Here is a 226,133-nt window from a genome sequence, read left to right on the forward strand (position 1 = left end):
TGTTGGCCACCGCGCGCCCGGTTACCTGTGCCTTCACCAGCCAGACCGCATTTTCATCCTCCCACCTGACGTCGGTGATCACGCCGTCGATGTCACCGATTCCCTGCATGGTCACCGATCTGCGCTCGGCGCCCTGCCAACTCTCCCAGACCGTGTTGTCCTCCTTGTTGGCCGCAAGCAGGTACTGGCGCAGCGCTTCCACGCCGCGCCATGCGGCCGCCTGCGCGGCGGTGGCCGAATGGGTGGTCAGCTGCTTGGCCTGGGTACCGCGCAGCGAATAGACGGTGGCGGCCACGGTGACCGAGACCGCCAGGCCGACCACCAGCACGATCAGCAGGGTGGCGACGCCGCGCTGGCGGCGCGCCGGTGCGGACGGATGCTTGCGATTCCTTTTCATGGGCAGGTTCCTTGCAGCATCAGGCGGCCGGCGGGGATGCGGAGACCACGGTCAGGTTGGGCAGGCAGACGGAGAAAAGCCGTTCGGTATCGGCCGCGTTCGCCAGCGCCACCCGCTGCGCGGTGGGCGCGGGCGTGCCGGAAAAATCCTGCTGCATGTAGGGAAGGCAGGCGGCGTCTTCCTGCCTGAAGGAAAAGCCCGACAGCGTCGCCCCGCCCTGCTCGTCGGCGTCGAAGGCGATGAGGCTGCCATCGGCCGTGGTGGGCATCAGCGCCATGGGGATGCGTTCGTTGGCATTCCACGAGGCAGTACCCGCGTCGGCGCAGCCGTTCTTCGGCGGCAACCGATACAGCCCGTTGCCATCCACCCACAGGCCGGCGCAGCGGTTGGCGCCGTCGTTGTAGCGCCAGGCCACCTGCTTGCCGTTGTTGGAAATGGCCAGCCGCTGGTTGAGCGGCTCGGTGGGAGCCACGCCGAACCCGGCGGACTGCAGTTCGATCTGCGCCGCCAGCAGGCCGGCCGAAATCTGCCCGTCGCGGCGCGCGGCGACCGAGGCCTCGTTGGAAACGCCGACCATCGTCTTGTACAGGGTCAGCATCGCGGCGATCGTGATCAACGAAATCACCAGCCCGATCATCATGCTGATCAGGCTCTGGCCGCGCTGGCGCGTGCGTGTGGCCTTCATCACTATTGCCTCGACGACAGCTTCAGGGACGCGCCGCTGATGCCCAGGTCGCTGGCGGAAACCTCCAGGTCGACGCGCTGCGGCGCATCGACCGCATGCGTGATCCCGGAGACCGTCACGTTGGCCGCCGCGCTCTCGCACACCACGGTGACGGTCTTGTCGCCGTCGGGCAGCGCGACGGTGACGGTGCGGCCGTCGCACAGGCCTACGCCTTCGCCCTGCAGCTGGCTGCGCAGCTGTTCGACGACCAGGTTCTCGACCTTGGCGTCGCGCTGGCTGCTCAGCACGCGGCCTACCACGTGGGCGAGCCCGGCGCCGATGACGCTGGTGATCAGCACGCCCACCAGCGCTTCGAGCATGATGTCGCCGCGCTGGCGGCGACGGGTATCAGAGCAGATCGACATGGAGCACATCCTGGCTGCTGAAACCGACCGCGATGCGGGTCTTGTCGGCGGCCACGACACAGTCCGAACCCGTCGTGACGCGCTGCCCGCGGTTGTCGAAGGCCACGCAGGACAGGTCGCCCGAGGCGCTGCCCGAGGCGTCGGCCAGCTGGGTAGTGGTGCCGTCGGGCAGCTCGCCGGTCCACAGCGCGACGTTGCTGCCGGCTCCCACCACCTTCAGGGTGTTGCCGCTGCGCTGCAACTCTGCCGACACGCTTCCCTGCACCGCTTCGCCGGGGTTGCGCAGGGCCACCGCGCGCGCCTGCGAGATGCCTTCCCACATCAGGTTGCGTGCCTGCAGCTGCCGGTTGCTGTCCATCCACGACAAGGCGAACGGCGTGCCGGCCGCGGCCAGCACCGCCATCACCGCCAGGGTGACCATCAGTTCGATCAGGGTGAAACCGGCCGCGCGCTTCATCACCAGCCCACCAGGCAGCCTGAATTCGTGGTGGCGCCATCCTGCTTCAGGGTCAGGGTGCAGCCGCTGAGCTTGCCCGCGCCGGTGGCGGTGACGGTGTAGCCCGAACCGCTGGAATTGACCGAAAAGCCGAAATCGGCCGATTTGGCCGCCGGGCTCCAGGCGGGGAACGCCGCCTTGATGGCGGCCACGTCGGCCGGGGTCGCGGTGGGATAGGACAGGGTGCGTTGCCGGTGGTTCTCCAGCGCCGCGGACAGCGCGCGCAGGTCGGCCTGGGCGGTGCGGGTCTTGCCGACCAGCACGTAGTTGCCGTACGCAGGCAGCGCGATGGCTGCCAGGATGGCGAGGATCGCCACCACGACCATGAGTTCGATGAGCGTGAAGCCCTGATGATTCCGCCGGGCCACTGCATTCCCCCTTTGATGGGCCGCCAACAATGAATTGCCAATACCGGCAAATCGCGCGCGTGAATTTCATCACATATCCATCACGCACGCCACCTCACGAAAGAATCGTTGTCAAGATGTGACAACGATGTCAAACAACCATAAGGAATATGGGAAAGCCCCGCGCCGATTTCTGCGAAAATTCCGGCATGGACGCCCGCGACGCCCGCCTGGTCTTCTGCACCTGCCCCGATGCCGCCACCGCCCAGGCACTGGCCCGGCTGCTGGTCGAGCGCCGCCTGGCAGCCTGTGTGAACTTGTTGCCGCCGATGCAGTCTGTGTATCGCTGGCAGGGCCAGGTCGAGCAGGCGGAGGAGGTCCAACTGCTGGCCAAGACCACCGCCGACCGCCTGGAGGCGCTGTCGGCGGCGATCCTCCAGCACCACCCCTATGAATTGCCGGAGATACTGGCGCTTTCCCCGAACGCCGGCCTGCCGGCCTATCTGGACTGGATCCGGGCCCAGACCCGCGAGGACACCTGACTTGAAGATGCTGTTGCGCCGTTTCACCGCCCTGTGCCTGTCCTCCCTCTGCGCCCTTCCCGCCCTGGCCGTCAGCGAAAAGGACCTGCTGCCGGTCGACCAGGCGTTCGCCCTCCACGTCGAGGCGGCGGCGCGCGACCGGATCGAACTGCGCTGGGACATCGCGCCGGGCTATTACCTCTATCGCCACCGCACCAGCGTCAAGGCCGGCCCCGGGTTCAGCGCCGGCACGCTGCAGATGCCCGCGGGCGAGAAGAAGCACGACGAGTTCTTCGGCGACGTCGAGACCTACCACCGCCAGTTGAAGGCCACCCTGCCCGGCAGCGCGGACGCCGGTGCCGGGACGGTGACGCTGGAGGTCCGCTACCAGGGCTGCGCCGATGCCGGCGTGTGTTATCCGCCGCAGAAACGCACGGTCGAGGTGGCGCTGCCCGCCGCTGCCGGCGCAGCCACGCCGGCCGGCGATGCGCCGATGTTCAACCCGCTGGCGCGTACCGACGGCGGCGGCCTGAAGCTGCCCGGCATCGCCGCGACGCAGAGCCTGCCGCTGCCGTCGGAACAGGCGTTCGGCTTCGAGGCGATCGTCGACGACGGCAACCGCCTGCTGCTGCGCTTCTCGCCGGCGCCGGGCTACTACCTGTACCGCGACCGGACCTCGCTGGCGCTGGAAGGCGCGGCCGGCATCCGCACCGGCAAGCCGCAGTGGCCGGCCGGGAAGTCGCACCGCGACGAGCATTTCGGCAACGTGGTGGTGTATTTCGACCAGGTCGACGTGCCGCTGCCGCTGCACCGCGAACGCGCCGACGCCAGCACGGCGACGCTGGTGGCCACCTTCCAGGGCTGCCAGACCGACGGCATCTGCTATCCGCCGATGACCCGGCGGGTCAGGCTGTCGCTGCCGGCCGGCAAGGTCTCGCCCAGCGGCGAGGCCGCGGTCACCCCGCTGGTGATCACGCCGCTGCCCAGCGGCCGCCGGTCCGCCGACCCGCCGGTCGCCGATCCGCCGGCGGCGCAGCCACTGGTGGTCCGCCCCAACGGCAATGAGGAGGGTGCCCTCCCGGCCATGCCCGACGCCTCGGCCGGCAATGCCGGCCGCAGCCAGCCGCCGGCGAACGCCGGCCAGGCCGATTCGCTCGCCTGGATCCTGTTGCTGGCGCTCGCCGGCGGGCTGGTCCTCAACCTGATGCCCTGCGTGCTGCCGGTGCTGTCATTGAAGGTACTGGGGCTGGCGCAGAGCGGCGAGAGCCGCCAGCACGCCCGCCGCCACGCGCTGTGGTACACGCTGGGCGTGCTGGTCGCCTTCGCCGCCATCGGTGCGCTGGTGCTGGCGCTGCGCGCGGCCGGCCAGGCCGCCGGCTGGGGATTCCAGCTGCAGCATCCCTGGTTCATCGCCGCGCTGGCCTACCTGATGTTCGTGGTCGGCCTGAGCCTGTCGGGCGTGTTCACCCTGGGCGGCAACCTGGGCGGCATCGGCCAGTCGCTGGCCAGCCGCCGCGGCGCGGCCGGCGACTTTTTCACCGGCGTGCTCGCCTGCGTGGTCGCCAGCCCCTGCATCGCGCCGTTCATGGGCCCGGCGCTGGGCTATGCGTTCACCGCGCCAGCGACGATGGCGATGCTGGTGTTCCTGGCGCTGGGCCTGGGGCTGGCGCTGCCGTTCCTGCTGATCGGCTTCGTGCCGGCGCTGGCCGGGCGCCTGCCGCGGCCGGGCGCGTGGATGGAAACCTTCAAGCAGGTGCTGGCGTTCCCGATGTACCTGACCGCGATCTGGCTGCTGTGGGTGCTGGGCAAGCAGCGCGGCATCGACGCGATGGCGCTGCTGCTGGCCGGCGCCGCGCTGCTGGCGCTGGGGCTGTGGTGGTTCGAGCGCAGCCGCTGGCACAGCCGCCGCGCCGGCATGGCGCTGGGCGCGCTGCTGGCCCTGCTGGCGCTGGTCCCGGTGTGGGGCGTGACCCGCATGGAACCGCCGGCGCGCGCGGCCAGCGACGGCACGGTCGCCTACTCGCCGGAGATGCTGGACCGGCTGCGCGCGGACAACCGCGTGGTCTTCGTCAACATGACCGCCGACTGGTGCGTGACCTGCAAGGCCAACGAACGCAACGTGCTCGACCGCGACACGTTCCGCGACACCCTCAAGCGCGTGGACGCGGTGTACATGCACGGCGACTGGACCAACGTCGACCCGCAGATCAGCGCCTTCCTGGAGCAGCACAAGGCCGTGGGCGTGCCGCTCTACGTGGTGTACGGGCCCGGCGCCCCGCCGCGCGTGCTGCCGACCGTGCTGACCCAGTCCATCGTCGAGGACGCGCTGCTGCGCGCGGCGCGCTGAGATGCGTGCCGCTTCGTGGTGGGTGGCGGGCATCGCCGCGGCGGCCGGACTGGCCGCCGGCGCCTGGCTGAGCCGCCCGGCCGGCCCGGCGATCCCCGCGATGACCGAACCTTCGACGGCTCCGGTCGCTGCGGCGGCGGCCCCATTGCTCGCGCCGGGCGATCCGATGCCCGCCTTCACCCTGCCCGACCTGGACGGCATGCCGATGCAGTTCCCCGGGCGCTTCCTCGGCCGGCCGCTGCTGATCAACGTCTGGGCCAGCTGGTGCGCGCCCTGCATCGAGGAAATGCCGGAGCTGGCGCGCTTCGCCGCCCGCCATGCCGACGACGGCCCGCAGGTGGTGGGGCTGGCGCTGGATACGCACGAAGCCGTACTCGATTTCCTCGGCAACGTGCCGGTGTATTACCCCATCGTGCTGGAAACGCCCGGCCCGGCCGACGTAAGCGTCAGGCTGGGCAACAGCCAGGGCCTGCTGCCGTACAGCGTGCTGGTCGATGCGCAGGGCCGCGTGGTGAAGCAGAAGCTGGGGCCGTTCAAGGCCGGGGAGATCGAGGAATGGGCGGAACTGGACGACGCCCCGTAAGGATCTACTGCGAACATGCGCGGAAAAGCTCTGACGCCGCCGCAATCCTGTATGTATTCCGCATGCCGCGGGCGCTCCTGGCCTGCGGCGCCCCGCCGCCTAGCCAGGCAGGAAACCGGGAGTGAGAGGCCACCGAGCCCCACAGGCCCAACCGGGGCGCCACTTTCAAACAATCGATTAAAACGACGTCAATTTCGCCGAACTGGACAGCATTCCCCGGTTCGCTCACACTGCCGCCCTTTCCCGCCCACAGCTGGCACATGGCGAAACTGCTGGTCCTCCACGGCCCCAATCTGAACCTGCTCGGCACGCGCGAGCCGGAGGTCTATGGGCACACCACGCTGGCCGACATCGACGCGGCGCTGGCGCGGCAGGCCGAGGCGGCCGGGCACGCGCTGGAGAGCCTGCAGTCCAATGCCGAGCACGTGCTGGTGGACCGGGTGCAGGCCGCCCGCGACGACGGTACCGCCTTCATCCTGGTCAACCCGGCCGCCTTCACCCATACCTCGGTCGCGCTGCGCGACGCGCTGGCCGCTGTGGCTCTCCCGTTCATCGAGATCCACCTGTCCAATCCGCACGCCCGCGAACCCTTCCGCCAGCACAGCTATTTCAGCGACAAGGCGGCCGGTGTCATCTGCGGCTTCGGCGCGGACAGCTACCGTTACGCCATGGACGCCGCGCTGCAGCGGCTCTGACTCCCCATTCCCCGGCGGCGGGCGCGAACGCGCCGTCGCCGCCAACACCCAAGAGGCATCCTATGGACCTGCGCAAAATCAAGAAGCTGATCGACCTGCTGGAAGAGTCGAACCTGGCCGAGATCGAGATCAAGGAAGGCGAGGAATCCGTGCGCCTGTCGCGTACCCCGGTCGGCGGCTACGCGCCTGCGCAGATGGTCGCCGCCCCGGTCCACGTCGCCGCCCCGGCGCCGGTGGCCGCCCCGTCCATGCCGATGAGCTCGCCGACCGAAGCCTCCACCGGCGGCACCGCCAAGCCGGGCAACGCCCTGCCGGACGGCCACGTGCAGCGCGCGCCGATGGTCGGCACCTACTATGCGTCGCCGTCGCCGGACAAGCCGGCCTTCGTCAGCGTCGGCCAGCAGGTCAAGGCCGGCGAGACGCTGGCGATCATCGAGGCGATGAAGATGTTCAACCCGATCGAGGCCGAGGTATCCGGCACCGTGGTCGCCATCCTCGGCGAAAGCGGCAACCCGGTGGAGTTCGACCAGCCGCTGTTCGTGATCGCCTGAGGCGCCGGCCATGCTCGACAAGGTCGTAATCGCCAACCGGGGTGAAATCGCGCTGCGCATCCTGCGCGCGTGCCACACCCTCGGCATTCGCACGGTCGCGGTGCATTCCACCGTCGACCGCAACCTCAAGCACGTGGCCATGGCCGACGAGTCGGTGTGCATCGGCCCGGCGCCGTCGTCGGAGAGCTATCTCAACATCCCGGCGCTGATCGCCGCGGCCGAGGTCACCGACGCCCAGGCCATCCACCCCGGCTACGGCTTCCTCTCCGAGAACGCCGATTTCGCCGAGCGCGTGGAGCAGTCCGGCTTCATCTTCATCGGCCCGAAGGCCGACACCATCCGCCTGATGGGCGACAAGGTCGAAGCGATCCGCGCGATGAAGGCCGCCGGCGTGCCGTGCGTGCCCGGCTCGGGCGGCCCGCTGGGCGACGATGCGGCCACCAACGTCAAGATCGCCCGCGAGATCGGCTACCCGGTCATCGTCAAGGCGGCCGGCGGCGGCGGCGGCCGCGGCATGCGTGTGGTCCACACCGAGGGCGCGCTGGTCAACGCCATCGCCACCACCAAGCAGGAAGCCAAGGCCGCGTTCGGCAACGACATGGTCTACATGGAGAAGTTCCTGGAGAACCCGCGCCACGTGGAAATCCAGGTGCTGGCCGACGGCCAGGGCAACGCCATCCACCTGGGCGAGCGCGACTGCTCGATGCAGCGCCGCCACCAGAAGGTGGTGGAGGAAGCGCCGGCGCCGGGCATCACCCCGGAGTTGCGCGAGGAGATCGGCAAGGTCTGCGTGGAAGCCTGCATCCGCATCGGCTACCGCGGCGCCGGCACCTTCGAGTTCCTGTTCGAGAACGGCCGCTTCTACTTCATCGAGATGAACACCCGCATCCAGGTGGAGCACCCGGTGACCGAGATGGTCACCGGCATCGACCTGGTGGCCGAGCAGCTGAAGATCGCCGCCGGGCACAAGCTGTCGATCAAGCAGAGCGACATCAAGCTCAACGGCCACGCCATCGAGTGCCGCATCAACGCCGAGGACCCGGAAACGTTCTTCCCGTGCCCGGGCACGATCACCGGCTTCTATCCGCCGGGCGGTCCGGGCGTGCGCGTGGACACGCACATCTATGGCGGCTACCGCGTGCCGGCCAACTACGACTCGATGATCGGCAAGCTGATCGTGCACGGATCGGACCGCGACACCGCCATCGCCCGCATGCGGGTGGCGCTGAGCGAGATGGTGGTGGACGGGATCAAGACGAACATCCCGTTGCAGCAGCGCATCATGCGCGACAAGGGCTTCCAGGGCGGCGGGCAGAACATCCACTACCTGGAAAAGCGCCTGGCCGAACGCAAGAACCAGTCGATCGCGCTGACCTGAGCGATACAACCGGTGCGGTGATGGAAGAAGGCGGGGCAACCCGCCTTCTTCCGTTCCGGCACCCGTAGGAGCGGCTTCAGCCGCGATGGGGCTTCCCCACGAATTTTCGGGAAAGCTCCATCGCGGCTGAAGCCGCTCCTACGCGCTCACCCAGCGGGGCACCGCGCGCATTCGGCCGCCGCCTCGACTAGGATGCCCGCTTCCGTTCCGTTGTCGCCGTCATCCCCATGCCTTTCCTCGAACTCACCCTGCGCTGCACCGAAGCCACCCAACCCCGCTACGAAAACGCCCTGGAGGACGTCGGCGCGCTGGCGGTGACGATGCTCGACGCCGATGCCGACACCAGCAACGAACGCGCGATCCTGGAGCCGGGCGTGGGGCAGACCCCGCTGTGGAACGAACTGGTGCTGACCGCGCTGTTTCCGGCCGAGACCAACGCGCTGGCGCTGCTGGCCGCGCTGGAATCCTTCGACGCCGGCCTGGACTGGAGCAGCGCCGGCTTCCGCGCGGTCGAGGACGAGGACTGGGAACGCGCCTGGCTGGACCAGTTCCAGCCCATGCGGTTCGGCCAGCGCACCTGGATCGTGCCGTGGAACCATGAGCTGCCCGACGCGGCGCAGGCGGCCGACGCCGCCGTGGTGCGGCTGGATCCCGGGCTGGCGTTCGGCTCGGGCACCCACCCGACCACCGCGCTGTGCCTGCGCTGGCTCGACCAGCTGGCCGCCGACGGCGAACTGGCCGGCCGCAGCGTGCTCGATTTCGGCTGCGGCTCGGGCATCCTCGCGCTGGCCGCGCTGAAGCTCGGCGCCGCCGCCGCGGTGGGCGTGGACAACGACCCGCAGGCGCTGACCGCCACCGCCGACAATGGCGAGCGCAACGGCGTGCGCATCGCCGCGTACCTGCCCGGGGACGAACCGGCCGCCACCTATCCGGTCGTGGTCGCCAACATCCTTGCCTCGGCGCTGGACGCGCTGGCCGAACTGCTGGCCGCGCGCGTCGCGCCGGGCGGCCGCATCGCCCTGTCCGGCATCCTGCATGGCCAGGAAGGCGAACTGCTGGAACGCTACGCGCCTTGGTTCGAGCGGCTGGAAGCCGTGCAGGACGGCGACTGGATGCGCATCACCGGCGTTCGCCGTGCTTGAATGACGGCAGCGTCCCCGACCGCCCCGCCATGAGCGAAGAAACCACGCCGCCCCGTCCCTCGTTGGCCACGCTCCTGCGGAGCGGGGCGACGCCGCGGTCCACGGAGCCGGCAGCCGCGGAAGCCGACGCCGACGCCGACGCCGGTGCGGAGACTCCGGCAACTGAAGCACCTCCCGCGATCGCGGAGGCACGGGATGAATCACCGGACAACGTCGGCGACGGCGCGCCGGTGGAACAGGACGAGGACGTCGCGCGGCAGGGAGGCGGCATCGCGCCGAGCTTCCTGCGGCATCCGTCGACGGCGGCCGCTCCCGCACGCCGCACGCCGCGCTGGCAATGGCTGCTGCTGGCCGCGCTGGCGCTGCTGCTCGCCGTCCAGGTGGTGGTCGCCGACCGCGCCGCGCTCGCGGCGCGTGCCGGCTGGCGGCCGGTCGTGGCCGGGCTGTGCGCGGTCCTGCGCTGCAGCGTGCCGGCCTGGCACCAGCCCGAGGCGTACACCATGCTGCAGCGCGAAGTGCGGCCGCTGGCCGGTCGCCAGGGCGTGCTGCAGGTCCAGGCCAGCTTCCGCAACGACGCACGCTGGGCGCAGGCCTGGCCGGCGCTGGCGCTGGCGCTGTCCGATGCCGACGGCCGCGTGATCGGGCGCCGCCTGCTGCAACCGCGCGACTACCTGGGCGCCGCGCACGACCCGGCGCAGCGGCTGGAACCGGGCCAGAGCGCGCAGGTCGCGTTCCTGCTGCGCGAACCCTCGGCGGCCACGGTGGCCTATACCTTCGAGTTCCGCTGACCGTACCGACCGGCATGGCAGCCCCCTCGCCCACGCGCTAGACTCCCCTCCCCACGCCGGGCGCGCCGCGCCGGCTCCGCTGAATCCGGGAACTCCCTTGAACGCTGCCCCCCCCCGTCCTGACAGCAGTCGTGGCGCTCCGAAGCCGCCGCTGCGCGAACATGTCGCCCAGTCCGTACGGCGCTACCTGCGCGACCTGGACGGCTGCGAGGCCGACGATGTGTACGAGATCGTCCTGCGCGAGATGGAAATCCCGCTGTTCGTGGAAGTGCTCAACCACTGCGAAGGCAACCAGAGCCGCGCCGCCGCACTGCTCGGCATCCACCGCGCCACCCTGCGCAAGAAGCTCAAGGAATACGGGCTGGCCTGAGGCCAGTACCGCTGCCTTGCGTAGGAGCGGCTTCAGCCGCGAAGAGGCCTTCCCGGTAAAGCGCCATCGCGGCTGAAGCCGCTCCTACGCAAGGCAGGGGACGCCGCGGCGAAAGGCAGTCGCGCCGCGAGCGCCGGCGGGGGCCGCTACAATACCGGCCCGCTTCCGCTTCCCCTGCCCCCCAATGTCCGCTGATCTGCTGCCCGTGCGCCGGGCCCTGCTGTCCGTTTCCGACAAGACCGGCCTGGTCGATCTGGCCCGCGCGCTGGCCGCCCGCAACGTCGAACTGCTGTCCACCGGCGGCACCGCCAAGGCGATCCGCGAGGCCGGCCTGCCGGTCAGGGACGTGTCCGACGTCACCGGCTTCCCGGAAATGATGGACGGCCGGGTCAAGACCCTGCACCCGATGGTGCACGGCGGCCTGCTCGGCCGCGCCGGCACCGACGATGCGGTGATGGCCGAACACGGCATCGCGCCGATCGACCTGCTGGTGCTGAACCTGTATCCGTTCGAGTCGGTCACCGCCAGGGCCGACTGCACGCTCGCCGACGCAGTGGAGAACATCGACATCGGCGGCCCGGCCATGCTGCGCAGCGCCGCCAAGAACTTCGCCCGCGTCGCCGTGGCCACCAGCCCGGACCAGTACGACGCGCTGCTGGCCGAACTGGCCGCCAACGACGGCCAGCTCTCGGCCGCCAAGCGTTTCGAACTGTCGGTGGCCGCGTTCAACCGCGTCGCCCAGTACGACGCGGCGATCAGCAACTACCTGTCGGCCGTCACCGACACCAGCGCCGCGGTGCCGGTGCGCGACGAGTACCCGGCGCAGATGAATTCGTCCTTCATCAAGGTCATGGACCTGCGCTACGGCGAGAACCCGCACCAGAGCGGCGTGTTCTACCGCGACCTGTACCCGGTGCCGGGCACGCTGGCCACCTTCGTGCAGCTGCAGGGCAAGGAACTGAGCTACAACAACCTGGCCGACGCCGACGCCGCGTGGGAATGCGTGCGCCAGTTCGAGGTGCCGGCCTGCGTCATCGTCAAGCACGCCAACCCCTGCGGCGTGGCCGTGGCCGCCGATGTCGGCGCTGCCTACGAGCTGGCCTACAACACCGACCCGACCAGCGCCTTCGGCGGCATCCTCGCCTTCAACCGCACGCTGGACGCGGCCACCGCCAGGACCATCCTCGACCGCCAGTTCGTCGAGGTGCTGATCGCCCCGGACTACGAGCCGGCCGCGCTGGAATACGCCACCAGGAAGGCCAACGTGCGCGTGCTGCGCATCCCGGCCGGCGACGCGCGCAACAACTACGACACCAAGCGCATCGGTTCGGGCCTGCTGATCCAGAGCGCCGACAACCGCGGCATGACCGCCGACGAGCTGAAGACGGTCACGCAGCGCACGCCGACCGCAGCCGAGCTGCGCGACCTGCTGTTCGCCTGGCGCGTGGCCAAGTACGTCAAGTCCAACGCCATCGTCTATGCCAGGGACGAACGCACCATCGGCGTCGGCGCCGGCCAGATGAGCCGCGTGTATTCGGCGCGCATCGCCGGCATCAAGGCCGCCGATGCCGGCCTGGTGGTGCCGGGTTCGGTGATGGCATCGGATGCGTTCTTCCCGTTCCGCGACGGCCTGGATGCCGCCGCCGAAGCCGGCATCACCGCGGTGATCCAGCCGGGCGGTTCGATGCGCGATGCCGAGGTGATCGCCGCGGCCGACGAGCACGGCATCGCCATGGTGTTCACCGGCGTGCGCCACTTCCGCCACTGAGGCCGCAGCGGATGAAGCACATCCTCCTCGCCCTCCTGCTGCTGGTCCTTCCCGTTGTCGCCGGTGCGGAAACGCTGCGCAGCGAGGCCGACACCCTGGCGTTGTCGCGCAAGATGATGGACGTGGCCATGACCCAGCCGCCGGGTGCCGCGTTCGCCGTGCTCAAGCCCTACTGGCCGATGGACCCGGCCGAGATCGACGGGCAGACCAGCAATGCGGGCATACAGTGGCAGGTGATCGAAGCCCGTTTCGGCAAGCCGCTGGGCTACGAGCTGGTCAAGACCGAGCGCATCGGCCAGTCGTTCGTGCGCTACGTCTACCTGCAGAAGTTCGAGAAGCACGCGCTGCGCTGGCGCGTGAGCTTCTACCGCCCGCGCGATGCCTGGATGACGAACAATTTTGCGTTCGACGACCAGCTCGAATCGCTCTACGTCGAGCACTGAGCATGCGGCCACGGCATCGATCCCTGCAGGCAGGACTGCCCACCATCGCCGCGGCCGCGCCATCGCTGCGTCCGGCCCTGCGCGCGCTTGCCGCTGCCCTGCTGGCGGCGCTGCTGGCCGCCTGCGGCAAGGGCAATCTGGACGATGCGCAGCAGCAGGCCATCGCCACGCTCGGCAAGCAGTTGCCGGCGCCCTACCGCGACGGACTGGTGGTCGAATCGGTACACCGCCACGGCGGCGACCTGGTGCTGGTGATCCGCTCCCCGGACATCACCCGGGCCATGGCCAATGCCAGGCCCGAGGTATTCGACGCGCTGCGCGACGACGAGCAGCAGGCGATGCGCGAGCTGTGCGAAGACCCCGCGCTGGCGCCCGTCTACGCCACCGGTGGCGGCGTGCGCCGCCGCTTCGTCGACGCCGATGGTGCGATGTTCTTCGAGGCCACGCTGAAGGCCTCCGACTGTTCTTCCCCTTGAATGCCCCACAGGAACTGACCCCATGAAGATCCTCGTCATCGGCTCCGGCGGCCGCGAACATGCCCTGGCCTGGAAGCTGGCCCAGTCCCCGCGCGTGGACGAAGTGATCGTCGCGCCGGGCAATGCCGGCACCGCGACCGAAAGCCGGTGCCGCAACGTGGCGGTCAAGGTCACCGACATCGCCGGCCTGCTCAAGCTGGCGCAGGACGAGGCCGTGGGCCTGACCGTGGTCGGCCCGGAAGTGCCGCTGGTGGCCGGCGTGGTCGATGCGTTCCGCGCCGCCGGCCTGCGCATCTTCGGGCCGACCGCCGCCGCCGCGCAGCTGGAAGGCAGCAAGGCCTTCGCCAAGGACTTCCTCGCCCGCCACGGCATCCCCACCGCGTTCTACGCCGTGCATACCGAAGTCGATGCCGCGCTGGCGTACCTGCACGAGAAGGGCGCGCCCATCGTGATCAAGGCCGACGGCCTGGCCGCCGGCAAGGGCGTGATCGTGGCGATGACGCTGGACGAAGCCGAAGCGGCGGTACGCGACATGCTCGGCGGCAACGCCTTCGGCGATGCCGGCGCGCGCGTGGTGATCGAGGAGTTCCTGGAAGGCGAGGAAGCCAGCTTCATCTCGATGGTCGACGGCCGCGTCGCGCTGCCGATGGCCACCAGCCAGGACCACAAGCGCGTGGGCGACGGCGACACCGGCCCGAACACCGGCGGCATGGGGGCGTACTCGCCGGCGCCGGTGGTGACGCCGGACGTGCACGCACGGGTGATGCGCGAGGTGGTCGAGCCGACAGTGGCCGGCATGATCGCCGACGGCATGCCGTTCACCGGCTTCCTCTATGCGGGCCTGATGATCGACGCCAGCGGCGCGCCGAAGGTGATCGAATTCAACGTGCGCTTCGGCGACCCGGAAACCCAGCCGGTGATGCTGCGCCTGCAGTCGGACCTGGTCGACCTGGTGGAAGCCGCGATCGACGGCGCGCTGGCCGGCGTCGAGGCGCAGTGGGACCCGCGCCCGTCGCTGGGCGTGGTGATGGCCGCCAGGCCGTACCCGGAAACGCCGGTCACCGGCGACGTCATCGGCGGACTGGCCGAGGTGCCGGCCCGCGCCAAGGTGTTCCATGCCGGCACCGCGCTGGACCCCGCCGGCAACGTGGTCAGCGCCGGCGGCCGCGTGCTGTGCGTGGCCGCGCTGGGCGACAGCGTCTCCGATGCGCAGCGGCACGCCTATGCCGGCGTGGCGAAGATCCACTGGGCCCACGAGTTCCACCGCAGCGACATCGGCTGGCGCGCCATCGCCCGCGAGCAGCAGTAAGCGCAAGCCACCACACACCGCAGGAGCGGCTTCAGCCGCGAAGGGGCCTTGTCGGTAAAGCCCCTTTCGCGGCTGAAGCCGCTCCTACCGGGCACCCCTGCGCCGGCCTCAGCGGTGCACGCTGCCGATGCTGGACGCTGGATAACGCGCGCCGGCGGCGGCATCGGCCGGGAACACCGCGTCGATCCGCGCCAGGTCGCCGGCATCCAGCGCCACGTCCAGCGCGCCGAGATTTTCTTCCAGGTAGGCCAGCCGCTTGGTGCCGGGGATCGGCACCAGGTCCTCGCCCTGCGCCAGCACCCAGGCCAGCGCCAGCTGCCCGGCGCTGACGCCCTTGGCCGCGGCGAGCGCGCGCACCTGTTCCACCAGCGCCAGGTTGCGGGCGAAGTTGTCGCCCTGGAAGCGCGGCGAGTGGCGGCGGTAGTCGTCCGCGTCGAAATCCTCCGGCGTGCGGATCGCGCCGGTCAGGAAACCGCGGCCCAGCGGCGAATACGGCACGAAGCCGATGCCCAGTTCGCGCACCGTGGCCAGCACGCCGTTCTCCTCCGGCTCGCGTGACCACAGCGAGTACTCGGTCTGCAGCGCGGTGAGCGGATGCACCGCGTGCGCGCGGCGGATCGTCTCCGGCGCCGCCTCCGACAGGCCCAGGTAACGCACCTTGCCCTGCTCGACCAGCCGCGCCATCGCGCCGACCGTTTCCTCGATCGGCACGGCCGGGTCCACGCGGTGCTGGTAGTACAGGTCGATATGGTCCACGCCCAGCCGCGCCAGGCTGGCCTCGCAGGCGGCCTGCACGTATTCGGGCCGTCCATCGACGCCGCGCGCCTGCGGGTCGGACGGATCGAGGCGCACGCCGAACTTGGTGGCCAGGAACGCCTGCTCGCGGCGCCCGGCGATGGCGCGGCCGACCAGCCTCTCGTTGGTGTGCGGGCCGTACATGTCGGCCGTGTCGAGCAGGGTGACGCCGCGCTCCAGCGCGCGGTGGATCACCGCGATGGCCGCGGCATCGTCGCCGCGGCCGCCATAGAACGCGCTCATGCCCATGCAGCCGAGGCCGAGCGCTGAGACGGTGGGGCCGTTACGGCCGAGGATGCGGGTCTGCATGGCGGTGCTCCAGATCGGGGGAAGGCCACTGTAGAGGGCGGACTTGCGCCGATAAATCCGGATAATCTGCAACCTCAATGAAGCACGACTTCACAATCGAGCCGTCCTTGCTGCCGGCGCTGGCCGCCTTCGCCTGCGTCGCGCGCCATGCCAGCTTCAGCCGCGCGGCGATCGAACTGGGCATGTCGGCCTCGGCGGCCTCGCAGTCGGTACGCAGCCTGGAGCGGCGGCTGGGCGTGCGCCTGCTGCACCGGACCACGCGCCGGGTCGGCCTGACCGAACCGGGCGAGCGCCTGCTGCGCGAGGCCGCGCCGGCGCTGGCGCGCATCGGCGGCGCGCTGCAGGCGCTGGAGGAAAGCCGCGACGTCCCCGCCGGGCGCCTGCGCATCACCGCGCCGCGGATCGTGGTGGAACAGATGCTGCTGCCGCACCTGCCGGCCTTCTCCGCGCGCTTTGCGCATGTCGAGGTGGAACTGGCGGTGCAGGCGGCGCTGACCGACCTGGTGGCCGAGGGGTTCGATGCCGGCATCCGCCTGGGCGAATCGCTGGCCGACGGCATGGTCGCCGTGCCGCTGGGGCCGCCGCAACGCCTGGTGGTGGTCGGCGCGCCGGACTACCTGCGCCGGCAGGGCGCGCCGGAAACGCCCGAGGCGCTGGCCGCGCACGCCTGCATCCGCTATCGCCGCAGCGACGGCCGGCTGATGCCGTGGGAGTTCACCCGCGACGGCCACGATTTCAGCATCGAGGTCGGCGGCGGGCCGATCTTCAACGACAGCGGGCTCGGCCGGCGCATGGCCATCGCCGGCCAGGGGCTGGCGCAGGTGTTCGAGGCCGCCGCGGCCGACGACCTGGCCGCCGGCCGGCTGCTGCGCGTGCTCGACGCATGGCAGCCGCCGTTCCCGGGTTTCCACCTGTACTACCCGTCGCGCGCGCAGCTCGCGCCGAAGCTGCGGGTGTTCGTCGATTTCATGCGCGAGGCCAATGCCCCGCCCCGGTAGAGCGGAGTCTGCTGCGCTGGCGCTTTCTCCGGAATGCCTGTAGGAGCGCACTTCAGTGCGCGATGGGGCTTTCCCGGTAGAGCCCCATCGCGCACTGAAGTGCGCTCCTAAAGTGCGCGTTCCTTCGCGCCCGGGGCATTGCCCCACCGCCTTGCTGCTTTCATGCCCGCACGGCAAGCTGGCGCATCCCCACGCTTCGCGATCCACGGCACCGGCATGCGCCCCACCGAACGCCTGTTGAACCGGCTCTGGGCCCACGAGAAGGCCAGCTACGGACTGCGCGTGTCCATCGCGCTGTGCACGCTGATGGCGGTGTGCTGGTACCGCGGCGACCTGCAGCCGCTGCCCTCGCTGTTCCTGGGCACCATCGCCAGCGCCGTGGCCGAGACCGACGACAACGGCTGGGGCCGCAGCAAGTCGGTGCTGCTGTCGCTGCTGTGCTTCGTCGCCGCGGCCGCGGCGGTCATCCACCTGTTCGACTGGCCGCTGCCCTTCGTCGCGGCGCTGGCGCTGGCCGCCTTCGCCCTGACCCTGCTCGGTGCGCTGGGCGAGCGCTACGCCTCCATCGGCCAGGCCACGGTGACGCTGGCGATCTACACCATGATCGCCATGGACCAGCACCGCGGCGCCGGCACCGGTGCCGCCTGGCGTGACGTGGCGCAGATGCTGGCCGGCGCGGCCTGGTACGGCGCGCTGTCGATCCTGTGGACGGTGATGTTCGCCAACCGGCCGGTGCGCGAGCGGCTGGCGCGGCTGTTCGGCGAACTCGGGCGCTACCTGCAGCTCAAAGCCGACCTGTTCGAGCCGGTGCGCCATGGCGACCTGGAAGCGCGGCGGCTGGCCCTGGCCGAACAGAACGTGCGCGTGGTGCAGGCGCTCAACGCCGCCAAGACCGCGATCCTCAGCCGCTTCGGCCGTTCCGGGCGGCCCGGCGTGCAGTCCGGGCTGTACTTCCGCCTGTACTACATGGCGCAGGATTTCCACGAGCGCGCCAGTTCCTCGCACTATCCCTACGAGGCGCTGACCGAGGCCTTCTTCCACAGCGACGTGCTGTACCGCTGCCGCCGCCTGCTGTCGCTGCAGGGCGGCGCCTGCGTGGCGCTGGGCCAGGCCATCCGCCTGCGCCAGCCGTTCGACTACGGCGAGCGCAACCGCCAGGCCGGGCAGGACCTGGAGCACTCGCTGCAGTACCTGCGCGACCAGCGCAACCCGCGCTGGCAGCGGCTGCTCGGCTCGCTGCAGCTGCTGGCGACCAACCTGTCCAGCATCGCGCGGCAGCTGTCCGAGGCGTCGCTGGCCGACACGCCGCTGGAAGGCATCGACACCCGCCTGCGCGATTCCTCGCCGCACACCCTGCGCGAGATGGCCACGCGCCTGCGCCAGGCACTGACGCCCGGCTCGCTGCTGTTCCGCCACGGCGTGCGCATCGCGCTGGCGCTGATCGCCGGCTATGTCCTGCTCAAGCTGGTGCATCCGAGCAACGGCTACTGGATCCTGCTCACCATCGTGTTCGTATGCCGGCCGAACTTCGGCGCCACCCGGCTGCGGCTGGTGCAGCGCATCGGCGGCACGCTGGTCGGCCTGGGGGTGACCTGGGCGCTGATGCAGCTGTTCCCCGGCACCGCGTTGCAGCTGCTGCTGGCGCTGGCCGCCGCGCTGCTGTTCTTCGTCACCCGCACCGACCGCTACGTGATCGCCACCGCCGCGATCACGACCATGGCGCTGCTGTGCTTCAACCTGCTCGGCGACGGCTTCGTGCTGATCTGGCCGCGGCTGCTGGACACGCTGATCGGCTGCGCCATCGCCGCGGCCGCTTCGCTGCTGATCCTGCCCGACTGGCAGGGACGGCGCCTGCACCGGGTGATGGCGCAGGTGATCGCCACCAGCACCCGCTACCTGGACGAGGTGCTGGGCCAGTACCGCAGCGGCATGCGCGACGACCTGCCCTACCGCATCGCCCGCCGCGACATGCACAACGCCGACGTCGCGCTGTCGGTGGCGCTGTCCAACATGCTGCGCGAGCCGGGCTACGCGCGCGGCAACCTGGATGCGGGCTTCCGCTTCCTGGCCCTGTCCAACACCCTGCTCGGCTACCTGTCCGCGCTTGGCGCGCACCGCGCGCAGGCGGCGGTGAGCGACGATCCGCTGGTCGGCGGCGCGCAGCACTGCCTGCAGCAGGCGCTGGCCGGCCTGTCCACGGCGCTGGCGGAACGGCGGAGCGCGCCGGCGGCCGGGGAAGACGAGATCGCGCTGGCCGACGCGCTGGAACAGCTGCCCGAGGACATCGACGACAAGTCGCGGCTGGTGCGCACCCAGCTGGCGCTGATCCTGCGACTGCTGCCGCGCCTGCGCGTCGCCGCCGACGAGGCGGTGGGCGGGCCGGCGCAGGCCGCCGCGGCGCGTGCCGCCTAGCGTCGCGCCGACGCGCGCGGCAGCGCCAGCAGCGCCGCCACCGCCAGCGCGATGCCCACCACGCACACGCCGGTCCAGCCATGCCGGGTCCAGGCCAGCGTGCCCAGCGCCGAACCGGCCGCGCCGCCGATGAAGTAGCAGGTCATGTAGGCGGCGGTGATGCGGCTGCGCGCGCCTTCGTCCAGCCGGTAGATCGTGCTCTGGTTGTCGATGTGCACCGCCTGCACCGCCACGTCCAGCGCCAACACGCCCACCACCAGCGCGGCCAGCGAGACCGGCGCCAGCAGCAGCACCAGCCACGACAGCAGCAACAGCACCAGGCCGCCGACGGCCACCTGCCGGCCCCGGCCGCGGTCGCTCAACCGCCCGGCGCGGCTGGCCGCGAGCGCACCGGCGGCGCCGACCAGCCCGAACAGGCCGATCGTGGCGATGGAATAGCCGTAGGCCGGACCGGAAAGCAGGAACGCCAGCGGCGTCCAGAACACGCTGAAGCCGGCGAACAGCAGCGCGCCGAGCAGCGAGCGCCGGCGCAGCACCGGCTCGTCGCGCAGCAGCGCCAGCACCGAGGCGATCAGGCGCGGATACGACAGCGTGGTGCCGGGCCGGTAGGCCGGCAGCGCGCGCGCCAGCGCCACCGCCATGAGCAGCAGCGCCGCGCCGGCGACCCAGTACACGGTATGCCAGGAACCGATGCCGGCCAGAACGCCCGACGCGGTGCGCGCCAGCAGGATGCCCAGCAGCAGGCCGGCCATGATCGTGCCGACCACCCGGCCGCGCCGCGCCGGCGCCGCCAGCGTCGCCGCATGCGGGATGATCACCTGCGCGGCCACCGCGGCCAGTCCGCTCAGCGCCGTTCCGGCCAGCAGCTGCGCGAAATGGCCGGCGCTGGCGCTGATGACCAGCCCCGCCGCCGCCAGCACGAACAGCGCCACGATCAACCGGCGCCGCTCCAGGCGGTCGCCCAGCGGCACGATCAGCAGCAGGCCGGCGGCATAGGACAGCTGGGCCACGGTCACCACCCAGCCGACCTGGCTGGCGCCCAGGTCGAACGCATCGCCCAGCAGTTGCAGCAGCGGCTGGGCGTAGTAGTTGCTGGCCACGATCAGGCCGGCGGCGGCGGCCAGCAGGAACACCCGCGACTGGGCGAGGGCGCTGGAAGGAACGGAGTCGGAGGTCATCGCGGTGCCGTAGGGAAGGAACGGGCGCCAAGTCTGTGGGCGCGCCATGGATGACACAAATGTATTGTCATCATTCCTTCCATCTGCTTGAGTGATGGCATGTTCACCCTGCGCCAGCTGGAGTTCGTCGTCGCCGTGGCCGAGGAAGGCGGCTTCACCGCCGCCGCGGCGCGCTGCCACACCGTGCAGTCGGCCCTGAGCCACCAGGTGGCGCGGCTGGAGGAGGCCTTCGGCGCGCGCCTGTTCGAGCGCGGGCACCGGCAGGTGCGGCCCACCGCCGCCGGCGAGGTGTTCCTGCGCAATGCCCGGCTCACGCTGCAGGCCGCCGCCCGCCTGCAGGAGGAAATGGCGCTGGCGCTGGGCACGGTGCGCGGCCGCATCCGCATCGGCCAGATCACCGCGCTCAGCGTGGTCGACGTGCCCGCCCTGCTGGCCCGGTTCCGCGGCGCGCACCCGGCGGTGGACGTGCACCTGCGCGTGGGCATGAGCGAGGAGCTGCTGGCCGAACTGGCCGAAGGCCGGCTGGACGTGGCACTGGTCGGCGTCGGCCCGCAGGTGCCGCTGCCGGCGCAGCATCGCCTGCTCGACGAGGAAGGCCTGTCGCTGCTGCTGCCGCCCGGCCATGCGCTGGCGGCGATGCGGCGCGTGCCGCTGCAGGCGCTCGACGGCGTGCCGCTGGCGGCGCTGGTGCCCGGCGCCGGCGTGCGGCGGATGATGGACGACGCCCTGCTCGAACGCGGCGTCGCCCCGCAGCTCCAGTACGAGGTCAGCCATGGCGAACTGCTGCGGCAGCTGGTGGCCGCCGGGCTGGCGGTGGCGGCGCTCCCGGACAGCATGGCCGCGCGCATGCCGGGCGTCGACGTGCGCCCGCTGGCCGAGCCGTTCCGCTTCCGCACCTGCGTGGTGTGGCGCGCCGATCCCACCCCCGCCGCGCGCGCCCTGCTCGAGCTGCTGCCCGCCGCGGCGACGCACGGGGCGTCCGGCGAACCTGCTAAGGTGCGCCGCAAACCAAGGAACCCACGTGGCCGGCCATAACCAGTTCGCGCTGCTCGGACAGCGCCGCTTCCTGCCGTTCTTCGTCGTCCAGGCGCTGGGCGCCTTCAACGACAACGTGTACCGCCAGGCCATCATCGGCCTGCTGTTCTTCCTCGGCGTGAGCACGAAGGAGCGCAGCATCTACGCCATGCTCGCCCCGGCGATCTTCATCCTGCCCTACTTCCTGTTCTCGGCGCTGGCCGGCCAGTTCGCCGAAAAGCTCGAAAAACAGCGGCTGATCGTCGTCACCACCACCATGGAGATCGCGATCATGTCGCTGGCGGCGCTGGGCTTCCTGACCCAGAGCATGCCGGTGCTGCTGGTGGCGCTGTTCTGCACCGGGCTGCAGTCCACCCTGTTCGGGCCGGTGAAATACTCGGTGCTGCCGTCCATCCTCAAGCCGGAGGAACTGACCGGCGGCAACGGCCTGGTCGAGATGGGCACCTCCCTGTCCATCCTCGGCGGCATGATCGCCGGCGGCATGATCTTCACCCTGGCCGGCAGCCACGGCCCCGTCGTCGCGTCGGTGGCGGTGATCGCGCTGGCGCTGGCCGGCAACATCGCCGCGCGGCTGATCCCCAAGGTGGATGCCGGCGCGCCGGACCTGAGGATCAACTGGAACCCGCTGTCCGAGTCGCTGGCCGTGCTGCGCATGGCCAGGAAGCAGAAGGCGGTGCGCAACGCGGTGCTGGGCGTGTCCTGGTTCTGGTTCGTCGGCACCATCCTGACCTCGCAGCTGCCGACCTACGCCGAGATCAACCTGGGCGGCGGCTCGACCCTGTACCTCTTCGCGCTGGCGCTGTTCTCGGTGGGCACCGGCACCGGCTCGCTGCTGTGCGAGAAGCTGTCCGGACGCACCGTCGAGATCGGCCTGGTGCCGCTGGGCGCGTTCGGCATGAGCGCGTTCCTGTTCGACCTCTATTTCGCCCGCACCGGCGCGGTGGCCGCCAGCGGGCTGGACGTGGCCGGCTTCCTGCGCCAGCCCGGCAGCGTGCGCATCGTCGTCGACCTGCTCGGCATCGGCCTGTTCACCGGCCTGTTCGTGGTGCCGCTGTTCGCTCTGATCCAGAGCCGCACGCCGAAATCGGAGATGTCGCGCGTGTTCGCCGCGCTCAACATCCAGAACTCGGGCTTCATCGTGCTGGCGGCGATGGCCGGGCTGCTCACCCAGAGCGTGCTGGGCTGGAGCGTGCCGCAGCTGCTGCTGGCGCTGGCCATCGCCAACGTGCTGGTGGCCGCGTACATCTTCAGCATCGTGCCCGAGTTCCTGATGCGCTTCCTGAGCTGGGTGATGGTGCGCGCGCTGTACCGCCTGCGCCCGGCCGGCATCGAGCAGCACGTGCCCGACGAAGGCCCGGCGCTGATCGTCTGCAACCACGTCAGCTACATGGACGCGCTGATCCTGGCGGCGGTGGTACCGCGCCCGGTGCGCTTCGTCATGTACTACCGGATCTTCAACATCCCGGTGATGCGCTGGATCTTCCGCACCGCCAAGGCCATTCCCATCGCCAGCCCGAAGGAGGACGCCGAGCTGATGCAGCGCGCGTTCGACGCCATCGACGCCGCGCTGGCGGAAGGCGAGCTGGTATGCATCTTTCCCGAGGGCGCGTTGACCGGCGACGGCGCGATCGCCCCGTTCCGGTCCGGCGTGGAGAAGATCCTCGCCCGGCGGCCGGTGCCGGTGGTGCCGCTGGCGCTCAAGGGCATGTGGGCCAGCATGTGGAGCCGCCGCGACACCCGGCTGGGACGGATGCGGGTGCCGCGCCGCTTCCGCGCCCGCGTCGAGGTGGTCGCCGGGCCGGCGGTCGACGGCGCGGCGACCGACGCCGCCGCGCTGGAGGCCCGGGTAAGGGCGCTGCGCGGCGACGATGCCTGACCTGCTTTACCGCCTGCGGGACAAATCGCTACGCTAGCCACCCCAATGCGGCTGCAGGGAACGCGCGGCACCCGCCGATACCGAGGAAACATGGACATCCCACCGCCCCCTCCCGCCGTTCCGCCGCCGCAGCAGGTGCACCACTACTACCACCCGCAGAAGTCCGGCGGCGTGGCCGCCCTGCTGGAAGTGCTGCCGGGCCTGTTCCTGCAGACCTTCGGCATCGGCCACATGTACGCGGGCAACGTCGGCACCGGCCTGGTCATCATGTTCGGCTACTGGGCGCTGACCTTCGTCAATGTCCTGTTGTGCTTCGTCCTCATCGGCTTCGTCACCTGGCCGCTGTGCTGGGTCACGGCCATGATCGTCTCGTCGCTGACCGCGGCGAATGCCTGCAAGTCACGCTGATTTTTCAACTAAGGAGTTTCCAGTGAACACCAGCAGTCCCGTCGTTTCCAACAACCTCGTCTGGGCCATCCTGTCCACCGTGCTGTGCTGCCTGCCGCTGGGCATCGTGTCGATCATCCACGCCGCCAAGGTCAACGGCCTGCTGGCCGCCGGTGATGTCGCCGGCGCCCGCGAGGCCGCCGACAAGGCCAAGAAGTGGGCCATCTGGTCGGCGCTGGCCTGGGTGGTGATGGTCGTGCTGTACCTGATCTTCTTCTTCGTGCTCGGCATCGGCGGCGCGATGAGCGGCGGTTCGAGCTACTGAGGTCCGCGCAGGCCGGTCGCCCTGGCGGCCGGCCTGCTGCTTCGTTTCCATGAAGTTCCCGCAGCGACTGTTCCGTTATGCGCCCCTGGCTGCCATGGCCAGCGTGGGCCTGGGAGCGGTGGCGATACTGGGCCGCATCGACCCCAACCAGCCGGGCAATCCGCTTCCCCCCTGCCCCTTCTACGCGCTGACCGGCCTCTGGTGCCCCGGGTGCGGCAGTACCCGCTGCCTGCACGCCCTGGTCCATTTCGACCTGGCCCAGGCCATGGCGATGAATCCCCTGCTGGTGCTTTCGATGGCGCCCATGCTGGTGATGGCGCTGCATGGCGCCGGCCTGTTGCCGGCGCAGTTGCAGCCACTGGTCCGGCTGTTCGCGCGGCCGATGGCATGGATGGTCGCGATCGTGGCCTATTGGGTTGCCCGCAACCTGCCCTGGTATCCATTCAACTGGCTGGCGCCAGGCTGACGCCTCGGTGCGCGGCAACGCGCCAGGCATGGCGACGCCTGCCCGCATGGCGCACGTCGCCCGCACCCTGCCGCCGTACCTGTTCAATCGGCCGGCACCGGGATGAAAGCACTCCCTGGAGTACCGCTGCGACATGACATCCGGTGGGCGGAGTGGATCGCCCGGCCTGCCGTCACACTCCGCACGATCCACCACGGGATGACAGGGCGCGGTACCGGCGGCACCACGCATCCGGAACGCGCCGCTAACCCACCCAGCCGGCGATGATCAGCAGCGCCAGCAACGCCATCCACAGCAGCAGCATGCGCCAGACCATGCTCATCGCATCGCGCAGCTCGGGATGGCGCTCGGCATGCGGGACCAGGCCCGCCTCGCGCGCATCGGCCGCATCTTCGGCCAGTTCCATGCCCACGCCGGCGCGCGCGGCCTCGCCGAGGAACGCCAGGTCCAGCGCCCAGCGGTTGCCGCCGGCGCGGCGCCAGGCCGAGAACACCGTGTCGAAATTGCCGACCAGCGCCATCGACAGCGTCATCAGCTGCGCCACCGGCCATTCCAGCAGCGCCAGCGCCCAGGCGCCGCCCTCGCGGCTGGCAGCGGCCACCGCGTCCGCTTGCGGCCCCTGCACGGCCTGCGCCAGCAGGCGATACAGCACCACGCCCAGCGGTCCCAGCAGCAGGAACCAGAACAGCGGCGCGAACCAGCGCCGCAGGCCGTCGAGCAGGGTCGCATCGACCAGCATCGGCGCATCGGTGCGCAGGCTGCCGCCAGCGGCCTGCAACTGCGCGACCGCCGCATCGTGGCTGGCCGCGTCCTCGGCATCGATCACCGCCTCGACGTCGCGGTCCAGGTCGCGCGGACCCCAGCACAGCGCCAGCACCGCGATCCCGAACAGCAGTGCGGGCAGTCCATACAGGCGCCCGGCCAGCAGCCATTGCACGGCCGCGACCAGCAGCACCACCGGAGCGATCGCCAGCACCAGCCCGAAACGGCCGGTCGCCACCTCGCTCCCATGCGCCTGCAGCCAGCCCAGCCAGCGTCCGAACCAGCGCCAGTCGCGCAGGGCCGCCATCGGCGCGGGCGCCAGATGGCCAAGGACCAGCGCCGCGATCACCGCTACCAGGGTCGTGAACATGCGATTCCTCCGGGCCAGGATTGTAGGCCCCGCCATACCGGCGCAGGCGCGCACGCCCAGCCGGCGGCCCGCGCGCTCATGACCGCTGGCGCCGGTACCAGTCCTCGACCAGCGTGCGCGCGATCGAGATGCGCGCCGGCAGCAGGATGCCCTGGCCGTCGTCGTCCGCATCCCGCCGCAGCGCCGCGCCCACCTCGTCGGCATCGAACCAGCGCGCGTCCTCCAGTTCGCCGTCCACGCACGGCGCGTCGCCGTGCGCGGTGGCGCGGAAACCGACCATCAGCGCGCCCGGGAAGGGCCAGGGCTGGGTGCCCAGGTACTCGGCCTGGATCACCCGTACCCGGGTTTCCTCGAACACCTCGCGCACCACGGTCTGCTCGAAGGTCTCGCCCGGCTCGACGAAGCCGGCCAGCACCGACCAGCGCCGCGGCGCCCAGTTCGACTGGCGCCCCAGCAGCAGGCGGCCGTCGTGTTCGACCGCGACGATGACCGCCGGGTCCACGCGCGGGTAGTGCTCGGTGCCGCATTGCCCGCAGCGGCCGATGAAGCCGCCCCGCGCGAAGGCGACGGCGGCGCCGCAGACGCCGCAGAAACGGTTGCGCGAATGCCAGTACGACATGCCGCGCGCGTAACAGAACACGCCCGCCACCTCGGCCGGCCATTCGGCCGCGGCGCGGCGCAGGTCGAGCCGTCCCGGCGCCCGCGCGGTGACCATCGCCGCTTCCACCACGAACCAGGCGCGCTCCTGCTGCATGCCCAGGAAGATGGCCGCGCCCGGCCCTCCGCCAAGTTCGCGGCCGCTGGTCAGAAAGGGTTGGCCGGAAGCGTCGGCGAAGGCGGTGCCATCGGCGTCGAGCACCAGCACCCGGGCATCGGGCCACAGCCGCGCCAGCACCTCGGCGTCGTCGCGCAGCGCATCGGCGCGATCCAGCGCGGCGCCGGCGAAGGCATGTCCGGGCAGGGAAGAATCGGAAACAGGCATCGTCGGGAGCCTACCGGCAAACACCGGCGGCGAGAAGTTCCCGGGGGCGGCCGGGCCGCATCCACGGTGGTGGTGGATGGCGCGGAAGGATGCCGGCACGCCGGCGCCCGCTCAGACGGCGAAACTGCTGCCGCAGCCGCAGGTGGTGCGGGCGTTGGGGTTGCGGATCACGAACTGGGCGCCGGTCAGGCTCTCGGCGTAATCGACCTCGGCGCCCATGAGGTACTGCAGGCTCAGCGGATCGACCAGCAGGGTCACGCCGTCGGTCACCACCGCCAGGTCGTCCTCGGCGCGGTTCTCGTCGAACTCGAAGCCGTACTGGAAGCCCGAGCAGCCGCCGCCCTGGATGTAGACGCGCAGCGCCAGGGCATCGTTGCCCTCGTCGCGGATCAGCTCGCTCACCTTGGCCGCGGCGGCCGCGGTGAAGTTGAGCGGGCGATCGAGGGACTGGTAGTCGGGGGCGGCCGTTGCGCCGGGCAGGGAAACGAGCGTACTCATGCGCCCAGCATGGGGACGGCCGCGCGCCGATTCAAGCCTCCGCCGCTTCAGCCTTCTCCTGCATCGCCACCGCCTCGGGCGAGGGCAGCGCGGCCATCGCCGCCGCGTGCACCAGGCGGCCATTGAGCTGCGCGCCGGCGCCCATCTCCACCACCTGGTAGTGGACGTTGCCGTTGACCCGCGCGGTCGGCGTCAGCTCGATGCGCTCGCCGGCATGGACATCGCCGTCCATGCGCCCGCTGAGCACCACCACCGAGGCCCGCACCTCGCCTTCGATATGCCCCTGTTCGGCCAGGGTCAGCACCGCCTTGGCGCCCTCCTCGGCGATCACCCGGCCCTCGATGCGCCCCTCCACATAGAGGCCGCCGCTGAACACCACGTCGCCCCGGATCACCACCTGCGGCCCGATCAGCGCGTCCACCACCAGGTGGCTGTCGCGGCTGGATTTGTTCTTGAACATGCCTACTCCCCTCTGCCGTTGCCGGCGAGTTTCCAATCGAATGTCTGTGTCGCGCTCCCCCCGGGCCCGGCCAGCGAGACTCGCACACGCTGCGGGGTGAAATCCTTGGGCAGCATCACGCTGCCGTCCAGGCGCTGGAAATACCGGAACGAATACGCCTGCCCGGGCACCTCCCGGCGCTGGTGCAGTTCGTCCCAGGTCACCGTGGCCAGCTTGCCGTCCTTCACGCCTTCCACCGAGAAGCGCATCTGCCCCTGGCTGATCGCGCCGCGGTTCAGGTTCTGGGTCAGCACCACGCTGTAATGCCAGCTGCCGGCCGATTCGGCCGAGAACTCCACCGAGTGCGCACTGAGCCCCTTGCGCTGGCTGGTGGCGCCCACCAGCCGCTCGTAGAACGCCACGTCCGCGCGCAGGCCGGCGATCTCCTCGTCGCGTTCGGCCAGCGACGCCTGCACCTCGGTATTGGCGGCGCGGCTGATCCGGTCCGACGCTTCCAGCGTCGCCTGCCGCTGGCGCAGTTCCTCGATCTCCGCGCGTTGCGCGGCCACCTCGCGTTCGCCCTGACGCAGGCGCTCGCGCAGCCCGCCGGCGTCCGGCGAGGCGTAGCGGGCGGCCAGCCAGCCGACCAGCAGCAGCGACAGCAGCCAGGCGGCGGCGAGGAGGGCAAGCCACGTCCAGGCCGGCCGCTGCGACGCCCCCCGCAGGGTGATCTGGAAACGCGACGGGGATCGGTTGCTCATGGCGAGGCCGGTGCCGGGTCCTCCGCGGGCGGCACCTTCGCTCCGGTTGAAACGGTCCGGCAGTGTAAACGACTCCCGTCGCGGCCCGCCCGGATCTGGCAATCGCCCGGGGCATGGCCGATAGTTGCGATCCTGCTCACAGTTCCCGCGGGAGCCCGCGACCATGACCGAAGCCCACGTATTCGTCATCGGCATCCTGCTGGCCTGGCTGGCCGGCATCCGCGTGTACCTGACCGTGTTCGGCGTCGGCCTGGCCGGCGTGCTGGGCTGGGTCGACCTGCCGCCCGCGCTGCAGGCCACGCAGTCGTGGTGGGTGCTGGGCACCTCGGCCGCGCTGGCGGCCACCGAGTTCTTCGCCGACAAGATCCCGGGCGTGGATTCGATCTGGGACCTGTTGCAGACTCTGGCCCGGGTGCCCGCGGGCGCCTTCCTGGCGGCGGCGACGTTCTCCCAGAACGGCCAGCTCGGCACCGGCGCGCTCGCCGCCGGCGCCGGCGTGGCGCTGGCCAGCCATGGCCTGAAGGCCGGCACCCGCGCCCTGCTGAATACCTCCCCGGAGCCGGCCAGCAACTGGGCCGCCTCGGTGGCCGAGGACGGCGTGGTCATCGCCGGGCTCGCCCTGGCGCTGGCCCATCCCTGGCTGGCGCTGGTCTTCGTGCTGGGCGCGAGCCTGCTCGGCGCGCTGACGGTATGGCTGGTGTGGCGCGCGCTCTGGCGCGGGATGAAGCGCCTGTTCGCCGCCCCGCCGCGACCGGCCGACACCCCTGCCGCGGCCAGGGACCATTCGCTGCCGCCGGCGCCATGACCGCATAATCCACGGGTTACGGGGAGCACCGATGGCCAGCAACGACACACCCACCTCGTCCACCCGCCTGTCGCGCGCGGAGGTCCCGCCGGCGGACTACTGGCAGCGCTGGAGCGTGGAGAACGCGCCGCCGGCCGAAGCCGTGCGCGCGCACATCGCCCAGCCGGCCGCCGGCGCCACGGACGCGCCGGACGCGGGCCTGCCCGCCGCCGCCGAGGCGCCCTACCGGGTGCTGATCGTCGAGGACGACCGCTCGCAGGCGCTGTTCGCGCAGAGCGTGCTGCATGGCGCGGGCATGCAGGCCATCGTGCAGATGGACGCCGAGGGCGTGCAGCAGGCTATCGCCGAACACCGCCCCGACCTGATCCTGATGGACCTGCACATGCCCGGGCTGGACGGCATGCGCCTGACCGCGCTGATCCGCCAGAACCCGCAGCAGCAGTTGCTGCCGATCGTGTTCCTGACCGGCGACCCCGATCCCGAACGCCAGTTCGAGGTGCTCGACAGCGGCGCCGACGACTTCCTGACCAAGCCCATCCGCCCGCGCCACCTGGTCGCGGCGGTGGCCAACCGCATCCGCCGGTCGCGCCAGCAGTCGCAGGGCGCGGCGGCCGGCCCGGCGCTGAACAACCCGGAGACCGGCCTGCCGACGCGGCACAACCTGATGCTGCAGCTGGACGCGGCGCTGGCCGCGTCCGAGCGCGGCGGCCTGATGTTCATCGAGATCGCCAGCGCGCTGGGCCTGCGCGAGCGCTACGGCTACGCCGCCTTCGAACGCCTGATGATGCAGGCCGGCCGGCGCCTGGCCGAGGCCGGACGCCCGCATCTGCTGGCGCGGCTGAACGACAACAGCTTCCTGCTGCTGGCCCGCGGCCTGGACGAGGATGCGGTCGACGCCCTCGCCCGGTCCGTGCGCCAGGCGCTGTCCGCGCACCCGTTCCTGGTGCGCGAGGACGAATCGCTGCACCTGCGCTGCGCCATCGGCCATGCCCGCCTGTCGCAGGGGTTCGAGGACGCCGGCACCGCGCTGGAGGCAGTCGAGCGCACAGCGCTGCAGGCGCGCCTGCTCACCGATGGCGTGGCCGCCTTCCAGTGCGACAACGACGCCGCGGCGCAGGAACACCTCGCGTTGCTGGAAGGCCATATCGAACTGGCCTACCAGCCGATCGTCGCCGTCGCCGGCAGCGACACCGCGCAGTACCAGGTCCTGCTGCGCCTGCGCCGCAACGACGGCACCCTGCTCTCCGCCGGCCAGGTGATCCCGGCGGCAGAGGCGGCCGGGCGCATCGGCGACCTGGACCAGCAGGTGCTCGACCACGCGCTCGGCCTGCTGCACCGCTACCAGCACGCCGTGCCGCCGATGCGCCTGTTCGTATCGCAGTCGCTGCGCACCCTAGCCCGCGAGGCGTTCGCCGACTGGCTGCTCAAGGGAATCGCCGACCGGCAGATCGCCGGCAGCGCGCTGGTGATCGACGTGCGCCTGGCCGACGCGCTGGTGCATGCGGTGACGCTGCAGCAGTTCTGCGAAAAGCTGATGCCGGCCGGCGTGCAGTTCTGTCTCAGTCAGTTCGAACCCGGCGACGAAGCCAACGCCCTGCTGACCCAGCTGCCGCTGGGCTTCGTGCGCATGGCCGGGCGTTTCGCCGGCAGCCACGGCAGCCAGGCGCTGCGCGACGAGCTGCGCGGCGTGATCGATGCCGCGCACCGCGCCGGCCTGCAGATCATCGGCCAGCAGATCGAGGATCCGCAGGCCGCCGCCGCGATGTGGATGAGCGGCGTGGATTTCATCCAGGGCAACGTCGTGCAGTCGGTGGGCAGCGAACTGGATTTCGATTTCCAGAACGCGGTGCTCTGACATGCGTGCGGCGAACCGCTGGGCGATGGCCGCGGCGATGCTCGCGGTCGCCGCCGGCGCGGCGCCCTGGCTTCCGCCGCCGGCACCCGCGCAACCCGTCGCCACGGCCCTGGCGGGCCTGGCCTGCCTGTGCGGCCTGCTGGCGGCGCTGGCGGCGCGCGCCCTGGCCGATACGTCCGAGGCGTTCGCGCAACGCTCGCGCGACAACGAGCGCGAACTGCAGCGCCTGCGCCAGGAACAGCAGCGCCATGTCCAGCTGGAGCAGCAGATGCTGCAGGCCAAGCAGGACGCCGAGGCGGCGATGCTGGCCAAGGGCGAATTCCTGGCCACCATGAGCCACGAGATCCGCACCCCGCTCAACGGCATCATCCCGATGCTGGAAATGGTCGCGCAGGGCCCGCTGGCGGCGGAACAGCGCGAGATGCTCAACACCGCCAGCGAGAGCTCGCGCGCGCTGTTTCGCATCGTCGACGACATCCTCGACTACTCCAAGCTCGAAGCGCAGCGGCTGGAGCTGGAGATCACCACCTTCAACCTGCGCGAACTGCTCGATTCGCTGCTGCAGCTGATGCAGCGCTCGGCCCAGCACAAGGGACTAGACATCGCCCTGGTGCTGGACCCCGCCGTGCGCCTGGCGGTACGTGGCGATCCGGTGCGCCTGCGGCAGATCCTCAGCAACCTGGTGGTCAACGCGATCAAGTTCACCGAGCGCGGCGGCATCCAGGTGCACGTGCGGCGGCTGGGCGAGACCAACGCGCAGCACCTGCTGCGTTTCGAGGTCCGCGATACCGGCATCGGCATCGACGCCGTACAACAGGAACGCCTGTTCAGCGCCTTCACCCAGGCCGACGCCTCCACCACCCGCCTGTACGGCGGCACCGGGCTGGGGCTGGCCATCTGCAAGCGCATCATCGACCTGATGCACGGCAGGATCGGCCTGGACTCGGTACCCGGCCAGGGGTCGACGTTCTGGTTCGAGATCCCGCTGCTGAAGGTGATCGGCGACCTGCGCGCGCCGGCGCAAGGCACCCAGCCCCGCGTGCTGCTGGTCACCACCGACCCGCGTCTGCGGCAGCGCCTGGAGCTCGTGCTGCCGAACGGCGGGTTCGAGGTAAGAACCGTCGATACCGTGCAGGAAGCGCTCGACCGGCTGCGTGCCGGCGGCAGTCCGTCGCACTGGCATGCCGTGATCGGCGACCTGCAGTCGCTGCGCCTAGGCGCCCCGGCGCTGCAGCGTGCCGGCGGCGACCACCGGCTGGTCTGGCTGCATGGCGACGCGCCGCTGCCCGCCGAACTCCAGCAGGGCGCGACCGTGGTATCGCGGCAGGCATCGGAAGCGGAACTACGCGCGGCGCTGTCGGCCGCAACCCCGCCGGCGCCCACGACCGACCTCGCGCCGCACGCTGCGGGCGCGATCGCCGGCATGGCCGCGCCTTCCGGTGCGGCGGCGCAGGAGCACGGCGCGGGGCTGGTCGGCGCGCGGGTGCTGCTGGTCGAGGACAACCCGGTCAACCTGCTGGTCGCGCAGAAGCTGCTGGCCGTCATCGGCTGCGGGATCGACACCGCGATCAACGGCGAACTCGCGCTGGAGAAGCTGCACGCTGGGTCATACCAGGCGGTACTGATGGATTGCCAAATGCCGGTACTGGATGGCTATGCCGCCACCCGCCGCTGGCGCGAGCACGAAGCGGCCGCCGGCGCCGCGCGGTTGCCGATCATCGCCATGACCGCCAATGCCATGGCCGGCGACCGCCAGCGCTGCCTGGACGCGGGCATGGACGACTACCTGTCCAAGCCCATCTCGCGCGAAGGCCTGCAGGCCTGCCTGCTGCGCTGGTGCAAGCCGGTGGCCCACGCCGGCAGCGCGCCTGTGCCGCCGGCGCCTTCCGCGGTCGAGGAGGCCCCGGCATCGGCCACGCAGTCCACCGCCCTGCCCGTGCTCGACCGCGAGGTGCTGGACGAACTGCGCGAGATCGCCGGCCCCGAGACCGCCACCATCATCGACGTATTCCTCGACGACACCACCCCGCTCGTGCGCCAGCTGCAGGAAGCCGCGGTCGTGCCCGACCTGGACCAGCTGCGCGAACTGGCGCACAGCCTCAAATCGGCCAGCGCCAATGTCGGCGCCCTCGCCCTGTCGGCGGCGGCGCGCCGCGTCGAGCTTGCCGCGCGCGCCGGCAAGCTCGAGCGCCCGGCGGTGATGGTCGCCCTGATCATCGCCGAGTTCGCCCGCGCGCGGCTGGCGTTGATCGGCTACCAGTCGGACATGCGCGGCGAACAGGCGATGCGGGCCTGAGCGGCGGCCTCGTGCCTTCGGTGGCGCGGAGATTCTCCGCGGACGCAGGTGATGTGCGTCAGATCCACGCGGCGCATGGGAGCGGCCAGACGGCGGCTACGGCCTGGATAGTGGCGGGCCGCCATTGCGGCGGCCATTTCGAACCGCCTATCCGATGTGGCCATGAACCGCTCGCGGCGCCGCATGCAGGCGCCGGAGCGTGGCGGACTCAGTCGTCCAGCTTGGTCAGCAGGTAGTTCGGCTCGCCGATGCGTTCGATCAGGTCGAGCTGCGTTTCCAGCCAGTCGATGTGCTCTTCCTCGGAATCGAGGATCTTCACGAACAGCTCGCGGCTGACGTAGTCGCCAATGCTCTCCGCGTAGGCCACCGCCTCGCGCAGCACCGTCACCGCCGAGGTCTCCAGCGCCAGGTCGCAGCGCAGGATCTCGATCGGGCTCTCGCCGATGCGCAGCTTGCCCAGCGCCTGGAAGTTCGGCAGGCCCTCGAGGAACAGGATGCGGTCGGACAAGGCGTCCGCATGCTTCATCTCGTCGATGGATTCCTTGTACTCGTGCTCGGCCAGTTCCTTCAGGCCCCAGTTCTTCAGCATCTTGGCGTGCAGGAAGTACTGGTTGATCGCGGTCAGCTCGTTGTAGAGCACCTTGTTGAGGAATTCGATGACCTTGGCGTCGCCTTTCATGTGGATGCTCCTGCACGCGTTGAACGCGCGCACTTTACCGTCACGCGCAGCAGGATGAAGGAACGCGAATCGTACGCATTGATCCATGCATGCCTGCGCCGCGCTGCGTTCTCGGCAGAAGACGGATGATCGTTGCGACACCCTGCGATGCCTGCGGCATCGTCATCGCGGGAGAGAGGCAAACGAGCGTGGGACGACACATGAAGCCGCGACGGAAGATCGCGTGCGGGACGTGCGCCAACTTCAGGGCATTACGGAAGTGCGTGCGCCGGAACGCGAAGAAGCTCAGGCGACCTTCGCCAGTCCCAGCATGGGCAGCGGCAGGTCGCGCATGGCACGCGCCTTGGTCAGGAGTTCGCCCGCCATCTCCAGGCAGGAGCCGCAGCTGGAACCGCAGCCGGTACGCATCGTCAGCTCAGCCACCGAACTGACGCCGTTGTCGGCGGCTTCGCGGATCTGGTGATCGGTGACACCGTTGCAGATGCAGACGTACACGGGGCGTTTGGCAGGGCAGGCCGGAGCGGCCGGAAACCATTCCAACGGAAACGAGAACGATTGTCAATCAAAAGGATGAATCGTTCTCGATCAGTCCGCCGTCAGGCCGTCGGCCCCTCGCCCTGCACCTTCTTCGGCCAGTAGCCGCGCTTGCGTGGGCGCTTACGCGGACGGTCATGGCCCGCCGCGTGACCCGGCATCCAGGCTTCCTGCGCGCTCTTGGGCATGGCCGTGACACCCTGGCCGGCGATCCCGCGCGCCAGCGGCGCAAGGTGCCGCAGGGCCCGTGCATAGACGCCGCGCTTGAACATGACCACGTGTTCGACCGGGTACCAGAAATCCACCCATCGCCAATGGTCGAACTCGGGCGCCTCGGTATGGTCCAGGCACACATGCGCCTCGTCGCCGGTCAGCCGCAACAGGAACCACACCTGCTTCTGGCCGATGCAGATCTGCTTCTCGGTACGGCGGATGGCGCGGCTGGGCAGCCGATAGCGAAGCCAGCCCGGGGTCGCCCCCAGCACTTCGACGTGTTCAGGCAGCAGGCCGGTTTCTTCCTGCAACTCGCGATACATGGCCTCGACAGGCGTCTCGTCGGAATTCATGCCGCCCTGCGGAAACTGCCAGCCATCCCGGCGCACGCGTCGTGCCCAGAACACCTGCCCGTCTTCCCGCATCAGCACGATGCCGACGTTCGGTCGATAGCCGTCCGGATCGATCACGATGCGGACTCCTAAAGTTCTACTGGTCCGGACTCTGCCATGGCCGCCGCAATGCCACAAGCGCGGAAAAAAATAGTTGACAGAAACACCAGGGATACCCAGAATTGCGGGCTCCCTGAGGCTATGTAGCTCAGCCGGTTAGAGCACAGCACTCATAATGCTGGGGTCGGTGGTTCGAGTCCACCCATAGCCACCAAGGGATACGGAGCCCGGCTCCCGACAACCACAGCCCCGTCGCCAAGCGGTAAGGCATCTGACTCTGACTCAGACATTCGGAGGTTCGAATCCTTCCGGGGCTGCCAGACACCAAAGGACCAGATCGAAAGATCTGGTCCTTTTTTTGATGAAGCACACCGCTACCCGGGGAATATGGCCTCCATCGCCGAGGCGTGCGATAATCCACCCCTGCCTAGCCCCGTCGCCAAGCGGTAAGGCACCTGACTCTGACTCAGGCATTCGGAGGTTCGAATCCTTCCGGGGCTGCCAAACACGAAAGGCCTGATCAAAAGATCAGGCCTTTCTTTTTGTTCCCGCCTCCATGGCGCGGCCGGGCAAGCCATCGAAATGCCTCCGGCGACGAGCAGATCTTCCTGGCGACATCCGGCACACGAAACACCGACCCTGGAACGACAAAAGCCCGGCCGAAGCCGGGCTTTTGTTCTCCCAGCGGACTCCCGAAAGAGTCCACGCCAGGCGCGATGGATCAGCGCTTGGAGAACTGGGTGGCGCGGCGGGCCTTGTGCAGGCCGACCTTCTTGCGCTCGACTTCGCGGGCGTCGCGGGTCATGAAGCCGGCCTTGCGCAGCTCGGACTTCAGGCCTTCGTCGTACTCGACCAGGGCGCGGGCGATGCCCAGGCGGATCGCACCGGCCTGGCCGGTGGTGCCGCCGCCGGTGGCGGTGACGATGACGTCGAAGCTTTCGGTGTTCTTGGTCAGCTCGAGCGGCTGGCGCACGATCATGCGCGCGGTCTCACGGCCGAAGAACTCGTCCAGCGGACGGCCGTTGACGGTGATGTTGCCCGAACCCTTGCGCAGGAACACGCGGGCGGTGGAGGACTTGCGGCGGCCAGTGCCGTAGTTTTGCGTGATAGCCATGATTAGATATCCAGAACTTGCGGCTGCTGGGCGGCGTGCGGATGCTCGGCGCCGGCGTAGACCTTGAGCTTGCGGTACATGGCGCGGCCCAGCGGGCCCTTCGGCAGCATGCCCTTGACGGCGATCTCGATCACGCGCTCCGGATGGCGCTCCAGCGCCTGGGCCAGGGTCTCGGTCTTCAGGTTGCCGATGTAGCCGGTGAAGCGGTGGTACTGCTTGTCCTGCAGCTTCTTGCCGGTGACGACAATCTTTTCTGCATTGATGACAACCAGGTAGTCGCCGGTATCGACGTGCGGGGTGTAGACCGGCTTGTGCTTGCCACGCAGGCGGCGGGCCAGCTCGGTGGCCAGACGGCCCAGGGTCTTGCCCGAGGCGTCGACGAGATACCAGTCACGCTGGACGGTCTCGTTCTTTGCGGTGAAAGTGCTCATGAAAGAACTCAGGTTAGGTCGGGCTCATTGCGGCGATGCGCTGCCGGAACTCTGCCACGCGTTGTGAAGGTGAAACACAAGAGGCGGGATTGTACCGGCCGCGGCCGCCCCGCGCAACCTGCCGCCCGCCCGGCCTTGGCAGCCCCCGGGACAGCGGCGAGAATCCGGCTACCCCACCCCGCCTGGACGCCATGATCACCGACTGCGCCTTCACGCCCCTGGACCGCCTGCTGACCGAGGCACAGCGCGCCCTGGATACGGTCTTCGGCAATCCGCCCGCCAGCCGTCCGAATCCGGCCGGCGACACGCCGGACGTCGTGCTTGAAACCGACGAACGACGCCATGCCGCGGGCCTGATGCGCATCAACCATGTCGGCGAGGTCTGCGCACAGGGGCTGTATTTCGGCCAGGCGGCCGTCGCCCGCGACCCGTCCACCCGCGCGCACCTGCTGGAGGCGGCCCAGGAGGAGACCGACCACCTGAGCTGGTGCGCGGACCGCCTGCGCGAACTGGACAGCCGCCCTAGCCTGTTCAACCCGCTGTGGTACGCCGGCAGCTATGCCATCGGCACGCTCGCCGGCCTGCGCGGCGACGGCTGGAACCTGGGTTTCGTGGTCGAGACCGAACGCCAGGTCGAGGCCCACCTGGACGAGCACCTGGAGACCCTGCCGCCCGCCGACCAGCGCAGCCGGGAGATCCTCAAGGTCATGAAGATCGACGAGGCGCGCCATGCCGACCATGCCGAACACGCCGGCGCGCGCATCCTGCCGCCGCCGATCCCGGCAGTGATGGCCTTGGCCTCCAAGGCCATGAAAACCATCGCCTACCGGCTCTGACGCCTCTCCCTGCTCCTCCTCCAGCCTCTGGAGCAGAGCCCCATTTGTTAAGGGGGTGCGGCGACAGCCGCGGGGATAGGCAGACCTGGAGTCGGGGCCCAAGGCTTGTGCAGCAAACCCTGAGGGTCCTGACCACGACGCGGACAGGACTACGCCTACCGGCTCTGACACGCTCTCCCTACTCCTACCTCCAGCCCCCCTCTGGAGCAGAGCACCCTTTATCAAGGGCGCGCACCGAAGGCACGGGGGATGGGCAGACCTGAAGTCGGAGCCCAAGGTTTACGCAGCAAATCCTGAGGGGCTTGGCCACGACGCGGACAGGACTACGCCTACCCGCTCTGACACGCTCTCCCTACTCCTGCTCCAGCGCCCCCTCTGGAGCAGAGCGCCCTTTATCAAGGGCGCGCACCGAAGACGCGGGGACGGGCAGACCCGAAGGCGGGGCCCAAGGTTTGTGCAGCAAACCCTGAGGGTCCTGGTCGCGATGCGGACAGGACTACGCCTAGCGGCTCTGATGCCACCCCCTGCTCCTCCTCCAGATCCTGCTGGAGCAGAGCCCCCTTCTGTTAAGGGGGCGCGGCGACAGCCGCGGGGATAGGCAGCTCCGGAGTGGGGCCCAAGGTTTGCAACGCAAACCTTGGGGGTCTTGGCCGCGACGCGGCCAGGACTACGCCACCACCTTCAACCCGATCACGCCGGACACGATCAGGCCGATGCACAGCAGCCGCGGCCACGAGGCGCTGTCGCCGAACAGCACGATGCCCAGCGCCGCGGCGCCGACCGCGCCGATCCCGGTCCAGATCGCGTAGCCGGTGCCGATCGGGATCGACTTCAGCGACTGCGACAGGCACCAGAAGCTGACCACCATCGCCGCCAGCGTGCCCACGCCGGGCCACAGGCGGGTCCAGCCTTCGGTGTACTTCAGGCCGATCGCCCAGACGACTTCGAACAGACCGGCTACCAGCAGATAGATCCAGGCCATGGCATTGCTCCTTGGTTTCGGGACAAAAAAGAAGCGGCCCGGTGCTTTCGCACCGGGCCGCCGTCGGCTGTGGTCCATGGATCGCGCCATGGGGCGGGCCGTCCCGCCGTGTGTTTCAGGGGTGCGAGGCTAGCAACCGGCACCCGAACCGCATGTAACCGTCACTCGGCCAGGTTGCGGCCGTGGAACAGCTCCTCGATCTCGCGGCGCAGCAGCGCCTCGATCTTCATGCGCTCCTTGAACGACAGGTTCTTGGCCTTCTCTTCGAACAGGTACTGGTCCAGGTCGAAGTCCTTCAGGTGCATCTTCGTGTGGAAGATGTTTTCCTGGTAGACGTTGACGTCGAACATCTCGTAGCGCGACTTGATGTTCTTGGCCAGGAAGTTCTGGATCGAGTTGATCTTGTGGTCGATGAAGTGCTTCTTGCCCTTCACGTCGCGGGTGAAGCCACGGACGCGGTAGTCCATGATCACGATGTCCGACTCGAGGCTCTCGATCAGGTAGTTCAACGCCTTCAGCGGCGAGATCACGCCGCAGGTGGCGACGTCGATATCGGCGCGGAAGGTGGCGATGCCTTCCTGCGGATGGGTCTCGGGGTAGGTGTGGACGGTGATGTGGCTCTTGTCCATGTGCGCGACCACGGCGTCGGAGATCAGCTCCTTGCCGGCGGCCTTCTTGTCGATCACCGGTTCCTCGGAGATGAGGATGGTCACCGACGCGCCCTGCGGATCGTAGTCCTGGCGGGCGATGTTCAGGATGTTGGCGCCGATGATCTCGGCCACATCGGTGAGGATCTGCGTGAGTCGATCGGCGTTGTATTCCTCGTCGATGTACTCGATGTAACGCTGGCGCTCCTCTTCGGTACGCGCATAGCAGACGTCATAGATGTTGAAGCTCAGCGCCTTGGTGAGGTTGTTGAAACCCTGCAACCTCAGGCGAGGCAACGGCTTGACCACGGCGGTCGGTCCTGTGAATGGTGGGAAAGGGGGCAATTATGGGGCAAACTGCCCCCCGGCGAAACGTGCGTGTCAATCCGGGTTTGCCCCTGCGGGCCGGCCTCGCTAAGCTTGCCCGTCAAGCAGGTTCATCATCTGTACATGAATGTCATCATGACCCCAGGGAACACCCAATCCGTGTCCAACGTGCGTCTCGCTTCCAGCCCGCTGGCCCTGGACATCGCCACCATCGACCGCTTCCTGGCCCACAGCCACCGCCGTCGCTACCCCACGCGGACCGACGTGTTCCGCCCGGGCGACCCGGCCGGCACCATGTATTACGTGATCAGCGGCTCGGTCAGCATCATCGCCGAGGAGGAGGAGGACCGCGAGCTGGTGCTGGGGTACTTCGGCGCCGGCGAATTCGTCGGCGAGATGGGCCTGTTCATCGAATCGGACAAGCGCGAGGTCATCCTGCGCACCCGTACGCCCTGCGAACTGGCCGAGATCAGCTACGAGCGCCTGCACCAGCTGTTCCTGGGGCCGCTGTCGACCGACGCGCCGCGGCTGCTGTACGCGATCGGCTCGCAGATCTCGCGGCGCCTGCTGCACACCAGCCGCAAGGCCAGCCGCCTGGCGTTCCTGGACGTGACCGACCGCATCGTGCGCACCCTGCACGACCTGGCCCGCGAGCCGGAGTCGATGAGCCACCCGCAGGGCACCCAGCTGCGCGTGTCGCGGCAGGAGATCGCCCGTCTGGTCGGCTGCTCGCGCGAGATGGCCGGACGCGTGCTCAAGAAGCTGCAGGCCGATGGCATCCTGCACGCGCGCGGCAAGACGATCGTGCTGTACGGGACGCGCTGAAAGCGCGCATACGCGCTTTCAACCCCAAAGTCTGCAAAGCAGACTTCGGGCCCCGGCGTACTGAACACCCGAATCCCCACGCCTGCCGGCGCGCCCCCTTTACCAAAGGGGGCTATTTCGGCGGAAACACGGCTTCGCCAGCCTCAAAGCGGGACAGCTATGTCCTGCTCCCCATCTCCTTGACGCATTCGCCCCAAGCCAGCAGGCTCCAATGATGGAATTTGGAAGCGAGTTCTACTGGTTCATCCTGATCGGGATCGGCGCGCAGCTGGTCGATGGCGCGCTGGGCATGGCGTTCGGGCTGGTGTCCTCGTCCGTTCTGCTGAGCATGGGGCTGCCGCCGGCGGCGGTGAGCGCCAGCATCCACACGGCCGAAGTGTTCACCACCGGCGCCTCCGGCGTATCGCACCTGGTGGCCGGCAACGTCGACCGGCGGCTGTTCCTGCGCCTGGCCCTGCCCGGCGCGGCCGGCGGTGCCCTCGGCGCCTATGGCCTGACCCAGTTGCCCGGCGAGCTCATCCGTCCCTTCATCTACCTCTACCTGCTGGCGTTGGCGATCTTCATCCTCGCCCGTGCCGCCGGACGCTTCACCCCCGGGCGCGAAGTGCAGCGGGTGCCGGTGCTCGGCTTCTTCGCCGGCCTGCTGGACGCCAGCGGCGGCGGCGGCTGGGGACCGGTGGCGACCTCGACCCTGCTCGCGCGCGGCGGCCAGGCGCGCACCACCATCGGCACGGTGAACGCGGCGGAGTTCATCGTCACCCTGGCGATCTCGGCCACCTTCCTGCTGTCGATGGGGCTGCAGCACCTGTCCATCGTCGCCGGCCTGCTGGTCGGCGGCATGATGGCCGCGCCGGTGGCGGCGCTGCTGGTCAAGCGCCTCAAGGAGCGCTGGGTGCTGGTCGGGGTGGGCGTGCTGGTGCTGTCGATCAGCCTGTTCCAGATCGGCCATGCGCTCCACGGCTGGCTCGCCTAGGCCGGCAACCGCATCATTCCGCTGGCAATCACGAGGCGGCCCACCGCCAGTCGGCCATGTCCCGCGATCTTCAGGCCTTGTCGCCGCCTCGGTCCACGCATCCCCAGTTGAACACCGGCGTGCCGGCCGGAAGCACCCTGCGGAAATAGTCCACGCGCGAGTGCTTGGGGTTGACCACCACCGGCGCCTTCGCCGCCTTGAGCAGCGGCAGGTCGGCGGTGCTGTCCGAATAGGCGATGGCGATGTCGCCATAACCGCGCTCGCGCAGCATGCGCATCTTCTCTTCGTTGTGGCAGTGGCGGGTGGCACCCATCGCGCCCAGCCTCGGTCCGACCTCGCTGCCGATCACCGGCACGTCCTGGTGCGCGACGAAGGCCAGGATGGCCCGCGCCAGTTCCGGCGGCGCGCCGGTCGCCACCACCACCCGGTCGCCGGCGCGGCGATGCGCGGCGAACACCTCCAGCGCCTGCGGCAGCAGCCGCGTACGGATGTCCGCCTCGTGCGTGCGCACGTACTGGTCGATGATGCCGTTGAACTCGCGCGCCCGGTGCAGGCCGAAGGTCGCGATCCACACGTAGCCGGAAATGCCGAAGCGACGCATCGGCAACAACGCCACCAGCGGACCGGCCACCGGCGTGATCAGCAACGCCGCCAGCATGCGCAGCGGATTGCGCCGGATCAGCCAGGCGAACAGGTGGCTGCCGGAATCGCCGTCGTACAAGGTGTGGTCGAAATCGAAGACGACCAGCGGCGCGTCGTCGCGGGGAACAGGATAGGACTCGCTCATGCGCTGAAGAATAGCTGACGCAGGCCTTCGCCCGGCTCCTCCACGCGCATGAAGGCCTCGCCGACCAGGAAGGCGTTGACGCCAGCATCGCGCATGGTCTTCACGTCGGCCGGGCCGAGGATGCCGCTCTCGGTGACCAGCAGGCGGTCGCGCGGCACCGCCTCGCGCATCGCCAGCGTGGTGTCCAGCGACACCTCGAAGGTGCGCAGGTTGCGGTTGTTGATGCCCACCAGCGGCACCGGCACCTGGATGGCGCGTTCCAGTTCGTCGATGTCGTGCACTTCCACCAGCACGTCCATGCCCAGCGTCATCGCCAGGTCGGACAGTCCGGCCAGCTGGCGGTCGTCCAGCGCCGAGACGATCAGCAGGATGCAGTCCGCGCCCAGCACGCGCGCCTCGACCACCTGGTAGGGATCGATGACGAAATCCTTGCGCAGCACCGGCAGCGTGCAGGCCTCGCGCGCCTGCTGCAGGTAGGCGTCGGCGCCCTGGAAGAAATCCACGTCGGTCAGCACCGACAGGCAGCTGGCGCCGCCGAACTCGTAGCTCACCGCGATCTCGGCGGGCCGGAAGTCCGGGCGGATCACGCCCTTGGACGGACTGGCCTTCTTGACCTCGGCGATCACCGCCGGATCACCGTTGGCGATGGCCGCCTGCAGCGCGCTGGCGAACCCGCGCACCGGCGACGCGTCGGCCACGCGCGCCTTCAGCTCGGCCAGCGGCATGCGGGCGCTGCGCTCGGCCACCTCCTGCGTCTTGCGGGCGAGGATGGTGTTGAGGATGTCGCTCATGGTTCTGCTTTCCTGAAAGCGGTACGGCGGGGTGAAGGGCGGAGAAGGATCAGCCGGCCAGCGCGCGGCTGGCGGCGACGTACTGCTCCATGCGCGCGCGGGCGCTGCCGTCGGCGATGACCGCGCGCGCGCGCGCCAGGCCGTCGGCGATGCTGTCGGCCACGTCGGCCACGTACAGCGCGGCGCCAGCGTTGAGCGCGACGATGTCGTTGGCCGGGCCCGGCTGGTTGTCGAGCACACCGCGCAGCATGGCGATGGACTCTTCCGGATCGGCGACCTTGAGATTGCGGCTGGCCGACATGGCGATGCCGAAATCCTCCGGATGGATCTCGTACTCGCGCACCTTGCCGTCGCGCAGCTCGCCGACCAGCGTGCCCGCGCCCAGCGAGATCTCGTCCATGTTGTCGCGGCCCCACACCACCAGCGCGCGCTGCGCGCCAAGTTCGCGCAGCACGCGCGCCTGGATGCCGACCAGGTCCGGATGGAACACGCCCATCAGGATGTTGGTCGCGCCGACCGGATTGGTCAGCGGGCCGAGGATGTTGAAGATGGTGCGCACGCCCATCTCGCGGCGCACCGGCGCCACCACCTTCATCGCCGGGTGGTGCATCGGCGCGAACATGAAGCCGATGCCGGTCTGCTCGATGGCGCGCGCCACCTGCTCCGGGCCGAGCTCGATCACCGCGCCCAGCGCCTCCACCGCGTCGGCGCTGCCGGACTTGGACGACACGCTGCGGTTGCCGTGCTTGGCCACCTTGGCGCCGGCCGCGGCGACCACGAACATCGAGCAGGTGGAGATGTTGAAGGTATGCGAACCGTCGCCGCCGGTGCCGACGATGTCGACCAGGCGGGACTTGTCGGCCACCGCCACCGGCAGCGCGAACTCGCGCATCACCGTGGCCGCGCCGGCGATCTCGCCGACGGTTTCCTTCTTGACCCGCAGGCCGGTGAGGATGGCGGCGGTCATGGTCGGGGAGACCTCGCCGCGCATGATCTGCCGCATCAGGTCGACCATCTCGTCGAAGAAGATCTCGCGGTGTTCGATGGTGCGTTGCAGGGCTTCCTGCGCGGTGAAGGTCATGACAACTCCAGGATCAGGAAATGACGATGTAATCGCTCTGGCAGCCGATGCCGGCGTGTGCACCCGGAACCAGGTGCACGTGCAGGCCGCCGATCGGGCCGACGGGCAGGCAGCTGTCCACCTCGAGCAGGGCGTCGCGGTGCGGCTTGACCCATTCCGCCTGCGCCTGCCGTAGCGCCTTGCGCTTGGCCTCCACCGCGTCGGCGGCGGCCACCAGCAGGTAGCCGTGCGCTTCGCCGAACTCGCCGTCGACATAACCGCCCAGATTGACGAAGTAGAGTCTCGGCGTACCGGTGGCCGGCGCCTCGGCGGACAGGCGCACCTGCCACTGCTCGACGCCGTCGACCGTCATCCACGAATCGATATGCAGCCCGGCCGCCTCGCCGAACCATTGCGCGCGCAGCTGCGCATGGCTCCGCTCGATGGTGGGCGCGACGGCGAACACGACGTCATGCACTTCGGTATTGGCGCGCGCATGGCGGCCGCCGAGCATCACCACGAACAGGCGCAGGTCGGCATCGCTCACGGCATCGGCCTCGCGCTCAGGGCCAGGCGCACGCCGAAGCCGATGAACAGCACGCCGGCAACCTTGTCCAGCCACTGCATGCCGCGCGCCGCCCAGCGGCTGCTGCGCATGCGGTCGGCCAGCAGCACGTAGAGCGCGTTGACCGGCAGCGCGTTGACGGTGAACACGAGGCCAAGCAGCGCGAACGCCAGCGCCTTGTCCTGCACCGACGGGGCGATGAACTGCGGCAGGAAGGCGAGGAAGAACAGCACCACCTTCGGATTCAGAACATTGGTCAGGAAGCCGCCGGCGAATACCTGCCACCACGATGCGGTGCCGCCGGCGCCAGGCTCGATGCCCTCCCGCAGCGCCGCCGGTGCGGCGGTGCTGCGCAGCAGGCGCACGCCCACCCACAGCAGGTAGGCCGCGCCAATCCACTTGATCGCGACGAACAGCGACGCCGACGTCGCCAGCAGTACACCCAGCCCCAGCGACGCCAGCGCCACGTGCACCAGGCAGCCGGCGCTGATGCCCGCGACCGCCGCGAATCCGGCGCGGCGCCCGCCACGCAGCGAACGGCTGACGATGTAGAGCACGTCCGGACCGGGCGTGAGGTTCAGAACCCAGCCGGCCAGCACGAACAGCAGCAGTTGCGCAGGTTCGATCAGCACGTGCGGTCCAGGAAGTTCTTCATCAGCGCGTGGCCGTGCTGGGTGAGGATGGATTCGGGATGGAACTGCACGCCTTCCACCGGGTACTCGCGGTGGCGCAGGCCCATGATCTCCTCCATCGAACCGTCGGCATTCTCGGTCCAGGCGGTAATCTCCAGTTCGGCCGGCAGCGTGGTCTTGTCCACCACCAGCGAGTGGTAGCGGGTGGCCTCGTAGCGGTCCGGCAGGCCGGCGAACACGCCCTTGCCTTCATGGCGGATCGGCGAGGTCTTGCCGTGCATGATGTTGCCGGCGCGGATCACGCGGCCGCCATAGACCTGGCCGATGCCCTGGTGGCCCAGGCACACGCCGAGAACCGGGATGGACGGCCCGAGCCGGCGGATCACCTCCAGCGACACGCCGGCGTCGTCGGGCGTCTTCGGCCCCGGCGACACCACGATGTGCGAGGGCTGGAGCGCGGCGATCTGCTCGACGCTCAGCGCGTCGTTGCGCACCACCTTCACCTCGGCGCCCAGCATCTGCAGGTACTGCACGAGGTTGAAGGTGAAGCTGTCGTAGTTGTCGATCATCAACAGCATGGTTCAGTTTCCGTCGCTAATCAGGAAGATGGCGTAGACATTTTCGGTGTAGGTGATGGGCGCGGCGGTGAGCAGTTCTCCGGGCGCAGGCAAGGGGGACACCGCAACGCGGGAACCGCTCACCTGCACACGATCCAGCGAATCACCCCTCTCGTAAAAATCCCGGGCGCCGTTGGCGCTCGGCCAGCTGCCCGCCTGCACCCCGTAGGCGAAACTGGGGGCGACATCCGAAATCGTATAAAGGCCGATGATCTTCGCCCCGTAGGCATCCGCAAGGCCCTTGGCCGACGTGCGCGTCTGCGCTGCGGCCTCTGCCTTGAGTTCGGCGCGCAGGCGCGCCTCGCCCGAATAAACCGGAGTGGCTGTCCGCACCTGCACTTCACTACTAGCCTTCAACTCGGCAAGGAAAGCCTGCAATCGCTCTGGCGTCTCGAACGCACCCTCCATATCACGGCTGACGGCGGTGCCCTGGAACACCTCCTCATCATTCTTGTAGCGCGTGGATGGCGCGATGCTCAGGTTGTCCATGCGTACGGTCTCCGCGATGGCACCATGCGTTGCAAACAACGCCGCGATCCGCTCCGCATTGACCTGGACCTTGCGTCGCGCGATATCGGTCTGCATGTCCACCGATTCCAGCGCGACCTTCACCACGAAGCGATCCGGCATCACCTTGCGGCTCGCATCCCCCTTCACCAGCAGATGCGGTTGCGAGGGAACCGAGTTGGCCTGCGCCCATGCCTGCGGAACCACGGCAACCAGCAACGCCGACCACAGCAACATGCGGGAAAACTTCATGTGGCACTCCTTGTCATGGCGAGAGGAACGGCATTTACGTCGGAAACCGGCGGCGCTGAGGCAAGGGTCAAAGCCCCTTCGCCGCCTGCGCCACCGCGCGGAACAACGCGCGGCCCTTGTTCATGGTCTCGTGCCACTCGGCGTCCGGGTCGGAGTCGTAGACCACGCCGCCGCCGGCCTGCACGTACAGGTAACCGTCCTGGATGACCGCGGTGCGGATGGCGATGGCGGTGTCGGCGTCGCCGTGCCAGCCGATGTAGCCGACCGCGCCGGAATAGACGTTGCGCTTGACCGGCTCCAGCTCGCGGATGATCTCCAGCGCGCGGATCTTCGGCGCGCCGCTGACGGTGCCGGCCGGGAAGGTGGCGCGCAGCACGTCGCTGTAGCTCAGTCCGGCCTTCAGCGTGCCGGTGACCTCGCTGACGATGTGCATGACGTGGCTGTAGCGCTCGATCACGAACTGCTCGCCCACCCGGACCGTGCCCGGCTCGGCGACGCGGCCGACGTCGTTGCGGCCCAGGTCGATCAGCATCACGTGCTCGGCGCGCTCCTTGGGATCGCCCAGCAGCTCGACCTCCAGCGCCTTGTCCTGCTCCGGCGTGGCGCCGCGCGGGCGGGTGCCGGCGATGGGGCGCACGGTGACGACGCCATCGCGCAGGCGCGCCAGGATCTCCGGCGAGGAGCCCACCACCTGGGTGCCGCCGACATCGATGAAATACATGTAAGGCGACGGATTGAGCGCGCGCAGCGCGCGGTACACGTCGATCGGCCGCGCGCGGAACGGCACGCGCAGGCGCTGGCTCGGCACCACCTGGAAGATGTCGCCGGCGCGCACGTAGTCCTGCGCCTTGCGCACCACCTCGTGGTACTGCTCGCGGGTGAAGGAGGACTGGAAATCCTGCTCGTCGATGGCGTCGGACACCTGCGCCTGCGGATAGCCGGCGCCGGCCTGGCGCAGCCGGTGCGCCAGTTCGTCGAGGCGGCGGTTGGCGCGCGCCCAGGCCTGCGGCTGCGTCGGGTCGGCATGCACGATCAGGTACAGCCGGCCCTTGAGGTTGTCGAACACCGCCAGCTCTTCGGACAGCATCAGATAGATATCCGGCGTGCCGAGTTCGTCGGGCTTGTCGCCGGCGCCCAGGTGCGGCTCGATGTACTGGATGCATTCGAAGCCGAACCAGCCGACCAGGCCGCCGGTGAAGCCCGGCAGGCCCTCGAACTGCGGCACCGAGTGCTGCGCGCGCAGGACTTCGACTTCGGCCAGCGGGTCGGCGACCTCGCGCCGCTCGATCACCTCGCCCAGCTCGCTCACTTCCAGCGTATGGCCGCGGAAGCTGTAGATGCGCCGCGCGGGCAGGCCGATGATGGAATGGCGGCCGAAGCGTTCACCACCCTCGACCGATTCGAACAGGTAGGTATGCGGGCCGTCGGCGAGCTTGAGGTAGACCGAGAGCGGCGTGTCCAGGTCGGACAGCACTTCGCGGACGACGGGGATGCGGGTGTGGCCTTCAGCGGCCTGCTGCTGGAACTGCTCGAACGTGATCAAGACGGTCTTCCTTCCGGGAATCGGCGGTGGCGGTACGGACGACGGCAACGGGCCACCATCGCCACCAGCGGCGAGCGGAAGAAAGGGAACGCTTGGTCGTCAGAATGGGCACCGCGCAACTCTACCGCACTTCGGGCGGCCGTTGTGCATCGCCGCAGGGGGAGATTCGCTTGCACGGGCAACCATCCCCGCCCTCACGTAGGAGCGGCTTCAGCCGCGATGGGGCTTTCTGCATGTCCTTCGGCAACTGCCTGCGATTTCGCCGGAGGTGCTAATCGGTGAAGCCCTTTCGCGGCTGAAGCCGCTCCTACCGGGGAAGGCGGCGCGGTGTCATGGGAGTGTCATCGTGCGCCCGGAGAATGGAAGGCCATAGCAGGGACGATGGATGGAGGCAGGATCAGCCTCCCACGAATTCCCCCCGGCCGTGGCGGCGACGCCACGGCCTTTTTTTGCCGTCCGCCCGCAGCCCCTCAGCCTTCGGCGAACCGCTGCAGGGCGTCGCCCTGCAGCCGGTACACCGTCCACTCGTCCTGCGGCAGCGCGCCGGCGGCGCGGTAGAAATCGATCGCCGGCGTGTTCCAGTCCAGCACCGACCACTCGAAACGGCCGCAGCCCTGCGCCACCGCCAGCCGCGCGATGTGCTGCAGCAGCGCCTTGCCCGCGCCGCATCCGCGATGTTCCGGGCTGACGTACAGGTCTTCCAGGTAGATGCCGTTGCGGCCCAGCCAGGTGGAGTAGTTGTGGAAATACACCGCATAGCCGATGGCCTGGCCGTCGCGCTCGCAGACCAGCGCCTGCGCCTTCGCGCCGGCGCCGAACAGGCTGGCGCGGATGCCGGCCTCGTCGGTCTGCACCGAGGACTCGGCCTTCTCGTAGATCGCCAGCTCGCGGATGAAATGCAGGATCAGGCCGGCGTCATCGGCGACGGCCGGACGGATGTTCAACTCTGACATCTCAACCTCGCTTAGCAGGGATCACCGCATTCTGCACCCAGCCGTAGAAGGAGAGGCTTGCGTGCCTCAGCCCCGCGCCGCGGCGACGTTGGCGCGCATCTGCGCGATCACCTGCGCGTAGTCCGGGGCGTTGAAGATGGCCGAGCCGGCGACGAAGGCGTCGGCGCCGGCCGCGGCGATCTGCCCGATGTTGTCGGCCTTCACCCCGCCGTCCACTTCCAGGATCACCGGCTTGCCGCGCTTGTCGATCATCGCCCGCACCGCGCGCAGCTTGTCCAGCGTGGAGGGAATGAAGGCCTGACCGCCGAAGCCGGGGTTGACCGACATCAGCAGCACCAGGTCCAGGTCCTCCAGCACCCAGTCCAGCACTTCCACCGGCGTGCCCGGGTTCAACACCAGGCCCGCCTTGCAGCCGTGCGACTTGATCAGCTGGATGGTGCGGTGGACATGCCTGGAGGCTTCCGGGTGGAAGCTGATGAGACTGGCGCCGGCTTCGGCGAAGTCCGGCACGATGCGGTCCACCGGCTCGACCATCAGGTGCACGTCGATCGGCGCGGTCACGCCGTGTTTGCGCAGCGCCTGGCAGACCATCGGGCCGATGGTCAGGTTGGGCACGTAATGGTTGTCCATCACGTCGAAGTGGACCCAGTCGGCGCCGGCGGCGATGACGTTGTCGACCTCCTCGCCCAGCCTGGCGAAGTTGGCCGAGAGGATGGACGGGGCGATGATGCAGTTGGACATGGCGGAGCCTTTCAGCGCTTGCGCAGGGTTTTGATGCGGTCGTAGGCGGCGTTGATCTGCCGGGCCTTCTTCTCGGCCTGGGCGCGCAGTTCGGGCGCGGCGCCGGCCAGCTTGTCGGGGTGGTACTGGGAGATCAGGCGGCGGTAGGCCAGGTCGATCTCGGCGTCGCTGGCCTCGCGGGTGACGCCCAGTTCGCGGTACGGCAGGTCCTTGCCCAGCTTGAACCAGTCGCTGTCGAAGGCGTGCCCGAGCAGCATGCCCACCACCGCGCCGAACAGCGGGTTGGGCCTGAACAGCAGGGCGCCGGCGATGAATCCCAGCAGTTTTCCGTACCAGCGCATGGGCGGGGCTGTGGCCTTGAAGATCGGAGGCGCATTTTATGCCACAGCGGCCCCGGACCGCTTTACACTAGGCCGCCCGCCGTCCCGCGGGCCCCCCGGGTCCTGTGCCGACGGCTCCATCGCCAAGTTCCAGGAGTGCCCGTGCCGACCACGCTGCTGCAATCCGATCTTCCCGGCCTGCCCTTGCGCCACCGCGGCAAGGTGCGCGATGTGTTCGATATCCCGCGCGAGCGACTGCCGGCCGACGCGCCGGCCGGCGATTACCTGCTGATCGTGGCCACCGACCGCCTGTCCGCGTTCGACGTGGTGCTGCCCGACCCGATCCCCGGCAAGGGCGAGATGCTGTGCCAGGTCTCCAACTTCTGGTTCGCCAAGACCGCGCACCTGATGCCCAACCACCTGACCGGCATCGACGTGGCCAGCGTGCTGCCCGAGGGCGTGGACCCGGCGCTGTACGCCAGGCGCGCGGTGGTGACCCGCAAGCTCAAGCCGGTGCCGGTGGAAGCCATCGCCCGCGGCTACCTGATCGGCAGCGGCTGGAAGGACTACCAGCGCACCGGCCAGGTCAGCGGCATCAAGCTGCCCGACGGCCTGCAGCAGGCGCAGCAGCTGCCCGAACCGATCTTCACCCCGTCCACCAAGGCCGCGGTGGGCGACCACGACGAGAACATCGACTTCGACGCGATGGTCAAGGCGGTGGGCGCCGAACTGGCCGAGAAGGTGCGCGACGCGACCCTGCGCATCTACAAGTTCGCCGCCGAGTACGCGGCCGAGCGCGGCATCCTGCTGGCCGACACCAAGTTCGAGTTCGGCACCGACGCCGACGGCCGCCTGTACATCATGGACGAGATGCTGACGCCGGATTCCTCGCGCTACTGGCCGGCCGACGAGTACGAGGTCGGCACCAGCCCGCCGAGCTACGACAAGCAGTTCGTGCGCGACTACCTGGAAACGCTGGACTGGAACAAGACCGCCCCCGGCCCGGAACTGCCGGCCGAGGTGATCGCGCGCACCCGCGACAAGTACGCCGAGGCCCTGCAGAAGCTGGCCGGCATCCATATCGACTGACCACCGGCGCGCCCGCCCGGGCGCGCACCACACGCTCCGCCGGGAGAAGAGGCAGCATGGACATGAGCGCCGCACGCCCCATCGACCGCTGGTTCGCCAGTTACTCCGGCGACCATCGCAACTCCGTCAACCAGGCCATCCACGTGGTCGCGGTACCGGCCATCCTGTGGTCGGTGGTCGCCGTGCTGTGGTGCGTCCCGCCGCTGCTGCCCTGGTTCCAGAACGGCATCTGGGCGGCGCTGGCGATGTTCGGCGCGTGGGCGTACTACAACCGCCTGTCGCGGCCGCTGGGCATCGGCATGCTGATCCTGTTCTTCGTCTCCGGCTGCGTGTGCCGGCTGCTGGAGGACCGCATCGGCGTGCGCGGCCTGCTCTACACGGGCATCGGCGTGTTCGTGGTGGCGTGGATCGCGCAGTTCGTCGGCCACCATATCGAAGGCCGCCGGCCCAGCTTCCTCACCGACCTGACCTATCTGCTGATCGGCCCGATCTGGGTGCTGGCCAAGCTGTACCGGCAGTTCGGCTGGAAGTACTGACCGGACGCGGTGCAAGGGTCCGGGCACATGCGGCCGTTCGCATCGCCCGGCGCCTCCACAAGGGCGCGCTTTGGCGCGCTGCGAAGCTTGCCGGCTGAGCCCCTCGCGCACCGAGGTGCGCTCCCGCGGGCAGCGCGCTACATACCGAACATGTCCCGGGTCGGACGGAACGGGCGCGGCGCGTAGCCGAAATCGCGCTGCGCCGGACCGATGTCGAACACCAGCGGCGCGCGCAGGCGCGCCAGCGCGGCGGCGTTCATGCCGCGCAGACGCCCGGCGGCATGGGCCAGCGCCAGCGCCGCGCGGAACAGGGGCGCCGGCACGCGCAGCAGCCGCGGTCGCGGCTGCAGCGAGGCGAGCACCCGCCGCACCATTTCCGTGTAGCCCAGGCGTTCGCCGCCGGCCAGCGCGTAGGCGTGCCCGGCCGTGGCCGGATGCCGCAGCACCTGCAGCGCGGCGTCGGCCAGGTCCTGCACATGCACCGGCTGGCGCAGGCCATCGGCGCCTGCCGGCAGCGCGAACATGCCGGCGCGTGCGGCCAGACGCGCGATCGCGGTCAGCGTGGCATCGCGGCCGGCGCCATAGACCAGGGTGGGCCGCAGCACCGTCGCCGCCACGCCGCGTTCGCGCGCGGCCGCGAACAGGGTGGCTTCGGCCTCGCGCAGGCGGCGGGCGACGTCGCGTTCGGCCGGTTCGCTCGAATCCCCCTTGACCTCGACGCTGGTGGAACCGAACGCGACCACACGCGGCGCGGCGATGGCCGAGGCCGCGTACCAGCGCGCGAAATGATCGAGCGGGCCACAGCTGAATACCGCATCGAACGGGCCTGGCTCCTGCCAGCCGCCGGAGAGGTCGCCCTGCCGCCATGCCAGCCCCGGCGCCGCCGCACGCGGCGCGCGCGATACCGCGCTGACCTGCCAGCCTTCGGCCAGCAACCCGGCCAGCAAGCGCTCGCCGATCTGCCCGCTGCCGCCGAACACCAGCGCGCGGCGCGGCGCGTTTTCGTCGTGTCGCCCTGTTTCCATGCGGAAAGCATAGGCGATGGGAACGCATCGACGCCCGGCGGGTAGACTCGGCACGACCGACCCGCCGAGGACGCCATGCCGCATTCCCGCCCCGCGCCGCCCCGCGCGATCCTGCTGGCCACCGACCTGGGCGCCCGCTGCGACCGCGCCCTGTCGCGCGCCCTGCAACTGGCGCGGCAATGGGACGCGCGGCTGGTGGTGGCGACCGTGCTGCCGCCGGCACCGGCGCAGCAGATGATCGCCGGGGTGCTCGACGCGCCCGATCCGCTGGCGCGCGAGCACGCCCGCCAGGCGGCGGAATGGCGGCTGCGCCGCGACCTGGGCGCCGAGGCCGACGGCATCGCGCTGGAAGTACGCGTCGGCGAAGGCCATGTCGGCCGCGCCGTGCTGCAGTTGGCCGCGGAAACCGGCTGCGGCCTGGTCGTGACCGGCATCGCCAGCGACCCGGTGTTCGAACTGCCCGCGCTGGGCTCGACGGTGCTGTGGCTGACGCGGCATTGCCCGCTGCCGCTGCTGGTCGTGCACCGGCGCGTGCGCGCGCCCTACCGCGACCTGGCCGTGGCCACGGATTTCTCCGAAAGCGCGCGCCACGCGACCCGGCAGGCGCTGGCCTTGTTCGGCCCGCCGCTGCGGCTGGCGCTGGTGCACGCGCTGGAATCGCCGGGCAGCGCCCTGCTGGCCGGCGACCGCGACGCGCTGCAGGCGCAGGCGCGGCTGCGCGCGGACGAGCAGGCGCGCGAATTCCAGGCCGGCCTGCCGCCGATGGCACCGGACCAGGTACGAACGGTGATCGAACCCGGCGATCCGGCGCGACTGCTGCGCCAGCATGCGCAGGCCGAGGACATCGACCTGGCCGTGGTCGGCACGCATGGCCGCGGCGCGCTGTTCGAGCTGCTGATCGGCAGCATCGCCCGACGCCTGGTCGCGACCCTGGAAACGGACACGCTGCTGGTCCGCGACCCGCGTTCGCTGCCGGAGCCCTGAGTCCCTAGCCGTTCCCGCGCGAGACGGTTCCCCATCCCGAAACGCGACGCGCGGTGAAGGATCGTTCGACGACGCGCAGGCGGACTCGCCGCCGCGCCGCCCGGCGCCCCGCCAGGCCTGTGCGCCGCCTCGCCCGTCCCGCTTCCCGGCAGTCCGGCGGCCATCCGCGGGACGCCGGGACGGACGGGCGCGCAGGCCCCATGCCGGGATCGCCGCCGCGCGCGGAACCCGAACGGCCTGTTCATGTACGGGGTTCCGGTGGCAAAAAAGCGCCTGCTAGACTGCAAAACCTGCTCGCGAATCCCGCATTCCCTGCATGACATCCGTTCTCCCCCTGCTGCTCGCGCTGCCATTCGTGATGGCCGCGCTCATCGCCCTGCACGCCCGCCTTTCCCGCACGGCGGCCGCGTGGCTGGCCGGCGCGGCGCCGCTACTGGGCCTGGCGCTGCTGGGGGCGATGACGCCGGCGGTGCTCGACGGCGCGGTGCTGCGCGCGAGCTGGGCCTGGCTGCCGCGGATCGGGCTGGACGCTACCCTGCGCCTGGACGGGCTGGCCTGGATGTTCGCCGGCCTGGTGCTGGGCATTGGCGCGCTGGTGGTGCTGTACGCGCACTACTACCTGTCCGCACAGGACAGCGCGCGCCGCTTCTACAGCTGCCTGCTGCTGTTCATGGGCGCGATGCTGGGCATGGTGCTGTCCGGCAACCTGTTGCTGCTGATGGTGTTCTGGGAGCTGACCAGCATCAGCTCGTTCCTGCTGATCGGCTTCTGGTCGCATCGCCGCGACGCGCGCGAGGGCGCGCGCATGGCCTTCGTCGTCACCGGCGGCGGCGGGCTGGCGCTGCTCGGCGGCGTGCTGCTGATCGGGCGCATCGTCGGCAGCTTCGACCTGGACGTAGTACTGGCCTCGGGCGAATTGATCCGCAACAGCCCGCTGTACCCGTGGGCGCTGCTGCTGGTGCTGGCCGGCATCTTCACCAAGAGCGCGCAGTTCCCGTTCCACTTCTGGCTGCCGCACGCCATGGCCGCGCCGACGCCGGTATCGGCCTACCTGCATTCAGCGACGATGGTGAAGGCCGGCGTGTTCCTGCTGGCGCGGCTGCACCCGGCGCTGGCCGGCAGCGAGCTGTTCTTCTACCTGGTCAGCGGCATCGGCGCGGCCACCCTGCTGATCGGCGCCTGGAACGCGATCTTCCAGCACGACCTCAAGGGCCTGCTGGCCTATTCGACGATCTCGCACCTGGGCCTGATCACCCTGCTGTTCGGCCTGTCCACGCCGATGGCGGTGGTGGCCGGCGTGTTCCATATCCTCAACCACGCCACCTTCAAGGCCTCGCTGTTCATGGCCGCCGGCATCATCGACCACGAGACCGGCACCCGCGACATGCGCCGCCTCGGCGGCCTGCGCCGGCTGATGCCGGTCACCAGCGCGCTGGCGATCATCGCCTCGCTGGCGATGGCCGGCATCCCGCTGCTCAACGGCTTCCTGTCCAAGGAAATGCTGTTCGCCGAGGCCCTGTCCACCGGCGGCCCGCAATGGATGCGCACGGCGATGAGCTCGGCGGCGCTGCTGGCCGGCATCCTCGGCGTGGCCTACAGCCTGCGTTTCGTGCACGACACGTTCTTCGGCAAGGGCCCGCTCGACATCGACGTGGTGCCGCACGAGCCGCCGCGCTGGATGAAGGTGCCGGTGGTCGTGCTGGTGCTGATCTGCCTGGCGGTGGGCATCGCCCCGGCGCTGACCGTGGCGCCGGTGCTGCACGCCGCCGCGCAGTCCATCCTGGGCGCGGCCATGCCCGCCTACAGCCTGTCGGTCTGGCACGGCTTCAACCTGCCGCTGGCGATGAGCGGCATCGGGATCGCCGGCGGCATCGCCCTGTATTTCGGCCTGCGCCGCCTCACCGACCTGTACGCGGCCCGCAACCGTCCGGTCGGCAAGCAGCTGTTCCAGCGCGGCATGGACGCGCTGTTCGGGCTGGCCCAGCGCCTGACCCACGCGCTGGCCGACGGCAGCCTGCAGCGCATGCTGCTGGCCCTGGTGCTGGTGGCGGTGGTGGTGGCCGCCGCGCCGTATGCCGCCGCGCCGTCGTGGCCGGCCTGGCCGGCGGCGCAGCCGATGCCGCTGCTGGGCTGGGCGCTGTGGCTGGTGATGCTGGCCTGCGCGCTGGGCGGGCTGTTCCTGTACCGGCAGCGCCTGCTGGCGGTGATCGTGATGGGCGGCACCGGGCTGATGGTGGCGCTGGCCTTCGTATTCCTGTCCGCGCCCGACCTGGCGCTGACCCAGCTGATGGTGGAGACGGTGACGCTGGCGCTGATGCTGCTGGGCATGAACTACCTGCCGGCGCAGTCGCCGCCCGAGCGCGGAGCGTGGCGCAAGCGCCGCGACGCGCTGATCGCCGTCGTCGCCGGCGGCGGCCTGGCCGCGCTGGCCTACACGATGATGACCCTGCCGCCCAACACCATGGCCGGGGAGATGCTGCGGCGCGCGCTGCCCGAGGCCTACGGCCACAACGTGGTCAACGTGATCCTGGTCGACTTCCGCGGCTTCGACACCTTCGGCGAGATCACCGTGTTCGGCATCGCCGCGCTTGTGGTGCATGCGCTGCTGCGGCGCTCGCGCATGGCGCCGGAGCAGATCATGCCGGGCCCGCCGATCAAGCTGCCGGTGCCGGCCGATCTTGCGCAGATCATGTTCCCGCTGACCCTGACGGTGTCGATCTTCCTGTTCCTGCGCGGCCACAACGCGCCGGGCGGCGGCTTCATCGCCGGCCTGGTGCTGGCGGTGCCGCTGCTGATCCAGTACGTGATCCAGGGCACCGCCTCGGTCGAGTCGCGCTTCGGCTTCGACTACATCCGCTGCATCGGCCTGGGGCTGCTGATCGCCCTGCTCAGCGGCGTGGCCTCGACGCTGTTCGGCGTGCCGTTCCTGACCAGCGGCCACCTCGACCTGCACCTGCCGCTGATCGGCGAGGTGCCGCTGGCCAGCGCGATGGGCTTCGACACCGGCGTGTACCTGGTGGTGTTCGGCGGGGTGATGCTGATCCTGTCGATGATGGGCACCGTCAAGCCGTCGCGCACGCGCAGCGCGCGCCATGGCGAGATCGACATCCACCGCCGTTCGGCGCGCACCGGGGAGATGCACTGATGGAACTGGCCCTGGCGAGCGCCATCGGCGTGCTCACCGCGATCGGCGTGTACCTGCTGCTGCGCGCGCGCAGCTTCGACGTCATCCTCGGCATGACCTTCCTGTCCTATGCCACCAACCTGCTGATCTTCAGCGCCGGGCGGCTGGTCAGCGGCAAGGCGCCGGTGCTCAAGGACGGCGTGGCCTCGGACCTGGCGCACTACACCGACCCGCTGCCGCAGGCGCTGGTGCTGACCGCCATCGTCATCGCCTTCGCCATGACCGCGGTCTGCATCGTGCTGGCGATACGCAGCCGCAGCGACAACCACAGCGACCACGTCGACGCGCACGAGCCCGATGAAGGCCACGGGGGCGGCGCATGAACCACCTGCCGATCCTGCCGATCCTGGTGCCGCTGCTCGGCGCGTCGCTGTCGCTGTTCGTCGAGCACCGCCGCTACGGACCCAGGGTGCAGCGCGGCGTGGCGTGGACCAGCCTGGCGCTGCTGGCGCTGGTCGAGGCGCTGCTGATCGCCGCCACCAGCCAGGGCGAGGTGATGGTCTACCTGCTCGGCGACTGGCCGGCGCGGCTGGGCATCGCCCTGGTCGCCGACGGCCTGTCCGGCTGGATGCTGGGCACCACCCTGCTGCTGGCCGTGGCCTGCCTGCTGCACGCCTGTACCGGCTGGGACCGGCGCGCGCCGCACTTCCACGCGCTGTTCCAGTTCCAGCTGGTCGGCCTCAACGGCGCCTTCCTGACCGGCGACATCTTCAACCTGTTCGTATTCTTCGAGGTAATGCTGATCGCCTCCTACGGCCTGCTGCTGTCCGGCGGCCGCGGCCTGCGCCTGCGCATCGGCCTGCACTACGTGGTGTTCAACGTCTCGGCCTCGACCGTGTTCCTGGTCGCGCTGGGCATGCTCTACGCCGCCCTGGGCTCGCTCAACATGGCCGAGATCGGCCAGCGCATCGCCGAGCTGCCGCCCTCGCACCTGAAGCTGGCCAAGGCCGCGCTGGGCCTGCTGCTGGTGGTGTTCTGCGCCAAGGCCGCGCTGCTGCCGCTGTACCTGTGGCTGCCCGAGTCGTATGCGCGCGCGCCGGCGGCGGTGGCCGCGCTGTTCGTGATCATGACCAAGGTCGGCCTGTACGCGGTGCTGCGGGTGGGCACGCTGTGGTTCGGCGCAGGCACCGGCGCGCTGGCCGGCTACGGCGCCGGCTGGCTGCTGTGGGCCGGCGCGGCGACGCTGCTGCTGGGCGCGCTCGGCGCGCTGGCGGCGACCCGGCTGCGGGTGCAGGTGGCCTACCTGGTGGTGGTCTCGGCGGCGACGCTGTTCATCGCCTTTGCGCTCGGCAACGCCGGCACGATCTCGGCCGGCCTGTACTACCTGCCGCACAGCACCTTCGCCGCCGCCGCCCTGTTCCTGGTCGCCGACCTGATCCGCCGCCGCCGTTTCCGCGCCGGCGAGCGCGGCGAGCGCGAGCTGGCCGCGGCGCTGCCGGGCAAGACCGTGCCCGGCCTGCTGTTCCTGGTCGGCGCGGTGGCGGTGGCCGGGCTGCCGCCGCTGGCCGGCTTCCTGGCCAAGGCCGCGCTGCTGTCGGCGGTGCCGGCCGCGTATACCGGCATGGTGTGGGCGGTGGTGCTCGGCGGCGGCCTGCTGGTGATCATCGGCCTGGTACGCAGCGGCATCCGCTTGTTCTGGCACGTGCCCGGCGAGGAGGACGCGCCGCCGCCGCCCGATCCCGACGTACCGGCGCGGCCGTTCGAGACCGCCGCCACCGGCCTGCTGCTGGCCTATGCGGTGGCGATGAGCGTGTTCGCCGCGCCGCTGATGCGGCAGACCGACGCCATCGCCGCGCAGCTGCTGGCGCCGCAGCAGTACCTGCACGACGTGCGCGGCACCATGCCGCAGTCGAGGCAGCCATGAGCGCGCGCCGGTCCCTGCGGCGGCGGCTGTTCCCGTCGCCCGCGCTGTCGATCACCGTGGTCGCGTTCTGGATGGTGATGTCGGCCAGCTTCGACCTCGGCCAATTGCTGCTGGGCATGCTGCTGGGCGTGGTGATCCCGCTGTTCGCCGCGCGCCTGGACCGCGAGTTCGCGCGCATCGGCACGCTGCGGCCGGTGCCGCGGCTGGTGTGCGTGATGCTGTGGGACATCCTGCTGTCCAACTTCCGCGTCGCCGCGCAGGTGCTGGGGCCCGAGCGCCGGCTCACCCCGGGCTTCATCTGGGTGCCGCTGGACATCGGCAACATCCACGGCGTCGCCGCGCTCACCAGCCTGATCACCCTCACCCCGGGCACGGTGTCCTCGGCGCTGTCCGACGACCGCCGCTACCTGCTGGTGCACGTGCTGCACCTGGAGGACCCGCAGGCCCTGATCGACGAGATCAAGTCCCGCTACGAAGCGCCGCTGATGGAGATCTTCCCGTGACCGGACACCTGGTTTTCCAGACCACCGTGGTGGTGTGCATGCACATGGTCGGCGTGGCGATGCTGCTGGCGCTGTGGCGCCTGCTGCGCGGCCCGACCGTGCCCGACCGCATCCTCGCCCTGGATACGCTCTCGGTCACCGCCATCGCCGAACTGATGCTGTTCGGCATGTACCTCAACTCGGCGGTCTACTTCGAGGCGGCGCTGGTGATCGCCATGCTCGGCTTCTGCAGCACCGTGGTGCTGAGCAAGTTCGTGCTGCGCCGGGACATCGTCGAATGATGGCCTTCTTCCAGATCCTGCTGTCGGCGCTGCTGCTGTTCGGCTGCTTCTTCATCCTGGTCGGCGCGCTCGGCCTGGTGCGCCTGTCCGACTTCTTCAAGCGCCTGCACGCGCCGACCAAGGCCAGCACGCTGGGCGTGGGCTGCGTGCTGGTGTGCTCGGTGGCCTACCACATCTTCCTGGGCGAGGACCCGCAGCCGCGCGAGCTGCTGATCACCGTGTTCCTGTTCATCACCGCGCCGATCAGCGCGCACATGATGGCCAAGGCCGCGCTGTCGCTGATGATGGAGAGCCGCCCGCAAGTGCCGGGCGACGACAGCGCGCGCAAGGAACAGCTGCCGCCGCCGGAAGGGTGCGACGGCGACTGAGGGCCACGCGCGGCCGCGACGACGCACGCGCCCTGTCATCACGTTTTCACCTGCGCCGGGCAGGCTCTGGGCTCCGCGCCGCACCGCCCGTCCGCCCATGCAACCGCGCAAGACCGACCTCGCGCATGCTGCACTCCAGGCCCATCGCGCCCCGCTGGACCTGCGCCAGCGCCGTGCCCTGATCCTGTGCGACGGCAAGCGCGGCCTCGGCGAACTGCGCGCCCTGCTCGGCGACGATGCGCCGGCGCTGGTCGCGCAGCTGCAGCGCGATGGCTACCTGCACGCGGAGCAGGCGGCACCACCGCCGCCGGCGCCCGAAGCCGCACCGGCCGCTACGGCACGGCGCCGTTCGCTGGTCGCCGCGCGCATCTACCTGCTGGACATGCTCGCGCTGCAGCGCCATCCGGCGGCGGCGCACCTGCACCGGCTGCTGCAGGCCACGCGCGAGGAAGCGGACACGCTGCACGCACTGCGGCTGGCGCTGGCGCAGCTGCCGGCCATGGCGTCGGACGGCTACGTGCAGCGCGTGCGCGAACGGCTGCGCGAAGTACTGCCCGAGCAACACCTGGCAGCAGTGCTGGAAGCGCCGCTGCCGGCCTGAATCACTCCTGCGGCGGCGCGAAATTGTTGCGCAGCCCGCGCCAGCAGGCCTGGTAGTCGCGCTGGCGATGGCCGGCGGCGACGGCCTGCTCGGTCGGGCGGATCACGCAGCGGGTCTCGAACATGAAGGCCATGGTGTCGGTGATCACGTCCGGCCGCGACAGGTCGGCGCTGGAAGCCTTGTCGAAGGTGGCCGCATCCGGACCGTGGCCGGTCATGCAGTTGTGGATCGAGCAGCCGCCGGGCACGAAGCCTTCGGCCTTGGCGTCGTAGGCGCCGTGGACCAGGCCCATGAACTCGCTGGCGATGTTGCGGTGGAACCACGGCGGGCGGAACGTGTCCTGCGCCACCAGCCAGCGTGGCGGGAAGATCACGAAATCCAGGTTGCTGGTGCCGGGCGTGTCGCTGGCCGAATGCAGCACCAGGAAGATCGACGGGTCCGGATGGTCGTGGCTGATCGAACCGATGGTGTTGAAGCGGCGCAGGTCGTAGCGGTACGGCGCGTAGTTGCCGTGCCAGCCGACCACGTCCAGCGGCGAATGACCGATGTCGGCGCGCCACAGCCGGCCCTGGAACTTGGCGACCAGTTCGAAGTCGCCCTCGACGCTCTCGTACGCGGCCACCGGCGTTTCGAAATCGCGCGGGTTGGCCAGGCCGTTGCTGCCGATCGGGCCGAGGTCGGGCAGCTTCAGCAGCGCGCCGAAGTTCTCGCAGACGTAACCGCGCGCCTGCCCGTCGGGCAGTTCCACCGCGAAGCGCACGCCGCGCGGGATCACCGCGATCTGCTGCGGCTCGATCTCGACCACGCCCATCTCGGTGCGCAGGCGCAGGCGGCCGAGCTGCGGCACGATCAGCAGTTCGCCGTCGGCGTCGTAGAAATAGCGGCCGCGCATGTCGGCGTTGGCGGCGTACAGGTGGATGCCGGCGCCGGCATGCGCCTCGGGCGAGCCGTTGCCGCCCATGGTGTACAGCCCCTCGACGAAATCGGTGGGCGCGTCCGGCAGCGGCAGCGGATTCCAGCGCAGTTGGTTCGGCGATACCGCGCCGTGGCTGAAATCGCCATGCAGGCGCGGCTGCTCGAACGGGGTGAATTCGCCGTGCATCGCCGCCGGGCGGATGCGGTACAGCCAGCTGCGGCGGTTGCTGCCGCGCGGCGCGGTGAACGCGGTGCCGGTCAGCTGTTCGGCATACAGCCCGTGGGCCACGCGCTGCGGCGAATTGCGCCCCACCGGCAGGGTGCCGGGCACCGCCTCGGTGGCGAACTCGTTGCCGAAGCCGGATTGATAAGCGTTGTTGCTCTGGGACATGGCTGCGCTCGCTGGATATGCCCGGATGGAGAGTGGTTTCAGGTCAGCCGCGCCGGGTCGCTCGCTCGGCCAGCAGCCCCAGTCCGCCGGCCAGGTCGAGGACGCGCGCGGTGTCCTTGCGGCGGACGATGAAGGCGTAGAGGTTGTCGTCGAAGTGATTGCCCCACAGCAGGATTTCGTAGGGCGTCGGCCGGGCGGCCAGCTCCCCGTCCAACCACTGGAAGTAGTCCGCCACCGGCATTTCCTGTCCTGGAAACGCCGGCAGCGGGTCGGCGAACTGTTCGCTGATCTCTTCGTGCAGTTCGTCGACCTTGTCGCCGATGGCGACGAAATCGCCGAGTTCGGCGAGGATCGCGAACTGCATGAACTCCGCCGGGCTGTCGCCTTCGATCCACTCCAGTTCGGGATCGGCCGGCGATGCCTCGATCCGGGCCACGCAGTCGGCCAGGTCGTCGCCCTCCAGGCCATCGCAGGTCAACAGGGTGATCAGTTCGGTCAGCATCGCGCGTTCCTCGGGGAGTGGACCGGTAACGTTACAGCACGCCGCGCTTGATCTGGTCGCGCTCGATGCTCTCGAACAGCGCCTGGAAGTTGCCCTCGCCGAAGCCCTCGTTGCCCTTGCGCTGGATGATCTCGAAGAAGATCGGGCCGATGCAGTTCTGGGTGAAGATCTGCAGCAGCTTGCGCTGCTTGGTCTCCGGGTCGGCGTCGATCAGGATCTTGTTGCGGCGCAGGCGCGGCACGTCCTCGCCGTTGTCCGGGATGCGCAGGTCGACCACGTCGAAATAGGTGTCCGGCGTGTCCAGGAACTCGATGCCGCGCTCGCGCATCGCCTCGACGGTGTCGTAGATGTTGTCGGTAAAGCAGGCGATGTGCTGGATGCCCTCGCCCTTGTACGCGTCCAGGTACTCGTTGATCTGGCTCTTCGGGTCGGACGATTCGTTCAGCGGGATGCGCACGATGCCGTCCGGCGCGGTCATCGCCTTGGACACCAGGCCGGTCTTGGCGCCCTTGATGTCGAAGTAGCGGATCTCGCGGAAGTTGAACAGGCGCTCGTAGTAGTCCGACCACTGCTGCATGTTGCCCAGGTACAGGTTGTGGGTCAGGTGGTCGATGAAGGTCAGGCCGAAGCCCTTCGGGTTCTGCTCGGCGCCTTCCACCGGCACGTAGTCGGCCTCGTAGATGCTGCCGGCCTCGCCGTAGCGGTCCACCAGGTACAGCATGCAGTCGCCGATGCCCTTGATCACCGGCGCCGGCACGGCGCGGGTGTCGGCCAGCAGGGACACTTCCTCGGCGCCGTTGCCCAGCGCGGCGGACAGGACCTCGGCGGCCGGCTTGCGGAAACGGATGGCGAAGCCGCAGGCGCAGGGGCCGTGCTTGGCGGCGAAGTCGGCGGCGAAGGAGTCCGGCTCCTCGTTCACGAGGAAGTTGACGCCGCCTTGACGGTAGACGGTAATAGCACGCTGCCGGTGGCGGAGCACGGCAGTGAATCCCATGTTCCGGAAGTAGTCGTGCAGCTGTGCCGCCTGCCCGGCCGGCGCGGCGAACTCGACGAACTCGAAGCCGTCGATGCCCATCGGGTTCTCGAAGGTGGTCACCTGCATGCCCAGGTTGGGCGCGTTGGATGCGGCGTGGACTTGGGTATTCATGGGTTGCCTCCGGAAGTGGGGCCGTCGCCGGTGCCGGCGGCGGAGAACAGGAAGACTCGCGGCGAACGCGGGTCAGGACCGAAGGTTATAGTTTCACATGAAACCACCATCAAGGTGCACTGCAGCATGAGCTCTTCCGACTACAGCAAGTCCACCAGCATCCGTGCCTCGCACGTGCTGCTCGATCTCGAACAATTCCTGCCGTACCGCATCAGCGTCCTGTCCAACCGGGTCAGCGGCAACATCGCGCGGCTGTATGGCGAGCGCTACGGCCTGTCGATCCCCGAATGGCGGGTGATCACCATCCTGGCGCTGTACCCGGGCTCCTCGGCGAGCGAGGTGTCCGAGCGCACGGCGATGGACAAGGTGGCGGTCAGCCGCGCGGTTGCGCGCCTGCTGGAACGCGGCTTCATCCGCCGCGAGACCCATGGCGACGACCGCCGCCGCTCGGTGCTGGCGTTGTCGGCGGCGGGCTTCGAGGTCTACGAGACCGTGGCGCCGATGGTGATGGAGATCACCCGCAAGCTGATGTCGGTGCTGACCGAGGAAGAGGAGCAGGTGCTGGAGCGGCTGATCACCCGGCTGGCCGACGCCGGCCTGGCGCAGATGAGCATCGACTGAGCCGGCGCGCCCGTCGTGGCGCCGGGTCCCTGCCCGGCGACGTGGCGGCCGCTCAGCTCAGGAACTTGCGGCGCGCGTAGATCCACGGCGCGGCCAGCGCGGCGATGGCGCCACCGGCGAAGCCGAGCGCCGCGGCCACCGCGGCCGCCTCCACGCGGCCGGGCAGGGCCAGCGCCGCGATCAGCAGCAGCGCCACCGGCAGGCCGATGAACGAGGCCAGGAAGAAGCGCCAGCGCGGCACCCAGGTATGCAGCTGCATCAGGCTCGCGCTGCTCCAGGCCTCGCCGGCCCGGCTGCGCTGGATCTTGTCCACCAGCCTGACCAGGTCGACCTCGTGGGCTCCCTTGCCGGCCCGGGCCAGGCCGATTTCCGCATCCACCTCGACCGGGTCGGGCCATTGCGCCGGCCATGCCTGCGGCGCGGCGACGCCATAGGCGGTCAGCAGCGGGACCGTCAGCGACGGCGCGGACAGCGCGCGCAGCCGGCGGTTGTCCAGCACGCACCACACCTGCGACACGCCGGCCACGGTGACGTGGTACAGCGCCAGCTGTTCCGGCGCCGGATACGGCAGCGCGGTGACCCGCGCGGCCAGCGACTCGGCCCCCATCGAGCGCAGGAAACCGACCCGGCTGCGGCCCACCTGCGCCCAGCCCAGCCCCAGCGGCCCCAGCAGCATCACCTCGGCGGCGTCGGCCGCGCCGGCGCCGGCGCGTTCGTCGCTGGCCAGGAAGGCGCTGAGCGAGCGCGGCTCGGCGACGTCGTCCCTGCCCCAGCGGTGCGACTGGCCGAGCAGGTACTTCAGCGGCACGCGCGCGGCGATGGTCTCGCCGCGCACGCTGTCCGAGGCGAACGGCACCACCGAGGCCACGAACGCGCGCAGCTCGTTGCCCGGCACCGCGCCCCACTCGGCCGGGAACAGGCCGTCCAGCAGGCCTTCGCGGGCCAGCCGGTCGATGCGCTCCTTCTGCTCCACCAGCCGCGTCACCGCCGCCTGCAGCATGATGTTCGGCGGCACCGCCGCCTGCGGCAGGCGGTAGCGCGGCGGCAGCCCCTCGCCCGCGGCGGCGGGCTGCTCGTCCATCAGCGCATCCACCGTGGGCAGGCCGGTGCCGACCGCGTCGGCAGCGGCCTGGATGGCGGCTTCGGGAGTGGCATCGGAAGGAAACGGCATGGGGAACGGACCCCGCGAACATGGGAATGCTCCCGTTAGCGGCCCGCCGCAGCGTAAATGAAGCCCGCAGACGAAAACGGCGCCACGCGGCGCCGTTTTCTTCCCCCTCGCCCGCTCAGGGCGACGCCGGCGGCGCCCATTCCTTGAGGAAGGCGAAGAACTTGCGGCGGTCGTAGCCCTTGCCCTTCTCCAGCTCGCCGGTGAACTGCGAATGCAGCAGCTGGCCCTCGGCGTCGAGCACGAACAGGTGCGGGTAGCCGGTGATGGCCGGGAAGCGCGACAGGAACGCCGCGTTCTCGTTGTCCTCGCTGTAGTTGACCTTCATCCACACGTAGTGGGCGTCGCGGAAGCGGCGGATCTCCGAGTCGCCCTCCATGAAGGCGTCCATCAGGTGGCACCAGGAGCACCACTCGCCACCCACGTCCAGCACGATGCGCTTGCCGCCGCGCTGGGCCTCGACCTTGGCGGTCTCCAGGTCGGCGACCGGGTCGCGCGCCGGGTCGAACTGCGCGTTGAGCGCTGCCACCGCGGCGATGTCCGCCGCGGCCGGGGTGTTGCCCGAGGCGACCGGCTGGCTGGTATCGGCCACCGGCGCCTTCTGTTCGGAGGTGTCCAGCGGCTGCGCCTTCTCCGGCGCCGGCGGTGCCGGCTGCGAGCAGCCGGCCAGCGCCGCGGCCAGCAGCAGGGAGATTCCACCGGACATGCGCTTCATCGTTGCTTCCTCACTTCACGCCGTGCATCAGCTTCTGCACCAGCGGCGCGATCAGGAACAGCAGCACGCCGGCGCCCAGCAGCGACCAGAAACCGAACGTATAGCCCTTCAGGGCCGATTCGACGGTCATGCCGCTTTCGCCGCTGACCACCGCGGCGAAGATGCCCGACAGGTTGTTGCCGATGGCGGTGGACAGGAACCAGCCGCCCATCGCCAGGCCGACGACCTTGACCGGGGCCAGCTTGGTGGTCATCGACAGGCCGATCGGCGACAGGCACAGCTCGCCGACGGTCTGGATCACGTAGACCATGAACAGGGTCCAGAACGGGATCTTGCCGGCGTCGTCGACCAGCGAGGACAGCGCGTACATCAGCAGCGCGAAGGCCAGGCCGTTGAAGATCAGGCCCAGGCCGAACTTGCGCGGGATCGACGGGTTGCGCGAACCCAGCGCCGTCCACAGCCACACGAACACCGGCCCCAGCGCCAGGATGGCCACCGAGTTCACCGACTGGAACCAGCCCACCGGGAACATCCAGCCGGACAGGTCGCGGTTGACGATGTTCTGCGCCAGGAAGTTGAACGAGCTGCCGGCCTGTTCGAAGAACATGAAGAACAGCACGTTGAACACGAAGATGATCAGCATGGCGATGGAGCGGTCGCGCGCGATCTTGCCCTCGCGCACGCCCTCGACCAGGATCATCACGCACAGCACGGTGAACAGCGCACCGAGGATCCAGCCCAGGATGCCGGCGTCGATCGACAGCAGGCCATAGGCCACCGGCACGGCGACCAGCGCGCCGATCAGCACTGCGATGGTGCGGCCGATGCCGGCTCCGGCCGGCGCGGCGCCGATGGTGCCGAGCTGGCGGCGGCCGATCCAGAACCACACCAGGCTGATCAGCATGCCGACGCCCGAGGCGATGAACACGTACTTGTAGGCCGGCATGGCCTCGGTGCCGAACAGTTTGTCGGCGAAGATGCCGGTCAGCACCGGGGCGACCAGCGCGCCGGCGTTGATGCCCATGTAGAAGATGGTGAAACCCGAGTCGCGGCGGGAGTCGTTGATCCCGTACAGCTGCCCGACCATGCTGGAGATGTTGGGCTTGAACAGGCCGTTGCCGGCGATGATCGTGGCCAGGCCGATGCGGAACACCCGGTCGTCGGGGATGGCGATCAGGAACAGGCCCAGCGACATCACCGCCGCGCCGATCAGGATCGAGCGCTGGTAGCCGATGATGCGGTCGGCGACGAAGCCGCCGAACAGCGCCGCCGCGTAGACCAGCGCCAGGTAGGCGCCGTAGAGCTTGCTGGCCCCGGCCTGGCTCTCGGAGAACTGGGCCACGATGTACAGCGCCAGTGCCCAGCGGATGCCGTAGAACGCGAAGCGCTCCCAGAATTCGGTCATGAACAGCATCCACAGCGGACGCGGGTGACCGAGGAGGTTCTTGAACTCCGGCACGGGCGCCGGGGTGGATGCGGAATTCGGCGCGGCAGCGCTCATGCGGGGTTCCCCCAGTAAGGCAGATACGGTGAAAAAAGCGGGACCCCGGCGCGGGCCGGGGCGCGGGGAGGATCACCGACGGCCCGGCCCGGCGTCAAATTTCGCTCATCTGCAACCATTCCATGCCCGGCGGCCGCCGGCCCTGCCGGCGCGCGGCCGCTCGCGGTATCGTGTCGGGCAGACGACGCAGGACGGGGCAGGGATGGACGACGACGCGGGCCGGCTGGGCATTCACGGCGTGCGCCTGCTGGACCTGCTGGCCGGCAGCGGCCTGCTGGTGGCGCTGTTCGACGCCGGCGACGTGCTGCGGTACGCCAACCCGGCCTTCCGCCGGACCTTCGGCGTCGAGCCCGGCCAGGCGGTGGGCTGGGCGCAGATGATGCGCGGCAACCAGCACAACCCCGGCGGCCCCCTCGCCCACACCGACGATTTCGAGAAATGGCTGACCGCCGCCCTGTCGCGGCGCGGCAAGCAGCCGTTCCGTGCGTTCGAGGTGGACCTGAAGGACGGCCGCTGGCTGTGGATCACCGAGGTCATCGAGGCCGACGGCTGGATGCTGACCATCGCCGCCGACGTGACCTATTCGGCGCACGCCGGGCAGGAGCGGCAGGCGCGGCTGGACCGCGACATCGCCCTGCGCGTGGCCCGCACCGACGAGCTGACCGGCACCCTGAACCGGCGCGGCATCCTCGCCGCGCTCGAGGACGCCTGCGTCCGCCTGCCCGCGGAAGGGCGCGGCTACGCGCTGGTGCTGCTGGATCTGGACCATTTCAAGCTGATCAACGACGGCCACGGCCACGACGCCGGCGACGAGGTGCTGCGGCGGTTCGTGCGCCACGCGCAGTCGCGGTTGCGGCCGGCGGACTTCTTCGGCCGCTACGGCGGCGAGGAATTCCTACTGGTCCTGCCCGACACCGACGCGGCGCAGGCCGACGCCCTGCTGGCGCGCATCCGCGCCGGCATGCCGGAAATCGAACTGCCCACCACCGGCGCCCGGCTGACGCCCGGTTTTTCGGCCGGCGTCATCGCCGTGCGGCAGGCGCGCCTGCCACGCGAACAGCTGCATGCCGTGGACCGCGCGCTGTACCGGGCCAAGCACGCCGGCCGCAACTGCACGGTGATCGGCGAGCTGGAGCCTGCGGGCTGAGCGTTCCTTCCCGTCTGGAGCCGCGTGGAAGGCGCGGGAAGCGGCGGTTGCGGCGCACCGGCCAGCGGGACGGGATGGCGAAGCGACCCGGAGGGGCCGGCGTGGGCGGGGATGCACGGCGGACAACGCAGGAACGCGACCGTACCGCGAGGGCGCATCGCGGCCGCGATGACAAACGTGTCGCCATGCGCCCGAAGAAACGATCGGACGTCACCGCGAACAGGCCAAGGGCCGCCTGGGCGCCAATGCGCTGCTGGGCGTCTCGATGGCCGCCGCGCATGCCGCCGCCTCGAAGAAGCAGGCGCCGGCCGGGTCGGAACCCCCGAGCGGGATGCGCAGGCTGTGCAGGTCGAGCTGCGTGCCGATACGGTTGGTCAGCGCGTCCAGGCGCAGCCCGGCCGCGCCGTTGCGTTCGAGTACGGTGGTAGTGGCGTCGAGCAGCGCGCCCAGCGAGAGTTTCTACGCGGGGCATCGCCAGGCTTTGCCCTCACCCCTCAACCCCTCACCCCGGGAGAGGGGCGTCGATGCACACCGCGGTCCGGCGGCCTATGCCACGCCGATGCTGGTGCGCACCTCGAACAGCTCCGGGAAGAAGGTCAGTTCCAGCGCCTGCTTGAGGAAGCCCACGCCGCTGGAACCGCCGGTGCCGCGCTTGAAGCCGATGATCCGCATCACCGTGCGCATGTGGCGGAAGCGCCACAGCTGGAACTGGCTCTCCAGGTCCACCAGGTCCTCGCACAGCGAGTACTCGCGCCAGTAGCGGTCGGTGTCGCGGTAGATGTTCTCGAACACCGGGCGCAGCGCCGGGTCGCTGACGTGCGGCAGGGTCCAGTCGTGGCCCTCGTAGGTGGGCGGGACGGCGTGGCCGAAACGCGCCAGGTAGCGCAGGAACTCCTCGTACAGGCTCGGCGCCTCCAGCGCCTGGCGCAGCTTCGCCTGCCCGGCCGGGTCGTGCCCGAACACCAGCAGCATGTCCGCGTTCTTGTTGCCCAGCAGGAACTCGATGCAGCGGTACTGCAGCGACTGGAAGCCCGAGGACGGGCCGAGCACGTCGCGGAAGCCCATGTACTCCGACGGGGTCAGAGTCTCCAGCACCGACCACTGCTCGGTCAGCTGGCGCAGCACCTGCTTGCTGCGCGCCAGCACCTTGCGGCACTGCCAGACCTGGTCGCGCTGCAGGAAGCCCATGGCCGCGCGCAGTTCATGGTCGAGCAGCTTCAGCCACAGCTCCGAGGTCTGGTGCTGGATGATGAACAGCATCTCGTCATGGTGCGGCGGGGGGGACAGCGGCTGCTGCGCCGACAACAGCTGGTCCAGGCAGAGGTAGCCGCCATAGGTGAGCCTGCCGTGCAGGTCGGTATGGATACCGGCTTCGAGCTCACGCTGGTTCTGTTCTACGGTCATCGGCCTTGCCATCTGCGAGGGGCGCAAAGGGTAACGCAGCGCGGCGGGCCGCCGCCGCTCCCGCGCAAACGGAATGCGAACACTTGCCGGCGCGACCGGCGCGACAATCCGTCCATGGCCGCCGCGGCCGGCTGAATGCGCTGCATCCATGTGCCCTTCGGGCCGGGCGCGGACCGCCGCGCGGAAATTCGTGCTGCGGCGCAGGACGGCTTTTCCGGCCCGATTCCTTACCATGCGCAATTCCTATCATTTGAAACCATCTGTCCAAGGTGTTGCTGCAATGACGGTTTCCGCCCAGTTCCACATCGACTACCTGCAGTACCTGGATGCCGACGGCACCCTGGTCCGCGACGACCTGCCGCCGTCGCTGCGCGATGCGCGCGCGCTGCTGCCCCTGTTCCGGCAGATGCTGGCCACCCGGGTGTTCGACACCAAGGCCGTGGCGCTGCAGCGCACCGGCAAGCTCGGCACCTTCGCCTCCTGCCTGGGCCATGAAGCGGCCCACGTCGGCATCGGCGCAGCCATGAAGCCCGGCGACGTGTTCGCCCCCAGCTACCGCGAGTACGGCGCCATGTTCATGCGCGGCGTGCGCCCGCGCGACGTGCTGATGTACTGGGGCGGCGACGAGCGCGGCAGCGACTACGACCGCGGCAGCGACGCGGTGCGCGACTTCCCGATCTGCGTGCCGATCGCGACCCAGTGCCTGCACGCGGCCGGCTCGGCGCTGTCGTTCAAGCTTCAGGGCAAGCCGCAGGTGGCGGTGAGCGTGTGCGGCGACGGCGGCAGCTCCAAGACCGACTTCTACGCCGCGGTGAACTCGGCCGGCGCCTACCAGCTGCCGCTGATCCTGTGCGTGGTCAACAACGGCTGGGCGATCTCGGTGCCGCGCGCGGCCCAGACCGGCGCCGAAACCCTCGCCCAGAAGGGCCTGGCCGGCGGCCTGTTCTGCCTGCAGGTGGACGGCAACGACCTGATCGCGGTGCTGGCGGCGATGGAACAGGCGCGCGAGCGTGCCCTGTCCGGCAAGGGCGGCACGGTGCTGGAGTTCCTCACCTACCGCCTGTCCGACCACACCACCGCCGACGACGCGCGCCGCTACCGCGACGACGCCGAGGTCAAGGCGGCGTGGTTGAAGGAGCCGCTGATCCGCCTGCGCAAATACCTGACCGCGCAGGGCGTGTGGAGCGAGGAAGAAGAGAAGAACTGGATCGCCGAATGCGGCGCGCGCGTGGACGAGGAGGTCAACGCCTACCTCAACTGCCCGGTGCAGCCGGTGGAAGCCATGTTCGACTACCTGTACGCCGACCCGCCGCCGGACCTGCTGGCCCAGCGCGCCGCCGCCATCGCCCTGGAGCAGCGCCATGGATGACATCAAGCGCAGCACCGGCCTGCACGCCGGCCACGACCTCGTCAGCGACCACGGCGCGGCAGGCGCCAGCGGAGAGAACACCATGACCGCCACCCCCATCACCCTGATCGAAGCCGTCACCCAGGCGCTGGCCTGGGAGATGCAGCACGACCCGTCGGTGCTGGTGCTGGGCGAGGACGTAGGCGTCAACGGCGGCGTATTCCGCGCCACCGCCGGGCTGCAGCAGCGGTTCGGCGCGCAGCGCGTGCTCGACACCCCGCTGGACGAGACCACCATCGCCGGCCTGTCCGTCGGCTTGGCCGCGCAGGGCATGAAGCCGGTGGCCGAGGCCCAGTTCGACGGCTTCGTCTACCCGATGGTCGACCACATCATCTGCCACGCCGCGCGCCTGCGTAACCGCACCCGTGGCCGCCTGCACTGCCCGATGGTGCTGCGCGTGCCGTGGGGCGGCGGCATCCGCGCGCCGGAACACCACAGCGAGGCCAACGAGGCCATCTTCACCAACGTGCCGGGCCTGCGCGTGGTGCTGCCGTCCAGCCCGCAGCGCGCCTACGGCCTGCTGCTGGCCGCGATCCGCGAGCCGGATCCGGTGATCTACATGGAGCCCAAGCGCATCTACCGCCAGTACAAGGAAGTAGTCGCCAACGACGGCGAGGCGCTGCCGCTGGACGTGTGCTTCGTGCTGCGCGACGGCACCGACGTGACCCTGGTTACCTGGGGCGCGCAGGTGAAGGAAGCGCTGGAAGCGGCCGACAAGCTGGCCGGCGAAGGCATCAGCGCCGAGGTCATCGACGTGGCCACGCTGCGCCCGCTGGACTTCGCCACCATCGCCGAATCGGTGGCCAAGACCGGCCGCTGCGTGATCGTGCAGGAAGCGCCCAAGACCGCCGGCTTCGGCGCCGAGATCGCCGCGCGCCTGGCCGAGGAGTCGATGTACGACCTGCTGGCGCCGGTCGAGCGCGTCACCGGCTACGACACCCACATCCCGCTGTTCCGCCTGGAAATGAAGTACCTGCCGAGCGTGGAGCGGATCGTGGCGGCGGCAAAACGCGCGGTGGCGGCGGGCTGACATGCGCGCGCGACTGCTCAACGCCTACCGCAGCCAGTACCCGGTGCCCTTGCGGTTCCGCGCCGGCGAGATCGTCCAGCTCGGCGTGCGCGACGAGGAATGGCCGGATTTCGCCTGGGTGCGCACCGCCGACAACCGCGCCGGCTGGGCGCCGGTGGCGTGGCTGCGCGTGCTCGGCGACGGCCGCGCCGAGGCGCTGCGCGACTACTCCGCGCAGGAGCTGGACGTGGACAGCGGCGAGAGGGTGCGGCTGCATCACGAACACGGTGGCTGGTGGTGGGCCGAACGCGCCAACGGCGCGCTCGGCTGGCTGCCGGCACGCGACCTGGAACTACTGGAAGAAACCCCCTGAAATGAGCCAGACCAAGAACTTCAACCTGCCCGACCTGGGCGAAGGCCTGCCGGACGCGACCATCGTGGAGTGGTTCGTCAAGGAAGGCGACGTGATCAAGCTGGACGAGCCGCTGGTGTCGATGGAGACCGCCAAGGCCGTGGTGGAAGTGCCCTCGCCGGTCTCCGGCAAGGTGCTGAAGCGGGCCGGCGCCGCCGGCGACATCGTGGTGACCGGGCACATGCTGGCCCAGTTCGAGATCGACCCGAACCTGCCGCAGCGCGCCGAAGGCCAGGACACCGGCCACCACCACGGCGCCGCTGCCCCGGCCGCGCCGGCACCTGCGCCCGCGGCGGCTCCCGCCCCGGCGCCGGCCGCCACCGCGGCCGAACGCGCCGACGAAGGCACCGTGGTCGGCGCGATGGTCAGCTCCAATGCCGTGCATACCGAGCAGGCCGTGGCCGTGGGCGGCGTCAAGGCGATGCCTGCGGTGCGCGCGATGGCGCGCAAGCTGGGCGTGGACCTGGCGCTGGTGCGCGCCACCGGCGCCGATGGCGCGGTGACGATGAACGACGTCAAGCAGGCCGCCGCCGCGGGTACCACACGCCCCGGCGCCGCACCCGCCGCCGCTCCGCAGGCGGCCGCCGCGCCGGCGCCGGCCGTGCGCGCCGAAGCCGCGCGCACGCCGCTTTCGGCCGCCGGCAAGCCGATGCGCACCGCGCCCCCGGGCGTGGTCGCCAAGGGCCAGCCGGAACCGCTCAAGGGCGTGCGCCGCAACATGGCGCGGGTGATGGCCGACGCGCACAGCAAGGTCGTGCCGACCACGCTCACCGACGACGCCGACATCCATGCCTGGGCGCCGGGCAACGACATGACCTCGCGCCTGGTGCGCGCGATCGTGGCCGCCTGCCAGGCGGTGCCGGCGATGAACGCCTGGTTCGACGGCGACAACCTCACCCGCACCCTGCACGCGCAGGTGGACATCGGCATCGCCGTGGACACCGACGACGGCCTGTTCGTGCCGGCGCTGCGCAACGCCGACATGCTCGACGCGCGCGGCGTGCGCGAGGGCATCAACCGCCTGCGCCAGCAGGTGGAGGACCGCAGCATCGCGCCCTCGGAACTGGGCGGCTACACCATCAGCCTGTCCAACTTCGGCATGTTCGCCGGCCGCTACGCCACCCCGGTGGTGGTGCCGCCGTGCGTGGCCATCGTCGCCGCCGGCCGCGCCCGCTTCCAGGTGACGCCGGTGATGGGCGGCGTGGAAACGCACAAGGTCATCCCGCTGTCGGTCACCTTCGACCACCGCGCCTGCACCGGTGGCGAGGCCGCGCGCTTCCTACGCGTGCTGATCGACGACCTCGCCAGGCCGAACTGACCGCCGGCGGCAGATGTTTTGCAGCAAGACTTGAGCCCGCAGCGATGCGGGCTTTTTTTGTTGCGCCATTCGTGGCGGCAACCTGCGGGCCATCGACAAGCGGCGTCAGGAATCGCTCCGAGCGATTCCTTTGTTGCCCCATCCGTGGCGACAACCCTGCGAGCCATCGACAAGCGACGTCAGGAGTCGCTCCGGGCGATTCCTTTGTTGCCACCCTCCGTAGCGGCAACCCTGCGGGCCATCGACAGTCGATGTCGGGATTCGCTCCAGGCGTCGCCGCGTTCCATCGTATCCGGTGCCGTGCGCGTCGCCCGGCGCCGGCCGGGAAGCGCGCCGGGCCGATCTTCCGCGCGCCGGCCATCACGGCGAAGCCCCGCCACGCTACGATGCGCAATCGCCTCTCTCCACTACCGCCATGACCCACTGGATCTGTACGACCTGCAAGGAAAGCAACGAGGACGGTTTCGAGCAATGCTGGAAATGCGGTACGCGCGCCGACGGCAGCGCGGACCCGGCCTTCCGGCCCGACAACGCCGATCCGCAGACCTGGCCGCCGCGCCTGCTCGACTGCCTGCGCTGCCCCGGCACCTCCATGGTGTTCGCCGGCCGCAAGCGCTTCCACGAGGGCTCGCAGGCCATGCCGTTCCTGTTGGGCGGTATCGGCGAACTGCTGGTCAACCGCGAGGAATTCGACCTGCACGCCTGTCCGTCCTGCGGCAAGGTCGAACTGTTCCTCGCCAGCGGGCCGCGCTGAACCGGCGCCGCGCGGCCAGGACCTCGCCACCATGGGCCATCCCCGCCGGATCGTCGTGCTATTCGCGCTCGCCTACCTCGGCATGCTGTTCGGCGGTGCGCTTCTGAAACCGGGCTATTCGCACGCGGCGCAATACATCAGCGAACTGGGTGCCAGCGGCAGCGCACATGCGCGGCTGATCAGCGTGGCCGGCTTCGTACCGGTGGGGCTGATTGCCGCGTGGCTGCTGGCCGCCACCGCGCGCTTCGCGCCGGTCGGCGGCGCCAGCCGGCTTGGTTACTGGCTGCTGCTGTGCGAACCGCTGGCCTGGATCGGTTCGGCGCTGGCGCCCTGCGACCTCGGCTGCCCGCCGGGCGGCAGCATCAGCCAGCAGCTGCATACGCTGCTGGGCGTGTTCACCTACGGCGGAACCGCGCTGGGCCTGCTGTTGTTGGCGACCGCGCCACGCCTGCGCAGCGGCTTCCGCCTGCTGTGGATCGCGCTGGCGGCGGCATGGCTGCTGCTGTTCGTACTGATGGCCACACCGGAACTGGCGCCTTGGCGCGGCCTGCTGCAGCGGCTGGCCGAATGGCTGGTCTACGGCGCGCTGTGCGTCGCCGCATGGCGCCTCGGCGGAGCGGCGCGTGGCGAGTCGTGCACACGCGCTTCGGCGGCGCGGACGTAAGCTCGCCGTTCCCACCGCAGGAGCGCGCCCATGGCCCATCGCAGCCGCCTGGCCGGCTTCATCATCGATTGCCAGGACACCGACGGCGACACCGCCGCCGCGTTCTGGAGCGCGGCGCTCGGCCTGCCGTCGCGCCCGGCCGAGACCGACACCGATGGCGCGCAGTACGCCGAGCTGCTCGATGCGCCGGGCGGGCTGCACGTCGAGGTACAGCGCGTCGGCCATGCTTCGCGCGTGCACCTGGACATCGAGGCCGACGATATCGACGCCGAGGCCGACCGGCTCGAAGCGCTGGGCGCGCGCCGCATCGGCTTCGTCAAGCGCTGGTGGGTGATGGAAGCGCCTACCGGCCACCGTTTCTGCGTCGTGCGCATGAAGCAACCCGACGACGGACGGCCCGCCACGACCTGGGAGTAAGCGGCGGCGATTGCGCGACAATGCCCGCCTGTTCCCGCGGAGACACCCCATGCCTGCTCCCGACCTGGGCGATGCCCGCGTCCTGATCGCCGGCGGCAGCCGCGGCATCGGCCTGGCCATCGCCGCCGCGTTCGCGCGGCACGGCGCCCGCCTGAGCCTGTGCGCGCGTGGCGCCGATGGCCTGCAACGCGCGCGGGAAACACTGGAAGCCGCCGGCGCCCAGGTGCACGTGCAGGCCTGCGATCTGGCCGATCCGGCGCGGATCGAGGCCTGGGTCGCGGCGGCGGCGGACGCGCTGGGCGGCATCGACATCGTCGTCAACAATGCCTCCGGTTTCGGCAACGGCAACGACGACGCCAGCTGGCAGGCCGGCTTCGACATCGACCTGATGGCCGCGGTGCGCACCAACCGCTTCGCCTTGCCGCACCTGCGGCGCAGCGCGGCGCCGGCCATCCTCAACGTCAGCTCGATCAACGGCCGCGTGCCGACGCCGCGCGCGGCCGCCTATTCCACCGCCAAGGCGGCGCTGGACTACTACACCGTCACCCTGGCCACCGAACTGGCGCGCGAACGCATCCGCGTCAACGCCATCGCCCCGGGTTCCATCGAGTTCCCCGGCGGCTTGTGGGACCAGCGCCGCACTTCCGAGCCGGCGCTGTACGCGCGCATCCGCGAGCGGATTCCGTTCGGCGGCTTCGGCGACGCCGCGGACGTGGCCGCGGCCGCGGTGTTCCTGTGTTCGCCCGCCGCGCGCTGGATCACCGGGCAGGTACTGGCCGTGGATGGCGGCCAGTCGCTGCCGGCCTGAGCGGCCTGCCGTCGGCGCCTTGCGTGCGCCGCAAGCTGGAGCGCGCTGCGGTCTATGCCAGTTGCGCCGATCCGATCGTGCTCACGCCCGGCTGCGGCGCCAGCGCCGCCTCCACCAGCGCATCGGCGATGCGCCCGGCCGGATTGATGCGCCACGCCTTCGGCAGCACCGGCGCCAGCGCGCCCAGCACCCGCGCGGCAGCGTGCTCGCCAGGCCGCGGTTCGGCGCGTTCGCCGCCGATCAGTCCCGGCCGCACCAGCGCCAGCGAGGGAAAGCCCAGCGCGCGCAGGTCGCGCTCCAGGCCGCCCTTGACCCGGTTGTAGAAGAACCACGACCGCGGATTGGCGCCCATCGCCGAGTTCAGCGCGAACACCGTGCAGCCATGTGCGCGCACGGCGCGCGCGATGGCGAGCGGATAGCCGTGGTCGATGCGCTGGAAGGCCTCGCGCGAACCGGCCTGGCGCAGGGTCGAGCCCAAGGCGCAGATCGCCGCGTCCACCCGCCACCACGGCGCGTCTTCCGGCAGACGGTCGAAATCCAGTACCGGCGCGAGCAGGCGCGCGTCCCGCAGCGCCAGCGGCCTCCGGACCGGGGCGACGACCGCCGTGCAGCGCGCGTCGGCCAGCAGCCGCTGCAGCACCCGCGATCCAACCAGTCCTGTCGACCCGGCCAGCAGTACGCGCATCCCATTCCTCCTTCGCCCGGCTGTTCAAGCCGGCATCCGCCATGCCGATAATGGGGGCATCGATCCCTGCCCGCGGCCCGGCCGCACCTCCCGCCCGGAACCGCCCGCGATGGCCGACAGCACCGACGCACCGCCGCCCAAGCCTGCCGCACTGGGGCGCATCCTGTCACGCCGCCAGGCCATGGCCGAAGCGCCGGCCTCCGCTCCCGCGGCGCCGGCACCGGCAAAGGCCGCCCAAGGACACGGCGCGGCGCCGCGGCAGCGCGTGTTCGGCGGCGCCCACGGGCCGGAGGCGCTGCTGCATGCCTTCGCGCAGGGCATGTCCACCCTGCCCGGCGAACTCGGCGACCTCGGCCGCCTGCTGCAGAGCGCGCACGACCGCCAGGAGTGGGAACGCTACGGGCGCCTGCTGCGCCAGCTGATCGACAAGTACATCCGCACCATCGACCTGGAACCGGTGCCCGACGGCAACAGCGAGGCCGAGCGCCTGCGCGACATGCTGCGCAATACCCTCGGCGCGGTGCTGTCCAGCCTGCTGCAGCAGGCACCGGAACTGGAAACGCAGGCGCGGCGCATGGGCGAGGAACTGCGCGGCTGGCGGTCCGGGCAATCGCTGGAACCGGTGGAGCAGCACCTGCGCGAGCTCTGTCACCAGGTCGGCGTGCGCAACGACGTGCTGCACGAACAGCACGACATGCTGCTGAACCTGTTCGACCTGCTGCTGCAGAACATCGCCGAACTGATCGACGGCGGCAGCTGGCTGCACGGCCAGATCGGCAACGTGCGGCGGATGCTGTCCGGGCCGCTGGACCGCACCTCGCTGGAGCGCACCCGCAACGACCTGCGCGAAGTGATCTACCGCCAGGGCGTGCTCAGGCAGGGCATCGAGGAATCCAAGGAGGCGATGAAGGAGCTGATGGTCGACTTCGTCGAGCAGGTCGAGGGCATGGCCTCGGAAACCGGCGAATACCACGACCGCGTCGCCAGCTATGCGGTCGCCGTGCGCCAGGCGCGCAGCCTGGCCGACCTCGGCCAGCTGCTGCAGAACGTGCTGCAGGACACCGCGCGCGTGCAGGCGCAGGCACTGCGCGCGCGCGACCGCCTGGCCAGCGCGCGCGCCGAGGCGCTGGCCGCGGAACAGCGCGTGCAGCAGCTCGAACGCGAACTGGAGGAAGCCGGCAGCCAGCTGCGCACCGATCCGCTGACCGGGGCGCTGAACCGGCGCGGACTGGAAGAGCAGCTTGCCGATGCGATGGGCAGCGCGCAGGCGCTGCTCAGCATCGCCATGCTGGACCTGGACCACTTCAGCCAGACCAATGCCGATTACGGCCACGCCGGCGGCGACCACGCCCTGCGTCACCTGGTGGCGACCGCGCAGACGCGGCTGGGCAGCCACGGCCACGTGGCGCGCCTGGGCGGCGACGAGTTCGTGCTGATCCTGCCCGGCATGCCGCAGGAACAGGCGGACGCGCAGCTGCGCCGGCTGCAGGAAGCCCTGGCCCACCGGCCGTTCCTGCACGACGGCCAGCGCGTGCACGTGCGCTTCAGCGCCGGCGTCGCGCAGTGGCGCGCGGGCGAATCCGCCGACGCCCTGCTGCAGCGCGCCGACCGCGCGCTCTATGCGGCCAAGCAGGCCGGCCGCGACCGGGTAGGCAACGCCGACTAGCACCGGCGCCGGCGCTGCCCGGGGCGATGCGGGCGCGCATGCATCGATACGACCGGGGCGGCACATGGCCGCCCCGGCCTCCGCTTACTTGAAGTCGCCGGCCACGAACACGCTCAGGCTGTCCGGCTTGAGGTGCGTGCGGATGGCGGCGTTGACCTGCTCGACCGTCAGCGCCTGGTAGGCCGCATCGCGTTCGATCACGAACGACATGGTGCGGTCGTAATCGAGCAGGCCCTGCAGCAGGCCGGCCACCGCGCCATCGCTGGCGCGCGACTGTTCGCGCTGCACGATGCGCGCGGCCACGGCATCGCGCACTTCCTGTGCGGTCACGCCATCGGCCACCAGCCGCGCCAGTTCCTCGCGCAGCGCGGCCTCGACCTTGCCCATGTTCTCCGGCGCGGCGATGGCCTGCACGGTAAGGCTGCCGTTGTCGTCGCGGCCGATGCGGCTGTCGTCCGCGCGCAGGCCGGCGCTCACGCCGTAGCTCAGGCCCTCGCGCTGGCGGATGCGGTCGGCCAGGCGCGACTTGAGCGGATCGCCGCCGAGGATGTCCACGGCGATGCTCAGCGCCGGCATGTCGGCGTCGGCCACGTTGAGCGATACGTTCTGCCGCGCCAGCAGCACCGCGTTGGGCTTGTCCGGCGTGGCGAAGCTCTCGCGGTGCGCGGCGCGCGGCTGGTAGCCGGTGGCGATGGGCGCATAGGCCACCGGCGACTTCCAGCCGGCGAACAGCGCCTGCAGCTGCGCCTTCACCGCTTCGGGATCGAAATCGCCCACCACGCTGATCTGGCCGCTGGCGGTACCGTAGAAATCGCGGTGCCAGGCGCGCAGGTCCTCCAGCGTCAGCGCCTTGAGCTTGGCCAGCGACTCGTCCAGCGAATCGGCATGCAGCGGATGGCCCGCCGGCCACGGATCGAAGTAGGCAGCCATCGCCATCGACGCCAGCATGCCCGGCTCCTTGCGCTGCGCCTCGATGCCGGTGATGGTCTGCAGGCGCAACTGCTCGAACTGGTCCTGCGGGAAGTCCGGCTGGCGCAGCACCTGCGCGGCCAGCGCCAGCGCCTCGGCCAGGGTTTCGCGCTTGCCGGCGAGGCGGATCTGCGCGCCCTGCAGGCTGCCGCCGATGGACGCCTGGGTCTTGAGCGCATCGAAACGGGCGACGAGCTGCTCGTAGCTCTGCCCGGCGGCGCCGCGCAGCAGCATCGACCCCACCCACTGCGCGGCGGTATCGCGCCCGGTGACGGCCTGTTCGTTGCCGAACTCGAAACTGGCATTGACCGTGACCGTCTGCCCGCGGGTCCGGCGCGGCAGCAGCGACACCTTCAGGCCATCGCCCAGCGTGAACGTCTGCGTGCGCGCGGCGATGTTCTGCGGCGTCGCCTCGAACGTCTCGCCCGCCTCGACCGCCGCCCGGCCGGTGTAGCCCTCGACCACGCTGGCGATCGCCGGTGCGGCAGGAATCTCGGCGCGGTCCGGCGCATCGGTGGGCACGAACCGGCCCAGCGTGCGGTTGCTCGGCTTCAGGTAGGCCGCGGCCACCCGGTTGACGTCGGCGGCCGTCACCCTGGCGATGGCGTCGCGCTGCACGAACAGCAGGCGCCAGTCGCCCGCCGCCTGGTACTCCGACAACGCCATCGCCACCGCGTTGACGTTGTTGAGCAGGTTCTCCTGGTCGTTGGCGATGCGCTGTTTCGCGGCCTCCACCTCCTCCCCGGTCACCGGCCGCGCCACGACAGCCTCGGCCTGCCGGAGCAGTTCGGCCTCGGCCCTGGCGGCGTCACCGTCCTTGGGCAGCACGGCGATCACGTTGAACAGCCCCGGGTCGCGCATGCTGCCGCCGCCGGCCCCCGCACCCGCCGCCAGCTTGGTTTCCACCAGCGCCTTGTGCAGGCGCCCGCTGGGCGTATGCCCGAGCACATTGCCCAGCACCGCCAGCGCCGCGCTGTCGGCCTGCGCCAGCGCCGGGACATGGTAGGTGGCGGCCACCAGCGACAGGTCGCCGCTGCGGCGCACCGTCACCTCGCGTTCGCCGTCCTGGGTCGGTTCGACGGTATGGAATGCCGGCAGCACGCGCGCCGGCTTCTTCAGCGGCCCGAAGTGCGCGGCGACGCGCGCCAGCGCCTTGTCGGCGTCGATGCGGCCGGCCACGATCAGCAGCGCGTTGTCCGGCTGGTACCAGGTGCGGTAGAACGCCTGCAGGTTGCCGATCGGCACATTCTCCACGTCCGACCGCGCGCCGATGGGCAGGTTGGCGTAGTTGTGCCAGTCGTAGGCGACCGAACGCATGCGCTTCATCAGCACGCCGGCGGGATTGTTGTCGCCGGCTTCCATCTCGTTGCGGACGACGGTCATCTCGCTGTCCAGGTCGGCCTTGGCGACCTTGGAATTGACCATGCGGTCCGCTTCCAGCCCCAGCAGCCAGTCCAGTGTGTCGTCGTTGGCCGGGAACGAAGCGAAGTAGTTGGTGCGGTCCAGCGAGGTGGTGGCGTTCTTGCTCACGCCGCGCTGCTGCATCTCGCCGGGGATGTCCGGATGCTTCGGCGTGCCCTTGAACAGCAGGTGCTCCAGCAGGTGCGCCATGCCGGTCTCGCCGTAGTTCTCCTGCATCGAGCCCACGCCGTAGACCAGGTTGACGGTGACGGTGGGCTTGCTCGCGTCGGGGAACAGCAGCACCCGCAGGCCATTGGGCAGGCGGTACTCGCAGATGCCCTCGACACACGGCCCGGCCGTCACGGCGCGCGGCAGCGCCGCGGGTGCGTCCTTGGCGTACGCCGCCGGCATCAACGCGAACGAAAGCGCTACGCCCAGGGCGCAGGAAGACAGCTTCAGCATCATTTCCCCTTGTCTGATATTCGGTACAACACGCCAGCCTGCACTCCGCCGGCACTCACTGCGCGGCGCACATACGCCGCAAACCCGACGATTTGAGCCGGAACGCGCACGTATGCGCAACTGTCGGAACTGACAGCATCGCCTGATCTCATCGCTCGCCTGCCTCAAAGGCATACAGACGCCTCGCCATCCGGTCGCAGCCCTCGGGTCGAAGAAGCCGACGCTGCTGGCGAAAAGCTGATCACTCCAATCGCAATGGACGTGAAACAAGCCCATGCCGTCCTGCAACCGCTCTCAATCACGGATAAACCACGTCCTTGGGTAACAGGTCAGAGAGATCCCATGGCACGGCCAGTTGGGCATAACAACGGCATAACAACCTTGACGAGCCAGCGCATTGCAATGCGTGCAGCTCTGCATTCCGTCGCTTCTGATTGCGGCTACTCCACTAGTGCCCCAACCTCAACTCCATTGAATTTAGATCGATATCAAATTCTGAGAATCCGCCAAAGAACCCCATGCCAACCACTCCTTCATATCCCACAAACCCCGGCTTCGCCATATCCCCAACCCCTGGAAAAACACTCATATATTCCCGCGCATCAACCAGCCCGCCAATTACCCGCTTTCCATCCCAATAAAAACTGCACTCCGCATAACTTACCCACCGGCTTCCATATAAAGTCCCTCGCTTCTTAAAGCCAGGCTTTGCTTCATCGGCGCATAACTCCGGCTCTCCAACAACAACGGTTCCGGCCCACCCTGTATCCAGAAGCAACAACAACTCCTTGCCTGATACGCTAACTCTGACCCCTAATCGGCGCCCCCCTTCAATCAATTTCAACACAACATCCCCACCACTGCCCGCACCTCCTACTTGGACCCGGCTTTCTCCCGCATCCACAAAGACTCGCCCCAGGCTCTTCAATGCGGGCAATCCAAGTATCGCATTGCCGCCAAAACCATCCACGCCTTGAATACCATCCATCTCACTAGGACAGATCCAGTCCAGAACCCATGTTCCAACTTTTATGTAACACCCGCCGACCTCTGGCAACTCATCGACGCCGAGATACTCAGCCGCCCCGGTGTCCAACAGCGCACTATATGTCCTCCCTCCCGACTCAACACCCACATAGATCCTCAATAGAAGCTTCTCTCCACCTCGTCCCACCCCGATCAGCATTCTCCCCGGCACGTCAATCACGCCCTCGCCATCAATACCCGCGCCACTCGCCCCTTCCATCCATAAGAATAAAAAAGGGGCGAACAACGCCATCATGCGGCGCATCTCCCTAGAGCGCAAAAATTTCATACCCATCCACATCCTCGTCATTTCTGGATCGCGCAGGCTTCCTCAACCCTGACCAATCAGTCGCCAGCCGCTCCCGCGGTAATCAGCCCCTACTTCCATCAATGCCACTGATCCCCCAACTTTATTCGGCACGCTTTTTTTCAAATTACTCGTGCCGTTTCAAGATGTTCAAGTTGACGAATAACGCGATGGCGTCAGCATCATTTCCCCTTGTCTGACGTTCGCCTACCTCAAAGGCATACAGACGCCCCGCCATCCGGCCGCAGCCATTGCAGGCAGGCATGTGTACATGAGGCATCGTCATCTTCATGCACGGATGCGCCCTGCTACGCCGGCATCGCTGCTGCTTCGGGTTCCTCCACCTCGGCGCTCCGCGGAGTCTGCGGACGCAGCTCCTGCACGATCCTGCCCTGTTCCATCACCAGCACGCGATCGGCGCTGGCGATGGTTTCCGGGCGATGCGCGACGATCACGCGGGTGACGTCCAGGCGCCGGATCGCCGCATTGACCAGTTGCTCGTTGCCCACGTCCAGGTGGCTGGTCGCCTCGTCCAGGAACAAAAGTTTCGGCTGCCGGTACAGCGCGCGCGCCAGGATGATGCGCTGCTTCTGCCCACCGGAGAGCGAACTTCCCATATCGCCGATCAGGCCGTGGTAACCCATCGGCATCGCAGCGATATCGTCGTGCACCGCTGCCAGCCGCGCCGCCTGCTCGACACGCTCAAGATCGAACTCGGGATCGAAGAAACCGATGTTGTCGGCGATGCTGCCGGCGAACAGCTGATCGTCCTGCATCACCGCGCCAACGATGGCGCGCACGTTGCGCGCGCCGAGCCTGTGCAGGTCGTGACCGCCGACGTGGATGCTGCCTTCGCTGGGCTTGAGCAGGCCCAGCAGCAGCTTGACCAGCGTGGTCTTGCCACACCCGGACGCACCGATGATCGCCACCGACTCGCCCGGCGTGACGCTGAAACTGCAATCGCGCAGCACCCACGGCTCGCCCTCGGCATAGCGGAAGGACAGGTTGCGCACCTCTATGCGCACGTCCTGCGGCGGCAGCGCCTCCGGCAACGCGTGGTCGTCCTCCGGCGGCGTAAGCACGATATCGGCCAGGCGTTCGCCGTGCAGCCGCAGCATGCGGAACTCCACCCACTTGTCGATCAGCGAACTCATGCGCCCGGCGAACTGGTCCTTGTAGGCCAGGTAGGCGATCAGCATGCCCACCGAAAACACATTGCCCAGCGCCAGCACCGCGCCGATCCAGATCACCGCGATGCGCTCGATACCGAACACCAACTGGCTGGCACCGTTGAAGCCCAGCCCAAGGTGGGCCAGTCGTACTTCCTTGTTGACGGTCTCCACCATCAGGTTGTCGTAGGTGCTTCGCCGCCGCGATTCCTCGCCGGCGACCTTAACGCTCTGCATGCCACGCAAGGATTCCAACAGGTGCGTCTGCTGCTTTGCCCCTGCCACCAGTTGCTGCTCGGTGCCATCACGTAGCGGGCGGTAGGCCAACGCGCGGATAACTGCATACAAGACCACGGCCAACAGAGTCACCAACGCAAGTTTCCAGCTGTAGACCAGCATCAGGCCCAGCGTGACCACCGCCATCAGGCCATCGATCAGGGCTTCCACGAAGCTGGTGGTCAGCGTGCGCTGGATGGCCTGAACCGAGGACAGGCGGGAGGTCACGTCGCCCAGATGGCGCTTCTCGAAGAAATCTAGCGGCAGCTTGAGCAGATGCGCGAACACATTTCCCATCCATTGCAGGCCTAGGCGCGATGACAGATGCACCAACGCTACGCCGCGCAGCAGGCCGATGCCAATCTGCAGCAGCAATGCCAAGCCGAAGCCCAACCCCAATACGGTAAGCAGGTCGCGGTCGGCCGAGACCAGTACCTGGTCCACCACCCACTGCATGAAGAACGGGGCCAGCACCACGAATACCTGCAAGGCCACCGACAGCAGCAGGATCTGCCCCAGCGCGCGCCACAGTCCCCGTACCGGGCCGGTCAACTGCCGCGCGGTGATCGCAGGCTCCGCCTTCTGTGGCTTGAAGTCGGCAGTCGGCGACAGTTCCAGCGCCACGCCGGTGAAATGTTCGGAAACCTCGGCCAGCGACAGCACCCGTTCGCCGATGGCCGGGTCGAGAATCGTGACCTTGCTGCGGCCGACTTTGGCCAGTACGACGAAGTGGTTCAGATCCCAATGCAGGACGCAGGGCAGCTTGAGCTTGCCAAAATCCTCCATTTCCAGCCGTAGCGGACGGGTGGAAAAGCCCAATTGCTGGGCAATCTGGATCAGGTGGGAAAGCTTGGCGCCCTTGAGCGACAACGGGAAGCGGCGACGCAATTCCGGCAAGCCGATATGTAGGCCGTGAGTGGAGACGACCATTGCCAGAGAGGCCAGTCCGCACTCGGCCGCCTCGGGCTGCAGGATCGGCCTCATGCTTGAAACTCACTGCATGTCGCAAGGTTGATCTCACCCAACTTACACGCACCTCCCATCGTCACATTCGGCATCCATATCCCGATCAAAATGCATCCACGAGAATCGAAGCAATATTATATGCAATGTGCGCAACCATACAGGCACGAATACCATGACGTAAAGCTAGAATACACATGGCGATCGAAAAAGCGAAACTGGAGTACAGATTTGAATAGTGAAGAAGTGAAAAAAGCATAGAAACAAGTGCAATAGAAGCCACCACTCCCAATACATTCCTGGCGACCGGAAAGATCCTACCCCTGAATATCACCTCCTCAAGAACCGGCTGAATCACACCGGTGAAAAATATGGTCAAGAAAAAATAAGGAAAGAAGCGCGCCCGAGGAATTTCAGCATAGACATTGTTATTTGGAAAATACCCGTCGCTCGCGTACTTGATCAACGCACTGAACACAAACAGGGCGACCCCCAGCAATGCGAGCATGAACACACTTCCAGCCCCAGGGATGCGCTCGACAACAGGAACATATGGAATCTTGAGCCTATCGAAGATAGATACCGCAGCCGCAAGGAATGACGCAAGTATCATTGAAGGAACCGCTTGCTTCAGCGCCCAGAAGACACTGGCATCGCGGATCACCCTTGATGCCAAGATCATGACGATCCCTGAAATAAAAATTACTGCAAAAAAAAATGCCAGTGTTGCCACCAGATGCTTCACGCGCGTATCACTCATCGTGCAGCTCGATTCCTGACATCTACCCATATACGCAATTAGAGTGTGCGCCGCCATGACGCAGCGACGCACACTTGCCGGACCGATCAGTCGAAGAAGCCACCTACGAAGTCGATGACCTCTTCAGCCAGCTGTCCAACACCGTTCGCGATGTCGTTCGCCATCTGCCCCAGAGAGCTCTGAGGGCAATCGATCACATCGTATTCTCGGACCGGGCCACATCCCTCCACCGTCGAAGGGGCAGCTTTCTGACCGCCCGAAACCAGCAAAACTTCCGCCGTAGCAAGTTCACGCATGCTATTTCTCCTTTGCTTCGCTAGCACATACCCTGTGCCGTAGGGCCGGGTATACACCCAGCAATCCTTTTACTCCGGCAAGGTCAGGTGTTCCCCACCTTACCAGTCAATGAATACAACGGCTCGAAAATCCACTCGATCAACCTGCGCCGTTCGCCCATCACATCGGCATCCAGCAGCATGCCGGGCTTGAGCGGCTCAGGCTTGCCATAGGCGGTGATGGCCTGCTGCGCCAGCGCCACGGTGATGCGGTAATACGGTTCGCCCTGCTGGGCATTGCCTATCAACGTCCCCAGCTCGCCACTGCTCAATGCGCTGCGGCTGATGCGCGCCACCCGCCCCTCCTGGTGACCAAATTTCTGGTACGGAAACGCCTGGTAGCGCAGCAGCACGGTATCGCCGGGGGCGATGAAGCCTATGGCGCGGCTGGGCACCAGCAGCTCGGCCTCCAGCTTTCCGTCGCCCGGCAGCAGGCTCAGCAGCGTCTGGCCGGCTTGTACCGCCTGCCCCGGCTTGACGATCTGCGTGGCGACCACACCGCTTACCGGCGCCTTCACCAGCAGCGCACTATTGGCCTGCATCTGCACCCGTTCCTGTTCCAGCTGCGCCAGATCGCGCTGGTAGCCGGCATCGCTGGCCTGCTGCTGGCCCGGCAGTTCGCGTTGGGCTTGTTGCAGTTGCGCCATCAGCCGGCGGGTGCCGATGGCTTGCCGCTGCAGGGTCTGCATCTGCCCGGTGTAGTCCAGCACCAGCGCTTCCTGCTGCTTGATCTGCAGCACGCTCACGAACTGGCCGCCCTCGAGTCGGCGCAGGCGTTCGAGGGTTTCGCTGGCGATACGGATCTGCTGCTGGCGGGTGATCACTTCCGCCTCCACCTGCGCCAGTTCGCGCTGCGCATTCGCCAGTTGGCTGGCGATGCCTTGCGCCTGCGCCTGCAACTGCGCGTGCTGGGCCTGTTGCGTGGCGAGCAAACCATCCTGTCGTTGTTGCAGGCGTTGTTCCAACGCCATTTGTGTATCGCCGCTGTCCTGGGTGGCACGCGGCACGGAGACCAGGGCAAGCGTGCCGCCGGCCGCGACCTGTCCGCCTTCCGGGACATCCAGCCGCGTTACCACGCCACTGGCGGGAGCCACGACCGTCGCCAACCCTTTCATCGGCACCAGTTGCCCGGTAACAGTGGAACGACGGGTATAGGTACCCAAGGTAACGAACAGCACGATGACGAAAGCAGCCATTACCGCCAGCCCGGTCAACACCCACAGCCGCAGCGGTTGCGCCAACGAAATGCCGCCCAGCCAGCTGGTGCGGCGGGCCTTGAGCACTTCATCGCGGAACAACGGTTGCGACATTGCATCCCCATGCGTTCGTCATCGGACGGGAATGACTTTTTCCTATCCACCACGACGCGACAAGCCCCCATGCACGCCACATTCAATGGCACATTCGCTCTCTCAACCAGGCACGGCTGGGTTTATGAGGCGGCTGTCAGCATTAATGACCAAATGCGCCAGTATCGCTGACATGAATATTCGACCTGGCGACATGCCCTCGTGGAATCGGGCGTGAGCATTCATGAGGCGGCCACATCCCGGCCATGCCTATAATGGCTGCGTTCCTGTAGGGGGAAGGAAGTGAAATGGCGGGAAGCCTGGGAATAAGAATCCGCATGGCGCGGCAACGGAAGAAGATGACGCAAGGCGAACTGGCCGCGGAGCTGCGGGTCAGCCGCAGCGCGGTCGGCAACTGGGAAAGCGTTACCGGCATTTCACCCAGCAGCGCGCGTTTGATCGCCATCGCGCTGGCCACCGAGGTCTCATACGAATGGCTGGCGACGGGCCGGGGCGAACCTTCGCTGTGCGAGGACTGGACGCCGGCTGCCGATGCCGAACTGGTCGACGATCCCGTCGAGCGCAGCCTGCTGCACGCGTTCCGTCATGCCCGCTCGGCCACGCGCAGGATGGTGCTGCAGATGCTGGAGGCGCGCGCGACGGCGCGCATGTGAGAAGCACCGGCGAAACCCGGCGTCCTACGCAATCCTGCAGATGCGAAGCGTGATGCTCAATGCGCCGGCCTGCCACCGCGCAGGCGCTGCACCCCGGTCACCGCTGCGAGCACCAGGGCGCCAGCGAGGAGGCCCACCACCACGCTGCCCAGCGCATTGGCCGCCATCTCCCAGGACGGCGATGGGATCCAGCCCACCACGAGGTGGTGCAGGGCCGGTATCGCGTGCACGAGGATGCCGCCGCCGACCAGGAACATCGCCGCGGTGCCGGCGATCGACAGGCCGCGCATCAGCCACGGCATCGCGCGCAGGATCGCCCGGCCCAGCGCGGCGGCGGCGCGGCCGCGGCGCAGCAGCCACAGGCCGATGTCGTCGAGCTTGACGATGCCGGCCACCAGCCCGTAGACGAAGGCGGTCATCGCCAGCGCGATGGCCGCCAGCACCAGCACGCGCTGCAGGAACGGCACGTGCGCCACCACGCCCAGCGACAGCACGATGATCTCGGCCGAGAGGATGAAGTCGGTGCGGACCGCGCCGCGCACCTTGTCCTTTTCCCAGGCGACCATGTCCACATCGGCATCGGCCAGCGCCTGCACGCGCTGCGCGTGCCGTTGTTCGTCCTCCTTGCCGTGGAGGAACTTGTGCGCCAGTTTCTCCACGCCCTCGTAGCAGAGGAAAGCGCCGCCGAGCATCATCAACGGCGTGATCGCCCAGGGCAGCCATGCGCTGATCGCCAGCGCCGCGGGCACCAGGATCGCCTTGTTGAGCAGCGAGCCCTTGGCTACCGCCCATACCACCGGCAGTTCGCGCGCGGCGCTGACGCCGGTGACCTGCTGCGCGTTGAGCGCCAGGTCGTCGCCGAGCACGCCGGCGGTCTTCTTGGCCGCGACCTTGGTCAGGATGGAAACGTCGTCGAGCAGGGTCGCGATGTCGTCGAGCAGGGCGAACAGGCCGGCTCCAGCCATGGGGCACCGTGGGTAGGGAGAACGCGCGGATTGTCCCGCATCGCGGGCCGTCGCGACATGGGCGTGCGCGTTCACTCCTCGACCACCGGCCGGCGGCGACACTGCCCGATCATGCCAGGTGGGGAGAGTGTCTTGACTGCTGCGAAACACGAACAGGCCGCGCCCACGACCGTTGGCGGCATGAGCCGGCGCCAGCAGATCCTGAAGCTGCTGCTGCGCTACCGCAATTCGGGCGTCTTCTCCGGGCTGCAGCTGGACGGCGAGATGCCGCGCAATACCAAGATCCCCGAGGACGCCGACCCGGCCCAGTTCGTGCGCGACCTGGAAGCGCTGGGCACCACCTTCGTCAAGCTCGGCCAGATCCTGTCCACGCGCCCGGACATGATCCCGCCCGAGTACGTCGCCGCGCTGGAACGCATGCAGGAGCAGGTCGCGCCCATCCCGGTGGAGCAGATACGCGAGGTGATCGAGGAGGAACTGGGCGCGCCGGTCAACAAGCTGTTCGCGCTGTTCGATCCCGAGCCGCTGGGCTGCGCGTCCATCGCCCAGGTGCACCGCGCCGTGCTCCACGACGGCCGCGAGGTGGCGATCAAGGTGCAGAAGCCCGATGTCCCCGCGCAGCTGCGCTCGGACATCGCGGTGCTGCGCAGCTTCGCCAGCGCCGCCGACCACCTGACCCGCGTCGGCCGCCGCGTGCGCTTCGCCGACTGGCTGGACGAGTTCGCCACGACCCTGCGCATGGAGCTGGACTACGAGGCCGAAGCGGCGAACCTGGCGCGTTTCGGCCAGCACTTGGCGCCGTATCCGGAACTGTGGGTGCCGCAGCCGCTGTGGGACCTGTGCCGGCGGCGGGTGCTGACCATGGAACTGGTGCACGGCGTGCGCGTGGACGCGATCCCGCCGGTGCGGCGCACCGAGCAGTCGATGCTGCCGCTGGCCGCGGCGCTGGTGCGCGGCTACCTGGACCAGATCTTCGTGCACGGCGAGATCCACGCCGATCCGCACCCGGGCAACCTGCGCGTGACCGACGACCAGCGCCTGGCGGTGTTCGACCTGGGCATGGTCGCGCACGTGCCGCCGCGCCTGCGCGAGCGCCTGCTCAAGGTGTTGTTCGCCGCGGTGGACGGGCGCGGCGAGGAAGTGGCCGACGAGATCATCGGCATCAGCACGCGCCTGGAGGACTACGATGAGGAGCGCTACCTGCGCCTGACCGGGCAGATGATCGCCCGCTACGCCGCCAACGGCACCCTGTCCGAAGGCCGCGTGGTGCTGGAGATCGTGCGCATCGCCACCGCCTGCGACCTGCGCACGCCGCCGGAACTGAGCCTGCTGGGCAAGGCCCTGCTCAACCTGGAGGGCGCGTGCCGGCTGCTGGCGCCGGACATGGATACACGCCGCGTGGTGGAGCAGCAGCTGCAGCACGTGATGCGCGCGCGCCTGGGCAAGTCGCTGTCGGTCGCCAACCTCGCCAGCGAGGCGATGGAACTGCAGCAGCTGCTGCGCACCGGGCCGCGGCGCATGTCCGACATCCTCAGCCTGGTCGCCGAGAACCGCCTGCAGATGAAGGTCACCGGGCTGGAGGAATCGCGGCTGATGGAGAACATCCAGAAGGTCGCCAACCGCATCGCCGCCGGCCTGATCACCGCCGCGCTGCTGCTGTCCTCGGCGCTGCTGATGCGCGTGCCCACCCGTTTCTCGCTGTTCGGCTACCCGGCGTTCGCGATGCTGCTGTTGCTGGTCGGCGTGGTGATCGGCCTGGGCCTGATCGTCAGCGCGCTGCTGTTCGACCGCCGCACCCGCTCGCGCGCACGCGAGGAGCGCGGGCACCGCTGACGCGGGGTCCGCCGCAGGCGGGCGGACAACCTCGCGAACCGGCCATATCCGGCAGGGGCCGGCGGTCGCATCGCATCGGCGTTCCACTGTGCCGCGGCGCGCAATGCGCCGCGGCAAAGCGCTTCGCGCCCGCCGAGCGAAGGCGGATGCGCGCCGTTCGGCACGATGCGCACTGTGCCGTTTCCAGCAAACATTTCAGTCAGGTTCGTCTGTGCATGATTCCGGTCATCCTCGTTTCATGCCCCTGTCATGAAACCGTGGATCGCTCCTCCCCCGCATCGGGGCGCTTTCGTTTCCACTACCAAGCCACCGCATGCATTGGACCTTCTGGCTGTACCTGCCCGCGCTGCTGCTGTTGCTGCTGTCGACCTCGACGCTGGCGCGGTTCAAGGCGGGCCTGCTGTCGCTGCTGTTGCTGGCCTTCAGCCTCTGGTGGCTGATCGACCGGCTCAGCGGCGACGGCATCAATTCGGCCACGCTCTACCACCTGCGCAGCGACATGGAAGGCGCCGGCGTCGGCGACTTCAACGGCTACATCGCCGCGTTCGTCGTCCTGCTCCTGTTGTCGCTGGGCCCGCTGCTGCTGGTGCGCGTGCGCCGTTTCCGCCTGCCGCGGCATGGCGGCGCGCTGACCGTGGCGTTCGCCGCATTGCTGGTCGCGACCGCGCTGGGCAGCCCGCTGTACGGCGACGCGCGCCGCATGTACCAGCAGATGAAGCCGGTGGACTACAGCGCGGTAGCGCCGGAGTACGTGGTCCCGGCGCAGGCGCTGGCGCGGCCGAAGAACGTCGTCTGGATCTACGGCGAGAGCCTGGAGCGCACCTACCTGGATGAAGCGGTATTCCCCGGACTGATGCCCAACCTGCGCCGCCTCGCCGGCGAGGCGCTGGATTTCCGCGGCATCGCCTCGGCCGACGGCAGCGGCTGGACGATCGCCGGGCTGGTCTCGTCGATGTGCGGCGTGCCGCTGACCACCGCGCAGGGCGACGAGAACAGCATGGGCCGCATGGGCCGTTTCCTGCCCGAGGCGTACTGCCTGGGCGATTACCTGAAGCAGCAGGGCTACGGCAACCACTACATGGGCGGCGCCAACGGCCAGTTCGCGGCCAAGGCCGACTTCCTCGCCAGCCATGGCTTCGACGACATCCGCGACCTGGCGTGGTTCAAGGAACAGCCCATCGCAGCGAAGCATTTCTCCAACTGGGGCATCCACGACGACGTGCTGCTGGAACGCGCCTTCGACCGCTTCGTCGAGCTCTCGCGCGCCGGCCAGCCGTTCATGCTCACCGCGCTGACGATGGACACGCATCATCCGGCCGGGCACCTGCCGGTGGCCTGCAAGGGCACGCGCTACCGCAGCGGCCATGGCGACATCGGCCTGCTCAATGCGCTCAAGTGCACCGACCGGCTGATCGCGCGGCTGGTGGACCGCATCCGCGCCAGCGAGTTCGGCGACGACACGCTGGTGGTGGTCGCCTCCGACCACCTGGCCATGCCCAACGACCTGAGCCACGTGCTGGAAACGCTGCAGCGCGAGAACCTGCTGCTGTTCCTCGGCAAGGACATCGCCCCGCGCCAGCTGACCGCCAGCGCGGGCACCACCCTGGACTCGGGCGCCACCCTGCTGCAGCTGCTGGATCCCGGCATCGACGCGATCGGCTTCGGCCGCTCGCTGCTGGCCAGCCCGCGCCCGGCCAGCGCCAGCGTCGCCGCGCTCAAGGCCGATCCGGCCGACTACGCGCGCTACCGCGCCTTCGCGCGCTCGCTGTGGCTGGGCGAGAAGACCCGCATGCTGCGCCTGGACGACGGCCAGGTGCTGGTGGGCGTACAGAAGGTGCAGCCGCCGGTGCTGCTCGAATACGACGCGCAGTGGGCGCTGGAATCGGTGTACCTGGAGAACACCTCGCGCCGGTTCGACGAGGCCGACCCCAGCCACCGCCTGGCTTACGTGGACCGCTGCACCGCGTTCGAGGACGCCTCGGCCGACGGCGAGTGGTGCGCGCTGCTGGTGGACAGCGACCAGGGCATGCGCCTGTACCGCGACCCGCAGCTGCGCCGCGGCATCGCCGTGGACGCGCCGCTGGAGCCGTTCCACGGCCCGCGCCCGAGCGTGCGCCAGTCGCGCATGATCAGCCGCCAGGCGCAGCACACGCGGCCGGGCCGCTACGTGCTGGAGCTCTACGCCAGCCAGCGCCCGGAGCGCGCGTTCTGGGTCGAGGCCGTGTCCTCGCAGCGCAAGGTTGTGGTGGCGCAGCAGTGGGTGACGCCGGACAGCGATGGCCGCATCACCCTGCCGCTGGGGCTGGACGAGGAAATCGACGACCTGGAGATCCGCGCCTGGCTGGGCCATGCCGAGAAACTGGCGGTGGACAGCTACGCCCTGGTGCCGGCGATCCGCGGCCGGCCGCGCTCCTGAGCACCACCGCCACGCACCGTAGGAGCGGCTTCAGCCGCGAATGCTTTTCCGGGCAAGCCCAGAAGCATTCGCGGCTGAAGCCGCTCCTACGTGAAGCTCATTGCGTGGGATCGGGAGCCTGCGGGTTGTCACGCACCAGGCGCACGTCGGTGGGCGTCACCAGTGCGATGCCCTGCTCGGACGTCGTGCGCAGCAGTTCGAACAGCAGTTCCGAGCGCACGCCATACACGGCGCGCGGGCTGGAGACGTAGGCGAAGCAGTTCAGCGCCACCAGGCCGCCGCCGATCGAATCGATGAACACCGAGGGCGCCGGCTCGGCCAGCACCTTCTCGTTGGCGGCGAACAGGTCCAGCAGCATCTGCCGCACGCGCCCGACGTCGGTGCCCAGCGGCACCGAGAACTGGATCTGGATGCGGCCCTGCGCGTTGGCCATCGTCATGTTGCGGATGGTCTTGGTGATCAGCTCCGAGTTGGGCACGATCAGCGTGGACTTGTCGCCCACCTGGATCTCGGTCGAGCGCACCGAGATGCGGCGGATGTCGCCTTCCTGGTCGCCTAGCTTGACCCAGTCGCCGATCTTCACCGGCCGCTCGGCCAGCAGGATCAGGCCGGAAACGAAGTTCTGGGTGATCGCCTGCAGGCCGAAGCCGATGCCCACCGACAACGCGCTGGCCAGCAGCGCCAGCTTCTCGAACCCGATGCCCAGCGTGGCCAGCGCCCACAGCACCGCCAGCACGATGCCGAGGTAGCGGGCGACCGTGCTGATCGAATTGCGCAGCCCGGCGTCCAGTTCGGTCTTGGGCAGGTAGGTGTCGGTCAGCCATTGCTGCAGCGCCTTCATCAGCCCCAGGCCGAGCAGCAGCACCACCACCGCCCACAGCAGCGAGGCCGGCCGCAATACCTGGCCGCCGACGTGCAGGCCCGATTCCAGCGTGCCCACCCAGCCATACAGCAGGCTGGTGTTGCCGAACCGCGCCAACGCCGCGGCGATGCCCAGCACCACCAGGCCGACCCGCAGCGCGGCCGAGAGCAGCACGCCGGCCTGTTCCAGCCGCGCCGGCGCCACGCCGAGGGACCGGCGCAGGGTGCAGCCCAGCGCGTTGTCGGGGGTGAACAGCCACAGCGCCAGGTCGTCGGCAAAGCGGGTGAGCAATTGCACCGCCAGCACCACCAGGGTGATCCATGCCATCTGCTGCGCGGCGAACATGGCGAAATTCAGGTAGCCCGCCAGGGTCGCCACCAGCGCCGCCAGCACCGCCAGATAACCGCCCAGCCGGGCAAGCACCAGCCAACCGGTGCGCGCCGACGGCGGCACCTTGGCATCGCTGCCGGCCTGCTGCTCGGCCAGCGCCGCCTCGGCCGACCGGCGCCGGTGCAGGCGCGCGATCGTCACCAGCATGGCCGAGATCAGCCCGACATAGACCAGCGCCACCATGCCGTCGAGCAGCACCGTGCTGACCTGCGAGGTGCGCGCGGCGCGGTTGAGCGCGCGCAGCAGCATGGTGAGCCAGGTGAGCCCGGCCGCGCCCCAGGCGAGCTGGCGCAGGCGCAGCGCGGCGGCGTCGTCGATGTTCAGCATCCGCCACGACGGGCGATGGGGGACCAGCAGGCAGGCCGCCAGCGCGACGATGAAGGCCGAGACGAAGGTCGCCTGGACGAAGGCATCGGCCACCGTCTGCATGCGCGGCGGCACCGCGCCGATGGCCTGCAGCCCGCCGGTCGTCGCCAGCGCCGCCAGGCCCGGCAGCAGCGTGCCGACCAGCAGCAGCCAGACAGCCAGGCCGGAACGGCGCAGGCGACCGGCCGGCGCGCGGTCGGATGCGGCATAGCGGCGACCGAGCCGGCGCAGCCACCAGCGCAGCGGGAAGGCCATCAGCAGGGCCACCGCCGCCCCCAGCAGCGGCAAGGTCCAGCCGTGCGCGGCCACGGCGGTTTTCAGCCCGGCGGCGGCCTGGCGGTACAGCCCCTGGATGCGCGAAAGGTCGTCGGGCAGGCTGTCGGCGAACTGCCGCCACAGCGCGGGCGACAGCGGCGAGCCGACCTTGCGCCCGAGCTGCTCGCCGAACTGCTGGCTGCGCGTCTTCTCGATCGAGTCGCTCAGCTGCCGGGCATCCTCGGCCAGCAGCTTGCCGCGCTTGATGTCGCCATCGAGCTGGCTGCGCTGCTGGTCCAGCACGCTGCGCTGGCGGGCGATGCCGCGCTCCTCGGTGGCGCCGTCGTCCAGTGGCCCGAGCTGGGCGATGCGCGCGTCGACCTGTTCCAGCTGCGGCATCAGCGCGGCCACCGCGGCGTCGGCGTCGCGCTTGGCCTGCAGCGCCTGTTCGGAAAGCGTACGCAGCGTCTCCGGCGCCTCGGCGTCGTCCAGCGAACGGCGCACCGCCTGCAGCGCGCGTTCGGCTTGGCCGATGCTTGCCTGCGGCGACGGAGTTTCGGCGGCGGTGTCGGCGGCGCCGGCCGCCATGGGCGGAACCCCGCTGCCGACCAGCAGGAACACCAGCAGCAAGGCGCGCAGCGGCGGGAAACGGTGGCGGAAGGACAAGGCGGCAGACCCGCGGGCATGCGCGGACCACCGCGCGTGTGCGGACTATAAGTCAGCCCATGTCCACGCTCCGCCAACGGCGTACCGTCCGCGCGCCAGCGGCGCGCGCGCGGCGTACGCCACGCACCGCGACGGCCTCAGTACTTCAGGCCGAGCTCGGCGACATGCGTGCGGTGCGACTCGTACAGCTCCTGGAATTCTTCCTCGGTCAGCTCGTCGGGCGCGTATACCGCCACCGGGTCCCACTGCCGGTCGGTCGGCAGCGGCTGCCGCGGCCCGGCGCGCAGCGAGTAGCTTTCGCCCTCGTAGTCGACCAGGTCCGGCACCTGTTCCCAGCGTTCGCGCGCATAGCGCTCCGTGCCCTTGAGAAGAATCACGGCGTACATCGGCCTCTCCCGTTTTGGCAGCCTGCAAGCCTAGCGCAGGCGCGCCGCGGGCGGGGCGGCGACGCCGGCACGCACGCCGCATTCACCGCCGCTGGCCTATAGCTGCAAGGCCCTGTTCCGTCCGGAGCCGTCATGGACCCCCCGCCCCTGCCCACCGTCGCCGCCCTCGACCTGCCGCGCTATCTCGGCACCTGGTACGAGATCGACCGCCTGCCGATGCGCCACGAGCCGGAAGACGCCACCGACGTCAGCGCGCACTACACGCTCGACGACGACGGCAGCGTCCGCGTGCGCAACCGCTGCCGGCGCGGCGGCGAACTGGAGGAAGCCATCGGCCAGGCCAAACCGGTCGACGCCTCCAACAGCCGCCTGGAAGTGAGCTTCCTGCCCGAAGGGCTGCGCTGGATCCCGTTCACCAAGGGCGACTACTGGGTGATCCTGGTCGATGGCGGCTACACCACGGCGCTGGTCGGCAGTCCCGACCGCAAATACCTGTGGCTGCTGGCACGCGAACCGCACATGGACGAGACCACGCGCCAGCATTACATCGGCTACGCGCGGCAGCAGGGCTTCGACGTGGAGCGCCTGATCCACACGCCGCACACCGGCCACCCCACCGCCTGAGCGGCACCGCGGCGCAGCCCGACCATGGACCTGAAGAGCGGCTATCCCTTCTGGGCGGTCAGGAACGGGCTGATGCATGCCTATCCGCCGCTGGCGCAGGCGCTGCGCTGCGACGTCCTGGTGGTCGGCGGCGGCATCACCGGCGCGCTGGTCGCCGACGAGCTGGCCAGCCACGGCCACGACGTGGTGGTGGTGGAACAGCGCGACATCGGCTGGGGATCGAGCGCGGCCAGCACCGCGCTGCTGCAGTACGAGATCGACACGCACATGGTCGACCTGGCCAAGCGGTACGGCGAGCAGGCGGCGGTGCTCGCCTACCGCGCCTGCGCCGATGCGATCCCGGCGCTGCAGTCGCTGGCCGCATCGGTGCGCGGCGTCGATTTCCGGCGCGGCGACAGCCTCTACTACGCCAGCCGCAGGCGCCATCGCGACGACCTGCGCGAGGAATACGAACTGCGCAGGAAGCACGGTTTCGGCGTGCACTGGCTGGAACCGGACGACCTGCTCGCCGCCTATGGCTTCCAGGCGCCGGCGGCCATCCTCAGCGACCTGGCCGCCAGCCTGGACCCGTACCGCATGGCCCACCGCCTGCTGGCGCGCCTGCAGCGGCGCGGCGCGCGGGTGTTCGACCGCACCACCATCGCCAGCCTGCGCCCGACCTCGCGCGGCGTGGTGGCGACCACCACCGACGGCGTGCAGGTGCGCTGCGGCCACATGGTGCTGGCCGCCGGCTACGCCAACGAACGCTGGCTCGACCAGCGCGTGGCGCGCAACCGCAGCAGCTACGCCTTCGTCACCGATCCGCTGCCGGCCGAAGCGCTCGGCCCGCTGCGCCGGACCATGCTGTGGGAATCGGCCCGTCCCTACCTGTACCTGCGCAGCACCGCCGACCTGCGCCTGCTGGTCGGCGGCGAGGACGACGCGGTGGACATACCGGCGCGCCGCGATGCGTGCGTGGACCGCAAGGCGCACCGGCTGGTCGCCAAGGTGCAGCGCCTGTTCCCGCAGCTGCCGGTGACGCCGGCCTTCGCCTGGGCCGGCACCTTCGCCGAGACCCGCGACGGGCTGCCGTTCTTCGGCGCGCACCCGCAGTGGGGCCCGCGCGTGCTGTTCGCCATGGCCTACGGCGGCAACGGCATCACCTACTCGATGATTGGCGCCGGCCTGCTGCGCGCGGCCATCGAGCGGCGCCGGCACCGGCTGGCGCGCCTGTTCGGTTTCGCGCGCCTGGACTGAGCCGCACCGGCAACGACAGCCCCGGTTCACCGCCGCCACGGTAGCGTCGGTGCGTCCTACCTGCCACGATGACAGCCCCCGCCAGGAGCGCCAGCGCGATGAACCGGTTCCTCATGATGCTTGCCTGCCTGCTGGCCCCGGCCCTGGCGGCCGCGCAACCCGCCGGCACCGCGCCCGGGGCCCTGGACCTGAACGTGCCGCAGGCGCCGCTGCGCTATCTCAACGATCCGTCCTACCAGGCCGATGCCCCGGGCACCTACTACGGCGACCACAGCGGCCCGCTGCCACGCGCCGATGCGACGACCGCAACCGTGGTCGACGACAAGCTGCAGGTGCACGGCGCGCTCAGCACCGGCATCGGTTATTCCAAGGCCTACGGCAACAGCCACTGGAGTTCGGCCGACATCAACATCGGCAAGAACTACAACACCGACGAAGGCAAGACCCGCCGCGTGGACCTGAACATCCATGTCAGCCAGGGCAAGGGCGCCGGCCCGTTCGGCTATGGTCCGGGCCCCTGGTACGGCTGGTGACCGCCGGCCCCGCCCGGCCGCTCCTGGGAAACGATCAACCGCCGCAGCGCATCCACGCGCAGTCGATGGCGTCCAGCGCGAGGTGCAGCAGCAGGCCGATGCCGAACAGCCGCGTGCGCCGCGGCAGCAGCAACCCCACGTAGACCGCGGCCGCCGGCGCGGTGTGCAGCGGATGGAAGCCGATGCTGCAGCGGTCCGGCGCATAGATCGGATCGGCCAGCAGATGGTCCAGGTCGATCACCCAGCCCAGCAGCATCAACAGCCAGGCGCGGGCGAACCGCGGGCGCCAGAACAGCCACGCGAGCAGGGCCGGCACCGCCGCATGCAGGCCCAGGTGCAGGAGCGCGCGCAGCCCCATCGCGCTCAGGCGCCGGCCAGCGAGGCCATGTCGATGACGAAGCGGTACTTCACGTCCGAACGCTCCATGCGCGCGAACGCCTCGTCGATGCCCTGCATCGGGATCGACTCGCAGTCCGGGTAGACGCCGCGCTCGGCGCAGAATTCCAGCAGTTCGCGGGTCTGCGCGATGCCGCCGATCAGCGAGCCGGACACCTGGCGGCGGCCGCGCATCAGCGCCGCGGCGTTGACCGGCATCTGCTCCAGCGCGCCGACCACCACGATGCGGCCTTCCACGTCGAGCAGGCGCACGTAGGGGTCGAGTTCGTGCGCCACCGGCACCGTGTCGATGATCAGGTCCATCGACGAAGCCGACGCCTTCATCGCCTCCGCATCGCGCGACAGCAGCACGCGGTGCGCGCCGAGCGCGCGCGCGTCGCCGGCCTTGCCCGCGCTGCCGGTCACCAGGGTGACCTCGCAGCCCAGCGCCACGCCGAGCTTGACCGCCATGTGCCCCAGCCCGCCCAGGCCGACCACGCCCAAGCGCGTACCGGGGCCGGCGCCGTAATGGCGCAGCGGCGACCAGGTGGTGATGCCGGCGCACAGCAGCGGCGCGGCGCGTGCCAGGTCCAGCGTCGGCGACAGGCCGATGGCGAATTCCTCGCGCACCACGATCATGCGCGAATAGCCGCCCTGCGTGGTCTCGCCGCTGACGCGGTCGCGGCCGTTGTAGGTCATGGTCGGGCCCTGCCGGCAGAACTGCTCCTCGCCGTGCCCGCACTGGTCGCAGTGCCGGCAGCTGTCGACCATGCAGCCGACGCCGACCGCATCGCCCACCTTCAGCCGCGCCACCGCGCTGCCCACCGCGGCGACCCGGCCGATGATCTCGTGGCCCGGCACCATCGGATAACGCGAGCCGCCCCAGTCGTTGCGGACCTGGTGCAGGTCCGAGTGGCAGACGCCGCAGTACAGGATGTCGATGGCCACGTCGTCCGGGCGCAGCGCGCGGCGTTCGATGGCCAGCGGCTGCAGCGGCGCGCCGGCGGAGAGGGCGGCATAGGCGGGGGTATGCATGGCTGTTCCGGGGAGTGGATCGCCCGGATTGTACCGGCCGCCCCCGGCGGCGGCGTTACACTGTGCGCCTGCCGGGCAGTCGCGCCGCGGCCGTTCCGGAGTGGTGATGATCAACAACGACGTACTGCGCAGCATCCGCTACATGCTCGACCTGGGCGACAAGCACGTGGTGGACCTGATCCACCTGGCCGATCCGGCGTTCGAGGTGGACCAGGCGCAGGTGCACGACTTCCTGCGCCGCGACGACGAGCCGCTGTTCGAGGCCTGCCCGGATGCGGTGCTGGCGCGCTTCCTCGACGGGCTGATCGTGCACTTCCGCGGCCGCGACGAGTCGCAGCCGCAGCGCGCGCCGGAAGCACGCATCACCAACAACCTGGTGCTGAAGAAGCTGCGCGTGGCCTTCCAGCTCAAGGACGTGGACATGCACGGGATCTTCGCCGCGGCCGGCTTCCCGCTGTCCAAGCCGGAACTGTCGGCGCTGTTCCGCCAGCCGGACCACAAGAACTACCGCGCCTGCGGCGACCAGCTGCTGCGCAACTTCCTCAAGGGGCTGACCGCGCGCCTGCGCGCCGGGTAAGGCAGCGCTCCAGCAGGAGCGGCTCGCCCGTCGCGGCCGCCTGCGCGGAGCGCTCCCATGAACGCCGCCACGCCTTCACCGGCATGGCAAACGGACAGCAGAAGGCCCGGCAATGCCGGGCCTTTCGCATATCGCCTTGCGCGTACTGCTTGCCAGCTGAAGCGCGGCCCGACCGACCCTTGCTTGTCGCCGTGGCGGTCCATCCTGAAGTCGCCGCCGCATGAACGGCGTCTTCTAGTCGTTATTCACGCGTTTCTGGCCCGCGCGCATCCTGCCACGTTTTCCCTGCGCCACGCCTTTCGCGGCCGGGCGATGCAACGGCGCGCCGGTGGCGATGTCGCTCAGGATCGGGCAGTCCGGCCGTTCGTCGCCGGCACAGCAGTCGGCCAGCGCCTGCACCGTGCCCACCATGTCCTGCAGCTCGGCGATGCGCTGCTGCAGCACCGCCACGTGTTCCAGCGCCATGCGCTTGACGTCGGCGCTGTGGCGCGAACGGTCGCGCCACAACTGCAGCAGCCCGGCGATGCGTTCTACGCTGAACCCCATGTCGCGCGAGCGCTTGATGAAGCCCAGCGCGTGGATGTCGCGCGGGCCATAGACGCGGTAGCCGGACGCGGTGCGCGCCACCGGGCCGATCAGGCCGTTGTCCTCGTAGTAGCGGATCATCTTGGCCGAGATGCCGGTGGCCCTGGCCGCCTGGCCGATGTTCATGGCGTCTTCCATCATCGTCTCCGTCGTCAGTAGGAGCGCACCTTGGTGCGCGATGGCTTTCCCGGGAAGGCCCCATCGCGCACCAAGGTGCGCTCCTACGCAGGGTCAGGGCCGGAAGCGCCGCAGCCGCAGCGCGTTGCCCAGCACGAACACCGAGGACAGCGCCATCGCGCCGGCGGCGAACACCGGCGACAGCAGCACGCCCCACAGCGGATACAGTACGCCGGCCGCCAGCGGGATCAGCGCGGTGTTGTAGGCGAACGCCCAGAACAGGTTCTGGCCGATGTTGCGCATCGTCGCCCTGCTCAGGGCGATGGCGTTGGGCACGCCCAGCAGGCTGCCGGACATCAGTACCACGTCGGCGGCCTCGATCGCCACGTCGGTGCCGGTGCCGATGGCCATGCCGACGTCGGCCGCGGCCAGCGCCGGCGCGTCGTTGATGCCGTCGCCGACGTAGGCCAGGCGGCCATGCGCGGCCTTCAGCCGGTTGACCGCGTCGACCTTGCCCTCGGGCAGCACCTCGGCCACGACCTCGTCGATGCCCAGCTGGCGCGCGATGGCCGCGGCGGTGCGGCGGTTGTCGCCGGTGATCATCGCCACCTTCAGCCCCAGCGCATGCAGGCGGGCGATGGCCGCGGCGGTGTCGGCCTTGATCGGATCGGAGACGGCGATGACCGCGGCGAGCCTGCCGTCGATGGCCGCGTACAGCGGGGTCTTGCCTTCCTCGCCGAGCCGCGCGGCGACGGCGGCGAACGGCGCCACATCCAGCCCGATCTTCTGCATGAAACGGTCCGCGCCCACCTCCACGCGCGTGCCCTCCACCTGCGCGCGCACGCCGTAACCGGTGACCGACTCGAACGCCTGCACCTGCGGCAGCGCCAGTCCCTCCTCCCGCGCGGCATCAACGATGGCGCGTGCGATCGGGTGCTCGGAACGGTCTTCCACCGCCGCTACCCGCGCCAGTACCTGCGCGCGGGAATAACCGTCGGCCAGGTGCAGGTCGGTCAGCAGCGGCCGGCCCTCGGTGAGCGTGCCGGTCTTGTCCACCGCCCCCACCGCCGCTTCCTTCAGCAGCTGCAGCGCCTCGCCCTTGCGGAACAGCACGCCCAGCTCGGCGCCGCGGCCGGTGCCGACCATGATCGAGGTCGGCGTGGCCAGGCCCATCGCGCACGGGCAGGCGATGATCAGCACCGCCACCGCGTTGACCAGGGCGAAGGTCAGCGCCGGCGACGGGCCGAACGCCCACCACACCATGAAGGTCAGCAGCGCCAAGCCCATCACCACCGGCACGAACCACATCGTGATGCGGTCCACCCGCGCCTGGATCGGCAGCTTGGCGCCCTGCGCCTGTTCCACCAGGCGGATGATCTGCGCCAGCACGGTGGCGCCGCCGACGGCGGTGGCGCGCACGCCGAGCGCGCCGGTCTGGTTGACGGTGCCGCCGACCACGCGGGCGCCGGCCGCCTTGGCCACCGGCACCGGCTCACCGGTGATCATCGATTCGTCCACGTAGCTGTCGCCATCGACCACCTCGCCATCGACGGCGATGCGTTCGCCGGGGCGCACGTCGATCACGTCGCCGGCCACTACCTGCGCCAGCGGCACCTCCACCGCGGCGCCGTCGCGGCGCACGCGCGCGGTTTTGACCTGCAGCTTGAGCAGGCGCTTGATCGCCTCGGAGGTGCGGCCCCTGGCACGCGCCTCAAGCATGCGCCCGAGCAGGATCAGGGTGACGATGACCGCCGCCGCTTCGTAATAGACGTTGACCGTGCCGGCCGGCAGCAGGCCCGGCAGGAAGGTCGCCACCAGCGAGAAGCCGTAGGCGGCCAGCGTGCCGACCGCGACCAGCGAGTTCATGTCCGGCGCGGCGCGCAGCAGCGCGGGAATGCCGGCGCGGTAGAAGCGGCGGCCCGGGATCGCCAGCACCAGCGTGGTCAGCGCGAACTGCAGCAGCCAGCCGTTGTGCGTGCCCAGCGTGCCGGCAATGACGTGATGGAAGGCCGGCACCAGGTGCGCGCCCATTTCCAGCACGAACACCGGCAGCGCCAGCGCTGCGGCCAGCAGCAGGTCGCGCTTGAGCCCGCGCAGTTCCTCGTCGCGACGCCGCGCCTCGCGGTCGTCGTCCACGGCCGCTTCCAGCACGTGCGCCTCGTAGCCGGCTTTCGCGACCGCCGCGACCAGCGCGGCCGGATCGAGCGCGGCGGCGCCGTGCACCAGCGCGCGGCCGGTGGCGAGGTTGACGCTGGCCGACTGCACGCCGGGCACCTTGGCCAGCACGCGCTCGACCCGGCCCACGCACGAGGCGCAGGTCATGCCGTCGATGGCCAGTTCCAGCGGCGCCGGTGCGGGCACCTCGTAGCCGGCCCTCTCCACCGCCCGGACCAGCGCCTGCCGGTCCACGCCCTCGCCACGCACGGTGGCGCGGCCGGTCGCCAGATTCACCGCGGCGCTGGCCACGCCGGGGACGGCGGCCAGCGCGCGTTCCACCCGGCCCACGCAGGACGCGCAGGTCATGCCCAGGACCGCGAGATCCTGCGTCCGTCCGCCATCGCGGGCGGGATTCTGGCTGTTCGGGGTCATCGCCGGCTCACCTGCGCTTGTCCATGATGGCGGCATCTTGAAGCTTCCCATCATGGGAAGGTCAACAGGGCAGGAACGAAGGTTCGGGAACCAGGAACAGGGGGGAAAGCGCATCGCCCGGCTTCCACAGGTTCCCGGCCTCCGGTTCCTGGCGCCTTGACCTTCCCACCATGGCAGACCCCAGACTGCCCTTCCCTCAAGGAGAACCGCCATGAACCTGCACATCGAGAACATGACCTGCGGCGGCTGCGCGCGCAGCGTCACCGCCACGGTCAAGGACGTGGACCCGGCCGCCACGGTGGAGATCGACCTGCCCGGCAAGCGCGTGCGCATCGCATCGGCGCTGCCGGCCGAGCGCTTCGCCCAGGCGCTGGACGAAGCCGGCTTCCCGCCGCAGGTGGAGCAGGCCTGACCCCTGCGCGGGGCGCAGCCCCGCGCTCAGCGGCCCACGCGCTTCCACACCTCGCGCTCGACGCGGCGGCCGTCGTCCCAGCGCTCCAGCGTCCACACCTCGCCTTCGAGCGTGTAGCGGAATTCGTAGCTGCCGCCGCTCTCCAGAGGATAGGACGCCATCAGCGGCCGCTCCACGTAGCGCGCGCCATCGCCCTCGTAGGTCCCCGACCCGCCGGCCCAGAACGCGCCGTTGCTGGTGGTGGTGAAGGCGAAGCGGCCATCGGCCAGCACCTTGGTGCCGGCCAGGCCGCGGCTGGCGTAGTCCACAAGCGCGCCGTCGCCATCGACGAATTCGCCCGACTGCAGTTGCCAGGCGCCCTGCAGGCGCGACAGGTCGGCGGCGCCGGCGGCGAAGACGGAACCCACGCACAACAGCATGGCGGCAAGCAGGCGCGTGGTGGGGCGCATCGGCATCGTGGTCTTCCTGCGGACGGAAAGCGGCATTGTGCGCGGCGCCGGCCCGGCGCCACCAGCACCGGTTCATCGGCAACTGTCCCCGCCATGCCGGGGCCATCGCGGCGGGGCGGTATCATGGCCGCCAATCCTCCTCGGCGGCATGCGCGTGCAGACCATCCTTACCCCGGTATCGATCGGCGAACTGATCGACAAGATCACCATCCTCGAAATCAAGGCCGAACGCATCGCCGACGCCGCCAAGCTGGGCAACGTGCGCACCGAGCTGGACGGCCTGTGGCCGCTGTGGCTGCAGCAGCAGGCCGCGCGCCCGGAACTGGCCGCGCTCAAGCAGCAGCTCAAGGCGATCAACGAGCGCATGTGGGACATCCAGGACCAGTTGCGCGCGAAGGAAACCGCGCAGGACTTCGGCGACGGCTTCATCGCCCTCGCCCGGGGCGTCTACGGCACCAACGGCGAACGCGTGGCGGTCAAGAACGAGATCAACCGCGTCGCCGGTTCGGCGCTGGTGGAGGAAAAGCAGTACCAGGGCGAATAGGCCGCCCGGCGTCGCGCATTGAAAAGGCCAGGTCGACGACCTGGCCTGCGGGATGCGGCGCGGTGCGGTGCGGTGCGGTTCAGCGCAGGGTGGCCGCGGCGTTGCGCGCCTGCCCGGCCGGTACCGGTGCGGTCTTGATCGACAGGCACATCGGGCAGACGCTCTCCAGCACCTTGATCGCGGGTCGATACACCGTATTGCACTTCATGCACTGGACCATTCCAGTCGTGACGGCTTCCATGAGCCCCCTCTTCGTCGTTGTTCGATCCTGCAATATCGCGACGGCACCCCGCTTTTTCAAGCCTCCTCCTCGTCCGCCGCGCGCCAACGGCGCGTGACGCGGCGCAGACATGGCCGCGCGCACCATGGCCGCACTTTCCGTGGCATGCGGGTGGGTCATGCGCGTGACGACATTGGGGCTGTTCCTGCTGTTCGGCCTGGCGCTGGCCGTCGGCGGCGGCTGGCTGTTGGCGCTGCGCGGCAGCGCGTTCTACCTGCTAAGCGGGCTGACGCTGCTGTGGGTGAGCTGGGGCCTGTGGCGCCACCGCCGCTGGGCGGGCTGGCTGTACGCGGCGTGGCTGCTGGTGCTGCTGGCCTGGTCGCTGTGGGAAGCGGGGCTGTACTGGTGGCCGCTGGCAACCCGGCTGGGCGTTCCGGTGCTGCTCGGCCTGCTGCTGGCGCTGCCGGCGGCGCGCCGCTCGGCGCCGCGCGGCTACACCGGCCCGGCTGGGTGGCCGGTGCTGGCGACCTCGCTGCTGCTGGCGGCGGTGGCGCTGGCCGGCATCCCGCGTCACCTGCACGAGATCCGCGGCACCCTGCCGATGACCGCCATCGCCGTCGCCCCCGCGCTGGGCGACGACGCGCCGCCACCGGGCGAATGGCATGCCTATGGCCGCAGCGACTACGGCCAGCGCTACTCGCCGCTGGCGCAGATCACCCCGGCCAACATCGGCCGGCTGCAGCCGGCGTGGCAGATGCGTACCGGCGACATGCGCCTGCCGCAGGACGTGGGCGAGACCACCTACGAGGCCACGCCGCTGAAGATCGGCGACACGCTGTACCTGTGCACGCCGCACAGCTGGGCGCTGGCGCTGGACGCGGACACCGGCGCGGTGCGCTGGCGCTTCGACCCGGGCGCGGGCATGGAGCCGCAGCGCCAGCACCAGAGCTGCCGCGGGTTGTCCTGGTTCGCCGACCCGGCCGCCGCCAATGGCGGCGCCTGCGCCACGCGCGTGTTCCTGGCCAGCGCCGACGCGAAACTGCATGCGCTGGATGCGGCGAGCGGCCGACACTGCGAGGATTTCGCCGACCACGGCGTGCTCGACCTTACCCACAACATGCCATTCAAGCAGGCCGGCTACTACTACTCGACCTCGCCGCCGCTGGTGGCCGCCGGCAAGGTGATCGTGGCCGGCGCGGTCAACGACAACTACGCGGTCGATTCGCCATCGGGCGTGATCCGCGCCTACGACGCGCGCAGCGGCGCGCTGCTGTGGAACTGGGATTCGGGCAACCCGGCGCACACCGCGCCGCTGGACCCGGCCGATCCGGCCCAGGTCTACACCGCCAGTTCGCCGAACAGCTGGGCGGTGGCCAGCGCCGACGAGGCATTGGGGCTGGCCTACTTCCCGATGGGCAACCGCACCCCGGACCAGCTCGGCATGTACCGCAGTCCGGCCGAGGAAAAATACGCCTCCTCCGTGGTCGCGCTGGACCTGGCCAGCGGCCAGGCGCGCTGGGTGCACCAGTTCGTGCACCACGACCTGTGGGACATGGACACGCCGGCGCAGCCGTCGCTGCTGGACCTGGACCTGCCGCAGGGACGCACGCCGGCCCTGGTGATACCGACCAAGCAGGGCGACGTGTACGTGCTCGACCGCCGCGACGGACGCGCGCTGCTGCCGGCCGGCGAACGCGCCGCGCCGCAGGGCACGGAGATCCCGGGCCAGACCGTGGCCGCGCGGCAGCCGTACTCGGCGCTGAGCTTCGAGCCGCCGCCGCTGCGCGAGGCCGACATGTGGGGCGCCAGCCTTGTCGACCAGATGCTGTGCCGCATCCAGTTCCGCCGCCTGCGCTACGAGGGCCGCTACACCCCGCCCTCGCTGCGCGGCTCGCTGGTCTATCCCGGCAACTTCGGCACGTTCAACTGGGGCGGCGTGGCCGTGGACCCGCAGCGCCAGGTGATGTTCGGCATGCCGACCTACCTGGCCTTCGTCTCCACCCTGGTACCCAGGGCGCAGCTCCAGGGGCAGGCGATGAACACCGGCGAGCACGGCCTGAACGAGAACAAGGGCGCGGACTACGCGGTGGAGCTCAAGCCGTTCATGTCGCCGATCGGCGTGCCCTGCCAGGTGCCGCCATGGGGCACCATCGCCGCCGCCGACCTGCGCACCGGCAAGATCGCCTACCAGTACCGCAACGGCAGCATCCGCGACCTCTCGCCGGTGCCGGTACCGATACGCCTGGGCGTGCCCGGCATCGGCGGCCCGCTGCTGACCGCCGGCGGCGTGGTGTTCATGGCCGCGGCGGTGGACGACAACTTCCGCGCCTACGACCTGGCCAGCGGCAAGGTGCTGTGGAACGTGCGCATCCCGGCCGGCGGCCAGGCCACGCCGATGACCTACCTGGACAGCCAGGGCCGGCAGATGGTGCTGCTGGTGGCCGGCGGCCACGGTTCGATCGGCACGCGGCCCGGCGACTACGTCCTCGCCTACCGGCTGGAGAACGGGAGCGGACGCAGGAACGAGTGAAGAGGAACGGGCGGGGCGGCGGTGCGACCCCGTCGCGCTCCTGCCGCACGATGCAATCCGCGAGCAACCGATCCAGCGGTACGATGCGCGACACGGGCAAGCCGTGCCAACAACCATGGCGGCACGCCCTCGTAGATGCCGGGCTCGCCCGGCATGGGGCTATCCCATGAATCGCGTCGGGAGCGGGCGGGCGGCAGGAGCGTGCGGGGCAAGCCCCGCACCTACGGGGCGGACGCTCAATCCAGCGCCAGTACCGGCACGTCGTACCAGCGCGCCTGCGGGAAGCGCGCCTGCATCCACTGGCGGATATAACGGCGGCTTTCGGCGGCGATGACTTCGTCGCTGCCGTCGTCGCGGCTGTTCCAGGCGATGCCGTGCAGCGCGATGCCGCGCGCGGCGATGGCCTCCAGCGACAGCAGGGTGTGGTTGATGCTGCCCAGCCGCCCGGAGGTGACCAGGATGACCGGCCAGCCCTGCTGCGCCACGTAGTCGATGGTCAGCAGCTGCGCGGTCAACGGCACCATCAGCCCGCCGGCGCCTTCCACCAGCACCGTGCCGTAGCGCGCCCGCAGGCGTGCGGTGGCCCCGGCGATGGCGTCCAGGTCCAGCGCGCGGCCTTCCAGCCGCGCCGCCAGGTGCGGCGAGGCCGGGTAGGCGTACAGCGCCGGCATGGTGGTGCCGTCGCGGTCCTCGTCGAACAGGCCGCAGCCCATCAACCGCCGGTGCAGGAGGATGTCGTCCGACGCGCCGACGCAGCCGGTCTGCACCAGCTTCTGGGTGATCACCTCGCGACCCTGTTCGATCCACTGCCGCGCCAGCCAGCCGGTCGCCACGGTCTTGCCGATCTCGGTGTCGATGCCACCAACGAAAATCGCCTCGCCGTTCATGCGCGCATGTCCTCGGCCTGCAGCCCTTCCACCAGCGCGACCATGCCGTCGCACAGCTGCTGCAGTTGCCCGTCGTCGATCACATAGGGCGGCATCACGTACACCAGCCTGCCGAAGGGACGGATCCAGATGCCCCGCTCCAGCATGCGCTGCCGGATGCGTTCCAGCCGCAGCGGCGCGGTCAGCTCGATCACGCCGATGGCGCCAAGCACACGCACGTCGGCCACCGGCGGCAGCGCGCGCGCCGGCGCCAGCCGCTCGCGCAGGATGCGTTCGATCCGCCGCACGTTGCCCTGCCAGTCCTGCGCCAGCAGCAGCTGCGTGGAGGCCAGCGCCACCGCGCAGGCCAGCGGGTTGGCCATGAAGGTCGGCCCGTGCATGAACACCCCGGCCTCGCCGGAGGCGATCGTGTCGGCGATGTCGCGGCGGGTGATCGTCGCGGCCAGGGTCATGTAGCCGCCGGTCAGCGCCTTGCCGATGCACAGGATGTCCGGCGCGATGCCGGCGTGCTCGCAGGCGAACAGGCGGCCGCTGCGGCCGAAGCCGGTGGCGATCTCGTCGCAGATCAGCAGCACGTCGTGTTCGCGGCACAGCCGCGCCAGCTCGCGCAGGTACTGCGGGTGGTAGAAGCGCATGCCGCCGGCGCCCTGCACCACCGGCTCGATGATGAAGGCGGCCAGTTCGTCGCCATGCTCGGCGAACAGGCGCTCGACCGGGGCGATGTCGGCCGCATCCCATTGCCCGTCGAACGGCGTGGCCGGCGCCGGCACGAAACGGCGCGACGGCAGCGCGGCGCCGAACAGGCCATGCATGCCGGTGACCGGGTCGCACACCGACATCGCGTTCCAGGTATCGCCGTGGTAACCCGAGCGCGTGGTGGCGATGTCGTGGCGGCCGGGGCGGCCGCGCGCGGCCTGGTACTGGATCGCCATCTTCAGCGCCACTTCCACCGACACCGAACCGGAATCGGCGTAGAAGATCGCGTCCAGCGGCTGCGGCACCATCGCCAGCAGCTGCCTGCCCAGGGCGATGGCCGGTTCGTGGGTGAGCCCGCCGAACATCACGTGCGACATGCGCCCGAGCTGGTCGATGGCCGCCTGGTTCAACACCGGATGGTTGTAGCCGTGGATCGCGCACCACCACGAGGCCATGCCGTCGATCAACCGCGTGCCGTCGGCCAGTTCCAGCAGCACGCCGTCGGCGCGCGCCACCTTCAGCGCCGGAAGCGCATGGCCCAGCGCGCTGTAGGGATGCCAGAGGTGCTCCCTGTCGAATGGATCGGTCAGCATGTACGTGTGTCGTGCCAGCGGCGCGGCGGCGTGCGGGCGCGTACCTTACCGCTTCGCCCGCAGGCCCGCATCCTGGCCCGCGACGGGCGGCACGCCATCGCGCCGCCGCGGCTGGGTCTCGTGGAGGAACACCGTGTAGGTGTCGGCCGGGTGCGGCACCCGCGCCAGGTCCAGCGCGTGGCCGATGGCGCCGCGGTGGTAGGTGGCATGGTTGAGGACGTGGAACAGGATTTCCCGCCGCGTCATGCAGCCATCGCGGCCATCGGCGAAACGGAAGCGCAGCGCTTCGTCCCCGCGGGCAGGCGCCAGCCCGGCCAGATACGCGGCATACCACTGGTCCGACGCCACCAGCCGCACGGCCAGCGTCTCGAGCGCGGGGACCTCGGCGGTGTTGGTGGCCGCATGCGGCGGCGCCTCGCCCAGCAGGCGCGCGCGGAACAGCTCCTCCACGATCGCGATGTGGTTCAGCTGTTGCCGCGCGAACGCGACACTGGCCGGGAAGGCCTGCGCATCCACCGCGCGCACCGCGTCGAGCGTGCGCCCCATCGCCCAGCGCTTGTAGGCGAAGGCCTCGTCGAGCATGCCGTTCTCCGCGGCGGAAGGCGGCGGCATCACCGCGGCAGGCCCGCGATGCGGCCCGCCGCGGTGCGGGGAACAGGGAGCGGCGCGGGGATCACGCCTCGTCTTCTTCCTCGTCCTCTTCTTCCTCGTCTTCGTCGTCCTCCTCCTCGAACGCGTCCAGCTCCTGCACGCGCACGAAGTTGGGCAGCGCATCGGCGAAACCGATCTGCGCGCCGTCGGCGACCATCGCGCGCACCTCGCGCTTCATCGCGCTTTCCACCAGCGCGAAGCACACCACGCCCTGTGCGCTCTCCTCGCCGTCCTCGTCGAACACGGCAACCCAGCCGGCGGCGGGCATGATCTGGATGATGTTGTCTTGCATGGACGGCTCACCTGGAATGAGGGAGCCCAGAGCTTGCGCGAAGCCGATTGCCGGTGCAATCGCGGCGCGCCCGTTCATCTCACGCGCCGCGTTCGTGGTCCTCGCCGCCGCGCGCACCCAATGCCATGCCGGCGCCCATGCCGCCGCCCATCGCGCCCATGCCCCCGCCGCCACCGCCCTTGCCGCCCTTGGCGTCGCCCTCTTCCTTGCGCCCCTTGGCCGCGCCGCCGGCCGGGCGGGTCGGGCCCTGGCGCGGAATCGCCAGTCCGCGCGGGATCGGCGCCAGGTCCAGCGCCTGGCGGATGAAGTCGCGCAGCGACACCACCAGCGCATCGGTATGCACCGGACGCCCCTGCGCCAGTTCGGCGGCGGCATGCGCCGCCAGCCGCACCTGCTCGTCGGTGCCCAGCAGCAGGATGTCCGACAGCGCCGCCTCCACCGCGTCGCGGATGCGCCGGGAACGGTCCGAGGCCGTACCGGCGAGGAGGTCGGCCCCTTCCTGCCCGCGCAGGTCGCGCCGATGCTTCGGGTCCACGCCGAGGTCGCCGGTGAACGAGCCGCCCAGCGTCTTGTAGGCGGCGATCAGCGTGCGCAGGCGCTCGTTGATCTGCCGGTTCTCGCGCTCGCGCCGCTGCTGCAGCGTCTGCATCACCAGCAGGCGGATGCCCACGCCGACCAGGGTGATGACCATCAACCCCAGCAGCGTCGAGAGCACCGCCTGCCAGGAACTGAAATCAAGACCACGCATGCACGGGCTCCACGGGTTGCGGCGACGGCGTCAATCTGCGGCGCGCGCGTCCGGCTTGCAAGCCGCGCCGGCGTTGCCGGCCTTCGCCGAGGCGCGCTCGATCCTGGGCAGGCTCAGTTCGAACCAGTCCGCCAGCGCCGCCACGTGCGCGGCGACCTCGTGGCCCAGCTCGGTCAGGTCGTACTCGACCCGCGGCGGCATCACCGGATGGGCGGTGCGGCGGACGAAGCCGTCGGCCTCCAGCTGCTTCAGGGTCTGGGTCAGCATCTTCTCGCTGACGCCGTTGGTCTTGCGCCGCAGTTCGCTGTAGCGCTGGGTACCGTCGCGCAGCGCGATCAGGCACAGCACGCCCCACAGGCTGGTCACATGGGCGAATACATCGCGCGAACGGCAGTTGCCCTCGCCGGCGAAGTGATCGCCGCGGCGCACGCGCGCGGTCAACGTTTCCCTGTTCTCTTCCCGTATATCCATGGCACTTACCGGCAGGTGCGTACTTCACGCGGATCGTCGCGACCAATATTCTGCCGCGCGCCGTTGCGGTCAAGCCCGGTGCGGCGCGCGCCGGCAGGGCGCCCGTACCGGACACCTCCGATCACCGCGCGGCGGCATGCGAACCCTTGGAGACCCACCCATGACCATCCTCGTCACCGGCAGCACCGGCCACACCGGCCGCCAGACCGTGCGCCTGCTGGCCGCGCGGGGCGCCGACGTGCGCGCGCTCATCCGTTCGCCGGTGCGCGCCGGTTTTCCCGAAGGCGTCGTCGCGGTGCAGGGCGAACTGGCCGACATCGACGGCATGCGCGCCGCGCTGGCGGGCGTCTCGACCCTGTTCCTGCTGGCGCCCAACACCGGCGACGAACTGCACCTGACCCTGACCGCGCTGAACCTGGCGCGCGAGGCCGGCGTGCGCGGCATCGTCTACCTGTCGGTGTACCAGTGCGACCTGCATCCGGAGGTACCGCACTTCGCCTGCAAGCTCATCGCCGAGCGCATGATCCGCAAGCTCGACCTGCCGGCCACCATCCTCCGCCCCGCGTTCTTCATGCAGAACGACCTGCGGCAGAAGCCGATGCTCGACCACGGCCTCTACGGCCACCCGGTCGGTCACCGCGGCATGGCCTGCGTGGATACGCGCGACATCGCCGAGCTGGCGGCCAGCGAACTGCTGCGCCGCGAAGCCAACCCGGAACCGCTGCCGCTGGCCTGCCACGACGTGGTCGGTCCGCACAACCTGACCGCCGAAAGTATCACCGCCGCCTGGAGCGCCGCGCTCGGCCGCACCATCGCCTATGGCGGCGACGACCTGGACGCGTTCGAGGCACGGATGGCGCGCCACGTACCGGCCGGCTTCGCCTACGACCTGCGCCTGATGTTCCTCGGCTTCCAGGAACAGGGCTCGCCGGCCAGCGCGGCGGACGTCGCGGCGCTGACGCGCCTGCTCGGCCGCGCGCCGCGCACCTATGCCGACTTCGTTCGCGACGCCGTGCGTGGCTGGGAGGGCGGCCGCTGAACCCGGCCGCTACGGTACGGCGACGCGAGGACGCGCCACCGTCATTGCCCCATGCCGTCTTCCAGCTGCCGCTAGCCTGCGTGCCGCTGGCCGAAGGGCCGACCAGGTTGTCGGCCGCATTCGCAGCAACAGCCACCTGAGTATGGGGCGACAGGCGCACATCCATGCAGGCGAACTCGCCGAGAACACCGATCCATCGTCCGTGTTACGCAATGCGCCGCGGGCGTTTCCGATACAAATCCGCTGAGTGGCTGTCACAGAAAAATGTCCTGACGGATGCCGGCGACCGCACGGTCCGCGCCGCCTACAATCCCGGTCTGGTCCGAGACGGAATCTCCCCATGCGGAAAATGATCGTCGCCCTCGCCTGCCTGTGCGCCCTGTTCGCCGCAGGCGCGCAGGCCAGCCCGCCGGTGGAACACGTTGCAGGCGTCGCGCCGCTGGCAAGGGATGCCTTCGCATCGATCGATGCCGACCAGTTCGACGCCGACACCTTCACCGCCGCCGACGGCACGACACTGCCCTATCGCGTGCTGCGCCCCTCTCACCTGGAGGGAGGCGAAACGTACCCGCTGGTGGTCCAGTTCCACGGCTCGGGCGGCATCGGCACGGACAACGCCCGCCAACTCGACCGCCTCGCCCGGAGCTGGGCCACGCCTGAGGTGCGCGAGCGCTACCAGGCCTACATCCTGGTGCCGCAGTTCCCGGTCCGCAGCGCGAACTACGGTCCGGCGTCGCCCGACCAGAAGTCCGAGGCCTCGCCAGCGCTGGCCGCGGCCGTGGAACTGGTGCGGGCGTTCTCCGCGACGCACCCGGTCGATCCCGCGCGGATCTACGCCAGCGGATTCTCGATGGGCGGATCGGCCGCCTGGCTGGCGCCGACGCTGGCCCCGTCTTTGTTCGCCGCCATCGTGCCCATCTCCGGCATCGCGCCAGCGGACACACACGCCGCCACGTTCAAGGACCTCCCCGTCCTCGTCGTCCACGGCAACACGGACGACGAGAACCCGATCACCGCCGACAGGCGCTTCTTCGCCGCCATCCGGAACGCAGGCGGCCGCAGCATCCGCTTCCGGGAATACGAAGGTCTCGCCCATCAGCCGCCGGGCGACATCCATCCGGGCACGGGGTGGCGCGACTGGCTGTTCCAGCAAAAGCGGCTGTAGCCCCTTCAAAGTAGCGATACCTCGCAAGACAAGTCACAGGCTTGTCATGGCCAAGCATGATCCACGTCGGCACGGTTTTTGAACTGATCCAGTCCTCCTTCCTCTCCTTGGAAGGACTACGATCACACACGTCAGCACATGCCCGGATCAGTCTGGGAACGATCCTGCATGGCCCTCGCCTCGATCAACAGAGACTGATAGAGCTGCAACCGGATCCGCATTAGATTGGCGGTCGTCACGATGACGTACAGCAGCAACAGGAATACGCCCAAGGCCATCTGCCACCCCGGCATGGCGAGAAGATCCTTCCACTGACGTACGAAAAGAAATCCAGATACGAAGACCGGCAGCAAACCCAGTTTCTCCACGCCGCCAGCCAGAAGACCGATCTTCGCTGTCAGCTGCCCCAGGTGCAGACGTGCCACACGTTCGCTCTGCGCGAGCTCGGTTGCAGGCAGCTTGGCCAGCCAAGCCAGGATCGACGCGACATACGCGCGTTCGTGATCGAGTTGCTTTGCCTGCTCCAGGCGCCAATGCCAGAACTGCAGGCCCATCACCCCGCAGTTCCTGAGGAATCCGGGAAGCACGGCCACAGCCAGCGTGATCAATCCTCCCTTCGCCATGTAGACCATCCACTGCGCCGGCTCCAGCCACTTCGCAAGGAAATAGGGCATCAGGCCGAACAGTGCTCCAGCGGCCGCCACGCCGTTCATTGCTTTCAGCCAGCGAGGCGTAATGAACACACCTGCCGGTCCTTCCGGCACATCACGCAGTCGCTGATCCAACGCTACAAAAGACAGTATCGGCCTGTTCCCCACGCCCATTTCCCTATCCATCACCCTGTCCTGTTCTTTCAGTTACCAGCCCGGCGTGCACGTGTTCCGCAGGAACGGAAGTCTTCCAGACACCAAAAGAAAGGGCCAGACTCGTTCGAGCTCTGGCCCTGATCTCACTCGACGTATCCGCCCCTCAACCGCACTTGCTGTACCCGCAGTTCAGACACGTCTGGCAGCCATCCATGATCACCAGCGCCTTGGTGCTGCACTTGTGGCACATGGTGGCGCTGGGCGGGAAGCTGGTGCCTTCGCCGGTGACTTCGACGTCTTCCTCGCGCTTGGCGGGAGCGGCGGTCACGGCGTCAGTGTTTTTTTTTGAGCGCTCCTCGAACTGCTTGCGCTTCTCGGCGATCAGCGCGCGCTGGTGGGCGCTCATTTCCGGGTCGTGCAGCAGTCCGATGGACTTCATGTGGTCTTCGACGATGGAGCCCAGTTCGGCGACCAGCGAGGGCATGTACACGCCGCCGGCCTTGAAGTAGCCGCCCTTGGGGTCGAACACGGCCTTCATCTCGTCGACGATGAAGGTGACGTCGCCGCCCTTGCGGAACACGGCGGACATGATGCGGGTCAGCGCCACGATCCACTGGAAATGCTCCATCGACTTGGAGTTGATGAAGATCTCGAACGGGCGGCGCAGTTCGTGCTCGGTACCGGCGTTGAGCACGATGTCGTTGATGGTCACGTAGAAGGCGTGCTCCACCAGCGGCGACTTGATCTTGTAGGTGCTGCCGATCAGCACGTCGGGGCGTTCGATGCGCTCGTGCATGTGCACGATGTTGCTGTCCTGGGCATCGTCGCGCGCCTGTGCGACCGGAGCCTTGGCCGCCGCTTCCCGGGCCTTGTCGTCCGCGGTGATGACGGAATAACCCTTGATTTTCTTGTCGATCTTGACGGCCATGCTGCGGATCCTGGTTATGCGTTGTGGTGCGGGTTGCGGCGCCCCCGTCCGCTGTGGACGGGGGACGCGGGTACGGCTTACCGGCGGACGGCTTTCTTCGCCGCCTTCTTCACCGTGGCGGCTTTCTTCGCTACCGCCTTCTTCACGGTGGCGGCCTTCTTCGCCACCGCCTTCTTGGCCGGGGCGGCCTTGGCGGCCATCTTCTTCTCGACCTTCTTCACCGCCTTCTTGGCGGCGGCCGCCTTGCCGGCGACCTTCTTCTCGACTTTCCCGACCGCCTTCTTCGCTGCGGCGGTCTTCTTGCCGACGGTCCTGGCCACCTTCTTCTCGGCGGCCTTCACCGTCTTCTTCGCCGCGGCGACCTTCTTGACCGCCTTCTTCTCGACGGCGACGACGGCCTTCTTGGCGGCGGTGCGGGTGCCGGCGCCCTTCTTCTTCAGCCCGGCGGCCTCGGCCTTGGCATTGGCCTTGGCGGCTTCCAGCTTCCGGCGCACGCTCGAGACGGTCTTTCCGACTTCCTTCTTCGCGGCGGCGGCCTTCTTGGCGACGACCTTCTCGGCCTTCCTGACCGCCTTCTTCACCTTGGCGACCTGCTTCTTCGCGCCGGCCTCGACCTTGCGCGCGCGGCTCCTGACCGCGGCAGCGGCGTCGCTGGCGGTGGTGGCCATCGCCTCGCCCAGGTTGGCCGCGGTTTCCTTCACGTCATCGGCGACCTGGGAAACGGTCGCCGTCACACCATTGCCATTGCTCATATGGCCCTCCTTAAGGGCATCGGGTCCGTAACGTTGGCGCTGCTGGATCGAAAGCCGATGGAACAGGGAACAGGCGCGACAACCCGGTGGCGGCGCCACCGTCGCCGTCCCGCGCCGTGGCGGGACGGCCTGAAGGCGACCTCAGAACTTGCCGTAGTAGCCTTCCTTCAGGGCATCGAACAGGTTGGCGGCGGTGTGCATCTCGCCGTCGTATTCGATCTGCTCGTTGCCCTTGACCTCCACCACCTGGCCGTCTTCCAGTTCGAAGCGGTAGGTGGTGTTCTCCAGGTCCGCCTCCTTGACCAGCACGCCCTGGAAGGCGGCCGGGTTGAAGCGGAACGTGGTGCAGCCCTTCAGGCCCTGCTGGTGGGCGTAGCGGTAGATGTCCTTGAACTGCTCGTACGGATAGTCGGTCGGTACGTTGGCGGTCTTGGAGATCGAGCTGTCCACCCACTTCTGCGCGGCGGCCTGCACGTCCACGTGTTCCCTGGGGGAAATGTCGTCGGCGCTGATGAAGTAGTCCGGCAGCCGCGCCTGCGCGTCCTCGGCGAACGGCATGGCCTTGGCGTTGACCAGTTCGCGGTAGGCCAGCAGCTCGAAGGAGAACACGTCCACCTTCTCCTTGGTCTTCTTGCCTTCGCGGATCACGTTGCGGCTGTAGTGGTGCGCGAACGAGGGCTCGATGCCGTTGGAGGCGTTGTTGGCCAGCGACAGGCTGATGGTGCCGGTCGGCGCGATGGAGCTGTGGTGGGTGAAGCGCGCGCCGGTCTCGGCCAGTTCGTCCACCAGTTCCGGGGCGACCGTGGCGATGCGCTGCATGTAGCGGCTGTAGCGCGCGTGCAGCACCTTGCCCTGGATCTTCTGCCCGGCCTTCCAGCCGTCCTTGCGCATCTCCGGACGCTGGCGCAGCATCGCGGCGGTGACCTCGAAGGTCTCCTCCATGATCGGCGCCGGGCCCTTCTCGCGGGCCAGTTCCAGGCCGGTTTCCCAACCGGCCACGGCCATGTCGCGGGCGATGGACTCGGTGAACTCGCACGACTCCGGCGAGCCGTACTTCATGCCCAGCATGGTCATGGTGCTGCCCAGGCCGAGGAAGCCCATGCCGTGGCGGCGCTTGCGCACGATCTCGTTGCGCTGCTGCTCCAGCGGCAGGCCGTTGACCTCGACCACGTTGTCGAGCATGCGGGTGAACACGCGCACCACTTCCTTGTACTCGTCCCAGTCGAACGCGGCCTTGTCGGTGAACGGGTCGCGCACGAACTTGGTCAGGTTGACCGAGCCCAGCAGGCAGGCGCCGTACGGCGGCAGCGGCTGCTCGCCGCAGGGGTTGGTGGCGCGGATGTTCTCGCACCACCAGTTGTTGTTCATCTCGTTGACGCGGTCGATCAGGATGAAGCCCGGCTCGGCGTAGTCGTACGTCGAGACCATGATCATGTCCCACAGGTGGCGGGCGCGGATGTGGCCGTACACCTTGCAGGCCACCAGGCCGTCGTCGCGCACGATGTAGTTCTCGTGGGTCGGCCATTCGCGCCAGACCACTTCCTCGCCGCTGGCCGGGTCGAGCTCGGCCTGCTCCTTGATGTTGATCGGGAACACCAGCGGCCAGTCGGCGTCCTGGTCCACCGCCTCCATGAAGCCGTCGGTGATCAGCAGCGACAGGTTGAACTGGCGCAGGCGGCCGTCCTCGCGCTTGGCGCGGATGAAGTCCTTCACGTCCGGGTGCGACACGTCGAAGGTGCCCATCTGCGCGCCGCGGCGGCCACCGGCCGAGGACACGGTGAAGCACATCTTGTCGTAGATATCCATGAAGGACATCGGGCCGGAGGTGTAGGCGCCGGCGCCCGCGACGAACGCGCCGCGCGGGCGCAGCGTGCTGAACTCGTAGCCGATGCCGCAGCCGGCCTTCAGGGTCAGGCCCGCTTCGTGGACCTTCTCCAGGATGCCGTCCATCGAGTCGGTGATGGTGCCCGACACGGTGCAGTTGATGGTGCTGGTGGCCGGCTTGTGTTCCTGCGCGCCGGCATTGGAAGTGATGCGGCCGGCCGGGATCGCGCCGCGGCGCAGCGCCCAGACGAAGCGCTCGTACCAGTAGCCGCGCTTGTCGTCGCTGTCCTCGGCGTCGGCCAGGGCGCGGGCCACGCGCTGGTAGGTGCCGTCGATGTCGGCATCCAGCGCTTCGCCGGCCTTGGTCTTGAGGCGGTACTTCTTGTCCCAGATGTCCTGCGAGGCGGGCTGCAGGGGGATAAGGTCCGATCGGGTTGGGTTGCTGACCACTTCCAGACGCACCGTGCTCATGATGGTGGGAACTCTCCTTGTGCACCTTGCGGTGCGGTTTACCGTTTCCCCGGTCGGGCCGGGCTGCAACGACGACGATGCCGGCGCGTGGTCACGCGCCTGCGGGCGGGCGGGGATTGGTCCGGCGGGGGCCGGGGATCTGCATCGCTTCCGTCGTCATTGCACGCCTTCCTGCGGGGTGCCTGCACCCCGGGCCTCAACCCTACTTCTTGGGGACGCATTTCACATCAACCCAACATCTAGTGGCTGATGGCGACGCCAAGCTTACCCACCGCATGGGTGATGTCAAACGAAAAATATGCGCCCGGGACCTTGCAATCCGCGCAGGGCCCGGCAGCCCGGCGATTGCGGCGGCGCGGCGCATTTCATTGTCGATTTAGGTCGCTGCCGCCACACTCCCGTTCAGCAAACTCCCGCCCCACCGGACGCCGCGAGCGGCGTCCCCGCATGGAACCCCGGCAACGATGCGACCGCTCCCGACCCTGCTCACCCTCGCCCTGGCCGCCGCCTTCGGCGGTTTCACCGCCAGCGCCATCAATGCCCACCTGGACAACCGCGCCGAGGCCGCCACCGGCGCCCTGCTGCCCACCAGCGCCGCGCTGCCGGCCTCGGTCGCCGGCCAGCCGGTGCCGTCGCTGGCGCCGATGCTGGAACGGGTGATGCCGGCGGTGGTCAGCGTCAACACCAAGCAGGTGGTGCGGGTGCGCAACCCGTTCTTCGACGATCCGTTCTTCCGCCGCCTGTTCCCGCAGGTACCGGCCGAGCGCATCAACGAGTCGCTGGGCTCGGGCGTGATCATCGACGCGGCCAAGGGCTACGTGCTGACCAACCACCACGTGATCGAGAACGCCGACGACGTGCAGGTGACGCTGGCCGACGGGCGCACGGTCAAGGCCGAGTTCCTCGGCTCGGACCGCGATACCGACATCGCGCTGATCCGCATCCCCGGCGACAAGCTCACAGCGCTGCCGCTGGGTGACAGCGACCAGCTGCGCACCGGCGATTTCGTGGTGGCCATCGGCAATCCGTTCGGCTTCAGCCAGACCGTGACCTCGGGCATCGTCTCGGCGGTGGGCCGCAGCGGCATCCGCGGGCTGGGCTACCAGAACTTCATCCAGACCGACGCCTCGATCAACCCGGGCAACTCCGGCGGCGCGCTGGTCAACCTGGCCGGGCAGCTGGTGGGCATCAACACCGCCAGCTTCAACCCGCAGGGCAGCATGGCCGGCAACATCGGCCTGGGCTTGGCCATTCCCTCCAACCTCGCCCGCGACGTGGTCGAGCAGCTGATCACCAAGGGCGTGGTGGTGCGCGGCACGCTGGGCGTGGAAACGCAGAACCTGAACCCGCAGATCGCGCAGGGGCTGGGCCTGGGCGAGGCCCGCGGCGCGCTGGTCACCCGCGTGCTGGCCGGCTCGGCCGCGGCCGCGGCGGGGCTGCGCGCCGGCGACGTGGTCACCGCGATCAACGGCCAGCGGGTGGACAACGCGCAGGCGCTGCACAACTTCGAGGGCCTGCAGCCGGTGGGCCGTACCGTCGAGCTGGACGTGCGCCGCGACGGCAAGCCGCTGCAGCTCAAGGCCACGCTCAAGGAGCAGCCGCGCGCGGTGACCGGCGACGCCCTGGACCCGCGCCTGTCCGGCGCCACCTTCGTCGACCTGCCCGAATCGCTGCGCCAGTCCGGCCTCAACGGGGTGCTGGTCAGCGAGGTGGCGCGCGGCAGTCGCGCCGCGCAGTCCGGCCTGGCCGGCGGCGACATCGTGCTGGCGGCCAGCAGCGGCGAGTTCGTCGACCTGGCCAGCTGGCGCGCCAGCTTCAGCCCGCGGCCGCAGCAGCTGGTGCTGCGCATCGTCCGCGGAAACACGCCGGGCCAGCTGCTGATGCGGTGACGGCCGCGCGTCTCGTAACGTTCCTTACACCCCATCGTTGGTATTGCTTGCACCCTGCGCCCACCCGTGGCGTTTCCCGCCGAACCAAGGAGATGACGTAATGAGCCCCACCAATACCGACACCATGAAGGAACACCTGGGCGAAGCCGGCTCGCACCTGAAGACGGCCGCCCGCGCCGCCGGCTCGGCGGTCAAGGACGCGGCCAGCCTGGCCGGCGACGAGCTGCGCCTGGGCAAGGCCAACGTGAAGGCCGAACTGTCCGACAGCGCCCTGTCCGGCCTGGCCGCCGCCGAGCTTTCCGGCGCCGCGGCCAAGGAGCAGATGGATGCGTTGATGGACAAGGGCAAGGACCTGGTCGACAGCGCCGCCGACCTGATCCGCGAGCGCCCGCTGGCCTCGTTCGGCGTGGCCTTCGCCGCCGGCTGGATCATCGCCAAGCTCGCCCGCAGCAACGACTGACCCGGGCGTGAGCGAAAACACGCCACCGCCGGACGCGGGCGGACACGGCACGGACGGGGACGGCCACGCCGCGCCGGGCCTGGAGGAAAGCATCCGCCAGGTCGGCGGCGCCGGCCGGCGCACGCTGGATTCGGCCACGCACACGCTGCGCTCGCTGCGCCGCCTGGCGTCGGCCGATTTCGCCCTGGCCCGCAGCGCCTTCGGGCGCGCGCTGGCCTGGAGCGGGGTGGCCATCGTGTTCGGCGCCTCGGCGTGGCTGCTGCTGGCGGCCACGCTGATCGCGCTGCTGCATTCGCTCGGGCTGTCCTGGTTCATGTCGCTGCTGGTCACCTCGGTGGCGAGCCTGGCGGTCACCGGCTGTGCGATCTGGCGGGTCATGTATTTCTTCCACCACACCGGCATGCACGCCACGCGGCGGCAGCTGTCGCGGTTGGGCCTGTTCGACGAACCGGCCGAGGACGATCCCGACGCCGACGTGAAGATCCCGGGGGACGGCACGCCATGAATTTCGATTCCCTGCAGCGCCGCGTGCGCCGTGCCGAAGCCGTCGTGCAGGTACGCATGGACGAGACCGTTCAGCACTGGGATGGGCTGGAAGCGGCCTGGCGCCGCAGCTGGACGCCCGGCCGCATCGTCATCGCCGGTCTGGCGGGCGGTTTCGTCGCGGGCAAGCTGGAACCGGGCGGCGCCTTCAGCGGCGCACGCTGGCTGCAGATGATCGGTTCGGTCTCCGGGCTGGTGGCCTCGGCGCAGGCCTCGATCGCCAGCCTGCAGGAAGCGGGGCTGGCGGCTGCCGCCGCTGCGGCCGCCGGAGCGGCCACGGGGGAAGCCGCCGCGCACGCGGCCGACGATACGCCCGAGCCCGTGCCGGAACCGCCACCCGGTGCCCCGCCGCGCGCGGCCGAAGCGGCCACCGAACTGTCAGAATCCTGATCCGCGCGGCTGCTGGCCGCGCCCTTTCCGCACCGGAGTGCCGCCCGATGTCCGCACTGACGTCCGACACGCCCGCGCCCGTCGCCGAACCGGTCACGCCGGCGCCGCGCCCGCGCGCCTCCGCCGCCGTGCTGGTGCTGGCAACGCTGGCGGTGGGCTGCACGCTGTGGGCCGCGCAGGACGTGATCCTGCCGGTGCTGCTGGCGATGTTCTTCGCGCTGGTCGGCAACCCGATCATCCGCCTGCTGCAGAAACTGCGCCTGCCGCGCTTCCTCGCCGCGCTGCTGGTGCTGGCCATGGGCCTGGCCAGCGCCGGCGCGCTGGCGGTGCAGTTGGCCGGGCCGGCGGCCGACTGGTTCGCCGAGACGCCGCAGCAGCTGCGCCAGGTCTCGCGCCAGGTGCGCGATCTGGTACGGCCGGTGCAGCAGGCCAACCAGGCCGCCGAGAGCTTCGCCCGCGCCGCCGGTGGCGAGGACAACCGCAAGGTGGAAGTGATCCGTACCCGGCTCGACGATCCGTACCGGGTGCTGGTGCGCACGCCGCGGCTGGCCGCCTCGGCGCTGGCGGTGGTGCTGCTGACGCTGTTCTTCATGATCTATGGCGAGACCCTGCAGCGGCACGTGATCGCGCTGCTGCCCAACCGCCAGCAGAAACGCTTCACCACCGACATCCTGCGCGCGATGGAACGCGAGATCTCGCGCTACGTGCTGACCATCACCATCATCAACGCGTTGGTCGGGCTGGCGCTGGCCGGGGTGCTGGTGCTGCTGGGCATCGCCCTGCCCGAGGCGCTGCTGTGGGGCACGGTGGCGATGCTGCTGAACTTCGCGCCGTACGTGGGCCCGCTGATCGGCATCGCGCTGATGCTGCTGGTCGGCCTGACCCAGTTCCGCGGACCGCTGGCGGTGGCGCTGCCGGCGCTGGCCTACCTGGCGCTGCACACGCTCGAAGGGCAGCTGGTCACCCCGATCGTGCTGGGCCGGCGCATGGCGATCTCGCCGTTGATGCTGGTGCTGGCGCTGATGGTGTTCGGCTGGCTGTGGGGCATCGTCGGCCTGCTGCTGGCGGTGCCGCTGCTGGTCTGCGTGAAGCTGGTGCTGGTACGGCTGGACGGCATGCAGGGCTGGGCGCGGCTGCTGGAATAGGCAAGGCGCGGCCCGTCGCGCTGCCGTAAAATGGCCCGGTGAACTTTCCTGTCCTCGCCATCACCCTCGACCTGGACGACACGCTCTGGCCGTTCGCGCCCATCGGCGCCCGCATCGACCAGGTGCTGCACGACTGGATGGTCGTCCACAGCCCCGCCACCGCGGCGATGTACCCGGTGGAGGCCATGCGCGAACTGCGCGTGCGCTCCTTCGACGACAACCCGCACCTGCACCACGACCTGAGCGCGCTGCGCCGCCTCACCCTGGCCGAGGCGCTGGAGAAGAGCGGCGCCAGCATGGACCTGCTGGAACCGGCCTACGAGGCGTTCTACGCCGCGCGCAACCAGGTGGAGTTCTATCCCGACGCGCTGGACGCGCTGCGCCGCATCGCCGCGCGCGTGCCGGTGGCCGCGGTCAGCAACGGCAACGCCGACCTGCAGCGCATTGGCATCGGCGAATTGTTCGCCTTCCAGCTGGGTTCGCGTGAATTCGGCGCGGCCAAGCCGGACCCGGGCATCTTCCATGCCGCCTGCGCCCGCCTGGGCGTGGAGCACAGCCATGTCCTGCACGTCGGCGACCACGCCGAAATGGACGTGGCCGGCGCGATGCGCGCGGGCCTGCGCGGCTGCTGGATCAACCGCGAGTCCCAGGCGTGGACCCATGCCGGCCTGCAGCCGGACCTGCAGTTCGACACCCTCGCCGGGCTGGCCGACTGGCTGGACGCGCAGGACTGAAGTCCATGCCGCAACTGGGCCGCATCGAACAGTGGAACGACGGGAAGGGCTACGGTTTCGTGCGCCCGCTCCAATCCCAGGCCAGCGCCGGCGATACGGCGCGCGCCTTCGTCCACATCAAGGCGATCGCCAGGGCCGGCCGCCGCCCCGCCGAGGGCGACCTCGTCCGCTATGACAGCGAGCGCGATGCGCGCGGCCGCCTGAACGCGGTGAACGTGGCCTTCGTCAACGCCACGGCGATGCGCGCTTGCGCGCAACGCCGCACGGAAGCGAAGGCCGCCGCACGCGAACGCCGCGGCTCCGCCGCGCCGATCGATTACGTGCAGCGCTTCGTCCTGGCCTGCGCACTCATCGCGCTCGCCGCCGGCAGCGTGCTGGAGCTCTGGCCGCCGGCGGTGACGCTGGCCTATGCGGCAATGGGCGCGGTATCGTTTTTCGCCTATGCCATCGACAAGAAAGCCGCCGACACCGGCCAGTGGCGCACGCGCGAAAGCACCCTGCACGCCTTCGACCTGCTGTGCGGCTGGCCGGGCGGCCTGCTGGCCCAGCAGGCATTGCGCCACAAGACCCGCAAGGCGAGCTTCCAGGCCGGGTTCTGGATCACCGTGGCATTGAACTGCGCGGCCGTCTATTGGCTGCTTCCGCGGATCGCGCCCGCATCGTGACAGAACGCCGACGCCCATCGCGAGCCGACGGCCCCTACCCCCAGGAATGACCTCCATGTCCGCTTCACTGTCTCCCGCAGGCTTCACCTCCACCGACGCCGACGCCCGCCCGCTGTATGTGCTGGACAAGGCGAGCTTCGCCGCATGGCGGGACGCCCAGCCGGCCGCGACCCGCGCTTGGCTCGACAGCCAGCAGTTCGCCGCCGCGCCGGGCAGCATCGCCCTGCTGCCGGGCGATGAAGGACTGGCCGGCGCGGTGCTGGGCGTCGGCGACCGCGCCGATGCCTATGCCTACGCGCATGCGCCGTTCGCGCTGCCGGCCGGCAGCAGTTGGCGGCTGGCCAATGCGCTGGACGCGGCCGAGGTCGCCAACCTGCAGCTCGGCTGGGGCCTGGGCAGCTACCGCTTCGCCCGCTACCGCAAGCCGGCGCGGCCACCGGCGCAGCTGGCCGCCGCACCGTCGCCGGAAGTGCTGGACGTGCTCGCCGCCTGCCTGCGCGTGCGCGACTGGGTCAACACGCCGACCGAGGACATGGGCCCGCAGCAGCTGGAAGACGCCGCCCGCGAACTCGCAGACGCCCACGGCGGCGCGCTGGAAGTGATCGCTGGCGACGAACTGCTGGAACGCAACTTCCCCACCATCCACGCCGTCGGCCGCGCCTCGCACCGCGCGCCGCGGCTGATCGTGCTGCGCTGGGGCGACGAGGCCGCGCCGCACCTGGCACTGGTCGGCAAGGGCGTGTGCTTCGATACCGGCGGGCTGGACATCAAGCCGGCCGACGGCATGCGCAACATGAAGAAGGACATGGGCGGCGCCGCGCACGCGCTGGCGCTGGCCGGGCTGGTGATGGCGCGGCAGCTGCCGGTGCGGCTGACGTTGATCGTGCCGGCGGTGGAAAATTCCATCGGTCCCGATGCGTTCCGCCCGGGCGAGGTCATCACCACGCGCAAGGGCATCACCGTGGAGATCGACAACACCGACGCCGAAGGCCGCCTGATCCTGTGCGACGCGCTGGCCTACGCCAGCGAGCAGCAGCCGGACGCCATCGTCGATTTCGCCACCCTCACCGGCGCGGCGCGCATCGCGCTCGGCCCGGACCTGCCGGCGCTGTTCGCCAACGACGACACGCTCGCGCAGCAGTGGCTGGAGGCCGGCGAGCGCACCCGCGACCCGGTGTGGCGCATGCCGCTGTGGCGGCCCTACCTGCGTTACCTGCACAGCGGCATCGCCGACCTGGCCAACGCCGGCTCGCGCATGGCCGGCAGCGTCACCGCCGCGCTGTACCTGGAGCGTTTCGTCGAGGATGGCCAGAAGTGGGCGCACCTGGACGTCTACGCCTGGAACGACGGCGAGCGCCCGGGCCGCCCGGCCGGCGGCGAGGCGCTGGCGCTGCGCTCGGCCTGGGCGATGCTCCAGGCCCGCTACGGCGGCTGAGCCCGCATGGCCACCGACCGCGATTTCATCGACTACGTGGCCGAGCAGATCGCGCTCGGCCCGCGGCTCACGCACCGCAAGATGTTCGGCGAGTACGCGCTCTGCGTCGACGACAAGGTGGTGGCCTTCGCCTGCGACAACAGCCTGTTCGTCAAACCCTCCGCGGCGGCCGCCGAACTGGCGCCGCTGCTGCCGCAGCGTCCGCCCTACCCCGGTGCGAAGGACTACCCGGTGGCCGACGAATTGCTGGATGACTCCGACGCGCTGCGCCGGCTGATCCTGCGCACCGCCGAACTGATGCCGCCGCCGAAAGCACGCCGAAAGCCCTCCACCCGGTAGGAGCGCACTTCAGTGCGCGACGGGGCCATCGCATAAATCTTGGCGCAGGGACGCATCCGAGAATGTGATGGGAAGTCCCTATCGCGCACTGAAGTGCGCTCCTACGGAGTGCTGCCACGAGCTGCTGGATGATTCCAATGCGATGCATCAGTTGACCCACGCACCCCACCCCCCAAGTCTTCCGCCTGTGTAGGAGCGCACCTTGGTGCGCGATGGGGGCATCGCGTAAATCCAGGTGCAGGAGACGCATCCGAGAATGTGACGGGAAGTCCTTATCGCGCACTGAAGTGCGCTCCTACGGAGTGCTGTTACGAGCTGGATGATTCCAAAGCGATGCACCGGTTGACCCGCGCGCCCCACCCCCCAAGCCTTCCGCCTGTGTAGGAGCGCACCTTGGTGCGCGATGGGGCCATCGAGTAAATCCAGGTGCAGGAACCGCATCCGAGGATGGGATGGGAGGTCCCTATCGCGCACTGAAGTGCGCTCCTACGGGGAGGTTCTACAGCCAGATGGCGTTCCAGTAGGGGTAGTCGCCAATCCTACGGACCAGCCCTGCCCGCAGCGGGTTGGCGATGATGTAGCGTGCGGCCGCGAGGACATCTTCGTCCCGGCGCAGAGCATGGTCGTGATAGGCGCGGCTCCATACCAGCTCGCATCCTCCCTCTTCGCGATGGATGTTGTGGGTGCTGGATGCCTTGAGCACATGGATTATTCCCGGCAACGAACGTCGGTGCCCGAGCTGCAACAGCCAGTGAGCGTGATCCGGCATCAGCACCCAGGCCAGCATCCTTGCATCACCCAGCAACGTCGTATTCTCGAAGCAGCGGCACGCCGCGCATGCGGCGTCGTGATCCGCGAATCGCGGTGCCCGCGACCGTGTGGTCGTGGTGACGTGGTAAACGTGCCCCGGCAGGCTGGCACGTCCCCTGCGAAGCGTACGGTGTCCCGGTTGCGGCAACCGCCTCGTCCTGTCCATGCGCACATGGTGAAGTGGCCTGTTGGCCACTTCCCTCCGGGGTTGCCGCTTTCATGCGTCAGGTTTCGTCGCGCAGGAGCGGACCTTGATAGGTGACGGGGCTTTTCCGGCATTGCTGCATCGCGCACTGAAGTGCGCTCCTACAGGGCGCGCTACAGCCAGCCCTTCTGCCGCGCCAGCCGGTGCGCCTCGATGCGGTTGGCGACGCCGAGCTTGCCGATGCAGTCGGACAGGTAGTTGCGCACGGTGCCGTGCGAGAGGCCCAGCTGTTCGGCGATCTCATTGGCCGAGCGGCCTTCGCCGGCCAGGCGCAGCACCTGGCGCTCGCGGTCGTTGAGCGGATCGGCCTCGGACCAGGCCTCCACCGCCAGCTGCGGGTCGATGGCGCGGCCGCCGCGCTGCACCTGGCGCAGGGCCTGCGCCAGTTTTTCCGCCGGCGCGTCCTTGAGCAGGTAGCCCTGCACGCCGGCATCCAGCGCGCGGCGCAGGAAGCCGGTGCGGGCGAAGGTGGTGACGATCACCACCTTGGCCGCCAGCCCGTGGCGCTGCACGCGCTGGGCCAGTTCCAGCCCGGTCAGGCCGGGCATCTCGATGTCGGTGACCAGCACGTCCGGGGCGAGCCGCTGCAGTTCGCGCCACGCGCTCTCGCCGTCGGCGGCGGTGCCGACCACCTCGATGTCGCTTTCCAGGTTCAGCAGCGCCGACAGCGCGCCGCGCACCATCGCCTGGTCCTCGGCGAGCAGGATGCGGATCATGCACGCGCCTCCATGACCGGCAGCCCGGGGCCATCCGGCATGGCGGCGGCCATGGTCGCCTCGCCATCTCCCAGCGGCACCGTCACCGTCAGCCGGGTGCCGCCGCCGCGCGGTGATTCGATGCGCAGGGTACCGCCCAGCGCCGCCACCCGTTCGCGCATGCCGGCCAGGCCGTTGCCGTTGGCGGACACGCCGCCGCGGCCGTCGTCGGCCACCTCCAGCACCATCGCCCCGGCCTCCGCACGCAGGGCGATCATCGCTTCGCCGGCCTGCGCGTGGCGGGCGATGTTGGTGACCGCCTCGCGCAGCACCATCGCCAGTCCGCATTCGATCCAGCCGGGCATCGGCGGCGGCGGCGGCGAATGCCGCAGGTGCACGCGCGAGGACTCCAGCAGCAAGTGCGCCGAGGCCAGTTCGGCGGCCATGTCGGCGGCGCGGAAGCCGGTGACGGCGCTGCGCACCTGCGCCAGCGCGTCGCGCGCGATCTGCTCGGCCTCGGCCAGCTCGCGCTGCGCGCGCGCCGGGTCGCGTTCGAACAGCTTGCGCGACAGCTCCATTTTCAGCGTGATCAGCGACAGCGTGTGCCCGAGCAGATCGTGCAGGTCGCGGCCGATGCGCTCGCGCTCGGCGGTAGCGGCCAGCCGCCGCACTTCCTCGTGCGACAGCCGCAGCGCGGCGTCCTTCTCGCTGCTGGCGCGCTCGACGTTGACGATCAGGCCGATGATCACCGTCAGCGCTGGAATCCAGGCCACGACCTGCCACGGATAGCCGATCCACCACGCCAGCGAGACGAAGCCGGCGTTGAGCAGCGCCAGTTCCAGCAGGTAGCGGGGCACGCCGATGCAGCGGTTGGTGCGCAGCATCACGCAGCCGAACACGAAGTAGTTCATGCCCGAGGGATAGCTGCGCAGCAGCGCCATCGACAGCACGATCATCGCCAGCGCGAAGACCGGCGCATTGCGCCGCGACGCCACCAGGTTCATCACGTACAACAGGAGGAACAGCGGGTACGACCACAGCGTGATCAGCACCCAGCGCAGGGTGAAACCGCCGCCGAACAGCGGGGTGATGAACACCCACACCGTCCACAGCAGGTGCACGGCGTCGATCCACGGCCACTTGCCGAGCTTGAGGTTGTCGGCCACCAATGAATCGGCGGCGGGCTTCAGCCAGGCGGGGAGGTGGCGGTGGTTCACGGGGCGGTTCCTGTCGCGCAGGCGTCGATGATGCCATCAGCCATGCCGGCGCAGGCGGCGCACGGCGATGGCCAGGACGACCAGGGTGAACACGGCCAGCCACAGCAGGTGCGGCCAGGCGCTGCCGGTATCGAAACCGACCGCCGACTGCGCCAGCGCGTTGAGGTGGTAGCTGGGCCACAGCGGCGCCTGCGCGCGCACCAGCGGCGGCAGCATCTGCAGCGGGAACCACAGCCCGGACAGGAACGCCATCGGTAGGTACAGCAGGTTGACCATGGCCGGCGCGCCCTGGCCCTTGACCAGCGTGCCCAGCAGCAGGCCCAGCGCGCAGAACGGCACCGCGCCGGCGATGCAGACCAGCGCCAGCCGCAGCATCTGCGGCGCCTGCAGCTGCACGTGCGCCAGGGTCAGGCCCAGCGTCTGCAGCAGGGCGGTGATCAACGCCGCCACCAGCATCGCCATCGCCATCTTGCCGATCAGGTAGGCAGCCGGCGGCATCGGCAGCGCGCGCTTGAGGGTGAGCAGGCCATTGTCGCGTTCCAGCGCCAGCGACATGCCGAAACCGAACAGGCCCGGCGCCATCACCCCGAAGGTGGAATAGGACGCCAGCAGGAAGCGCGGTGCCTCCGGCGTGCTGTGCCCGGCCAACACCACGCCGAACATCAGGAAGAAAACGGCCGGGAACAGCAGCGTCGGCAACAGGAACGACGGGCTGCGCAGGTAGCGCAGGCATTCGGCGCGCGTCTCCTGCAGGTAGGCGGCGAACACGCGGCCGGGAGGCATCGATGCCGGCGCGGCGGGGAAGGAGGAAGGCAGGGTGTCCATCAGGCGGCCTCGTGCAGGTCGGAGGGAGTGAGGCTGTCGTCGCGGGTCAGGTCGCCGAACGCCTCGTCCAGCCCGGCGGCCTGCACTTCCAGGCCCGACAGCACCGGATCGGCGTCGAGCAGGCGCCGCACCACCGCTTCGGCCTGGTCGCTGGAGATGTCCAGGCGCGCGCCTTCGCGCTGCGCCAGGCGCACGCCCGGCCAGGCCGCCACCGCATCGGCGTCCAGCGCGGAGACGCAGCGGATGCGGCGCGTTTCCACCCGCGCGCGCAGCGCATCGACGCTGCCGTCGCTGACGATGCGCCCGCGCACCAGCACGCAGACGCGGTCGGCCAGGTGCCCGGCCTCCTCCAGGTAGTGCGTGGTCAGCACCACCGCCACGCCCTCGCCGGCCAGCGTGCGCACGGCGGCCCACAGCCGCTGCCGCGCCGGCAGGTCGAGGCCGACGGTGGGTTCGTCCAGGAACAGCAGCCGCGGCCGCCCGCACACGGCGATGGCGAACTGCACGCGCCGCTGCTGGCCGCCGGACAGCTTGCCGTAGGGCCGGCCCAGCAGGTCCTCGACCCCGGCCAGCGCCGCGCTTTCGGCCAGCGGGCGCGGCGCCGGGTAGTAGCTGGCGGTCAGCCGCAGCAGTTCGCCGACCTTCAGCGTCGGCGGCAGCGCCGCGTCCTGCAGCATCACGCCGATGCCGCGGCGGGCGGCCACCTGCTGCGGGTCCTGGCCGAACAGGCGCACCTGGCCGGCGTCGGCGCGCAGCAGGCCCAGCAGCAGGGCGATGGTGGTGGTCTTGCCGGCGCCGTTCGGGCCGAGCAGCGCCAGCACCTGCCCGGCATTCAGGTCCAGGTCCACACCGTCCAGCGCCTGCAGCGCGCCATAGCGCTTGCGCACGCCGCGCAGGCTGGCTACTACCTCGTTCATCCGCATCACCTGTCGTCCGGGAAACGGCGCCAAGGTAGGCCCGCACGGCCCTTGGCGGCAGTGCATGCGGTCAGGCAAAGCGGGTGACACCCGTCACCTGCATGGCGATGGGCTGCCGCCTAGAATCCGTCCCCGTCGGCCGTCACGCCGTGTCAGACGACAACAGGATGGTTCCATGACCGCTGCAATGGCCTGCCTGCATTTCCTGCTTGCCTTCATGCTTGTTGCCTGCCTCGCGGTTGAACTCGCGCTTCTCAAGGCGCCGTCCGGGCGCGTTCCATTCCCGGCCCTGGCGAAAATCGACGCCGTTTACGGGCTGAGCGCCGGGCTGCTGGTCGCGGTCGGCCTGTACCGGGCCATCAACTTCGAAAAGGGCTGGGCCTACTACTCGCACTCCCTGCCATTCCTCATCAAGCTGGGACTTTTCGCGGTAATCGCGATCGCATCCATCTACCCGACGATCCACTTCTTTCGTGCCAGGCACGGCGACAGGCTCGTTGACCGCACGACCATTGATCGCATCCGCAGGATCGTTCACATTGAGCTGGTGCTGGTGGCGGCAATGATCGTTTGTGCTTCCCTTGCCGCAAAGGGCATCGGCTTTGTCACCTGAGATTTCATCCCGGCCGACGCCGCTCCGTGGCAGGGCTCGATCCAGGCGATGCATGGATTGGGTTACCTTCCGTCACATCTTTCCGCCACCTCCGTCCTGTTGCCGATGAACAACTCCGCAGAACTGCTCAAGGAATTGCGTATAGACCGCTCGGCGCCGGCCGCGCCCGGCCCGTCCTCGCCGCGCCGCTGGCTGTGGTGGGTGCTGGGCCTGCTGCTGGCGCTGGTGCTGGCGATCGCGGCCGGCATCTTCTTCAGCCGCGGCAAGCCGGTGGTGGTGGAGACCGCGCCGGTGGTCGCCATCGGCCAGGACAGCGCCAGCGCTTCGGTGCTCGACGCCAGCGGCTACGTTGTGGCGCGGCGCATGGCCACGGTCTCGGCCAAGATCACCGGCAAGGTGCGCGAGGTGATGATCGAGGAAGGCATGCGCGTGGAGGAAGGCCAGGTCATGGCCACGCTCGACCCGATCGACGCCAACGCCCAGCGCGCGCTCAACGCCGCCCAGCTCGCTGCCGCGCGCAGCCAGGTCGATGGCCTGCAGGCGCAGCTGCGCCAGGCCGAGGCCGATGCGCAGCGCCTGCAGCAGCTGGTCGGCCGGCAGCTGGTGTCGCGTTCGCAGTACGACCAGTCCGTCGCCCAGCGCGACAGCCTGCGCGCGCAGATGGCCACCGCGCGCCACAACGCCACCGTCGCGCAGGATGCATTGGCCATCGCCGACCTGGGCGTGGACAACAACGTGGTGCGCGCGCCGTTTGCCGGCGTGGTCACCGCCAAGGCGGCGCAGCCGGGCGAGATCGTCTCGCCGCTGTCGGCCGGCGGCGGCTTCACCCGCACCGGCATCGGCACCATCGTGGACATGGATTCGCTGGAGATCGAGGTCGAGGTCGGCGAGGCCTACATCGGCCGCGTGCAGCCGAAGATGCCGGTGGAAGCGGTGCTCAACGCCTACCCGGACTGGAAGATCCCGGCCGAGGTGATCGCCATCATTCCCACCGCCGACCGCGGCAAGGCCACGGTGAAGGTGCGCGTGGCGCTGAAGGTGAAAGACCCGCGCATCGTGCCGGAGATGGGCGTGCGCGTGAGCTTCCTGGAAAAGCCGGCCGCGGCCGGGCAGAAGCAGCCCGAAGGCGTGCGCGTGCCGGCCGCGGCGATCGTGCAGCGCGGCCAGGATGCGGTGGCGTTCGTGGTCGGCGGCGACGACACGGTGCAGGCGCAGGTATTGAAGACCGGAATGGAAATGGGCAAGGACCGGCAGGTGCTGTCGGGCCTGTCGGCGGGACAGACGGTGGTGGTGGACCCGCCGCCGGCGTTGAAGGATGGCGACAAGGTGGCGCTGGCCGGCGACGCGGCGCAGTGAGCCGCATCCACCCGGCCGCGTGACGGTTGGCGCCCTATGGCGAACCACAAAAAACGTTCTTCCCTTCTCCCTCGGGATGAAGGTGCCCCAAAGGGGCGATGAGGGTTACAGACGAAGCGCCTGCCATGTTCAGTCAGAGGGCTTCGCCCGACCTTCACTCCGCCCCGCTCCGCGCCCCGGTCCACGCTAGCTGTGTGGGCGCTCCAAGGTACGCGCGCCGGTAGTGTGCAGGCCGTGCCTTCTCGTCTCGGAGAAGGACTTCAGAAACCGGATCGCCGCACTACTCGATTTTTCTGTTGCTGTTGCTGTTGCTGTTGCTGTTGCTGTTGCCCGTGATTTTGCTCCCGCTTTTGATTTCCGGTTCCCTTCCGCAGCGACGGAGCCGACGGACAAGACCCAGCTAGGGGCGACGTGCATGGATGCACGTCGTTTTTCGACACGACAGGGATGTCGTGTCGAAAAATCCCGGCGGCGGAGTGGACCCGGAGTGCCGTAGGCACGGAGGGCGCGGAGGCAGGGCGTGCTTTCTTTGGGCCACCTTTCTTTGCACGAGCAAAGAAAGGTGGCTCGCTCCTGCGAAGCAGGAGTGAAAGCCTTGCTTTCAAGCTCCCGCTTGGGTTTTTGTTTCTTTCCAGAGCAAAGACCCAAGCAGCGGCTGAAGCAGGATCAAGGGCTTTCGCTCCCCTTCGGGGCGCGAGTTACTCCTCTTTGCTCGTGCAAAGAGAAGTAACCAAGAGAAGCACTTTTCCAACAGCCGAATGGCTGGTCAACACGGGCCGGGCCGCGATCCATCGGGCTGCGCCTACCGGTTCCCTGCACTCCTCGCGGGCCAGGGGGACGGCTCACAACTCGCTGCGCTCAGACACGTGCGCCTCTTCGCCCTTGCCCCGCTGCGGTGCTCGGCTCGCTCTACGGCCGGGGAAGTCAAAAACTTGAAGCAAAAGCAACAACCGCAACCGCAACCGCAACCGCAACCGCAACCGCCCAAGCATCACCCGCATCCACCCGCTCCCGCCCCGGACGGGAAGAAAAAACACAACGGCGCGACAGCGCCATCCACCGCATCACCCGCAGAGGACCACCCATGACCGCCCTCGTCACCCTCCGCAACATCACCAAGACCTACCAGCGCGGCCCCGAGAAGGTGCAGGTGCTGCACGGCATCGACCTGGACATCGCCCGCGGCGACTTCGTCGCGCTGATGGGCCCGTCCGGTTCCGGCAAGACCACCCTGCTCAACCTGATCGGCGGGCTGGACACGCCCAGCGGCGGCGAGATCGCCATCGAGGGCCAGCGCATCGACCAGCTCGGCGCCGGCCAGCTCTCGACCTGGCGCAGCCACCACGTCGGCTTCGTGTTCCAGTTCTACAACCTGATGCCGATGCTGACCGCGCAGAAGAACGTGGAACTGCCGCTGCTGCTGACCAACCTGTCAGCCGGCGAGCGCAGGCGCCGCGCGCAGATCGCGCTGGCCCTGGTCGGCCTGGCCGAGCGCCGCGACCACCGCCCCAACGAACTGTCCGGCGGCCAGCAGCAGCGCGTGGCCATCGCCCGCGCCATCGTCTCCGATCCCACCTTCCTGATCTGCGACGAGCCCACCGGCGACCTGGACCGCCATTCGGCCGAGGAAGTGCTGGGCCTGCTGCAGCTGCTCAACCGCGAGCACGGCAAGACCATCATCATGGTCACCCACGATCCGAAGGCGGCCGAGTACGCCACCCATACCGTGCATCTGGACAAGGGCGAGCTGGTCGACGCCCCGGTGCACTGAAGGAGCGCGCCATGAAAAAACAACACGATCGGTGTTTTGCACGGCGAAGCCGCCCGCAGGGTGGCGCACAGGGAGGTGCGCCATGAAATATTTCTCGCTGATATGGGCGCAGCTGTTCCGCAGCCGCACCCGCACCCTGTTCACCCTGCTGTCGGTGGTCACCGCGTTCCTGCTGTTCGGCATGCTCGATTCGGTGCGCGTGGCCTTCAGCAGCGGCGGCAGCAGCGTGGCCGGCGCCAACCGCCTGGTCGTCGCCTCGCGGCTGTCGATCACCCAGTCGCTGCCGATCCGCCTGGAACCGCAGATCCGCCAGGTGCAGGGCGTGCGCGACGTCACCTACGGCATGTGGTTCGGCGGCATCTACCAGGACCCGAAGAACTTCTTCCCCAACTTCTCGGTGGCGCCGAACTACTTCGACGTCTACCGTGAGTTCGAGATACCGAAGGAACAGCTGGACGCCTTCCACAACACCCGCACCGGCGCCATCGTCGGCGCGACGCTGGCCCAGCAGTTCGGCTGGAAGATCGGCGACACCATCCCGCTGCAGGCCACGATCTTCCCGCGCGGCGGCAGCAACGACTGGCCGTTGCAGCTGGTGGGCGTGTTCCATTCGAAGAACACCGCCACCGCCGCCAACGACGAGCGCCAGCTGATGATGAACTGGAAGTACTTCGACGAATCCAACGACTACATCAAGAACCAGGTGAGCTGGTACACGGTGACGCTGGACAACGCCGACCACGCCTCGCGCGTGGCGCAGGCCATCGACGCGATCTCGGCCAATTCCGACCACGAGACCAAGAGCCAGACCGAGTCGGCGTTCCAGCAGGCCTTCATCAAGCAGTTCGCCGACATCGGCATGATCGTCACCTCGATCATGGGCGCGGTGTTCTTCACCCTGCTGCTGCTGACCGGCAACACCATGGCGCAGGCGGTGCGCGAGCGCATTCCCGAGCTGGCCACGCTCAAGACGCTCGGCTTCAAGGACGGCACGGTGCTGATGCTGGTGATGGTCGAATCGGTGCTGCTGGTGGGCCTGGGCGGTGCCCTCGGCCTGGGCCTGGCGGCGCTGGCGCTGCCGGCGATGGCGCCCAAGACCATGGGCATGCTGCCGCCGCAGGTACCGCTGCAGACCTGGCTGATGGGCCTGGGGCTGATCGTGCTGATCGGCCTGATCGTCGGCGTGCTGCCGGCGCTGCGCGCCAAGCGGCTGAAGATCGTCGACGCGCTGGCCGGGCGCTGAGGAGAAGACCATGAAGAAGTTCATTGCAAACGCATTGGTGATCCTCCTGCTCGCCATCGGCCTGGGCGCCTGGATCGTCCTGCCATGGGTCGGCGTGGCGGCCTTGGCCCTGTTCATCGCGCTGTGGCTGGCCTTCACCCGCAGCGGCCGGCTGGCGCTGGCCGCCACCCGCATCGGCATCGCCAGCCTGCCGCAGCGCTGGGGCGCCTCGTCGGTGATCGTGGTCGGCATCGCCGGCGTGGTCGGCGTGCTGGTGGCGATGCTGGCGATGGGCGAGGGCTTCCAGGCCACGCTCAATAGCACGGGCGACGACACCACCGCGATCGTGCTGCGCGGCGGCTCGCAGGCCGAGACCAACTCGGTCATCACCCGCGACCAGGTGCCGCTGCTGGGCACGCTGCCGGGCGTGGCGCGCGACCCGCAGGGCCGGGCGCTGCTGTCGGCCGAGCTGTCGCAGGTGGTCAACCTGGTGTCCCGCTCCGACGGCACCGACGTCAACGCGCAGTTCCGCGGCGTCGGCGACATGGCCTGGGCGGTGCACGACAAGGTCAAGCTCGTGAAGGGCCGGCAGTTCAAGCCGGGCCTGCGCGAGATCGTGGTCGGCGAAGGCGCGCAGGGCCAGTTCCGCGACATGGAGGTGGGCAAGACCCTCACCCTGGGCAACCAGGCGTGGACGGTGGTGGGCGTGTTCGCTTCCGGCGACGCGCACGATTCGGAACTGTGGACCGACGTGCAGACGCTGGCCACTACCTACCAGCGCGGCGCCTACCAGTCGATCAGCGTGCGCACCGAGGGCAAGCCCGGCTTCGAGCGGTTCAAGGCGGCGGTGGCGGCCGACCCGCGCCTGAAGCTGGACGTGGAAACCACGCGCGACTACTACCGCAAGCAGGGCGGCGGGCTGAACACGCTGATCGGCATCCTCGGCAAGGTGATCGGCGCGATCATGGCCATCGGCGCGGTGTTCGGCGCGCTCAACACCATGTACGCGGCCGTGGCCACCCGCGCCCGCGAGATCGCGACCATGCGCGCGATCGGCTTCCGCGGCCTGCCGGTGGTGACCGCGGTGATGCTGGAGACCATGCTGCTGGCGCTGGTCGGCGGCCTGCTCGGCTGCGCGGTGGCGTGGCTGGTGTTCAACGGCTACAGCGTGTCCACCATCGGCAGCAACTTCAGCGCGGTGGTGTTCAAGTTCCACGTCTCGCCCGAGCTGCTGTGGAGCGGGCTGAAGTGGGCGCTGGGGATCGGCTTGGTCGGCGGGCTGTTCCCGGCGCTGCGGGCGGCGCGGCTGCCGATCACCACCGCCCTGCGCGAGACCTGACGGCCGTCGCGGCGGCGCGGCCGACGCGTCGCCGTCCTGCCGGCTGCGGCGATCTTCCCGGCGGGATGGCGGAATTTTCCCCTTCACGCATCGATCCGTTTGGTCCATGATGCGCGCCCGCCGTCCCCCGGCGGGCAGCGCAGCTGCATGACAGCGGATGCTGCGTCCCTCCCCCAGCGGTGATCGCATCTGTTCATGGCGCCCCTTGCGGGCGCTTTTTTTTCGTAGGCAGTAAAGGAAACGCAAAACGATGTACCTGAAGTCGACCCCACTCCGCTCCGCGATCGCGCTGGCCCTTGCCACCGCGTGCAGCGCCCCCGCTTTCGCGCAGTCCGCTGACGGCACCACCACCCTGGACCGCGTCGAGATCACCGGCTCGCGCATCCGCCAGGCCAACGTGGAGACCGCCAAGCCGGTCATCGCGCTGACCCGCGCCGAAATCGAGAAGAAGGGCTACGTCAACGTGGCCGACATCCTGCAGGACGTCACCGCGGCCGGCTCGCCGGCATTGAGCCGCGCCTCGGCACTGTCCTCGGCGCGCGACTACGGCGGCATGTTCGTCAGCCTGCGCAACCTCGGCCCGGAGCGCAGCCTGGTGCTGGTCGACGGCCGCCGCATGGGCGTGAGCGCCGGCGGCTACTCGGACGTGGGCTCGATCCCGTCGGCGATCGTCGAGCGCGTGGAAGTGCTGACCGATGGCGCCTCGGCGCTGTATGGCTCGGACGCCATCGCCGGCGTGGTCAACATCATCACCCGCAAGAACTTCGACGGCGGCCAGGCCAATGCCTATGTCGGCCAGTACAGCGAAGGCGACGGCCAGAAGCGTTCCTACAGCGCCACCTACGGCAAGACCTTCGAGCGCGGCTGGATCACCGTCGGCGCGGAGAAGGTGAAGGAAGACCCGGTGCTGGGCGGCGCGCGCGAGTTCACCGCCTACCCGAACGGTCCCTACCACCCCACCGACGGCCTCAACGGCACCACCGCATGGGGCTCGGTCACCGTCGATGGCAAGGTGATCAGCGTCGGCCCCGGCGGCGATCCGTCCAGGGTGGAAGACTTCAAGCCGCTGGACCGCTCGGTCTACGCCAACACCAAGACCAACATGACCCTGCTGTCGGGCCTGGAGCGCCGCTCGGCGTTCGCCAACGGCGGGTTCCAGATCACCGACGACCTGCGCGTGGTCGCCGACGTGCTGTACAGCGAGCGCGAGTCGCTCAAGCAGCTGGCCGGCTACCCGTACTCGGTGTCCTCGGCGCAGGCGGCCAGCGGCACGCGCGCCATGCTGTCCAAGGACAGCGCGTTCAACCACTGGGGCAAGGACGTGCTGTTCTCGCACCGCACCGAGGAGTTCCCGCGCGCGACCAACAACAGCCTGACCACCAAGCGCGCCAGCCTGGGCCTGGAAGGCAGCTTCGAAACCGGTTCGCATTTCTGGGACTGGAACGTGGGCTACATGTTCAACCGCAACGAGGGCGAGCGCCGCACGCTGCAGAGCATGTACCAGCCCAACGTCAACAAGGCGGTGGGCGCCTCGTTCATCGACGACAATGGCGTGGCCCGCTGCGGCACCCGCGACAACGTGATCGAAGGCTGCGTGCCGTGGAACCCGCTGGCGCCGATGGGCGGCAACAGCCCCGGCTCGCTCAGCGGTGATCCGGCCGTGCGCGACTACCTGTTCCGCAGCTTCGTCGACGACATCCAGAGCACCACCAAGGTGCTCAGCGCCAACATCTCCGGCTCGCTGTTCAGCCTGCCGGCCGGCGACGTGATGGCCGCGATGGGCGTGGAGCACCGCAGCGAGGAAGCCAGCTACACCCCGGACCTGATGGTGCAGAACGGCGAGATCGCCGGCACCAGCGGCCAGCCGACCCGCGGCGACTACAAGCTGGACGAGGTCTACCTGGAACTGCAGGTGCCGCTGCTGGCCGACCTGCCGTTCGCGCGCGAGCTGTCGCTGGAGGTGGCCGGGCGCTACTCGGACTACGACAACTTCGGCGGCACCACCAACGGCAAGTTCGGCCTGAAGTGGAAGCCGGTGGACACCCTGCTGGTGCGCGCCACCTACGGCACCGGCTTCCGCGCGCCGACCGTGGACGACCTGTACGGCGGCACCGTCACCACCCGCGACCGCATCACCGACCCGTGCGACCGCTCCTTCGGCGCGGCGGCACGCAACAGCGAAGTGGCCGCACGCTGCACGGCCGCCGGCCTGGGCAGCGACTTCCGCCAGAAGACCGGCGACGGCGAACTGGCCAGCACCTCCGGCGTGCAGGCGGTGACCGACTTCACCTCCGGCTCCAACCCGGACCTGAAGCCGGAAACCGCCAAGACCTGGACCGTGGGCCTGGTCTACAGCCCCGGGTTCGTCTCCGGCCTGGACCTGAGCCTGGACTGGTGGAAGATCCGCATCGACAACGTCGTCGTCGGCGAGTCGGCCACCGACATCCTCAACCAGTGCTACGTGCAGGGCATCGCCTCGGCCTGCTCGCGCTTCACCCGCTACGCCTCCGGCAGCAACAAGGGCCAGGTCAGCGGCATGAACCGCTCGCTCAACAACGCCGGCTACCAGGAGACCGCCGGCTACGACATCGGCGTACGCTATCGCCTGCCGGAGCTGGCCATCGGCCAGATCTCGCTGCGCCTGAACGCCACGTACGTCGACTACCTGGAGCGCAAGAGCGACAGCGAAGCCACCACTCCGGTCGACCAGTACACCGGCTGGGGCGGCGACTTCCGCGTGCGTTCGAACTTCAGCGCCGACTGGCAGCGCGGCAACTTCGGCCTGACCTGGAGCACCCGCTACTACTCCAGCATGAAGGAGAAGTGCTCCTACGACCTGGACGGCGGCCCGGAGTGCAACCTGCCGGACTTCCGCTCGTCGTATACCGACGTGCAACCGAGCAGGAAGCTGGGCTCCAACACCTTCCACGACCTGCAGGTGCGCTATGCCCTGCCGTGGGACGGCACCGTGTCGCTGGGCGTGAACAACGTCTTCAAGCACGTCGGCCCGGTGATGTACAGCCAGCCCAACAGCAGCTTCACCTACTACGGCGGTTTCGACATCGGCCGCTTCCTGTACATGAAGTACCAGCAGCGCTTCTGACCGGCGCCGCGCTCCACCCGGCAAGGGCACCGCAAGGTGCCCTTGCTTTTTTGCGCCGCCGATAGTTCCCGCGGCCCCGGCCGATCTAGGATGGAGGACAACGGGTATCGCCGCGGGATGGTTTCAGATGAATCGATCCGGACACGATGTGATGGCCTGCGCCTCCGGCCTGGACGCGCTGGACCTGTCGACCATGAAGACCATGCTGGACGCCTCGGTGGACAGCATCATGGTCATCGACCGGTGCGGGATCATCCTGGCCTACAACCAGGCGGTGCTGCGCGACTTCGGCTACGCCGGCGAGGAGCTGCTCGGGCGCAACGTCTCCATGCTGATGCCGCAGCCCTACCGCGGGCAGCACGACGGCTATCTGGACAACTACCTGCGCACCGGCGAACGCAAGATCATCGGCATCGGCCGCGAGGTCACCGGCCAGCGCAAGAACGGCTCGCAGTTCCCCCTGCACCTGAGCGTGGGCGAGTTCGGCTCCGGCGACGAACGCTACTTCTTCGGCATCTGCCACGACATCAGCGAGCACCACGCGCTGGCCGAGCGCATCATGCACATGGCCACCTACGACGGCCTGACCGGCTGCATCAACCGCCAGCAGCTGGTGGCGCGGCTGGACCACGTCGCCCGCACCCGCGAACAGGCCGCGGTGCTGTTCATCGACCTGGACGAGTTCAAGGCGGTCAACGACAACCATGGCCACCACGTCGGCGACCGGCTGCTGGAGCAGGTGGTCGCGCGCCTGCGCGGCGAACTGGGCGACGGCGACCTGCTCGGCCGCATGGGCGGCGACGAGTTCATCGCCTGCCTGCTGCAGGGCGGCGGCATGGCCCAGGCGCGGCGCACGGCCAGCGCGATGGTGCGTTCGCTGGAGGCGCCGTTCCAGATCCTGGACACCACCGTGATGGTCGGCGCCAGCATCGGCATCAGCCTGTTCCCGGAACACGGCCGCAACGCCGAGGAGCTGATCAGCCACGCCGACCTGGCGATGTACCACATCAAGGAAAGCCGCACGCGGCACACCCCGGACGACAGCCAGAGCGAGGAATCGGCCCACGTCTACGTGTTCGACCATCGGCTGCGCGAACGCTCGGCCCATCGCCATGCCCTGCTCACCCGCCTGCGCCAGGCCATCGCCGGCGACGGGCTGGAGCTGTACTACCAGCCGCAGTTCAACCTGGCCACGCTGCGCCCATGCGGGCTGGAAGCGCTGCTGCGCTGGAACGACGGCACGCACGGCATGGTCATGCCGGGCGACTTCATCCCGCTGGCCTACCGGCACGGGCTGATGCCGGCGCTCAACAACTGGGTGCTGCGCCGCGCCTGCAGCGACGCCAGCCGGCTCGTCGCCGCCGGGCTGCTCGACGTGCCGGTCGCGGTGAACGTCAGCGCGCATTCGATCAACGACCTGTACTTCATCCAGCGCGTGGCGGACGCGCTGCGCGACAGCGGCCTGCCGCCGCGCCTGCTGGAACTGGAGATCACCGAGGACATGGCGGTGGACTTCTCGCCGCAGGCGCTGCGCAACATCGGCGCGCTGCGCGAGATGGGCGTGGCCCTGGTGATGGACGACTACGGGGTGGGCTTCTCCTCGCTGATCCACCTGCGCCGCCTGAACTTCAGCAAGCTCAAGCTGGACCGCTCCTTCATCATGGCGCTGCCGATGTCCGGCGAGGACGCCTCCATCGTGCGCACCACCCTGGCCCTGGGGCACGAACTGAACCTGCCCATCGTCGCCGAAGGCATCGAGACGCGGCAGCAGCTGGATTTCCTGGCCCAGCACGGCTGCCAGATGGGCCAGGGCTACTGGTACGCCTGGCCGATGCCGATGGAGGAATTGCAGGCCTGGCTGCCCGAGCACGCCGGCCGCGCGGAACCGGCGCCGGCCGCCTGAGCGGCCGCGCAACCCGAACGGAACACAACGGTCATCCGATTGTCATCGTGGCGCGGTAGAGCCGCCGCCGCGTAGGCGCTACCGTGGCGCTCCTCCCCTTTCCGGAACCCCGCCATGCTGCGTTCGCTGGCGCTGGCCGGCGCCTGCGTGATGCTGGCCGGCTTCGCTTTGTCCTCGCCGATGCCGCCGCTGTCGCTCGGCGCGCGGCTGGCCGCGCCCGGCGGCACCTCGCCGATGGTGCCCACCGCGCGCATCGACGCCCTGCTCGCGCACCTGCCGCACCGCCAGGGCACGGTGCCCGGCAGCGGCGGCGTGGCGCTGCACTGGGTCGCCTTCGATCCGGGCGACTACCGCCTGCGGTACCGCTATCTCGGCCAGGGCGAACGCCTCCCCGAGTTCTCGATGGAGGCGACCGCGCCGGGGGCGGACACCACCCCGGCCACGCCGCGCGGCACCGTGATCCTGCTGCACGGCTGGATGATGGACGGCGGCTCGCTGCTGCCGTGGGCCTTAGAACTGGCGCAGCACGGCTACCGCACCATCGCCCTGGACCTGCGCAACCACGGCCGCTCCGGCCAGGCGCCGTCCGGCTACGGCACGCGCGAAGGCGACGACGTCGCCGCCGCGCTGCGCGCGCTCGATGCCCGCGGCGAGGTCAGCGGACCGGTGCACCTGCTCGGCGTGTCCTACGGCGCGGCCACCGCCATCTTCGCCGCGCGCGACCTCGGCCCGCGGCTGCGCAGCGTGGTGGCGATGGAATCCTTCGACAATGCCGGCCGGGCGATCCGCGCGATGGTGCCGCACATGCTGTCGCGCCCGCCCGAACGCCTGGGCGACTACGTGGCGCTGCCGCTGGCGCGCTGGCAGTACGGCGGCAGCGGGCTGGACGAAGCCATCGCCGACGCCGACCGCAGGCTGGGCATCGACCTGGACCGCGTGGATGTCGGCCGGGCGCTGGCGCAGGTGCCGGCCTGCGTCCTGCTGCTGCACGGCCGCGACGACGCGCACATCCCGGTCGCGCAGGGCCGCGCCCTGGCCGCCGCCGCGCCGCGCGCGCGTTACCTGGAGCTGGAGGGCGAAGACCACCTGACCCTGCCGCTGCGGCTGGATCGCCTGTCCGGCGTGGTCGACGACTGGTTCGCACGCGCCGGCAACGACGGCGCTCCCTGCCCCAAGCCCGCCTCGCCCGCACCCGCGCGGGCGACCGCGGCGGCAACCCCGACGATGCCGTAGGAGCGACTTCAGTCGCGAAGGGCATCACCGGGAAAGCTCCATCGCGACTGAAGTCGCTCCTACAACGGGGTAGGCACCTGTGGCTGTGAAAGCGCCTGCGCACCTATCCCCCGAACACGCGACCGCTGCAGCAATCCTGCGATGCCGTAGGAGCGACTTCAGTCGCGAAAGGCTCTACCGGTAAAGCCCCATCGCGACTGAAGTCGCTCCTACGGTGCGGACGCCGGCGGCCGTGAGCGCGCCCGCGCCGCGGCACGCACACCGGCGGCGGCGAACACCGCCAGTCCGGCCCAGATCAGGCCGAAACCGACCAGCTGCGCGGGCGCGAAGGGCTCGCGCAGGACCAGCACGCCGATCAGGAACTGCAGCGTCGGGCCGATGTACTGCAGCAGCCCGACCACCGACAGCGGGATGCGGCGCACGCCGTAGGCGAAGGCGATCAGCGGCACCGCGCTGACCACGCCGGCCAGCACCAGCAGCGCGTCGTTGCCCCAGCCCCAGCCGGACACGAAACCGCCGCCGTGGCCGTTCTCGGCCCACAGCGCATAGGCCAGCGCCGGCGCCACCATGAACAGGCTTTCCACGCCGAGCCCGGTCACCGACTCGACCACCACCAGCTTGCGGATCAGGCCGTACAGGCCGAAGGTGATCGACAGCCCGATCGCGATCCACGGCGCGCGCCCGCTCTGCCAGGTCAGCCAGGCCACGCCCAGCGCCGCCAGCGCCACCGCCAGCCACTGCAGCCGGCCCAGGCGCTCGCCCAGCACCGCCACGCCCAGCACCACGCTCAGCAGCGGGTTGATGAAATAGCCCAGGCTGGTCTCGACCACGTGGCCGGCGTTCACCGCCCAGATGTACAGGCTCCAGTTGGCGCCGATCAGCAGGCTCGACAGTCCCAGCAGCCAGAACCGCCGCGGCGTGGCCCAGACCTCGCCCAGCCAGCCCCAGCCGCGCAGCAGCGCCAGCCCGCCGATCAGCAGCACCGCGCTCCAGACGATGCGGTGGGCGATGATCAGGAACGACGGCACCTCGATCAGCAGCCGCCAGTACAGCGGGAACAGGCCCCAGATGACGAAGGCCAGCGTGGTGGCCAGCAGGCCGTTGCGGTGCTCGTGGGCGGGCGTCGTCATGCGCGGCGCATCCGGGCCAGGGTGATGACCACGACGCCGGCCAGGATCACCGCCATCGCGCCGATGTCGGCGGCACTGAAACGCTCGTGCGCGATCCACGCGCCCAGCGCCACCGCGATCACCGGGTTGACGTAGGCGTAGCTGCTGGCCAGCACCGGGCGCACGTTGTGCAGCAGCCACACGTAGGCGGTGAAGGCGACGATGGAGCCGAACACGCACAGGTAGGCCACCGCCAGCACGCCCTGCGCCGGCGGCGGCGCGGTCATGCGCTCGCCGCACGCCAGGCCGGTTGCCACCAGCAACGCGCCGCCGCACAGCATCTGCCCGGCGGCGGCCATGAACGGCGATGGCAGGTCGCGGCCGCGCGACCAGATCGAACCGGCGGCCCAGCCGACCGGCGCGATCAGCAGGAACACCAGGCCCTTCGGCGTCGCAGTCAGGCTGCTGCCGGCGTTGAGCCACAGCACGCCGGCGAACCCGACCGCGATGCCCAGCCATTCGCCGGCGGTCACGCGCCCGCCGCGGAACGCGGAGAACAACGCCATCCACAGCGGCACCGAGGCCACCGCCACCGCGGCCAGGCCGGAAGACACGTCGCGCTCGGCCAGCACCACCATGCCGTTGCCGAGCAGCAACAGGCACAGCCCCATCACCGCCAGCGTCGGCCACTGCGCGCGCGTCGGCGCCGGCACGCCGCGCCAGCGCAGCAGCGCGTAGAGCACGCCGCCGGCGACGACGAAGCGGGTGCCGGAGATCACCGACAGCGGCGGCATGCCGCCTTCCAGCGCCAGGTGGATGCCGAGGTAGGTCGAGCCCCAGACCACGTACACGAGGAACAGGGCCAGTACGACCAGGCCGCTCCGTGGAGCAGCCGACGTGGTGGGGGGCGCAGACATGGGGCAGGTACCGCCATCCGGGGGAACGCGGATTCTAGGGCACGGCGGCGTGGCGATCAGCCCGAAAAACGGCATGCTGTATCCGCCCGGGCCACGCCTGCCGGCGCCGCCGCCCCGGCGGTACCGGCAGGCGCGCAGGGCGCCCGGTTTCCACGCGAGGACATCACCCGGCATGCACACTTCCGGCAACGCGCTGCGGCGCTCGGTCTCCAACACCCTCAAGGGCTCGGCCGGCAACCTGGTCGAGTGGTACGACGTCTACGTCTACTCGGTGTTCGCGGTCTATTTCGAATCGCGCTTCTTCTCGGCCGCCGACAGGAACTCCACGCTGTACGTGTGGGCGATCTTCGCCGCCACCTTCCTGATGCGGCCGATCGGGGCGTGGTACTTCGGCCGCTTCGCCGACCGCTACGGGCGCCGCCTGGCGCTGACCGTCTCGGTGACGATGATGGCCGGCTGCTCGTTCCTGGTCGCGGTCACCCCCACCGCCGGCAGCATCGGCATCTGGGCGGCGCTGATCCTGCTGCTGGCGCGCCTGCTGCAGGGCTTCGCCACCGGCGGCGAATACGGCACCAGCGCCACCTACATGTCCGAGGCCGCCCTGCCCGGCCGCCGCGGCTTCCTGTCCTCCTTCCACTACGTCACCCTGGTCGGCGGCCACGTGCTGGCGCAGCTGACGCTGCTGGTCATGCTCGTGTTCTGGGACGCGCCGCGGATCTCCGAATGGGGCTGGCGCATCGCCTTCGCCCTGGGCGGGGTGGCGGCGATCGTGGTGTTCTGGCTGCGCCGGTCCATGGACGAGTCGCTGGAAGCGTCCTCCATCGCCGCCGCGCGCGAAGGCGGGGCGCGCGCCTCCGGCTCGATGCGCGAACTGTTCGTGCACCAGTGGCGGCCGCTGCTGCTGTGCTTCCTGGTGACCGCCGGCGGCACCGTGGCCTTCTACACGTATTCGGTGAACGGCCCGAAGATGATCCAGAGCGCCTTCGCCGGCGACGACCCGATGACCGGCACCCTGATCAACCTCGGCGTGCTCTCCTTCCTGATGGCGCTGCAGCCGCTCGGCGGCTGGCTGTCGGACATCGTCGGCCGCCAGCGCCTGCTGGTGTTCTTCGGCGCCGGCGGCGTGCTCTACACCTGGTATCTGGTGACCCGGCTGCCGCAGCAGCACGACGCGCTGGCGGCGTTCGCGACGCTGGCCGTGGGCTTCGTCATCCTCACCGGCTACACCTCGATCAACGCGGTGGTGAAGGCCGAACTGTTCCCCACCCACGTGCGCGCGCTCGGCGTGGGCTTCGGCTACGCGCTGGCCAACTCGCTGTTCGGCGGCACCGCGCCGCTGCTGTACCAGGGCGCGCTGCGCACCGGCCACGTCGGGGCGTTCGCGCTCTACGTCACCGCGGTGATCGCGGTGTCGCTGGTGGTCTACCTGTTCTTCCTGGAGAACAAGGGGCCGAACTGGCTGGACGGCACGCGGAAGTAGTCCGCGGGCGCGCCCCGGCGCGGTCAGCGGCGCGCGGCGTCGCTGGCCCCGCGCGCGGCCTCGAACTCCGCGCCCTTGTCCCATGCCGGCCAGCGCCGGCTGTTGGCCAGTTCCAGGCCCAGGTCGTAGACCAGCAGCGTGTCGGCGGCCAGGCCGCGCGCGTCCCACTGCGGCGACCATGCGTCGCAGGCCTGGTGGTAGCAGCGGGCGAAGTAGGCATCGCGCAGCGCGCGACCGGCAGCGACGCCGCCGTCGCGCTTGTCCAGGCCCGCGCCGACGGTGATCGCCGGCACGCCCTTGCGCGCGAAGGCGAAATGGTCGGCGCGATAGAAGAAGCCGGCTTCCAGGTTCGGGTCCGGCGACCAGCGCCGGCCGCGCGCCCGGGCGACGCGGTCCACGTCCGCTTCCAGCGAGACGCGGCCCTTGCCCCAGGTGGCAATGTCGGCGGTCTCGCCGTCCGGGCTGAACATCTCGATGTTCAGCACCGCGACGGTGGTCTCCAGCGGCGCCAGCGGATGCTCGGCATAGTAGCTGGCGCCCAGCAGGCCCTTCTCCTCGGCGGTCAGCGCCAGGAAATACAGCGTGCGCTGCGGGCGCGGGCCGGCGGCGAACACCCGCGCCAGCTCCAGCACCGAGGCCACGCCAGTGGCGTTGTCGATGGCGCCATGGCGCACGGTGTCGCCGTTGGCGTCGGGCTGGCCGATGCCGAACGCGTCCCAGTGCGCGGAGAAGATCACCGATTCGTCCGGATGCGCGGCGCCGTCCAGTTTCGCCACCACGTTGCGGGTCACCACCGGCTCGCGCTTGATCCAGAAGCTGGCCGACAGGCGGGCATCGCCCAGCGGCACCGGGCGGAAATCCGCGCGCATCGCCTTGCGCTTCTCCGCCTCGAAATCCAGCCCGGCGGCGGCGAAGATGCGTTCGGCCAGCGCCCGCTGCATCCAGCCGCGCAGCGGCGTGTGCAGCGCGCGCGCGTCGTCCTCGCTGCGCTGGATGTCGAACAGCGGCGAGGTGCCGGAGGCCTTCACCGTCGCCCACGGGTAGGCCGCCGGTGCGGTCTCGTGCACGATCAGCACGCCATCGGCGCCGCGCCGCGCGGCTTCCTCGAACTTGTAGGTCCAGCGGCCGTAGTAGGTCACCGCCTTGCCGTCGAACGCGCCGGGCGCGTCGGCCTCGAAGTCGGCGTCGTTGATCAGCACCACGGCGATCTTGCCGGCCAGGTCCACGCCCTTGTAGTCGTCCCAGTGCCGTTCCGGCGCGTCGATGCCATAGCCGACGAACACCAGCGGCAGGTCCTGCCTGTCGACCACGTCCTGCGGACTCAGGCTCTGCAGGGTCACGTCCTGCCCGTTGACCAGCCGCGTGCGCTGCTCGCCCAGCTGCAGCCAGGCCTCGACCTCGCCGTCCACCTGCGCGCGCACCAGCGGCACCTCCTGCACCCAGCTGCCGTCGGTGCCGCCGGGCTGCAGTCCGGCCTTGCGGAACTGCTCGACCAGGTAGTCGACGGTGCGCTGCTCGCCGGCGGTGGCCGGCGCGCGGCCCTCAAATTCGTCCGAGGCCAGCACGCGCACGTGCCGCGACAGCGCGTCCGGATCGATGCCGCCGCCGGGCAGGTCGTTGGCCGCGCTGGCGATGCCGCCGACGAACAGACAGGACGACAACAACAGCATGCGCATCGGGTTCAAGGCGGGCACCGGGACGACGAAAGACGGCGAATATTACCGTGCAGGAGCGGCTGCGGTCGCGTTGAGGTTTTGCCGGTGAGGCCTTTTCGCGGCTGAAGCCGCTCCTACGCCGGTCGGGCGCGGTCGCTGTCCAGCCAGCACTCCAGGCCCTGCGCGTTGAGTTCGATGTCCATGCCGAGCACGCGCAGCACGCCGGCGTCGTCGAGCCGGCAGCCGTGCGCGCGGGCGCGCTCCAGATACAGTTCGCCCAGCGCCGCCACCAGCGCGCGGTGGCGGTCGGCGCGTCCGTCGCAGGCGCGGGCGATGGCGGTCATCGCGTCGATCTGCGCGTGCAGGTCGGCGGCCAGGCGCGGCGTGTCCTGCACGCGGCCGTAGTGGGTCAGGTACATCGCCTCCGGCGACTGCGCCATCAGGCGCTGGATCGAGGCGTGCAGCGCGTCCGGCTCGAACTGCACCGGCGAGGTGGTGGGCACGACGAAGGCGCCCAGCGCGCTGTCCAGTTCGCGGTAGGACAGGCCGAAAGTGTCGCCGGTGAACCAGCTGCCGCTGGCCGCATCCCATACGCACAGGTGGTGGCGGGCGTGGCCGGGCGTGTCGATGCACAGCAGTTCGCGCCCGCCCAGCGACAGCCGGTGGCCATCCCCGGCCACCACCACGCGTTCGGCGGCTACCGGCACGATGTCGCCATAGCTGCGCGCCATTTCCTCTTCGCCGTAGACCGCGGTGGCGCCGGCGACCAGCCGCGCCGGGTCGATCATGTGCGGCGCGCCGCGCGGGTGGACCAGCAGCCGCGCGTTGGGCAGCCGCTGCATCAGCGCGCCGGCGCCGCCGGCGTGGTCCAGGTGCACGTGGGTCAGGATCAGCCAGTCGATGGCGTCGACGCCGAGCCCCGCGGACTCGACCGCGGCCAGCAGGCGCGGCAGCGCATGGCTGGTGCCGCAGTCGATGAAGGCGCCGCGGCCACCGCTCGCCAGCAGGTAGGCGGCATCGAAATGGTCGCGCTGGAAAGCGGTATCGATGACGTGGATGGCGTGCTCGGCGCTCATGCGGTGGCTCCCGTGATCCAGCCCGATGCTGTCACCGGCGCCGCAGCGCGGCAATACGGCTTTCGTCGGGGCTGCATGCGCGCATGTAGGAGCGGCTTCAGCCGCGATGGAGACTTCGCAGGGAAAGCCCGTTCGCGGCTGAAGCCGCTCCTACGCGAAGGCGTGCGCTCCTAGCGTCGGTACAGCACGCGCGGGCGCAGCAGCAGCGCCAGCACCATCACCGCCAGGAAGCCGCCGTAGGCGTAGAGCACCGCCAGGATCTGCTTCCACAGGCTGTCGGCCTCGACGTCGGCCGCGCCGATGCGGTAGCCCCAGTGCATGAAGGCGATGCTGACCAGCAGCGCCAGCCCCAGCATGGCGGCGTCGAACACGCTGCGCGCGCGGTGTCGCGGCTGGCGCGGGAACCACCAGTACAGCGCGGCCATCACGCCGAACCAGGGCAGGAACAGCAACAACGACAACCAGGCCATCACGGGCTCCTTGTAGCGTTCATGTCCTCTCCCACCGAGAGGGGTCCGGGCGAGCGCACCGCCGCTGCGTTCCGGCGGCCGTTCGCCCTCATCCGTTCCTGCGTGGCAATTCCGCCCCGCACAGGAAGCAATGGCATCGCGCGCAGGGTCGCATTCGCGCCGATTGCGCTCACCCGCGCAGCTGGCGCAGCGCCTCCAGCACCGCGTCGACGCCGGCTTCCAGGCGGAACAGCTCGCTCTGCAGCTGATCGCCCTGCTCGGCCTGCTTGAGCACGGCGATCAGCTGGCCGGCGTCGCGCGGCGAGTCGAAGCCCTCGCTCTGGACCAGCAGCGCGCCCTCGCCGTCGAGCAGCTTGAAGTAGAAGCGGCCGTCCTTCTCGCGGTACTGCTTGAACAGCGGCAGCGCGGCCTTGGCGGCGGCGGCCACGGGCCGGTCGCCGGCAGCGGACAGGTCGCGCAGGCCCACCGCGTGGCGCAGTTCCTTCAGCAACGGGATGGCGAACCGCTCGCGCAGCTGCCGGCCGCGCCTGCGCAGGATCGCCTCGATCTTCTCCGGCTCGGCCATCAGCGCCTCGTAGCGCTCGCGCAGCGGCGCCAGTTCGCCGTCGATGCGTTCGAACAGCTGCTGCTTGGCCTCGCCCCAGCCGATGCCGTCGGCAAAGGCCTGCGCGAAGGCGGCGGTCTGCTCGGGGGTGGCGAAGGCCTGGTACATCTGGAACAGCGCCGAGCCCTCGGTGTCCTTGGGCTCGCCGGGCGCGCGCGAGTCGGTGACGATGGAGAACACCAGCTTCTTCAGCTCCTCGCGCGGGGCGAACAGCGGGATGGTGTTGTGGTAGCTCTTGCTCATCTTGCGGCCGTCGAGGCCGGCCAGGGTCGCCACCTGCTCGTCGATGATCACTTCCGGCAGGGTGAAATACTCCTTGCCGTAGATGTGGTTGAAGCGCTGGGCGAAATCGCGCGCCATCTCGATGTGCTGGATCTGGTCGCGGCCCACCGGCACCTTGTCGGCGTTGAAGATCAGGATGTCGGCGGCCATCAGCACCGGGTACATGAACAATCCGGCGGTGATGCCGGCATCGTCGTCCAGCTGTTCCTCGCGGTTCTTGTCCACCGCCGCCTTGTAGGCGTGGGCGCGGTTGAGGATGCCCTTGCCGGCCACCACGGTCAGGAACCACATCAGCTCGGTGGTTTCCGGGATGTCGCTCTGCCGGTAGAACCAGACCGTGTCCGGGTCCAGGCCGCAGGCCAGCCAGCTGGCGGCGATCTCCAGGGTCGAGCGCTGGGTGCGCTCGGGCTCCTGCGACTTGATCAGGCTGTGCAGGTCGGCCAGGAAGAAGAAACTCTCGATCTCCGCCGCGCGGCTGGCCGCGATCGCCGGGCGGATGGCGCCGACGTAGTTGCCGAGGTGGGGAGTGCCGGAGGGGGTGATGCCGGTGAGAACGCGGGTAGTCATGAACGCAGACGTGACGGACGGATTAACCAGTCCAGTGTAACCGCCGCGCGCCAACCCCGCCGCCCGCGCCCGTCCGTTCATGGCCTCGTCCCCCGTCAAGGAGCCCGCCATGTACCGCCTTTTCGCCTGCCTGCTGACCGTCCTGGCCCTGTGCGGCTTCCGCCCCGCACCGCCTCCCGCGACAGGGCCGATGGCCCTGTCCCTGGTCGACCGCGATACCGGCGAGGAACTGGACCAGTACCCGCACCGCGGCGACCGCTGGGTGGCCGGCGTCCCCGGCCACCGCTACGCCGTGCGCCTGCGCAACCTCACCGGCGAACGCGTGCTGGTGGTGCTGTCGGTGGATGGGGTCAACGCCATCAGCGGCGAAACCGCCGCGCCGGACCAGGCCGGCTACGTGCTCGAGCCCTGGCAGGACAGCGAGATCGCCGGCTGGCGCAAGTCGTCGGCGGAGGTGGCGCAGTTCGTGTTCACCGACAACGGCGACAGTTACGCCAGCCGTACCGGCCGCGCGGGCAACGTCGGCGTGGTCGGCATCGCGGTGTTCCGAGAAGCGCGCCCGGTCTATATCGCCCCGGCGCCGATGCCGCGCCGGCCGGCGCCGGTGATCGCGCAGGAGGCGCACGCCGACCGCGCGATGGCCGCGGACGCGTCGGTCGCAGGCGGGGAAGCGCGCGAACGCCAGCAACTGGGCACCGGCCATGGCGAACGCGAAGGCTCGGCCAGCCGCGCCACCCGCTTCGAGCGGGCAAGCCGCGCCCCCGGCCAGGTCAGCGAAATCCGTTACGACACCCGTTCGCGCCTGGCGGCGATGGGCATCCTGCCGCGCCAGCGCACGCAGGCCGCGCCACGCGCCTTTCCCGGCGGCTTCGTACCCGACCCGCCGGCGCGCTGGCGGTGAGCGGGGTCGTATCGTCGCCGCGATGCGCCCATAAACAGAACGGGCCGCGAAGGCGGCCCGTTCCGATGCGGCAGATAAAAACCGTGCAGGCTCAATGCCAGTCCGGGTAATCCTTGCGCAGTGCATCCTGGAAATCGCGCACTTCCTTCTCGGCGCGGTCCTTGGCCCAGCCATAACGTTCCTGCAGGCGGCCGGCCAGGTATTCGGAATTGCCCTCGGCGACCTTGAAGTCGTCGTCGGTCAGATCGCCCCACTTGGCGCGGGCCTGGCCCTTGAGCTGGGTCCACTTGCCGGAAATGATGTCTTTGTTCATGGGTTTCTCCTTTCGGGGGAATGACGGCAGTTCCGCCGCAGGGACAGCATGCCGGCGCCGATGTTGGCGCCGCATCGACGATTTGTGCAGGGACACTGACATTCTTGAACGGCGCTTCAGCCAGCGCCGGACGCGGCAAAAGAAAAGGCCGGCGATGCGCCGGCCTTCTCCGCTTCCGCCAATCGCCAGGTGTCAGCGCTTGGCTGCGTCCTCCACTTTCTCGCCGGCCTTCTGCACGTCCTTGCCGGCGCCGGCAACGGTGTTGCAGCCGGCCAGCATCGCGATCGAGAACAGCGACAACATCATCAAGGCAACCATGCGCTTCATGTCTTTCTCCTGAGTGGCTCTTGGGGTGGCGCGGACCGCGGCGGGCCGCGGGGGGATCAACACTTGCCGTCGCTGCAGTCGTGGGCCTTGTCCTCGACCTTCTCGCCGGCCTTCTGCATGTCCTTGCCGGCACCGGCGACGGTGTTGCAGGCGCTGAGCATTCCGGCCGAAAACATCCCCAGCAGGGCCAGCATCAGTACTCGCTTCATCAGGTTTCTCCTCTGCTCGACTGGCGGCGACCGGATGGCAACGCCGCGTGTGAAGAGGAATCTGGCGGCATTCACGTGCAGCCGGCGTGAACGCCGCCGACCCGGGTTCAGCGAAGTCGTGCCACCGTCATCAACCGCGCATCAGGGTGGATTTGCCGAACAGGCTCTCGACCAGGTCCACGGCCAGCTTGGCGGTGCGGTTGCGGCGGTCGAGCAGCGGATTGAGCTCGACGATGTCCAGCGAACCCATCAGCCCGGTGTCGGCGATCATCTCCATCACCAGCTGCGCCTCGCGGTAGTTCACCCCGCCCGGCACCGTGGTGCCCACGCCCGGGGCGATGCTCGGGTCGAGGAAATCCACGTCGAAACTAACGTGCAGGTGGGTGTTGGCGTCTATGCCGTGCAGCGCCGCTTCCATGGTGCGCTTCATGCCGCTTTCGTCGATGTAGCGCATGTCGTACACGTCCACCCGGTGCTGCTTGATCAGCCGCTTCTCGTCCTGGTCCACCGAACGGATGCCGATCTGCCGCACCTGCTGCGGCGAGATCGCCGGGGCGTCGCCGCCGAGCCGGGTCAGCGCGTCCGGGCCGAGCCCGCACAGGCAGGCCACCGGCATGCCGTGGATGTTGCCCGAAGGGGTGACCTCGGAGGTGTTGAAATCCGAATGCGCGTCCAGCCACAGCACGCGCAGCTGCTTGCCCTGCTCGCGGCACCAGCGCGCGACCGCGGTGATCGAGCCGATGCCCAGGCAATGGTCGCCGCCGAGCATGATCGGCAGGCGGCCGTCGCGCAGTTCGGCATGGGTCGCTTCCATCAGCGCATGGTTCCAGGCCACGACCTCGTCCAGGTGGCGGTAGCCGTCCACCGGGCCGGTCCACGGATTGCGCGGCCCCTGCAGGTTGCCCACGTCGCGCACGTCCACCCCGCGCGCGGCCAGCGCCTCGGGCAGGCCGGCGATGCGCAGCGCCTCCGGTCCCAGGCGTGCGCCGCGGTGCCCGGCACCGACGTCGGTAGGCACGCCGATCAGCGAAACGGGACGATGCGTGGCCATGACTTTCTCCGTTGCAAATGAAAGCAGTTTAACGAGCGCAGGTTACAGCTGCCTGCGGCAACGCAGCAGCCATCGCCGCCGGTGCCTGCCCCGTACGCGCTCCGACATCGCCCGTCGCTGGCGCGAAGGGGTGCCGCCATGCAGGGCGGCAACAAAAAAGGCCCGCCGGAGAACCCGGCGGGCCATGGGGAGAGAGTCTTGCGCTGCCTGCCGGCGCCGGACATCGCGGCGCCGTGCAGGGAGTTACATGCAGGGGCGGCGCTCGGCCTGTTCCGGCAGCAGGCTGCGGTCGAACACTTCGCCCAGGTCCGGCCCGCGCGGCAGGTGGCGCTGGGCGACGGTCAGGTCCAGGCCGGCCTGCATGCGTACCGGGTCGATGTCGCCGACGCCGTCGCGCGCGATCCGCTCGCGCCCGCCCATGTCGTCCAGCGTGTCCATCAGCCGGCCCAGTTCGACCTTGGCGCTCTCGTCCGGGTTGTGCGCGACCAGCATGTCGATGGCCGCCTGCGGCTCGCACAGCGTGTCCATGACCCCGCGGTTGACCGCGCGCACCAGCCCGCGGGCGACCTGCGGCTGTTCGTGCAGCAGTTTCGGCGACACCATCAGCGCGCTGCCGTACAGCTCGGGCACCGCGTCGCGGAAGCGGAAGAAGCGCAGCCGTTCCTCGACCTTGCCGCCGGCGGTGGCGATCGCCGCGGTGCTGGTGGAGGAATAGCCGAACAGCGCGTCGGAGGTGTGGTCGTCGAGCAGGCCGATCAGCGTCTTCCAGTTGCCGGGATTGGGCACGATGGTCACCGACTTCGGGTCCAGGCCCACTTTCGAGGCGAACTGCTCGAAGGTGTTCAGCGCCACGTCGGTGCCGTGGCCGGTGATGGTCCTGCCGGCCAGCTGGGTGGGTTCCTTCACCGGCGAGGCGAGCGGCAGGATGATCACCGAGGGCGACACGTCCATGACCATGTACACGCCCACCGGCGCCTGCCCGGGCTTGTGCGCGGCCTGTTCGTAGGTGGCCTGGATGTCGCCGTAGCCGGCATCGAAGCCTTCCTCGAGCATGCGCCCGGCGGCGGTGAAGGCGCCGCGCCCGTCGGTGAACTCGACCTCGATGCCTTCGTCGCGGAAGTAGCCGCGCTGCTGCGCGACCAGGAACCAGGCGTTGGCGCCGGAAAAGCCGGAGTTGAGCAGGAAGCGCAGCTTGTGCGGCGTGGCCGGCTGCGCGGGCGCCGCGGCGGCCGGCGCCGCCGGCGCGTCGTTGCGGCCGCAGCCGGCCAGCACCAGCAGGGCCGCCATCGCGGCGGCGATCATCGTCGGCTTCATGCGTGGTCTCCTGCTGCGATGCGCGGGCGCGCGCGTTCGGCCAGCGGCGGCAGGTAGGCGCGCGTGAAGATTTCTTCCGGCTTCGGCGTGCGCGGCAGGCGGCAGGACGTGGCCATCAGCTGGATCGAACGCTGCAGGCGGCCGTCGTCGATGTCGCCGATGCCGATCTTGAGCGCTTCCGGATGCGCCATCTCCACCTCCAGGGTGCCCATCAGGCGCGGGCCGTCGACGTGGTCGGCGAACTTCGGCGCCATCTTGCGCGTGGCTTCCAGCGCGGCCTTGGGGTCGGCCAGGGTCTCGACGATGCCACGGTTGACCGCGGCCACCAGCGCACGCGCCGCATCCGGGTGTTCCTTGAGGAACCTGGGTGTGAGCATCAGCGCATTGCCGTACATGTCCGGCACCAGGTCGCGGTATTCGAGGAAGCGCAGGCCGGCGCGGCCGTCGATGTTCTTGGCCGCCAGCGCGGCGATGATGGTATGCACGAAGCCGAACACGCCGTCGGTGTGGCCATTGAGCACGTCCTCGCCCAGCGTGGTCATGCTGGTGGTCGAACGCAGGATCGACACGCGCGACTCATCCACGCCCGCGACCGATGCGTAGGCCGGGAACACCTCGATCGCGGCGTCGATCGGATGGCCGCCGATCACCTTGCCTTCCAGGTCCTTCGGCGAATGGATCGGGCCGTCCCTGCGTACGCCGATGGTCAGCGGCGTCTGGTTGAAGGCCACGTGCACCGCGACCGGGCAGTTGTCCGGGCGCAGCCCGGCCAGCTTGATCAGCGCGCACAGGTCGCCGTAGCCGCCGTCGAAGCCTTCCTGCGGGATGCGCGGCACCACCGAGGCGGCGCCGTCGCCGGCGGCGAACTCGATGTCCAGCCCGGCGTCGGCGAAGTAGCCGCGCTCGTGGGCCAGGCAGAAGAAGGCATGCGGCCCGGACAGGGCCGAGTTCAGCAGCAGCCTGACCTTCAGGCGCTGGCCGCCCGCGGTCGCGGCGGTGCCGGCCTTTGCCGCATCCGCGGCGCGCGCGGCGGCCTGCGCCGGCGCCAGCACGCCGGCGGCCGAGGAGAGGATCGCCGCGGTGCCCAGCACCGTACAGAAATCACGTCTGGATTTGTCCACTGAGTTGCTCCCTTGCTGCGTGTACAGGTAACGCGAACGAAAAGCGGGCGGGAGCGACGCTCCCGCCCATCACGGTCAGAACTTCTGCTGGTACTGCATGTAGACCAGGCGTCCCAGGTCGAAGCCGCCGTAGTAGGAGAAGTCGCTGTTCGGACGCGAGTACAGCGTCGGCCCGACCTTGCCCAGCACGTTGTTGGCGCCCAGCATCACCATGCCGTCCCACGGCAGGGTCATGCGCAGCTGGAAGTCGTTGAACACCGTGGGCCCGACCGTGCGCAGCGGCTGGCGGCCGGTGTAGGGCGAGACGAAATCCGGCTTGTCGCATTCCGGGCCGCCGGTCAGGTCGAACGCGCAGGCTTCCTTGATGCCGGAGTAGTAGCGCACGCGCCACATCGCGCCGAACATGCCGCGCGACCAGTCGGCGGTGAAGTTGGACCGCAGGCGGAAATTGGCGCCGAAGCCGGTGGTGTGGTTGACCGGAGTCGTGGCCAGGTCGTTGCTCTTGATGTCGCGGTAGCTGGTGTAGCTGCTGTTCCACTCCAGCTTGATGTCGCCGATCGCCATCGACGGCAGGCGGTAGCGCAGGCCCAGGTCGACGCCGGAAGTCTTCAGCCAGCCGGCGTTGGTGAAGGCGTAATTCAGCGTGGTGATCTCGCCGGTGAGCGGATCGCGCTTGAACGCGCCGCAGGCGCTGGCCACGTTCCTCACGTAGCAGTCGTTGAGGATGTCGGTGGGCGTGTTCTGCACGATGGCGTGCTGGATGTCGATCTTCCACCAGTCCAGGGTGACGCCCAGGCCGTCGGCCCACTGCGGGCTGTAGACGAAGCCGACGGTGGTGGTGGTGGAGGTCTCCGGCTTGGTGTCCGGGTTGGAGCCGGAGATGAAGGCCAGGTTGGACTGCACGTTGGGGCTGCCGGCCGGCACCCCGCCCGATGCCACCTGGCGGTAGCCGACAGGCACCGCGGCCAGGCACGCCGCCGAAGCGCGGGCCACGCCGAAGCGGCTGTCGCACGGGTCGGTATAGGCCGGGAAGAAGTCCTGCTCGCCGCCGAACAGGTCGTTGATGGTCGGCGCGCGGAAGCCCTGGCCCCAGTTGGCGCGCACCAGCAGCTCGTCGCTCGGGCGCCATTCCAGCCCGACCTTGGAGTTGGTGGTGCTGCCGAACACGTCGTAGTCCGAGTAGCGCGAGGCCACGTCCAGGCTCAGCGAACGCGCGAACGGCAGGTCCTGCAGCAGCGGGATGTTCAGTTCGGCGTACACCTCGTTGGCGCGGTAGTCGCCGCGGGTGGGCGCCTTGCGCGAGTTGGTGGTCTCGCCGCGCTGCTTCTGCAGGCTGGGAGTGAAGGTGCCTTCCTCGGTGCGCGCTTCCATGCCCACGGCGAAGGCCAGGTCGCCGGCCGGCAGCGCGAACATCGTGCCGCTCAGGTTGGCGGTGAAGCTGCGGGTGCGGGTCTCGCCGCGGTCCAGGTTGTCCGGCACCAGGAAGGCGCGCAGCACCGGGTCGGCCAGCGTGCCGCCATAAGCGCCGCCGTAAGGCGCCAGCGGGTTCCACGGCACGCACTGGCCGGCGCCGCTGCCGTATGCGATGGGCGCGGCGGCGCTGCCGCACTCCACGCGGCCGGTGGCGGTGTTGTAGTACGACGGGCCCGAGGCCAGCTGCACGTTGCGCAGGTTGAGGTCGCCGGTGCCGGTCTTGTCGGTGCGCAGGCGGTTGAACAGGTAGCCGGCATCCCAGTACAGGGTCTGCCCGCCCCAGTCGAAGTTGCCTTCCAGCATCATGCTGGCACGCACGGTGGTGACCTTGTTGTTGCCCGAGCGCGGCACTTCCCAGGTACGGCGCTGGTAGTTCACCGCACGGGGATTGGCAACCCCGCTCTGGTTGCCCAGCGGGTTGTAGTAGCTGTCGATGGACAGCGGCGCGTTCATCGCGCCCCACACCCGCGACTGGTACGGATAGCCGGGAATGTTGCGGAAGGTGTCGCGCACGCTGTACAGCGCGCTGCCGCGCAGCAGCAGGCGCTCGTTGATCTCGAAGCCGCCGTCGACGAAGGCCGACTTGCGCTCCATGCCGGTCTTCAGCGTCTGCTGCTCGGTCACGTTGGCGTAGTCGGCCACCGCGGTGCGGTGGTAGTTGGCGATGTTGCGCGGATCGGCGCCGGCGTTGACCGTCAGCGAACCCAGGGTGGGGTCGATCAGGGTGCCGTGCTGGTTGATCGCCGACAGGCCGGTGGTCGGATGGCGCACCGTGCTCGGAAAGGCGCTGTACGGACGGTCCGAGGCCCACACCGGGTCCTCGTCGGTGTACTGCAGGGTGCCGCTCAGCCAGCCCCAGTCGCGCTTCATGCCCCAGGACAGGTCGGCCGACTTGGTGGCGCCGTCGCCTTCGGAGTACTGGCCGAAGTAGGCATTGGCCAGGCCGCCGTCGAAACCGCGGCGGGTGATGATGTTGACCACGCCGGCGATGGCGTCCGAACCGTAGATGGCCGAGGCGCCGTCCTTGAGGATCTCCACCCGTTCCACCGTCGCCGACGGGATCAGCGACACGTCGGCGTAGCCGCCGGTGGTGGTGCCCAGGCGCTGGCCGTTGACCAGGATCAGGGTGCGCTGCGCGCCGATGTTGCGCAGGTCGATGTAGGTGCCGCCGGCTTCCTCGCTGTCGGACTGCACCCGGGTGCGGCTGGCGGCCGGCGCGCCGGCGGCGGGCGAGGACTGCAGCAGGTCGCCGACCGAACGCAGGCCGGAGCGGTCCACGTCCTCGCGCGAGATGGTCTCGATGGGCTGGACGGTCTCAACGTCGACCGTGCGCATGATGCGCGAGCCGGTCACCTGCACCGCGTCCAGCGTGCGCGCGTTTCCCGCTTCGGGCGCGGCGACCGCCGCCGGCTCGACCTGGGCATGGACATCGCCGCGGGCGGGCACGACGGCCGGTTGTGCCTCCTCGTCCTGCGCATCGTCCTCGCGGCTGAGCGTGACCACGGTGCCGTCGTCGCGCACCACCTTCAGGCCGGTGCCCTGCAGCAGGGCCTGCAGCGCGGCGCGCGCATCGTGGCTGCCGGAGATCGGCGCGGTGCGCACGCCTTCCAGCCCCCGGGCCGGCGCGACAATCTGCACGTTGGCCTGCCGCGCGTACTCGGGCAGCGACTTGGCCGCCGCATCGGCCGGGATGTTGAAGTCCCTCTGCTGCGCGCCGGCGCAGAACGAGACCAGCGAGGCGCCCGAGACCAGCGCGAAGGAGATGGCGTTGAACAGCGTGCTTTTCCGGTGGTTCATGTCTCACCTTGCAGGAGGGCCGCTGCCCGCGCGTGGCGCGGGCATGGCGTATGGAGAAGGATGAAGCGTGACGGTCCGACCCTTCCTCCACATGTTCGTCGTGGAGGCGCAGCGACAGGGGCTGATAAATGGGATGCAGGGAAGATGGCGTTCCGCCACCGCGGGCTGAAATATTTTTCTGCTGCCTGCCGTGGCCGGCGCGGATCCGCCGGCGCTCCCTTCCGTGCCGGCGGTGTTCCCATGGAATCCGGCGCATGCCATGCCGGCACGCGCATCGCGCGGCACCGGCGAAGGCGCCGTCAGTAGCTGCCGGCGGCGGCCTTCTTCTTCGGCCGCGCGCGCAGCACGATCTCGTTGTCGCCCAGCGCCATGTCCAGGTGCATGCTCTGCGCGGCCGCGCGCGAGAAGCCGATCGGGTCGGTCGCCGAGAACATGCCCACCACTTCCAGTCCGGCCACGTCCGGATCGGCGATACGGATGCGCAGGGTGTTGTAGCGCGCGAACTCGCGCGCCACCTCCTCCAGGGTCTCGCCGCTGAAGGCGATCATGCCGTCGCGCCAGGCCAGTTCGCGATGCACTTCGGCCGTGTCCACCCGCGCCACCACCGGCGTGCTGCGCTCGGGCAGCGAGGCCTTGTCGCCGGCATGCAGGCGCAGCGGCGGCTGCTCGGCCTCGTCGACCTTGACCACGCCCTCGCGGACCAGCACGTTCACCCTGGCCGGCGAACGCCGCACGCTGAAGCTGGTGCCCACCGCGACGACCCGGGTGCCGCCGGCGGTCACCGCGAACGGGCGCCGGCGGTCCTTGGCCACGTCGAACATGGCTTCGCCGCGCAGCAGTTCGATGTCGCGGTGGCCCTCGTCGAAACGCACGCGCAGGCGCGAGTCGGTGTTCAAGGTCACCACCGAACCGTCTTCCAGGGCGACGTGCGAGATCTCGCCGATCCGCGTGGTGTAGGTGTCGGCGCCATCGTCGAGGAAACGCAGCGTCGCCACCGTCACCAGCGCCAGCGAGGCCGCCAGTGCCGCCGCGCGCCATGCCCAGGCCCGCACCCGCGGGCGCACGACCCGGTCATCGGCGGCCTCGGGCGCCGGTTCGCCGCGATAGAGCCGGTCGCAGCTGGACATGATCGCCCGCATCCGCCCGTACGCGCCGAGATGGCGGCTGTCGGCGGCCAGCCAGGCCGCGAGCTGCTCGGCCTCGGCCGGCGACAGCGTGCCGGCATCCTCGCGCGCCACCCACTCGGCGGCGACCGCATTGATCTCATTTCTCACGGATTGCCTCCTTTCCTCCAGGGCCGCGCCTGTCCTGGCGGCCCGTCGTCGATCTGTCCACGGCCAATGCCTGGCCCAGGTACTTGAGCGCCTTGACCATGTGCTTTTCCACGGTGTTCTCGCTGATGCCCAGGCGCACGGCGATGTCGCGCTGCGGCAGGCCCTTCATCTTGCGCAGCATGAACACCTCACGGCAGCGCTCGGGCAACTGCCCGATGCAGTGCTCCAGGTAGCGCAGCTCCTGCACGCCGGAGGCATGCGACTCCGGCGATGGCAGGTCGCTGGCGATCTCCAGCCGCCCGATCTCGCCGATGCTTTCGATGTCCACCACCTTGGCGCGCCGCAGCCCCTGCAGGATCACCGACTTGGCGGTCACGAACAGGTAGCTGCGCGCGTCGCGGATATGGCCCACGTCCTCCATCGACATCAGCAGCGCGTAGCACTCCTGGATCACGTCGTCGACGTCGGCGTGGCTGCGCACGTGGCGGACCAGCCAGCCGCGCAGGATGGGTTCGTGCGGCAGCACGTTGCGCGACAGCCAGCCGGCGCGCTCGCGCAGGGACGGCGCGTTCATGCCCCGCCCCGCCTGCGCAACCGCCTGTGATCGCATTGCAGCATCGCCATGTCGTCCCCGTCCGGAAGCCCGCTCGTCATCAAATGGGATGCACGGGCGACAGGCTTCCGCCACTCCCCGCCCGCGGCGGACCGCCCCGTGCCCCGGAAGCCTTGGGGGACAAGGAGGAACGCCCCGTGCCAGTCCCCGGCCGGCCCCCGTTCCGCCTCCGCGCGGCGCGGTTGACCCACGTCAAGGACAATGCTGCGGCGCCTGCCTAGTCTGGCGCAATGGCCACTCCGTCTCCCCTGTTCGATCCCGAGCTGCTGCGGCGCTACGACACGCCGGGGCCACGCTACACCTCCTACCCCACCGCGCCGCAGTTCACGCCCGAGTTCCAGGAAGCCGACCTGCGCGAGATGGCGGCGACCAGCAACGGCGACCCGATCCCAAGACCCCTGTCGCTGTACCTGCACATCCCGTTCTGCACCAGTCCCTGCTTCTACTGCGGCTGCAACCGCATCATCACCCGCGACGCCGCGCGCGGCGCCGCCTACCTGACCCGGCTGTACCGCGAGACGGCGATGATGTCGGCGCTGTTCGACCGCGACCGCGACGTCGAGCAGGTCCACTTCGGCGGCGGCACCCCCAATTTCCTCGCGCCGGCGCAGATCGCCGAGGCCATGGACGTGCTGCGCCGGCACTTCTCCTTCGCCGCACCGCAACGGCTGGACTGCTCCATCGAACTGGACCCGCGCTTCATCACCCCCGACGAAGTGGGCGAGCTGGCCGCGGCCGGCTTCAACCGCGCCAGCCTGGGCGTGCAGGACTTCGATCCGGAGGTGCAGCGCGCGGTCAACCGCATCCAGGGCGTCGAACAGACCCTGGCGATCATCGACGCCTGCCGCCGGTACGGCCTGCGCTCGGTCAACGTCGACCTGATCTACGGCCTGCCGCGGCAGAGCCTGGAAGGTTTCTCGCGCACCCTGGACATCACCCTGCGGGCGCGCCCGGACCGGCTGGCGATCTACGGCTACGCCCACCTGCCGTCGATGTTCCGCCCGCAGCAGCGCATCGACGCCAGCGAACTGCCCAGCCCGGAGGCCAAGCTCGGCCTGCTGCAGTGCGCGATCGACAAGCTCGGCCAGGCCGGCTACGTCTACATCGGCATGGACCACTTCGCCCTGCCCGACGACAGCCTGGCCGTGGCCCAGCGCAACGGCAGCCTGCACCGCAACTTCATGGGTTACACCACCCACGCCGAAAGCGACCTGGTCGGCCTGGGCGTGAGCGCCATCAGCCACATCGGCCCCAGCTTCAGCCAGAACCCGCGCGACCTCGGCAGCTGGGAGCAGGCCATCGACCGCGGCCACCTGCCGGTGTGGCGCGGCATGCGCCTGGAAGAGGACGACGTCATCCGCGCCGACGTGATCCAGCGCCTGATGTGCGACGGCGCGCTGGACTACCGCGACATCGAGCAGCGCCACGTGATCGACTTCGCCGGCTACTTCGCCACGGCGCTGCAGCGCCTGCAGGCGCTGCGCCAGGACGGGCTGGTGGAGCTCTCCGCGGACGGTCTGCGGGCCACCTCGCGGGGGCGGCTGCTGTTGCGTATCATCGCCATGTGCTTCGACAACCATCTGCCCACCGCCGATACCGCCGCCGCGACACCGCGCTTCTCGCGTACGGTGTGACCCCGACGGGAGAGCCCGAATGAGTTCGCCGCTGGTTTTCCCGCGCACCGACGCGCGCGTCGTCGCCGACGACGGCGACGCCCTGACGTTCTGCTCCACCTGCGCGTTCTCCCAGGCCTGCCTGTCCGAGGGCATGGACAAGGGCGCGCTGGCCGACCTGCATGTGCTGGTCGAACACGTCGGGCCGCTGCGCGCCGGCGAGCACGTGTTCCGCGAGGGCGACCCGTTCGGCGCGATCGCCGCGGTCCGCGCCGGCACCGTCAAGACCTACCAGACCGACCGCAACGGCCACGAGCAGGTGCTGGGCTTCCACCTGCCCGGCGAGGTGATCGGCCTGAACGCGATCCACGGCGACCGCTACCCGTGCAACGCGGTGGCGCTGGATACGGTGATGCTGTGCCGTTTCTCGTTCCCACGCATCGCCCTGCTGGCCACGCGCCTGCCCAACTTGCAGCAGCACCTGTTCAAGCTGATGAGCCGCGACATCGGCGTGGCCTCGCTGTTCGCGCGCGACAACAGCGCCGACGAGCGCATGGCCGCGTTCCTGATCGGCCTGTCGCGGCGCCTGGCCGCGCGCGGTTTCTCGCCGCGCCGGTTCCAGCTGACGATGGCCCGCACCGATATCGCCAACTACCTGCGGCAGGCGCCGGAGACGGTGAGCCGGGTGCTGCGCCGGTTCGAGCAGGAAGGGCTGCTGCACATCAAGCAGCGCGACGTGGAGATCCTCGACCTGCCGCGCCTGGAGGCGATGGCGCTGGCGGTCCTGCGCGACTGAGTCCGCGGGCGATACGGCTTCCCCATATTCCGAAGCCCCGTGGAGCCCGCCCCGTGCGGGCTCTTTTCATTGCAGCCTTTGCAGTTGCTGCCGTTGCCGTTGCCGTTGCCGTTGCCGTTGCCGTTGCCGTTGCCGTTGCCCGTGATTTTGCTGCTGCTCCTCTGCTTTTGATTTCCGGGTCCCCTTCCGCAGCGACGGAGCCGGCGGACAAGACCCCGCAGGGGCGACGTGCATGGGTTCGGCGGAAAAAGGCGAAGCACTGCTTCGCCCCGCCGGACGGGCAGGCGCCGTGCGGCGACTGCCCCGGACTCGACCGCGAAGCGGACGAGCACGTCGTTTTTCGACGAGACATGGATGTCTCGTCGAAAAATCCCGGAGGCGGAGTGGACCCGGAGTGCCGCAGGCACGCAGGGCGCGTAGGCAGGGGCGTGTTGACCAGCCATTCGGCTGTTGGAAAAGCGCTTCTCTTGGTTACTTCTCTTTGCTCGTGCAAAGAGAAGTAACTCGCTCCTGCGAAGCAGGGGCGAAAGCTCTGCTCTAAAGCTTTCTCTTCTTGCCTTGCTTCTGGCTCGGCCTACCGGCCTTATGGCTATCGCTTTGACACAGATGCCCAGATCGTTCGCTCTGTCGATCCCGCAGAGACCCGAGCAAGGGCAACAACAGGATCAAGAGCTTTCGCTCCCCTTCGGGGCGCGAGCTACTTTTCTTTGCTCGTGCAAAGAAAAGATAGCCAAAAGAAACACGCCCCTGCCTCCGCGCCCACGGCACGCGTGCTGGGTCCACTCCGCCGGCGGGATTTTTCTACGCGACATCCATGTCGCGTAGAAAAACGGCGTGCATCCATGCACGCCGCCCTTCGGGTTTTTCCCGCCGGCTCCGTCGCTGCGGAAGGGGACCCGGAAGTCAAAAGCCAAGGCAAAACAGATCACAGCAACGGCAACAGCAACAGCCGGCTCACCGGGCCGCGAGACCGCAATCACCCCCACCCTTGACCTGCGTCATGGAGCCCCCCGGCCGCCCCGCCGATGATGCGGCCGTTCCCCAGGAGAGCCGCATCATGAATTCGACACGCAAGCTGTGGGTAGGGCTGGCCGCCCTGCTCATCGCCTCGTTCGCCGTCCTGCTATGGGTCGGCAGCGAGGTCCATCGCCAGGCCCCCCCGCTGCCCGAAAAGGTCGTGGCCGAGGACGGCCGAGTCATCTTCACCCGCAAGGACATCGAGACCGGCCGCCAGGTCTGGCAGTCGATCGGCGGCCAGCAGCTGGGCTCCATCTGGGGCCATGGCGGCTACGTCGCCCCGGACTGGGGCGCGGACTGGCTGCACCGCGAGGCCGAGGCCGTCCTGGACATATGGGCCAGGCGCGAGGCCGGCGCGGAGAACTACAAGGCGCTGGACGAAGCCACCCAGGCCGCCTACGCCAAGCGCGTGCAGACCCTGCTGCGGCCCAACACCTATGACGCCGTCGACGGCACGATCGTGGTGGACAACGACCGCGCCGAAGCGATGGCCACGGTGGCCGCGCACTACGAGAGCCTGTTCTCGGCCGACCCGGCCACCGCCGAACTGCGCGAGGCCTATGCCATGCGCAACGACACGGTGCCCGACGCCGAGCACCGTCGCGAACTGACCGCCTTCTACTGGTGGGCGGCCTGGGCCTCGGTGACCGAGCGTCCCGGTTCGGACATCAGCTATACGGCCAACTGGCCGTCCGACAGCCTGGTCGGCAATACCGCCCCGCCGAGCACCTTCATCTGGACGGTGTTCAGCATCCTGTTCCTGATCGCCGGCGTCGCCCTGCTCGGCTGGCACTACGCGGTCAACCACGGCGATGAAATGGCGCCGGTGCTGCCCAAGACCGACCCGCTGGCCGCCATCAAGATCACCCCGTCGATGCGCGCCACCGCCAAGTACTTCTGGGTGGTGATCGCGCTGTTCCTGACCCAGATCCTGCTCGGTGCCATCACCGCGCACTACCAGGTCGAAGGCCAGCAGGCCTACGGCTTCGCCATCTCCGACGTACTGCCGTACTCGCTCACGCGCACCTGGCACACGCAGCTGGCGGTGCTGTGGATCGCCACCGCCTGGCTGGGCATGGGCCTGTACATCGCCCCGGCGATCTCCGGCCACGAGCCGAAGTTCCAGCGGCTGGGTGTGAACTTCCTGTGGGTCTGCCTGATCGTGATCGTGGTCGGCGCGTTCGCCGGGCAGTGGTTCGCGGTGATGCAGAAGCTGGGCCTGAAGCACAACTTCTGGTTCGGCCACCAGGGCTGGGAATACGTGGACCTGGGCCGGTTCTGGCAGTGGTTCCTGTTCATCGGCCTGGTGCTGTGGCTGACCCTGGTCGGTCGTGCGCTGTGGCCGGCGATCAAGAACGGCGGCGAATCCAAGTCGATCGTCAGCCTGCTGTTCCTGTCGGTGGTCGCCATCGGCCTGTTCTACGCCGCCGGCCTGATGTGGGGCGAGCACACGCACCTGTCGATGGTCGAATACTGGCGCTGGTGGGTCGTGCACCTGTGGGTGGAAGGCTTCTTCGAGGTGTTCGCGGTGGCGGTCATCGCCTTCCTGTTCACCCGCCTGGGCATGCTGCAGGTGAAGTCGGCCACGGTGGCCGTGCTGTTCGCCACCATCGTGTTCATGGCCGGCGGCGTGCTCGGCACCCTGCACCACCTGTACTTCGCCGGCACCCCGACCGCGGTGATCGCGCTGGGCGCCAGCTTCAGCGCGCTGGAAGTGGTGCCGCTGGCCTACGTGGGCTTCGAGGCGTACCACAACTACCGCATGGGCAAGGCGACGCCGTGGATGGCCAAGTACAAGTGGCCGATCCTGTTCTTCATCGCGGTCTCGTTCTGGAACCTGGTGGGCGCCGGCCTGTTCGGCTTCCTGATCAACCCGCCGCTGTCGCTGTACTACATGCAGGGCCTGAACCTGACCCCGACCCACGGCCACACCGCGCTGTTCGGCGTGTACGGCATGCTCGGCATCGGCCTGATGCTGTTCTGCCTGCGCGGCCTCAAGCCGAACGTGGTGTGGAACGAGAAGCTGCTCAAGGCCAGCTTCTGGGCGCTGAACCTGGGCCTGGCCGGCATGGCCGCGTTCACCCTGCTGCCGCTGGGCATCCTGCAGCTCAGCGCCGCGCTCAAGCACGGCTACTGGTACGCGCGCTCGGCCGAGTTCATGCAGCAGCCGATCGTGGACATGCTGGTGTGGATGCGGGTGCCGTCCGATACGCTGTTCAGCGTCGGCGCGCTGGCGCTGGCCTGGTTCGTGTTCCGCCTGTGGGTGGCGCCGAAGAAGGTGGCACTGCCGGTGGGCGAGGCCGATCAGGCCTGATCCGGCAAACGCACGATGCAACGGGAAGAGCCGCGCAAGCGGCTCTTCTTTTTTGAGCGGTCGGCAGCAGGCACTGTTGCTGTTGCTGTTGCTGTTGCTGTTGCTGTTGCTGTTGCTGTTGCTGTTGCTGTTGCTGTTGCTGTTGCTGCTGTTGTTGTTCCTTGCTTTTGACTTACGGATCCCCTTCCGCAGCGACGGAGCCGGCGGGAAAAACCCGAAGGGCGGCGTGCATGGATGCACGCCGTTTTTCTACGCGACATGGATGTCGCGTAGAAAAATCCCGTCGGCGGAGTGGACCCAGCCCGCGTAGCGGGCTGGGCGCGGAGGCAGGGGCGTGTTTCTTTGGGCCACGTTTCTTTGCACGAGCAAAGAAAGGTGGCTCGCACCCCGAAGGGGGAGCGAAAGCCCTTGATTCTGCTTCTGCCCTTCTTGGGCTCCCCAAGGCCGGCCAGAGCAGAGACCGGGAGAACCGTGCCCAGGCGATAGCCGGGAAATCCAATGGGCAAACCCAAAGGCAAAGCATGAAAGCGGGCGCTTGAAAGCAGAGCTTTCACTCCTGCTTCGCAGGAGCGAGTTACTTCTCTTTGCTCGTGCAAAGAGAAGTAACCAAGAGAAAGCACGGGCCGGGCCGCGATCCGTCGGGCTGCGCCCGCCGGTTCCCTGCGCTCCTCGCGGGCCAGGGGGACGGCGCACAACTCGCTTCGCTCAGACACGTGCGCCTCTTCGCCCCCTGTCCCGCTGCGGTGCTCAGCTCGCTCTACGGCCGGGGAAAGTCAGAAGCCGAGAACAACAGCAACGGCAACAACCGCCAGCCTCCAGCCCGCGACCGGCCCCAAACCTGACCCACGTCAAGGCACCACCCGCCGCCCGGTAGCAAGCTGCACCCCATGAAAACCGAAGCCGCGCCCCCTCCCCGCCTCTCGCCCGCCTGGCTCGCCCACGCCCCGCACCGGCTGATGTTCTTCGTCGGTGCCGGCAACGTGCTGCTGGCCATGCTGTGGTGGGCGCTGTGGCTGGCCGCGGCGCGCTGGGGCGGCTGGACGATGCCGGAGCTGGCGATCCCCGCCGGCTGGCTGCATGCCTTCGTGATGCAGTACCTGGTGCTGCCCAGCTTCATCTTCGGCTTCCTGCTGACCGTGTTCCCGCGCTGGATGGGCCTGCCCGACCTGGAGCGCTGGCGCTATATCCCGGTGGGCCTGGGCCTGATGGGCGGGCAGCTGGCGATCCTGCTGGGCGCGGCCGGGTGGCAGGCCGGGCTGACCGTCGGGCTGTGGATGGCGCTGGCCGGCTGGACCTCGGCGCTGTTCACCCTGGGCCGGCTGCTGGCCGACGAGAAAGGCCGTACCTGGCACGCGCGTTCGTGCTTCGCCGGTCTGGTACTGGGCTGGCTGGGGCTGGCGATGTTCGTCGCCTTCGTGCTCGGCGCCTCGCCCACCTGGGCGTTCGCCAGCATCAAGCTGGGCGGTTTCGGCCTGCTGCTGCCGGTATACGTGACCGTGGCGCACCGCATGTTCCCGTTCTTCGCCGGCAACGCCGTGCCGGGCTACCGTCCGTGGCGCCCGCTACCGTGGCTCGGCGCGGTCTGGGCGCTGCTGCTGGCGCACCTGGGCCTGGAGCTGGTGCATGGCTACGCATGGCTGTGGCTGGCCGATGTGCCGCTGCTGCTGTTGACCGGCTGGGCGGTGTGGCGCTGGTGGCCGCGCGGGCGCATGCCCGGCCTGCTGGCGGTGCTGTTCGTCGGCACCGCGTGGCTGCCGGTCACCTTCGCGCTGTACCTGCTGCAGAGCTTCACCTACCTGGCCAGCGGCGAATTCGTGCTGGGCCGCGCGCCGATGCATGCGCTGTTCATCGGCTTCTTCGGCAGCCTGCTGGTGGCGATGGTGACGCGGGTGACGCAGGGCCATTCCGGGCGGGCGCTGGTGATGCCGAAGGTGGCGTGGTTCGCCTTCGGCCTGCTGCAGGCGGTGGCGGTGATGCGCATCGTCGCCGACATCGCGCCCGATGCCCTGGCGTGGCAGGCGGCGGCCGCCTTCGGCTGGCTGCTGGCGCTGGCGCCGTGGGTGACGCGGATCGGCCGGATCTACCTCGCGCCACGCGCGGACGGACGGCCGGGATGAGCGCGATGCTGGCCTTCTACCCCGATATCAAGCTGGTCCACATCAGCGCGGCGATGACCAGCGGCGCGCTGTTCGCGCTGCGGGCGCTGGCGCTGCTGGCCGGCATGCGCTGGCCGCGCCTGGCCGCGGTGCGCTACCTGAGCTACACCGTCGATACCGTGCTGCTGACCGCGGCGATGATGCTGCTGACGATCCTGCCGGCCGGGCTGTTCGCCAACGGCTGGCTGTGGGCGAAGATCGCCTTCCTGCTGGCCTACGTCGGGCTGGGCATGGCCGCCTTCCGGCAGGGACGCAGCACGATGGCGCGCGCGGTACTGGTGGCCGCGGCACTGCTGTGCTTCATGCAGATCTACGGCATCGCACGGGCGCATCACCCGCTGGGCTGGCTGCTGTGGCTGGGCAGCTAGACCCGCCGGCACTGCATCTGGACCTGCGCGGCCTGCCGGCCCCGCAGCCGATGGAGCACATCCTCGCCCGGCTGCACACCCTGCAGCCGGGCCAGCGGCTGGTGGCGCTGACGCCGCTGTATCCGGCGCCGCTGCTGCCGATGCTGGAACAGCTGGGGTTCGCCTGCGATGCGCGCGCCACCGACGACGGCGCCTGCCTGGTGATCTGCCACGCCACCGACCGGCACCTGCTGGACGCCCCAGCCGGCCCATGAGCGGGCTGGCCTTCGCCCAGGCGCCGCCGCCATCGCATCCGCTGCGCTTCCTTGCCACCGCCCTGCTCTGGGGCGCCTTGGCCGGCGCGTGGCTGCTCGCCGGCGGCGGCGCATTGCTGGTGTCGCCGCACGCGCCGGCCACCATCGCGCTGGCGCATGTCTTCGCCCTGGGCGTGCTCGGCAACGCGATGCTCGGCAGCCTGGTGCAGTTCCTGCCGGTGGCGGCAGCCAGCCCGCTGCCGCTGGCGCGCGGCGTCCCGCTGCTGCATGTCGCGTTCAACCTCGGCGTGGGCCTGTTGCTGCCGGCCATCGCCGGGAACGTGGCCGCCTGCGGCCTGGCCGCGGCGCCGTTGCTGGTCGCCGCACTGGCGTCGTGCGCATGCGCGGTGCTGGTCGCGGTGGTGCGCGGCAGCGGCGCGCGCGCGGTGCGATGCGGCATCGGCCTGGCGGCCGCGGCGCTGCTGGTCACGATCGTGCTGGGCGTAGCACTGCTGGCGATGCGGCTGGGCTGGATGGCCCCTGCCACCCGGCCGCTGCTCGGCCTGCACGCCAGCTTCGGCCTGCTGGGCTGGGTGCTGGGGTTGCTGGCCGCGGTGGGCACGATGGTCGTGCCGATGCTGCAGGGCACGCGGCCGGTTCCCTCGACATGGCTGTGGGGCTGGCTGGCGCTGCTCGGCGGCGTGCTGCTGGCTGCCGCCGCCGGCGTCGCCGGCATCGCGCTGCCGCAGCCCCTGGGGCGCGTCATGCCCATGCTGCCGCTGCTGCTGTTCGCTGCCGCGGTGATCGTCCTGCAGCGGCGCGCGCCGCACAGGCGCGGCCCCATGCTGCGCCGTTTCTGGGCGCTGGGCAGCCTGTCCCTGGCGGGCGCGGCGCTGGCGATGCCGCTGCCCGGCTGCGGCCTGCTCGCCGGCGCGCTGGTGCTGGCCGTCGGTTTTCCTGCGCTGGTGCTGGGCATGCTGATGGAGATCGCCGGCTTCCTGGCCTGGATCGAACTGCGCCGGCGTATGCCGCGCGGCACGCGCGTGCCCGGCGTCGGCAGCCTGTTCGCCGAATCGCACAAGCGGCGCGCGTGGTGGCTGCATGCCGCCGCCGCACTGGCCTTGGCCGCAGCCTGCCTGCAGCCGCAACTGGCGCGCGCGGCCGGCACGCTGGTGCTGCTGGCCTGGCTGCACGCTGCGTTCGCGCTGTGGCGCTGCTGGCGTTCGGCCACGGCCTGGCAACCGGCCCCGTCGCCGCCGCGGGCCTCACCCGGTGGCCTTTGACATTAGTCAAGCGCGGCGCGCTTGCCTTGTTTTCCGGGCTTTTGCGGGGCCACGGATTGATCAGGATCAACGCTGCCGGAAGGGCGCCCCGGGAACATGAACCCATCGGCCAAAGGCCATTCACGGGAAAGTGTCATGAAGCGCCTGCAACACCCGCTCGTCGCCTGCGCACTCGCCGGCGCCATCGCCGCCGCCTTCGCCGGCAATGCCTTCGCGGCGAAGAAACCCGCTGCCGAAGCCCCCATGGAAACGATCCAGGCGGTGCTGACCGCGCCGCCGTTCGCACCGCCGCCGATCACGCGCAAGACGCCGGCCCATGTCGTCGTCGACCTGGAAATGGTCGAGAAGGACATGCGCATGGCCGACGACGTGAGCTACAACTTCTGGACCTTCGGCGGCACGGTGCCGGGCAGCTTCATCCGCGTGCGCAAGGGCGACACGGTGGAGTTCAAGCTGAAGAACCACCACAGCTCGCACTTCTCGCACAACATCGACCTGCACGCCGTCACCGGCCAGGGCGGCGGCGCCGAAGCCACGTTCACGCTGCCGGGCAAGGAAACGCAGTTCACCTTCAAGGCGCTCAATCCGGGCCTGTACATCTACCACTGCGCGATGGCGCCGGTGGGCATGCACATCGCCAACGGCATGTACGGCCTGATCCTGGTCGAGCCGGAGGAAGGCCTGGAGCCGGTGGACAAGGAGTTCTACGTGGTGCAGGGCGACTTCTACACCGAAGGCGCGCACGGCGAGCCGGGCCTGCAGCCCTTCAGCCTGGAGAAGGCCATCGAGGAACACCCCACCTACGTGGTGTTCAACGGCTCGGTCGATTCGCTGCAGGGCGACAAGGCGCTCACGGCCAAGGCCGGCGAGAAGATCCGCATCTTCGTCGGCAACGGCGGCCCGAACCTGGTGTCGAGCTTCCACGTCATCGGCGAGATCTTCGACAAGGTCTATACCGAGGGCGGCAGCAAGTACCAGGAGAACGTGCAGACCACGCTGGTCCCGGCCGGCGGTTCGGCCATCGTCGAGTTCAAGGCCGACGTGCCCGGCAACTTCGTGCTGGTGGACCACAGCATCTTCCGCACCTTCCACAAGGGCTCGCTGGGCATCCTCAAGGTCGAGGGCGATAAGAACCCGGAGATCTACACCGGCCAGCAGCACGACATCGATTACAAGGAAGGCGAGCCGCAGGGCAGCCAGTACAAGTAAACGAGGGCAACGCAGATGGAACGCACGCTCCTCCTGTTGCTGCTCCTGGCGCCGGCCGCGGCCGGCGCCACGGAGGCCGACGCCGGCTACCGCGGCATTCCCGGCGGGCCGTTCCGTTCCTCCGTGCGTTTCGAGCAGACCTCCGCCACGCAGGACGTGGCGGCTTTCTCGCTGATGGCGCGCCCGGTCAGCAACGCGCAGTTCGCCGCGTTCCTGGCGCGCAACCCGCAGTGGCGGCGCGACCGGGTGCCGGCGATCTTCTCCAGTCCCGGCTACCTGGGCCATTGGGCGCTGCCCGATGCGCCCGGTGAAGGCCTCGATCCGCAGGCGCCGGTGACCCACGTGAACTGGTACGCCGCCGACGCCTATTGCCGCGCCGACCAGGCGCGCCTGCCGACCTTCCTCGAATGGGAATACGCGGCCGCCGCCGATGCCACCCGGCGCGACGCGCGCGGCGACCATGCCTGGCGCCTGCGCCAGGTCAACGACGGCACGCCGCGCGCGCCCGATGCCGCCGCCGGCGCACCCGCCAATGCCTACGGCGTCCACGGCCTGCATGGTGCGTACTGGGAATGGAGCGAGGACTTCGCCTCGCTGCTGGCCGACAGCGACCGCCGCGGCCAGGAGGACGGCGACGCGCTGCGCTACTGCGGCGCCAGCGCCATGGCTTTCAACGACCCGGGCGACTACGGCGTGGTCAAGCGCTTCGTGCTGCTGTCCGCGCTTCCCCCCGGGGCCACCCTGGGCAATCTCGGTTTCCGCTGCGCAAGGAGCCAGCCATGAACAGACCCTTCGCTTTCCTGCTGCTCGGCCTGGCGCTGGCCATTGCGCCGACGCTGCATGCCGCCGATGCGCCGGCCACGCCGGCCGCCGCCCTGCCCGGCCAGTCGCTGTACCACCTGCAGGTCGTGCTCACCGACCAGAACGGCCGATCCGTGCCGTGGGCATCGCTGCGCGGCCGCCCGCAGCTGGTGTCGATGTTCTACGGCAACTGCCACCTGATGTGCCCGCTGATCATCGAGAACGCCAAGGCCGTGCAGAAGCAGCTGCCGGCCGACCAGCGCGCACGCCTGGACGTGGCCATGCTCACCCTCGACCCGGTGCGCGACACGCCCGCCGCACTGGCCGAGATCGCGCAGCGCCACCGCGCTCCCGACGGCTGGCGCTTCCTGCGCCCGGCCGAAGGCGACGTGCGCGCCCTGGCCAACCTGCTGGACGTGCGCTACCGCTTCCGCGAAGACGGCAGCATCAACCACACCAGCGTGCTGGTGCTGCTCGACGCCGAGGGCCGCGTGCGTGCGCGCAGCGAGGTGCAGGGCATGGTTCCGGATCCGGAACTGGTGGCGAGCATCGAAGCGGTTCTGGCGGAGCGTTGAGTAGGGGCATCGCCGCGTGGCGGCGGGAGCCGCACACTGCATCGAGCGGAACGGCATGGCACCTGCACGCGCTGCGGGGTGAGTGGAGTAGTTCGAAGCTTCCGGGATTGAATACTCCGGACCCGGTCTCGCCGGAGAAACGAAGCTCGTCTCCTCATGAATGCCGTGTCGTAGATATCCAGGCATTGGTCGTAAGGCGAACGGTATTGATCCTGCCTTCGCTGCCGAAAGATGATTCCGCCAGCGACCTCACGCGCACTCCCATACAGGGTAGAAGTGGCAATTAGATACGTGCTCACCACACCCTGCGGCAGAGTATTCGTCACCGCAAATCCGTGCGGAACTCACTGATACACAGCATGGCGCTTAGCTGCGCATTCCGGCGCGCGACCGGAACAACCATCGCGTGCTTATCGGGAAACCTCTTAAATGTCACCGATCCAAAAAGGCCAGCGCATAACGCTGGCCCTCCTCTCTGAAAGGCCAATCTTCAAGGCGTTTCAGCGATTCCAGCGCTGGATGCAACTGGACACTAGGTGACAGCGCGAGGTCATCACCTCATGCACCCTCCGCTTCATCTACATCAACATTGCTGCCACTCAGGGCTGGAACATCCGCGCTGTCTCACGGTACAAGAAGCAACTAACGCCATCACCGTATTCGCTTGGTGGGCTGCCAGCAAAAGAGCGACCGAACTCCTCCCTTCCCGTCATCCCCCCCTTGATCGTCCCGGCGTCGCTGCCGGTATAGATCAGGAACCTGGAGTCGCGCCGGGTGAATCCCAGCACGGCCCCCGTCGCCTGGTTGATGAAATTTCCGTCCTTGCTGACCAGCACGATGTCGCCCCATGTCGAGGTCACCTGGCTGCCAGCCTCAAGCCGCAGGTCACCCGATGTGACGATCTGCATGCCGAAAGCATCCTGCGAGTTGAGGTACAGGTCCAGGTCTCCCCCATGATTGGTGACGCTGACCCAGCCCAGGGAGCCACTGCCAACGGTGCGGAATGCCCCAACGGCGTTGGCGTTGCCGAGGGTACTCAGGCCGGCGCCGCCGCCCAGATCCAGTTCCAGAGCATTGACGCAGAGATTGCCGTCGGCCCAGAAGTTGGCGGTATGAGGATCCGGATCTGCCGCGTAGCCTGAAGGTGGATCATCGACGCTCGCGCCGTAACGCAGCCGGTCGATCTGGAGGGCATGGCCTTCGGTCACCCATGCGCCACCGTTCAGATTGCACAGGCCGCTGTCCAGCGGCGCCTCGGCATAACGCCCGGCATACATCTCCAGCGCGCCATGTAGGGCCGTCATGTTTGCGTCGATGCCGATGGCATTGCCCGATCTCAGCGTCAGCATGTGGGAGCTCCTCCAACCCACATCACTGGTTATGCTGATGCTTCCGCTGCTGTTTCCCGGATCGAAGCCGGAGGTCGTGATCATGTAGTTGGCGCCCGCCAGTCCCGCCTCGACGGTAGCGGCGGCGATCTGGTTGGCGGCGGTGACGACAGCCACCACCGTCATCTCGCCGGAACTCAGCAGCACGGTTCCGGCCTTGCCCTCGGGCGCAGAGAGGTCGATCGGTAGGTCAGGATGGAAGTCCAGCGCGTGCTTGCCGGACACTTCGACGAAGCCACCGTCGCCGCTCCGCTTGCCGGCACCGGCTTCGATACGGCCAGCGAACGTGGTGCTCCCGCCGGCCCGGATGATGACCCGGCCTCCGTTGCCTTTCCCACCCTCCGCGCCGGCCTCCATGCGTGCGTTGCCGGTAACGACGATACAGCCTGCGTGCGCGGTGGCCTCACCGGGGTCCTGGCCGTCGCCGCCGATCAGAATGTCGCCACCGGAACCATCCGCGTTCCGCGCCGTCAGTCTGCCGTCCTGCCGCACCGTTCCGCCTTCGGCGCTCAGCACGATGCGACCGCCGTCGCCGGTGGCGCGGATGACACCGCTCTGGTCGATGGCCAGCGTGTAGAGATCACCTCGCACAACCCGCAGGCGCACCCGCGCTGCCTCGATCACACCTGTGTTGGCTACGGCAGTTGCGTCGATGCGGGCGCCACTTCCGCCAACGGGAATGGCAGCCGAATCGGGAGAAGCAAGGGAAGCCACCTTCCCTGCGCGCATCTCCACGGAACCTTCAACCGCACGAATCACGCCATCGTTGCGCACCAGGTGGGAAAACAAGCTCACATTCCCGCCAGCCGCACGGATGCTCCCCAGATTGAATATTCCTGGCCTGTCATCGCCAGAAAAGTGGAAGTCCTCTTCTCCACCGTGCGCTTCGTCGTGGGTATCCAGGGTATCGACCGTGAAGCTGGTCGCATCGATCACGCCTTCGCTATCGATGATGGCTCCGCCACGGCTCCAAAGATGGAACTGGCCGTTGGTATCGAGACCGCCATCGACGCGGATCGCGATCGCCCCCGGAACCCGCACCAGCATGGAGGACGCGCGATCGGGTTGCCGGACGACAATGCGCTCACCCGTGCCTATGCCGAAATCCTTCCATTCGACGACGGCCCGTTGGCTGTCCTGCCACACGTTCAAGGTCGAACCGTCACGCTCGAAGCTCACCCTGCCCTCCATCACCCGCACGCCATCCGGCATCGTCATGGCACGAGCCCTTTCGGTTCCTGCAATGACCTTCCGGACACCCGGCAGCCGGTTGGAGATGGTGCGGCATTGTGGTTCACGGAACTTCCTGGTTGCTGCAGGCCGCGCGGCAAGGCGGCGATTGTGGAGACCATCGGTTGGACGGGATTGCGGAAACATGTTCCTGCCGGCGCTGGATGCGCCTTGCCGGCGTCGCCAACCATTGCCTGGCCGGGTACATCGCGCAAGCGGAAAACCAGCGTCAGGCCATGACCAGGATGGCCAGGGAGTGCGGCCTTCCATGCCGGGCAGGGGGCGCTGGACGGACCCGCATCAACGGAACTGATAGACCAGCTGCGTCCAAAGACGCGGGCTGCGGTCCCTGTCCGATTCCGGAGCGCCGGTGCCATCCTTCCATGCGGCGAACGCCTGGATGCTGAAGGGGGCAAGGGTATAGGTGGCGCCAATTCCGTAACCGGCCAGGCGCCGGTGATTGCGTCCCTTGCTGTCCCAGCGTGTGTGGTTGAGGCGGACGCGGCCCTGGTCGTGGAAGCCGAACACCTCCAGCCGTTCGGCCACTGCATGACGCAACTCGAGGTTGACCATGTAGCCGCTGTCGCCGCTGGCTTCGCCTTGCGGGTAAGCACGCACGCCGCCGGCACCGCCCAGCAGCATCTTCTCCGAGGAATCCAGGTTCCTGTCGGCCCACTGGGCATTGCCGGCGAACGCCAGCAGCCAGTTTCCAGGCAGGCGTTGCTGGCGCTGGTAGGACAGCGACCATTTGCCGAAATCGCCGCGGCTGCGGGCGGTGAGGCGGTCGATCAACGCGCTGGTATCGTCCAGCCCCAGCTGGCCGCGCGTGTAGTTCAACGCCAGGCTGTTGCTGGCGCCGGCGCCCAGGCCATCGAAGAAGATGCCGGAGATGCCGAGTGTGCCGTTGCGCAGCTTCTTGCGCCCATGCGTCTTCGTCGCGCCGATGTCGTCCTGCAGGCGTTTGTCGTCGTACTGCAACGTCGCAGACCAGTTGGCTCGGCGACTGCGCAGCAGCGGCTGCTGCAGATAGAGACTGCCGACCTCTGCCCGGCCGCCGGCATCGAGGCTGGCGAAGTCCTTGCCCAGTTCATAGCGCATCACCGACCAGGCCGCGCCGATGCGGGTGGCATGGCGGCCAAACGGCAACTGGTAACCGAGCCGACCATAGCGGTAATCGTCCACGCCCCCCTGGACGCGAAGGCTTACCTGATCGCCCAGGTGCGCGGGATTGTTCCAATAGAGCGAGGCTCCAAGACGCTCGGCACCGATGTAGCGATTGCCGTAGTTGTCCAGGTCGACGCTGCCGGTCAACGCCGCCGAAGGCAGGATATCCACCAGGAAGTCGGACGTGCCGACGCTGGCACCAGGCCGCAGCGTGGATCTCACCTCGATGCCGGGCAGGTCGGCCAGTTCCAGCAGGGCGCTTTCGAACGCCGGGCCATTGACCGCATCGCCGGATCGCAGGCGGCGCAGCGGCGCGGTGGCGTTGCCCGCCACGCCGGCCGCATCGTTCAACCGCACCTGGCCGAGCTGGCCCTCGAGCACGGCGATGGTCACGATGCCGCCGCTGATGTCCTGCGGCGGCAGCCAGGCACGCGCCACCAGATAGCCGTGCTCCCGGTAATGCCGCGTCACCCGCAGGGCGAGCGCCTCCAGTTCCTCCATCTGCATCCGGGGCTTGAAGCCGCCCGCGACAAGGCGTTGCAGCACGGCATCGTCGAACACCGTGTTGCCGCTGAAGCGGATGCCCGAGACGGACACGTATTCGCCGTTGCCGGGCTGGGCGGGTGCGGTTTCCTCGACGATGGTGCGTGGAACCGTGTTGGAGGGCATGGGCGGCGGCGGTGCGGCCTGCTGCAGTATCTGGCCGGCGGTGGGCGGCGTCTGCGCCATGACGGCCAGCGGCGACAGGTACAGGCCGGCCAGCAGGCAGGAGCTCTTCCTCTTGGTGGACATGATTGCGGGTAATCCTTGCAGGGCGTGGATGGTTGCGTGGCGCCGGGCATTCCTGGCGATCAGAGGCGGCAGTCCCGGACCAGCGGCGCGGGCAGGTTCTGGCCGCACTGCTGGATCGAAATCGCGGGTACGGTCGCCGTGTGGCCGGAACCCCAAGTGCCGTCGACCTGGGCCGATCGCGTCGCGCCGGCATAACGCCCGCCTTCGGCACCGAAAGGCATTCCCAGGATGCTGGCGACGGCGGTAGGCGCGCCGGCCAGGTCGAGCAGGTAGTTGCCGCTGTCGCCGCCGGCCAGCGCGGTGCCGCGCAGGGTGACGGTCTTGTCCGTGCCCTGGGCGGCATCGGCGAACGCCGCCTGCCAGTCCACCGTCAACGCATCGCCAGCGACCGCGCCCTGCAGCGCCAGTGCGTTGCGGCCGATGGTGGCGCGGTCGCTGCCATCGTGGAGCTTGTCCCGGGCATCGAAGCCGCCACCGATGGTCACCGTCTTCTGCAGGATGGCGCTGTTGGTGTTGCTGGCGTAGGTGATGTCGTAGTTGCCGCCGCCGTTGCCGTCATCCACGGTCACCCCACCGACCGTGACGGTCTTGCCGGTACCTGCATTCTTGTCGGTGAAGGCGAAGCTGCCGCCGCTGATGGCGTCATCGCCGAACAACCGGCCGCCAAGGACGATGGCCTTTCCGGCAGCGGATGTGGTGCCGTCGTAGATCCTGGTCACGTCGGAAGTGCCGACGGTCAGCGCCGCCCTGTCGATCACCCCGACGTTGCCGCTGACCTGCATCGGCAGGACGTAGTTGGCGAGGTTGGTACCGGCGTTGGCGAGGTAGTCGGCCAGGGTCAGATCGACGGTGACGCTCTTGCCGGTGCCGGCATTGGCGTCCTCGTAAAGGCCCCTGGTGGCGATAATGGTGGCACCGTCGCTGCCCACCCAGCCGGTGACGAGGAAGTTGCTGGCGTCCAGCGTGGCGTCGGTGGTGCCGTCGTAGGTCTTGCGCACCGTGCCGGTGAGGTTGACGACGATGGCCAGCGTGCGCGGGTCGATGGTCAGCGCGCCATCGACATAGCTGATGGCGTAGTTGCTGCTGCTCAGGCCGTTGGCGCTGATGACGTAGGTGCCGGCGTTCACCGCGCCCTGGCTGTTGCCGCCCCAGGCCAGCGTGCCGCCCAGAACGGCGGCGTCCTCGCCGTTGACGAAGCCGCTGTAGCTCACGCCGTTGCCACCGGTCCACGCGATGCCGTCGTAGCTCTTACCGGCATTGTTGGCGGTGACGACCAGCGCGGCCTTGTTGATGGTCAGGCTGGCGGTGCCGCCGTAGCTGATGTCGTAGCCCTGTTGCCCGGAATGCAGGCCATCTAGGCGCAGCTTGCCATTGGCGACGCTGTAGGTGCCGGCGTCGGCACCGTCGGTGGCATAACCGAGGGTGCCGCCTATCAGGCGGGCGTCCACCAGCGTACTGGTGGTGTAGCTGCCCGCCATGCCACTGGCGATCTGGCCGTCGTAGGTCTTGCCTCCGCTGATCGCGCCCGGGGTGACGGTGACGGCGGTCATGAAGCTGCGCAGCAGCGGCGCGGTCTGTCCTTCGTAGATGCGCCACACCTTGCCGTCGCCGCCCACGGCGGAAATGTCCCAGCCGGCATCGGTGAAGGTGGACAACTGCTGCATCTGCGCGGTGGTGATGCCAGTGCCGCCGCCGGCGCTGCTGGTCTGGCCGGAGGTGTCGAGGTTCCAGAAGCTGGCGGTGATGGTGCCGGATTGGTGGATCGCGCCGCCCACATGCATAAAGGTGTTGTTGCCGACCAAGCCGCCGGTGTCGCCGTTGCCCGTGACAAGGCCACTGGCATAGCTGTTGGTGATGTCGCTGGCGTCGGGGGCAGCGACTTGATGGTTGTGGCCGACCAGGCCGCCTACCCGCTGGTTGCCGCTGACATTGCCGCTGGCGTAGCTGTTGCGGATGTCGGTGCTGCCGTTATGGCCCACCAGTCCGCCCACATTGTCGCCAGTGGCTTCGACATTGCCGACGGCATAGCTGTTGTCGATGTTGCTTCCGTTGGCCGAACCCACCAGCCCGCCGACGTTGCCAGTACCGTTGACATTGCCGGTGGCGTAGCTGTTGCCGAGGCTGCTCATGAACAAGCGACCCAGCAGCCCGCCCACGTGTTGGCTGCCGGTCACATTGCCTTGCGCATGGCTGTTGCTCACCGCCGCACGCGCAAAACCCACCAGCCCGCCCACATAGTCAACGCCCTGCACACTGGCACTGACATGGCTGTCCTGCACGGTGCCGGCGGCGTCGGTGTAACCGGCCAGTGCGCCTACGTAGTCCTTGCCGCTGGTGCTGCCGCCACTCAGGGTAACGTTGCGCAGCGAGCCATTGGCATAGCCGAACAGGCCAACGTAGTCCTGCGCGCCGCGGTTGATGGTCAAACCCTCGATGGCGAAGTCGTTGCCGTTGAAGCTGCCGGTGAAGGCGTTGCCATTGGTACCCACCGGTACGAAGCCGGCGCAGTTCGCGCCACCGGCGTCGCAGTTCCAGTTGGCCGTACCGTTGGCGTCGATATCGCCGGCAAGCGCGAAGTGGTTGCCGAGGAGGCCGGCCATGCCTTGCAGGCCGTACACGTCGGCCAGCAGCCACGGCGTCGCACTGCTGCCGTCGCCGCCGGTGGCACGCAGGAACGAGCCGCCCGCCAGTTGGAAGTCGTTGACCGCAAAGCCCGGCGGGGTGGCGGTGTTCTGCACCCACGCGCCGTTGTCCATGCGGAACACGCTGCCCGCGCCGCCGCTGATGGCGGCGTTGGCGCTGACGTTGCCGGTGGTGTCGATCACCAGCGTGCCGTTGGTCCATGCCACGCCGTTGTCCAGCCGCACCTCGCCGGCCGCACTGCCGGGGGTACTGATGGTGCGGCTGCTGTCGAAGACGATGTCGTAACCCTGCTGGTCGGAATACAGGCCGCTCACCGTGGCATTGCTGGTGACGATGTATTGCCCGGCCTGGGTGCTGCCCAGCGTCAGGGTATCGCCGGCGGTAATGCTGGCTGTCCCATGGATGTGTGGCCCGCTGGGTACGCCGGTCAGCGTGGTGCTTCCGATATTGGCCAGCGCCGAGCCGGAGCCGTCGTAATCCGGCGTCGCGCTCACCGTCAGTTGTTTCAGGAAGCTGCGCAGAAGCGGCGTGATGTCGCCGTCGTAGATGCGCCACACCTTGCCGTCGCCGCCCACGTTGGAAATATCCCAGCCGGCGGAGATGAAGGTGGAAAGCTGCTTGAGTTCGGCCAGCGTCTTACCCACGCCCAGCGTGTTGAATGCCGCGCCGCTGTTGATGGCGCTGCCACCGGCATCGGTGGTGGCGTAGAAGCTGCCGCTGTCCGTGCCGCTCTGCCGGTGGCCGATCAGGCCACCCAGCGTGTTATTGCCGCTCACCGTGCCGGTGGCGTAGCTGTTGCTGACCGTTCCGCCCAACTGCTCACCCACCAGCCCGCCCAACGCGTTGTTGCCGCTTACGCTACCGGTGGCATAGCTGTTGCTGATCGGGCCTTCGACCAGCAAGCCGACCAGACCGCCCGCCCAGGATCCCCCCGACCAGTTGCCAAGGTTTGCCTCCACATTGCCTGTCGCATAACTGTTGCTGATGGAACTGGTATAGGACTGCACGCCTACCAGACCGCCGACGATGCCATCCCCGGTGGACGTCGTGGATTCGACATTCGCGCCAGCGTAGCTGCCCTGGATATGGCTGCCGTGGATAATCGCGCCCGCCAAGCCACCTGCATACGCCCGCGCAGTGACCTGCCCACTCGCCACGAAGCTGTCGTTGATGCTCGTGCCTTGCGCCCAGCCGACCAGGCCGCCGGTGTAGCCCCGGCCCGTTATCGCAACATTGCTCAAACCGATGTCGCGCAGGCTGGCACCCAGTGTGTAACCGAACAGGCCCACGTACTCCTGCGTGGCGCGATTGATGGTGAGGTCGCCGATGGCATGGTCGTTGCCGTTCAAGCTGCCGGTGAAGGCGTTGCCACTGGTACCCACCGGCACGAAGCCGGCGCAGTTTGTGCCAGCGGCGTCGCAGTTCCAGTTGGCCGTGCCGCTGGCGTCAATGTCGCCGGCGAGCGCGAAGTGGTTGCCGAGCAGGCCGGTCATGCCTTGCAGACCGTACACGTCGGCCAGCCGCCACGGCGTCGCGCTGCTGCCGTCGCCGCCGGTGGCGCGCAGGAACGAGCCGCCTGCCAGTTGGAAGTCGTTGACCGCAAAACCGGGCAGGGTGGTGGCGTTCTGCACCCACGCCCCGTTCACCATGCGGAACACGCTACCCGCGCCGCCGCTGATGGCGGCGTTGGCGCTGACGTTGCCGGTGGTGTTTATCACCAGCGTGCCGTTGGTCCATGCCGCGCCGTTGTCCAGCTGCACCTCGCCCGCCGCGCTGCCGGGCGTGCTGATGGTGCGGCTTGCGCCAAAGCTGATGTCGTAACCCTGCTGGTCCGAATACAGCCCGCTTACCGTGGCGTTGCTGGTGGCGGTGTATTCGCCGGCGCGGGTGCTGGTGAGGGTCAGAGTGTCGCCCTGGACGAACGCGGGCGTGCCGAAGATGTGCGCGCCGCTGGGGATGCCATTGAGCGAGGCACTGCCGATATTGGCGAGGTGCGCGCCGGAACCGTCGTAGTCGGGCGTCGCGCTCGCCGTCAGTTGTTTCAGGAAGCCGCGCAGCAGCGGCGTGGTGTCGCCGTCGTAGATGCGCCAGGCGGTGTTCTCGCCGCCGTTGCCGGAGAGGGCGCCGCCCCAGCCGCTGAAAGTGGAAAGCTGTTTGAGTTGGGCCAGCGTCCTGCCCGTGCCCAGCGTATTGAATGCCCCACCGCTGTTGATGGTGCTGCCGCCGGCATTGGTGGTGGCGTAGAAGCTCTGGTCAAGGCTGGCAGTGCCCTGCATCTTGCCGACCAGCCCGCCAACATCGCTGCTGCCGGTCACCACGCCGGTAGCGTAGGTGCGGGTGATGTAGCCGTTCAGGCCTTGATAGAGGCCGACCAGCCCGCCGACCTCAACCTGGCCGGAAACGGCGGCGGCGCTGTAGGCATCGCTGATGCCCTTGTTGTTGTCGGTGGTGGTCAGCAGGCCAACCAGCCCGCCGACGTCACCGTTGCCGGCGACGGTGCCGGTCACATAGACGTTGTTGATGAGCGAGTCGGTGGCCGAACCGGCCAGGCCGCCAACATAGTTGAAGCCGGTGACGTTGACGTTGTTCAAGCCCAGGTTGCGGACCGTGCCGCCGTCGATGAAACCGAACAGCCCGACGTAGTTGGCGCCGCTCCTGTTGATGTACAGGTTGTCGATGCGGTGGTACAGGCCGTCCAGACTGCCGGTGAAGTTGTCGAAGATATTGCCCACGGGCCTGAAACTGCTGCCCAGCCACACGTCCTGGCCGTTGGTGGCGCTGGCGTCGATGTCGTTGGCGAGGATGTAGTGGGCGGTCGGGTCCAGCGCCATCAGCTGCAATTGGTGGACGGTGCGGATGGTGGTTGACCATTCCGAGGCCAGCATTGGCAGCACGCCGTCCAGCAGCACCCAGCCATCGCCGCCCGGCGTACCGGTGGCAAAGCCGCCCCAGTTGGCAACGTCGCGCATCTGCGCGGTGGTCAGGCCGGCGACGTTGGTGGGGGTGTAGGTCAGCCACGATTCCTGTACGCCGATGGCATCGCTCTGCCCCGTGGTTTCTGTGTTCCAGCGTGCGTTGGTCAGCGCGAGGTTGTTGGCGGCCCTGCCGATCAGCCCGCCGTGGTTGGTGCCGCCGGTGACCGCGCCGCTGGCCCATACATCGCTGAGCGTGATGTCCATGTAGTAGCCGACCAAGCCACCGGCATTGAGCGCGCCGGTGCCGTTGACCGCGCCGGTGGCGTACACGTGGCTTATGTGGGCGTTGCCGTTGGTCCTGCCGATCAACCCGCCGACGGCGAAGTCGCCGCCGGTGACCGTGCCGGTGGCGTAGCTGTGGTCGATGATGCTGGCGTTGGTCACGTAGCCGACAAGGCCCCCGATGCTCTCGCCGCCGCTGACCGCGCCGGTGGCATGGCTGCGATGGATGTCGCCGCCGTTGGCGTTGCCCACCAGCCCACCGGTGTAGCTGCCCCAGGCTCCCGTGACCGTCACGTCGGCCGAGGAATCGAACATCAGGCCGCTGTATCCGTGTACGCCTACCAGCCCACCGATGTCGGTGTGGTTGGTGATGGCAGTGGCCGTGCCGCTGGCATGGACGTTGGCGACGGTGCCGTAGTTGTGGCCCGCGAGCAGGCCCATGGTGTAGGTGCCGCTGCCGGTCACGCTGCCGGCCAGCTTGAGGTTACGTACCTGGGCACCGGTATTGATGGCGTTGAACAACCCGAGATCATCTGCCACGCCGCTCAGGTTGATGTTGCCGATGCGGTGGCCCAGGCCTTCCAGCGTGCCGCCCAGGTTGCCGAGCGCGGCGGTGACCGGGGTGTCGATGTCGCCGACCAGCGCGTAGTGGTTGCCGAGGTCGGTCAGCCCGGCAAGGCTGTCGATCAGGACATAGCTCTGGCCGTTGACGGACAGGCTGCCGGTGAGCGGCAGATTGACCGTGCCGTTGACGTAGAAATGGCCGTCGCTGATGCCCGCGCCCTGGTTGAACAGCACCGCCAGCCCGGCATTGCTGCCGGTGGCGGTGACGGCGGCGTTGATGTTGATGCTGCGCTCGGCGTCCAGCGTCAGCGTGCTGTTGCTGCTCCAGTTGATGGCGTCGTTGACGTGGATGTCGCCATTGCCGCCGGTCGTACCCATCGTGGCGGTCTGGATGATGAAGTTGCCGTTGTTGTTCAGTGCATTGCTGACCGCCGCGCCGGTCATGTTGCCGCCGCTGGCGGCCACGGTGAAGTCGTTGGGGTCGATCAGCCAAGTGCCGCTTTGGCCGTCAGTCGCCTTCGTGGTGATGACGGCGGTTTCGGCAATGTTGACGCTTGCGGCGGACGTTTCAATGAAACCGCCGTTGCCGCCATCGGGCGCACTGGCATCTAGCGTGCCGGCGATGCTGGCCGTACCGCTGTCCATGTCGCCGAGCAGCAGGATGCGGCCGTTGCGGTTTTCCACGGTACGGGCGCGAATGACGCCGCTGTTGTTGACCGCGGTGTCCAGCAGCGCATCCTTCGCCCTCGCGGTCATCAGCACAGTGCCGCCATCGGCCTGGATCAGGCCGCGGTTGTCGGCCAGCGCATGCAGCGCGCCTTCGTCCACCTGCACGTTGAGCAGCTGGTCGCCGGCGAAATCCAGCGTCACGGTATTGCCTGCCGCCAGCGCGGCGGTACCGAGCCGCGCGGCGATGACGCCTTCGTTGCGCACGGTTTCGCCGAGCAGGGCGACATGGCCGGCGTCGATGCGCCCCTGGTTGACCACACGGCCGCCGCTGCCGGCGAACGTACGCTTGCCGTCCATGAAATCGGTATCGGACAGCCCCAGCGTGGACGCCACCAGCCCGCCGACGCTGACCTGCGCCGTGCTGCCGAACAGCACGCCATTGGGGTTGATCACCCACACCTGGCCGTTGCCCTTGAGCTGGCCGAGGATCTGCGAGCCCTCGGTGCCGAGCACGCGGTTCAGGGCGATGGCGCTGCTGTTGGGCTGCAGGAAGGTGACGCTGGCATCGCGACCGATGTCGAAGCTCTGCCAATTGATGGCCAGGTTCTGCGACTGCTGGGCGATGGTCATCGCCGCCCCGCCCTGGGTGATGCTGCCGCTGCCGGCGCTGACCGTGCCGCCGCTGGGCAAGGTGGTGGCAGGCACCCGCGGAGCCTGGACGGTTGCACCGCCACGCAGGCCATCGGCGGCGCTGGTCGCGGAAGGCGATGCAGCCGATGCCAGCGAGGCCCAGACCGACAACGGCAGCAGGGCGAGCAGGTGCAGGGCATGCCTGCCGCCATGGCCGGCGCTGCGGCCCTTGCCCTGGGCGCTGGCGATCTCGGCGACGACCTGCCAGACGCCCAGCGCCCGGTTGAAGACGGTGCGGTAGATGTGATTCATCGGTTTTCCCCGGGATTATCTGGAAGCTGCAAATCGGGGCGGCGATGAACCGTGGCGGTAGACGCCACGCATGCCCTGCCCCGCACGGGGATGACGATCACCGCCCGTGATCAGGTAGTGATGATAGAAAGTGCGAGCGGCATCACGAACGCTTCATTTCTGGCAGATGCTGTCAAAACCTGTCGACACGGAGCGATGTACCTACACTTGTCGAGGGGGCTTCTCCTGCAGGCGCGATGCATTCCAGCCAGGACAAAACCGGGTTGCTCCCTGCTCCATTGAATTCATCGAAAGGGCCAACAGGACATACACGCATGCCCCGCCATCGCATCGCCATCGTCGAAGACAACCCGGAACTGCTTGCCGACCTGGCCGAGTTCCTCGACCTGCGTGGCTTCAGCACACGGAGCTTCAGCAGTGCCGAGGCGTTCTTCGAGACGTGGCCGGCGCTGTCTTTCGACCTGCTGCTGCTGGACGTGGCCCTGCCGGGCATGAGCGGTCTGGATATCGTGCAGCAGGTGCGTGCCTGCGGCGAGGCCGCGGCCATGCCAGGAGTAGTGATGTTGACCGCGCTGGATGCGAACGACGACCAGGTGCTCGGCTTGAACGCCGGTGCGGATGTCTACCTTTCCAAACGCAGTTCGCTGGAGGTGATCGAGGCGGCCTGCCACAGCGTGCTGCGCCGGCTGGGCAGGAACGGCGCCGGGGGCCATTGGCGGCTGCATATCCGGCATTGGCGGTTGTCGACGCCCGATGGAACTTTACTGGACCTGACCCATCCGGAGGTGGCATTGCTGACGGCATTGTGCGGAACGCCCGGGCGGGCAGTGACGCGCGAAGCCCTGCTGGCAGGCATGGAAAAGCAGGCCACGCTGTCCAACCTGCGCAATCTGGACAACACTGCCAGTCGTCTGCGGCGCAAGGTGCAGGCGGCCTGCGGCAGGGATCTGCCACTTCGTCCAAGTTATGGAAGGGGCTATACCTTTACCGGGAACTGCGAGATCGAGCAGTGAAGCGGGATGCGGCGGCGCGTGTGTGGTGCGTCATATTGCCGGTGCTGCTGTCCGTCCTGTTCTCGTGGCCGGTATCGGCAATGGCGCAGGAGCCGGCCTTGCGGCTGAGCGCGGATGTGCCGCGCCTGTCGCTCGCGGGCCGGCTGGAGCATTTCGCCGATGCCACCGGTACGCTGCCGTTCGAGGCGGTGTCACGGCCGGAGTTCGCCCGCAGCCGTTTCGTGCGCCTGCCAGGCGCGCGCAGCCTGGGATATGACACCGATGCGCACTGGTTCCGCGTCCAGTTGACGCCGACGGCGGACGCGCCGCCGCGCTGGGTGCTGGTCATCGGTACGCCCGAGCTTGAGGAGGTCGATGTATGGGTGGAGAAGCGCGGCGGCGGATTCGCGCATCATGCGATGGGTTACCACCGCCCCTACGAAAACCGCCCGCTGCGCACGCGCCAGTTCGCGTTGCCGGTCGAAGTATTCGGCGGCATGCATGTCTATATCCGGGTGCGCACCACCAACGCCATCAATGTGCAGGCCGATATCTGGCAGGTGGAAGCGTTCACCGCCGATGAAACCCGCAGCAATTTCTACCGAGGCATGTACTTCGGCATCCTGCTGATCGCGGCGGTGCTCTACGCCATCCTCGGGGCGCGCCTGCGCGATGTGGTGATGTCGGCTTACGCTGCTTATGTCGCTTCGCAGATACTGTTCAACCTGGGCACCAACGGCTATCTTCCGGTTCTGCTGAGCGCGCATGCGGAGTGGTTCACCGATGCCCTGCCGCGCATCGGATGGCTGGGCGGGGCCGCCTCCATCGTGTTGATGTGGGACAGGCTGCTGGACCTGAAGAGGAACTACCCGCGCGTCCACCATTTGTTCCTGGCCACCCTCGCCCTGAACCTGGCGCTGTTGCCGTTCGCGTTGCTGCCATTCCTGGTGGGCGAGTGGCTGCTGTGGGTGGTCAAGCTCGCCAATGCCCTGAACAGCCTCAATTTCTTCATCAGCATGGGACTGCTGCTGCGTTCATGGCGATCAAGCCGACGCGGCGAACTGCTGGTCTATTTCGTCGCATTCGTGATCCCGGCACTGGGTACCACGATCAACACCACTGCCAACTGGGGACTGCTGTCGCAGAACGCGGTGACCACCAATTTCTACCAGATCGCGCCGCTGGCGCATGTGCTGGTGATGAGTTACGGCCTGGCGCTGCGCCTGCGCCAGTTGCAGTACGACAAGGCGGCCGCCGAGCAGGAGGCCGCCCTCGCCACCCGCCGCTCGGAGGAGCAGCGGCGATTCGTGGCGATGCTGTCACATGAGTTCGGCAACCCGTTGGCCGCCATCGACCGTGCCGCGCAGATGATCCAGATCAAGATGCCCGGGCTTGCCTCGCCGGAAGCGCAGCGGCTGGCGCAGATCCGCGGCAACGCGGCGACGCTTTCCGGCTTCGTCGAGCACTTCCTGATGACCGAAGCGCTGGACCATGGCGCGCTTGAAGTGTCGCCGGTGCCATGGTCCGTTCGAGGCTTGCTTGAAGAGGCGATCGAGCGGCAGGAAGAGACGGCAATCGGGCGCCTGCGTTTGGGTGAATGTCCGGATGGCGACTTCATGCTCGATCCAACATTGGTGGGAGTGGCCATCGGAAACCTGCTCGCCAACGCCCTGCGCTATTCGCCACCGCAAAGCCCGGTGGAACTCGCCGCTACACTGGATGGCGCGGGGCTGCGCATCCGGGTTTCCGATCGAGGACCCGGTATGGGCCAGGACGAGTTGGACAAACTCGGCACGCCCTATTTCCGGGGAACCGCATCGCTGGGAAAGAAGGGAAGCGGGCTGGGCTATCACTTCACCCGGCGCATCGTGGAAGCCCATGGCGGTCGCCTGACAGCCCATTCCAACATCGGCTCCGGGCTGGAGGTTGAAATATTCCTGCAAGGTCACCCGTAATTGCCGAACCGTTCCTGTGAAGAACTTCCCGGCGAAGCCGGCAGCCGTCACTCCGCTGCATAGCAGACATCTCCGTGGGTTGGACAACCAACCGCCTGAGCAACGTACCGTGGCCCATCATCCGGCATGGAAGTTCGGCTTCACTTTGATGATGGGCAATGGTCCGATTCACCTCTCCCAAGGCCCACTTGCGAAGGTGTCCACTCCCATCCATGCAACCTCGTGGAGCCGGAATCGAGCCAGAAGCAATCGACGCAGGGCGCATCGGCACGTGGCCGGAACAGCCATCGCGTTCTGATCGGGAGACCATCTAAACGTCACTGAATTTCCCAGAAGATCAAAAAGGCCAGCGCGCGACACTGGTCTTTCTCTCTGAAACGCCTATCTCCAAAGCGTTTCAGCGATTTCAGAGTGGTGCCGCTTATCCGAATCGAACGGATGACCTACTGTTTACAAGACAGTTGCTCTACCGACTGAGCTAAAGCGGCGATGGTCCGGGGCATGCGCCGTTGCGGCGCATCCGGCCGGCATTCTAGCGCAGGCGGGCGCAGTCGAGCGATTGGCGCTGCGGGGCGCCGCTGCGCTTCTGCAGGTCCGTCGCGGCGACGGTGCCGGCATGGGCCGCGTCCAGCCACCAGAGGACGGCGGCACCGGCGCCGTTGTCGACGATCCGCGCGGGAAAGCCTGCGGCCGTCAGCGCGGCCAGGCGCCGCTCGGCACCCTCGCGGTTCCGGTACTGGCCCAATGCCACCGCGTTGGCGTCGTCGCCTTGGGCAATGATGAAGTAGTCGTTGAAACCGGCATCGGCGATGCGCTTCACCATCGCCTGCGCTTCCTCGCGGCTGGGCGCCGGCGGGATGAGAACGCGGAAGCTGGTCGCCGCCTTGGGCGGCACTTCGCGCACATGCGAACGGAGCGCGTCCGCACCCAGCGCGGTCACCGCCGACTGCGCGCTCTCCTGGCTGTCGAACGGCCCGAAACTGGAGCAGCGTTCCGGTGTCGGCGACGGCACGGTAGGTTCGGTCGCTACGACGGCTTTTCCGGTTTCTGGGGACGCCTTGGACGCAACGGTCGACGGGGCCAGCGCCACCACGTCCGGGGCCGGTGGCGGCACCGTTGCTGCGGGCGCATCCATGGGAACAAGTTCCAGCGTCGCAACGCCGGCTTCGCTGGCCTCGGACGCAAGGGCGGGCGTAGGACGCGGAACCATCCACCACAGCGCGACGCCGAGGTTGAGGATGGCCAGTGCGACGATCAGGAAACGGATCAGCATGGCGCGATCCTAGCGTCCCGGCGGCCGCTGGTGCACGGCCCAGCGCGCCAGTCCGTCCAGCACCAGCGCCGGCTGGTGTTCCGCCTGCGGCAACAGCGGCAGCAGCAGCGGCGCGCCACCGCCATGCATCACCAGCGCGGGCGCTGCGCCGAGCAGATCGGCGCCAAGCCGGAGGCTGCGTTCGACCAGCGCCACCGCCGCGCCATCGCAGCCGGATGCCAGCGCGTCGGCGGTGTCGTTGGCGAACTCGGCGTAGTCGCCGCCAGCGGCCGGCAACTGCACCGCACGCGCGTGCAGTGCTTCGCGCATGACGGTGGGCGAAGCGCCGATGCGGCCGCCATGGTGGCGCCCGTCCGCGTCCATCAGGTCGATGGTCAGCGCCGTGCCGACGCCGACCACCAGCACCGGGCGCCGCGCGGTGGCCGCGGCGAGCAATGCCAGGAACCGATCGACGCCGAGTTTCTCCGGGCGCGCGTAGGCGATCGTCACGCCCGCGCACTGCGGCAGGGTCCGCGCCACCTGCACGCGTGCGAAGCGGGCGCGCAGCAGGTCCATCACGGTCGCGGTCAGGGCCGGCGCAGCGACGCTGGCCACCCAGGCGGTATCGCCACGCGGCAGGGCGTCCAGCGCCGCCGCGGTCATCGCTTCGGCGCCGTGGGCCCACGCCTGCGCGCTGCCGGCGGCGGCGCCTTCGAGCGGCGCGAACTTGAAACGCGAGTTGCCCAGATCGAACAGCCAGTCGCTCATTGCGCCCTCACGCTGACTTCTCCGGCATGGAAATGGCGTTCGCCGCCGTCGCTGGAGATGCGCAACGCGCCATCCTCGGCCAAGCCAAGCGCGATGCCTTCATGCAGGGTGCCCGCTTCCTCTACCCGCACCGGCCGGCCGGCCAGCACGTCCAGCGCCGCGTAGCGCGGCAGGAACGGCGCCAGGCCCTGCCGTTCGAACTGGTCCAGCGCCGGCAGCAGATGCGACAGCACGGCCGCGACCACCGCGTTGCGGGACACCGGCGCGCCGGCCAGCGTGTCCAGGTCGACCCAGGGCTGGGTGATATCGGCGGCGCTGCCGGCGGGCATGCGCACGTTCAGGCCGAGCCCGATGACCGCGCGCGCCGGGCCGGCGAACTCGCCACCGCCCTCCACCAGCAGGCCGCCCAGCTTGCGGCCATCGACCAGGATGTCGTTGGGCCACTTCAGGCCGGCGCCGGCGAAGCCCAGCGCAGGCAGCGCCTCGCCCACCGCCACGCCCACCGCCAGGCTCAGTCCGCCCATGCGCGACAGGCCCCCGGCGAAGGCGCGCGACACCGACAGGTAGACATTGGCGGCCAGCGGCGAGGCCCACTGCCTGCCGCGGCGGCCGCGACCGCCGGTCTGGCGCTCGGCCAGCAGGATCTCGACGCCGCGCAAAGGCGCGTTGCGCCGCAGCAATTCACTGTTGGTCGAGCCCAGCGTCCAGGCGATGTCCAGGGCGGCGACCGAAGCGGCCACGCCCGGCGCCAGGCGCTCCATGATCGGCGCGCGGTCCAGCAGCTCCAGCGGCTGCGCCAGCCGGTAGCCATCGCCGGCCCGGCCTTCGATGGCCACGCCGGCTGCCCGCAGGCCCTGTATCCGCTTCCAGATCGCGGCCCGGGTCTGGCCGAGCCCACGGGCCAGGGCATCGCCGGAAAGGGCGCCCTCTCCCAGTTTGGCCAGCAATTGGCGGTCGTCCACGAAGGACCTTCTGATCGCGACAGGTCGGGCGATTATGCGTGAAGGCGTCCGCCGCCTTCCAATCCCGCCGGGAAAGCAGGCTAGAATCGGGAGCTCAACCGCCCCCGGATGTCGACGATGCGCCGTACCGCCCATTGCCTGATCCTGCTGTTGGCCCCCGTGGCCGCGCATGCCGCGGAGGCGATCGACACCCCGGCCCGCAACGGCTGCACCTACGCGCCCGGGGAAGTGGAACGCGTGGCGGTCCCCGCCGCCTCGGTGAACCTGGCCAACACCGCTCCCCCGTCCCAGCCCAAGCACGCCATTCCAGCGCCGCCGCAGGCCGGCGGCGGCAGCGACGAGGAAGTCATCCCGCGGCTGCGTGCGCCGAAATGGCACCGGCTGCTGCCCGGGATGTTCCGCTGATCCAGTCGTTGCTGCGCCGCTGGCGGCGCACGCCCCCCGCCGTCGACGAAACGCTCTGGCAGGACATGCGCCGCGGGTGCCCGTGGCTGCATGCGCTGGACGGCACGCGCGAGCAGCGGCTGCGCGAACTGGCGGCGTATTTCCTGCAGCGCAAGACCATCACGCCGGTGGCGGGGCTGGAACTGGATGCGGGCCAACGCCTGCTGCTGGCCGCGCTGTGCTGCCTGCCGCTGATCGAATTCGGGCGCGACGGCCTGCACGGCTGGTCCGAACTGGTCGTCTACCCGGAAGCGTTCCGCGTGCGCCGCAGCCACCTGGACGCAGCCGGCGTCCTGCACGAGTGGGACGACGAGCTGATCGGAGAGGCCTGGGACAGCGGCCCGCTGCTGCTGTCGTGGGCCGACGTGCAAGCCGACATCGCCGAGCCGCAGGCGGGTTTCTGCGTGGCCGTGCACGAGATGGCGCACAAGATCGACGTGCTGGATGGCGCACTGGACGGCACGCCGCCGCTGCCGCGCGACTGGCAGCGTCAATGGGCCATTGATTTCCAGCGCAGCTACGACGCCTTCTGCGCGCAGGTGGATGCGGGTCGCGAAACGGTGATCGATGCCTACGCCGCCGAAGCGCCGGAAGAGTTCTTCGCCGTGGCTACCGAGTACCACTTCTCCGCGCCGCACCTGCTGGAGCGGGAGATGCCGGCGGTCGCCGCGCACCTGCGCCGCTTCTACGGCCCGTCGCCATTCGCACCCCCGCCGCAAATCCCGTAGGAGCGACTTCAGTCGCGACAGGCTTTCCCGGCCCCGTTCGCGACTGAAGTCGCTCCTACGGCGGCCGCCGATTGCCGGCGCGCGGATCACAGGCCCGGCGGCAACGTCACTTCGAAGCGCGCTCCGCCCAGTTCGGTCGAGCGCTTGACCTGCAATTCGCCGCGATAGTCCTTGATCAGGTCCTGCACGATGGACAGGCCGATGCCATGTCCCTGCACGCGCTCGTCGCCACGCACGCCGCGCTGCAGGACCTTGGCGATGTTCTCCTCGGCGATGCCGGGGCCGTCATCGTCCACCGCCAGTTCCAGGCCGGTACGGCGGCCCGGCGCGCAGGGAATGGCGCGCACGGTCAGCAGCACGCGGCGCCGCGCCCATTTGAAGGCGTTCTCCAGCAGGTTGCCCAGCAGTTCCTGCAGATCGCCCGGCTCGCCGTAGAACTTGACGCCCGGCTCCAGCTCGAACTCGCACAGCACGCCCTTGCTGGCGTAGACCTTCTCCAGCCCGCGCACGATTTCCTCGGCGCTGGCCTCGATCGGCACCGGTGCGGAGAACAGCTTGTGCCCGGACGAGGCCGCGCGCGCCAGCTGGTAGGACACCAGGTTGTTCATGCGCTGGAGCTGCACGTCCAGTTCCTCGCGCAGCGCGCCGTCGCCGGCGCCGCTGTCCAGCTGCGTGCGCAGCACCGCGATCGGCGTCTTCAGGCTGTGCGCGAGGTCGGCCAGGGTATTGCGCTGGCGCTCCAGGTTCTCGCGCTCGCTCTCGATGAAGGCATTGATGCTGTCGGTGAGCGGTTCCAGCTCGCGCGGGTGCATCTCGCTCATGCGCTCGCGCTCGCCGCGCTGCACCTTGGTCAGTTCGTTGATCACGCGCTTGAGCGGGCGCAGGCTCCACTGCAGCACCAGGGTCTGCAGCAGCAGCAGGATCAGGCCGGTCACGCCCAGCCAGAACCACACCGCGCTGCGGAACACGCGCAGCTGCTTGCCCAGCGCGCGCGAGTCCTCGAGCACGTAGATGGTGTAGGGAAATTCGGTTTCGGGGGTGCCATCGCCACCCCAGACCAGGCCCATGCCGTAGCGGTAGACCTCGCCGGGCGCGCCGTCGATCTGGGTGATCGGCAGCGGGCCTTCGAAGATCTCCTCGCGCGGCTCCAGCATGCGCGCGCTGACGTCCGGCAGGATCGGCCCCTCGGCGGACATGGAATTGCCCGAATGGCCGGGCATCACCACCTGCAGGTACAGGCCGCTGCCGGGCACGTCGAAGCGCGGATCCGGCGGTTGCTCGCGGATGTAGAGCGAGCGATCGCGGGTGAAGTCGATGCCGGCAGCGTAGGAAGTGGCGTAGTTCTTCAGCCGCTCGGAAAGATTGGCGCGCGCGGTGCCGGCGAAGGCGGCGTCCAGTGCGTAGCCGGCCAGCGCGAGGAAGGCCACCAGGCCCACCGAGGCGGCCAGCAGCTGGCGCGCCTGCAATGAACGCGGCCGCCAGCGCCGGAAAAACCACAGACGGCCGTAGATCATGCCCGTACCGCGCGCGGCGGATCAGCCCTCGTTGCGCGGGATGGCGAAGCGGTAGCCACGGCCGCGCACGGTCTCGATCGGCTTGAGTTCGCCGTCCGGATCCAGCTTCTTGCGCAGGCGGCCGATGAACACTTCCAGCACGTTGGAATCGCGGTCGAAATCCTGCTGGTAGATGTGCTCGGTGAGGTCGGCCTTGGAGACCAGTTCACCGGCATGCATCATCAGGTATTCGAGCACCTTGTACTCGTAGCTGGTCAGGTCGACGTTGCTGCCGGCCACGCTGACCGTCTGCGCGGCCAGGTCCAGCGCGACCGGGCCGCACTCCAGGGTAGGCTTGGACCAGCCGGCGGCACGGCGCAGCAGCGCGTTGACGCGGGCCAGCAGTTCCTCGACGTGGAACGGCTTGACCAGGTAGTCGTCGGCGCCCTGCTTCAGGCCCTCGACCTTGTCCTGCCAGCTCGAGCGCGCGGTCAGGATCAGCACTGGGAACTTCTTGCCCTCGTCGCGCAGCGCCTTGATCAGCTCCATGCCCGACATCTTGGGCAGGCCCAGATCGATGATGCCGACGTCGAACGGCACCTCGCGGCCCATGTACAGACCTTCCTCGCCGTCCTGCGCGGCATCGACGGCAAAGCCTTCGCGCTTGAGCCGGGCTGCAAGGGTCTCGCGCAGCGGGGCTTCGTCTTCGACCAGAAGGATACGCATGAACTCTCCCTAGTTGCTTGGCCGGCGGACACCGGCATGTGTATGCGGATTGCGGGACAACTATCGCCGTTCAGGAGTTATCGCCGCGTGGTGGCAGCTCGGCCTGGCGCGGCACCCGGGGGGGGCGCGGCGACCGCGGCGTATCGTCCATGTAGCGCACCCGGCCGCGGTCGTCCATGTACTTGACCCGATTGATGTCGCGGCCGTCGTACGGCACGCGCTCGGCGCCGAGGATACGGCCGCCGGTCTCGCGCTGGACACGCCGCACCGCGTCGGAAAGCGAGCCGGCATCCTGCGTGCGGACATGCCGGGCTTCCCGCTCGATGGCGCGGGGCGGTTCCCGCACGGCGCCATCCTGGGCCCAGGCCTTCGCCGTCGGCATGCCGGCCGCGAGAGCGGCGGCAGCGGTAAGGACAAGAATGTGACGCGGAACCGGAAGCATGGGGTGATCCTATCGGACTGCGGCGGATCGTTCAAAATCCGTGAAACGGGGGTCCACGGAAATTTTCACGGGGCTCACGAAATCGAGGCAAATTCTTGATTTTTAGGGGTGAATCCGATCTGAACTCTTCCGGTCCGCGACCCGCTTCGTTCAGCTACCTGAGGAAAATGAATACGCATCACCCCTTCAGGCTGCGCGTGCCGCCTGCTCGCGGGTGACCTGGACGGCCTGCTCTACCAGCGCCCAGTCGGCACCCGGGCGATGGGCGCCCTCGCTGAGTACCTTGCGGAAGCCGCGGCCGCCCGGCTGGCCGTGGTACAGCCCGAGCAGGTGGCGGGTGATGTGCTTGAGCGCCAGTCCGCCCTGCAGCCGGGCCTCCACATAGGGGCGCATCTGCGCCAGCAGTTCCTCGCGGCTGCGCAGGGGCGCGCCGGTCTGCGCCGCTTCGAGCAGGTGCAGGACGTAGGGGTCGTGGTAGGCCGCACGGCCGAGCATCACCCCGTCCACGTGCGCCAGCTGCGCCTGCACGTCCTCGACGGTGGCCAGGCCGCCGTTGAGCACCACCGGCAGCGTCGGGCGCTCGGCCTTGAGCCGGTAAGCCCAGTCGTAGCGCAGCGGCGGGATCTCGCGGTTCTCCTTCGGCGACAGGCCCTGCAGCCAGGCATTGCGCGCGTGTACGACGACCATCGCCGCGCCGGCCTGCACCTGACGGTCGACGAAGGCGGCGAAGGCGTCGTAGTCGTTGTCCTCGTCCACGCCCAGCCGGCACTTCACCGTGACCGGGATGTCCACCGCCGCGGCCATCGCCGCCACGCAGTCGCCGACCAGCTCCGGCTCGCGCATCAGGCAGGCGCCGAAGCGCCCGGCCTGCACGCGGTCGGACGGGCAACCGCAGTTGAGGTTGACCTCGTCGTAGCCCCAGTCGGCGGCGATGCGCGCGGCCTGCGCCAGCAGCGCCGGATCGCTGCCGCCCAGCTGCAGCGCTAGCGGGTGCTCACCGGCGTCGAAACCGAGCAGCCGCTGGCGATCGCCATGGATCACCGCGTTGGCGTGCACCATCTCCGTATAGAGCCGCGCGCCGGGCGCGAGGATGCGGTGGAACACCCGGCAATGGGTGTCCGTCCAGTCCATCATCGGGGCGACGGACAGACGCAGGGAGGCGGCGTAGCGCGGGTCGTGGTTCGGCTGCAAAACGGATTCTTCCGGACGGGGCATCGGCTGCGCCTGCGGCCAGAAGGCGGCGCAGGGGATGCCAAGGGTAAACGAAGCGCCTGAACGGGGCCGCGCCGCCGCCGGACGGCTATGGAACGCAGCGCCCAGCACGGTGGCAAGACGCCCGGAGGCACGCGGGGCGAGAATGCCCCCATGAACGCCTACCTCCTGCTCGCCTGCGCCATCGTCCTGGAAGTCATCGCCACCTCGCTGCTCAAGGCCTCCGACGGCATGAGCCGGTTGTGGCCGACGCTGGGTTCGCTGATCGGCTACGGCCTGTGCTTCTGGCTGCTGTCGATGGTGATGAAGTCGGTACCAACCGGTATCGCCTATGCGATCTGGTCCGGGGTGGGCATCGTGCTGATCTCGCTGATCGGCCTGTTCGTGTTCGGACAGAAGCTCGACCTGCCGGCCCTGGTCGGCATCGCGCTGATCTGCGCCGGCGTGGTGGTGATCAACGTGTTCTCGCATTCGACCGCGCACTGAGCCCTTCCCTCTCGTTTGCCTTGCCGACCCGCGCCGCCGCTTGACCGGCTGCGCGCGCCCGCCTATCGTGTGCGCGCCGAAGGTATTCATCTCTTCATTCGGATGAAGGGATGGAATTAAACGGGAATCCGGTGAAGCGCGCCCGCAAGGCCCGCCATTCCGGAGCTGCCCCGCAGCGGTGAATGGAAACGACCGCCGTCATCGAGCACTGGGCCAAGGCCCGGGAAGCGACGGCCACTAGGCGGACGCAGCCGCGTCCATGTCCATCAGCCCGAATACCGGCCTGGGCCGGGAGACGCGTCGTCTCCTGTTTCGACCTGGCGTCTCCGCGGCGAGGCGATCGGAACCGTCCGCGCGGCCGCGCGGCGGCCGCCTGCCTCCGCCCCGGAACCCGGTTCGCCCGCGGGGGCGAAGGTCGCTGGCGGGGTGGCGGGCTGATCCGACAGGACCGGCGCGGCATCGCGCGGTTCCTTCGTTCCTCAATGCCCACGCAATGAGGAAAGTGCCATGACAACCGTTACCAACCTGGGGTTTCCCCGCATCGGCGCGCGCCGCGAACTCAAGCGCGCGCTGGAAAGCCACTGGCGTGGCGAAAGCGACGCCGCGCAGCTGCAGGCCACCGCCGCGCAGCTGCGCGCCCGCCACTGGAAGCTGCAGCGCGAGGCCGGCGTGGACGTGCCGCCGAGCAACGACTTCTCGCTGTACGACCACGTACTCGACACCGCGTTCCTGTTCGACGCGATTCCCGCACGCTACCGCGCCCTCGCCGCGCACGACCCGCTGGCGGCGTACTTCGCCATGGCCCGCGGCCTGCAGCAGCCGGGCATCGACCTGCACGCGCTGGAAATGACCAAGTGGTTCGACACCAACTACCACTACCTGGTGCCGGAACTGAAGGCCGGCCAGGGTTTCGCGCTGCGTGGCGACAAGCCGCTGGCCGAATACCGCGAGGCGAAGGCGCTGGGCATCCAGACCCGGCCGGTGCTGCTGGGACCGGTGAGTTTCCTGCTGCTGTCCAAGACCGTCGACGGCAGCGACCCGCTGGCCCTGCTCGATGCCCTGCTGCCGGTCTACGCGCAGTTGCTCGAAGCGCTGAAGGCCGAGGGCGCGCACTGGGTGCAGCTGGACGAACCGGTGCTGGTGCAGGACCTGGACGATGCCGCCCGCGCCGCCTTCCAGCAGGCCTACACCCGCCTGGCCGACACGCCGCACCCGGACATCCTGCTGGCCACCTACTTCGGCGCGCTCGACGACAATCTCGCGCTGGCGGCGTCATTGCCGGTGCAGGGCCTGCACGTGGACCTGGTGCGCGCGCCCGAGCAGCTCGACGCGGTGCTGCGCGCGCTGCCGGCCGGGCGCGTGCTGTCGCTGGGGTTGGTGGACGGCCGCAACATCTGGCGCAACCCGCTGGACAACGCGCTGATCCTCGCCCGCTACGCGCGCGGCCATCGCGGCGACGATCCGCTGTGGCTGGCGCCATCGTGCTCGCTGCTGCACTGCCCGGTCGACCTGGCGCTGGAGAAAAAGCTCGATCCCGAACTGCACAGCTGGCTGGCGTTCTCGCGGCAGAAGCTGGGCGAGCTGAAGCTGCTGGCCGATGCGCTCGACGGGCGCGCCGACGCCGAGGCGGCACTGGCGCCGGCGCGCGAAGCGGCCGATGCGCGGCGGCGCTCGCCGCGCGTGCACAACGTCGCGGTCAAGGCACGCGTGGCCGCGCTCACCGCCGCCGACGCCGCCCGCCCCACGCCGCATGCGCGGCGCCTGCCGCTGCAGGCCGCGGCGCTGCGCCTGCCGCCCTTCCCCACCACCACCATCGGCTCGTTCCCGCAGACACAGGAAGTGCGCGAAGCGCGCGCCCGCAACAAGGCCGGCAAGCTCGCCGACGCCGACTACGAGGCCTTCCTCGAACGGCAGATCGAGCAGTGCGTGCGCGTGCAGGAGCAGATCGGGCTGGACGTGCTGGTGCACGGCGAGTTCGAGCGCAACGACATGGTCGAGTATTTCGGCGAGCAGCTCGACGGCTTCGCCTTCACCGGCAACGGCTGGGTGCAGAGCTATGGCTCGCGCTGCGTGAAGCCGCCGGTGATCTACGGCGACGTCAGCCGCCCGGCGCCGATGACGGTGCGCTGGTCGCGGTACGCGCAGTCGCTGACCGACAGGCCGATGAAGGGCATGCTGACCGGACCGGTGACGGTGCTGCAGTGGTCGTTCGTGCGCGACGACCAGGAACGCGCGCAGACTTGCCGGCAGATCGCGCTGGCGTTGCGCGACGAGGTCGCCGACCTGGAGGCGGCCGGCATCGCCGCCATCCAGATCGACGAGCCGGCGCTGCGCGAAGGCCTGCCACTGCGCCAAGCGCAACGGCGGCAGTACCTGGACTGGGCGGTGGAGGCATTCCGCATCGCCGCCAGCGGCGTGGCCGACGCCACCCAGATCCACACCCACATGTGCTATGCGCAGTTCAACGACATCATCGATTCGGTGGCGGCGCTGGACGCGGACGTGATCTCGATCGAGACCTCGCGCTCGCGCATGGATCTGCTCGATGCGTTCGCGCGCTTCGACTACCCCAACCAGGTCGGCCCCGGCGTGTACGACATCCACTCCCCGCGCGTCCCGGACTGCGCCGAGATGGTGGAGCTGCTGCGCCGCGCGGCCGAGGTGCTGCCGGCGGAGAAACTGTGGGTGAACCCGGACTGCGGCCTGAAGACCCGCGGCTGGGCGGAGACCCGCGCGGCGCTGGAGGCGATGGTGGCGGCGGCGAAGGTGCTGCGCGGCGCGGCCGTGGCCTGAGGGAGCAGAGCGGAGGCCCGGCCGGCGCCGGGTCTCCGCGCTCAGGTAACGGCCAGTCCCGGCAGCTCCACCGAGATCACGCCCTCGACGCGGCCGAGCTCCTCGGCCTTGGCCAGCAGCCGTTCGCGCGGCAGCGGCGGATCGCAGTCGATGTCGACGATGTCGCCGTCCTGCTCGCGCGGGCGCAGGGTGATGCGCTTGACCGGCAGGCCGGCATCGCTGGCCGCGACCTCGACGCGCGCCAGCGGCGTGCCGGGCGCGACCCGCAACCGCAGGCGGCCGTTGCGCGCGCGGCGGCGCAGGTAGCGCTGTTCCAGCGGCTTGAGCAGCGCCAGGATCGCCCACAGCAACACCGTGGCGATGATCGCGCCGGCATAGAGCCCGGCGCCGGCGGCCAGGCCGACCGACGCCACCGCCCACAGCCCCGCCGCCGTGGTCAGGCCGCGGATCACCTGTTCGCGCTGCAGGAACAGGATGGTGCCGGCGCCGAGGAAACCGACGCCGCTGACCACCTGCGCAGCGATGCGAGAGGGGTCCAGCACCACGTTCGGCCGCCCCAGCACGTCGGCGAAGCCGAACGCGGACACGATGATCGCCAGTGCCGAACCCACGCAGACGAGCATGTGCGTGCGCAGCCCCGCGGCCCACTCCAGGCGCCCGCGGTTGATGCCGATCACCGCGCCCAGCACGGCCGCCAGCAGCAGCCGCAGGCCGAGTTCCCACCACTGGATCATCGCCCACTCCCGATCGCCAACCCGTAGCCGCAGTGTAGGCCGATGCGCGGGCGGCATCGAACCGCGACGGCCGCGGCCGTGGCGACAGCGGCAAGGCCCGCACGCCGGCGCGGCGTTACACTCGCAGGCCCCCGCACCGGAACATGCGATGTACGGCCATGACACAGCCCTGCTGGTGATCGACCTGCAACCGGATTTCATGCCCGGCGGCGCGCTGCCCTGCCACCAGGGCGACGCCATCGTGCCGGGCATCGCCGCGTTGCTGGCGCAGCGCCGCTACGCCACCGTCGTCGCCACCCAGGACTGGCATCCGGCCGACCATGCCTCATTCGCCAGCCAGCATGCCGGCCGCAGGCCGTTCGAGGCTATCGAACTGCATGGCCATGCGCAGACGCTGTGGCCGGACCATTGCGTGCAGGGCAGCGCGGGGGCGGCGCTGCATCCGCAGGTGGACTGGAACAGCGCCGGCCTGGTGCTGCGCAAGGGCAGCGACCGGCAGGTGGATTCGTACAGCGCCTTCCGCGAGAACGTGGGGCCGCGCGGCGACCGCCCGGCCACCGGCCTGGCCGGCTGGCTGCACGAGCGCGGCATCGCCGAGGTCCACGTGTGCGGGCTGGCGCGCGACTACTGCGTGTTGTGGAGTGCGCAGGACGCGGCCATCAGCGGCTTCCGCGTGCGCTTCCTGTGGGAACTGACCCGGCCAGTGTCGACCGACAACGACGAAACCACGCGCATCGCGCTGGTCGAGGCGGGGATAGAAATAGAGAAGTGAGAAGAAGCGGAAGCACCGCCCTTGCTTGACGTTTCCGCGCGCGAAAAGCGATGTGGGGCTCGCTTCCGTTTCTCATTTCTCGTTTCCCGCTCCTCTTCACCCGCTCCTGCGGCTCAGCGGAACACCACGGTGCGGTGGCCGTTGAGCAGGATGCGGTGTTCGACATGGCGGCGCACCGCGCGGGCCAGCACCAGCGATTCGGTATCGCTGCCCAGCCGCACCAGCTCGCGCGGTGTCATGGCGTGGTCCACGCGGGCGACGTCCTGCTCGATGATCGGGCCTTCGTCCAGGTCGCTGGTGACGTAGTGCGCGGTGGCGCCGATGATCTTGACCCCGCGCGCGTGCGCCTGGTGGTAGGGCTGGGCGCCCTTGAAGCTGGGCAGGAAGCTGTGGTGGATGTTGATCGCGCGCCCGGCCAATGCCTGGCACAGCTGCGGCGAGAGGATCTGCATGTAGCGCGCCAGCACCACCAGGTCGATGTTCTCGCGTTCGACGAGATCCAGGATCTGCCGCTCCTGCTGCGCGCGGTTTTCCGCGTTCACCGGCAGGTGCTGGAACGGCACGCCGTAGGAACCGGCCAGCGCGGCGAAGTCGCCATGGTTGGAGGCCACCGCGGCGATATCCACCTTCAGCTGCCGGCTGTGGGCGCGGAACAGCAGGTCGTTGAGGCAATGGCCCTGCCTGCTGACCAGCACCAGCAACCGCGCGCGGCGGCGGGCGTCGTGCAGCTGCCAGTCCATTGCGAATTCCGCGCCCAGCCGCTGAAGGCGCTCGCGCACGGCGGGCTCCTCGCCGGCCGCGGCCATGTCGAAGTGCACGCGCAGGAAGAAACGGCCGCTCTCCTCGTCGCCGAACTGCTGGGCGTCGAGGATGTTGCAGCCGGCCTCGAACAGCAGGCCGGACACGCGGTAGACGATGCCGGTACGGTCCGGGCAGGAAAGCGTGAGGATGTAGTCGGGGCGCATCGCGGGAGTCTAGCGACGCGCGACGTTTTCCGGGGAAACCTTTGCCGCCACAGCGACCGTAGGAGCGGCTTCAGCCGCGAACGGGGCTTGCCCGAGATATGTCCACGCGTCCGGGGTTTCATCGGCAAAGCCCCGTTCGCGGCTGAAGCCGCTCCTACGGAGGTGTTGGCTTACTGGAACAGTTCGCGCAGGCCGTGCGGCTGGCAGCGCAGGTACTGCGGCGCGGCGTGCACCTGCGCGCCGAGTTCCGCCGCCGCGTGCCAGGGCCAGCGCGGGTCGTAGAGGATGCCGCGGGCGATGCCGATGGCATCGGCGTGGCCTTCGGCCAGGATCGTTTCGGCCTGCCGGGGCTCGGTGATCAGGCCCACCGCGATCACCGGCGTGGCGACCTGCGCCTTGATCGCGCTGGCCAGCGGCACCTGGTAGCCCGGGCCGACCGGAATCTGCTGGCGCGGATCGAGACCGCCGCTGGAGACGTGGATGAAATCGCTGCCGCGCGCCTCCAGCGCTCTGGCCACCACGATGCTCTGCGCCACGTCCCAGCCGCCGTCGACCCAGTCGGTGGCGGAAATGCGCACGCCCACCGCGACACCGGCCGGGACCGCCGCGCGCACCGCATCGAACACGCGCAGCAGCAGGCGCATGCGGTTCTCCAGCAGACCGCCGTAGTCGTCGTCGCGGCGGTTGCTCAGCGGCGACAGGAACTGGTGCAGCAGGTAGCCGTGCGCGGCATGGACCTCGATCAGTTCCAGCCCCAGCCGCGCCGCACGCCGTGCGGCGGCGGCGAACGCCTCCACCACCGCGTCGATGCCGGCCGCGTCCAGCGCCTGCGGCAGCGGGTCGCCTTCATTGAAAGGCAGCGCCGACGGCGCCACCACCTGCCAGCCGTGCGCCTGCCCGGGCGCGATGGCGCCGCCGCCGTCCCAGGGCCGCGCGGTGGACGCCTTGCGCCCGGCATGGGCGAGCTGGATGCCCAGGGGCATCTTCGACCAGCGCCGCACCGAGGCCAGCGCCTGGCCCAGCGCCGCTTCGGTGGCGTCGTCCCACAGGCCGAGGTCGGCCCAGCTGATGCGGCCGCGCGCTTCCACCGCGGCGGCCTCCAGGATCAGCAGCCCGGCGCCGGACTGCGACAGCGTGCCCAGGTGCTGGGCATGCCAGTCGGTGGCGCGGCCTTCGTCGGCCGAGTACTGGCACATTGGCGCGATGACGATGCGGTTGGAAAGGGACAACGGGCCGAGCGACAGCGGCGAGAACAGGTGGCTCACGTGGGGAGTGATCCGGTTGGGGGGGCGTCCATTGCACTCCCGCGCGCCCGGTCGATTCAACCGGCGCGGTGGATCACTGCGTCTTGGCCGCCGCCCCGGCGCCGTCGAGCAGGAAGGCCAGCGCCTGCGCGCAGGGCTGTTCGACCTTCAGCGACAACAGGGCGTCGGCGCGGGTGCGGCCCAGGTTGACCGCCGCCACCGGCAACCCGGCCTTCGCGGCGGCATCGACGAAGCGGAAGCCGGAATAGACCATCAGCGACGACCCCACCACCAGCACCGCGTCGGCGCGCTGCAGGTGCGCATGCACCGCGGCCACGCGTTCGCGCGGCACGTTCTCGCCGAAGAACACTACATCCGGCTTGAGCAGGCCGCCACAGGCCATACAGCCCGGCACCACGAACGCGGAGAAGTCGCCTTCCAGGTCGGCGTCGCCGTCGGGCGCCTGCGCTGCCTGCAGGGCCGCCCACGCCGGGTTGGCGTCGAGCAGGCGCTGCTGCAGCGCCTCGCGCGCGGAGCGCTCGCCGCAGCCCATGCAACGCACCTCGTCCAGCCGGCCGTGCAGGTCGATCACGCCGCGGCTGCCGGCGCGCTGGTGCAGGCCGTCCACGTTCTGGGTCAGCAGCAGTTCGACCCGGCCGGCCGCTTCCAGCGCGGCCAGCGCATGATGGGTGGCGTTGGGCCGGGCCTGGCCGAAGCGCGGCCAGCCGACCAGGCTGCGCGCCCAGTAGCGCCGTCGCACGGCGGCATCGGCCATGAAGGCGCGGTAGTCAACCGGCGGCGTGCGCTTCCACTGGCCGTCGCCATCGCGGTAATCGGGAATGCCCGAATCGGTACTGCAGCCGGCGCCGGTCAGCAGCAACAGGCGCCGGTGGGTGGCGACGAACGCCGCCAGCCGCGTGTCCATCGCCGTGGACGCGATAGCCGTCTCCTGCGGCCGCCCGGGCATCGCCTGCGCCCCGATCAGGCCTGCGTCGGCAGCGCCGGCACCGCGGCCGGACGCCCTTCGGCGTCCAGCGCCACCATCACGAAGTGGCCGCGCGTGCACAGCTTGCGCTCGCCGCTGTGCAGGTCCTCGGCGATGAGTTCGACCTGCACCGTCATCGAACTGCGCCCGACCTCGACCACCCGGCCGACGGTCTCGACCATCTCGCCGATGCGGATAGGCAGCTTGAAATCCACCTGGTCCGAATGCGCGGTGACCACGGTCCGCCGCGAGTAGCGCGCGGCGGCGAGGAAGGCGGCCTTGTCCATCCACGCCATCGCCTGGCCGCCGAACAGGGTGCCGAGGTGGTTGGTGTGGTTGGGGAATACGATCTCCGCCATGCGGACTTCGGTGGGCGGGACGATGGTGGGCGGGGTGTTCATGGCGGCGTTCGCGGCGTTGGAAGCAGGGGCGGATGATAGCCAGCGGCGGACGTGCCCGGCGTGACGTTTCCGCGACGGAATCCGGTAGGAGCGCACTTCAGTGCGCGATGGAGTCTTACCGGTAAGACCCAATCGCGCACTGAAGTGCGCTCCTACGGGAACCGGTCAGAAGTTCATGTCGAAAGCGACCTCGCCCTGCACGCCGACCTGGTAGGCCGAGACGCGGCGCTCGAAGAAGTTGGTCAATTCCTGTACGTCCTGCAGTTCCATGAACGGCAGCGGGTTGCGCACGTTGTACTTCCTGGCCATGCCCAGCTTGGCGAAATGGTTGTCGGCGCAGTGCTGCAGGTACTGGCGCATGTCGCGCGTGGAGATGCCGGCCACGCCGCCGGACAGCACGTCCTCGGCGAACTGCACCTCGCACTCGATGGCCTCGGCCAGCATCTCGTACACCTGCTGCTCCATCGTGGCGTCGAACAGGTCCGGTTCCTCGGTGCGGATGGTGCGCACGCACTCGAAGGCGAACTCCATGTGGCAGCTCTCGTCGCGGAACACCCAGTTGGTGCCCGAGGCCAGCCCCGGCAGCAGCCCGCGCGAACGGAAGAAGTACACGTAGGCGAAGGCGGCGAAGAAGAACAGGCCCTCGATGCAGGCGGCAAAGCAGATCTGGTTGAGCAGGAACTGGCGGCGCTGCTCGCGGGTCTCGATGCGCTTCAGGCCCTGGATCGAATCGATCCACTTGAAGCAGAAATCGGCCTTCTTCTTGATCGATTCGATGTTCTCCACCGCGGCGAAGGCCTTGAAGCGCTCCTCCGGATCCGGCAGGTAGTTGTCCAGCAGGGTCAGGTAGAACTGCACGTGCAGCGCTTCCTCGTACAGCTGGCGCGACAGGTACATGCGCGCTTCCGGCGCGTTGAGGTGCTGGTACAGGTTCAGCACCAGGTTGTTGGAGACGATGGAATCGCCGGTGGCGAAGAAGGCGACCAGGCGGTGGATCAGGTGGCGGTCGGCCGGGGTCATCTTGTGGTGCAGGTCGGTGATGTCGATCTGGAAATTGATCTCGTCCACCGTCCAGCTGTTCTTGATCGCGTTGCGGTACATCTCGTAGAAGTCCGGGTAGCGCATCGGGCGCAGGGTCAGTTCGAAACCCGGGTCGAGCAGCATCTGGCGGGGTTGTGCGGACATGGGGTGGCTCCTGTTTCGGTACCGCCTCCATTCCGGGAGGGCGGCGCAATGGGGGAGGATGCGGCGGCAGGGCGGCGCCGGCGGGCAAGGCTAAGGTCGGGGGCGGCGCGTTGAAGCTTCCGTCAGGCGTCGAAGGCGCCTTTCCCGGCCCTCCCCTGCGCACGCGCAAGGGAGGGGGCAAGCGGAATCGGGGCGGCGCATCCCTGCGCCTGGGGCATCCGTGCCCCGTCGTCCCTCAAAAGCCGGGTGTCACTGGCAGGCCTCGCAGGCTTCCGGGTTTTCCAGCGAGCAGGCCACGGCCTCGGCCGGGGTATAGGCGCTGACCGTGGTCTTGGCGATCTTGGTGGCCGGGCGCGAGCGCAGGTAGTAGGTGGTCTTGATGCCCTGCTTCCAGGCGTACATGTACATGGAGGACAGCGCGCCGATGTTCGGGCTCTCCATGAACAGGTTGAGCGAGGCGGACTGGTCGATGAAGGCGCCGCGCGCGGCGGCCATGTCGACCAGCGAACGCATCGGCAGTTCCCACACGGTGCGGTAGACCGTGCGCAGCGTCTCGGGGATCTGCACGATGTTCTGGATCGAGCCGTCGGCCAGCTTGATCGCATCGCGCATCTCCGGTGTCCACAGCCCGAGCTGCTTCAGCTCGCCGACCAGGTAGCGGTTGACCTGCAGGAAGTCGCCGGACAGCGTCTCGCGCTTGAACAGGTTCGATACCTGCGGCTCCACGCATTCGTAGCAGCCGGCGATGGAGGCGATGGTCGCGGTCGGGGCGATGGCGATCATCAGCGAGTTGCGCAACCCCTGCTGCCGGATGCGCTCGCGCAGCGCGTCCCAGCGCGCGGCATCGGCCGGCACCACGTCCCATGCATCGAACTGCAGGGCGCCGCTGGCCGCACGCGTGTCGGCGAACGAGGGATGCCTGCCGCGCTCGGCCGCCAGCTCGCACGAGGTGTCCAGCGCGTGGAAATAGATCTCCTCGGCGATCTTCGCCGACAGCGCGCGCGCGGCGTCGGAGTCGAACGCGAGCCGCTTGCGGAAGAACACGTCCTGCAGGCCCATGCAGCCCAGGCCCACCGGGCGCCAGCGCAGGTTGCCGCGGCGCGCGGTCTCGATCGGGTAGAAGTTCAGGTCGATCACCCGGTCGAGCTGGCGCACCGCAAGGCGCACGGTCTCGGCCAGCTTGTCGAAATCGAAATCGCCGTGTTCGTCGAGGTGGTTGCCGAGGTTGATCGAGCCCAGGTTGCACACCGCCGTTTCCTCGGCGCTGGTGACTTCCAGGATCTCGGTGCACAGGTTGGACAGGTGGATCACGTTGCCGGCGCGCAGGGTCTGGTTGCTGGCCTTGTTGCACTTGTCCTTGAAGGTCATCCAGCCGTTGCCGGTCTCGGCCAGGGTGCGCATCATCCGCGCGTAGAGCTTGCGCGCCGGGACCGTGCGCACGGACTTGCCCTGTGCTTCGGCCTGCACGTAGGCGCGCTCGAACGCCTCGCCGTACAGGTCGGTGAACTCGGGCACCACGCGCGGATCGAACAGCGACCATTCCTGGTCGGCCTCCACGCGCTGCATGAACAGGTCCGGCACCCAGTTGGCCAGGTTGAGGTTGTGGGTGCGGCGCGCGTCGTCGCCGGCGTTGTCGCGCAGCTCGAGGAAGTCCTCGATGTCGGCGTGCCAGGTTTCCAGGTAGACGCAGGCCGCGCCCTTGCGCTTGCCGCCCTGGTTGACCGCGGCGACCGAGGAGTCGAGCGTCTTCAGCCACGGCACGATGCCGTTGGAGTGGCCGTTGGTGGACTTGATCAGCGAGCCGCGCGAACGCACGCGGGAGTAGCTCACGCCGATGCCGCCGCTGAACTTGGACAGCTGCGCGATGTCGCCGTACTTGGCGTAGATGGATTCGAGCGAGTCCTGCGGCGAATCCAGCAGGAAGCAGGAGGACAGCTGCTCGTGGCTGGTGCCGGCGTTGAACAGGGTCGGGCTGGACGGCAGGTAGTCCAGGTTGCCCAGCCGCTGGTACAGCGCCAGCGTCTCGGGCACGTCCTCGCTCAGCGCGCTGGCGATGCGCAGGAAGAACTGCTGCGGCGTCTCGATCACCTTGCGCGTATGCGGGTGGCGCAGCAGGTAGCGGTCGTACAGCGTGCGCAGGCCGAAGTAATCGAAGTTGAGGTCGTATTCGGGGTTGATCGCGTCGTTGAGCTTGCGCGCGTTGACCTGCACGAAGTTGAGCAGGCGGTCGTTGATCAGGCCCACTTCGTGGCCGCGGCCGACCGACTGCGAGAAGGCGTGGATTTCCTGGCCGGACACTTCCTTGCCGATGAAGTTGGCCAGCAGGCGCGCGGCCAGGCGGCCGTACTCCGGTTCCTCGCCGATCAGCAGCGCGGCGGTGCGGATCGACAGCTCGTCCAGTTCCTGGGTGGTGGCGCCGTTGTACAGGCCGGAGATGGTGCGGGTGGCCACGCGCATCGGATCGACGGCGTGCAGGCCCTCGCAGCAGCGCTGGATGGCGCGCACGATCTTGTTCAGGTCCACCGGCTCGGTGCCGCCGTTGCGCTTGGTCACGCTCATGGCGGTGGCGGTCGGCGGCGGGGTCAGTTCGAAGCCGGTCTCGGTCGGGACAACGGCGGTATCGGTGGCGGTCACGGCAATGCGTCCTCATGGCGTGGTGCACGCGGCGCCTGCCCTCGCAGGAACCAGGGCCGGTGGCGGACGGCGAGCATGGAAGGACGGCGTCGCAGCAACCGCGATCGGCGACAGGACGTCGCCACGGGCGGTACCGCGTCGCCAGCCGTCTTCCCCTCGAAGACTCCGCAGCCGGCACCGCGCGCTGTGCTTCGCGCGGCTGTCGGCAGGTCTTCGGACTCGTGGGCATGGAGGCGGGGGCCTCCTCCTACTTCCGCCGCTTCCCAAGGCATCGGGCCTCAGTGCTGTGTGGCGGGATCGTTCCCAGTTACCGCTGCGGGGCAGTGCCGGAATGGCCATCGAAGGCGTCACCGGCTTCCCTTTCAATCCAGCGGGGAGCAACCCGCCAGAACCGACGGGGCACAAGATAGTGGGGGTAAACCGCCCGGTCAACGCCAAATCTTGTGGGTGATCGCATTTCCCTTGTGGCACAAGCGATCCCGTCGCCGGTGCCTGACGGGGCCACCGCGACCAGCCTATCGGGGCTGCGCAGTCAAGCCTTGGGAGACTGGCTGGCGGGTAGGAAAACGCCGCACGCATTCATAATCCAATACCCGATGCGATCCAATGCCCGATGCGCCGCCATGACTTCCGGCGGAGGCCCGATCCGACGCGGCCGGCGATCCTGTCGGCCCATCGAATGGATTCCCGACATGCGCCGTCTGGCCCTGGCCGCCGCCCTGCTCGCCCTGCCGTCCCTGGCCGCGCATGCCGGCACGATGAAGTCGCCAACGCTGTCCTCCACCCAGTGCGGGGTCAGCACCGACTACGACGTGCTGGTCGATGGCGGCGGCATCTGGCTGCGCCAGCACGACGCCACGCCGCGCGAGATCGTGTTCCACGACGGCCAGCTGAGCATCGACGGGCGCATGCAGGCGGTCAGTGCCGACGACGCGCAGCGCCTGCGCGTGCTCGAGGCCGGGGTGCGCCAGCTGATGCCGGCGGTCACGGGCATCGCCAACGAATCGGTGGGGATCAGCTTCGATGTGCTGGACGTCGTCTACGGCTCGCTGACCGGCAATTTCGATTCGCGCAAGGTGCGCGCGCTGCGCAGGGACGCCGAGCGCTTCGTCGCCTCGACCATCGGCCGCGGACGCTGGGAGCAGGACCTGTTCGGCGAAGGCTTCGACCGGCGCGTGCAGGACGCGGCCGAATCGCTCAAGGGTTCCATCGTCCGCGGCCTGCTGTGGACCATGCTCACCGGCGGCGAGGAACGCATCGAGAAACGCACCGAGAAGATCGAAGCCGAACTCGAGCCGAAGATCGAAGCGCGCGCACGCACCCTGGAACAGCATGCGCAGTCCCTGTGCACCCAGGTCCTGGCGCTGGACCAGGTGCAGTCGGCGCTGGAGTTCCGCTACGACGGCCAGCCGCTGCGGATGATGAGCGTCAGCGGCGACAACGGCCAGGCGCCGCCAGCGACGCCGGTGGCGAAGGAACAGGGCCCGGACAACAGCATCGCCCTGCCCGCGCACCCCTGACGGGAAGAGAGGCAACGCCCATATCACGGCCACCGCCGCAGGTGCGGGGCTCGCCCCGCACGGGGCTTTCCGGGGCATGCCTGCGCCGGGTGTTGCCCGGCGCGCTACAGAACATCGTTCCTGTAGAACGGGCACTGTCCCACCCGCATGCGACAGTGCGCCCTCACCCCTTCGGCAACAGCGCCAGTTCCTCGCGCACCAGCCGCACCACCAGCGTGTCCAGCGTGTCCACCGAGTAGTCGGCCACGTCGTGCACGGTCTCGCGGCCGGGACCGCTGCCCGGGTCGGACGCGTCCTTGTAGGTGAGGAAGATGAAGCGCCCGCCGGTGTACTGGGCGATCTGCCGCTGCACGATCTCGCCGGTGGTGTCCTGCCCGGAGGCGGCCACGCTGAACACCTTGATGCCCTTGCCCAGCGCCGCGAGCATGGTCTGGTCGTAGTGCGGCGGCGGGTAGTCCATGTGCGGCGGCGCATCGGCCAGCGACACCAGCAGGCGGGTGGTCGCCGGGCCGCGCCAGGCCAGCGCCTGCACCGCATGGTCGAAGGCCTCGTTCATCGCCTCGGGCATGTCGCCGCCGCCACCGGCGCGCACGCCGTCGAGCACCTGCTGGAACGCGGCGACGTTGCCGGTCAGGTCCCAGCTGCGCACGAAGTACTCGTCGCCGCGGTCGCGGTAGGTGACCAGCCCCAGGCACACGTCCGGGCGCGAGGGCAGCTGTTCGATGCCGCGCACGATGTCGCGCAGCGAAGTGCGCAGCTTGTCGATCTCGTCGCCCATCGAGCCGGTCGCATCGACCATGAACACCAGGTCCAGCCGCGCGCGTGCCGGAGAGGCGGCGGCCGGCAGCCGCACTTCCAGCGCGTCCTTCTGCCCGCGCCGCAGCTGCACCTGCGCCTGCCGCCCATCGCGGCGCACGTCCACCCGGTAGCTGGCCGAATCGCGGTCGTCGAAGGCGTTCAGGTGCAGCCAGGCCTGGCCGCCGGCATCGGTGCGCGCCCACATCCGCGCGCCATTGGCCGAGGAGACGGCGACCTCGGCATCGGGCACCGGCCGGCCCTGTGCGTCGAGCACGCGCAGGCGCTGGCGCGCGGAGACGTCGCGGCCCAGCTGCGCCGCTTCGGCGTGGCGCTGCAGGAACTGCTGGAAGCCGCCGAAGTCGGCGTTGTCATCGACCACGCCGGCGGTCACTGGCGTGGCGGGCTGCTGTCGCACCGGCGCCGGCGCGTACGGCATCGCCAGGTCGGCCCGCGATCCCGACACCGTCACGCTCATCGCGTCGGCAGCGACTGCCGGAGCCGGGGGCGGAGGCGGCGCGGCTTCCCGCAGCAGCTTGTCGCGTCCCACCTTGCCCACCAGCGCGGGAATATCGCGCGCACGCTGCGGCGGCTGCGGATCGGGCACTTCGCGCATGCGCGGCGCATCGCTGCAGACGGTGGCCACCGGCGCGCGGAAGTTCGGCGCGGTCTGCCGTTGGCGCTGGCGTCCGGGCGCTTTCAGGTCGGGCGTGACGACGACGATGGCCGGCTCCGGCCACAGCGGCTCTCCGGCCAGCGCCGGCAGCCCGGCCAGCAGCGTCAACGCGAATGCCATCGAACGTACCGGCAGGCGCCGGGAGGCCATGCTTGCGTGCTTCATCTGCGTGCTCCGTTTCGTGCAGGGTGGGCCGCCGGGGCGGCATGCGGAAAGGAGAACGGATGATCACGACAAACGGGGTTGGCGACTTTGCGCGTAGGAGCGCACTTCAGTGCGCGATGGGGCACTGCCGGGAAAGCCCCATCGCGCGCTGGAGTGCGCTCCTGCCGGTTTGCGGGTTCAAAGCCGGTGGGCGGTGCCCAGGTACTCGGCGCTCTGCATCTCGATCAGGCGGCTGGCGGTGCGCTCGAACGCGCCGGCCAGGCGGGTGCCGGAATAGAGCAGCGGCGGAGGGTCCTGCGCGGTGCAGACCAGGTTGACCTGGCGGTCGTACAGCTCGTCGATCAGGTTGACGAAGCGCCGCGCGGCGTCCTCGTTCAGGCGGTCGAAATGCGGGATGCCGCCGAGCAGCACGGTGTTGAACTCGTGCGCGATCTCGATGTAGTCCGACGGCCCGCGCGGGCCTTCGCACAACGCCGCGAAGTCGAACCAGGCGATGCTCTTGCCGCGCCCGCGCACCGCGATCTTGCGGCCCTCGATCTGGATGTTGCCGGCGCGCGCGTCCTGCCCGCCGCTCAGTTCCTTCCAGCGCCCGCCCAGCCAGGCATCGCTGCCGGCCTCCAGCGGCGCGCGGTACACCGGCGAGCGGGTCAGCGCGCGCATGCGGTAGTCCTCGGTGCCCTCGGCGTACAGCTCCACGCAGTATTTCTGCAGCAGGGCGATGGCCGGCAGGAAGCTGTCGCGCTGCAGGCCGTTGAGGTAGAGGTTCTCCACCGCGGTGTTGGACGTGGTCACCAGGGTCACGCCCTCGGCGAACAGGCGTTCGAGCAGGCGCGCCAGCAGCATGGCGTCGCCGATGTCGGTGACGAAGAATTCGTCCAGCACCAGCACCCGCAGGTTGCTGCGCCATTCCTGGGCGATCTTCGCCAGCGGGTCGCTCTGGCCCTGGTGCTCGCGCAGTCGCTCGTGGATGCCGCGCATGAAGCGGTGGAAGTGGGTGCGGTACTTCTGCTCGATCGGCAGGCCGTCGTAGAACAGGTCGACCAGGAAGGTCTTGCCGCGGCCCACGCCGCCCCAGAAGTACAGGCCGCGCACCGGTTCGGGCTTCTTCCAGAACGCCGACAGCCGGTCGAGCCAGCCATCCTGCGCCGAATCGGCGATGGCCTCGTGGATGCGGTCCAGTTCGGCCAGCGCCGGGTGCTGGGCCGGGTCGTCGCGCCAGTCGCCACGGGCCACGCCGGCGGCGTAGCGCTGCGAGGGAGTCGTCGCGTCCATGCTCAGCAGCTGCCGTCGGGCAGCCAGCGCCGCGCCTCGTGCTGGATCGCGCCGCGCAGGTCGATCAGCTTGCGGTGGAAGAAGTGGCTGGTGTCGGGCATACGCACCAGCTGCGGCGGCGCGGGCAGCGATTCCACCCACTGGTAGACCGCCTGCGCATCGACCACCTCGTCGGCGTCGCCCTGCACCACCAGCCAGTTCTCCGGCGGCTGCAGGCTGTCGAAATCCCAGGTACGGCGGCCGACCGGCGGCGCGATCGAGATCAGCGCCTGCGGCTGCAGCGCGCCGCTGGCGCGCAGGCAGACATAGGCGCCGAAGCTGAAGCCGGCCAGCCACAGCGCGCAGTCCGGGCGCTGGGCGCGCACCCATGCCACCACCGCGCGCAGGTCGTCCTGCTCGCCTTCGCCGTTGTCGAAACTGCCGGCCGAGGCGCCGACGCTGCGGAAGTTGAAGCGCACGGTGGCCACGCCCAGTTCGCGCAGGGCGCGCGAGGCCATGGTCACCACCTTGTTGTGCATGCTGCCGCCCTCGGTGGACAGCGGATGGCAGATGACGGCGACGACCGGATGCGGCGCGGTCCCGGCGTCGGGCGGATCGACGGCGACTTCCAGCGGTCCGGCCGGACCGTCCAGCATCAGCGTCGCCGACTCTTGGGGAAATGGGGGAGTCTGCATTCGGGCATGATACCGGCCCCGTCCGGCGGCTTCATCGCCGGCCCGTCACCGGCAGCGAGCGAACGCGATGCACTTCCTGATCCTGAGCGTGGCCTGCAGCGTGCTGGTCTCGGTACTGCTGAAGCTGGCGCCGCGGCGCGGCATCGACATCGCCCAGGCCGTGACCTGGAACTACCTGGCCGCCAGCGCGCTGTCGCTGCTGCTGCTCAAACCCTCGCTGGGATCGCTGCAGGGCGGGCATGCGCCGTGGCCGGCGCTGCTCGGCCTGGCGGTGGCGCTGCCGGGCATCTTCCTGGTGCTGGCGCGCGCGGTGCGCGAGGCCGGCATCGTGCGCAGCGACGTGGCCCAGCGCCTGTCGCTGCTGCTGTCGCTGGGCGCGGCCTTCGTGCTGTTCGGCGAACAGGCCAACGGCTGGAAGCTGGCCGGGCTGGGCCTGGGACTGCTGGCGATCGTTGGCGTGAGCGCGCGCACCGGCGACAGCGGCAACGCCACGGCCTCCAGCTGGCGCTGGCTGCTGGCGGTGTGGGGCGGTTTCGCGCTGATCGACATCCTGCTCAAGCAGGTGGCGCTGTCCGGCACGCCCTCCACCGCCGCGCTGCTGGTCAGCTTCGCCCTCGCCTTCGTGCTGATGCTGGGCTGGCAGCTGCAGCGCCACTTCAGCGGCCGCCGCCGGCTGGAGGCGCGCAACCTCGGGTTCGGCCTGCTGCTGGGCGCGATCAACTTCGGCAACATCCTGTTCTACGTGCGCGCCCACCAGGCGATGCCGCACAGCCCGGCCACGATCTTCGCCGGCATGAACATCGGCGTGGTCTGCCTGGGCGCGCTGGTCGGCATGCTCGCCTTCGGCGAGAAGACCAGCGGCTGGAACCGCGCGGGCCTGGGCCTGGCGGTGGTGGCGATCGCGCTGATCGCGCGCGGCGCGCAGGGCTGAGCCTCCCTGACGGATTCCTTCCCTGGCTGGCACTGCCCATCGGTTAATTGTTACTATATAACAAAATTGGAGCCCACCGATGAAGAACACCGCCGCCCTGTTCGACGCCTCCGCCGTCGCCCTGTCCACCCTGTGCCTGCTGCACTGCCTGGCGTTGCCGCTGCTGGCCGCGCTGCTGCCGCTGTTCGGCGCCTGGAGCGAGGCCGAATGGGTGCATGGGGTATTCGTGCTGATCGCCGCGCCGCTGTCCGGCTACGCGCTGTGGCGCGCGCATCGCCACCGGCCGCTGCCTGCGGCGTTGTGGCTGCTGGCAGGCGCCGGGCTGGCGCTGCTGCTGGCCGGTGCGTCCGGCGTGCCCGGCGAACATGCCGAAACGCCGCTGACCGTCGCCGGCAGCCTGGCGCTGGCCGGCGCCCACCTGTGGAACGCGGCGCGGCGGCACGCGCACTGACGGCCCGCAGGCGTCAGGGGACGCGGCACGCCCGCGCCCCTTCGCCCCGTATCAGAGATCGAAGCCCAGCAGCAGCGGGTCGTGGTCCGAGCTGCGCCACGGGCCGGGCACGTTGCGTCCCTGGTAGCCTGCTTCGTCGGCCTCGTCGGCATTGATGTGCCATTCGGCCGCGCCCTTCAGGCGCGCCGCCATGCCCGCGTTGAGCAGGGCGTGGTCGAGACGGCCGGTGAGGCCGTTGTAGACGTAGCTGTAAGGCTGCTGCACGCCGGCCACCTTGAACGCATCCTGCCAGCCGTCGGCATGCAGCTGGCGGATCGGGTCTTCCATCGCATAGGCATTGAAGTCGCCCAGCAGCACCGCATCGCGGCTGCCGCTGCCGGTCGGGTCGCGCTGCAGCCACTGGTCCAACAGCCGCGCCGACGCCACGCGGGTCGCCGTCCAGCAGCCCTGGCCGTCGTTCTGGTCGGCGTCGGCGCCGGTCGCGTCGGTGCAGCCCTTGGACTTGAAGTGGTTGGCCACCACTACGAACGGCCGGCCCTTGCGGCCCATGCGGAAGGCCTGCGCCAGCGGTACGCGGCTGCGCTCTCCGAACGGCTCCTGCTCCAGCACCGCGGGCCGGCCCACCGGCGCCACGCGCGAGACGCGGTAGATGATGCCGACGCGGATGGGGTTGTCGCCCGGGCCCTTGCCGGCATCGACGAACGCCCAGGCGCCGTCCTTGCCCTGCCCCTCGTTGAGCGCGCGCACCAGCGTGGCGATCGCCGAATCCGGGCCGTAGCCGTCGTTCTCCAGCTCCATCAGCGCCGCCACGTCCGCGTCGAGCCCGCGGATGGTGGCCACCAGCTTGCCCTGCTGCGCCTGGAACTGCGCGAAGGCCTTTGCGCCGCGCAGGGTCGGAAAGCCGCCGCCACGGCCATCGCCGTTGAAATAGTTCTCCAGGTTGAACGCGGCCACACGCAGCGCGCCCGCCACCACCGGCGGCTGCGGGCGCTCGACGGCAGGCACCTGCAACGGCAGGGTCAGCTGTAGCCGGTAACCGCCGTCGTAGCGCTGGTCCACCACGCCTTCGACGTCCTTGAACACCATGCCGGTACGCAGCACCGCATCGCCGGACAGGTAGGACACGCCCTCCGGATCGCGCTTGCCGCTGCCATCGTCCAGGCGCAGGCGGCGGCGTGCGTTGTCGGCCACCAGCGTCGCGTTCTCCGCGCTGCCGGCGGCGGCCAGTTCGCTCGGCTGCCACAGGCGGCCATCGAAGGCGACGCTGAGTTCACCGTGGCGCGCGAGCTGATCCTGCCCGGCCAGGGTCAACGGCGCGGCAACACGCACACGCATGCCCTCCAGCGCTTCCCAGCTGGCAGGCACGCCATCGAGCACGGCGACCGGCGGCGCCGGACGTGCGCGGGCCGTGACGACCGTCTCCGCCTTCAGCGCGGTCAATGTCTGCCCGCCCCTGCCGGCCGCCAGTTCCTGCACGGTGCCGGTGATGCGCAGCCATTGCCCTTCCTGTACGGCCTGCTCCGCCGCAAGCTGCACGAACACCCCATCGGACGTGGCCGCATCGCCATCGCCCGCGTCCTGCACGAACACGCCGCCCAGCCCGGCACGCAGGTCGGCGGTGACGGCGCCTTCGATGGTGACCGGCTTTCCTTCCAGCGGGCTGCGCTCGCCACTGCCCTGCACCTGGCCGATGGCGATGACGGCAGGTCCCTTGGCGATGGCCGGCGGAACGAGGGCGAACGACAGCGACAAGGCGAGCAGCGAAGGAAGGTGACGCATGGGCGGACTCCGTAACGGCAGAAAGCAAAGCGCCGCCCGGGAGGGCGGCGCCGTGTGTCCATGATGGGGACGTTTTATTTCAGATTGGCCAGCATCCAGTCCACGGTGGCGTGGATCTGCTCGTCGCTCAGGCCGGCGTTGCCGCCCTTCGGCGGCATCACGCCGCCGTCCGGGCCGGTGTAGCCCTCGATGGCGTGCTTGTAGAGCGTCTCGGTGCCCTGGGCGATGCGCTTGTCCCAGTGCGCGTGGTCCAGCGTCGGCGCGTTGCCCACGCCGGTCAGGTGGCACGCGGTGCACAGCTTGTCGAAGATCACCTTGCCGTCGAGCGTGCCGCCGTAGGCGCCGCCCGCCGCCGCGGCCTTGGCGGCCGCCGCTTCCGCCGCCGCGGCCTGCGCCGCCGCGCCGGTGCTGCCGGCGTAGACCGCCCCGGCAGGCGCGATGCGCTGCTCAAGGCGCTGCGTGGCCGTGGCCGACGCTTCGCGGGGAATCGCGCGCTGCAGGAACGACGCAAGGATGATCAGGCCGATCGTGATGACGGCCAAGATGGCGATCACGATGGAGAAGCGTTTCAGGAACTGAAGGTCGTAATTCCGCACGTATCAACACCCCTGGCAAGTAGTCGGAGGACCACAGCTACCGGCGGAGTATAGACCAGCGCCCCCACCCACCGGCAACGGCCCGACGGGCGGAAGCGCGACGGCCCGGGCTCAGCCCGTTGCCGCCGGCGTGCGCATGCCTGCGGCCCGCAGGCACAGCGCGCAGATCGCCTCGACCAGCGGCTCGCCGTCGCGCAGGCCGTCGCGGCTGGGCGCGGTCGGGCCGACCAGCGCCTCGGTGAAGGCGCCGACGATGCAGGCCGCGCCCACGTCCAGGTCCTGCGGCGCGAACTCGCCGCCGCGCACGCCGTCGTCGAGGATGCGCTTGAACACGTCGCCGAACAGGCGCCGGCAGCGGATGCGCTCGGCCTCCACCTCCGGGTCCACCGGCTCGGCGATGAAGGCATAGGCCAGCGCCGGCCCGGCCAGCGCGCGGCGCACGAAGGAAGCCACCGCGCGCTGCAGGCGCTGCGACGCCGGCGCGGCTTCGTCGGCGATGGCCGACAGGATGTCCAGTTCGTGCTCGACCGCGGCGGTCAGCACTTCCACGAACAGGTCGGCCTTGGACGGGAAATGTCGGTAGATCAGCCCGGTGGACACGCCCGCCTCAGCCGCCACGGCGGTGATGGGCGCATTGCGGTACCCCCCGGCGGCGACCAGCCGGCGGGCCGCGGCCAGGATCGCCTCGCGGTTGCCGGCGAGGCGTTTTTCCATCAGTTCCGAGCGTTTGTAGGCCATGGAGTGATCCTAGGTTCAATTTTTGAATTAGTATTCACTTTTTCATGGAGACCCGCTAGGCTGCGCGCGAACGCCCGTGCTGACGGCCCGTCCGTCACCTCCTCCCGGAGCGCCCCCTCGTCCTGCCGTACCGGAGCCGCCCCCATGCACGTCCCCACCCTTTCCTTCGATCTCGGCGAAGAGATCGACATGCTGCGCGAAAGCGTGGCCCAGTTCGCCGCTGCGCATATCGCGCCGCTGGCGGCGGAAGCCGACGCGACCAACCACTTCCCCAACCAGCTCTGGCGCCAGCTCGGCGAACAGGGCCTGCTGGGCATGACCGTGGAGGAAGAATACGGCGGCAGCGGCATGGGCTACCTCGCCCACGTGGTGGCGATGGAAGAGATCTCGCGCGCGTCCGGCGGCATCGGCCTGTCCTACGGCGCGCATTCCAACCTGTGCCTCAACCAGCTGCGCAAGAACGGCAGCCAGGCGCAGAAGCAGCACTACCTGCCGAAGCTGTGCAGCGGCGAACAGGTCGGCGCGCTGGCGATGAGCGAACCGGGCGCCGGTTCGGACGTGGTGTCGATGAAGCTGCGCGCCGACAAGCGCGGCGACCATTACGTGCTCAACGGCAACAAGATGTGGATCACCAACGGTCCCGATGCCGACGTGCTGGTGGTCTACGCCAAGACCGACCCGGACGCCGGTCCGCGCGGCATCACCGCCTTCATCGTCGAGAAGGGCATGAAGGGGTTTTCCACCGCGCAGAAGCTGGACAAGCTGGGCATGCGCGCGTCCAACACCTGCGAGCTGGTGTTCCAGGACTGCGAGGTGCCGGCCGGGAACGTGCTGGGCGAGGTCGGCGGCGGCGTGAAGGTGCTGATGTCCGGCCTGGACTACGAGCGCGTGGTGCTGTCCGGCGGCCCGCTGGGCCTGATGGCCGCGGCGCTGGACGTGGTGCTGCCCTACGTGCACGAACGCAAGCAGTTCGGCGAGGCGATCGGCACCTTCCAGCTGATCCAGGCCAAGCTGGCCGACATGTACGTCGGCCTCAACGCCAGCCGTGCCTATGTATACGCGGTGGCCAAGGCCTGCGACCAGGGCCGCACCACCCGCCAGGACGCGGCCGGCGCGATCCTGTATTCGGCGGAGAAGGCCACCTGGGCCGCCGGCGAGGCGATCCAGATCCTCGGCGGCAACGGCTACATCAACGAGTACCCGGCCGGGCGCCTGTGGCGCGACGCCAAGCTGTACGAGATCGGCGCCGGCACGTCGGAAATCCGGCGCATGCTGATCGGGCGCGAGCTGTTCCAGCGCACCGCGTGATGGATTGAAGCCCCTCTCCCCCCTGGGGTGAGAGGGGCAGCTTGCGAACCACCGGTTCGCTGCCCCTCGAACGCCCTTGCGCTGCGCAAGGGCCGGGGCGCGAAGCGGGGGGCGGGGCGAAGGTCGGAGCGAAGCCTCCTTATCCTTTTCCCCTAGGCTTCGCCCGGACCCTCATCCGCTCCTCCGGGGCACCTTCTCCCAGCAAGAGAAGGAAGAGCACAAGGCCACCGCCATGACCGTACTGAAAACCCAGTTGCAACCCGGCAGCGAGACGTTCGAAGCCAACCGCGCGGCGATGCAGGCGCTGGTCGACGATCTGCGCGCGACGCTGGAGCGCACCGCGCGCGGCGGCAGCGAGGCGGCACGGGCCAAGCACACCGCGCGCGGCAAGCTGCTGGTGCGCGAGCGCATCGACGCCCTGCTCGATCCCGGCAGTCCGTTCCTCGAAATCGCGCCGCTGGCCGCGCACGGCATGTACGACGATCCGGTACCCGGCGCCGGCATGGTCGCCGGCATCGGCCGCATCGAAGGGGTGGAATGCCTGGTCGTCGCCAACGACGCCACGGTCAAGGGCGGCACCTATTACCCGGTCACGGTGAAGAAGCACCTGCGCGCGCAGGAGATCGCGCAGCAGAACCGCCTGCCCTGCATCTACCTGGTGGACTCCGGCGGCGCCTTCCTGCCGCTGCAGGACGAGGTGTTCCCGGACCGCGACCATTTCGGCCGCATCTTCTACAACCAGGCCAACCTGTCGGCGCAGGGCATCCCGCAGATCGCCTGCGTGATGGGCTCGTGCACCGCCGGCGGCGCCTACGTGCCGGCGATGAGCGACGAGACGGTCATCGTCAAGGAACAAGGCACCATCTTCCTCGGCGGCCCGCCGCTGGTGAAGGCCGCGACCGGCGAGGTGGTCAGCGCCGAGGAACTGGGCGGCGCCGACGTGCACACGCGCATCTCCGGCGTTGCCGACCACATGGCCGACAACGACCTGCAGGCGCTGGCGCGGGTGCGCGCCATCGTCGCCAACCTCAACTGGCGCAGGCCGGAGCCGGGCGTGGCGCTGCAGGCCGGCGAGGAACCGCTGTTCGATGCGCGCGAACTGTACGGCGTTATCCCCACCGACACGCGCAAGCCGTACGACGTACGCGAAGTCATCATGCGTATCACCGATGGCTCGCGCTTCGACGAGTTCAAGCCGCGCTACGGCAACACCCTGGTGACCGGCTTCGCGCACGTGCATGGCCACCCGGTCGGCATCGTCGCCAACAACGGCATCCTGTTCTCCGAGTCCGCGCTCAAGGGCGCGCACTTCATCGAGCTGTGCTGCCAGCGCGGCATCCCGCTGCTGTTCCTGCAGAACATCACCGGCTTCATGGTCGGCCGCAAGTACGAGCACGGCGGCATCGCCAAGGACGGCGCCAAGCTGGTGATGGCGGTGGCCAACGCGCGCGTGCCTAAGTACACGGTGGTGATCGGCGGCTCGTTCGGCGCCGGCAACTACGGCATGTGCGGCCGCGCCTACTCACCCAACTTCCTGTGGATGTGGCCGAACGCGCGCATCGGCGTGATGGGCGGCGAGCAGGCGGCCAGCGTGCTGGCCACGGTCAAGCGCGACGGCATCGAAGGCAAGGGCGGGCAGTGGCCGGCCGACGAGGAAGAGGCGTTCAAGGCGCCGATCCGCGAGCAGTTCGAACGGCAGGGCCACCCCTACTACGCCAGCGCGCGGCTGTGGGACGACGGGGTGATCGACCCGGCCGATACCCGCCGCATCCTCGGCCTGGCGCTGGCCGCCAGCCTCAATGCGCCGGCGCAGGACACGCGGTTTGGCGTGTTCCGGATGTGATGGTCGTCCTGGACCTGAACAGCCTAAGCAAAGGCTTTCGCTCCCCTGTCGGGGAGCGAGCTACTTTGACCAGCCATTCGGCTGTTGAAAAATCTCTTCTTTGCGCGTGCAAAGAAAAGCCAGCCAAAAGAAACGCTTGTTCAACAGCCGAATGGCTGGTCAAGCACCCCCTGCCTCCGCGCCCGACGCGCTGCGCGCGCCGGGTCCACTTCGCCGCCGGGATTTTTCGACGAGACATCCCTGTCTCGTCGAAAAACGGCGTGCTCGCCCGCTTCGCGGCCGAGTCCGGGGCAGTCGCCGCACGGCGTCTGCCCGTCCGGCGGGGCGAAGCAGTGCTTCGCTTTTTCCCGCCGAACCCCTGCACGCCGCCCTTCGGGTTTTTCCAGTCGGCTCCGTCGCTGCGGAAGGGAACCCTGAGAAGCAACAGCACACACAACTGCGAAAGCCGGGGCATCGGCCTTTCGCTCTTTCCGCTGCGCATGCACAGCACGTCATGGAAATCGCCATGTTCGACAAGATCCTGATCGCCAACCGCGGCGAAATCGCCTGCCGCGTCATCGCCACCTGCCGCCGCCTGGGCATCGCCACGGTGGCGGTGTACTCGGACGCGGACCGCGGCGCGCGGCACGTGCGCCTGGCCGACGAGGCGATCCACATCGGCCCCGCACCGGCGGCGGAAAGCTACCTGCGCGGTGAGGCCATCCTCGAGGCCGCGCGCCGCACCGGCGCGCAGGCAATCCACCCCGGCTACGGCTTCCTGTCCGAGAACGCCGGATTCGCCCGCGCCTGCATGGATGCCGGCATCGTCTTCATCGGCCCGCCGGCCAGCGCGATCGAGGCGATGGGCGACAAGAGCGCGGCCAAGGCGCTGATGCAGCAGGCCGGCGTGCCGCTGACGCCGGGCTACCACGGGCAGCGCCAGGAGCCGGCGTTCCTGCGCGCGCAGGCCGACGCCATCGGCTACCCGGTGCTGATCAAGGCCAGCGCCGGCGGCGGCGGCAAGGGCATGCGCAGGGTCGAGGCCGGCGCGGATTTCGAGGCGGCGCTGGCCAGCTGCCAGCGCGAGGCGCAGTCGGCGTTCGGCAACGCGCATGTGCTGGTGGAGAAGTACATCGAACGGCCGCGCCATATCGAGATCCAGGTGTTCGGCGACAGCCATGGCGAGGTGGTCCACCTGTTCGAGCGCGACTGTTCGGTGCAGCGCCGCCACCAGAAGGTGCTGGAAGAAGCGCCCGCGCCGGGCATGACGCCCGAACGCCGCGCGGCGATGGGCAAGGCGGCGACCGACGCCGCGCGTGCGGTCGGCTACGTCGGCGCCGGCACGGTGGAGTTCATCGCCGCACCCAGCGGCGAATTCTGGTTCATGGAAATGAACACCCGCCTGCAGGTCGAGCACCCGGTCACCGAGCTGATCACCGGCACCGACCTGGTGGAGTGGCAGCTGCGCGTGGCCGCCGGCCAGCGCCTGCCCAGGACGCAAGCGCAGCTCGCCATCCACGGCCATGCCATCGAGGCGCGGCTGTACGCCGAGGACGCCGATCGCGGTTTCCTGCCCTCGACGGGCGTATTGCGCCACCTGCGGCTGCCGCAGGCCGGCACCCATGTGCGCGTGGATGCCGGCGTCGAGCAGGGCGATGCGATCAGTCCGTGGTACGACCCGATGATCGCCAAGCTCGTCGTCTGGGACGCGGACCGCGACGGCGCGCTGCGGCGCATGCGGCAGGCGCTGGCGCAATGCGAGGTGGTGGGCGTGGTCACCAACGCCGGCTTCCTGCATCGGCTGGTGGCGACCACCGCCTTCCGCCAGGCCGATCTCGACACCGCGCTGATCGAACGCGAACGCGACGCGCTGGACATCCG

At 69.3% G+C, this 226,133-nt stretch carries 207 protein-coding genes, 4 tRNA genes, 2 pseudogenes and 2 riboswitches (2 of these 215 running past the window's edge); of the genes and pseudogenes, 105 read left to right on the plus strand and 108 right to left on the minus strand.

Features of this window, described 5'->3' with window-relative positions; all coding sequences use genetic code 11:
• The 5 genes in view from CQ393_RS00280 to CQ393_RS00300 are tightly spaced (at most 19 nt apart) and all read right to left on the minus strand, a layout consistent with a single transcriptional unit that may run on beyond the window.
• Positions 1–397, minus strand: partial view of a hypothetical protein gene (locus CQ393_RS00280; protein ID WP_153189629.1) — the 5' portion only. The gene continues 1,754 nt to the left of window position 1, outside the view; the window shows 397 of its 2,151 coding nt (coding positions 1–397); it begins with the start codon at positions 395–397; the stop codon falls past the left edge of the window.
• Positions 398–416: 19 nt separating this feature from the next.
• Complete coding sequence (locus CQ393_RS00285) at positions 417–1,082, minus strand: prepilin-type N-terminal cleavage/methylation domain-containing protein (protein WP_153189630.1); 666 nt, start codon at positions 1,080–1,082, stop codon at positions 417–419.
• 2 nt (positions 1,083–1,084) lie between these two features.
• The gene (locus CQ393_RS00290) at positions 1,085–1,486 is read right to left on the minus strand and encodes a hypothetical protein (protein ID WP_153189631.1); all 402 of its coding nucleotides are present in this window, start codon (positions 1,484–1,486) and stop codon (positions 1,085–1,087) included.
• A complete protein-coding gene (locus CQ393_RS00295) occupies positions 1,470–1,943 on the minus strand; it encodes a prepilin-type N-terminal cleavage/methylation domain-containing protein (RefSeq protein WP_153189632.1) in 474 nt (157 codons plus the stop codon). The genes CQ393_RS00290 and CQ393_RS00295 overlap by 17 nt, the downstream gene beginning before the upstream one ends.
• Positions 1,943–2,350: a prepilin-type N-terminal cleavage/methylation domain-containing protein gene (locus CQ393_RS00300; protein WP_343199421.1), complete on the minus strand. Its 408-nt coding sequence runs from the start codon at positions 2,348–2,350 to the stop codon at positions 1,943–1,945. The genes CQ393_RS00295 and CQ393_RS00300 overlap by 1 nt, the downstream gene beginning before the upstream one ends.
• 188 nt (positions 2,351–2,538) lie before the next feature.
• On the opposite strand from CQ393_RS00300, the gene cutA reads away from it, so the two are divergent.
• The 13 genes from cutA to purD all read left to right on the plus strand — a co-directional run bounded on the left by cutA (position 2,539) and on the right by purD (position 14,700).
• Positions 2,539–2,871 (plus strand): divalent-cation tolerance protein CutA, encoded by a 333-nt coding sequence (gene cutA / locus CQ393_RS00305; protein ID WP_153189634.1) that lies wholly within the window; start codon positions 2,539–2,541, stop codon positions 2,869–2,871.
• 7 nt (positions 2,872–2,878) lie between these two features.
• The gene (locus CQ393_RS00310; RefSeq protein WP_153189819.1) at positions 2,879–5,197 is read left to right on the plus strand and encodes a protein-disulfide reductase DsbD; all 2,319 of its coding nucleotides are present in this window, start codon (positions 2,879–2,881) and stop codon (positions 5,195–5,197) included.
• Position 5,198: 1 nt separating this feature from the next.
• Positions 5,199–5,780, plus strand: a complete 582-nt coding sequence (locus tag CQ393_RS00315) for a TlpA disulfide reductase family protein (RefSeq protein WP_153189635.1) — start codon at positions 5,199–5,201, stop codon at positions 5,778–5,780.
• A gap of 260 nt (positions 5,781–6,040) precedes the next feature.
• Positions 6,041–6,475, plus strand: a complete 435-nt coding sequence (gene aroQ / locus CQ393_RS00320) for a type II 3-dehydroquinate dehydratase (RefSeq protein WP_153189636.1) — start codon at positions 6,041–6,043, stop codon at positions 6,473–6,475.
• A gap of 62 nt (positions 6,476–6,537) precedes the next feature.
• Positions 6,538–7,026 (plus strand): acetyl-CoA carboxylase biotin carboxyl carrier protein, encoded by a 489-nt coding sequence (gene accB / locus CQ393_RS00325; RefSeq protein WP_153189637.1) that lies wholly within the window; start codon positions 6,538–6,540, stop codon positions 7,024–7,026.
• Positions 7,027–7,036: 10 nt separating this feature from the next.
• Positions 7,037–8,404: an acetyl-CoA carboxylase biotin carboxylase subunit gene (accC, locus tag CQ393_RS00330; protein ID WP_153189638.1), complete on the plus strand. Its 1,368-nt coding sequence runs from the start codon at positions 7,037–7,039 to the stop codon at positions 8,402–8,404.
• A 227-nt stretch (positions 8,405–8,631) separates the two neighbouring features.
• Complete coding sequence (prmA, locus tag CQ393_RS00335) at positions 8,632–9,546, plus strand: 50S ribosomal protein L11 methyltransferase (RefSeq protein WP_153189639.1); 915 nt, start codon at positions 8,632–8,634, stop codon at positions 9,544–9,546.
• A 29-nt stretch (positions 9,547–9,575) separates the two neighbouring features.
• A complete protein-coding gene (locus CQ393_RS00340) occupies positions 9,576–10,334 on the plus strand; it encodes a DUF3426 domain-containing protein (RefSeq protein ID WP_153189640.1) in 759 nt (252 codons plus the stop codon).
• A 97-nt stretch (positions 10,335–10,431) separates the two neighbouring features.
• Entirely contained in the window at positions 10,432–10,704 is a 273-nt protein-coding gene (gene fis, locus CQ393_RS00345; RefSeq protein ID WP_153189641.1) for a DNA-binding transcriptional regulator Fis, read from the plus strand.
• Between the two features lie 184 nt (positions 10,705–10,888).
• Positions 10,889–12,472, plus strand: a complete 1,584-nt coding sequence (purH, locus tag CQ393_RS00350) for a bifunctional phosphoribosylaminoimidazolecarboxamide formyltransferase/IMP cyclohydrolase (protein ID WP_153189642.1) — start codon at positions 10,889–10,891, stop codon at positions 12,470–12,472.
• Positions 12,473–12,483: 11 nt separating this feature from the next.
• Positions 12,484–12,915, plus strand: coding sequence for a hypothetical protein (locus tag CQ393_RS00355; protein ID WP_153189643.1), 432 nt, complete (start codon positions 12,484–12,486; stop codon positions 12,913–12,915).
• 2 nt (positions 12,916–12,917) lie between these two features.
• A complete protein-coding gene (locus tag CQ393_RS00360) occupies positions 12,918–13,391 on the plus strand; it encodes a hypothetical protein (RefSeq protein WP_153189644.1) in 474 nt (157 codons plus the stop codon).
• Positions 13,392–13,413: 22 nt separating this feature from the next.
• The gene (gene purD / locus CQ393_RS00365; RefSeq protein ID WP_153189645.1) at positions 13,414–14,700 is read left to right on the plus strand and encodes a phosphoribosylamine--glycine ligase; all 1,287 of its coding nucleotides are present in this window, start codon (positions 13,414–13,416) and stop codon (positions 14,698–14,700) included.
• 108 nt (positions 14,701–14,808) lie between these two features.
• Here the strand turns inward: purD and CQ393_RS00370 are convergent, their stop codons facing one another.
• On the minus strand, positions 14,809–15,804 hold the full coding sequence (locus CQ393_RS00370; RefSeq protein WP_153189646.1) for an aldo/keto reductase: 996 nt from the start codon (positions 15,802–15,804) through the stop codon (positions 14,809–14,811).
• A gap of 77 nt (positions 15,805–15,881) precedes the next feature.
• Here CQ393_RS00370 and CQ393_RS00375 point away from each other — a divergent pair, with 77 nt between their 5' ends.
• Positions 15,882–16,802 carry a LysR family transcriptional regulator gene (locus CQ393_RS00375; RefSeq protein WP_153189647.1) on the plus strand — a complete coding sequence of 307 codons (921 nt, stop codon included), beginning with the start codon at positions 15,882–15,884 and terminating at the stop codon, positions 16,800–16,802.
• A 216-nt stretch (positions 16,803–17,018) separates the two neighbouring features.
• A complete protein-coding gene (gene yccS / locus CQ393_RS00380; protein WP_153189648.1) occupies positions 17,019–19,214 on the plus strand; it encodes a YccS family putative transporter in 2,196 nt (731 codons plus the stop codon).
• On the opposite strand, the gene CQ393_RS00385 is transcribed toward yccS, so the two are convergent.
• Positions 19,211–20,392: an MFS transporter gene (locus CQ393_RS00385; protein WP_153189649.1), complete on the minus strand. Its 1,182-nt coding sequence runs from the start codon at positions 20,390–20,392 to the stop codon at positions 19,211–19,213. The two genes, yccS and CQ393_RS00385, sit on opposite strands and share 4 nt — an antisense overlap.
• Before the next feature lie 99 nt (positions 20,393–20,491).
• Between CQ393_RS00385 and CQ393_RS00390 the strand changes: the two genes are divergently transcribed.
• From CQ393_RS00390 to CQ393_RS00410, 5 genes are all read left to right on the plus strand, one after another.
• Positions 20,492–21,427: a LysR family transcriptional regulator gene (locus CQ393_RS00390; RefSeq protein ID WP_153189650.1), complete on the plus strand. Its 936-nt coding sequence runs from the start codon at positions 20,492–20,494 to the stop codon at positions 21,425–21,427.
• On the plus strand, positions 21,414–23,303 hold the full coding sequence (locus CQ393_RS00395; RefSeq protein WP_343199422.1) for an MFS transporter: 1,890 nt from the start codon (positions 21,414–21,416) through the stop codon (positions 23,301–23,303). The genes CQ393_RS00390 and CQ393_RS00395 overlap by 14 nt, the downstream gene beginning before the upstream one ends.
• A gap of 90 nt (positions 23,304–23,393) precedes the next feature.
• Entirely contained in the window at positions 23,394–23,711 is a 318-nt protein-coding gene (locus tag CQ393_RS00400) for a hypothetical protein (protein ID WP_153189651.1), read from the plus strand.
• Between the two features lie 22 nt (positions 23,712–23,733).
• Positions 23,734–24,015, plus strand: coding sequence for a CD225/dispanin family protein (locus CQ393_RS00405; RefSeq protein ID WP_343199423.1), 282 nt, complete (start codon positions 23,734–23,736; stop codon positions 24,013–24,015).
• Positions 24,016–24,064: 49 nt separating this feature from the next.
• Positions 24,065–24,481: a DUF2752 domain-containing protein gene (locus CQ393_RS00410; RefSeq protein ID WP_153189653.1), complete on the plus strand. Its 417-nt coding sequence runs from the start codon at positions 24,065–24,067 to the stop codon at positions 24,479–24,481.
• A gap of 244 nt (positions 24,482–24,725) precedes the next feature.
• Here CQ393_RS00410 and ampE read toward each other — a convergent pair whose 3' ends face one another.
• The 5 genes from ampE to CQ393_RS00435 all read right to left on the minus strand — a co-directional run bounded on the left by ampE (position 24,726) and on the right by CQ393_RS00435 (position 28,293).
• Positions 24,726–25,613 carry a regulatory signaling modulator protein AmpE gene (gene ampE / locus CQ393_RS00415; protein ID WP_153189654.1) on the minus strand — a complete coding sequence of 296 codons (888 nt, stop codon included), beginning with the start codon at positions 25,611–25,613 and terminating at the stop codon, positions 24,726–24,728.
• Positions 25,614–25,689: 76 nt separating this feature from the next.
• A complete protein-coding gene (gene nudC / locus CQ393_RS00420; RefSeq protein ID WP_153189655.1) occupies positions 25,690–26,595 on the minus strand; it encodes an NAD(+) diphosphatase in 906 nt (301 codons plus the stop codon).
• Positions 26,596–26,706: 111 nt separating this feature from the next.
• Positions 26,707–27,093 carry an iron-sulfur cluster insertion protein ErpA gene (gene erpA / locus CQ393_RS00425; protein WP_153189656.1) on the minus strand — a complete coding sequence of 129 codons (387 nt, stop codon included), beginning with the start codon at positions 27,091–27,093 and terminating at the stop codon, positions 26,707–26,709.
• Between the two features lie 31 nt (positions 27,094–27,124).
• Complete coding sequence (locus CQ393_RS00430) at positions 27,125–27,553, minus strand: polymer-forming cytoskeletal protein (protein WP_153189657.1); 429 nt, start codon at positions 27,551–27,553, stop codon at positions 27,125–27,127.
• 2 nt (positions 27,554–27,555) lie between these two features.
• Positions 27,556–28,293 (minus strand): DUF6776 family protein, encoded by a 738-nt coding sequence (locus CQ393_RS00435; protein WP_153189658.1) that lies wholly within the window; start codon positions 28,291–28,293, stop codon positions 27,556–27,558.
• A 163-nt stretch (positions 28,294–28,456) separates the two neighbouring features.
• Here CQ393_RS00435 and CQ393_RS00440 point away from each other — a divergent pair, with 163 nt between their 5' ends.
• The 3 genes from CQ393_RS00440 to CQ393_RS00450 are packed head-to-tail and all read left to right on the plus strand — an operon-like array spanning position 28,457 to position 33,249.
• On the plus strand, positions 28,457–29,098 hold the full coding sequence (locus tag CQ393_RS00440) for a DUF4126 domain-containing protein (protein ID WP_153189659.1): 642 nt from the start codon (positions 28,457–28,459) through the stop codon (positions 29,096–29,098).
• Positions 29,099–29,129: 31 nt separating this feature from the next.
• On the plus strand, positions 29,130–30,953 hold the full coding sequence (locus CQ393_RS00445; RefSeq protein ID WP_153189660.1) for an EAL domain-containing response regulator: 1,824 nt from the start codon (positions 29,130–29,132) through the stop codon (positions 30,951–30,953).
• A 1-nt stretch (position 30,954) separates the two neighbouring features.
• Complete coding sequence (locus CQ393_RS00450) at positions 30,955–33,249, plus strand: hybrid sensor histidine kinase/response regulator (RefSeq protein WP_228114204.1); 2,295 nt, start codon at positions 30,955–30,957, stop codon at positions 33,247–33,249.
• Between the two features lie 208 nt (positions 33,250–33,457).
• Here the strand turns inward: CQ393_RS00450 and bfr are convergent, their stop codons facing one another.
• The 3 genes from bfr to CQ393_RS00465 all read right to left on the minus strand — a co-directional run bounded on the left by bfr (position 33,458) and on the right by CQ393_RS00465 (position 35,145).
• A complete protein-coding gene (gene bfr, locus CQ393_RS00455) occupies positions 33,458–33,928 on the minus strand; it encodes a bacterioferritin (RefSeq protein ID WP_153189661.1) in 471 nt (156 codons plus the stop codon).
• A gap of 285 nt (positions 33,929–34,213) precedes the next feature.
• A complete protein-coding gene (locus CQ393_RS00460; protein WP_343199424.1) occupies positions 34,214–34,423 on the minus strand; it encodes a bacterioferritin-associated ferredoxin in 210 nt (69 codons plus the stop codon).
• A 101-nt stretch (positions 34,424–34,524) separates the two neighbouring features.
• Positions 34,525–35,145 carry an RNA pyrophosphohydrolase gene (locus CQ393_RS00465; protein ID WP_343199426.1) on the minus strand — a complete coding sequence of 207 codons (621 nt, stop codon included), beginning with the start codon at positions 35,143–35,145 and terminating at the stop codon, positions 34,525–34,527.
• Between the two features lie 119 nt (positions 35,146–35,264).
• Between CQ393_RS00465 and CQ393_RS00470 the strand changes: the two genes are divergently transcribed.
• The 3 genes from CQ393_RS00470 (at position 35,265) to CQ393_RS00480 (ending at position 35,631) form a co-directional block, all read left to right on the plus strand.
• Positions 35,265–35,341 (plus strand) — tRNA-Met (locus tag CQ393_RS00470).
• A 31-nt stretch (positions 35,342–35,372) separates the two neighbouring features.
• Positions 35,373–35,447: transfer RNA gene (locus CQ393_RS00475), tRNA-Gln, on the plus strand.
• Between the two features lie 109 nt (positions 35,448–35,556).
• Positions 35,557–35,631, plus strand: a tRNA-Gln gene (locus CQ393_RS00480).
• 217 nt (positions 35,632–35,848) lie between these two features.
• On the opposite strand, the gene rpsI is transcribed toward CQ393_RS00480, so the two are convergent.
• Both rpsI and rplM read right to left on the minus strand, forming a co-directional pair.
• Entirely contained in the window at positions 35,849–36,241 is a 393-nt protein-coding gene (rpsI, locus tag CQ393_RS00485; RefSeq protein ID WP_054667799.1) for a 30S ribosomal protein S9, read from the minus strand.
• A gap of 2 nt (positions 36,242–36,243) precedes the next feature.
• Positions 36,244–36,672: a 50S ribosomal protein L13 gene (gene rplM, locus CQ393_RS00490; RefSeq protein WP_056932810.1), complete on the minus strand. Its 429-nt coding sequence runs from the start codon at positions 36,670–36,672 to the stop codon at positions 36,244–36,246.
• A 191-nt stretch (positions 36,673–36,863) separates the two neighbouring features.
• Here rplM and coq7 point away from each other — a divergent pair, with 191 nt between their 5' ends.
• On the plus strand, positions 36,864–37,508 hold the full coding sequence (coq7, locus tag CQ393_RS00495) for a 2-polyprenyl-3-methyl-6-methoxy-1,4-benzoquinone monooxygenase (protein ID WP_153189663.1): 645 nt from the start codon (positions 36,864–36,866) through the stop codon (positions 37,506–37,508).
• A 667-nt stretch (positions 37,509–38,175) separates the two neighbouring features.
• Here coq7 and sugE read toward each other — a convergent pair.
• Both sugE and speD read right to left on the minus strand, forming a co-directional pair.
• Positions 38,176–38,490, minus strand: coding sequence for a quaternary ammonium compound efflux SMR transporter SugE (gene sugE / locus CQ393_RS00500; protein WP_153189664.1), 315 nt, complete (start codon positions 38,488–38,490; stop codon positions 38,176–38,178).
• Positions 38,491–38,651: 161 nt separating this feature from the next.
• On the minus strand, positions 38,652–39,446 hold the full coding sequence (gene speD, locus CQ393_RS00505) for an adenosylmethionine decarboxylase (protein ID WP_054667806.1): 795 nt from the start codon (positions 39,444–39,446) through the stop codon (positions 38,652–38,654).
• Between the two features lie 153 nt (positions 39,447–39,599).
• Between speD and crp the strand changes: the two genes are divergently transcribed.
• Both crp and CQ393_RS00515 read left to right on the plus strand, forming a co-directional pair.
• The gene (gene crp / locus CQ393_RS00510) at positions 39,600–40,289 is read left to right on the plus strand and encodes a cAMP-activated global transcriptional regulator CRP (protein ID WP_153189665.1); all 690 of its coding nucleotides are present in this window, start codon (positions 39,600–39,602) and stop codon (positions 40,287–40,289) included.
• A 214-nt stretch (positions 40,290–40,503) separates the two neighbouring features.
• Positions 40,504–41,262, plus strand: a complete 759-nt coding sequence (locus CQ393_RS00515) for a sulfite exporter TauE/SafE family protein (RefSeq protein ID WP_153189666.1) — start codon at positions 40,504–40,506, stop codon at positions 41,260–41,262.
• A gap of 70 nt (positions 41,263–41,332) precedes the next feature.
• Here CQ393_RS00515 and CQ393_RS00520 read toward each other — a convergent pair whose 3' ends face one another.
• The 11 genes from CQ393_RS00520 to CQ393_RS18385 form a co-directional block, all read right to left on the minus strand.
• Positions 41,333–42,049 (minus strand): haloacid dehalogenase-like hydrolase, encoded by a 717-nt coding sequence (locus CQ393_RS00520; RefSeq protein ID WP_153189667.1) that lies wholly within the window; start codon positions 42,047–42,049, stop codon positions 41,333–41,335.
• A complete protein-coding gene (gene trpC / locus CQ393_RS00525) occupies positions 42,046–42,840 on the minus strand; it encodes an indole-3-glycerol phosphate synthase TrpC (RefSeq protein ID WP_153189668.1) in 795 nt (264 codons plus the stop codon). The genes CQ393_RS00520 and trpC overlap by 4 nt, the downstream gene beginning before the upstream one ends.
• Before the next feature lie 49 nt (positions 42,841–42,889).
• A complete protein-coding gene (gene trpD, locus CQ393_RS00530) occupies positions 42,890–43,921 on the minus strand; it encodes an anthranilate phosphoribosyltransferase (RefSeq protein ID WP_153189669.1) in 1,032 nt (343 codons plus the stop codon).
• Between the two features lie 13 nt (positions 43,922–43,934).
• On the minus strand, positions 43,935–44,447 hold the full coding sequence (locus CQ393_RS00535; protein WP_343199427.1) for a DUF1543 domain-containing protein: 513 nt from the start codon (positions 44,445–44,447) through the stop codon (positions 43,935–43,937).
• Positions 44,444–45,097, minus strand: coding sequence for a LysE family translocator (locus CQ393_RS00540; RefSeq protein ID WP_343199428.1), 654 nt, complete (start codon positions 45,095–45,097; stop codon positions 44,444–44,446). Before CQ393_RS00540 ends, CQ393_RS00535 begins: the two co-directional genes overlap by 4 nt.
• Complete coding sequence (locus CQ393_RS00545; protein ID WP_153189670.1) at positions 45,091–45,675, minus strand: aminodeoxychorismate/anthranilate synthase component II; 585 nt, start codon at positions 45,673–45,675, stop codon at positions 45,091–45,093. The genes CQ393_RS00540 and CQ393_RS00545 overlap by 7 nt, the downstream gene beginning before the upstream one ends.
• Positions 45,676–45,678: 3 nt before the next feature.
• The gene (locus tag CQ393_RS00550) at positions 45,679–46,473 is read right to left on the minus strand and encodes an SIMPL domain-containing protein (protein ID WP_153189671.1); all 795 of its coding nucleotides are present in this window, start codon (positions 46,471–46,473) and stop codon (positions 45,679–45,681) included.
• Between the two features lie 67 nt (positions 46,474–46,540).
• On the minus strand, positions 46,541–48,016 hold the full coding sequence (trpE, locus tag CQ393_RS00555; RefSeq protein WP_153189672.1) for an anthranilate synthase component I: 1,476 nt from the start codon (positions 48,014–48,016) through the stop codon (positions 46,541–46,543).
• A gap of 470 nt (positions 48,017–48,486) precedes the next feature.
• Positions 48,487–48,969 (minus strand): GNAT family N-acetyltransferase, encoded by a 483-nt coding sequence (locus CQ393_RS00560; protein WP_153189673.1) that lies wholly within the window; start codon positions 48,967–48,969, stop codon positions 48,487–48,489.
• A 66-nt stretch (positions 48,970–49,035) separates the two neighbouring features.
• The gene (gene rpe / locus CQ393_RS00565) at positions 49,036–49,710 is read right to left on the minus strand and encodes a ribulose-phosphate 3-epimerase (RefSeq protein WP_153189674.1); all 675 of its coding nucleotides are present in this window, start codon (positions 49,708–49,710) and stop codon (positions 49,036–49,038) included.
• Between the two features lie 11 nt (positions 49,711–49,721).
• The gene (locus tag CQ393_RS18385) at positions 49,722–50,051 is read right to left on the minus strand and encodes a DnaJ domain-containing protein (protein ID WP_153189675.1); all 330 of its coding nucleotides are present in this window, start codon (positions 50,049–50,051) and stop codon (positions 49,722–49,724) included.
• Between the two features lie 141 nt (positions 50,052–50,192).
• Here CQ393_RS18385 and CQ393_RS00575 point away from each other — a divergent pair, with 141 nt between their 5' ends.
• Together CQ393_RS00575 and CQ393_RS00580 are read left to right on the plus strand one after the other, a co-directional pair.
• On the plus strand, positions 50,193–51,119 hold the full coding sequence (locus CQ393_RS00575) for a phosphoribosylaminoimidazolesuccinocarboxamide synthase (protein WP_343199430.1): 927 nt from the start codon (positions 50,193–50,195) through the stop codon (positions 51,117–51,119).
• Between the two features lie 56 nt (positions 51,120–51,175).
• Entirely contained in the window at positions 51,176–51,655 is a 480-nt protein-coding gene (locus CQ393_RS00580) for an Mpo1-like protein (RefSeq protein ID WP_153189676.1), read from the plus strand.
• Positions 51,656–51,792: 137 nt separating this feature from the next.
• Here CQ393_RS00580 and CQ393_RS00585 read toward each other — a convergent pair whose 3' ends face one another.
• A complete protein-coding gene (locus CQ393_RS00585) occupies positions 51,793–52,680 on the minus strand; it encodes an NAD-dependent epimerase/dehydratase family protein (protein WP_153189677.1) in 888 nt (295 codons plus the stop codon).
• Between the two features lie 75 nt (positions 52,681–52,755).
• Here CQ393_RS00585 and CQ393_RS00590 point away from each other — a divergent pair, with 75 nt between their 5' ends.
• The 8 genes from CQ393_RS00590 to CQ393_RS00625 all read left to right on the plus strand — a co-directional run bounded on the left by CQ393_RS00590 (position 52,756) and on the right by CQ393_RS00625 (position 60,465).
• A complete protein-coding gene (locus CQ393_RS00590; RefSeq protein WP_153189678.1) occupies positions 52,756–53,664 on the plus strand; it encodes a universal stress protein in 909 nt (302 codons plus the stop codon).
• Positions 53,665–53,980: 316 nt separating this feature from the next.
• Entirely contained in the window at positions 53,981–56,809 is a 2,829-nt protein-coding gene (locus CQ393_RS00595) for a monovalent cation/H+ antiporter subunit A (protein WP_153189679.1), read from the plus strand.
• The gene (locus CQ393_RS00600; RefSeq protein ID WP_153189680.1) at positions 56,809–57,171 is read left to right on the plus strand and encodes a Na+/H+ antiporter subunit C; all 363 of its coding nucleotides are present in this window, start codon (positions 56,809–56,811) and stop codon (positions 57,169–57,171) included. The genes CQ393_RS00595 and CQ393_RS00600 overlap by 1 nt, the downstream gene beginning before the upstream one ends.
• On the plus strand, positions 57,168–58,712 hold the full coding sequence (locus CQ393_RS00605; RefSeq protein ID WP_153189681.1) for a monovalent cation/H+ antiporter subunit D: 1,545 nt from the start codon (positions 57,168–57,170) through the stop codon (positions 58,710–58,712). The genes CQ393_RS00600 and CQ393_RS00605 overlap by 4 nt, the downstream gene beginning before the upstream one ends.
• Positions 58,709–59,215 (plus strand): Na+/H+ antiporter subunit E, encoded by a 507-nt coding sequence (locus CQ393_RS00610; RefSeq protein ID WP_153189682.1) that lies wholly within the window; start codon positions 58,709–58,711, stop codon positions 59,213–59,215. Before CQ393_RS00605 ends, CQ393_RS00610 begins: the two co-directional genes overlap by 4 nt.
• Positions 59,212–59,496, plus strand: a complete 285-nt coding sequence (locus tag CQ393_RS00615; RefSeq protein ID WP_343199432.1) for a K+/H+ antiporter subunit F — start codon at positions 59,212–59,214, stop codon at positions 59,494–59,496. Before CQ393_RS00610 ends, CQ393_RS00615 begins: the two co-directional genes overlap by 4 nt.
• Complete coding sequence (locus CQ393_RS00620; protein ID WP_153189683.1) at positions 59,493–59,864, plus strand: Na+/H+ antiporter subunit G; 372 nt, start codon at positions 59,493–59,495, stop codon at positions 59,862–59,864. Before CQ393_RS00615 ends, CQ393_RS00620 begins: the two co-directional genes overlap by 4 nt.
• 97 nt (positions 59,865–59,961) lie before the next feature.
• Positions 59,962–60,465, plus strand: coding sequence for a hypothetical protein (locus tag CQ393_RS00625; protein ID WP_153189684.1), 504 nt, complete (start codon positions 59,962–59,964; stop codon positions 60,463–60,465).
• A gap of 1 nt (position 60,466) precedes the next feature.
• Here the strand turns inward: CQ393_RS00625 and hmgA are convergent, their stop codons facing one another.
• The 3 genes from hmgA to hppD are packed head-to-tail and all read right to left on the minus strand — an operon-like array spanning position 60,467 to position 63,420.
• Positions 60,467–61,771, minus strand: a complete 1,305-nt coding sequence (hmgA, locus tag CQ393_RS00630) for a homogentisate 1,2-dioxygenase (protein ID WP_153189685.1) — start codon at positions 61,769–61,771, stop codon at positions 60,467–60,469.
• A 43-nt stretch (positions 61,772–61,814) separates the two neighbouring features.
• Positions 61,815–62,273 (minus strand): hypothetical protein, encoded by a 459-nt coding sequence (locus CQ393_RS00635; RefSeq protein ID WP_153189686.1) that lies wholly within the window; start codon positions 62,271–62,273, stop codon positions 61,815–61,817.
• A gap of 31 nt (positions 62,274–62,304) precedes the next feature.
• On the minus strand, positions 62,305–63,420 hold the full coding sequence (gene hppD / locus CQ393_RS00640) for a 4-hydroxyphenylpyruvate dioxygenase (protein WP_194269536.1): 1,116 nt from the start codon (positions 63,418–63,420) through the stop codon (positions 62,305–62,307).
• A gap of 126 nt (positions 63,421–63,546) precedes the next feature.
• Here hppD and CQ393_RS00645 point away from each other — a divergent pair, with 126 nt between their 5' ends.
• Positions 63,547–64,041, plus strand: coding sequence for a MarR family transcriptional regulator (locus CQ393_RS00645; protein WP_153189687.1), 495 nt, complete (start codon positions 63,547–63,549; stop codon positions 64,039–64,041).
• A 52-nt stretch (positions 64,042–64,093) separates the two neighbouring features.
• On the opposite strand, the gene CQ393_RS00650 is transcribed toward CQ393_RS00645, so the two are convergent.
• The 3 genes from CQ393_RS00650 to CQ393_RS00660 form a co-directional block, all read right to left on the minus strand.
• Positions 64,094–65,212, minus strand: coding sequence for a hypothetical protein (locus tag CQ393_RS00650; protein ID WP_153189688.1), 1,119 nt, complete (start codon positions 65,210–65,212; stop codon positions 64,094–64,096).
• Positions 65,213–65,327: 115 nt separating this feature from the next.
• The gene (locus CQ393_RS00655; protein ID WP_153189689.1) at positions 65,328–65,924 is read right to left on the minus strand and encodes a thioredoxin family protein; all 597 of its coding nucleotides are present in this window, start codon (positions 65,922–65,924) and stop codon (positions 65,328–65,330) included.
• Positions 65,925–65,934: 10 nt separating this feature from the next.
• Positions 65,935–67,425 carry an oligopeptide:H+ symporter gene (locus CQ393_RS00660; protein ID WP_153189690.1) on the minus strand — a complete coding sequence of 497 codons (1,491 nt, stop codon included), beginning with the start codon at positions 67,423–67,425 and terminating at the stop codon, positions 65,935–65,937.
• A gap of 202 nt (positions 67,426–67,627) precedes the next feature.
• On the opposite strand from CQ393_RS00660, the gene CQ393_RS00665 reads away from it, so the two are divergent.
• A complete protein-coding gene (locus CQ393_RS00665; protein ID WP_194269537.1) occupies positions 67,628–68,572 on the plus strand; it encodes a diguanylate cyclase in 945 nt (314 codons plus the stop codon).
• A 546-nt stretch (positions 68,573–69,118) separates the two neighbouring features.
• Here the strand turns inward: CQ393_RS00665 and CQ393_RS00675 are convergent.
• Entirely contained in the window at positions 69,119–69,976 is an 858-nt protein-coding gene (locus CQ393_RS00675; RefSeq protein ID WP_153189692.1) for a tryptophan 2,3-dioxygenase family protein, read from the minus strand.
• Between the two features lie 280 nt (positions 69,977–70,256).
• On the opposite strand from CQ393_RS00675, the gene pdhA reads away from it, so the two are divergent.
• From pdhA to CQ393_RS00715, 8 genes are all read left to right on the plus strand, one after another.
• Entirely contained in the window at positions 70,257–71,345 is a 1,089-nt protein-coding gene (gene pdhA, locus CQ393_RS00680; RefSeq protein ID WP_153189693.1) for a pyruvate dehydrogenase (acetyl-transferring) E1 component subunit alpha, read from the plus strand.
• Positions 71,338–72,414 carry an alpha-ketoacid dehydrogenase subunit beta gene (locus tag CQ393_RS00685; RefSeq protein ID WP_153189694.1) on the plus strand — a complete coding sequence of 359 codons (1,077 nt, stop codon included), beginning with the start codon at positions 71,338–71,340 and terminating at the stop codon, positions 72,412–72,414. The genes pdhA and CQ393_RS00685 overlap by 8 nt, the downstream gene beginning before the upstream one ends.
• 1 nt (position 72,415) lies before the next feature.
• Positions 72,416–72,766 carry an SH3 domain-containing protein gene (locus CQ393_RS00690; protein WP_153189695.1) on the plus strand — a complete coding sequence of 117 codons (351 nt, stop codon included), beginning with the start codon at positions 72,416–72,418 and terminating at the stop codon, positions 72,764–72,766.
• Position 72,767: 1 nt separating this feature from the next.
• Positions 72,768–74,123: a dihydrolipoamide acetyltransferase family protein gene (locus CQ393_RS00695; RefSeq protein ID WP_153189696.1), complete on the plus strand. Its 1,356-nt coding sequence runs from the start codon at positions 72,768–72,770 to the stop codon at positions 74,121–74,123.
• 415 nt (positions 74,124–74,538) lie between these two features.
• Positions 74,539–74,877, plus strand: coding sequence for a hypothetical protein (locus CQ393_RS00700; RefSeq protein WP_153189697.1), 339 nt, complete (start codon positions 74,539–74,541; stop codon positions 74,875–74,877).
• A 31-nt stretch (positions 74,878–74,908) separates the two neighbouring features.
• Positions 74,909–75,541, plus strand: coding sequence for a DUF998 domain-containing protein (locus CQ393_RS00705; protein WP_153189698.1), 633 nt, complete (start codon positions 74,909–74,911; stop codon positions 75,539–75,541).
• A gap of 30 nt (positions 75,542–75,571) precedes the next feature.
• Positions 75,572–75,958, plus strand: coding sequence for a VOC family protein (locus CQ393_RS00710; RefSeq protein ID WP_153189699.1), 387 nt, complete (start codon positions 75,572–75,574; stop codon positions 75,956–75,958).
• Positions 75,959–76,007: 49 nt separating this feature from the next.
• A complete protein-coding gene (locus CQ393_RS00715) occupies positions 76,008–76,766 on the plus strand; it encodes an SDR family oxidoreductase (RefSeq protein ID WP_153189700.1) in 759 nt (252 codons plus the stop codon).
• Between the two features lie 52 nt (positions 76,767–76,818).
• On the opposite strand, the gene CQ393_RS00720 is transcribed toward CQ393_RS00715, so the two are convergent.
• Positions 76,819–77,451 (minus strand): NAD-dependent dehydratase, encoded by a 633-nt coding sequence (locus CQ393_RS00720; RefSeq protein WP_153189701.1) that lies wholly within the window; start codon positions 77,449–77,451, stop codon positions 76,819–76,821.
• A 109-nt stretch (positions 77,452–77,560) separates the two neighbouring features.
• On the opposite strand from CQ393_RS00720, the gene CQ393_RS00725 reads away from it, so the two are divergent.
• Positions 77,561–79,117, plus strand: a complete 1,557-nt coding sequence (locus CQ393_RS00725; protein WP_153189702.1) for a GGDEF domain-containing protein — start codon at positions 77,561–77,563, stop codon at positions 79,115–79,117.
• Positions 79,118–79,201: 84 nt separating this feature from the next.
• On the opposite strand, the gene CQ393_RS00730 is transcribed toward CQ393_RS00725, so the two are convergent.
• The 6 genes from CQ393_RS00730 to CQ393_RS00755 all read right to left on the minus strand — a co-directional run bounded on the left by CQ393_RS00730 (position 79,202) and on the right by CQ393_RS00755 (position 88,095).
• Positions 79,202–81,949 (minus strand): pitrilysin family protein, encoded by a 2,748-nt coding sequence (locus CQ393_RS00730; RefSeq protein WP_228114206.1) that lies wholly within the window; start codon positions 81,947–81,949, stop codon positions 79,202–79,204.
• A 448-nt stretch (positions 81,950–82,397) separates the two neighbouring features.
• Positions 82,398–83,264, minus strand: coding sequence for a hypothetical protein (locus CQ393_RS00735; RefSeq protein WP_153189704.1), 867 nt, complete (start codon positions 83,262–83,264; stop codon positions 82,398–82,400).
• 326 nt (positions 83,265–83,590) lie between these two features.
• Positions 83,591–85,711 carry a peptidase domain-containing ABC transporter gene (locus CQ393_RS00740; protein ID WP_153189705.1) on the minus strand — a complete coding sequence of 707 codons (2,121 nt, stop codon included), beginning with the start codon at positions 85,709–85,711 and terminating at the stop codon, positions 83,591–83,593.
• Between the two features lie 85 nt (positions 85,712–85,796).
• A complete protein-coding gene (locus tag CQ393_RS00745; RefSeq protein ID WP_194269538.1) occupies positions 85,797–86,450 on the minus strand; it encodes a type II CAAX endopeptidase family protein in 654 nt (217 codons plus the stop codon).
• Between the two features lie 86 nt (positions 86,451–86,536).
• Complete coding sequence (locus tag CQ393_RS00750) at positions 86,537–86,746, minus strand: hypothetical protein (protein ID WP_153189707.1); 210 nt, start codon at positions 86,744–86,746, stop codon at positions 86,537–86,539.
• Positions 86,747–86,829: 83 nt separating this feature from the next.
• Entirely contained in the window at positions 86,830–88,095 is a 1,266-nt protein-coding gene (locus tag CQ393_RS00755) for an HlyD family efflux transporter periplasmic adaptor subunit (RefSeq protein ID WP_153189708.1), read from the minus strand.
• Positions 88,096–88,382: 287 nt separating this feature from the next.
• On the opposite strand from CQ393_RS00755, the gene CQ393_RS00760 reads away from it, so the two are divergent.
• Positions 88,383–88,748 (plus strand): helix-turn-helix transcriptional regulator, encoded by a 366-nt coding sequence (locus CQ393_RS00760; RefSeq protein ID WP_153189709.1) that lies wholly within the window; start codon positions 88,383–88,385, stop codon positions 88,746–88,748.
• 56 nt (positions 88,749–88,804) lie between these two features.
• On the opposite strand, the gene CQ393_RS00765 is transcribed toward CQ393_RS00760, so the two are convergent.
• Positions 88,805–89,713: a DUF808 domain-containing protein gene (locus tag CQ393_RS00765; protein ID WP_153189710.1), complete on the minus strand. Its 909-nt coding sequence runs from the start codon at positions 89,711–89,713 to the stop codon at positions 88,805–88,807.
• A 171-nt stretch (positions 89,714–89,884) separates the two neighbouring features.
• Here CQ393_RS00765 and CQ393_RS00770 point away from each other — a divergent pair.
• A pseudogene (locus CQ393_RS00770) lies at positions 89,885–91,546 on the plus strand (AarF/UbiB family protein); the annotation flags it as partial.
• A gap of 313 nt (positions 91,547–91,859) precedes the next feature.
• Entirely contained in the window at positions 91,860–93,962 is a 2,103-nt protein-coding gene (locus CQ393_RS00775) for a phosphoglycerol transferase I (RefSeq protein ID WP_153189711.1), read from the plus strand.
• Between the two features lie 97 nt (positions 93,963–94,059).
• Here CQ393_RS00775 and CQ393_RS00780 read toward each other — a convergent pair whose 3' ends face one another.
• Positions 94,060–96,501: a DUF3772 domain-containing protein gene (locus tag CQ393_RS00780; protein WP_228114207.1), complete on the minus strand. Its 2,442-nt coding sequence runs from the start codon at positions 96,499–96,501 to the stop codon at positions 94,060–94,062.
• Positions 96,502–96,638: 137 nt separating this feature from the next.
• A complete protein-coding gene (locus tag CQ393_RS00785) occupies positions 96,639–96,887 on the minus strand; it encodes a hypothetical protein (RefSeq protein ID WP_153189712.1) in 249 nt (82 codons plus the stop codon).
• A gap of 132 nt (positions 96,888–97,019) precedes the next feature.
• Here CQ393_RS00785 and CQ393_RS00790 point away from each other — a divergent pair, with 132 nt between their 5' ends.
• From CQ393_RS00790 to CQ393_RS00800, 3 genes are all read left to right on the plus strand, one after another.
• Positions 97,020–97,511, plus strand: a complete 492-nt coding sequence (locus tag CQ393_RS00790; protein WP_153189713.1) for a lipocalin family protein — start codon at positions 97,020–97,022, stop codon at positions 97,509–97,511.
• A gap of 24 nt (positions 97,512–97,535) precedes the next feature.
• A complete protein-coding gene (locus CQ393_RS00795) occupies positions 97,536–98,747 on the plus strand; it encodes an FAD-dependent oxidoreductase (protein ID WP_153189714.1) in 1,212 nt (403 codons plus the stop codon).
• Positions 98,748–98,845: 98 nt separating this feature from the next.
• Positions 98,846–99,280 carry a hypothetical protein gene (locus CQ393_RS00800; protein ID WP_153189715.1) on the plus strand — a complete coding sequence of 145 codons (435 nt, stop codon included), beginning with the start codon at positions 98,846–98,848 and terminating at the stop codon, positions 99,278–99,280.
• Between the two features lie 34 nt (positions 99,281–99,314).
• Here CQ393_RS00800 and CQ393_RS00805 read toward each other — a convergent pair whose 3' ends face one another.
• Together CQ393_RS00805 and CQ393_RS00810 are read right to left on the minus strand one after the other, a co-directional pair.
• Complete coding sequence (locus CQ393_RS00805; protein ID WP_153189716.1) at positions 99,315–99,638, minus strand: DUF6122 family protein; 324 nt, start codon at positions 99,636–99,638, stop codon at positions 99,315–99,317.
• A gap of 5 nt (positions 99,639–99,643) precedes the next feature.
• Positions 99,644–100,690 (minus strand): NAD(P)-dependent alcohol dehydrogenase, encoded by a 1,047-nt coding sequence (locus CQ393_RS00810; protein ID WP_153189717.1) that lies wholly within the window; start codon positions 100,688–100,690, stop codon positions 99,644–99,646.
• A gap of 106 nt (positions 100,691–100,796) precedes the next feature.
• On the opposite strand from CQ393_RS00810, the gene CQ393_RS00815 reads away from it, so the two are divergent.
• Entirely contained in the window at positions 100,797–101,267 is a 471-nt protein-coding gene (locus CQ393_RS00815) for a DUF1456 family protein (RefSeq protein ID WP_153189718.1), read from the plus strand.
• A 234-nt stretch (positions 101,268–101,501) separates the two neighbouring features.
• On the opposite strand, the gene cueR is transcribed toward CQ393_RS00815, so the two are convergent.
• Entirely contained in the window at positions 101,502–101,978 is a 477-nt protein-coding gene (cueR, locus tag CQ393_RS00820) for a Cu(I)-responsive transcriptional regulator (RefSeq protein WP_153189831.1), read from the minus strand.
• Between the two features lie 105 nt (positions 101,979–102,083).
• Positions 102,084–104,558, minus strand: a complete 2,475-nt coding sequence (locus CQ393_RS00825) for a heavy metal translocating P-type ATPase (protein ID WP_153189719.1) — start codon at positions 104,556–104,558, stop codon at positions 102,084–102,086.
• A gap of 211 nt (positions 104,559–104,769) precedes the next feature.
• Here CQ393_RS00825 and CQ393_RS00830 point away from each other — a divergent pair, with 211 nt between their 5' ends.
• Positions 104,770–104,970, plus strand: a complete 201-nt coding sequence (locus CQ393_RS00830) for a heavy-metal-associated domain-containing protein (RefSeq protein WP_153189720.1) — start codon at positions 104,770–104,772, stop codon at positions 104,968–104,970.
• Positions 104,971–104,996: 26 nt separating this feature from the next.
• On the opposite strand, the gene CQ393_RS00835 is transcribed toward CQ393_RS00830, so the two are convergent.
• Positions 104,997–105,425 carry a hypothetical protein gene (locus CQ393_RS00835; protein WP_153189721.1) on the minus strand — a complete coding sequence of 143 codons (429 nt, stop codon included), beginning with the start codon at positions 105,423–105,425 and terminating at the stop codon, positions 104,997–104,999.
• A 148-nt stretch (positions 105,426–105,573) separates the two neighbouring features.
• On the opposite strand from CQ393_RS00835, the gene CQ393_RS00840 reads away from it, so the two are divergent.
• The gene (locus tag CQ393_RS00840; RefSeq protein ID WP_343199434.1) at positions 105,574–105,963 is read left to right on the plus strand and encodes a DUF6165 family protein; all 390 of its coding nucleotides are present in this window, start codon (positions 105,574–105,576) and stop codon (positions 105,961–105,963) included.
• 79 nt (positions 105,964–106,042) lie between these two features.
• On the opposite strand, the gene CQ393_RS18330 is transcribed toward CQ393_RS00840, so the two are convergent.
• Complete coding sequence (locus CQ393_RS18330; protein WP_265588057.1) at positions 106,043–106,171, minus strand: hypothetical protein; 129 nt, start codon at positions 106,169–106,171, stop codon at positions 106,043–106,045.
• A 157-nt stretch (positions 106,172–106,328) separates the two neighbouring features.
• Between CQ393_RS18330 and CQ393_RS00845 the strand changes: the two genes are divergently transcribed.
• On the plus strand, positions 106,329–108,713 hold the full coding sequence (locus CQ393_RS00845; RefSeq protein WP_228114208.1) for a membrane-bound PQQ-dependent dehydrogenase, glucose/quinate/shikimate family: 2,385 nt from the start codon (positions 106,329–106,331) through the stop codon (positions 108,711–108,713).
• Between the two features lie 236 nt (positions 108,714–108,949).
• On the opposite strand, the gene bioD is transcribed toward CQ393_RS00845, so the two are convergent.
• From bioD to CQ393_RS00875, 6 genes are all read right to left on the minus strand, one after another.
• Positions 108,950–109,600, minus strand: a complete 651-nt coding sequence (gene bioD, locus CQ393_RS00850; protein WP_153189723.1) for a dethiobiotin synthase — start codon at positions 109,598–109,600, stop codon at positions 108,950–108,952.
• Positions 109,597–110,889: an adenosylmethionine--8-amino-7-oxononanoate transaminase gene (gene bioA / locus CQ393_RS00855; RefSeq protein WP_194269539.1), complete on the minus strand. Its 1,293-nt coding sequence runs from the start codon at positions 110,887–110,889 to the stop codon at positions 109,597–109,599. The genes bioD and bioA overlap by 4 nt, the downstream gene beginning before the upstream one ends.
• A gap of 45 nt (positions 110,890–110,934) precedes the next feature.
• Positions 110,935–111,471, minus strand: coding sequence for a DinB family protein (locus CQ393_RS00860; RefSeq protein ID WP_153189724.1), 537 nt, complete (start codon positions 111,469–111,471; stop codon positions 110,935–110,937).
• Positions 111,472–111,562: 91 nt separating this feature from the next.
• Positions 111,563–111,832, minus strand: coding sequence for a hypothetical protein (locus CQ393_RS00865; RefSeq protein ID WP_153189725.1), 270 nt, complete (start codon positions 111,830–111,832; stop codon positions 111,563–111,565).
• Positions 111,833–111,911: 79 nt separating this feature from the next.
• A complete protein-coding gene (locus CQ393_RS00870; protein ID WP_153189726.1) occupies positions 111,912–112,580 on the minus strand; it encodes a hypothetical protein in 669 nt (222 codons plus the stop codon).
• A 30-nt stretch (positions 112,581–112,610) separates the two neighbouring features.
• Complete coding sequence (locus tag CQ393_RS00875; protein WP_153189727.1) at positions 112,611–113,051, minus strand: helix-turn-helix domain-containing protein; 441 nt, start codon at positions 113,049–113,051, stop codon at positions 112,611–112,613.
• Positions 113,052–113,211: 160 nt separating this feature from the next.
• Here CQ393_RS00875 and CQ393_RS00880 point away from each other — a divergent pair, with 160 nt between their 5' ends.
• Together CQ393_RS00880 and CQ393_RS00885 are read left to right on the plus strand one after the other, a co-directional pair.
• A complete protein-coding gene (locus CQ393_RS00880; RefSeq protein WP_153189728.1) occupies positions 113,212–114,090 on the plus strand; it encodes an NmrA family NAD(P)-binding protein in 879 nt (292 codons plus the stop codon).
• A gap of 340 nt (positions 114,091–114,430) precedes the next feature.
• Positions 114,431–115,255, plus strand: coding sequence for a PHB depolymerase family esterase (locus CQ393_RS00885; protein WP_153189729.1), 825 nt, complete (start codon positions 114,431–114,433; stop codon positions 115,253–115,255).
• A 131-nt stretch (positions 115,256–115,386) separates the two neighbouring features.
• On the opposite strand, the gene CQ393_RS00890 is transcribed toward CQ393_RS00885, so the two are convergent.
• The 4 genes from CQ393_RS00890 to CQ393_RS00905 form a co-directional block, all read right to left on the minus strand.
• Entirely contained in the window at positions 115,387–116,079 is a 693-nt protein-coding gene (locus CQ393_RS00890) for a hypothetical protein (protein ID WP_153189730.1), read from the minus strand.
• A 145-nt stretch (positions 116,080–116,224) separates the two neighbouring features.
• The gene (locus CQ393_RS00895) at positions 116,225–116,989 is read right to left on the minus strand and encodes an NrdJb (RefSeq protein WP_153189731.1); all 765 of its coding nucleotides are present in this window, start codon (positions 116,987–116,989) and stop codon (positions 116,225–116,227) included.
• 77 nt (positions 116,990–117,066) lie between these two features.
• Entirely contained in the window at positions 117,067–117,741 is a 675-nt protein-coding gene (locus CQ393_RS00900; protein WP_153189732.1) for a hypothetical protein, read from the minus strand.
• Between the two features lie 141 nt (positions 117,742–117,882).
• Entirely contained in the window at positions 117,883–120,036 is a 2,154-nt protein-coding gene (locus CQ393_RS00905; protein WP_153189733.1) for an adenosylcobalamin-dependent ribonucleoside-diphosphate reductase, read from the minus strand.
• A 464-nt stretch (positions 120,037–120,500) separates the two neighbouring features.
• Between CQ393_RS00905 and CQ393_RS00910 the strand changes: the two genes are divergently transcribed.
• The 9 genes from CQ393_RS00910 (at position 120,501) to CQ393_RS00950 (ending at position 127,636) form a co-directional block, all read left to right on the plus strand.
• On the plus strand, positions 120,501–121,925 hold the full coding sequence (locus tag CQ393_RS00910; RefSeq protein ID WP_153189734.1) for a Do family serine endopeptidase: 1,425 nt from the start codon (positions 120,501–120,503) through the stop codon (positions 121,923–121,925).
• 100 nt (positions 121,926–122,025) lie between these two features.
• On the plus strand, positions 122,026–122,385 hold the full coding sequence (locus CQ393_RS00915; protein ID WP_153189735.1) for a hypothetical protein: 360 nt from the start codon (positions 122,026–122,028) through the stop codon (positions 122,383–122,385).
• A gap of 79 nt (positions 122,386–122,464) precedes the next feature.
• A complete protein-coding gene (locus CQ393_RS00920) occupies positions 122,465–122,890 on the plus strand; it encodes a phage holin family protein (RefSeq protein WP_153189834.1) in 426 nt (141 codons plus the stop codon).
• Positions 122,887–123,318, plus strand: a complete 432-nt coding sequence (locus CQ393_RS00925; RefSeq protein WP_153189736.1) for a protein sip-5 — start codon at positions 122,887–122,889, stop codon at positions 123,316–123,318. The genes CQ393_RS00920 and CQ393_RS00925 overlap by 4 nt, the downstream gene beginning before the upstream one ends.
• 47 nt (positions 123,319–123,365) lie before the next feature.
• Positions 123,366–124,463 carry an AI-2E family transporter gene (locus CQ393_RS00930; RefSeq protein ID WP_153189737.1) on the plus strand — a complete coding sequence of 366 codons (1,098 nt, stop codon included), beginning with the start codon at positions 123,366–123,368 and terminating at the stop codon, positions 124,461–124,463.
• Between the two features lie 38 nt (positions 124,464–124,501).
• Positions 124,502–125,197 carry an HAD-IA family hydrolase gene (locus CQ393_RS00935; protein WP_343199435.1) on the plus strand — a complete coding sequence of 232 codons (696 nt, stop codon included), beginning with the start codon at positions 124,502–124,504 and terminating at the stop codon, positions 125,195–125,197.
• Between the two features lie 5 nt (positions 125,198–125,202).
• Complete coding sequence (locus CQ393_RS00940) at positions 125,203–125,862, plus strand: DUF1294 domain-containing protein (RefSeq protein ID WP_153189738.1); 660 nt, start codon at positions 125,203–125,205, stop codon at positions 125,860–125,862.
• Between the two features lie 55 nt (positions 125,863–125,917).
• Positions 125,918–127,297, plus strand: a complete 1,380-nt coding sequence (locus tag CQ393_RS00945) for a leucyl aminopeptidase family protein (protein ID WP_153189739.1) — start codon at positions 125,918–125,920, stop codon at positions 127,295–127,297.
• A 6-nt stretch (positions 127,298–127,303) separates the two neighbouring features.
• Positions 127,304–127,636, plus strand: coding sequence for a TfoX/Sxy family protein (locus CQ393_RS00950; protein ID WP_153189740.1), 333 nt, complete (start codon positions 127,304–127,306; stop codon positions 127,634–127,636).
• A 499-nt stretch (positions 127,637–128,135) separates the two neighbouring features.
• Here CQ393_RS00950 and CQ393_RS00955 read toward each other — a convergent pair whose 3' ends face one another.
• From CQ393_RS00955 to CQ393_RS00975, 5 genes are all read right to left on the minus strand, one after another.
• The gene (locus tag CQ393_RS00955) at positions 128,136–128,612 is read right to left on the minus strand and encodes a transposase (protein ID WP_153189741.1); all 477 of its coding nucleotides are present in this window, start codon (positions 128,610–128,612) and stop codon (positions 128,136–128,138) included.
• A gap of 152 nt (positions 128,613–128,764) precedes the next feature.
• Positions 128,765–129,367, minus strand: a complete 603-nt coding sequence (locus CQ393_RS00960; protein WP_153189742.1) for a response regulator transcription factor — start codon at positions 129,365–129,367, stop codon at positions 128,765–128,767.
• A complete protein-coding gene (locus tag CQ393_RS00965) occupies positions 129,364–130,563 on the minus strand; it encodes a sensor histidine kinase (protein ID WP_343199436.1) in 1,200 nt (399 codons plus the stop codon). Before CQ393_RS00965 ends, CQ393_RS00960 begins: the two co-directional genes overlap by 4 nt.
• Before the next feature lie 36 nt (positions 130,564–130,599).
• Positions 130,600–131,388, minus strand: coding sequence for an ABC transporter permease (locus tag CQ393_RS00970; protein ID WP_153189743.1), 789 nt, complete (start codon positions 131,386–131,388; stop codon positions 130,600–130,602).
• On the minus strand, positions 131,388–132,305 hold the full coding sequence (locus CQ393_RS00975; RefSeq protein WP_153189744.1) for an ABC transporter ATP-binding protein: 918 nt from the start codon (positions 132,303–132,305) through the stop codon (positions 131,388–131,390). Before CQ393_RS00975 ends, CQ393_RS00970 begins: the two co-directional genes overlap by 1 nt.
• Before the next feature lie 175 nt (positions 132,306–132,480).
• Here CQ393_RS00975 and CQ393_RS00980 point away from each other — a divergent pair, with 175 nt between their 5' ends.
• From CQ393_RS00980 to CQ393_RS01015, 8 genes are all read left to right on the plus strand, one after another.
• Entirely contained in the window at positions 132,481–132,918 is a 438-nt protein-coding gene (locus CQ393_RS00980) for a DUF2214 family protein (protein WP_194269541.1), read from the plus strand.
• Positions 132,919–133,023: 105 nt separating this feature from the next.
• Positions 133,024–134,274: an efflux RND transporter periplasmic adaptor subunit gene (locus CQ393_RS00985; RefSeq protein WP_153189746.1), complete on the plus strand. Its 1,251-nt coding sequence runs from the start codon at positions 133,024–133,026 to the stop codon at positions 134,272–134,274.
• A gap of 1,084 nt (positions 134,275–135,358) precedes the next feature.
• Positions 135,359–136,045, plus strand: a complete 687-nt coding sequence (locus CQ393_RS00990; RefSeq protein WP_153189747.1) for an ABC transporter ATP-binding protein — start codon at positions 135,359–135,361, stop codon at positions 136,043–136,045.
• Between the two features lie 82 nt (positions 136,046–136,127).
• Entirely contained in the window at positions 136,128–137,288 is a 1,161-nt protein-coding gene (locus tag CQ393_RS00995) for an FtsX-like permease family protein (protein ID WP_153189748.1), read from the plus strand.
• A gap of 10 nt (positions 137,289–137,298) precedes the next feature.
• Complete coding sequence (locus CQ393_RS01000) at positions 137,299–138,606, plus strand: ABC transporter permease (RefSeq protein WP_153189749.1); 1,308 nt, start codon at positions 137,299–137,301, stop codon at positions 138,604–138,606.
• Positions 138,607–138,856: 250 nt separating this feature from the next.
• The gene (locus CQ393_RS01005; RefSeq protein ID WP_153189750.1) at positions 138,857–141,709 is read left to right on the plus strand and encodes a TonB-dependent receptor; all 2,853 of its coding nucleotides are present in this window, start codon (positions 138,857–138,859) and stop codon (positions 141,707–141,709) included.
• A 127-nt stretch (positions 141,710–141,836) separates the two neighbouring features.
• The gene (locus tag CQ393_RS01010; RefSeq protein WP_153189751.1) at positions 141,837–143,612 is read left to right on the plus strand and encodes an EAL domain-containing protein; all 1,776 of its coding nucleotides are present in this window, start codon (positions 141,837–141,839) and stop codon (positions 143,610–143,612) included.
• A gap of 114 nt (positions 143,613–143,726) precedes the next feature.
• On the plus strand, positions 143,727–144,845 hold the full coding sequence (locus tag CQ393_RS01015; protein ID WP_153189752.1) for an alpha/beta fold hydrolase: 1,119 nt from the start codon (positions 143,727–143,729) through the stop codon (positions 144,843–144,845).
• Positions 144,846–145,054: 209 nt separating this feature from the next.
• Here CQ393_RS01015 and rarD read toward each other — a convergent pair whose 3' ends face one another.
• Together rarD and yedA are read right to left on the minus strand one after the other, a co-directional pair.
• Complete coding sequence (gene rarD / locus CQ393_RS01020) at positions 145,055–145,975, minus strand: EamA family transporter RarD (protein ID WP_153189753.1); 921 nt, start codon at positions 145,973–145,975, stop codon at positions 145,055–145,057.
• Positions 145,972–146,871 carry a drug/metabolite exporter YedA gene (gene yedA, locus CQ393_RS01025; RefSeq protein ID WP_153189754.1) on the minus strand — a complete coding sequence of 300 codons (900 nt, stop codon included), beginning with the start codon at positions 146,869–146,871 and terminating at the stop codon, positions 145,972–145,974. Before yedA ends, rarD begins: the two co-directional genes overlap by 4 nt.
• Positions 146,872–147,043: 172 nt before the next feature.
• Here yedA and CQ393_RS01030 point away from each other — a divergent pair, with 172 nt between their 5' ends.
• A complete protein-coding gene (locus tag CQ393_RS01030; protein WP_153189755.1) occupies positions 147,044–148,351 on the plus strand; it encodes an MFS transporter in 1,308 nt (435 codons plus the stop codon).
• A gap of 23 nt (positions 148,352–148,374) precedes the next feature.
• Here CQ393_RS01030 and CQ393_RS01035 read toward each other — a convergent pair whose 3' ends face one another.
• The 4 genes from CQ393_RS01035 to CQ393_RS01050 all read right to left on the minus strand — a co-directional run bounded on the left by CQ393_RS01035 (position 148,375) and on the right by CQ393_RS01050 (position 153,005).
• On the minus strand, positions 148,375–150,027 hold the full coding sequence (locus CQ393_RS01035; RefSeq protein ID WP_153189837.1) for a M28 family metallopeptidase: 1,653 nt from the start codon (positions 150,025–150,027) through the stop codon (positions 148,375–148,377).
• Between the two features lie 113 nt (positions 150,028–150,140).
• Positions 150,141–151,082 (minus strand): MBL fold metallo-hydrolase, encoded by a 942-nt coding sequence (locus CQ393_RS01040; protein WP_153189756.1) that lies wholly within the window; start codon positions 151,080–151,082, stop codon positions 150,141–150,143.
• A 170-nt stretch (positions 151,083–151,252) separates the two neighbouring features.
• Positions 151,253–151,552, minus strand: a complete 300-nt coding sequence (locus CQ393_RS01045) for a hypothetical protein (RefSeq protein ID WP_153189757.1) — start codon at positions 151,550–151,552, stop codon at positions 151,253–151,255.
• Between the two features lie 169 nt (positions 151,553–151,721).
• On the minus strand, positions 151,722–153,005 hold the full coding sequence (locus CQ393_RS01050; RefSeq protein ID WP_153189758.1) for a tryptophan--tRNA ligase: 1,284 nt from the start codon (positions 153,003–153,005) through the stop codon (positions 151,722–151,724).
• Between the two features lie 109 nt (positions 153,006–153,114).
• On the opposite strand from CQ393_RS01050, the gene CQ393_RS01055 reads away from it, so the two are divergent.
• The gene (locus tag CQ393_RS01055) at positions 153,115–153,906 is read left to right on the plus strand and encodes a hypothetical protein (protein ID WP_153189759.1); all 792 of its coding nucleotides are present in this window, start codon (positions 153,115–153,117) and stop codon (positions 153,904–153,906) included.
• 91 nt (positions 153,907–153,997) lie between these two features.
• Here CQ393_RS01055 and CQ393_RS01060 read toward each other — a convergent pair whose 3' ends face one another.
• The 9 genes from CQ393_RS01060 to CQ393_RS01100 form a co-directional block, all read right to left on the minus strand.
• Positions 153,998–154,219 carry a CsbD family protein gene (locus tag CQ393_RS01060; RefSeq protein WP_153189760.1) on the minus strand — a complete coding sequence of 74 codons (222 nt, stop codon included), beginning with the start codon at positions 154,217–154,219 and terminating at the stop codon, positions 153,998–154,000.
• A 192-nt stretch (positions 154,220–154,411) separates the two neighbouring features.
• A complete protein-coding gene (locus tag CQ393_RS01065) occupies positions 154,412–154,546 on the minus strand; it encodes an entericidin A/B family lipoprotein (RefSeq protein ID WP_153189761.1) in 135 nt (44 codons plus the stop codon).
• A gap of 56 nt (positions 154,547–154,602) precedes the next feature.
• Entirely contained in the window at positions 154,603–154,755 is a 153-nt protein-coding gene (locus CQ393_RS01070) for an entericidin A/B family lipoprotein (protein WP_153189762.1), read from the minus strand.
• A gap of 130 nt (positions 154,756–154,885) precedes the next feature.
• Positions 154,886–155,806 carry an arginase gene (gene rocF, locus CQ393_RS01075; RefSeq protein WP_153189763.1) on the minus strand — a complete coding sequence of 307 codons (921 nt, stop codon included), beginning with the start codon at positions 155,804–155,806 and terminating at the stop codon, positions 154,886–154,888.
• A 243-nt stretch (positions 155,807–156,049) separates the two neighbouring features.
• Entirely contained in the window at positions 156,050–157,120 is a 1,071-nt protein-coding gene (locus CQ393_RS01080) for an ABC transporter substrate-binding protein (protein WP_153189764.1), read from the minus strand.
• Complete coding sequence (locus CQ393_RS01085; RefSeq protein ID WP_194269542.1) at positions 157,117–158,241, minus strand: ABC transporter substrate-binding protein; 1,125 nt, start codon at positions 158,239–158,241, stop codon at positions 157,117–157,119. The genes CQ393_RS01080 and CQ393_RS01085 overlap by 4 nt, the downstream gene beginning before the upstream one ends.
• Before the next feature lie 75 nt (positions 158,242–158,316).
• On the minus strand, positions 158,317–161,511 hold the full coding sequence (locus CQ393_RS01090) for a TonB-dependent receptor (protein WP_153189766.1): 3,195 nt from the start codon (positions 161,509–161,511) through the stop codon (positions 158,317–158,319).
• A 299-nt stretch (positions 161,512–161,810) separates the two neighbouring features.
• A complete protein-coding gene (locus tag CQ393_RS01095) occupies positions 161,811–162,785 on the minus strand; it encodes a FecR domain-containing protein (protein ID WP_153189767.1) in 975 nt (324 codons plus the stop codon).
• Complete coding sequence (locus CQ393_RS01100) at positions 162,775–163,359, minus strand: sigma-70 family RNA polymerase sigma factor (RefSeq protein ID WP_194269543.1); 585 nt, start codon at positions 163,357–163,359, stop codon at positions 162,775–162,777. The genes CQ393_RS01095 and CQ393_RS01100 overlap by 11 nt, the downstream gene beginning before the upstream one ends.
• A gap of 269 nt (positions 163,360–163,628) precedes the next feature.
• On the opposite strand from CQ393_RS01100, the gene hemN reads away from it, so the two are divergent.
• The 11 genes from hemN to CQ393_RS01155 all read left to right on the plus strand — a co-directional run bounded on the left by hemN (position 163,629) and on the right by CQ393_RS01155 (position 175,763).
• Positions 163,629–165,032, plus strand: coding sequence for an oxygen-independent coproporphyrinogen III oxidase (hemN, locus tag CQ393_RS01105; protein WP_153189769.1), 1,404 nt, complete (start codon positions 163,629–163,631; stop codon positions 165,030–165,032).
• A gap of 19 nt (positions 165,033–165,051) precedes the next feature.
• Positions 165,052–165,807 (plus strand): helix-turn-helix domain-containing protein, encoded by a 756-nt coding sequence (locus CQ393_RS01110; protein ID WP_153189770.1) that lies wholly within the window; start codon positions 165,052–165,054, stop codon positions 165,805–165,807.
• A gap of 1,057 nt (positions 165,808–166,864) precedes the next feature.
• On the plus strand, positions 166,865–169,138 hold the full coding sequence (locus CQ393_RS01115) for a nitric-oxide reductase large subunit (protein WP_153189771.1): 2,274 nt from the start codon (positions 166,865–166,867) through the stop codon (positions 169,136–169,138).
• Between the two features lie 76 nt (positions 169,139–169,214).
• A complete protein-coding gene (locus tag CQ393_RS01120) occupies positions 169,215–169,448 on the plus strand; it encodes a hypothetical protein (RefSeq protein ID WP_153189772.1) in 234 nt (77 codons plus the stop codon).
• A 577-nt stretch (positions 169,449–170,025) separates the two neighbouring features.
• Positions 170,026–171,255, plus strand: coding sequence for an NnrS family protein (locus CQ393_RS01125; protein ID WP_153189773.1), 1,230 nt, complete (start codon positions 170,026–170,028; stop codon positions 171,253–171,255).
• Entirely contained in the window at positions 171,252–171,662 is a 411-nt protein-coding gene (locus tag CQ393_RS01130) for a SirB2 family protein (protein ID WP_306767919.1), read from the plus strand. Before CQ393_RS01125 ends, CQ393_RS01130 begins: the two co-directional genes overlap by 4 nt.
• Positions 171,647–171,916 (plus strand): DUF2249 domain-containing protein, encoded by a 270-nt coding sequence (locus CQ393_RS01135; protein WP_153189774.1) that lies wholly within the window; start codon positions 171,647–171,649, stop codon positions 171,914–171,916. The genes CQ393_RS01130 and CQ393_RS01135 overlap by 16 nt, the downstream gene beginning before the upstream one ends.
• Positions 171,913–173,178 carry a hypothetical protein gene (locus CQ393_RS01140; protein ID WP_153189775.1) on the plus strand — a complete coding sequence of 422 codons (1,266 nt, stop codon included), beginning with the start codon at positions 171,913–171,915 and terminating at the stop codon, positions 173,176–173,178. The genes CQ393_RS01135 and CQ393_RS01140 overlap by 4 nt, the downstream gene beginning before the upstream one ends.
• A gap of 135 nt (positions 173,179–173,313) precedes the next feature.
• Positions 173,314–174,387 carry a copper-containing nitrite reductase gene (nirK, locus tag CQ393_RS01145; RefSeq protein WP_153189776.1) on the plus strand — a complete coding sequence of 358 codons (1,074 nt, stop codon included), beginning with the start codon at positions 173,314–173,316 and terminating at the stop codon, positions 174,385–174,387.
• 15 nt (positions 174,388–174,402) lie between these two features.
• Positions 174,403–175,170 carry a formylglycine-generating enzyme family protein gene (locus tag CQ393_RS01150; protein WP_153189777.1) on the plus strand — a complete coding sequence of 256 codons (768 nt, stop codon included), beginning with the start codon at positions 174,403–174,405 and terminating at the stop codon, positions 175,168–175,170.
• Positions 175,167–175,763 carry an SCO family protein gene (locus tag CQ393_RS01155; RefSeq protein ID WP_153189778.1) on the plus strand — a complete coding sequence of 199 codons (597 nt, stop codon included), beginning with the start codon at positions 175,167–175,169 and terminating at the stop codon, positions 175,761–175,763. Before CQ393_RS01150 ends, CQ393_RS01155 begins: the two co-directional genes overlap by 4 nt.
• A gap of 599 nt (positions 175,764–176,362) precedes the next feature.
• Here CQ393_RS01155 and CQ393_RS01160 read toward each other — a convergent pair.
• The 3 genes from CQ393_RS01160 to CQ393_RS01170 all read right to left on the minus strand — a co-directional run bounded on the left by CQ393_RS01160 (position 176,363) and on the right by CQ393_RS01170 (position 188,352).
• The gene (locus CQ393_RS01160; RefSeq protein ID WP_194269544.1) at positions 176,363–178,528 is read right to left on the minus strand and encodes a filamentous hemagglutinin N-terminal domain-containing protein; all 2,166 of its coding nucleotides are present in this window, start codon (positions 178,526–178,528) and stop codon (positions 176,363–176,365) included.
• A 153-nt stretch (positions 178,529–178,681) separates the two neighbouring features.
• Positions 178,682–180,337, minus strand: a complete 1,656-nt coding sequence (locus tag CQ393_RS01165; protein ID WP_153189780.1) for a ShlB/FhaC/HecB family hemolysin secretion/activation protein — start codon at positions 180,335–180,337, stop codon at positions 178,682–178,684.
• Positions 180,338–180,396: 59 nt separating this feature from the next.
• Positions 180,397–188,352 (minus strand): GLUG motif-containing protein, encoded by a 7,956-nt coding sequence (locus CQ393_RS01170; RefSeq protein ID WP_153189781.1) that lies wholly within the window; start codon positions 188,350–188,352, stop codon positions 180,397–180,399.
• Between the two features lie 236 nt (positions 188,353–188,588).
• Here CQ393_RS01170 and CQ393_RS01175 point away from each other — a divergent pair, with 236 nt between their 5' ends.
• Positions 188,589–189,365: a response regulator transcription factor gene (locus CQ393_RS01175; protein WP_153189782.1), complete on the plus strand. Its 777-nt coding sequence runs from the start codon at positions 188,589–188,591 to the stop codon at positions 189,363–189,365.
• A 41-nt stretch (positions 189,366–189,406) separates the two neighbouring features.
• Positions 189,407–191,299 (plus strand): sensor histidine kinase, encoded by a 1,893-nt coding sequence (locus tag CQ393_RS01180; RefSeq protein ID WP_343199446.1) that lies wholly within the window; start codon positions 189,407–189,409, stop codon positions 191,297–191,299.
• Between the two features lie 412 nt (positions 191,300–191,711).
• Here CQ393_RS01180 and CQ393_RS01185 read toward each other — a convergent pair.
• The 4 genes from CQ393_RS01185 to birA all read right to left on the minus strand — a co-directional run bounded on the left by CQ393_RS01185 (position 191,712) and on the right by birA (position 194,281).
• Positions 191,712–191,787 (minus strand) — tRNA-Thr (locus CQ393_RS01185).
• Positions 191,788–191,831: 44 nt separating this feature from the next.
• Positions 191,832–192,572 (minus strand): SPOR domain-containing protein, encoded by a 741-nt coding sequence (locus tag CQ393_RS01190; protein WP_153189784.1) that lies wholly within the window; start codon positions 192,570–192,572, stop codon positions 191,832–191,834.
• Between the two features lie 9 nt (positions 192,573–192,581).
• On the minus strand, positions 192,582–193,319 hold the full coding sequence (locus CQ393_RS01195) for a type III pantothenate kinase (RefSeq protein WP_153189785.1): 738 nt from the start codon (positions 193,317–193,319) through the stop codon (positions 192,582–192,584).
• Complete coding sequence (birA, locus tag CQ393_RS01200) at positions 193,316–194,281, minus strand: bifunctional biotin--[acetyl-CoA-carboxylase] ligase/biotin operon repressor BirA (protein WP_343199440.1); 966 nt, start codon at positions 194,279–194,281, stop codon at positions 193,316–193,318. The genes CQ393_RS01195 and birA overlap by 4 nt, the downstream gene beginning before the upstream one ends.
• A gap of 117 nt (positions 194,282–194,398) precedes the next feature.
• Here birA and CQ393_RS01205 point away from each other — a divergent pair, with 117 nt between their 5' ends.
• Together CQ393_RS01205 and CQ393_RS01210 are read left to right on the plus strand one after the other, a co-directional pair.
• Positions 194,399–194,686 (plus strand): hypothetical protein, encoded by a 288-nt coding sequence (locus CQ393_RS01205; protein ID WP_228114209.1) that lies wholly within the window; start codon positions 194,399–194,401, stop codon positions 194,684–194,686.
• On the plus strand, positions 194,653–195,453 hold the full coding sequence (locus CQ393_RS01210) for a M90 family metallopeptidase (protein ID WP_153189788.1): 801 nt from the start codon (positions 194,653–194,655) through the stop codon (positions 195,451–195,453). The genes CQ393_RS01205 and CQ393_RS01210 overlap by 34 nt, the downstream gene beginning before the upstream one ends.
• A gap of 86 nt (positions 195,454–195,539) precedes the next feature.
• Here the strand turns inward: CQ393_RS01210 and CQ393_RS01215 are convergent, their stop codons facing one another.
• The 4 genes and pseudogenes from CQ393_RS01215 to dusA all read right to left on the minus strand — a co-directional run bounded on the left by CQ393_RS01215 (position 195,540) and on the right by dusA (position 199,329).
• Positions 195,540–196,964: an ATP-binding protein gene (locus tag CQ393_RS01215; RefSeq protein WP_343199447.1), complete on the minus strand. Its 1,425-nt coding sequence runs from the start codon at positions 196,962–196,964 to the stop codon at positions 195,540–195,542.
• A gap of 24 nt (positions 196,965–196,988) precedes the next feature.
• On the minus strand, positions 196,989–197,672 hold the full coding sequence (locus CQ393_RS01220) for a response regulator transcription factor (RefSeq protein WP_004136763.1): 684 nt from the start codon (positions 197,670–197,672) through the stop codon (positions 196,989–196,991).
• Between the two features lie 70 nt (positions 197,673–197,742).
• Positions 197,743–197,964, minus strand: a pseudogene (locus CQ393_RS01225) (hypothetical protein); the annotation flags it as partial.
• Between the two features lie 336 nt (positions 197,965–198,300).
• Positions 198,301–199,329, minus strand: a complete 1,029-nt coding sequence (dusA, locus tag CQ393_RS01230; protein WP_153189790.1) for a tRNA dihydrouridine(20/20a) synthase DusA — start codon at positions 199,327–199,329, stop codon at positions 198,301–198,303.
• 150 nt (positions 199,330–199,479) lie between these two features.
• Here dusA and CQ393_RS01235 point away from each other — a divergent pair, with 150 nt between their 5' ends.
• Entirely contained in the window at positions 199,480–199,812 is a 333-nt protein-coding gene (locus CQ393_RS01235) for an SMR family transporter (protein WP_153189791.1), read from the plus strand.
• A gap of 63 nt (positions 199,813–199,875) precedes the next feature.
• Positions 199,876–200,114: riboswitch (cobalamin riboswitch) on the plus strand.
• A 205-nt stretch (positions 200,115–200,319) separates the two neighbouring features.
• Positions 200,320–202,605, plus strand: coding sequence for a 5-methyltetrahydropteroyltriglutamate--homocysteine S-methyltransferase (metE, locus tag CQ393_RS01240; protein ID WP_153189792.1), 2,286 nt, complete (start codon positions 200,320–200,322; stop codon positions 202,603–202,605).
• A gap of 41 nt (positions 202,606–202,646) precedes the next feature.
• On the opposite strand, the gene CQ393_RS01245 is transcribed toward metE, so the two are convergent.
• A complete protein-coding gene (locus CQ393_RS01245) occupies positions 202,647–203,339 on the minus strand; it encodes an MgtC/SapB family protein (RefSeq protein ID WP_153189793.1) in 693 nt (230 codons plus the stop codon).
• A gap of 148 nt (positions 203,340–203,487) precedes the next feature.
• On the opposite strand from CQ393_RS01245, the gene pncA reads away from it, so the two are divergent.
• Positions 203,488–204,111 (plus strand): bifunctional nicotinamidase/pyrazinamidase, encoded by a 624-nt coding sequence (gene pncA, locus CQ393_RS01250; protein ID WP_153189794.1) that lies wholly within the window; start codon positions 203,488–203,490, stop codon positions 204,109–204,111.
• 113 nt (positions 204,112–204,224) lie between these two features.
• On the opposite strand, the gene purU is transcribed toward pncA, so the two are convergent.
• The 6 genes from purU to CQ393_RS01280 all read right to left on the minus strand — a co-directional run bounded on the left by purU (position 204,225) and on the right by CQ393_RS01280 (position 211,525).
• Entirely contained in the window at positions 204,225–205,076 is an 852-nt protein-coding gene (purU, locus tag CQ393_RS01255) for a formyltetrahydrofolate deformylase (protein ID WP_153189795.1), read from the minus strand.
• Between the two features lie 170 nt (positions 205,077–205,246).
• Positions 205,247–206,341: an NADH:flavin oxidoreductase/NADH oxidase gene (locus CQ393_RS01260; protein ID WP_343199441.1), complete on the minus strand. Its 1,095-nt coding sequence runs from the start codon at positions 206,339–206,341 to the stop codon at positions 205,247–205,249.
• Positions 206,342–206,414: 73 nt separating this feature from the next.
• Positions 206,415–207,287 (minus strand): NAD-dependent protein deacetylase, encoded by an 873-nt coding sequence (locus CQ393_RS01265; protein WP_153189796.1) that lies wholly within the window; start codon positions 207,285–207,287, stop codon positions 206,415–206,417.
• Positions 207,288–207,301: 14 nt separating this feature from the next.
• Positions 207,302–207,706, minus strand: coding sequence for an acyl-CoA thioesterase (locus tag CQ393_RS01270; RefSeq protein ID WP_153189797.1), 405 nt, complete (start codon positions 207,704–207,706; stop codon positions 207,302–207,304).
• Between the two features lie 165 nt (positions 207,707–207,871).
• A complete protein-coding gene (locus CQ393_RS01275; protein ID WP_153189798.1) occupies positions 207,872–208,891 on the minus strand; it encodes a ribonucleotide-diphosphate reductase subunit beta in 1,020 nt (339 codons plus the stop codon).
• A gap of 249 nt (positions 208,892–209,140) precedes the next feature.
• On the minus strand, positions 209,141–211,525 hold the full coding sequence (locus CQ393_RS01280; protein ID WP_343199442.1) for a ribonucleoside-diphosphate reductase subunit alpha: 2,385 nt from the start codon (positions 211,523–211,525) through the stop codon (positions 209,141–209,143).
• A gap of 186 nt (positions 211,526–211,711) precedes the next feature.
• Positions 211,712–211,936: riboswitch (cobalamin riboswitch) on the minus strand.
• 281 nt (positions 211,937–212,217) lie between these two features.
• Here CQ393_RS01280 and CQ393_RS01285 point away from each other — a divergent pair.
• Entirely contained in the window at positions 212,218–213,045 is an 828-nt protein-coding gene (locus tag CQ393_RS01285; RefSeq protein WP_153189799.1) for a DUF2884 family protein, read from the plus strand.
• Between the two features lie 163 nt (positions 213,046–213,208).
• On the opposite strand, the gene CQ393_RS01290 is transcribed toward CQ393_RS01285, so the two are convergent.
• From CQ393_RS01290 to CQ393_RS01300, 3 genes are all read right to left on the minus strand, one after another.
• Positions 213,209–214,681, minus strand: coding sequence for a VWA domain-containing protein (locus tag CQ393_RS01290; protein WP_153189800.1), 1,473 nt, complete (start codon positions 214,679–214,681; stop codon positions 213,209–213,211).
• Between the two features lie 177 nt (positions 214,682–214,858).
• Positions 214,859–215,953 carry a cell division protein ZapE gene (gene zapE, locus CQ393_RS01295; protein ID WP_153189801.1) on the minus strand — a complete coding sequence of 365 codons (1,095 nt, stop codon included), beginning with the start codon at positions 215,951–215,953 and terminating at the stop codon, positions 214,859–214,861.
• Positions 215,954–215,955: 2 nt separating this feature from the next.
• Positions 215,956–216,627, minus strand: a complete 672-nt coding sequence (locus CQ393_RS01300) for an alpha/beta hydrolase (RefSeq protein WP_153189802.1) — start codon at positions 216,625–216,627, stop codon at positions 215,956–215,958.
• 67 nt (positions 216,628–216,694) lie between these two features.
• On the opposite strand from CQ393_RS01300, the gene CQ393_RS01305 reads away from it, so the two are divergent.
• Both CQ393_RS01305 and CQ393_RS01310 read left to right on the plus strand, forming a co-directional pair.
• Positions 216,695–217,558, plus strand: coding sequence for an EamA family transporter (locus tag CQ393_RS01305; protein WP_153189803.1), 864 nt, complete (start codon positions 216,695–216,697; stop codon positions 217,556–217,558).
• Positions 217,559–217,637: 79 nt separating this feature from the next.
• Positions 217,638–218,009, plus strand: a complete 372-nt coding sequence (locus CQ393_RS01310; protein ID WP_153189804.1) for a MerC family mercury resistance protein — start codon at positions 217,638–217,640, stop codon at positions 218,007–218,009.
• A gap of 51 nt (positions 218,010–218,060) precedes the next feature.
• Here the strand turns inward: CQ393_RS01310 and CQ393_RS01315 are convergent, their stop codons facing one another.
• The 3 genes from CQ393_RS01315 to CQ393_RS01325 form a co-directional block, all read right to left on the minus strand.
• Complete coding sequence (locus tag CQ393_RS01315) at positions 218,061–219,788, minus strand: ExeM/NucH family extracellular endonuclease (protein WP_153189805.1); 1,728 nt, start codon at positions 219,786–219,788, stop codon at positions 218,061–218,063.
• A 74-nt stretch (positions 219,789–219,862) separates the two neighbouring features.
• Positions 219,863–220,384 carry a c-type cytochrome gene (locus tag CQ393_RS01320; RefSeq protein ID WP_343199443.1) on the minus strand — a complete coding sequence of 174 codons (522 nt, stop codon included), beginning with the start codon at positions 220,382–220,384 and terminating at the stop codon, positions 219,863–219,865.
• Positions 220,385–220,495: 111 nt separating this feature from the next.
• Complete coding sequence (locus tag CQ393_RS01325; protein WP_153189806.1) at positions 220,496–221,122, minus strand: TetR/AcrR family transcriptional regulator; 627 nt, start codon at positions 221,120–221,122, stop codon at positions 220,496–220,498.
• 144 nt (positions 221,123–221,266) lie between these two features.
• Here CQ393_RS01325 and CQ393_RS01330 point away from each other — a divergent pair, with 144 nt between their 5' ends.
• The 3 genes from CQ393_RS01330 to CQ393_RS01340 all read left to right on the plus strand — a co-directional run.
• A complete protein-coding gene (locus CQ393_RS01330) occupies positions 221,267–222,430 on the plus strand; it encodes an isovaleryl-CoA dehydrogenase (RefSeq protein WP_153189807.1) in 1,164 nt (387 codons plus the stop codon).
• Between the two features lie 232 nt (positions 222,431–222,662).
• Positions 222,663–224,273: a carboxyl transferase domain-containing protein gene (locus CQ393_RS01335; protein WP_153189808.1), complete on the plus strand. Its 1,611-nt coding sequence runs from the start codon at positions 222,663–222,665 to the stop codon at positions 224,271–224,273.
• A gap of 505 nt (positions 224,274–224,778) precedes the next feature.
• Positions 224,779–226,133 carry the 5' portion of an acetyl/propionyl/methylcrotonyl-CoA carboxylase subunit alpha gene (locus tag CQ393_RS01340; protein WP_153189809.1) on the plus strand. 616 nt of this gene lie beyond the right edge of the window, so 1,355 of the gene's 1,971 nt are visible here — the first part of the coding sequence; it begins with the start codon at positions 224,779–224,781; the stop codon falls past the right edge of the window.

Source organism: Stenotrophomonas sp. MYb238, from assembly GCF_009496535.1.
Classification (GTDB): Bacteria; Pseudomonadota; Gammaproteobacteria; order Xanthomonadales; family Xanthomonadaceae; genus Stenotrophomonas.

Excerpts from the sequence above, each read along its gene's own strand:
- CQ393_RS00860 (WP_153189724.1), bottom strand. The coding sequence starts at position 111,471 with ATGCTCGACGAGGCCTTCGCCTACAAGCGCTGGGCGATGGGGCGCACG.
- CQ393_RS01110 (WP_153189770.1), top strand. The coding sequence starts at position 165,052 with ATGAGTTCGCCGCTGGTTTTCCCGCGCACCGACGCGCGCGTCGTCGCC.
- prmA (WP_153189639.1), top strand. The coding sequence starts at position 8,632 with ATGCCTTTCCTCGAACTCACCCTGCGCTGCACCGAAGCCACCCAACCC.
- aroQ (WP_153189636.1), top strand. The coding sequence starts at position 6,041 with ATGGCGAAACTGCTGGTCCTCCACGGCCCCAATCTGAACCTGCTCGGC.
- hmgA (WP_153189685.1), bottom strand. The coding sequence starts at position 61,771 with ATGTCCCAGAGCAACAACGCTTATCAATCCGGCTTCGGCAACGAGTTC.
- rarD (WP_153189753.1), bottom strand. The coding sequence starts at position 145,975 with ATGACGACGCCCGCCCACGAGCACCGCAACGGCCTGCTGGCCACCACG.
- CQ393_RS00750 (WP_153189707.1), bottom strand. The coding sequence starts at position 86,746 with ATGCGTGAACTTGCTACGGCGGAAGTTTTGCTGGTTTCGGGCGGTCAG.
- CQ393_RS00600 (WP_153189680.1), top strand. The coding sequence starts at position 56,809 with ATGGAACTGGCCCTGGCGAGCGCCATCGGCGTGCTCACCGCGATCGGC.
- CQ393_RS00905 (WP_153189733.1), bottom strand. The coding sequence starts at position 120,036 with ATGAGCACGGTGCGTCTGGAAGTGGTCAGCAACCCAACCCGATCGGAC.
- CQ393_RS00785 (WP_153189712.1), bottom strand. The coding sequence starts at position 96,887 with ATGTACGCCGTGATTCTTCTCAAGGGCACGGAGCGCTATGCGCGCGAA.
- CQ393_RS01100 (WP_194269543.1), bottom strand. The coding sequence starts at position 163,359 with ATGAACGCGCCGTCCCTGCGCGAGCGCGCCGGCTGGCTGTCGCGCAAC.
- bioA (WP_194269539.1), bottom strand. The coding sequence starts at position 110,889 with ATGCTGACCGATCCATTCGACAGGGAGCACCTCTGGCATCCCTACAGC.
- CQ393_RS01090 (WP_153189766.1), bottom strand. The coding sequence starts at position 161,511 with ATGAACCACCGGAAAAGCACGCTGTTCAACGCCATCTCCTTCGCGCTG.
- CQ393_RS00645 (WP_153189687.1), top strand. The coding sequence starts at position 63,547 with ATGAGCTCTTCCGACTACAGCAAGTCCACCAGCATCCGTGCCTCGCAC.
- CQ393_RS00765 (WP_153189710.1), bottom strand. The coding sequence starts at position 89,713 with ATGGCTGGAGCCGGCCTGTTCGCCCTGCTCGACGACATCGCGACCCTG.
- CQ393_RS01015 (WP_153189752.1), top strand. The coding sequence starts at position 143,727 with ATGCTGCGTTCGCTGGCGCTGGCCGGCGCCTGCGTGATGCTGGCCGGC.
- CQ393_RS00885 (WP_153189729.1), top strand. The coding sequence starts at position 114,431 with ATGCGGAAAATGATCGTCGCCCTCGCCTGCCTGTGCGCCCTGTTCGCC.
- CQ393_RS00790 (WP_153189713.1), top strand. The coding sequence starts at position 97,020 with ATGGACCCCCCGCCCCTGCCCACCGTCGCCGCCCTCGACCTGCCGCGC.
- CQ393_RS00725 (WP_153189702.1), top strand. The coding sequence starts at position 77,561 with ATGGCCGACAGCACCGACGCACCGCCGCCCAAGCCTGCCGCACTGGGG.
- yedA (WP_153189754.1), bottom strand. The coding sequence starts at position 146,871 with ATGTCTGCGCCCCCCACCACGTCGGCTGCTCCACGGAGCGGCCTGGTC.
- CQ393_RS01155 (WP_153189778.1), top strand. The coding sequence starts at position 175,167 with ATGAACAGACCCTTCGCTTTCCTGCTGCTCGGCCTGGCGCTGGCCATT.
- CQ393_RS00995 (WP_153189748.1), top strand. The coding sequence starts at position 136,128 with ATGAAATATTTCTCGCTGATATGGGCGCAGCTGTTCCGCAGCCGCACC.
- CQ393_RS00545 (WP_153189670.1), bottom strand. The coding sequence starts at position 45,675 with ATGCTGTTGATGATCGACAACTACGACAGCTTCACCTTCAACCTCGTG.
- nirK (WP_153189776.1), top strand. The coding sequence starts at position 173,314 with ATGAAGCGCCTGCAACACCCGCTCGTCGCCTGCGCACTCGCCGGCGCC.
- CQ393_RS00835 (WP_153189721.1), bottom strand. The coding sequence starts at position 105,425 with ATGCCGATGCGCCCCACCACGCGCCTGCTTGCCGCCATGCTGTTGTGC.
- CQ393_RS00740 (WP_153189705.1), bottom strand. The coding sequence starts at position 85,711 with ATGAGGCCGATCCTGCAGCCCGAGGCGGCCGAGTGCGGACTGGCCTCT.
- CQ393_RS00690 (WP_153189695.1), top strand. The coding sequence starts at position 72,416 with ATGCGCGCGCGACTGCTCAACGCCTACCGCAGCCAGTACCCGGTGCCC.
- CQ393_RS00400 (WP_153189651.1), top strand. The coding sequence starts at position 23,394 with ATGGACATCCCACCGCCCCCTCCCGCCGTTCCGCCGCCGCAGCAGGTG.
- CQ393_RS01080 (WP_153189764.1), bottom strand. The coding sequence starts at position 157,120 with ATGAAGCCGACGATGATCGCCGCCGCGATGGCGGCCCTGCTGGTGCTG.
- CQ393_RS01195 (WP_153189785.1), bottom strand. The coding sequence starts at position 193,319 with ATGAGCGACTGGCTGTTCGATCTGGGCAACTCGCGTTTCAAGTTCGCG.
- CQ393_RS01210 (WP_153189788.1), top strand. The coding sequence starts at position 194,653 with ATGGCACCGGCTGCTGCCCGGGATGTTCCGCTGATCCAGTCGTTGCTG.
- CQ393_RS00655 (WP_153189689.1), bottom strand. The coding sequence starts at position 65,924 with ATGAAGCGCATGTCCGGTGGAATCTCCCTGCTGCTGGCCGCGGCGCTG.
- crp (WP_153189665.1), top strand. The coding sequence starts at position 39,600 with ATGACCCCAGGGAACACCCAATCCGTGTCCAACGTGCGTCTCGCTTCC.
- CQ393_RS00775 (WP_153189711.1), top strand. The coding sequence starts at position 91,860 with ATGCATTGGACCTTCTGGCTGTACCTGCCCGCGCTGCTGCTGTTGCTG.
- CQ393_RS00845 (WP_228114208.1), top strand. The coding sequence starts at position 106,329 with ATGGCCGCACTTTCCGTGGCATGCGGGTGGGTCATGCGCGTGACGACA.
- metE (WP_153189792.1), top strand. The coding sequence starts at position 200,320 with ATGACAACCGTTACCAACCTGGGGTTTCCCCGCATCGGCGCGCGCCGC.
- erpA (WP_153189656.1), bottom strand. The coding sequence starts at position 27,093 with ATGAGTACGCTCGTTTCCCTGCCCGGCGCAACGGCCGCCCCCGACTAC.
- CQ393_RS00650 (WP_153189688.1), bottom strand. The coding sequence starts at position 65,212 with ATGCCGTTTCCTTCCGATGCCACTCCCGAAGCCGCCATCCAGGCCGCT.
- CQ393_RS01290 (WP_153189800.1), bottom strand. The coding sequence starts at position 214,681 with ATGAAGCACGCAAGCATGGCCTCCCGGCGCCTGCCGGTACGTTCGATG.
- CQ393_RS18330 (WP_265588057.1), bottom strand. The coding sequence starts at position 106,171 with ATGAAGTGCAATACGGTGTATCGACCCGCGATCAAGGTGCTGGAGAGC.
- CQ393_RS00385 (WP_153189649.1), bottom strand. The coding sequence starts at position 20,392 with ATGACCTCCGACTCCGTTCCTTCCAGCGCCCTCGCCCAGTCGCGGGTG.
- CQ393_RS01000 (WP_153189749.1), top strand. The coding sequence starts at position 137,299 with ATGAAGAAGTTCATTGCAAACGCATTGGTGATCCTCCTGCTCGCCATC.
- accB (WP_153189637.1), top strand. The coding sequence starts at position 6,538 with ATGGACCTGCGCAAAATCAAGAAGCTGATCGACCTGCTGGAAGAGTCG.
- CQ393_RS00685 (WP_153189694.1), top strand. The coding sequence starts at position 71,338 with ATGGATGACATCAAGCGCAGCACCGGCCTGCACGCCGGCCACGACCTC.
- CQ393_RS00825 (WP_153189719.1), bottom strand. The coding sequence starts at position 104,558 with ATGACCCCGAACAGCCAGAATCCCGCCCGCGATGGCGGACGGACGCAG.
- purH (WP_153189642.1), top strand. The coding sequence starts at position 10,889 with ATGTCCGCTGATCTGCTGCCCGTGCGCCGGGCCCTGCTGTCCGTTTCC.
- cutA (WP_153189634.1), top strand. The coding sequence starts at position 2,539 with ATGGACGCCCGCGACGCCCGCCTGGTCTTCTGCACCTGCCCCGATGCC.
- CQ393_RS01140 (WP_153189775.1), top strand. The coding sequence starts at position 171,913 with ATGAGCGGGCTGGCCTTCGCCCAGGCGCCGCCGCCATCGCATCCGCTG.
- CQ393_RS00980 (WP_194269541.1), top strand. The coding sequence starts at position 132,481 with ATGACCGCTGCAATGGCCTGCCTGCATTTCCTGCTTGCCTTCATGCTT.
- rocF (WP_153189763.1), bottom strand. The coding sequence starts at position 155,806 with ATGGCCACGCATCGTCCCGTTTCGCTGATCGGCGTGCCTACCGACGTC.
- CQ393_RS01005 (WP_153189750.1), top strand. The coding sequence starts at position 138,857 with ATGTACCTGAAGTCGACCCCACTCCGCTCCGCGATCGCGCTGGCCCTT.
- CQ393_RS00915 (WP_153189735.1), top strand. The coding sequence starts at position 122,026 with ATGAGCCCCACCAATACCGACACCATGAAGGAACACCTGGGCGAAGCC.
- CQ393_RS01150 (WP_153189777.1), top strand. The coding sequence starts at position 174,403 with ATGGAACGCACGCTCCTCCTGTTGCTGCTCCTGGCGCCGGCCGCGGCC.
- CQ393_RS01235 (WP_153189791.1), top strand. The coding sequence starts at position 199,480 with ATGAACGCCTACCTCCTGCTCGCCTGCGCCATCGTCCTGGAAGTCATC.
- trpC (WP_153189668.1), bottom strand. The coding sequence starts at position 42,840 with ATGAGCGACATCCTCAACACCATCCTCGCCCGCAAGACGCAGGAGGTG.
- dusA (WP_153189790.1), bottom strand. The coding sequence starts at position 199,329 with ATGCCCCGTCCGGAAGAATCCGTTTTGCAGCCGAACCACGACCCGCGC.
- CQ393_RS01300 (WP_153189802.1), bottom strand. The coding sequence starts at position 216,627 with ATGCAGACTCCCCCATTTCCCCAAGAGTCGGCGACGCTGATGCTGGAC.
- CQ393_RS00295 (WP_153189632.1), bottom strand. The coding sequence starts at position 1,943 with ATGAAGCGCGCGGCCGGTTTCACCCTGATCGAACTGATGGTCACCCTG.
- CQ393_RS00900 (WP_153189732.1), bottom strand. The coding sequence starts at position 117,741 with ATGAGCAATGGCAATGGTGTGACGGCGACCGTTTCCCAGGTCGCCGAT.
- CQ393_RS01205 (WP_228114209.1), top strand. The coding sequence starts at position 194,399 with ATGCGCCGTACCGCCCATTGCCTGATCCTGCTGTTGGCCCCCGTGGCC.
- CQ393_RS00950 (WP_153189740.1), top strand. The coding sequence starts at position 127,304 with ATGGCCACCGACCGCGATTTCATCGACTACGTGGCCGAGCAGATCGCG.
- CQ393_RS00985 (WP_153189746.1), top strand. The coding sequence starts at position 133,024 with ATGAACAACTCCGCAGAACTGCTCAAGGAATTGCGTATAGACCGCTCG.
- CQ393_RS00585 (WP_153189677.1), bottom strand. The coding sequence starts at position 52,680 with ATGGAAACAGGGCGACACGACGAAAACGCGCCGCGCCGCGCGCTGGTG.
- CQ393_RS00315 (WP_153189635.1), top strand. The coding sequence starts at position 5,199 with ATGCGTGCCGCTTCGTGGTGGGTGGCGGGCATCGCCGCGGCGGCCGGA.
- CQ393_RS00910 (WP_153189734.1), top strand. The coding sequence starts at position 120,501 with ATGCGACCGCTCCCGACCCTGCTCACCCTCGCCCTGGCCGCCGCCTTC.
- CQ393_RS00880 (WP_153189728.1), top strand. The coding sequence starts at position 113,212 with ATGACCATCCTCGTCACCGGCAGCACCGGCCACACCGGCCGCCAGACC.
- CQ393_RS01265 (WP_153189796.1), bottom strand. The coding sequence starts at position 207,287 with ATGCCCGGGCGGCCGCAGGAGACGGCTATCGCGTCCACGGCGATGGAC.
- CQ393_RS00990 (WP_153189747.1), top strand. The coding sequence starts at position 135,359 with ATGACCGCCCTCGTCACCCTCCGCAACATCACCAAGACCTACCAGCGC.
- CQ393_RS00755 (WP_153189708.1), bottom strand. The coding sequence starts at position 88,095 with ATGTCGCAACCGTTGTTCCGCGATGAAGTGCTCAAGGCCCGCCGCACC.
- bfr (WP_153189661.1), bottom strand. The coding sequence starts at position 33,928 with ATGAAAGGCGACGCCAAGGTCATCGAATTCCTCAACAAGGTGCTCTAC.
- zapE (WP_153189801.1), bottom strand. The coding sequence starts at position 215,953 with ATGGACGCGACGACTCCCTCGCAGCGCTACGCCGCCGGCGTGGCCCGT.
- CQ393_RS00665 (WP_194269537.1), top strand. The coding sequence starts at position 67,628 with ATGGACGACGACGCGGGCCGGCTGGGCATTCACGGCGTGCGCCTGCTG.
- CQ393_RS01325 (WP_153189806.1), bottom strand. The coding sequence starts at position 221,122 with ATGGCCTACAAACGCTCGGAACTGATGGAAAAACGCCTCGCCGGCAAC.
- CQ393_RS01035 (WP_153189837.1), bottom strand. The coding sequence starts at position 150,027 with ATGCGCATGCTGTTGTTGTCGTCCTGTCTGTTCGTCGGCGGCATCGCC.
- sugE (WP_153189664.1), bottom strand. The coding sequence starts at position 38,490 with ATGGCCTGGATCTATCTGCTGGTAGCCGGTCTGTTCGAAGTCGTCTGG.
- CQ393_RS00355 (WP_153189643.1), top strand. The coding sequence starts at position 12,484 with ATGAAGCACATCCTCCTCGCCCTCCTGCTGCTGGTCCTTCCCGTTGTC.
- CQ393_RS01305 (WP_153189803.1), top strand. The coding sequence starts at position 216,695 with ATGCACTTCCTGATCCTGAGCGTGGCCTGCAGCGTGCTGGTCTCGGTA.
- CQ393_RS00745 (WP_194269538.1), bottom strand. The coding sequence starts at position 86,450 with ATGAGTGATACGCGCGTGAAGCATCTGGTGGCAACACTGGCATTTTTT.
- CQ393_RS00700 (WP_153189697.1), top strand. The coding sequence starts at position 74,539 with ATGACCCACTGGATCTGTACGACCTGCAAGGAAAGCAACGAGGACGGT.
- CQ393_RS01040 (WP_153189756.1), bottom strand. The coding sequence starts at position 151,082 with ATGAGCGCCGAGCACGCCATCCACGTCATCGATACCGCTTTCCAGCGC.
- CQ393_RS00945 (WP_153189739.1), top strand. The coding sequence starts at position 125,918 with ATGTCCGCTTCACTGTCTCCCGCAGGCTTCACCTCCACCGACGCCGAC.
- CQ393_RS00955 (WP_153189741.1), bottom strand. The coding sequence starts at position 128,612 with ATGGACAGGACGAGGCGGTTGCCGCAACCGGGACACCGTACGCTTCGC.
- CQ393_RS00550 (WP_153189671.1), bottom strand. The coding sequence starts at position 46,473 with ATGAAGTTTTCCCGCATGTTGCTGTGGTCGGCGTTGCTGGTTGCCGTG.
- CQ393_RS00360 (WP_153189644.1), top strand. The coding sequence starts at position 12,918 with ATGCGGCCACGGCATCGATCCCTGCAGGCAGGACTGCCCACCATCGCC.
- CQ393_RS00440 (WP_153189659.1), top strand. The coding sequence starts at position 28,457 with ATGACCGAAGCCCACGTATTCGTCATCGGCATCCTGCTGGCCTGGCTG.
- accC (WP_153189638.1), top strand. The coding sequence starts at position 7,037 with ATGCTCGACAAGGTCGTAATCGCCAACCGGGGTGAAATCGCGCTGCGC.
- rplM (WP_056932810.1), bottom strand. The coding sequence starts at position 36,672 with ATGAGCACTTTCACCGCAAAGAACGAGACCGTCCAGCGTGACTGGTAT.
- CQ393_RS00660 (WP_153189690.1), bottom strand. The coding sequence starts at position 67,425 with ATGAGCGCTGCCGCGCCGAATTCCGCATCCACCCCGGCGCCCGTGCCG.
- CQ393_RS00930 (WP_153189737.1), top strand. The coding sequence starts at position 123,366 with ATGTCCGCACTGACGTCCGACACGCCCGCGCCCGTCGCCGAACCGGTC.
- CQ393_RS00970 (WP_153189743.1), bottom strand. The coding sequence starts at position 131,388 with ATGGACACCCTGCCTTCCTCCTTCCCCGCCGCGCCGGCATCGATGCCT.
- CQ393_RS00620 (WP_153189683.1), top strand. The coding sequence starts at position 59,493 with ATGATGGCCTTCTTCCAGATCCTGCTGTCGGCGCTGCTGCTGTTCGGC.
- bioD (WP_153189723.1), bottom strand. The coding sequence starts at position 109,600 with ATGAACGGCGAGGCGATTTTCGTTGGTGGCATCGACACCGAGATCGGC.
- CQ393_RS00625 (WP_153189684.1), top strand. The coding sequence starts at position 59,962 with ATGCAACCGCGCAAGACCGACCTCGCGCATGCTGCACTCCAGGCCCAT.
- CQ393_RS00520 (WP_153189667.1), bottom strand. The coding sequence starts at position 42,049 with ATGAGCGAGTCCTATCCTGTTCCCCGCGACGACGCGCCGCTGGTCGTC.
- CQ393_RS00925 (WP_153189736.1), top strand. The coding sequence starts at position 122,887 with ATGAATTTCGATTCCCTGCAGCGCCGCGTGCGCCGTGCCGAAGCCGTC.
- CQ393_RS00800 (WP_153189715.1), top strand. The coding sequence starts at position 98,846 with ATGAACCGGTTCCTCATGATGCTTGCCTGCCTGCTGGCCCCGGCCCTG.
- hppD (WP_194269536.1), bottom strand. The coding sequence starts at position 63,420 with ATGAATACCCAAGTCCACGCCGCATCCAACGCGCCCAACCTGGGCATG.
- CQ393_RS00795 (WP_153189714.1), top strand. The coding sequence starts at position 97,536 with ATGGACCTGAAGAGCGGCTATCCCTTCTGGGCGGTCAGGAACGGGCTG.
- CQ393_RS00450 (WP_228114204.1), top strand. The coding sequence starts at position 30,955 with ATGCGTGCGGCGAACCGCTGGGCGATGGCCGCGGCGATGCTCGCGGTC.
- CQ393_RS01285 (WP_153189799.1), top strand. The coding sequence starts at position 212,218 with ATGCGCCGTCTGGCCCTGGCCGCCGCCCTGCTCGCCCTGCCGTCCCTG.
- pdhA (WP_153189693.1), top strand. The coding sequence starts at position 70,257 with ATGACGGTTTCCGCCCAGTTCCACATCGACTACCTGCAGTACCTGGAT.
- CQ393_RS00695 (WP_153189696.1), top strand. The coding sequence starts at position 72,768 with ATGAGCCAGACCAAGAACTTCAACCTGCCCGACCTGGGCGAAGGCCTG.
- CQ393_RS01115 (WP_153189771.1), top strand. The coding sequence starts at position 166,865 with ATGAATTCGACACGCAAGCTGTGGGTAGGGCTGGCCGCCCTGCTCATC.
- CQ393_RS01175 (WP_153189782.1), top strand. The coding sequence starts at position 188,589 with ATGCATTCCAGCCAGGACAAAACCGGGTTGCTCCCTGCTCCATTGAAT.
- CQ393_RS00940 (WP_153189738.1), top strand. The coding sequence starts at position 125,203 with ATGCCGCAACTGGGCCGCATCGAACAGTGGAACGACGGGAAGGGCTAC.
- purU (WP_153189795.1), bottom strand. The coding sequence starts at position 205,076 with ATGCGCCCCGACTACATCCTCACGCTTTCCTGCCCGGACCGTACCGGC.
- coq7 (WP_153189663.1), top strand. The coding sequence starts at position 36,864 with ATGATCACCGACTGCGCCTTCACGCCCCTGGACCGCCTGCTGACCGAG.
- CQ393_RS00430 (WP_153189657.1), bottom strand. The coding sequence starts at position 27,553 with ATGTTCAAGAACAAATCCAGCCGCGACAGCCACCTGGTGGTGGACGCG.
- CQ393_RS01010 (WP_153189751.1), top strand. The coding sequence starts at position 141,837 with ATGAATCGATCCGGACACGATGTGATGGCCTGCGCCTCCGGCCTGGAC.
- ampE (WP_153189654.1), bottom strand. The coding sequence starts at position 25,613 with ATGTTCACGACCCTGGTAGCGGTGATCGCGGCGCTGGTCCTTGGCCAT.
- CQ393_RS01315 (WP_153189805.1), bottom strand. The coding sequence starts at position 219,788 with ATGCGTCACCTTCCTTCGCTGCTCGCCTTGTCGCTGTCGTTCGCCCTC.
- CQ393_RS00580 (WP_153189676.1), top strand. The coding sequence starts at position 51,176 with ATGGACATGAGCGCCGCACGCCCCATCGACCGCTGGTTCGCCAGTTAC.
- CQ393_RS00410 (WP_153189653.1), top strand. The coding sequence starts at position 24,065 with ATGAAGTTCCCGCAGCGACTGTTCCGTTATGCGCCCCTGGCTGCCATG.
- CQ393_RS00735 (WP_153189704.1), bottom strand. The coding sequence starts at position 83,264 with ATGAAATTTTTGCGCTCTAGGGAGATGCGCCGCATGATGGCGTTGTTC.
- CQ393_RS00760 (WP_153189709.1), top strand. The coding sequence starts at position 88,383 with ATGGCGGGAAGCCTGGGAATAAGAATCCGCATGGCGCGGCAACGGAAG.
- CQ393_RS00875 (WP_153189727.1), bottom strand. The coding sequence starts at position 113,051 with ATGGATATACGGGAAGAGAACAGGGAAACGTTGACCGCGCGCGTGCGC.
- CQ393_RS00815 (WP_153189718.1), top strand. The coding sequence starts at position 100,797 with ATGATCAACAACGACGTACTGCGCAGCATCCGCTACATGCTCGACCTG.
- CQ393_RS00675 (WP_153189692.1), bottom strand. The coding sequence starts at position 69,976 with ATGACCGTAGAACAGAACCAGCGTGAGCTCGAAGCCGGTATCCATACC.
- CQ393_RS00340 (WP_153189640.1), top strand. The coding sequence starts at position 9,576 with ATGAGCGAAGAAACCACGCCGCCCCGTCCCTCGTTGGCCACGCTCCTG.
- CQ393_RS01165 (WP_153189780.1), bottom strand. The coding sequence starts at position 180,337 with ATGTCCACCAAGAGGAAGAGCTCCTGCCTGCTGGCCGGCCTGTACCTG.
- CQ393_RS00595 (WP_153189679.1), top strand. The coding sequence starts at position 53,981 with ATGACATCCGTTCTCCCCCTGCTGCTCGCGCTGCCATTCGTGATGGCC.
- CQ393_RS01125 (WP_153189773.1), top strand. The coding sequence starts at position 170,026 with ATGAAAACCGAAGCCGCGCCCCCTCCCCGCCTCTCGCCCGCCTGGCTC.
- CQ393_RS01170 (WP_153189781.1), bottom strand. The coding sequence starts at position 188,352 with ATGAATCACATCTACCGCACCGTCTTCAACCGGGCGCTGGGCGTCTGG.
- CQ393_RS00710 (WP_153189699.1), top strand. The coding sequence starts at position 75,572 with ATGGCCCATCGCAGCCGCCTGGCCGGCTTCATCATCGATTGCCAGGAC.
- CQ393_RS01050 (WP_153189758.1), bottom strand. The coding sequence starts at position 153,005 with ATGACTACCCGCGTTCTCACCGGCATCACCCCCTCCGGCACTCCCCAC.
- CQ393_RS00445 (WP_153189660.1), top strand. The coding sequence starts at position 29,130 with ATGGCCAGCAACGACACACCCACCTCGTCCACCCGCCTGTCGCGCGCG.
- nudC (WP_153189655.1), bottom strand. The coding sequence starts at position 26,595 with ATGCCTGTTTCCGATTCTTCCCTGCCCGGACATGCCTTCGCCGGCGCC.
- CQ393_RS00715 (WP_153189700.1), top strand. The coding sequence starts at position 76,008 with ATGCCTGCTCCCGACCTGGGCGATGCCCGCGTCCTGATCGCCGGCGGC.
- cueR (WP_153189831.1), bottom strand. The coding sequence starts at position 101,978 with ATGAACATCGGCCAGGCGGCCAGGGCCACCGGCATCTCGGCCAAGATG.
- CQ393_RS01330 (WP_153189807.1), top strand. The coding sequence starts at position 221,267 with ATGCACGTCCCCACCCTTTCCTTCGATCTCGGCGAAGAGATCGACATG.
- CQ393_RS00605 (WP_153189681.1), top strand. The coding sequence starts at position 57,168 with ATGAACCACCTGCCGATCCTGCCGATCCTGGTGCCGCTGCTCGGCGCG.
- CQ393_RS01045 (WP_153189757.1), bottom strand. The coding sequence starts at position 151,552 with ATGGCCTGGTTGTCGTTGTTGCTGTTCCTGCCCTGGTTCGGCGTGATG.
- CQ393_RS00810 (WP_153189717.1), bottom strand. The coding sequence starts at position 100,690 with ATGCATACCCCCGCCTATGCCGCCCTCTCCGCCGGCGCGCCGCTGCAG.
- CQ393_RS01065 (WP_153189761.1), bottom strand. The coding sequence starts at position 154,546 with ATGAAGCGCATGGTTGCCTTGATGATGTTGTCGCTGTTCTCGATCGCG.
- CQ393_RS01270 (WP_153189797.1), bottom strand. The coding sequence starts at position 207,706 with ATGAACACCCCGCCCACCATCGTCCCGCCCACCGAAGTCCGCATGGCG.
- CQ393_RS00560 (WP_153189673.1), bottom strand. The coding sequence starts at position 48,969 with ATGTCAGAGTTGAACATCCGTCCGGCCGTCGCCGATGACGCCGGCCTG.
- CQ393_RS00730 (WP_228114206.1), bottom strand. The coding sequence starts at position 81,949 with ATGCTGAAGCTGTCTTCCTGCGCCCTGGGCGTAGCGCTTTCGTTCGCG.
- CQ393_RS01055 (WP_153189759.1), top strand. The coding sequence starts at position 153,115 with ATGTACCGCCTTTTCGCCTGCCTGCTGACCGTCCTGGCCCTGTGCGGC.
- CQ393_RS01335 (WP_153189808.1), top strand. The coding sequence starts at position 222,663 with ATGACCGTACTGAAAACCCAGTTGCAACCCGGCAGCGAGACGTTCGAA.
- CQ393_RS01310 (WP_153189804.1), top strand. The coding sequence starts at position 217,638 with ATGAAGAACACCGCCGCCCTGTTCGACGCCTCCGCCGTCGCCCTGTCC.
- CQ393_RS00310 (WP_153189819.1), top strand. The coding sequence starts at position 2,879 with ATGCTGTTGCGCCGTTTCACCGCCCTGTGCCTGTCCTCCCTCTGCGCC.
- CQ393_RS18385 (WP_153189675.1), bottom strand. The coding sequence starts at position 50,051 with ATGCGCTGGTACGGAAAACTGCTGGGATTCATCGCCGGCGCCCTGCTG.
- CQ393_RS00635 (WP_153189686.1), bottom strand. The coding sequence starts at position 62,273 with ATGCTGACCGAACTGATCACCCTGTTGACCTGCGATGGCCTGGAGGGC.
- CQ393_RS00865 (WP_153189725.1), bottom strand. The coding sequence starts at position 111,832 with ATGCAAGACAACATCATCCAGATCATGCCCGCCGCCGGCTGGGTTGCC.
- CQ393_RS00830 (WP_153189720.1), top strand. The coding sequence starts at position 104,770 with ATGAACCTGCACATCGAGAACATGACCTGCGGCGGCTGCGCGCGCAGC.
- CQ393_RS00290 (WP_153189631.1), bottom strand. The coding sequence starts at position 1,486 with ATGTCGATCTGCTCTGATACCCGTCGCCGCCAGCGCGGCGACATCATG.
- trpD (WP_153189669.1), bottom strand. The coding sequence starts at position 43,921 with ATGACCTTCACCGCGCAGGAAGCCCTGCAACGCACCATCGAACACCGC.
- hemN (WP_153189769.1), top strand. The coding sequence starts at position 163,629 with ATGGCCACTCCGTCTCCCCTGTTCGATCCCGAGCTGCTGCGGCGCTAC.
- CQ393_RS01220 (WP_004136763.1), bottom strand. The coding sequence starts at position 197,672 with ATGCGTATCCTTCTGGTCGAAGACGAAGCCCCGCTGCGCGAGACCCTT.
- CQ393_RS00590 (WP_153189678.1), top strand. The coding sequence starts at position 52,756 with ATGCCGCATTCCCGCCCCGCGCCGCCCCGCGCGATCCTGCTGGCCACC.
- CQ393_RS01160 (WP_194269544.1), bottom strand. The coding sequence starts at position 178,528 with ATGTTTCCGCAATCCCGTCCAACCGATGGTCTCCACAATCGCCGCCTT.
- CQ393_RS01275 (WP_153189798.1), bottom strand. The coding sequence starts at position 208,891 with ATGTCCGCACAACCCCGCCAGATGCTGCTCGACCCGGGTTTCGAACTG.
- CQ393_RS00870 (WP_153189726.1), bottom strand. The coding sequence starts at position 112,580 with ATGCGTGGTCTTGATTTCAGTTCCTGGCAGGCGGTGCTCTCGACGCTG.
- CQ393_RS00435 (WP_153189658.1), bottom strand. The coding sequence starts at position 28,293 with ATGAGCAACCGATCCCCGTCGCGTTTCCAGATCACCCTGCGGGGGGCG.
- CQ393_RS00515 (WP_153189666.1), top strand. The coding sequence starts at position 40,504 with ATGGAATTTGGAAGCGAGTTCTACTGGTTCATCCTGATCGGGATCGGC.
- CQ393_RS00975 (WP_153189744.1), bottom strand. The coding sequence starts at position 132,305 with ATGAACGAGGTAGTAGCCAGCCTGCGCGGCGTGCGCAAGCGCTATGGC.
- rpe (WP_153189674.1), bottom strand. The coding sequence starts at position 49,710 with ATGTCCAACTGCATCATCGCCCCGTCCATCCTCTCGGCCAACTTCGCC.
- CQ393_RS00805 (WP_153189716.1), bottom strand. The coding sequence starts at position 99,638 with ATGGGGCTGCGCGCGCTCCTGCACCTGGGCCTGCATGCGGCGGTGCCG.
- CQ393_RS01245 (WP_153189793.1), bottom strand. The coding sequence starts at position 203,339 with ATGATCCAGTGGTGGGAACTCGGCCTGCGGCTGCTGCTGGCGGCCGTG.
- CQ393_RS01190 (WP_153189784.1), bottom strand. The coding sequence starts at position 192,572 with ATGCTGATCCGTTTCCTGATCGTCGCACTGGCCATCCTCAACCTCGGC.
- CQ393_RS00960 (WP_153189742.1), bottom strand. The coding sequence starts at position 129,367 with ATGATCCGCATCCTGCTCGCCGAGGACCAGGCGATGGTGCGCGGCGCG.
- CQ393_RS00390 (WP_153189650.1), top strand. The coding sequence starts at position 20,492 with ATGTTCACCCTGCGCCAGCTGGAGTTCGTCGTCGCCGTGGCCGAGGAA.
- CQ393_RS00375 (WP_153189647.1), top strand. The coding sequence starts at position 15,882 with ATGAAGCACGACTTCACAATCGAGCCGTCCTTGCTGCCGGCGCTGGCC.
- CQ393_RS01130 (WP_306767919.1), top strand. The coding sequence starts at position 171,252 with ATGAGCGCGATGCTGGCCTTCTACCCCGATATCAAGCTGGTCCACATC.
- CQ393_RS01030 (WP_153189755.1), top strand. The coding sequence starts at position 147,044 with ATGCACACTTCCGGCAACGCGCTGCGGCGCTCGGTCTCCAACACCCTC.
- rpsI (WP_054667799.1), bottom strand. The coding sequence starts at position 36,241 with ATGGCTATCACGCAAAACTACGGCACTGGCCGCCGCAAGTCCTCCACC.
- CQ393_RS00370 (WP_153189646.1), bottom strand. The coding sequence starts at position 15,804 with ATGCAGACCCGCATCCTCGGCCGTAACGGCCCCACCGTCTCAGCGCTC.
- CQ393_RS00285 (WP_153189630.1), bottom strand. The coding sequence starts at position 1,082 with ATGAAGGCCACACGCACGCGCCAGCGCGGCCAGAGCCTGATCAGCATG.
- CQ393_RS00610 (WP_153189682.1), top strand. The coding sequence starts at position 58,709 with ATGAGCGCGCGCCGGTCCCTGCGGCGGCGGCTGTTCCCGTCGCCCGCG.
- CQ393_RS00890 (WP_153189730.1), bottom strand. The coding sequence starts at position 116,079 with ATGGGCGTGGGGAACAGGCCGATACTGTCTTTTGTAGCGTTGGATCAG.
- CQ393_RS01070 (WP_153189762.1), bottom strand. The coding sequence starts at position 154,755 with ATGAAGCGAGTACTGATGCTGGCCCTGCTGGGGATGTTTTCGGCCGGA.
- yccS (WP_153189648.1), top strand. The coding sequence starts at position 17,019 with ATGCGCCCCACCGAACGCCTGTTGAACCGGCTCTGGGCCCACGAGAAG.
- CQ393_RS00720 (WP_153189701.1), bottom strand. The coding sequence starts at position 77,451 with ATGCGCGTACTGCTGGCCGGGTCGACAGGACTGGTTGGATCGCGGGTG.
- CQ393_RS00705 (WP_153189698.1), top strand. The coding sequence starts at position 74,909 with ATGGGCCATCCCCGCCGGATCGTCGTGCTATTCGCGCTCGCCTACCTC.
- purD (WP_153189645.1), top strand. The coding sequence starts at position 13,414 with ATGAAGATCCTCGTCATCGGCTCCGGCGGCCGCGAACATGCCCTGGCC.
- CQ393_RS01060 (WP_153189760.1), bottom strand. The coding sequence starts at position 154,219 with ATGAACAAAGACATCATTTCCGGCAAGTGGACCCAGCTCAAGGGCCAG.
- pncA (WP_153189794.1), top strand. The coding sequence starts at position 203,488 with ATGTACGGCCATGACACAGCCCTGCTGGTGATCGACCTGCAACCGGAT.
- CQ393_RS00895 (WP_153189731.1), bottom strand. The coding sequence starts at position 116,989 with ATGGCCGTCAAGATCGACAAGAAAATCAAGGGTTATTCCGTCATCACC.